The sequence below is a fragment of the Vibrio sp. Vb1026 genome (assembly GCF_033338745.1).
GTDB lineage: Bacteria > Pseudomonadota > Gammaproteobacteria > Enterobacterales > Vibrionaceae > Vibrio > Vibrio alginolyticus.
The window spans coordinates 57672-288357 of the sequence record NZ_JAWOTH010000004.1 but is presented as its reverse complement, the minus strand read 5'-3'; the positions used below and the strand labels follow the sequence as shown (position 1 = coordinate 288357).

Genomic DNA, 230686 nt, shown 5'->3' with positions numbered 1-230686 from the left:
ATGTCGCGAAGCTGTGTGGCATTGATGAAGTGTACAACGTCGGTGGTGGCCAAGCAGTTGCTGCAATGGCTTATGGCACCGAGACTGTATCGAAAGTAGATAAGATCTTTGGTCCGGGCAACGCTTACGTGACCGAAGCAAAACGACAGGTTAGCAATGATTTCCGCGGTGCTGCGATTGATATGCCTGCAGGGCCGTCTGAAGTGCTTGTGATTGCCGATGAAACCGCAGATGCAGACTTTATCGCTGCGGATCTTTTGAGCCAAGCAGAGCACGGTCCTGATTCTCAAGTGGTACTTGTGACTCCTTCTCCTGTTATTGCGGATCAAGTGACGGATGCGGTTCAACGTCAGCTTAAGGAGCTATCTCGTGCGGACATCGCCGAGCAAGCATTGGCTTCAAGCTTGATCATCATTGCCGAGTCTCTTACTCAATCGGTTTCCATTTCGAATTACTACGGTCCTGAGCACTTAATTGTTCAGACTAAGAACCCACGCGAGCTTCTACCTCTATTAGATAACGCAGGTTCTATCTTCCTAGGTGATTGGTCGCCTGAATCAGCAGGTGATTACGCATCGGGCACCAACCACGTTCTTCCTACTTACGGTTACACACGCACGTATTCAAGCTTAGGCTTAGCGGACTTTTCGAAACGTATGACGGTTCAAGAACTGTCTGCTGATGGTCTAAAGAACCTTGCACCAACGGTGGTAACCATGGCGGAAGCAGAAGGTCTGGATGCGCACAAACGTGCAGTGACCATTCGCGTAGAAAAACTGGCAGCTAAGTAAGAGAATATTGAGATGGAAAAGCTAGCGCGCAAACAAGTCCAACAACTTACCCCTTATATGTCGGCTCGCCGAATTGGTGGTACCGGTGACGTATGGCTAAATGCAAACGAATCACCATTCAATAATGAATACAAAACAGACTTCGCTCGTCTTAATCGTTACAGCGAATGTCAGCCTAAAGAACTGATTTCTGCTTACGCAGCCTATGCGGGTGTGAAACCAGAGCAAACACTAACATCTCGCGGTGCGGATGAAGGCATTGAACTACTGATTCGTGCTTTCTGTGAGCCGGGTGAAGATGCGATTCTTTACTGCCCACCGACTTACGGTATGTACGCCATCAGTGCAGAAACCATCGGTGTAGAGCGCAAAACCGTGCCGCTAACGTCAGATTGGCAACTAGACCTTGCAGGCATCGAAGCTAATCTGGATAACGTGAAACTGGTTTTTGTATGTTCGCCAAACAACCCAACAGGTAACTTGGTTAAGCGTGAGGACATTGTGTCTCTGCTTGAGATGACAAAAGACCGTGCAATTGTGGTGATGGATGAAGCGTACATCGATTTTTGTCCAGAAGCGTCAACGGTAGACCTACTGGCGCAATACCCGAACCTTGCGATTTTGCGTACTCTGTCGAAAGCTTTCGCGCTTGCTGGTCTGCGTTGTGGATTTACGCTTGCGAACGAAGAGCTGATTAATGTACTTCTTAAAGTTATCGCACCTTACCCTGTCCCAGTTCCAGTGGCAGAAATTGCGACTCAGGCGCTTTCGGAAGCTGGTTTAGCGCGAGCGAAGTTCCAAGTTCTTGATCTGAATGCAAACCGTGCTTACTTGCAGGTTGGCCTTTCAATGATTCCGGGTTTAGAAGTGTTTGAAGGGTGGGGGAACTACCTATTGGTGAAATTCCCAGATGGCGATGATCTTTTCAAAGCGGCTTGGGATACGGGCATTATTTTGCGTAACTCGCCAATTGAGAACTGTGTACGTATCAGTGTTGGTAACCGCGACGAGTGTGAAAAAACGCTCGGATTTATTAGAAACTACTACGCATAAGTAGAGACAAAATTAATCGCTCTCGCTCAATTGCGGGAGCGCCAAAAGAATAGCAATAAGGAAGTTCCCGAGTGAGCAAACAACAAAAAATCCTTTTTATTGATCGTGATGGTACCTTAATTGTTGAGCCGCCGATTGATTTTCAAGTAGACCGTTTAGATAAGCTAAAGCTAGAGCCATTTGTTATCCCAAGCCTGTTGTCGTTGCAGGATGCGGGATACCGTCTAGTGATGGTCACGAACCAAGATGGTTTGGGGACCGACAGCTACCCACAAGCTGATTTTGATGCACCACACAACATGATGATGGAGATCTTTGAATCTCAAGGTGTGAAGTTTGACGACGTGCTGATTTGTCCTCACTTCGATGAAGACAACTGCTCTTGCCGTAAGCCTAAATTGGGCTTGGTAAAAGAGTACCTTCAAGGTGGCAAAGTGGATTTCCAAAACTCTGTTGTGATTGGCGATCGTCAAACCGATCTTCAACTTGCAGAAAACATGGCAATTCGTGGCATTCAATACAACCCAGAAACCATGGGTTGGAAACAGATCTTAAAAGATCTGACGGTTAAGGCGCGTGTTGCTGAAGTGGTTCGCACCACAAAAGAAACGGACATCAAAGTATTCGTTAATCTGGATGAGCAAGGCGGTAACGATATTTCTACAGGTCTTGGCTTCTTTGACCACATGCTGGATCAAATTGCGACGCACGGTGGATTCCAAATGGTGTGCAAAGTGGAAGGTGACCTGCACATTGATGATCACCACACGGTAGAAGATACCGCTCTTGCGTTGGGTCAAGCGTTGAAAGAAGCACTGGGTGACAAGCGTGGTATTGGTCGCTTTGGCTTTAGCCTTCCAATGGATGAGTGTTTGGCACAATGCGCACTAGACCTATCTGGTCGTCCTTACCTTAAGTTCGACGCGCAATTCAGCCGTGAGCAAGTGGGTGATCTTTCAACAGAGATGGTAGTTCACTTCTTCCGATCTCTGACTGACACCCTCGCGTGTACGCTGCACCTGTCTTCTGCGGGCAACAATGATCACCACATCATTGAAAGCTTGTTTAAAGCGTTTGGTCGTACTTTGCGCCAAGCAATCAAAGTAGAAGGCACTGAGCTACCAAGTAGTAAAGGCGTGCTTTAAGGCTAACCTTAGCAAGGAGAAAAACAGTGACAGAACAGAAAGTTGTCATTATCGATACTGGCTGTGCCAACGTCTCTTCGGTGAAGTTTGCTATTGAACGCCTAGGCTATGACGTAACTATTTCAAAAGATCCGCAAGTTGTATTGTCGGCAGACAAGCTATTCCTACCGGGCGTGGGAACTGCCAGCGAAGCGATGAAGAACCTAGAAGAGCGCGATCTTATCAGCTTAGTAAAACAGGTAGAAAAGCCGTTGTTAGGTATCTGTTTAGGTATGCAACTGTTGGGCAAAGTGTCTCAAGAGAAAGGGCAGAAAGCCGACGAGTTGGTTGAGTGTCTCGGACTTTGTGATGGCGAAGTGAAGCTACTACAAACTGGCGATTTGCCGCTGCCGCATATGGGTTGGAATACAGTGTCTGCAAAAGCAGGTAATCCACTTTTCAAAGATATTGAAGAAGGAGAGTATTTCTACTTCGTGCACAGCTTTGCAATGCCTGTTGGGGATTACACGATTGCTGAATGTGAGTACGGCAACCCGTTCACAGCAGCAGTACAAAGCGGTAACTACTACGGCGTGCAATTCCACCCTGAGCGTTCTTCAAAAGCGGGCGCGAAGCTTATTCAAAACTTCTTAGAATTATAAAAGGGATTTAGTGTGATTATTCCAGCTCTTGATTTAATTGAAGGACAGGTGGTTCGCCTTTATCAAGGTGATTACGGCCAAGTAACCGAGTACAAAGTCGACCCAGCAGAGCAGTTCAACTTGTACCACCAAGCGGGTGCTAACTGGCTGCACTTGGTGGATTTAACTGGCGCGAAAGACACGACAGCACGCCAGCTTGATTTGATTGCTAAGCTACTAGCAAGCACACCAGCAAAGATCCAAATTGGTGGCGGTGTACGTACAGAGCAAGACGTGATTGACCTGCTAGAAGCTGGTGCTCAGCGTGTTGTTGTTGGTTCTACAGCAGTAAAACAGCCAGAGCTTGTGAAAGGTTGGATGGAAAAATACGGCGCAGAGAAAATCGTTCTCGCGCTAGACATCAACATCGATCAAGACGGCACGCGTAAAGTGGCGATCTCTGGTTGGCAAGAAGACTCAGGCGTGACTATCGAAGCTCTGATCAACGATTACCTAACGGTAGGTTTGCAGCACGTGCTTTGTACGGACATTTCTCGTGACGGTACGCTAGAAGGCTCAAACGTAGAGCTTTACGTTGACCTATGCAAACAGTACCCACAAGTGCAGTTTCAATCTTCAGGTGGCATTGGCTCATTAGCAGATATCGAAGCGCTAAAAGGCAGCGGTGTGGCTGGTGTGATTGTTGGTCGTGCACTGTTAGATGGTAAGTTCACAGCAGAGGAGGCGTTTGCATGTTGGCAAAGCGAATAATTCCATGTCTTGATGTTCGTGATGGACAAGTGGTAAAGGGCGTTCAGTTCCGTAACCATGAAATCATTGGCGATATCGTTCCTCTGGCGCAGCGTTATGCGGAAGAGGGCGCAGACGAGCTTGTGTTCTACGATATTACTGCTTCAAGTGATGGTCGTGTCGTCGATAAAAGTTGGGTCGCTCGCGTTGCTGAAGTGATTGATATTCCCTTCTGTGTCGCTGGTGGTATTAAATCAGCGGAAGACGCAGCGCGCATTCTTGAGTTTGGTGCAGACAAAGTGTCTATCAACTCACCTGCATTGGCGAACCCGCAATTGATTACTGACCTTGCTGATAAGTTTGGTGTGCAATGTATCGTCGTGGGTATCGATTCATACTACGACAAAGAGACAGGTAAGTATCAGGTTTACCAGTTTACTGGTGATGAAGAACGCACCAAAGCAACCCAATGGGAAACGCGTGATTGGGTGCAAGAAGTACAAAAACGCGGCGCTGGTGAAATCGTTCTGAACATGATGAACCAAGACGGCGTGCGTAACGGCTACGATATTGAACAACTTAATATGGTGCGTGAAGTGTGTAACGTGCCATTGATTGCATCGGGTGGTGCAGGTGCCATGGAGCACTTCGCAGAAGCCTACCAAAAAGCAAATGTGGATGGCGCGCTTGCCGCATCGGTATTCCACAAGCAAGTCATCAATATTGGTGAACTAAAGCAGTATTTGAAACAACAAGGCATTGAGGTACGACTATGAGTGTGAAAGCCGCCGAAGTAAGTTCGCTAGCTGAGCGAATCAACTGGGAAAAGGTGGATGGTCTGGTACCTGCCATCGTACAAGATTTCCAATCAAGCCAAGTGCTGATGATGGGTTACATGAACCAAGATGCGTTGACAAAAACGGGCGAAACAGGTCAAGTGACGTTCTTCTCTCGTACCAAGCAACGTCTTTGGACGAAAGGTGAGACCTCTGGCAACGTATTGCAATTGGTGAACATGCAGCTCGATTGTGACAACGATACGCTACTGGTGAAAGTGAATCCCATTGGCCCTACGTGTCACTTGGGTAACACAACTTGCTGGGATGTGGACCCTCAAGAGGAGTCACAAATGGTGTGGCTTCATCAACTTGAGCAGCTATTGGCTACCCGCAAGAGTGCCGACCCAGATTCCTCTTATACTGCCAGTCTTTATGCCCGTGGCACCAAGCGTATTTCGCAAAAAGTGGGCGAAGAAGGCGTTGAAGTCGCGCTTGCGGCGACGTCGGGCGATAAGGCGGAGCTAGTGTGTGAATCTGCAGACTTGGTTTACCACTTGCTGGTATTGCTTCAAGACCAAGGCTTATCGATGAATGACGTAGTGAATAAACTGAAAGAGCGTCATAAATAAGCCTGCTATAGATAAATGAAAGCCCCTATGCTCTCGAGCCTAGGGGCTTTTTTAATGTAGTGTTCTTGGTTCGGGGTAAAACCCGACAACAGTGCTGCTGGCGATTAGATTCTGAATCACGCTCGTCCCTTGCTGCTCAGAATGACGGTATATTTTCTAATAGTGCTTGCAGTAGAGTTATTTACGTCAAACAGGTACATTTATTCACGTCATTCCGATGAGCCTAAGAGAGGTCAAGAATCCAATTAAATCCAGCGTAATAAGCTAGGTATGGATGCTTTACCCACAACACTTCTTAAATTTCTTACCGCTTCCACAGATACACGGGTCGTTGCGACCTACTTTTAGGCTACTCACTGGCTGGTTCAAACGCGGATCTTGTACTGGTTCATCTTCTGGCTCTTTTTCAGGAAACGTGCCGTCAATGTAGTACCAAAGCCCATCTTCTTTCACGAAACGAGAACGCTCGGTCATGCAGTAGCGTTTGCCGTCTTCGTCAAAGTAAGCGTTGAATTCAACAAAACCTTCATTCTCGTTACAACCCGCTTCAGCTTTCACTACCTCAAGCTTGCACCAATCGCTGTCGATAGATTGGGCAATGCCTTCACGTTGCTCTTCTGCATTACAGCTTGGGTGGTATGTGTTCACCACGTAATCCACTAGACCTAACACATGCGCGCTGTAACGAGAGCGCATTAGCTGCTCCGGAGTGGTGACGTCAGCGTGGTTATTGTGGGCAATTTCACAACACTGTTGGTAGGTGCGGTTAGAGCCGCAAGGACAAGAAGAAGCCATAAAATGAAATCTCGATTAATTAAGCGGTAAAAACAAACAACCCCACATAAGTGAGGTCGCAGGTATTCTTTGGGGCATTATAGCCGTTTAGGGCGTTTGAGACAGCAGTTCTTGAGCCCATTCCGTCGATTGATTAAAAGCGTCTGCTAATTGAGGTTCGGTTAATTTAAGAACGGTGCAATATCGCTCGGCTAACTCCCAGTCCGCTTGTTCGTAGGCGATCGTCATCGAAAGTAAGTGACCAAGTACGCCTTTTCGACTGGTTAATGCGAGTTTTATATCTTCGTCAACGGGGATATCTTCAATGACATCCGAGAGCGGTTGATCGAGCAAAGATCCGAGCAAAGAAAACATGCCTGTCAAAAAAGCCTGCCCAGGGTCATACCTAGTGTTCATTTGACTAAGTAGCAGTTCACACATTCGTGCACGCTGAATCGCTAAAGAGTAAAGAGAGTCAGGTTTATCTTCTTGAACGGAGGCAATTGCAACTAAGGAAATAAAGCGTCGTAGTCGCTCTTCACCCAGATAAATAAGCGCCTGTCTGAACGATTTGATCTTAGTCGTTAATGTATATCCTGAATTTACGTAAGTAAGCAGCTTGTATGACAGCGTCACATCAATCGAAAACAGACGTTCAACCTCATTGAAGTCGATGGGCTTATCTGCAATCTCTTTACAAAGTTGGATGACGGTAAGAAACGCGGGGTTCAACCGTTTTTTCTGGATCATCTCAGGTTTGCTAAAAAAATACCCTTGAAAATAGTTAAAACCGGCTTCTAGAGCTTGCTCAAACTCTTCATAGGTCTCTACCTTTTCCGCAAGAAAGTCGATTTTAAATGGGCTCAACGCCTGAATAAAAATGGCAGCTTTCTTGATCGGCACAAGTCTAATATCAAACTTGATCATGGAAACGTATGGAAGAAAACGCTTCCAAGCTTTCGTCGGAACAAAATCATCCAGAGCAATTTTGTACCCGCACTCATGAAGGTGCTTGATGGCTTCTAACAGTTCTTCTGTCGGTTGGCAGTCTTCAAGGACTTCAATGACGAGAGATTCTTTAGGAAACAAAGTTGGGACCAAGTTCACCAAGCTTTGATGCGGAAAGTTAACAAAGCCAAGTTTGTTTCCTAATGTGTTGTAATGCGTCGACAAAAAATGATCGGATAGCAGTCGACTAGTAGCCAGCTCTGGTTCTACTTCAGGGAAGGTATTTTTAGGGCCGTCTCGAAAGAGGAGTTCGTAACCTATGGTTCGTTTTTCTCTATCCAGAATCGGTTGGCGAGCTACGTAAGAATACTTCAATTAGGTACTTCGTTCTGTTTAACTTAGTATTATGATAATAGCGATTTTTTACAAAATATCTACGACTTGAGCGTGAATCTTCTACACGCTCTACATGCTTAACGCAAATTCTGTATGAACGGTCTCGTTTGCAGGTCAAAACTATCAGAATTTACTTTTAAAACTGAGCCTTGCGTATACCAATCCCCTAAAACAATTCGGGTCTTTTTAATGCCATCGACGTCAAAAAAATGTGTGTTCGGGCGATGTGTGTGACCATGAATCATTATGTTGACGCAGTTCTGAGACATCACTTTCTCGACCTCATTTTGGTTAACGTCCATGATATCTAATGACTTGCTCATTTTATCATCACGAATATCGGATTGAACTTTTGAGACAATTTTCTTCTTAATGAACCAAGGAATACGGTTAAACAACCATTGTAGCCATGGCTTGTGAACGGTTTTTCTAAACTCTTGGTATTTCACATCGTCAATGCAGAGCGTATCGCCATGTAGGATTACGGCTTTTTGACCATAAAGATCAATCGTGCAGACATCGTCGAGTAATGTCATACCGGTTTCTTTGCAAAAGCGTTTGCCGAGTAAAAAATCTCGATTGCCTTGGATGAAAAAAGTTGGCACACCCGCATCCGTCAGTGCTTTAAATTCTGCACGGATTTGGTCTGCAAAAGGGGTGTTGTCATCGTCACCAATCCAGAACTCAAACAGATCGCCGAGTACATAAAGTGCATCAGCTTTTGTTGCTTCTGTTCGCATGAACGTCACAAAACATCCCGTGATATCAGGACGTGATGGGGTAAGGTGAAGATCGGAAATAAATAATGTCGTCATAGAAATAAGGGGAAGCTATGCCTCCCCATTAACTTATCTTTTAAAAATAATTCCTAAGAATTACTCTTCAATTGTTGTACCAGTGATTACTACGTCTTCTAGAGGTACGTCTTGGTGCATGCCGTAAGAACCAGTGCTAACGCCTTTGATCTTATTTACGATGTCCATGCCTTCGATTACTTCACCGAACACACAGTAACCCCAACCATCTAGGCTTTCGCTACGGAAGTCTAGGAATGTGTTGTTGTTTACGTTGATGAAGAACTGAGAGCTTGCTGAATGCGGCTCCATAGTACGTGCCATAGCAAGTGTACCCACTTTGTTGCTTAGGCCGTTGTTTGCTTCGTTCTTGATAGGTGCACGAGTCGCTTTTTCACGTAGACCAGACTCCATACCACCACCTTGGATCATGAAGCCGTCAATAACACGGTGGAAAAGCGTGTTGTCGTAGAAACCGTCGCGGCAGTACTGAAGGAAGTTTGCGCTTGTCTCTGGCGCTTTCTCTTCGTTTAGTTGAATCTTGATGTCACCAAAATTAGTGTGAAGGGTGATCATGCTACTTTCCTTTACTGTGTTGTGTTGAGCCCGAGATTCTAGCCTAAGTTCTAGTGCTTTAAAAACTCAGGAAGAGGAAATTCTTCGTTTTGTGCTTGAAGTTTAGCCGATTATCGTTTTATCGGTTAATTGCTATTACCTAACTAGGTTGGAGTTGATATACTCATCTTCTTTTATTCATTCACAATCATAGATAGAGATCATGTTAAAGATATATAACACACTCACAAGACAGAAAGAGGAATTCAAACCAATTACAGCTGGCAAAGTCGGTATGTATGTCTGTGGAGTTACCATCTACGATCTCTGTCACATTGGTCACGGTCGTACTTTCGTCTCTTTTGACGTTGTATCACGTTACCTTCGCTACTTGGGCTACGATCTGACGTTTGTACGTAACATCACAGATATCGACGATAAGATCATCAAACGTGCCGCAGAAAATGGTGAGTCTTGCGATTCATTGACTGAGCGTTTGATTGGTGAAATGCACGCTGATTTTGATGCGCTGAACATGAAACGTCCGGACGTTGAACCTCGTGCGACACAGTTTATTGCTGAAATCATCGAATTGGTTGAGAAGCTAATCGAGCGCGGTTTTGCATACGTTGCAGATAACGGTGACGTAATGTTTGAAGTAGGTAAATTCAACGAATACGGCAAGCTTTCTAAGCAAGACCTTGATCAGCTTCAAGCTGGCGCGCGCGTTGATATCGAAACAGCAAAACGCAGCCCTCTAGACTTTGTACTTTGGAAGATGTCAAAGCCGGGTGAACCAACGTGGGAGTCACCATGGGGTCCTGGTCGTCCAGGTTGGCACATTGAGTGTTCAGCAATGAACTCTTCAATCCTAGGTAACCACTTCGACATTCACGGCGGTGGTTCTGACCTTCAGTTCCCACACCATGAAAATGAAATCGCACAATCATGCTGTGCACACGATACACAATACGTGAACACATGGATGCACAGCGGCATGGTAATGGTAGACCGTGAGAAGATGTCTAAATCTCTAGGTAACTTCTTTACTATCCGTGACGTTCTTGGTCACTACGATGCTGAAACAGTGCGTTACTTCCTAATGTCTGGTCACTACCGTAGCCAGTTAAACTACAGCGAAGATAACCTAAACCAAGCACGTGCTTCGCTTGAGCGCCTGTACACATCTCTACGTGGTTTAGACCTAAACGCTGCGCCTGCTGGTGGTGAAGAATACGTATCTCGCTTCACTGCAGCGATGAACGATGACTTCAACACACCAGAAGCTTACTCAGTACTGTTCGACATGGCGCGAGAAGTTAACCGCCTGAAGACAGAAAACCTAGAGAAAGCGAGCGAACTCGGTGCGCTAATGCGTGAACTAGCTGACGTGATCGGTATTCTTCACCAAGATCCTGAAGCCTTCCTAAAAGGTGATGCGGGTAACGATGATGAAGTGGCTGAAATTGAAGCTCTGATCAAGCTGCGTAATGACTCTCGCGCTGCGAAAGATTGGGCGAATGCAGATATGGCTCGTGACAAGCTGACCGAAATGGGCATTGTTCTGGAAGATGGTCCAGAAGGCACAACGTGGCGTCGTAAGTAATTGAATTTTCATTTTTAAAGGGCTGATAATTCAGCCCTTTTATTTTCCATTTCCATAAATTAAAACTTTAACTTTAGGTAATGCTCTGTGGCTCAGATGTATTTCTATTACTCAGCAATGAATGCGGGTAAATCAACAACGCTTCTTCAATCCTCTTTCAACTATCAAGAACGCGGCATGACGCCAGTTATTTTTACGGCTGCGCTAGATGATCGTTTTGGTGTCGGTAAAGTGAGCTCTCGTATTGGTCTTCAATCTGACGCACATTTATTTCGTCAGGATACCAATTTGTATCAAGAGATCGCAGATCTGAATGAGGTTGAAAAACGTCACTGTATTCTTGTTGATGAGTGTCAGTTCTTGTCGAAAGAACAAGTTTATCAACTTACTGAAGTCGTTGATAAGTTGCATATTCCAGTATTGTGTTACGGCCTTCGCACCGATTTTCTAGGCGAACTTTTTGAAGGCAGTAAGTATCTATTATCTTGGGCAGACAAGCTGGTTGAGCTCAAAACAATCTGCCATTGCGGCCGCAAAGCGAATATGGTTATTCGTACCGATGAACACGGCGTGGCAATTAAAGAAGGCGATCAAGTTGCGATCGGTGGTAACGATAAGTATGTCTCCGTATGCCGCCAACATTACAAAGAAGCGCTCGGTAAATAAGCCGTATTGATATAGAAAAGCCACCGTACTTGGTGGCTTTTTGTTTGTCGGTTAGAAAAAGCTAGACTAAGTCAAAACCAAATCGCTCGAGTAAAGCCTGGTAAGAAGATTCGACTTGCTGAGGGATGTTCTGCTCGGTTTGAAATCCTTTCTCTGGATAGCTTTTCACGCGAGAGAAATCTTCCATTAGTGCTTCTAGCACCATCATTAATGGCATGTCTTCATTAATGTACTCAAAAAATGGAAGAGCCGCAGAGCTTACTTGGAGCTGAGTGTAGGGTGACTGCCACTGTTTTTCAAATGTCGCGATTGCTCTACGCTCCATAAACGGTTTTTGTACCAGAATAAACGAGGAACACTGTTTTCCTTCCTCTTTTAATCGTTGCTCAGTAAAGCGAACGTTTTCTCCACTGTTTGTGGATTTAGTCTCGAGCAAAATTGCTTCACTTGGAACGCCCGACAACTTTGCAATCTCGGCAAAGGTTTCTGCCTCGCTTTTTTCAAACAGTCCATCTGTGAAGCGACCTTCACCCCCTGAAAATACAATCAAAGGTGCCAACTTTTGGTGGTAGAGCTTGGCAGCGTGCTCCGCTACACGCACATCATTACTGCACATCACAAACAAACAGTCCGCAGGTTTCAGTTCATGTTTGAGTTGCATGTAATCCCAAAGCGTTTCTATATGTCTATAGAGCCTCATAGCGCATCCAAAGTTGAATTGAAGTGAAATCGATAACCAAGTGAGAGTAGTTTGTCAGCAAGAATACGCTTGTCAGCTTGCTCTGTGACGGGTGGAAGAGGTATCTCACTTCCGATTTTGTTTATGGCAGCTTGGTAGAACTCAGCCTTGCTGACAGTATGAGGTGTAGTAACGTTAATGACTTGGTTGCTTAAATTGCCTAAGGCAAATTTCGCAGCCGAGACAGCATCATCTTGATGAAGCATATTAGCTGGTGCTTTACGACTAACTTGTTGAAGCCTTGCTGCAAAGCGAGATGGGTGTCTATCTGGCCCGATTAATCCGCTACAACGTAGAATAACAAAGTTAATATTCGAGTCGATAACATGCTGCTCTGCTTGAAGCATAATACGTGCATTGTCAGAGAAATAAGGGCTTTCGGCTGCTAAAGAGAGTGACGCGTCAGCTTCTTCCATATCGGAAGCAAGGTTAGGGTAAACCGTGGTAGAGCTGATCATGAGAAGTTTTTCAACGTTGTTTTGCTTAGCTGCGTTGGCAAGTATTTGCCATTGCTGTGCATATTCTTGACCGCGTCCTTTACGAAATCCTGGAGGAAAAGCACCGATAACGTGCGTAATTTGATGCTGTTTGAGCAGCTCATCTAGCCGTGCTGTGGCGTTCAATTGATTGAAATCGAACAATGCGGAGTGAGTTAATGAGGTGGGTAACTCTTTTAATCGAGTTTGGCTACGACGAGTGACGACAACATAGTGTCCATCTTTCATCAATGTTTCTGCTAGCGGAGTTCCGAGCCAGCCTGCACCTACGATCAATGTATTTGCCATTTGGGTCTTCCTACTTACTTATGTCTGCCCGAATAGGTTGAGCAGTTCTGCTTTGGCTTGTTGATGGAGGGGATCTGAATGCCATTTCTGGTGCTGAATAAGGTCAACATTGACTTGCCAAGCCAGTTTTGTGAAATCATCCCCAACTTTTTTTAATGTACTAGGTGAATACGCGACTAAATGCTGTGGTAGAAAGCACCAACCAAACCCTTTATTCGCCAATTCCAACAAAATATAGTAGTTATCAGCGTACCAGATATCTGGGCTAAATGCTTGATTGAGACCACATGGCTCTGCACTTTTGGATCGTATGACCAATTGACGATGTTGTTTTAGTTGATCAATGTGAGTGATTTGCTGCTTTGCTAAAGGATGCGTTGAAGAGACATAGACATCAAATGCAATATTGCCAAGATTGGTGAAATCGATGTGCCTTGGCATTTGTAAATCACTCAAAATAATCCCAGTCGTGGCGCGTTCCGACTTAACCAATTCAATGATATCAGGGCTTGATGCCGTTAAGCATTCAACTTGTAAGTGTGGAAAGCGTTGCTCTAACTTCTTTAGCACATCCGGCAAGCGAGTCAGAGGAATCCCTTCATCAATAGCTAAGGCTAATTTGTTCGTTGGCGTGGAAAAGAGCTGCGATGCCCTATTGTTTAGGCGGTCGAGTTGGCTGATTGTTGCTTGTGCATAGGGTACGAGAGCGAGGCCATTCTCAGTTAATTTAGGGTACCTGCCTGATCGATCGAAAAGCTCAACACCACAGTCGATCTCCATATTCATGATGTGCTGGCTCACTACAGATTGAGCTCGCCCCAGTTTTCTAGCTGCTCCTGAAAATGATCCTGCTTCTGATGTAGCAATGAAAGCTTGCAGTTGTTCGATGGTAAACATATCGCTTAAACCGATGGTATCTAACTTTTGGTTATCTAAATGATAGATAAAATTCTAAGCATTGAGTAGAACTATTTGGACAGAGAAATATGACTCGTAACGAACGAATTTTTCATGCAGTACTTTTTGAGTTAATCGCACTCGCGATTATTGTACCAGCGGCTTCATTGATCACTGGAAAGGGTTCTAGTGATCTCGCGTTGGTTGGGGTCGGGTTGAGCATGTATACCGTGATATGGAACTACATCTACAACTTGTATTTTGATAAGTGGTTTGGTGACAATCGAGCTGAGCGAAGTTTAGCGATGCGGCTTGGACACACTGTTGGTTTCGAGGGAGGATTGATCTTTATCTCTCTACCTGTGATTGCCTGGTTCTTAGAAATTACGCTTCTTCAAGCTCTGATGCTGGAAGCCGGCTTCCTCGTTTTCTTCCTATTTTATGCTACTGGTTTTAACTGGTTGTATGACAAGGTTCAACCATTTAGCAAAATGAAAAAGCGATTATTGCCGCAGGCATCGACAGGAAAAATATAGGACTAAAAAACGCCACCGAGTTCGGTGGCGTTTTTTGTTCAAATTACACAGACAAAACTCTTAAAATCTTATCTGCATGTTCTGCAACTTCAATGCCTTCGTCTGTTAGATAACCACCGTCAGGCTGTGTACAAAGTTGCTTCTCATATAGACGAGCAACGGCTGCCTGCATTTCTTCTGACGCGTCTGTATGAACTTTAATACCAGTTGCAGCACTACTTAGGTCGAACTGAAGAAGTAGATTCAATTCGGCGATATGTTCAGCTGAATATTTCATAAATGATTCCTTTGCGCTTTTTTTACCAAGCTAGTCTGAAAAGTAGCGTTGGGCAACATTCAACGACAAGAAGTGTTAAGTATGGCGCTATCAGGCTGATATAACGCAGGATCTTTGTTCGAAAGGCCGAATACTTGTTAAGTATCAATGATACTTACGGTAGCGAATGATAGGCGCTATTTATTGCTTAATCTCCCAATAACAACGATTTTAGTAAACACGCCAAATAGCACTTGAAAAAATAGGGAAATAGAGCGATTATCCGCGCCTCTTTAAATGTTTCTAAATGTTACACCAGAATGAACTTTAATCAGTTTGACTCACTATTACCGCCACAAGCTGCGGAACGCGCAGCTGAAGTGGGGGTAGGCAAAGCAACGAAAGCTCCAATCAAATCTTTTCTGCTCGCCATTTCTGCGGGGCTTCATATTGGTATTGCTTTCATCTTCTATACCACAGTAACGACAGGCGCAGGCGAGCTGCCTTGGGGCATTACACGACTCATTGGTGGTCTGGCATTTAGCCTTGGTTTGATTTTGGTGGTGGTTACTGGCGGCGAGCTTTTCACTAGCTCTGTACTGACACTAGTTGCGCGTGCGAGTGGAAAAATCTCTTGGCAAGCACTTATCAAAAACTGGTTGGTGGTTTACTTTGGCAATATGGTTGGGGCCATTTTGCTCGTGGCCTGTATGCTAGTTACCAAGCAATATATGTTTGATCATGGCCAAGTTGGTCTTAACGCGATGGCGATCTCCCAACACAAATTACATCATGGTTTCTTTGCTGCTGTTGCGCTTGGCATCATGTGTAACGTATTAGTTTGTATTGCAGTTTGGATGACGTTTAGTGGGCGAACATTGACAGATAAAATAGCGGTCATGATTTTGCCTGTGGCTATGTTCGTGTCGGCAGGTTTTGAGCACTGTATTGCGAACATGTTCCAAGTACCTATGGCGATTGGTATTAAGTACTTTGCGCCAGAAGCGTTTTGGCAAATGACAGGGGCAGATATTGCAAACTACGCGGACTTAAACATGATGGGGTTCATCGTAAACAACCTAATTCCTGTTACGATAGGAAACATTATTGGTGGTGGCGTATTTGTTGGCATGTGGTATTGGATGATTTATCTACGCGATGAAGATAACCATTTGCGATAAGTTTAGAAGATCACAAGAAAGGCGAACCAGATGGTTCGCCTTTCTTTTTACTTGTCTCTGCAAGTGTCAAATAAGTCGAGTCATGCTAAATCAACTCTTCGTTGATGCCAAAATCGGTTGGGAGCCAATGAGAAGTTACTTCCTTTGGTTCTTGAACGAGCCAATCCAGAGGTGCATCGGACAGGAGTTCATCGTAATTTTCTTTGATCATTAAGACATCCATGTACGTCTCTCCAAGTTTGTGGTCAATGCCTTTACTTTAAAATTAGAACATGTCAGTCACGTGATCAATGCATGACGATTCGATTGATCACTTATGTTGCTATGTTTCTGGTTGCGTATGGGTTTTGGGGGCTTATCCACATTTTCTGTGGATAACCTGTATCAAAGGTCGTGCGTATCTAAACTTGCAAAGAAAATTTCATAAAATTAGAGGCTTATATCAAAAAGAATTCTGCCTGACTTTTCATCTGAAAGCGTCTTGATGAGTGCTCGAAGAATAGTTGAGTTATTCAGTTATAAGTACGTTCGACTTGGCAACATGAGTTGTTTAACGGGCTTTACCCACAAGCGCCAACTAACCGTGAGTTTTGGTCGATTCGGGTTGCTCGATTTTTATCTTGATTCGGCCTTCTTTGGTTTGTACCCAGCGCAATGTCATTTCTAACGTTATGGTTACGGAGGCACTCAACATGACGAAAATAGCCAGCATAATTACTAACTGGTATTTAATCGCAACCATCGGGCTCGCGCCACCTAGAATTTGACCGGTCATCATACCCGGTAAGGTAACCAGCCCTGTAGTGGCCATAGAAGCTAAAGTCGGGGCAAGGGACTTTCTAAGAGCCTCCTGAATGAAGGGGAAGGATGCATAGCGAGGAGAGGCTCCAAGTGAGATTGCAGCCTCATATTCTGCTTGTCTCTGCTCAAAAGCCGTAAACAAATTCTGAAGAGCGATGATATTACTACTCAAGCTGTTACCCAATAACATACCAGCAAGTGGGATCATGTACTGCGCATTGTAAATAGGGGATGGTTGCACTAAGCCTGCTGTAATTGCTATCAGAAGTGGTATTAGACCACAGGTAAGGCCCGTTAGTAGCGGAAGCATAAGTGGCTTTTTAGGTAAGCGAGCTTTTCCCGCAATTGAGCTGGCACCAATCAGTAGCATGATGGCAAGCCAAAGTATATTGACAAGTAAGCTGTTTAATTGAAAAAGATATTCTAAATACACGCCAATCAATATGAGCTGAAGTGTCATTCGGATAACACTGATTATGGTGTCTTTTGCTATCCCTAATTTGTAGCGGACATTGATAAAGAAGGGGACCAATAAAATCAAACCAAACAGTGCCAGTTTGACCCAGCTTATATCCACCACGTTATCCATAATCGCTCCTTGAAAATACGCGAATAATTGTATCTAAGCCTCCCCTTTATATGAACCACTATGTGCACTTTTTGCTGTTCTTAAAGTAAACCTTGAGTGCTATTTTAGACATTAATACGCAGCATTCTGTTTACAAGTGGTTATCTTTTTCGGAGTTTTTAAGTCGATTTATGGCATGGTAATTACGATTTAAATGTGATCGATGTTTCTTAAATGTTGGTTGTTTAACAACTCCTTAAAAGACTTATTTTGTCACATCTGTTCATGTTTTTTAATAAATAACATCAATCCATCATATCTCTGGATGAGCTCAAAAAAGTGTTGAATTACAAGGTCTGAGGTCGCTTATTTGATTGAACCCTACTATTAGTATGGTCTAACATTTTCCATTAGAGATTGTAAAAAACTTAAGCTTGGTTACGCGGGCTTTTCAATAACACTAGATACAAAATAGGCAAATGTATGAGTGATGTTAATAAAATTGAGAGTGGTGAAAAACGCTCCCTGGAGTGGAAGTCGTTCCTCTTCATTGCAGTTGTTCTCTTCCCAATTCTGAGTGTGGCCTTTGTTGGCGGCTACGGGTTCATCGTTTGGATGTTGCAAGTCTTCTTCTTTGGGCCTCCAGGCGCGCACGGCATGTAAGCCAGTGAGCTCATAACCACACTTTTGAAAAGATTTTAAGAGAGCAAATAATGAAATCATTAATCATTAAACTGTGGCGTACCATGACGCGCCCAGCTGTACATATCAGCCTAGGTGTGCTGACTATGGGCGGCTTTATTGCTGGTGTTATCTTTTGGGGTGGCTTTAACACCGCTCTAGAAGCAACCAACACAGAAGAATTCTGTATTAGTTGTCACACAATGCGTGACAACGTGTACGTTGAGCTACAAGAAACGGTGCACTGGAAAAACCACTCTGGTGTTCGTGCTACCTGTCCTGATTGTCACGTTCCACATAACTGGACAGATAAGATCGCTCGTAAGATGCAAGCTTCTAAAGAAGTATTTGCACAAGTATTTGGCAACTACGACGAACCGGGTGTGTTCGAAGAGCGTCGTATCGAACTTGCTAAACACGAATGGGATCGTTTCTCGGCAAACAAATCTCTGGAGTGTAAAAACTGTCACAACTACGAATCGATGGATTTCGAGCAAATGTCTCCTACGGCTCGTATCCAAATGAAGCAAGCCGCTGAGAAAGATCAAAGCTGTGTTGACTGTCACAAGGGTATTGCGCACAACCTACCAGCAGGCATGGACAGCATTGGCGGTATCGTGGGTGATCTAGAGGGTATGACTTCTAACACAGATTACGGCGTTGGTCAGCAACTCGTGAGCGTTCGTCACCTACCAATTTACTTTGATGCGCAAGGCAGTAAAGAAGCTGGTCTTCTTAATCCTGCATCGACCGTTAAAGTTCTTGAAGACAAAGGCGAGTTTGTTGAGATCGAAATTGACGGTTGGCGCAAAGCAAAAGGTTTTGGTCGTGTAATTCAAGAAGACTTCGGTAAGAACATTGCGACTGCGTCTCTGATGAAAGAAGCAGCAACAGACAGCAGCATTGTGACGACTGGTGAGAAAAAAGTGGATGAGTTAACAGGCCTTCCTTGGGAAAAAGTAGCGGCGAAAGTATGGATTAAGAAAGAGTCTATGCTGAACGACATCAATCCTGTTTGGGAAAAATCTCGTGAAGCCTACAAGACCAATTGTTCTGTATGTCACACTCAACCTGCGGAAGCGCACTTCGACGCGAACACCTGGCCAGGTATGTTCGACGGTATGTTGGCGTTCGTTAACCTAGATACAGACAGTGAAGCACTGATCTTGAAGTATCTACAGAAACACTCTTCAGATTATGCTGAAGGTCACCACTAATAAGCGTCGGATTGGAGTAATTTTAAATGGCTATTACACGAAGAAGTTTTCTTAAAGGTGTAGCAACCACAAGTGCAGCGTCAGTAATTGGTCCTAGCTTATTGGCGTCCGCCTCTGCAAATGCCGTTGAGACGACAGGTACTTGGAAAGTAACCGGTTCTCACTGGGGCGCGTTTCGCGCCCACATCTACGCGGGTAAAGTTCAAGAGATCAAGCCGCTAGAGCTAGACAAAAACCCAACAGAAATGTTGAACGGCATTAAGGGTATTATCTACAGCCCTTCACGTGTTCGTTACCCAATGGTTCGTCTAGATTGGTTGAAGAAACATAAATACAGCGCAGATACTCGCGGTAACAACCGTTTCATCCGAGTAACTTGGGATGAAGCGCTAGATTTGTTTTATCGCGAACTAGAACGTATTCAAAAAGACTACGGCCCATGGGCGCTGCATGCAGGTCAAACAGGTTGGAACCAAACGGGTTCATTTAACAACTGTACTGCGCACATGCAACGTGCAGTAGGTATGCATGGCAACTTCATCACTAAAGTAGGTGACTACTCGACGGGTGCAGGTCAAACCATTATGCCGTACGTGCTAGGCTCAACCGAAGTTTATGCACAAGGTACGTCTTGGTCTGAGATCCTAGAAAACTCTGACAACATCGTTCTTTGGGCTAACGACCCAGTGAAAAACCTTCAAGTAGGTTGGAACTGTGAAACGCATGAGTCGTTTAAGTACCTTGCACAACTAAAAGAAAAAGTGGCAAAAGGTGAGATCAACGTTCTATCTGTAGACCCAGTGAAGAACAAAACTCAGCGCTACTTAGAGAACGATCACTTGTACATCAACCCGCTGACAGACGTAGCGTTCATGCTCGCTGTGGCACACGTGTTGTACAACGAAAACCTGTACGATAAGAAGTTCATTGATACTTACTGTCTAGGCTTTGAAGAGTTCATTCAATACGTTCAAGGTAAGACAAAAGACAAAGTAGAGAAGACGCCCGAATGGGCAGCAGCGATTTGTGGCGTGAAAGCGGACAAGATCCGTGAATTCGCACGCATGCTAGTCAGCGGTCGTACACAGATCCTGATGGGTTGGTGTATCCAGCGTCAAGAGCACGGTGAGCAGCCATACTGGGCAGCGGCTGTGGTTGCTGCAATGGTTGGTCAAATCGGTCTACCTGGCGGTGGTATCTCTTACGGTCACCATTACTCAAGTATCGGTGTGCCTTCTACTGGTTTCGCGGGCCCTGGTGGTTTCCCTCGTAACCTTGACCAAGGTATGAAACCGAAGTGGGACAACAACGACTTTAACGGTTACAGTCGTACTATCCCAGTTGCACGTTGGATCGACTGTCTGCTAGAACCTGGCAAAGAGATCAACTACAACGGCGGTAAAGTGAAACTGCCAGACTTCAAGATGATGGTTATCTCGGGTTGTAACCCATGGCACCACCATCAAGATCGTAACCGCATGAAGAAAGCGTTCCGCAAACTTCAAACGGTTGTAACGATCGAGTTTGCTTGGACTGCGACATGTCGTTTCTCAGATATCGTTCTACCGGCGTGTACGCAATGGGAACGTAACGACATCGACGTATACGGTTCATACTCGAACAAAGGTCTGATTGCGATGCATCGCCTCGTTGATCCATTGTTCCAATCTAAGCCTGATTTCCAAATCATGAGTGAACTCACTCAGCGTTTTGGTCGCCGCGAAGAATACACTCGTGGTATGAGCGAGATGGAATGGATCGAAAGCCTATACAACGATTGTAAGAAAGCGAACGAAGGTAAGTTCGAAATGCCAGAATTCAATGAGTTCTGGGAGAAGAGCGTACTAGACTTCGGTGAAGGTAAACCTTGGGTTCGTCACGCGGACTTCCGTAAAGACCCTGAGCTTAACCCTCTAGGTACACCGTCTGGCTTCATCGAGATTACATCACGTAAGATCGGCCGTTACGGTTACGAACACTGTCAAGAGCACCCAATGTGGTTCGAAAAATCAGAGCGTTCACACGGTGGCCCTGGTTCAGACAAATACCCATTCTGGTTGCAGTCTTGTCACCCAGACAAGCGTCTGCACTCTCAAATGTGTGAGTCTGAAGAGTTCCGCGCGACATACGCGGTGCAAGGTCGTGAGCCTGTTTACATCAACCCAATCGATGCAAAAGCAAAAGGCATCAAAGACGGTGACTTGGTACGCGTATTCAACGGTCGTGGTCAGCTATTAGCTGGTGCTGTTTTGACTGACAGCTACCCACGTGGCGTTATTCGTATCGAAGAAGGTGCATGGTACGGTCCTCTAAACGAGAAAGAAGGCGCAATCTGTACCTACGGTGATCCTAACACGCTAACGCAAGACATCGGTTCTTCTGAGCTTGCACAGGCGACTTCTGCGAACACATGTATCGTAGACTTCGAGAAGTTCACAGGTAAAGTGCCGCCAGTCACTTCATTTGGTGGTCCGATCGAAGTTGCTTAATTAGTGCAGTTTGCATAAATCGAAATACCAGCCTCAGGGCTGGTATTTTTTTATCAAAATTTCAGTGAGCGTTGTCTCAATAGTAACTTCATAACGTTAAACGAGACTGGTATTCGTGATGATGGTAACGAATTGGGTGAGACAAGCAGGAGATAATGCGCCAAGCTAAACAATAATAATTAAGTGAGTAGACCCATTATGGCTCAGAGCATTCAATTAGCAAATCACACTGAGATCACTGTGAATAACAATGACTTCCAAGTTGAAGTCGAGGGTAATCAATTACATTTTTCTTTTGCTGGTATTCACAATAAAACCTTTACCGACCGTGAAGTGTTGCTCGAAATGCCGTTTTTGTACGAGCACGAGGCCAACGTAATTGGGGATGGTTTTCAAATGTTGGCGCAAACGGCGGGAACGATCAATCACCCCGTTGATATTGGTCGCTGCCCAGACAATAATCCTTCTTATCGAATCTACCCTAAAGATGCCCCTAAGCGTTATTACAACTATTTAGTGGTGGAAGGCTCGGCTGGCTACACATTGTATGGCTTCACATCATGTCATCGCTTTGCTGGCTATTTTGATGTTGTACTGCGTGATGGGCATTGGGTTTTATCAGCCGCAATTGATGGTGAGTTGACTCAAGTGGCGGATTGGGAAAGTAATCAACTTGAATCCGTGGCGGTACTCTGTGGTCAATCGCTGTCCGAGCTTTATCAAACCTATGGCGAGATGATTGCAGAGCATCATCCTGTTCGCCAAGGTGTGACACAAGATGCGCCTGTTGGTTGGTGTTCGTGGTATGCGTACTACGCAGACGTGACAGAGCAAAACATCATGCAGAACGTTGATTGCATGCAAGATAAGCTCGAAGACCTAGAGTGGGTACTTCTGGATGATGGCTATCAAGCCTTTATGGGCGATTGGTTAATCCCATCGGATAAGTTTTCTGGTGGTGTGAAAGAGCTCATTCATAGTATCCGTGCAAAAGGCAAAAAGCCGGCGATTTGGATGGCGCCCTTTATTGCTCAACCTGAGTCGGAGATCTTCAAACAGCATCCAGATTGGTTTGTTCGCCACAAGGATGATGGCTTACTTAAAGCAGAAGATGTCACATACGGTGGTTGGCGATGCACGCCTTGGTACATTCTCGATACTTCAAACCCTGAAGTGCAAGAGCACCTAACTCATGTGGTCTCTGTTATGCGTCAAGAGTGGGGTGTTGAGCTATTCAAATTAGACGCAAACTACTGGGGCACGTTAAAAGGTAAACGAAGCCAATCGGGTGTCACCGGTGTAGAAGCCTACCGCATGGGTATGGAAGCGATCGCTAAAGGGGCAGGGGATGCATGGCTGTTAGGCTGTAACGCGCCAATGTGGCCATCTCTGGGACTTGTGGATGCAATGCGTGTTTCTGACGATGTAGAGCGTCATAGTCGTCGATTCGAGCAGATAGCCAGAGAAACCTTTTACCGTAGTTGGCAGCACCGAAAACTGTGGCAAATTGACCCGGATTGCGCCACATTCACTTCACTAGCTAACCAAGCCGCATCCAGAGAAGAGTATGAATTTCATCGCACGGTGTTATTAGCGAGTGGTGGTTTGCTGCTGTCTGGTGACCCGCTCCCTGAGATTACGCCGTTTGCTAAGAAGACACTGTCTAAGCTCATGTTACGTCAACAACGTAACCAACAATCTGCAAAGTTTACCGCTTTGAGTTTAAATCACGCGTTTTTAAAACTAACGACGAAGAATGACCTCCATTGTTTGTTTAATTATGCGAGTTACGGAGCGATGGAATTTACGCTGACGTCTGATCAACCGTTGGACTGGTATGATTACTGGACAGGGGAAAAGCTAAACCAAGAACCTTGTCAGTTATTAATGGTGAGCGTGGATAAAGGGCTAAATGCGAAAGCGATCGTCACGGCATAACGTGAAGCAAATCGCCCAATACTAAGAACAAGAAAGGAGCCTATTGCGGCTCCTTTCTCGTTTGATGCTCTGAGCGTTAGAACTCGAATAAAAAGTAATACCCGTATCCAACGATAAAAGCAGGAATGGACGAATAAATAGTCGCGACCAAAGCGGCTTTTGGTGCCATAGCAATGGCGGGGAATAGGGCGTCACCATCGTTAGAAATCGCATTGGCCAGTTGCGCAGAAAGTGGCGCTGCACCAGAAATGTATAGGCTAGTGACTAAAATTTGCGGTCCGCAACCAGGCAACATACCAATGGCTAGGCCAGCTAATGGCATCCAAATTCCCCAATGAGAAAAGGTTTCTACAAGGTCGAGTCCAGAAAAATAGGTTGTCAGCTCAAACGCCAGAAAAGCAACGATCACCCAAGCACTGACGAAATTCGTATCTTGTGCTGCTTTTTGAATCGGGTGTGAGTCCACGATTTTTTCATCTTCAGAGACCGTTGACTGATAATCGCCAAGTTCTTTTGTCATCGCCCATAATGACATTGTGATCACCGCGAAGATAGCGCCCAGCCATTCAATGGTGTTGGCTTTCAAAGATAGCAACTGATTAATATCTATTTGGAAAGACATTAACACAGCAACGACACTAGCAGGCACAATAAGCCATTTCCAAAATGCGCCTTGTAGATTGATTGCACGTTGTTCAAGAGGCGTGTGTCGGTCTGTCTGGTGTTGGCAACAAGCATGTGTCTGAGGTGCTTCTTTTGGTTCTGGTCGCAGAAAGTTATCAGCATGAAAAGCATTAACGACTAACCCTGAAAGAGTACCCACGATAATGCCTAATCCAACCACGCCTAATCCAACACTTGGTTTGGCGGCCAGAAGTAAAAAGGCAGCGTCACCCATTGTTGAAGTAAGTACCGCGACAATCGCACCAAATCCCACTCGGCCACTAATAAATTGCGTTGTCACAACAATAGCGCCACCACAGCCAGGCAAAGCACCCAATAAAGAAGCAAAGAAAACCTGATGATTACGCGAGCGATGGTAGAGCTCGGTAATTCGATTGGTTTTCGACATAAAGTTTGAAAGATAATGATAAATAGCCAATGTGGCAGCAACATAGCATGACACTGCCCAGAATGAGTCGGATAGCGTCTGTACGGCTACGTCACGTGTATTTTCATTGCCTAGCAAAATGAGCATGACGATAGGGATCAGCAATCGCTTATAAGCTAAACGAAACTGAGTAGGCTGAAACAACTGTTGTGCAGAGTGTAATAATTGGGTCGCGTTCATCGTTTACTCAAATGCAAATAGGAATAATTATCATTATATGTAAATGAGATTTATTCGCAATAGCATTGTGAACTTTTCTTCGTGTCAAACTCTCTGAAATCAGGTAAAGTATCGGCCTTTGTGAGCAAACACGCCCTAATTAACTGTATTAGGCGGCGTATAAAATTGACTTGAATAGGAAGAAACATGATTCTAGTTGTAGGTCATAAGAACCCAGACAGTGACAGTATTTGTAGTGCACTCGTTGCAACTGAACTTCTAAAAGCGCGTGGCGTTGAAGCTATGCCAATTCGCCAAGGCGAAATCAACCGTGAAACTCAGCACATCCTAGAAGTTGCTGGCGCTGAAGTTCCTGAGCTTCGCACATCAGTTGCGGGTGAGACCGTTTGGCTAGTAGATTACTCAGATCTAGCACAAGCACCAGACGATATCGCAGAAGCTGAAATTGCGGGTATTGTTGACCACCACCGTCTCGGTGACGTGATGACAGTAAACCCAATGGAAGCATGGATCTGGCCTGTTGGTTGTACCAACACTGTTCTATTCAACATGTTCAAGATTGAAGGTCACGCGATTACTCCACAAATTGCTAAGCTAATGATGTCAGCAATTCTATCTGACACAGTAGGTTTTGCTTCTCCAACTTGTACACAAAAAGACAAAGATGCCGTTGCTGAACTAGCGGCAATCGCAGACGTACAAGATGTTGACGCGTTCACTAAAGATCTTCTAATTGCTAAAACAAACATCGAAGGTCTATCAGCGGCTGAGCTTGTTGAGAAAGACCTTAAAGGTTACCCATTCAACGGTCGTGACGTAGTGGTTGGTCAAGTTGAACTTGCAACTCTTGAGCAAGTTGACGGTATGATCGAAGCACTAGAAGCAGACCTAGAATCTCGTTGTGAGAAAGATAACCTAGCGTTCGCTGCTGTAATGCTAACAGACATCACGACTGCTCAAACTCGTCTTCTATACAAAGGTGAGTGGGCTGAGAAGCTTGTTAAGCACGAAAAAGACGGCATGCTAATGATGGAAAACACGCTAAGCCGTAAGAAGCAAGGTTGGCCTTGGCTTCAAACTGAGCTAGCTTAATTTTCTAGCATATACTTTAAATGCCCGCCTAGCTGCGGGCATTTTTCTATGGGAAATAGGAGACGAATATGTCTGAGCAACTGACCCAAGAGCAGATGGATACCATTAATCGCTACAACGAAGAGCAACGTTTAAAGTACTGCGTAAAAGAGATTGTGGCGAATCGTAAGGTTTGGATTCTGAAAGACGAACATGGCTGTGTCATGTTAAATACAGAAGATGATGATTGTGTACCAGTATGGCCAAACGAAGAGTTCGCTTTGCAATGGGCGAATGGTGATTGGGAAGATTGCGAGCCTGAGGCGATCTCTTTAAACAAGTGGCACAGCCGTTGGACCTCTGGTCTAGAGGATGACGAGCTATCGATTGTTGTATTCCCAAATCAAAATGAAGAAGGGGTCGTATTGTTTCCTGACGAGTTTGATTTTGAACTGCGCAAACAAGCGAGCCGCCGTTAGTTCTTTGATTAGTACCCATGCAATAAAGAAGCCTGCGTTAAAGCAGGCTTCTTTACATTTGAACGATTACATCTTTGATAAGCTATTTTGTTTGATGGCTTGGCGCTTTATAAAAGTGGCTTTCGACTAGTCGTTGAGTAATAGGATGCTCGGGATGAGTCAGTACTTGGTTGGTCTCGCCAAACTCGACCACTTCACCTTCATGCATCACCATCACTTTATCAGTAATATGCTTAACAATGCCAATATGCTGAGACACGTACACAAATGACAATCCCATCTCTTCTTGCAACTCGAGGAATAAGTTAATGATCTGCGAGCGCATTGCCATATCCAAACCGTTTAACGCCTCATCAGCGACAATGATGGAAGGTTGAAGAATAAGTGCACGAGCCAAACACACGCGCTGTTTTTGACCGGCAGCTAGCATTTGTGGATAAAAATAGGCGTGCTCAGGCAGCAATCCTACGCGGAGCAGGGTGTTCTTTACACGCTGCATGCGCGCATCTGGCGGCATGTTGGTATTTCGCTTTAGCGGACCTTCTAAAATACGACCAATCTGGATTCGTGGGTTTAACGATGTGTTTGGATCTTGGAAAATCATGCGGATGAGCTTGCAGCGTGTCGCGTAATCTTTGTGCTCCAATCGTTCGCCATTCACACGGATCTCTCCGGAGCTTGGTTCAACAACGCCAGCAAGCATACGAGCTAGTGTGGATTTTCCTGACCCGTTTTGACCAATAAAACCAATAGTTTGCCCTGGCTCTAAAGTAAAGCTTACCGGTTTTACTGCCTCATTAACCTGGCGTTTGAACAGACGGGAGCGCGTAACAAATTGCTTCGATAAATTATCGACTTCAAGTAACGCACTCATGACTTTTTCTCCGTGTTCAATGGAAAGTGGCAGTTAAATTTATGATTCTTAATTCGTCTGGTGTGTGGAATTTCTACACATTGTTTCTGCGCATATGGGCAACGTGGTCCGAGGCGACAACCGATAGGTAGATGCTGCAATGGCGGAATCGAGCCCGGTAGGGATTGGAGTTTTTGCTTGTGTGGTACCCAATCATTAAAGTCAGGCATCGCTTTAAGCAAGGCATCGGTGTACGGGTGCTTGGGTGCCGCAATGATTTTACTGGTATCGGCAGACTCCACCGACTGACCACAATACATTACCGTAATACGTCCTGCCCACTGTGTTATGGTCGCTAAGTCGTGGCCGATAAGCAGAATGGTTGTGTTATTAAGTTGGTTCATGCGGCTCAACAGACGCAAAATTTGCGATTGGGTAATCGGGTCTAAGTCGTTGGTTGGCTCATCTGCGATCAGCAACTTTGGTTTGGTCGCTATCGCCATGGCAATCATGACTTTTTGACACTCACCATCAGTCAGTTCATAAGGATAGCTACCCATTAAACGCTTGTGATCTTTAATACCCACTTTATGCAAAAGCGCGATGGCCTGTTTTTTACGCCATTTAAATCGCTCCCACCATTTCCCTTCAAATGCGCGAGATGGAATGGATTCAATCAATTGACGCCCGACTTCCTCTGAAGGGTCAAGACAAGTTGAAGGTTCTTGGAAAATCATCGCAATATCACGAGCAATGACGCGCCGACGCTCTTTTGGTGTAAGCTGAAGCAAGTCAATATTGCCAAGGCGCATACGGTCTGCGGTGATGCGCCAGTTATCTTTACTTACCCCGACAATCGCTTTTGCAACTAAGCTTTTCCCTGAACCAGACTCACCTACAAGACCACGAATTTCGCCTTCGTTCAAAGTTAGGCTCATTCGGTCAACGGCTTTGACCAACCCTTGAGGTGTTTCGATCTCAATGGTCAAATGTCGAATATCTAACAACGGCATTATTCGATCCCCGCATTAAGCGCTTGACGTACACCTTCACCTACTAAGTTTAGGGTAATAACAGTAAACATGATGGTCAGGCCGGGTAGGGTCACTGTCCAAGGTGCAATATAAATAAGCTCGACAGAGTCACCTAATATTGCTCCCCACTCGGTGCTTGGGGCCTGTGCGCCTAGGCCAAGAAAACCCAGTGCCGTAATATCTAAAATCGCAGCAGAGAGCGCGAGTGTGATTTCAGCGGCAATGACCGTCAGAATGTTAGGAAGAATTGAACTCCACAGTAAGTAGAAATCATTAGCGCCATCAAGGCGTGCTGCCATTATGTAGTCTTTTTCAACTTCGGTGTGGACTGCGATATAAACGGAGCGAATAAAACGCGGAATCAAAGCCAAGCAGATTGCGAGTAAAATATTGAACCCACCAAAGCCTAGAAATGCCACAAAAATGATTGCTAATAAGAGCGACGGGATCGACATGACGGTATCGAGCAAGTGGTTGAGAGTACTCGACAGTAAGCCTTTCGTCATACCTGCTAATACGCCAATTAAACAGCCTACAACGGCAGCAATTGCGGTGATGGCGACAGCAGCGCCAAATGTCAGCTGAGAGCCCATAATCAGGCGCGAAAGAATATCTCTACCTAAGTCATCGGTCCCCAAAAAGTAATCAACCGTTCCTGCTGGGGCCCATGACGGCGGCACAAGCAATTCACCAGACTGTGCTTGGGCGTCAAATGGTGCAAGTAGGGGGGCAAAAATGGTAATAAGGACGATAAACACCAAGCACCACAAGCCAAACATGGCTAGTCCGTTGGCGCGGTAGCTTCGCCAAAAACGCTCAAACTGTGTTGGAATGCGCTCTTCCTGATAAACGTTATTTGTTAGCATACCATTCCTTTCGAACTAAAGGGTTAATCATCGCGCCAATCAAATCCGAGAGTATGTTAGCGGTAAGAACCAAAGTCGCAAGTACCATCACGCCAGCTTGGATAGATGCATAGTCTTGGCTTGCTAGCGCATCTAAAAGCCAACGACCAATACCTGGCCAGTTAAAAATAGACTCCGTGATGATAGCTAAGGTAATCATACTCGAAAGTTGAACACCAACCTTGGGAATGATAGGCGGTATCGCATTCCGCAATACATGTTGAGTTACGATTTCGCGGTTAGAAAGACCTTTGATTCTCGCTGCACGGATGTAGTTTTGGCTCATCACTTCCGCTACCGAGGAGCGCATTAGTCCGACAACCTGGGTGGTTGGAGCCAAAGCGAGCACCAAACATGGCAGTACCATATGCTCAATAACGCTTTGCAGTGCGTGAGCGCGGTATTCGCCTTTCGCCATGAATGCGTCGATAATGGCAAACCCGGTTACATGATCAATTTCGTAAAGTAAATCATACCGTCCCGCAACGGGAAAGAGTTGGTATTCCAATGAAAAGACCATGATAAGTAGCAGAGCTACCCAAAAAATTGGGGCGGAATAACCAGACATCGACATGAATGAAATGCTGGTGTCGAGCCATTTACCTTGCTTCATCCCAGCCACGGTTCCAAGTGGAATACCGATCAAAAGGGACACCAAAAAGGCAAAAAAGCACAGTTCCAAAGTGGCAGGGAATACGACGGCGAGCTCGTCATAAATCGCGTTGCCGTTTTTACTTATGCCAAAATCAAGCTGAGAAAGGTTGATTAAGTAAGTTTGCCAACCAGACCAAAAATCAACGTTTGCCCAGTGCGAGAGAGGGTCAAGGCGAAGCAGAGAAAAACCCACTAATGTAAGGATCATCAAAGTGATGATAAATAGGTTAAAGCGTCGAACGGTATACCAAAACATCAGTGAATTCTCTCAACTCTATCAAACGGTTGGGCATTGAAAGGGCTTGATTTGAAGCCTGTCAGCGATTTGTCGTGCACACGGAACTGCACGCCATGCGCCAGAGGAATAACCGGGAACTCTTGATTCAAAATGTTCTGTGCTTGGCGATATAGGTTCAAACGGTAACGCGGTTCTTGAGTTTCTAACGCCAAATCGAGCAAGAAATCGAAGTCATCATTACACCACATGGACACGTTAAGGCCAACGCGGTCAGACTCGCAAGATAATAAAGGGCGGAAAAAGTTGTCAGGATCTCCGGTATCACCAATCCAACCAGTTAAAAGTAAATCGATATCGTTGATGTTCTCCAAATCCACACGTTCAAACCTATCATCGGTCAGTAGCGTTAATTTAACCCCAATATCGGCAAAATTCGCTTGGATTAACTCCGCAGTCTTACGAGGGCTTGGGTTAAAAGCACGTGGTTCAAGTGGTACCCACATGGTCAATTCTAGGCCGTCTTCGTAGCCTGCATCTCGAAGTAGTGCCAATGCATAATTCCGGTCATAACGAATTTTTACGCTGTCTTTTTGATAAGCCCATGAATTTGGTGGTAGCAAGGTATAAGCTTGGGAGCCAGTTCCGTAGTAAACCGAATCTAAAATATTTTGACGGTTGATCGCTAAGTTAAGTGCTTGGCGAACTCGAGCATCACTCAGCGCGGTGGTTTCTGTGTTTATCGCAATAAAGGAAACGTTGTTAGCTGGTGTAGCCGTCAGCTCAAGGTTGTCATTTTCTTGAATGACAGGTATTTGGCTCGAAATAGGTGAAGAGAGTACGTCACACTCGTTTCTTAAAAGTTTAGCTAATGTACCCGTGCCTCTGTGAGAGATATCGAACACCACTTGTTCCATTTTTGCTGGTGACTTCCAGTAATTAGAATGACGCTCTAATCGAATCAAATCGTTCACTTGGTACTCTTTTAATTGATAAGGGCCGGTACCGATAGGAAGTTGGTCGATTTCTTCTTTATGATCTTTTGCTGCCAATTGCTGTCCATACTCCGCAGACAAGATAACCGCATGGCTGGTGGCAATATTGGCCAAGAAAGAAAAGTTTGGCTGAGATAACGTAAACCTTACCGTATGCTCATCTATTGCAACCACGTCTTGGAGTAGGTTTTGAAAATCTAACCCTGCAAACCATGGATAAAAACCACCACCTACTTGGTGAAAAGGATGGTCTACATCGATGATTCGCTTGAAGCTAAATACCACATCTTTTGCATTCAATGGGCGAGTGGGTGTGAACCAAGGCGTGGTTTGGAATTTAACACCACGTTTAAGCTTAAACGTGTATTCCGTCCCTGATTCATTTACTGACCAACTCTCGGCGATGCTTGCCACGGGCTGATGTGATTTAGGATCGAGCGTGAGCAGCGTATCGTACAGCTGCGGGCTCAGAGCCTCTGCGGTAATACCGCTATCAATAAGCTGAGGGTTAAACGTGGTCGGCTTACCCTGTCCGCAAAACACAAAGCCAGCTTTGCGAATATCATTGTGGTCAATTTCATCGCCACAAGCGGTAAGTAGGCTAATCCCAATAAGGCTCAGCGATAATCTTATAAAAGCATTCATAATATGAAATGTTCATTGGATCTTGCTCGTTTCGTTTGATCTTACTCTTTCAAAGCTAACAAGCGAAAATGATCTCGCTAATTTATCACCTTTGTGAACTCGCTCCAAACATAAAATCCATACACTGTAAGGTGTTATGCCATAAATGCATGCGAATTAGAGCGCAGTCACGAGCTCGTGTATTGATTGAGTTCTCTCGGTCAAGTTAGCTTTGTCCGACCAAACCATATTTTCTAACCATCCCTCGTAATTGGTGATAGCTCAAGCCAAGTAGCTCGGCTGCTTGTCGTTGATTAAACTTGGCTTCTTCCAATGCACGATTGAGTAAATGGATATCTTGTTCCTCTTGCCATTGTTTATAGTCTAGAGGGAATTGGATGGTGTTGCTTGATGCTTCCTCTTCTTGTTGCTCTGCTTGTTTTGCACTATGGCCAAGCGCGCTGTGCCAAACCGTTTCAAAGGGATTGAAAACCAGTTCATCAATTGGGTGAGCATTCAGACCATGTTGGTAAATCGCACGTTCAATCACGTTTTTTAGTTCGCGGACGTTACCGGGCCATTCATATTCAATAAGCGACTGCTGCGCTTTTGGGGTAAAACCGACAAAGTATTCCAGTTGCAGTTCACGACACATTTTCATCGCGTAGTGCTCTGCTAAAGAGAGAATGTCTTCTTTGCGCTCGCGAAGAGGCGGCAACATAATGACATCGAAGGCTAGCCTGTCGAGCAGATCTGCACGGAAATCACCTTGCTCTGCCAATTTTGGTAGGTCGGCATTGGTTGCACAAACAAGTCGAACATCCGCATTGAGAGCGGTATGACCGCCAACTCGCTCATATTCACCATATTCAATGACACGTAATAGCTTTTCTTGAACTAAAAGTGGTGCGGTTGCCAGTTCGTCAAGAAACAAAGTACCGCCCTCGGCACGCTCGAAACGCCCTTTATGTTTACCTTTAGAGCCCGTGAAGGAGCCGGATTCATGTCCAAACAATTCGGAATCTATTAGCCCTTCGCTTAATGTCGCACAGTTGAGTGATAGTAGTGGTTTATCCCAACGTCTTGATAAATAATGCAAACGCTGAGCGATGAGTTCTTTACCCGTACCTCGTTCACCAATGATGAGGACAGGGCGCTCAATGGGTGCAAGTTGTGATACTTTATCTAGTACAGCGAGAAAAGCAGGTGATTCACCAATCAGGTTTTGCTTCATAAAGTCCTTCTTATTTAACAGCCGAGCCATGATTTAGAGATAGAGTTGGTAAATTTCACCAACAGTTGGTGAAAAACATCATAGCACAATAGTGTGTAACGACAACAAAATGAATAACGCTCTGATTTAAAAGAAAATTATAAGTTGGCACGTTACTTGTTATATATTCAGGGAGACACAAGGTTAATCACCACCTTGTCGAGTTTTAATAGGAAAAAAGAGGAGTTCCGTTATGGGTATTTTTTCTCGATTTGCAGATATCGTTAACTCAAACATCAGTGCATTACTGGACAAGGCGGAAGATCCTGAAAAAATGATCCGTCTTATCATTCAAGAAATGGAAGACACACTTGTTGAAGTGCGTACTAACTCGGCTAAAGCGATTGCAGACAAGAAAGAGTTGGCTCGTAAGGTTGAAACGTTAGAAGAGCAAATTGGCGAATGGGGTCAAAAAGCGAGCTTAGCATTAGTTAAAGAGCGCGAAGATCTAGCTCGTGCAGCATTAATTGAAAAGCAAAAGCTAGAGCAAGTAATTAAAGGCCTCCACACTGAGCAAACCTTAGTGGAAGAAACGATCGATAAGCTTACTGGCGAGATTGGTAAGTTGGAAAGCAAAATTGCTGAAACGCGCGCAAAACAGCAAGCACTAGCAATTCGTAACCAAACTGCATCTAACCGTCGTGATGTGCAAAAACACCTGCACACTAGCCGTACTAATGAAGCGATGGCGAAATTTGAGCAGTACTCACGTAAAGTGGATGAAATGGAAGCGGAAGCAGACCTATATGCTCAAACTGGTAATGCTAAATCGCTAGAACAAGAGTTTGCAGAGTTGCAGGCACAAGACGAAATTGAAAAAGAGTTGGCAAAACTGAAAGAACAGATGTCATCGAAAGATAAATAAGAAAGGAGCCATTTATGTCGGCATTTTTTATAGCAGGACCAGTGATTGTCTTTTTAATCTTTGTCGCTCCACTATGGCTCTTCTTACACTATCGCAGCAAACGCAAAACAGATAGTGCACTGTCGAGCCAAGATTTAGAGCGCCTTCAGGTACTATCTGAAAAAGCGGAAGCGATGCAGTCCCGAGTTGATACATTGGAGCGCATCTTGGATGCTGAGTCACCAACATGGAGACGAAAGTATGAATAATCGAGAACTGTATCGTGATCCAGTAAATGGCAAAATCTCCGGTGTTTGCGCCGGAATTGCCAACTACTTTGGTGCAGAAGTTTGGTTGATTCGTATTGTAGTGATTTCTGCAGCGCTGTTAGGTGGTACGTTTTTGGTATTGTTAGCGTACATCGCGATGGCGTTTATGTTAGAAAAGCAACCAGTAACGTATTCTGAAAATATCAGAGCGCAGCAAGAGCATACGCTCAAAAGTAAGCCTTGGCAGAAAGGGCAAAGCCCTGATCAACTGCTCAGTGTGTTGGAAAGGGATTTTGACCGTCTTGATGGCAAAATTCGTAACATGGAAGCTTATGTTACGTCTGATACATATAGGGTGAACAGAGAATTCAGTAAGCTCTAGGCATTTTGTATCCAAAGAAGATTTAACTGAAGCAGGCATAAAGCCTGCTTTTTTATCACAAATTACTAATTTTAAAGCACTATTAATCTTTTCTGCTCTGGAAGTTCGTTCAAAATTCATCTACTTTAAAAATAATCCCCCAATTTTTATGGATGAATGTAATGAGAAAATTGCTCATTCCTATTGCCATCTCGGCTGTCTTGTCGGGGTGCGGTAAAGAACTTCCTCCTGTTCCTGAACCTGAATCGCGCCCTGCGAAGCTATTTACAGTATCTGTTGGCAATGCCCAGTTTGAGCGACATTTTCCTGCCACGACGGAAGCTGGCGATAGAGCAGTACTGACATTTCGAGTTCCTGGGCTTCTTCAAACGATAGAAGTGAATGAAGGTCAAGTCGTCAGTAAAGGTGATGTTTTGGCGTCATTAAACCCAGATGAATATTCTCTGCTCGAACAGCAAGCTCGGGCAAATTTTTTGCTCGCAGATGTGCAATACAAGCGATACCAAAAGCTACGTAAAGACCAAGTAGTATCTGAGCAAGATTTTGATGAGGCAAAAGCGAATCACAACTCAGCAAAAGCTCAATGGAATCAAGCAAAGGCAAACTTAAGATATACCAAACTTGTCGCGCCATATGATGGCACTATTTCGTACATTCCAGCAGAAAACCATGAATATGTTGCCGCGAAAGAAGGGGTGATGAATATTCAGTCCAACCAACTCCTCAAAGTGATATTCCAAATCCCAGACTATCTTCTAAATCGTTACACGCAGGGGAGCGATGTCTCTGCCAGAATGATATTTGATGCGTTCCCCGAGCGAGCCTTTGATTTAACCTTTCAGGAAATCGATACAGAAGCCGATCCTAAAACGGGCAGTTACAAAGTCACGATGGTCATGGAGCGACCAGCAGAAATTGGCCTTTTGCCGGGAATGTCTGGCAATGCTTACCTCCTGTCCAAAAGTGCAGGAGCGACAAAGATTCCTAACTCCGCGTTGCTAGAAGAGAACGGCAAAACATACGTTTGGCGTGTCGATGAGCAAGGCATTGTATCCAAAGCCGCAATTGAGATGAATGACAAAAATCAAGTGTTAGCCGGGCTTAACGATGGCGACCAAATCATTATCTCGGGTGTCAGTGTAATTGAACCCGGAATTAAGGTAAGAGCGTGGATTAAGGAAAGAGGGTTGTAATATGAAAGGAATCATCTCTCTAGCGACTTTACTTTCAACGCTTTTTCTCGTTGGCTGTGGGGATAAGGCGCCAGAAAAAGAGCTCGAAACGCCACGAGTTAGGGTTACGTCATTAGCGGGAAACAAGGTGGACGACAACTTGTACTTCCCTGCGGTTGCGAATGCAGCGGATCGCTCTCATTTGAGCTTCAGAGTGGCAGGAGAAGTCAGCCGCATCATGGTAAAAGAGGGCGACAAAGTCACGAAGGGTGATGTTATTGCAACGCTAGATCCCACGGACTATGAGTTGGATGTAGATAATGCGAGTGCGCGTTTTTCTGTTGTCGACAGTCAGTATCGCCGCTCACGCCCTTTGGTTGATAAAGGCCTATTAGCTAAGTCTCAGTTTGATGAAATTGCAGCACAACGACAAATCGCCTTAGCTGAGCTTCAGTTAGCCAAACTTCGTCTATCATTTACTGCCTTAAAAGCGCCCGTGGATGGGATTATTTCGCGAGTTAATATCGACCAATTCGAAAATGTTCAAGTCGGACAGCATATCGTTAATATTCACAGCTTGGAGCGAGTCGAAGTGTTGATTCAGCTTCCAGACCGCCTCTATGTGAACCAACCGCCAACGGAAGAAAGGCTTACCGCGATCAAAGCATTAGTGCGCGTGCCCAGCGGTAACGAATATAACGCGACGGTAAAAGAATTTACGACTGAGCCCGATCCAACAACAGGTACGTTTACTGTCACACTGTCGCTTCCTATGCCGGAAGAAGAGTACATCCTAGATGGGATGGCTGTTGAAGTAACGTCTAAAGACGAGAATGTTGGGCTTGATCTCAACCTAGGAATTAATGTCCCTATCGAAGCCATTTTTAATGCGGATGGTGACGAGCTGGGGCGCGAAAACAAATTTGTTTGGGTACTGAATGACGACAATACGGTATCGCGCAAACAGGTGCGAGCAGGTAAGGCATCTAAAACGTCCATTCAAATCCTTGATGGTCTCATGCTCAAAGACAAAGTTGTGACTGCCGGTGTTTCTCGATTAAGGGATGGCATGAAAGTGGAAGTGATACAGGAAATGGCTACGCAGGAGGCCGGTCTATGAGCGATCTTAATAAATCAGTGCCTCAAAGTGATGATGATGTGACCGGTATTGCTGCGTACTTCATCCGAAATCGCGTCATCAGTTGGATGGTCGCACTGATATTTTTGATTGGTGGTATCGCCGCATTCTTTGGTTTAGGGCGTCTTGAGGACCCTGCTTTTACTATTAAAGATGCGATGGTAGTGACCTCTTACCCTGGTGCGACACCGCAACAAGTCGAAGAAGAAGTGACGTATCCAATCGAAAAAGCGATTCAGCAGCTTACTTATGTTGATGAAGTAAATTCGATTTCTAGCCGAGGCTTATCTCAAATCACGGTCACGATGAAGAACAATTATGGCCCTGATGATCTACCACAAATTTGGGATGAGTTGCGCCGTAAAGTGAACGACCTTAAAGGGACGTTGCCTCCAGGTGTGAATGAACCTCAAGTGATCGATGATTTTGGTGATGTTTACGGGATTTTGTTAGCGGTGACTGGCGACGGTTATAGCTATAAAGAGCTACTGGATTACGTCGATTACTTACGCCGAGAGCTCGAACTGGTTGATGGCGTGAGTAAAGTTTCGGTATCTGGGCAACAGCAAGAGCAAGTGTTCATCGAAGTATCGATGAAAAAATTGAGCAGTATAGGTCTTGCTCCGGATACCGTGTTTAATCTTCTTTCGACGCAAAACGTAGTTTCTGACGCAGGAGCGATCAGAATTGGTGACGAGTACATCAGAATTCAGCCGACTGGCGAGTTCCAGAGTGTGGATGAGCTAGGCGATTTGTTGATTACTGAGTCGGGTGCTCAGGGGCTCATCTTCTTGAAAGATGTGGCGGAAATAAAACGTGGTTACGTAGAAGTCCCGAATAATATTATTAATTTTAACGGCAGCCTCGCACTAAACGTGGGTGTTTCTTTTGCTGAAGGCGTCAACGTCGTTGAAGTCGGAAAAGCGTTTGATCATCGCCTTGCAGAGCTAAAGTACCAACAACCTGTCGGTATCGAAATTTCGGAAATCTATAGTCAGCCGAAAGAAGTGGATAAATCGGTTAGCGGTTTTGTTGTGAGCTTGGCTCAAGCTGTCGGTATCGTCATTATCGTACTTCTGTTCTTTATGGGGCTACGTTCAGGTCTGCTTATCGGTTTAATTTTACTGCTGACGGTGTTGGGTACGTTCATTTTCATGAAGTATCTCGCGATAGATTTGCAGCGGATTTCATTAGGTGCCTTGGTTATCGCGTTAGGTATGTTGGTGGACAATGCAATCGTTGTGGTTGAGGGGATTTTGATTGGTACTCAAAAAGGGCGAACTCGACTCCAAGCAGCGACCGACATTGTTACCCAAACAAAGTGGCCATTACTTGGGGCAACTGTGATTGCGGTAACTGCATTTGCGCCAATTGGACTGTCTGAAGACTCTACGGGTGAATACTGTGGCACTTTGTTTACGGTTCTGCTGATCTCTTTAATGTTGAGCTGGTTTACCGCTATCTCGTTGACACCATTCTTTGCTGACATCTTCTTTAAAGGCCAGAAGATTAAACAAGGTGAAGGGGAAGAAAATGATCCATATAACGGGGTTATTTTCGTTATTTATAAAAAGTTTCTTCAGTTTTGTATGCGTCGTGCTTGGTTTACCGTTGTGGTGCTGATTGCGGGATTAGCGGCAAGTGTTTACGGGTTCACCTTTGTGAAGCAAGCGTTTTTCCCATCGTCGACAACGCCGATTTTTCAGTTAGATGTATGGATGCCAGAAGGAACTGATATTCGAGCAACTAACACAACGCTTAAAGAGTTAGAAAGTTGGTTAGCTAAGCAAGAGCATGTTGACCATATCACGACGACCGCGGGTAAAGGTTTACAGCGCTTCATGTTAACGTACGCGCCAGAGAAAAGTTATGCGGCTTATGGTGAGATAACCACTCGTATGGAAAATTACGAAGCGTTAAAACCATTAATGGCGAAGTTTCGAGAGTATTTAAAAGCCAACTACCCAGAAATCAATTACAAGCTCAAACAGATTGAGTTAGGCCCTGGTGGTGGTGCAAAAATTGAAGCGCGTATTATTGGCTCAGATCCAACCGTCCTTCGTACGATAGCCGCTCAGGTCAAGGACATCATGTACGCCGACCCTCAGGCAACAAATATCAGGCATGATTGGCGTGAACGAACCCAAGTTCTTGAACCTCAGTTTAACGAGAGTCAGGCACGTCGCTATGGCATTACCAAATCGGACGTCGATGATTTCTTGTCCATGTCATTCTCTGGAATGACGATAGGCTTATACCGAGACGGCACGACGCTCATGCCTATCGTGGCTCGTTTACCAGAAGATGAGCGCATTGATATTCGTAACATCGAAGGCATGAAAATATGGAGTCCAGCACAGAGTGAGTTTATCCCACTTCAACAAGTCACAATGGGTTACGACATGCGTTGGGAGGATCCTATCATCGTACGTAAGAACCGTAAGCGTATGCTCACTGTGATGGCAGACCCTGATATTCTAGGTGAAGAAACCGCATCGACGTTGCAAAAACGTTTACAGCCCCAAATCGAAGCGATTCAAATGCCTCCTGGCTATTCACTAGAGTGGGGTGGTGAATACGAATCTTCAGGTGATGCTCAAGAGTCACTGTTTACTACTATGCCAATGGGGTACTTGTTCATGTTCTTGATCACTGTATTCCTATTTAACTCTATCAAAGAGCCACTCATTGTTTGGCTTACCGTGCCACTGGCGTTAATTGGTGTCACCACCGGTTTGTTGGCACTCAACACGCCGTTTGGTTTTATGGCATTGCTCGGCTTCTTAAGCTTATCGGGAATGGTGCTCAAAAATGGCATCGTATTACTGGACCAAATTGAAATTGAAATGAAGTCCGGTAAAGAGGCTTATGACGCGGTCGTTGATGCTGCGGTAAGTCGCGTCCGTCCCGTTTGTATGGCTGCTATCACGACGATCCTTGGTATGATCCCACTGTTGCCAGATATTTTCTTCAAACCAATGGCGGTTACGATTATGTTTGGTTTGGGTTTTGCGACAGTCCTGACACTGATTGTCGTGCCAGTGTTGTATCGTTTGTTCCATAAAGTGGCAGTACCGAAACAGGCTTAGTGCTACTGATATAACGATGAAAAATATCGCGCCTCTAGCTCATCAGTTAGAGGCGCTTTTTAAGGAAGAATAATGACAGAACAAAAAACGTGTGCGTGGGCGATGAATCACCCATTAGAGCGCGAATATCATGATTCCGAATGGGGCGTGCCAGTATATGACGACCAAGTCCTGTTTGAATTTATTACTTTGGAAGGTGCGCAAGCTGGTCTTAGTTGGATCACCATCCTTAAAAAGCGCGAAGGTTACAGAGAAGCGTTCGAGAATTACGATCTAGATGCGTTGGAACAAAGAAATGAAGAACGCGCTGAATACATCGTGGAAAACTTCGATGTTGTAAGGCATCGCGGAAAGATTAACTCGGTTTTCAGTAATGCCAAAGCGGCCAAAGCGTTAATTGCTGAATACGGAAGTTTATCAGACGCGTTGTGGCAGTTCGTGGACGGCGAACCAATCATTAATCAATGGCAACATATGAGTGACGTGCCAGTTTCGACAGAGCAATCCAAAGCCATGAGTAAATTCCTAAAAAAGAAAGGCTTCAAGTTTGTCGGTGAAACCATCTGTTATGCTTTCATGCAAGCCGTCGGCATGGTGGATGACCATATCGTTGGATGTCCTAAAAAGCAGAATAAGTAACGTTTGGCTATTAAGCTAATGTTGTTAGTTCTGGCTATCATGAATACGTTCCAAAGCTTCGATTCGACGCCATTGAGTGGCATCGAAGCTTTGTTTTCTTAAAGCAATGATTTCTGCCTGTTTTTCGTCTTGCCCTAGAAAATCTCTATTCAGAATATTTTGACGCTGCTTTAAGTAAGTGGCGAGTTGAGTCTCAAATGATGCTCTTTGCTCATCAAGTTTTTGCAGCCTCTGCGCTCCGGCATCTCCTACCAGAGCAACACGGGCGATGTACTTGTCTTGTGAATCAAGCTGAGAAGCTTGCTCGAGCTGCTTTGCTAATGCGTTATTGCGTTCACTTTCTCGTATGTAATCCGGTTGTTCTGATAACGCTTGATTGAGAAGGTGTTCTTGACTCTCGATATCCGATGCCTGTGTTTTAATCGTCAGCTTTTCTAAAGCAAGTTGGCGAAGTCGGTTTTCTTCGTCAAACAATTGGGTTATCTGCGCCTCGCTAAAGTATTGAAGCTGTAAGTTCAGTATTGCTTCATTCAGCATGGTTAACTGTTCAAGCGTTAGGTGATTGTGCTCAAAAGGCTCTAATGCAGAGAGTGCTTGCTTGTAGGAAAGGTAGGTTTGAAAAAGTTTGGCATCAATATTCAGAGTTTGCTTTGCTAAAGTGTCATCATTGACTTCCGCTTTGATCGTATCGAGATCTTCTTCGCCCAGCCGGCTAAGAGAATATTCGAAGAAATCTTTTGGGGAAGAGACATCGGCGGCTATATCTTGCTGAGATGGCGAATGGTTAGAGGTTATCTCTTGTTGTTTGTCGCTTTGCAACAGAGAAAGCGCTCCCACGCCAAATATCGAGAGCAGGATAAAAGTGGTGAGAGCGACTTTCTTCATTGTGATGACCTCTTATAAACCTTGAAGTTTGAGACGATTTGCATGTTGGCGATAAAGCGTGACTGGATCGGTTTCAAAAAGATGATGAATACCGAGTAGACCGTTAATTTCATCCAAATGGTTCATTTGATAATCATCACGTATGACTTTGCCTAAATGTGTGCTGCACGCACCAACTAAGCCATCATTCGGTCCATCAAAGGCTAAGCCAAGTACCATCATGGCAGCGTCAGTCGGATCGAAAACGTTTGTAAAAGTGGATGATCCGGTCCATGAGTAGTAATAAACGCCATTTGAAGCTAGCAAGTCGCCATTACCACATTCACTGGTAGGGACTCCCTCTGGGTAGTGCTGGTTAAACGCCAATGATCCTTCCGTGGTCAAGGCTGCTAATGAGGCTAAAGGGTCTTGGTCGAGATCAGAACCACCTGATAGAAGATTAATAAGAGTGGTTAAACCTTGCGCCAGTTTTACCGCGAGCTGCTCACTCCCCGAACCCTCAGATACGGTGCCACGAACTAAATCGGCTACTTTAGACCCTTTATTAACGCCTCCTATACTCGTAACTGATGCGACTAGGTCAGGACGGACAGAGGCAACATAGCGCGTTGTTGGACCACCATGACTGTGACCAATGAGATTGACTTTCTCTGCGCCTGTAGCTGCAAGTAAGGTTTCTACTTGAGCAAGCAGTTGCTCCCCTCGAACTTCGCTGCTATTGGTCGCGGATACCTGTGCAACATAAACTTTAGCACCATCTTTTGTTAAGGAATGTGGTATTCCGAAAAAGTAATCAACGCCTGCCAGGGTATCAAAACCAAACAAACCGTGAACCAAGACAATCGGATACTTGGTTTGGGTATAACCTGTCGCAGCGTATACGGAGGTTATTGGGACGGTAACTAAGGTAAAAAGCATTAGCGCTATAAATTTGAGTTTCAAAACTATCTCCTTGTGGTATGACCTCTTATGAATGATAAAAAGTAGGAGAGAAACTCTAAATTTGAAAAGCCTATTTATGGCACATTATTTCATTCTGTGACTGCTCAATTGAAAAACAACACAAATGATTAACATTAATTAATGGTTCGGGCGAATGTTAGTTAATTCTAATTAAGTCAGAGGGTTATAAAAACGCCCCGCAATGCAGGGCGATTCAATCATTGTTATAGGGAGGCTTCTTTTTCAAGCATTAAGGCATTATAACGCGCAAAACCAGCCTCTAAATCAGCGATCAAGTCATTTACGTCTTCTAAGCCAATATGAATACGAACCAAAGTACCTTCAAAGTGTGGGTGAGCTACGGTTCTCAGGCTGTTAAAGCTCTTAGGTTCGTTAGCTAGAATGAGGCTTTCATAACCGCCCCAAGAGTAACCCATACTGAAGTGTTTCATACCATCAAGCAGAGCCGTCGTCGCTTTTGGATAAGACGTTTTGAGAACAAATGAAAACAAGCCGTTTCCACCTGTGAAGTCTCGTTTGAAAAACTCATGGCCAGGGCTTGTTTCTAAAGCTGGATGGCGGACATGATCAACTTCTGGGCGAGAAGCGAGCCACTGAGCGACTTTTAAACTGCTTTCTGCGTGCTGTCTTAGGCGAACATCCAACGTGCGAATACCTCGAAGACCTAGGTATGCGTCGTCAGGAGAAACGCACTGACCCATCAGGTAGCTTTGTTCACGAAGCTGATCCCAATACTTTTCAGAAGCCACAGCAGTACCTAGCATGACATCTGAATGTCCAACAATATACTTAGTTGCCGCTTGAATGGAAATGTCTACGCCATGCTCGAAAGGAGAGAAGTTCACGCCTGCTCCCCATGTGTTGTCAAGCATCACGATGATATCTTGCTCGTGGGCAATGCGCGCTAATGTAGGTACATCTTGGACTTCCATGGTTATTGAACCAGGAGACTCCAAGAAAAGGACTTTGGTATTCGGCTGAATCAAGTCTCGGATACCTTCACCGATCATTGGGTCATAATAGGTGGTTTCGATGCCCATTTTCTTCATTATGGTGTTACAAAAGTCACGAGTTGGTTCGTAACAAGTGTCCACCATTAGAATGTGATCGCCAGTTTCAACGAAAGAGAGGATGGCGTTTGAAATTGCTGCCGTTCCACAAGGGTAAAGCGCGCAACCAGCTCCACCTTCAATCTCAACCATTGCGTCTTGGAAAGCAAAGTGCGTGTTGGTGCCTCGGCGACCATAAAACAATGTTTTGTTTGCACGATTAATGGTGGCTTGGTTCTTTTCTGCAACGGTATTGAATACCACGGTTGAAGCGCGTTGAACGGGTGGGTTTACAACACCATTTGTCCACTTTTTATCGCGGCCAGCGGTAATGAGTTTGGTTTTTTTTCCCTCTGACATAAAAGTTCCCTGTCTTAAATATTGCGGTTTTGAATATTTAAAACATGGACGACGTAGGTTATGCAAGGGAAAAGTCAACTATCAGCCAATAACAGCCAAGATGAACAGGTAATGATGTCGAGAGGTATCGTGTAGATAGGGAGCTAAAAGAACAAACCTCCAGCAGGATGCATGTAGCGCTGGAGGTTTTTTAGCCTGTGTATTTGAGGTATTAGAGGAGTGGGTTGAAGAGATAGAACACTCGCTCTAAGAACCGAGAAAATAGGCTCCTTTTCTCCCATTCTTCCAATACAACAGTGTGAGATTGCTTAATATAGCTATCTTGTAACCAAGACATTTGCTTGGTGAACTCTTCGTCATCAACGGCGAGGGTCACTTCGAAGTTCAGCCACAAGCTGCGCATATCCATGTTTACGGTGCCAACTAAACAGAATTGGTCGTCAATTACGACAGATTTTGTATGCAGCAAACCACCATAAAACTCATAAATCTTGACCCCTGCACTCAAGAGCTCACTATAAAAAGCGCGTGAAGCCCATTGCACCATCATAGAGTCATTTTTATGGGGAATAATGAGTTCAACGTTAATGCCTCGTTGTGCTGTCATCTTTAACGTTTCGAGTAAATCAGCATTGGGCACGAAATATGGTGTTGTGATTCGTACCGAGCGATTGGCTTGGTTTATTGCCAATGTTAATACTTGATAGATCAGATATTCCGGCATACCTGGGCCAGAAGGCACAACCTGAATAGGGTGTTGGAATTCACTCTCATCGATCTTGCATTCAGGTAGTCTTGGTAAATGACGTTCGCCAGTTTCGACTTCCCAATCCCAACAGTGGATGGCACTCAATACGTTTACCGTTGGTCCTGTAATGCGAACCATGATATCCACCCAATGCCCAACGCCACTATTTTGCTTGAAGTAAGCCGGGTCAACCAAGTTCATTGAACCTGTATAAGCAATTTCATCATCAATTACGATGATCTTGCGATGTTGGCGAAGATCAAGACGACGTAAGAAAATACGCCACATCTTCACTTCTAGCGCTTGAATAACTTCAATTCCAGCATCCTGCATCATTCGATACCAAGGACTTCTGAAAAAACGTGGACTACCTGCTGAATCGAGCAATAGTTTGACATCTACGCCGCGTTTAGCCGCTTGAATAAGCGCAGAAGCGACAGAGTCAGCCAAACCACCCGGATGCCAAATGTAGAATACCATTCGAATACTGCTCTGCGCGTTTTCGATGTCTTCAATAATGGAATGCAAAATCTCATTAGGTGACTGTTGCAGCGACAATGTATTACCGCTCAATGCGGGAAGACCAAGGCGGTTGTTACAAAGTTCATCAATTCGGTAGATGTGCCTTCCCATCGTTTCTGGGTTGTGCGCGTTACAGTCGTTAAGCTGACTGAACCACTTCTCGAATGGTGTAAACATCTCTTTCGCACGTTCGGCTCGCTTTCTGCCTAAGTTCAGTTCACCGAAGAGGAAATAACATGCGACACCCAGAACGGGAAGGATATAAATGATCATTAGCCAAGCTAAAGACACGCTCACTGCACGGCGCTTTAAAACGACACGAATGGTCACACCTGCGACCAGTAACCAATATAGCCCGATGCCAGCTAAAGTAAGAAAGTGATAAAACTTGTCCATATACGCTCAGAGTAATATGCCCTTCTAGGATATTAAGCATAAAAGTGGGTTGGGGGAATAGATTTCCCATTTAGACGTGGGATTGACCTTATATGAGGAACGAATTTCATAACAGCTGATTCTGTTATTTTAATGTGAAAAATAAGGTCATTCTTTAACTTTTGAACAAAAAAGCAGCATTTAACCTGCGTAACTCGACACTTGTGCGATAAATGTACTTTTTTGGGGTTCCAATTTTAAAGGGGAGCTGCTTTACTTTCTAGATATAGTGCGTCGAACGCTTATTTTATAAGTGTACAATAATTTTTACATAAACTTTTTAGACGCCTATCTCTATGCATACACAACAAACTAATTTTGGAGAAAAAGCGTGGCTACAACTAATACAGCAGCACCACGTGATACGTGGGGGTCTAAACTAGGCTTCGTAATGGCAGCAGCGGGTTCCGCTGTCGGTTTAGGCAATATATGGAAATTCCCTTACACAGCAGGTGAGAGTGGCGGCGGTGCATTCGTTGCTATCTATCTTATCTTTGTAATTTTTATCGGCTTTAGCGTGATGCTGACAGAGTTCGCTATTGGTCGTAAGACAGGTCTTTCTGCCGTAGGTGCATTCAAAACAACTGACCGACGCTGGACGTTTACTGGCGTTATGGGAGTCTTCAGTGGTCTTTTGATCATGGGCTTCTACCCTGTGGTTGGTGGTTGGGCATTGGCCTACATCTTTAAAGTGGGTGGTGGTCTACTCAGCGCGCCAGAAGCAATTGGCGACAGCTTTGGCGGTTTCATCTCAGATCCGATTCAACCTTTAATGTGGATGGGTGTTTACCTGTTCCTTAACGTCATGATTGTGATGAAAGGGATTTCGGGTGGTATTGAGAAAGCCGGTAAGGTTCTGATGCCGCTTCTGTTCTTAATCCTAATCGTTGTTTCTGTTAAAGGCTTGATGCTGCCAGGTGCAATGGCTGGCCTTGAGTTCTTATTCATGCCGGACTTTTCTAAAGTCGACAGCAACGTGGTTCTTGCTGCACTAGGACAAGCGTTCTTCTCACTTAGCTTAGGTATGGGTTGTATGATGACGTACGGTTCTTACCTGAAAAAGAAAGAGAACCTAGTTCAAACAACCGGTATGGTTACAGCGATGGATACTGGTGTCGCGATTCTTGCTGGTGTTGCTATGTTCCCAGCAATGTTTGCCTTTGGCATGGAGCCTGCGGCAGGCCCTGGTCTTGTATTCGTTGTCGTTCCTCAGCTATTTGCTGAAATGGGCGGTGTGATTGGGTTGCTATTCGCGTTGTTATTTTTCATCGGTTTGACGGTGGCGGCATTAACTTCTTCAGTATCACTATTGGAAGTTGTCGTGTCTTACCTAATTGACGAGAAAGGCATGAAGCGCTCTAACGCAGTTCTGTCTGCAAGTGCAGTTATGGCGGCATTATGTATTTTTGCGTCACTATCGTTAGGTGGAATGGGACCAACGCTGTTTGGTACCGGTGCCTTTGATATCTTCGACTTGCTAACGGACAAAATCTTCTTAGCGGTTGGTGGTATGTTGGTTTGTATCTTTGCAGGATGGCGCCTAAGCCGTGCTGAGCTAGAAAAAGAGATCACTAATGACGGCGAAGTATCCTTCCCGCTATTTGGATTGTGGTACAACCTAGTTAAATACCTGATTCCTGTTGCGATTGCTATTGTTGCCTTCATGGGGATTAAGTCTGGCTTTGATAGTGGCAAAGGTGAAATCATGCTGCTGGGTATCGCAATCATTGGTCTTGCTGGCATTTTCTCGAAGAAGCTTTAGCAAATACCTTGGGGGCAAGCCTCGATAGCTTTGTCCGATAACTTATGTATACTGCTGGCTCCAAACGTGGAGCCAGTTTTTTATGTTCGATATTCTACATACCCATCCCGATTTTCTGATCATCAATAAGCATCCCAACGTCTCTGTTCATAAAGACGATGGCGACACAATGCTGCTGCAAGAAGTGGCTAAGCAGAGTGGTGATCAGCAGCTCTATCTTATCCATCGCTTGGATAAAATGACATCGGGTATTCTGCTCCTCGGACGCAACGCCAAAGCGGCCAGTGCGTTATCGCAAGCTTTTGCTGACCGCCAAGTGGAAAAGTTCTATCTGGCGATTGGCTCTAAAAAGCCGAAAAAGAAACAAGGTTTGGTCGTTGGTGATATGGAGCGTTCGCGCCGTTCATCATGGAAGCTGGTCAACAGCAAAAATAACCCAGCCGTCACCCAGTTTTTCTCTCTTGCGGCAGAGCCCGGAGAGCGCCTATTTTTATGTAAGCCACACACTGGTAAAACGCATCAAATCCGCGTGGCATTAAAATCGGTTGGCTCAGGTATTGTTGGCGACCCGATTTACAATGCAGGCAATGAGGCTGATCGCGGTTATCTGCATGCATTTTCACTTTGCTTCCAATACCGAGATGAGCAATATCGCTTTGTTTGCGACCCACGAGAATACCAAGTGCTGGGTAACAAATGGCACAGTGAAATCGTCTCTCAGGGTTTGGATACTTGGCTTTCCCCTTGGGAACTGAACTGGCCTACGATCAAATAACCGTCACAAAGAAAACTAATAAGAGAACTCGATGCAAGCATCACAACTTCCGCTGTTTTTTCAGCATCTAGAAACCGAGCTCGCGCAAGCTCCGAACGAAATTCGTCGACTGTTTCATGGTCGTGGCCGTCGTTTTGATGGCTTAGAGCAAATTACCTGTGATTGGTTACAAGGTCAGTTGATCATCAACTTGTTTAAAGAAGTCGACGACGCGTTTCTCGCTGAGCTGAAAAGCGGCCTCAATGCGTTGGCACTATCACCACTGTGGGCAGACAAGCAAGGTCGTACTATGGTTCTTCAGCACCGTTATGCCGATGGTGCGCCTTCAGAAGTGCTTGTCGGTGAATTAGACGCTCGCCCTGTCGTTGAAGAAAGCGGTTTGAAATACCAATTGGATATTGGCCGCAACCAAAACTTCGGTCTGTTTTTGGACATGCGCTACGGTCGTGATTGGGTACGGGAAAATGCGAAGCATAAAAACGTGCTTAACTTGTTTGCTTACACGTGTGGCTTTTCTGTCGCTGCCATTGCGGGTGGCGCAGATAAAGTGGTTAACGTCGACATGGCAAAAGCGTCGCTGTCTAAAGGTCGTGAGAACCACAAGCTAAATGGTCATAACATCAACCAGGTAAGCTTTATGGGGCACGATATCTTTAAATCGTGGGGTAAGATTAAGAAATCTGGTCAGTATGACTTGATTATCATCGATCCGCCTTCGTTCCAGAAAGGCAGCTTTGCGCTGACTAAAGACTACAAAAAGATTCTACGTCGATTGCCGGATTTGTTGGCAGAAGGCGGTCAAGTGATGGCATGTGTGAACTCACCATCTGTGACAAGCGACTTCTTGATTGAGAGCATGCAAGAAGAAGCGCCACAACTGACGTTCCGCGAGCGTCTGGATAACCCACCAGAGTTTATGGACGTAGACAGCGAAGCAGCATTGAAAGTGTTGCTGTTTAGCGAGAAGCAATGACGACGAAACGAAAGTTGTACCTATCTATAATACCAGCCGTTTGAGTACGGCTGGCATTTCCACGATACCCCGTTAATCTGAATAGCGAGACGCGAGTGTGATTCAGAGTCTATTATCAGAGTGAGTTATTCCTAACACGCTGATATTAGATTCCTGATCTCGCCTAGGCTCGTCGGAATGACGGGAAACAATAAAAGATCGATACCAGCAGCATTAACCGATCTGCACTTCAAGATCCGCTTCGATGGTTGATGAGCAGGCGAGCACATAGCCTTGTTCAATTTCTTCTGGCGTCAATGTTTCTAGGCTAGTGGAAGAGACGTTGCCTTTACGAACCTTGCATTTGCACGAGCCACAAATCCCGCTTCGACAAGCGACGATTAATGGTAAACCTGCGCCTTCGAGCACATCGGCCAGTACCTGACCTTTTTGAGCATCGATGCTTTGAGCAAAATCAGGAACAGAAACGTTAACCGTCTCATCGGAGACCGATGATTCTGCGCCAGTCGCTGGCGTAAAACTCTCTTGGTAGAAGTTCGTCATGTCAAAACCAAGGTCATTCAAATAGCCGTGAACATCTTGCATAAACTGGCTTGGACCACACAGGTAAACGGTGCGCTGTTTGAAATCAGGAACAAGCTCTTTAAGCCAGTCGGCATTCAAACGACCTTGTGGATGCGATGTTCCTTCGCGGTTTTTCAGCAACAACTTTAAATTGAAGTTGGGATACACAGCGTCTAACGTTTCTAGCTGATCGTAGTAAATCGTCTCTTCTGGGCTGCGTGCAATATGAAGAAATGCGATGTCCACATCGTTGTCGTTTTCATCTTGATTACTCAGCCAGTGCTTTGCCATCGAAAATACGGGCGTGACGCCGCAACCTGCACTGATAAGCAAGGCTTTTGTTTCGCCATCACGTAACACGGGTGGATGGTCGATGCAGTTAAATTCGCCTGCTGGTGGTAATGCTTGAACAGTATCACCGAGCAGCAGCGAGTCAACGATGTAGTTCGATACTTTACCGCCAGATACTCGTTTGATGGTGAGTTGAAGGTGATCGTCTTCATTGATCGAGCTGATTGAATAGGCACGAAACTCCATTTTTCCATCAATTTCGACGCCCAAGTTAATAAACTGGCCAGGCTTAAACTGAAACAGAAGTGATTCGGTTAGTTCGGCCAATTTTATGCTGACGGTGTCGTGTGTTTCGAAGTATTTGTCGATGCAACGGAGTGTGACGGGTTGGTTACCTTGCCATTCAAAAAACATAACAATCTCTTTGGTTGTGGCTATTTTTGGTTCGAAATAGATAGCGCCTCCGCGTAAGGAGGCGCGTAACAAGCAAGTTTATTAAGCTGCTAGGATGGCTTTTAGATCATCCTGAACATTGCCAATACTGCGCATATCGAACTTCTCTTGGATGATGGCGATTAGGTTTGGCGTTAGGAATGCCGGTGCAGTAGGGCCTGTGTAAATGCCTTTCACGCCCAATGCAAATAGCGTTAGCAAGATAACGATCGCTTTTTGCTCGAACCAAGAAAGCACAAGCGTGAGTGGCAGTTCATTGATGTCACAGTCAAACTCTTTCGCCAGTGCAAGTGCAAGCTGGATTGCAGAGTAAGCATCGTTACATTGGCCGACATCCAATAGGCGAGGGATGCCGTTGATATCGCCAAACGTATTCTTGTTGAAGCGGAACTTACCACACGCTAAGGTCAGGATTAGCGTGTCTTCTGGCGCTTCAGCCGTGAAATCGGTGTAGTAGCTACGTTCCGCTTTATCGCCATCACAACCGCCGACTAGGAAGAAGTGTTTGATGTTGCCTTGTTTCACTTGGTCGATAACCGCAGGGGCGGCGTTCATCAGTGCATTGCGACCAAAACCAACCGTGATGTGGTGTTCGATTTCATCGTGTTGGAAACCGTCTTGCGCTAGAGCACATTCAATCACTTGGCTAAAATCATCGCCTTCGATGTGAGCCACACCAGGCCAGCCAACAATACTACGAGTGAATAAACGGTCTGCGTATTGACCCACATTTGGATTCAACAAGCAGTTTGACGTCATTACGATTGCGCCAGGGAAGTTTGCGAATTCTTTCTGTTGGTTTTGCCATGCGCTGCCGTAGTTGCCGACAAGATGAGGATATTTCTTCAGCTCAGGGTAGCCGTGTGCAGGCAGCATTTCACCGTTGGTATAAACGTTAATGCCTTTGCCTTCAGTCTGTTGCAGGATTTTTTCTAGGTCATGCAAATCATGGCCAGAAACAAGAATACATTTGCCTTTTACTGGCTTGACGTTCACCGAGGTTGGTTCTGGATGGCCGAAGGTCATTGTTTCACCTTGGTCGAGCATTTCCATCACTTTGTAGTTCATCAGGCCAATGCGCATTGAGCAATCAAGTAGTTCACCAAGATCTTCAGGGTCTGTACCCAACCACGCCATGATTTCATGGTATTCGGCATAGATATCGTTGTTGGTTTGCTCAAGAACACGTGCGTGCTCCATGTATGCTGCGGCACCCTTAAGGCCGTATAGGCAAAGTAAGCGTAGGCCAATAACATCTTCATGTACTTGGTCCTTACCACGGTTAACCGCGACTTGAGGAGCAAAAGCTAAGATTGCTTCTGCGCTATTTGGTAGCTCAAAGTGAGCAACAACAGGGATGTCAGCAACTTCGGTATCGGCGAGTGTTGCAGCAGACATTACTTGCTCTTTTAGCAATGCTTTGTACGTTGCCGCTTGAGAAGTTAGCTCTAGGACACGTTCAGGGTCAAAGTTTACGTTCGTCAATGTAGAGAAAAATGCCTTTGGTGCCCATTGGTTGATTTCATCGTTAATGATGTTGAATTCAAGTGCTTTTGATGCCCAAAAAGAAACCCCTTGCAGTGTGTAAACCAACACGTCTTGAAGGTCAGATACTTCAGAAGTTTTACCACACATACCTTGTGCAAAAGAACAACCTTTAACAGCAGGGGTTTGAATTGTCTGTTCACATTGAATACAGAACATATTGGGTTCTCCAGTGATTGTTTTAATAGTCGTGATGTTGACCACTAGAGAGCAGAATGTGTGCCAATTATTATCTCGTTGATTTGTATTGAATTTTATCAGATTTAGGAGAGTGGTTGATGTAATTAAGACAACGCAGTTGATGTCTTAATCACATCGACTTCTTGTGGTCGGTTATTTATTGATCCCCAGCTTTTTACCCATCCGATATAAGTTCCCGCGATCCATTTGTAAAAACTCCGCTGCTTTTGCCCAAACGCCACCAGTTTGGCTCAAAGCATGTTCAATTAAATCACGTTGATAGCTTTCTATTAGCTCTCGCATTGGTTGGCTTTCTTTGGGTAAATAATGCGATGTGTTTTTTACATCACCGAGAGCCAATGAGGTGTCGAAATGGTTAAGCATGATCGTGCTTGCGCCTTGTTGAATGGCGTGCAAAGCCGCGCGAGTTAAAGTATGTTCGAGCTCGCGCACGTTTCCGTACCAAGGTGAAGATTCCAATTGAGTCAACACTTTAGGATGAACGTGCAGATTGGGTGCATTGAATTGTTGGCGTACTTTTTCCAACAAATATCCTGCTAAAACGGGAATATCCCCGTCACGGGCACGCAGTGGGGGGACTTGGATTGGGAACACGTTCAAACGGTGGAAAAGGTCTGCTCGAAACGTGCCAGATTCGACCTCTTTTTCTAATTGTCGATTGGTCGCGGCGATGATGCGCACATTGACCATCAAATGCTGATCGCTACCTACACGTTGCAGCTCGCCTTGCTGAATTACGCGCAGCAATTTTGCTTGCAAAATCAAAGGCAGTTCGCCCACTTCATCAAGGAAAATCGTTCCACCGTCTGCCAGTTCAAACTTACCGGCACGGTGGCTATTAGCACCTGTAAATGCGCCTTTGACATGGCCAAACAGTTCACTCTCAGCCAGACCTTCTGGTAAAGCCGCACAGTTGACGTAAATCATCGGCTTATCGCTACGATGAGATTGCGCGTGTACCGAGTGCGCGACCAGTTCTTTACCAGTACCGGTCTCTCCTGTGATAAGTACTGCGTAATCTGATTGAGCAACAGTCGCAATGTTGTTTCGTAACTGGTTGATCTGCTGACTCAAACCCACCATTTCACCATGTTGAGAACGGGCTTGCTGGATAAGGGTTTGAGTGACGCTTTTTTGCTTCTGGTTTTGTGCTTTGAGTGCTTTTAATTGCGCAATGTTACGCAATGTCGCAGCGGTCAAAGCCGCAAAGGTTTCGATAGCGACAGGGTCAATGTCATCAAACGCGCCCACCGTTAGAGCATCCATAGTTAGTGCGCCAACAAGTTGGCCTTCGACATACAAGCTAAAGCCCATGCAATCGTGAACATCAATGCATTGGTCTTCAGTTAATAGTGTGCCGTCGAAAGGATCCGGCAGTGAACAATCGGCATCGAAACGCACCGGTTCACGGCTATGAATAATGGCATCTAAGCGAGGGTGCGCCTTGGGGAAATAGCGACGACCTAAGACCGAGCTGGATAAGCCTTTTACCGCGACAGGAGTTAGAAACCCATCCTCATCGAAGATAAACAGGCAGCTCGCATCACATGGGAATACTTGCGCGACCCCATCAATGAGATTTTGATATTGCTGCTCGTGAGAGCGATTTGAGCTGAGGTTTAGCGCGATATTAAGGAGTACGTGGTCAACAGTCGGAGTCATAACAAGCCCAAAGTTATCTGGAATGGGCTCATGCTAGCAACTTGATGTCATTTGAACATCGAAAGGTGTGGGAGATTGATGTTCCATTGACGACGATCAAGTTTGATACGAAAAGAAACGCGCAAGTTAACAAGTCAGTGATGTAAGCTTGCGCGGGTTAGGTGTTTGAATTAAAGCAGGCCAAAGGTTTGGTTCGTCCGAATTAACGAGGAACGACTCTAGCGTCATTACCAGAAACATTGATTTGGACCGCTTGGCCTGGTTGGAAAATCATGTTTGGATTTGCTTCTTGAACAATAGAGATAATCTTTCCGTCCTCTAAACGAATGGTCAGATTCACGCCATTTCTTTTCGCGGTTGCTTCAGCCGCTTTGCTGCCTGCATAGCCACCCAATAGACCACCACCAATGGCAGCGATATCCGAGCCAGAACCGCCCCCAACTTTTGAGCCTAAGATCCCGCCCACGGCAGCACCAGCGATGGTGCCAATGGCATTGGATTGGGTAGAGGCATCAATGGTTACGGGTTCTACTTTTTCTACTGTGCCGTAGTAAACCTGCTGAACTTTGCGAGTGTCGGATGAGCCGTATGCATCTCCGTACGGGTTAGGTGAGCTACAGCCACCAAGCACGAGCGCACAAGTAATGGTGAGCAACATGCCTAAATTGATCTGTTTTTTCATATAGCCTCCGAATGGTTTCTTCATTCAAAGAGTATATACCCCAATTTAACCTGCGTTTTGTTGCTTTATAAAACAGTGGCTTAGCGGCCTGTCCCTTAAGGAAACGCGATTGTCTAAGCAGTATTAATGATCGTTAAGCGTATGAAACCCGGAATAAATACGTGTAAAAGTAGTAAACCAGCATGCCGCGCCAAAGATATACGCGATGACGGCAAAGTGTTGCGGTAGCAAACAAAATAAAACCAAGCAGCCAATGGTTTCTGTACCTTCGGTTAAGCCGCTCATGTAGTAAAGCGATTTGTTTTTATATACCGGATTATCGATGCCTTGTTTTCCTGCCATGATGGCAAAAGCCAAAAAGCTACTACCAGTGCCGATGAAGGAAAAAATCAAAAATGCGCCTGCAACGGCATTGTGCTCTGGGTTGGCAAGCACAAAGCCAAAAGGAATCAACGAATAGAACAAAAAATCTAAGCTGATATCAAGAAAACCACCCGCATCGGTAATGCCTTGAATCCTCGCCAGTGCACCGTCTAACCCATCACAGATTCTGTTCAGCAAAATAAACAGCAACGCCAACAAGTACTGTTCGGTGATCAAAGCCGGCAGGGCAAAACAGCCAAGTACAAAACCAAACACTGTCGTCTGATTTGCAGTGATACCACATTTATCGAGATATTTCGCACTGAGTGCCAGCGGTTTGCGGATGAGCTTTATACTCAGGCTATCAAGCATGATTTGTCTCCCACGGCCAGTTTAGGCAGCGGCTGCCATCAGGAATATCGTCTTCATCGTGCGTTACCATCAAAGTAGGGATGTTCGCTTGCTGCAATTGTTCGACCACCCAATTGCGAAATTGCACGCGCAGGTCTTTATCCAGCTTGCTATAGGGCTCATCAAGTAGCGCAACTTTTGGCTTTGCTAGCAGCATACGAGTCAATGAGATACGGGCACGTTGCCCTCCCGAAATTTGGTCAGGAAAGGACTCTGCTAGTTTGGTCAATGAAATGTTCTTCAGTGCTTGCATAGCGTGAGCTTTACGCTCTTCACCTTTGATTGAGTTTGGTAGCGCGAAGGCAAGGTTCTCCCACACCGTTAAATGAGGGAAGAGCAAATCTTCTTGGAATAGAATACCGACCTGACGCTTATGGGCAGGGAGGGCATCCAACTTTTCGTTATCAAGCGTAATGGATCCAGAGTAGTTGAACTCGGCGGATAGGTGCCCGGCAATGGCATCCAACAAAGTGGATTTACCACAACCGCTAGGCCCCATCAGGGTAACGATTTCACCTTTTTCTACGGTCATGTTGAACGCTGAAAAAAGCGCGTCGCCATTGGTTTTACGGATGGCGAGGTTTTCGAGACAAAGACTCATTCAGTAGTAAACCTTTTATAGACAAGCGGCGATACTTCCTGTGCAAGTGGCTAAGCAGTATCGCAAAAGAAAAGAACAAGAATGGCAGCAGAGCTTGCCAAATGGCGTAAATAGCGGTGACACGTCGGTCAAAACCACTGGATAGTGCAACGGCTTCGGTTGTGATGGTGCTAATGCGCCCAGCCCCTAGCACCAATGTTGGTAGGTATTGCGCCAGGCTGACACTAATACCGACAGCCCACGCGAATGCAATTGCAGGCAGGAGGATTGGCAGTTTCACTTTTAACCAAGCTTGCATCGGTGATTTACCCAAGCTGAGTGCGGCGCGAGTTAAGCCGTTATCGAAGCTGCGCCACGGACCGTCTAGCGAGAGGTAAATAAATGGGAACGCAAAGAATATATGCGCCCAACATACCCAAAAGAAATACGCATTACTGTTTAAGTACAGCGTCACTACTTGCATACCGAATAGCACGGATAGCTGAGGAATCAGCATTGGGATGGCGATGATGTAACCGGGCACCTGCCAGCGATAACGGAGACGATACTCATGTGCTATTAAAGCAAGAACTAGCGCGACAGTCGCGCTGATTAGGGCGATTGACATACTTTGTTCTAGAGTCCCTAGAATACTGTGCCATTCGTATTCCCAAAAACGCAGGCTGTAACGGCTTGGGAGCAAATCTGGAAAGCGCCAACGTTGGGCAAAGCTCCACAGCACCATGAGTGGAATCATTAGAAGTGCAAGTAGCGCGACCAGTGAAAATAGGGTTTTACCGGGTAAACGAAACCCGTTTCGACCAGAGTACTGCCAGCGTTTGAAGCCTTTGGTAATACACCATTCCATTAAGCGTGCAAATCCAATCAAAAGGCTTGCGATCGCAAACAGTATTACTGCGCCAGCGGCCGCTCTTGGTAGGAGCGATAAATCTGGATCGTTAAACCATTGCCATACCAAAACCGCAAACGTCGGCGGGTTGGTGGGGCCAATAATCAGGGCGACATCGACAACGGACAAACTGTAAGCCAATACCGCCAGCATTGGAAAGCGCAGTTTTGCTATCCACTGTGGGAACACGCATTTCCACCACGCTTGCGCCGAACTGTAGCCCATCGAGTGACTGACTTTTTCAACCTTATCGACTTTCAATTGCTGAAGGATCGGAATACTCATCAACAATAAAAACGGCACTTCTTTAATCGCAAGCATGATGACCAAACCGAGTGCATGTGGGTCTTTAATCAGCAATGCTAAGTCATTCACCGTTTGTGCATTCGGGTCGTAACCAAACAGTTGGTTGAGAACACGAACGCCCATACCAGTTGGGGCAAACAAGAACGCAAAGCCAATTGCAAACGCGACGTGCGGCATAGCGAGAAGTGGGGAAAGGCTAACTTCAATTTTTCGCCAAAACTTGCTGCCCCAAGACGCCTGTAGAATGGCAAACGTGATGAAGCAAGCCAAGTAGCTACTGAAAATGGCGGAGTAGAAAGTAAGCCCGATGGATGTCCAAACACCTTCCCAATCAAAGACGGCATTGAAGCCATCAAAAGAAAAGTGGTGTAGACCGATAGGAGGTACATAACCGAGCGCAGAGACCACCACTCCAAGTAGTCCCGGAATGGTAGGCAAAATACAAACTGCGATAATGACTAAATACAGCGCTCTTAACATGGATTCTTACTAATTCCCGTAGCGTTTCAACCATTCTTTTTCTAACGCCGCTTGCCAACTTGGATGTGGCTCAGCGATAGATTTGAATTGTTGAGTGTTTTTGGCTGAACCAGTTAGGTATTGGTTGCTTAGTACCGAAGGGTCGCCCCAGATGTTTAGGTTACCTTTGCGAGACTGTGCTTCAGGGCTCAATAAAAAGTTTATCGCAACTTGTGCACCAGCACTGGCATTTGCGTTCCAAGGAATCGCTAAAAAGTGGATATTTGAGAGTGCTCCTGCGTCCATTGCGTACGCTTTGGTGCTCTCTGCAAGATTACCGCTCGACTGCGCAGAGAAAACCGCGTTCGGGTTAAAGGTAATCGCCAGGTCAGTCTGACCATCATCTAGTAGCTGAAGGGTTTCTGCTGTACCGCCTGGAAACTGCTTACCACCGCGCCAAGCGACTTTATGGAACTCATCTAGATAAGACCACAGCGGTTGAGTGACTTGCTCAAACGTGTCATCGGTAACTGGTTGTTGCAGCTCAGGGGCGTTGTTAGACAGTTCAATGAGTAATGCTTTGATAAAGCTTGTGCCATGAAACTCTGGTGGTCGAGGGTAAGTCAGGCGATTCGGGAACGCTTTTGCATAGCTCAGCATTTCTGCGAATGATTTTGGAGGGTTATGGAGGGTTTGCTCGTCATGGATAAACACTAATTGTCCTACTCCCCAAGGTGCTTCTAGACCTTCTGTTGGCTCGGAGAAGTCCACATCAATTGGTAGAGATTTATCCACATATTGCCAGCTTGGCAAACCTTCGACAAAAGGACCAAATAGCAATTGGTTGTCCTTCATTGATTTGAAGTTTTCGCCATTGATCCAAACCATATCAACACTGCCACCGCTGTTTTTGCCTGCCGCTTTTTCTGCGATAAGTCGAGTAGTGGTCTCAGAAATATCAGTTACTTTAACGTGGTTTAGCGTCACGTTATAACGTGATTTTAGCTCTCTACTCGCCCACTGTATGTAGCGATTAATTTCTTGGCTTCCGCCCCAAGCATGAAAGTAGACGGATTGCCCGTCGGCTTGTTGTTCGATTTTTTGCCATTCGCTATTCACTGATGAATCGGCAAAAGAAGGTGTCGCAAAAGTCGTGGCTAAAATGCCAATGCTGCTGAGTAGCTTTTTCATATCTATTCCGTGTTATGTCTTTTGGTGCTTGCTTTCGTTTCTATTGACGTTTTCGCAAGTCGTTCCGCTCTGTTACAAGGATAGTAATTCATCTCTCTCTATTATCAATGCCAATCCCAAACGGAATCACTCATTGATTCAAAGAATTACTCTCAATGTGAAGCAAAACGAAGAAAGGACAAATTTGGTGTCATTTTAGGAGCGGACCGTTTGTTTGAGGATATTCTTTCAAGTAATTGAAAATTATTGTCCCCAGAGATATGAATAGGTTGTTTTACAGAGCAAAATTGATGTTTAAAGCATGGAATTGAGGGCGAAAAGAGAAAGAAAGTTGGCCATTTAAATGACTTTGGCATGCATGACTAACGATTCATCGATATAAAAAAAGCAGCCGTTCGGCTGCTTTAAGATACTATCTGGTTTACTTAGTTGGGATTAGTTTACCCAGTCACGTAGTGTAAACGTCAATTCGTGATCGGCACTTTTCAGAACAAGACCATCTGTAGTTAGCGTGATATCGCTCCAGTTAGATAGTGTTTGTGTCATTGCGTTTTCGATCTTCATTTGATCTTCCATACACATCTTCATGGTCATGCCCATTTTTTCGATGCGTAGTTGGTTGTTTTTCAGCTCGGCTTGACCGAAGAAGTTGTTACAACCTGCGTTGCCGTTTGCGGTTAGATTTTCACCGATTTCTAGGCGAGCCGCTTTTTGGTGTTCGTCTAGAACGATATTTTTGCCATCAACTTGAACAAGTTCCCAGTTGTGGTGCTGCAAATCTTGAGCCGTTATTTCTTTCACATCATCACCGTTGCTAGCACAAGCAGTCATAAGAACAGGGAGAGAGATTGCTGTAACTAACGTTTTTAGGCTAAGCTTCATTTTATAGACTCCGTTTTTATAAACGCGGTAAGTATAAGTAATAAAACACTGTTTTTGTCAGCATAAGGTTATGGTTTCGTATGTTTTTGACATAGCGAAGTATATAGCAAGTTTTGTTGCTGACTAATCTTCTCATTATTTAAACTAGGCCAATACGCCCTAATATGGAAAGAGCGGTTTTAGTATGGAGCAACTGGAGTTTTTTACTGTCCCAAGCCCTTGTGTTGGAGTATGTACCTCCGATGAAAAAGGGTATTGCAAGGGGTGTATGAGAAAGAGAGAGGAAAGGTTTAATTGGCTTAACTTAACCCCCGCTCAGCAGTTGCACGTTATTAAGTTGTGTCGTCAAAGGTACAGAAGAAAGATGTTGCCAGGGAAGACGAAGCCAGAACAGCTTCAAGATGAGTCATCGCCTCAACAAGACTTATTCTAGAGTTCTTGTTCAGTCTGTGGGGTTACTTACGCCTTCGCTTTCGGTTCTGATTAGGCTTTTACATATTCCCGGTCCGGCAAGGTGTCCTTTAAGAACCGGGAATCTCCTATCCATTTTCCCTATAAAGCGGTAATTGGCGTTATTTCATCGACCAACGGTCGCTAACCCAGCCTCCCGCTTGTTCGTCGAAGTGATTTCCTGAAAATCGATGATTGAATTCAACATCTAATTTACTTGTTGGGCGTTCATCCATCAGTTTATGAATGTATCTCGCCATAGGATCCGTACAAGCTTCACGCTCTCTACGGGTAACTACTTCTTTGATCATTTGGAGTCTGTAGCTATTGCTGGCTCGTTTCATTTTTGACCTCCAGAACTCGATGGCAGCAGTTTGAACACATTGACGTCCAGATCGCTGCTCATTAGTGTGCGCGTGGAGGCACATCACCATCGTTTGAAGTCCAAAGACAAATTGTTTGAGAGCAGTGTTTGTAACGCCATTCACATCTTTCTCAGAATCATTGACTATGCGATTAAAAATGTTTCGCGAAATTTAGCCGATGAACCTGCATATTTAAAAGACCTTATCAAACATAGAAGCCCAACACAGGGGCGTCAATAACACAAATGAACAATTTTTGAACATATTGTGAAGGTGGAGAGTTTTCAGTAATTTATCGAAAATAAAAAACCGAAGCACAAAGCTTCGGTTTTAAGGAAAGCCCTGACGAAATTGCTTGTAAAAGCTCTTAGCGCCAGGGGTAAGGTGTTGAGTATTAGCTACCAGTTGCAGGACAACCTTTTACTGGTTGGCCATTACTGAAGTACTTGATGTTCTCTAAGTTCTTGTTGTAGTTATCCGCAGAGATTTGTGGGTTGTTTACGAAGAACTCGCGCAAAACGTATGCATCGGTTAGCTGTGTAGATTGAACATCGATGATTGGATAGTTATCGCCACCAGCAGCACTGAAGCTGATTACAGAGAATGTGTACGTTGCGTCTAGATCGAAGCCTTTATTGTTAATATCGGTAATGGTTACTGAGCCAGCATCACAATTTACATCTAAAGTGATGTTATCTAGTTGAGCGTAAGCACCAGAACCTGCAGATTTCGTCGCAACCACGTCTAGGTATTCTTTAACTTCTTTACCTGTCATAGTTGCTTTAGTCACGAAGTTACCAAATGGCTGAACCGTTAGTACGTCACGGTAAGTGATATCACCATCTTGGATTGAATCACGCACGCCGCCAGAGTTCATCACACCAAAGTCAGCATTTACCGTTTTGTAAGTACGGTATGCCTCGCCGAGTAGGTGACCTAGGTTAGTTTGTTGAGAGCGAACTACGTTACGATCACCTTCTAACTTACCCGTCGTATTAGAAATCTTCTCATCTAATAACTCTTGACCTTGTTGTTGGTATGGCAGTAGTAACGCTTTTACTGTTGCATCTTGTTGAATTCGTTCACCGATAACTTCATCGTTTTCGTCTAGAAGGTTTACAGGAATCAGTGCGTAGTTCGCTAAGTGAAGCTTGCCGTCGTAGTATTCGAAGTCAGCACGACCCACATATTTACCCCACTCATGCGCTTGCATAATCCAAGTGCCTTTTTGTTGGTCTGGGGCACAATCATCCCCAGGTTTGAAATCAGCATACTCATTGGTACCTGGTTCCATACATACAGGGTTTTGCGAGTGACCACCGATGATCGCGTTTAGCTGTCCTTCTTCAAGAGAGCGAGCGAGTTTCACGTCACCTGGTGCTTCACTACCGTTTTTACCATCTTCGTAGTGACCCATGTGCGTCGTTGCAAATACTAGGTCTACCTTTTCGTTCTCTTCGATTTCCTTCAGTACCTTTTTGATTTCTACTTGAGGGTCTTCGAAGTGGATGTTTGATACGTTGTCTGGATTGACTAGCTTCGCAGTGTCTTGCGTTGTTAGACCAATAACAGCGATCTTAAGGCCGTTGATAGTAAATACTTTGTAAGGGGCGAAGTAACGCTCGTTTGTATCTTTTTTATAGATATTCGCAGCCAGCATAGGGAAGTCAGCTAGCTCGGCTTGCATATCGAGAATATCTAGTGAGTTATCAAATTCGTGGTTACCGACAGCCATTGCATCGTAACCAAGTAGGTTCATCCCTACGAAGTCTGGAACCGCATCTTGCATGTCTGATTCTGGTACACCGGTATTAATATCACCGCCAGATAGCAGAATGGTTTCACCGCCTTTTGCTTCGACTTCTGCGCGGATAGATTCGATTAAAGTGTGACGCGCAGCCATGCCGTATTCGCCGTCGCTGTTATGCCAAAAGCGACCATGGTTATCGTTAGTGTGGAGAACGGTGAACTTAGTACAAGAATCTGCAGTCTCGCAGGTTACTGGAGAATTGTCGCTGTCTGAGCCGCATCCTGCTAGCGCAGCGCCCACTGCCACTACCAAAAGAGATTTGGAAAACTTCATAAGGGATCCTTTCTTTGTGATTTTGTTATTGTTACGGCGTGAAATATACGGAATTAATGTGAAACTTTAGTGATCTATCTCTTATTTATACTTCTATCGGAGAAATGAATTAATAAGCCTGCAAACTACGTCTATAAATAAACAGAATTGGTATTTAGTATTTATTTTATATCGCTAGCTCTATTTTTTGTGAGGTAGTTAATTGAATGTGTGTTGTTTGTGTGAATCAATGCGCATTTTTGCGAAGTATTACGCTGATTTTGGTGATAATTTTGCCAAGTTTATGTTTTCCCTAATAGGTATGACACAAATCGTTATAAATTTTCGCTCTAATGATGAGGGGCTCGGTTTGTATGCATAATGAACAGCACAGAATTGAAACTCATTTGATTATGGCTTTATTCTGCCTAACTCTATCAAAAATTGTATTTATCTCTTTACTATAATTGCGATCGTTTAGAAACCTTATGCTTTAGGCATCGTTTATTTATCCTCATCCGATACCTTATCGTGCTTATTCCGCATTTGACACTCGAGTGTTTAAACAAATAGATTCAACCTAATGAGTCAAAATGAAAAGTAAATAATGGATCGTTCTTCTTCGAATATTATGATGTGAACTATCATTTAATTAATGAAAATGAAATGGATTAATGTAAAGCGTTGCGACTGTAGCTGTTATCTTTGAGCTTTGGTTTAAAGGGTAGGGTTAAAAGAATTTGTAAGTGGTGAACGCTAATAAAGGATGCTTATGAGATACACAGTAAGGGACGCACTCAAAAAGGAAGCAGCCCAAATCGCCAAGATACACGTTGATTCTTGGCAGGTGGCGTATAAAGGATTAATGCCAAAGAGCTACATAGAGCAGTTTACGATTGAGCGTCGAGAAAGGATGTGGGCACGAGTGATGACGGAGCAACTGGCCCAATTGATCGTAGTTGAGAGGCAAGGAGAAATTGTTGGCTTTTTAAGTTACGAGTTACCTAACCACACCAGCGAAGATAAAACGGCATTAGTGACATGTTGCTACGTTACGCCGCTACATTATGGGCAAGGAGCAGGAAGTGCACTGTTAGATGAGTTAGAGACACGTTTGCTCTCTACGTCAGTTATGCAGATCAGTTTGAAAGCACTGGATACTAATCAACAGGGGCTTAACTTTTACAAGAAGTGTGGTTTTGTGCGTACTGGAGAGGAAGAGTCGGAAGTGATTGAGAGTATGACGCTGACCGATCTCACTTTAGTGAAGTATATTGCCCGTTCATAAATCAAATGTTATATGCCAAATATAGTAAAACCCCGGAGGTGGTAAGACTCCGGGGTTTTGAAATTTTTTAGATGTCTCGGTTGGTAAGTCCGATTATCTTTTATGCAAAAGGTTTGGATTTAATCCGATTAATTCCTTGGTAGGGAATTAGATGCGGATGAAGTCCATGTGTTCAACTTTTGGCTTGAACGCGTGACGTTGAACGTCTTGTGGCTTAACTTTAACTTCTTTGCCATCGATAACTAGAACGATGCCTTCGTAGAATTCAGGCTTGTCCATTTGGTTTACGATGTCGTCGTGGTTAAGAACGATAGCTACTGCTGCTTCTTCACCGCCGTATACAACTGCAGGGAATTTGCCAGCGTGACGTAGGCGGCGGCTCGCACCTTTACCTAGTTCAGTACGTACTACTGCTTCGAATTTCATAGTATTTACTCTCAAATTAGTAAAAATCAAATGTTCACAATCAACAATGCGACCTTGTTGTTCGTGGTAAAGCTTGAAACAGGAACTGTTCAAGCGAGCGCGGATACTATCATTCCACTTATAAATGGGCAACCCAAATCGTATCCAAATCAACAAAAAGGTATGATTTAGCGGGGTGGAAGGCTATCCCTTTTAACGCTTTGCTTGGATTTTGTTCACATCGACTTCATTTTCATCGGTTTACTGATCATGGTCCGAAAAACAAAGTTTATGTGTTATATGCTTTATGTTCGGCTGAGATGTAAGACTAAAGATGCTTTTAATCCACCTAAAGCGCTTGTATCCAATGTTAATTGACCTCGGTAACTGTGTGCCATTTCACTGACTATGTTTAGACCAAGACCTGAGCCAGGGGTTGTTTCATCCAATCTAACTCCTCTCTTGATTACTTGACTCAGTTTCTCTTTAGGGATGCCTGGCCCATCATCTTCAATAATGATGTGTATATTTTCCTTATCCTGAGAGGAGTGCACACGAATCATGCTGTTGGCCCACTTGTAGCAATTTTCTAGCAAGTTACCTAGCATTTCATCGAGATCGGTCTGCTCTACTGCTACATTCAGCTCTGAATCAAGTTCATTAATTAAGGTAATGCTTCGGCTCGCATACACTTTATCAAACGCCATTGAGATAGCATCCACACGATCTGCTGGGTTCGACTTCACTGATAATATGTTCATCGAACCGGCCATACGGGCACGACCCAAATGGTAATCGATATGGTCTTGTATTTGATTGATTGGAGCTCGGAGACGGGATTGTGCCTCAGGTTCTAACGTCTGAACTTCATTTTTTAGAACAGAAAGTGGCGTTTTAAGTGCATGAGATAGGTTACCTGCATGATTGCGAGCTCTCTCTAGTAATTCTTGGTAATGGAACAGCAGAGCGTTGAGGTCGAAGATTAGAGGAGAAATCTCTTTTGGGTAGGTTTCTTCTAGACTCTTTTTATTACCAGACTTCAGCTCGGCTAATTCTTTTTGTAGCTTTGTAAGCGGACTCAATGACCAAGCAATTTGCAGTAAAATGACGGTAAGTACGCCCGCGAATAATAAACCCAAAATAAGCCAAAGTTGGCCGATTAACGTTTGAAGGGTATTTTTAATGGGCTCTTCGTCAATACCAATAATAATGTGAATAGGACCATCGTAATCAGGAAGATACAGCGCTTTTTCTAGCGTAATTAGTTTTTCGCCTCTTGCTCCATACGCATCTTTATCCAAACCTTTGTATTCGATTTTTTTGTCCCACAAAGAACGAGAACGTTCGAGGCTTGCCTCTGTAGAGGCACTCCAATACAAACCACTGTAAGGTCGGTTAAATCGAGGGTCTGATAGCTGAGCTGCGAGTGAAAGATGCCCGGTGTTATCGACTTCTAACTGTGCGGCGACTTCATCCATAAAAATGCTGAGCTGTGAGCGAGTGTCATCAACCATATAGTTGTAGACCTGCGTCGGTATCGTCACACCAGCGGCGAGGATCATTGCCGTTAACCAAACGATCGCCGCTAAAACGAGGCGACTTTTGATACTCAGTCGTTTTATTGCGTTCAACGGTAGCCTGTTTCTATTCGGCATTTAATTGGTATCCCAACCCTCGGACAGTTTTGATGATCTTTGGTGCGATTTTTTTGCGAATTCGGCCGATAAAAACTTCGATTGTGTTGGAGTCACGATCAAAGTCTTGTTTGTAAATGTGCTCGACGAGTTCGGTTCGAGAAATCACTTTTTCCGGGTTATGCATAAAGTAAGCGACCACTTTATACTCTAGCGCCGTCAAGCTTACCGCTTGACCTTGCCACATGACTTTAGAAGTGCGTGTATCCAAGCTCAAGTCGCCAATTTGCATCACAGGAGAGGCATTACCAGAGGCTCTTCGCAGCTGTGCACGAATACGAGCGATAAGCTCAACCATTTCAAATGGTTTAGTTAGGTAATCGTCTGCACCTGCGTTTAAGCCTTCAACTCGCTGCGTTAGGGTGTCGCGAGCGCTTAAAATCACGACAGGAGTATTAATGTTTTCATCTCTGATGCCTTTTAGGACGGTAAGACCGTCCAGTTTTGGCAAGCCGAGGTCAAGAACAATGGCGTCCCATTCTTCCGAAGTCGCGCGATACAGAGCGTCTATGCCATCTTGGGACAATTCTGGTACCCAGCCGGTACTTTCTAATGTTTCGATGATTTGCTCGCCTAAACGAGGATCATCTTCAACAACAAGTATTTTCATATTGATGATTCTTATTATGTTTGGATTTTTATCGAAGTAAGCTACGCATCGCGTCTGGATTACGCATTAGACAAGTTTAGTTGTTTTGCGGCTTTAACGCTTTGTTAAAGCTGCGACCTTTGATCTCAAGCATTTCCAGCGTGGCGGCGTCGTACTCAACTTTCAGGACGCTATTGTTGTACAGAATTTTCAATTCATACACCCAAGCATCATCATCTTCTTCAAGCTCGACCTTGATGATGCGGCCGTATAGGTCGTTTTCTACTGCGGCGTAAAGTTCCGAAAATGGTCGTATATATCCTTGTTGAACCGCGCGATAGACCTCATCTTGATCTTCATCGAATTCGATGCGTGTTCCTGGCTTTTCGACATCTTGCACGATGGCGTGGCCATTTTGTGATGTGTACTCGTTGCCATGCTTGGCAAAACTTGGTGCACACATGAATGTTGTGATAAGGCCGAAAAGTAACGCAGAATGTAGAGAAGTCGTTGCTTTATACATAGTCAAACCTTTTCTGGAGCGTTAGCCGCAGTATATCGGATATAGATGAACAGAGAGTGAATCAGCTAATTAAGTTTTGCCATGTGTTGTCGATGTTATTTCAACTCATCTTCAAAAATCTTATCCCGCAGCTTCCAAAAGCGACCAGATTTTCTAGCAATAACAAACTGAGGCAAACGGAAACGATGTTGATTAGCGACAACGCGTGTCGGTGAAGCCTCTTCAAAAGGGCGATGCTTGTCTGCTAAGTGGGGGCGTACGAACTGATCTTTAAACGTTTGTTTTTGTTTTTTGGTACTCAATGACCAAAACTCATGAACTAACGCATTGCCTTCGCCTTGGTATGGTTCACCAGAATACGTCACCTTTAGCTGAGATTTACCATCACTGGACTTAAATACAGATAGGTCCATTTCTGTGCATTCAAAGATTAATGCATCTTTGAGATTAAGGGCTTCTTTTAGCTTTTTATCTGGGTCAACGAGCGTCGCGTCACACTCATGACAAATTCGTGCAGCAATATCGTTGTCCGCACCACATTCACCACAGTATTTGGCACGAAAACGGTAGCCACAGTGTTCACGTTCGCCTGTGTCTTCATCTTCAAAGTAACCTTGGCAACGTCTGCCAAAGTGTTCAACCAAGAAACCGTTACTATCCAACTTACCCCAGAAGTTGTTATTGAATCCGCAAGCCGGGCAAGGAATCGTGATAATTTCACTGTCAGAGTCTGGTTTGGGATCACCGACTTCAGGTTGGTATAAATCGTAGCTGTTGCCTGCGTAATCAAGCACTAAACATTCTGATTTTCCGTCTGATAAGCGTAATCCTCGTCCTACTATCTGTTGGTACAGACTGACTGACTCTGTTGGTCGCAAAATCGCGATTAAATCGACATGCGGCGCATCAAACCCGGTTGTCAGTACCGAAACATTGACTAAGTATTTTATTTGACGATTCTTGAACGCTTGGATGATCGCATCGCGCTCCGGCGTAGGTGTATCACCAATGACGATTTCAGTTTCGCCTTCTGGCAATAAACTGTGTATCTCCTGTGCGTGTCGAACAGTTGCAGCGAAGATCATGACACCTTGACGCTCTTTCGCATATTGCATGATTTGCTCAACAATTTGTGGAGTCGCACGTTTGGCTTTATCGATCACCATGTCCATTTCTGCTTCTTTGTAGCGTCCGGTGTTAGCGGGCTTCAGCTGAGAGAAGTCGTAAGACAAAACGGGGGCATCCATCATGCGGGCTGGAGTGAGGAAGTTTTCGTCGAGCAAGTAACGGATCGGCAGTTCGAAAATACAATCGCGGAAGAATCGAGGCTCTTCGGTTCGCACTTGACCTCGGGTGTGATACTGATAAATCCAGCCCATTCCTAAACGATAGGGCGTTGCAGTTAGTCCCAGCACCTTAATGCCAGGGTTCAGTTCTCGTAAGTGAGTAATAACTTTTTGGTAGCTGCTGTTTTTGTCATCTGGCACACGATGGCACTCATCAATAACGAGCAGAGAAAACTGGTTTTTGAACGAATCTAAGTTACGTACGACCGATTGAACCGAAGCAAACACGACTTGCTGGTCAGTTTCTTTTCGTCCCAATCCTGCTGAGAAGATAGAACCTTTTAAACCATAACCTTCATACTTCGCGTGGTTTTGCTCGACCAGTTCTTTTACGTGGGCGAGGACTAACACTCGTCCTTTCGCAAGGCGAGCAAGTTCTGCGATCACCAAGCTTTTTCCTGCACCGGTTGGCAGCACGATCACTGCTGGTGTCGAGTGTTTACGAAAGTAATGAATAACGGCTTTAACCGAGTCGGCTTGATAAGGACGAAGTGTGTACATGAAAATATGTGAAATTGCTCAACTATTCGAACGAGGAACGCTATAATACCTGACTTTTATACCCAAGTGACCTTTAAACCAAGATTTAGAGATCACTTGGGTATAATTCAATGAGGTATTCATGCGTTTAGATAAATATTTGTGTGACGCTCTGGGTGCAACACGCAAACAGGCAACAAAGATCATCAAAAGTGGAGACATCACCGTTGACGGTGAGGTTCAAAAAAGTGGTGCATTTAAAGTACCTGAAGGTGCGGAAGTGATGTGGGAAGACCGTGTTATTGGTGCTCCTGGTCCTCGTTACATTATGTTGTATAAGCCTGCTGACTTTGTTTGTTCACATGAAGATGGCTACAACCAAACTGCATTCGCATTGCTTGATGAGCCTAAAATTGAAAACCTTCACTTTGCGGGCCGATTAGATGTCGACACAACTGGTTTAGTATTGATTACGGATGATGGTAAGTGGTCTCATCGTATTACCTCACCTAAGCATAAGTGTGAGAAAACGTACCGTGTTTGGCTCGTCGATGCTATTCAGCCAGATTACGCGGAAAAGCTCGAACAAGGCATCATTTTGCGCAATGAATCAGAAGCAACATTGCCAGCTCGTTTGGAAATCGTGAACGAGGCCGAGAATGAAGTATTGTTAACTATCGTGGAAGGTAAGTATCACCAAGTGAAACGTATGTTCGCGGCGTTAGGAAATAAAGTTGAGTACTTACATCGTGAGCGTATTGGTTCTATCGAACTTGATGAGGCACTAGAACCAGGTGATTATCGCTACCTCACGCAAGAAGAAATTGATTCTATTTGGAATTAATTGTCGGCATGGGAAATTCTTTAGTTCCTAATAGGAACTAGTCTTTTGGTAGGAATTGGCTCAAAATAAATTTTCCTACCAAAATTAGTGCCTAGACAATTCCGGTGTGCTTACTCATCTCAGTGATATGCCTTTGCATTTAGCTGATGCATGCATACTCTTATTGCAAAGCCTTCGGCTACGGTGAATGGAATGATGGTGTCAACGCCATCATTTTTACTGCATTGTGTTTGTTTCCCATAAACACATTATCGCTTTCACATGCTTTTCTATGTCGAGTTCGTCAAGGTCACACCTTGGTATATATTTGCCCTTATGATTCTCGAACGTTGGATAGAACAGGTTTTTGGCTTCTACATTCAGCGATATGAGAACTTCCGTTATTTTCACTTTGTTCTGCAAGTATTGACGGTAGGGCTCCAACAAGAGGTAAAAGAATGACAGAAAAAGCTCAAAGTGCTCCGCAATCCCAAATCAGTTTTCTATTGTTTCTGGTACTAGGAGCGATTGGTGCTTTGACGCCTTTGGCGATCGATATGTATTTGCCTGCGATGCCGACAATAGCGAAAGATTTGGGGGTCGCGTCTGGCGCGGTTCAGATTACGTTGACGGCTTATACCGCGGGTTTTGCGATCGGCCAGTTAATTCACGGGCCGCTTGCCGATAGCTTTGGTCGCAGACCTGTGTTGATTTTAGGCGTACTTTTCTTCGGCTTGGCTGCTGTTGTGAGTGCGACAACAAATGGCATTGATGCGCTGACCTATGTACGTACGGCACAAGGTTTTGCTGGCGCGGCAGCGGCGGTCATTATCCAAGCTGTCGTGCGTGACATGTTTGACCGTGAAGACTTTGCACGCGCAATGTCCTTCGTTACTCTGGTCATTACTATTGCGCCGTTGGTGGCACCGATGATCGGTGGCCATCTCGCAATTTGGTTTGGTTGGCGTTCCATTTTTTGGGTATTAGCTATTTTCGCTGTAGTTGTGATTTTTCTCGTACTTTGGAAAATCCCTGAAACGTTACAGCCTGAAAATCGTCAGCCTCTTCGTTTCCGCACGACGCTGAGAAACTACGCCAGATTATGCTCCAATCCTGAAGCGATCGGTTTGATGCTCTCAGGTGCGTTTTCATTTTCCGGAATGTTTGCATTTTTGACGGCGGGCTCTTTTGTTTATATTGATTTATATGGTGTTCGACCAGACCACTTTGGTTACCTGTTTGGTTTGAACATTGTGGCGATGATCATCATGACCAGTATTAATGGTCGCTTGGTGAAGAAAGTGGGTTCCCATGCCATGCTTCGTTTTGGGTTGTTCGTGCAACTTTTGGCGGGGATTGGTTTATTCGTAAGTTGGTTAATGGACTTCGGATTATGGGGCATTGTACCTTTTGTTGTGCTGTTTATCGGTACATTGTCGACGATAGGTAGTAACGCGATGGCGCTGCTTTTAAGTGGTTACCCATCAATGGCGGGTACGGCGTCGTCTCTAGCTGGGACATTAAGATTCGGTATCGGTTCATTGGTTGGTGCGCTGGTGGCATCACTGGCCGGGAATGTTGCTTGGCCGATGATCATCGTGATGTTTGCTTGTTCTGTGCTTTCAGCACTGTTTTATTGGACTTTAGGAAGAAAGGCGTAATGTCGAATTACACCAAAGAAATTCAAAACTTGGTTAACTCAGCACTTGAAGAGTTAGATCAAGAGCATCGCTCAGGTAAGTTAGCCAATGCCCCTGTTGCGAATAACCATTATTTAGTGCGTTGGGTAACAAAGGCGCTAAAATCACAACGTTTCGAACGTACGGTAGGCGATGACTTAACGCGTTGGCAAAAAGCAGGTCGCTCAAAGGGGAACGATGCTGGTTTGTTGTTTATCTTCAAACGTATTTCTGCTTTTTATGCGCAATTCTTCCCTGAAGGTGAAGACTCCAAAGTGTTCAAAGATTCAGATATTGAGTCTTTTCTTGATTTGATGGAGCAAGCAGGCTGGGAAGTCTCAACGTCTGAGCAACTGATTGGGTGCGGCAAAGTACAAATCTTCACTGAAGGTCAAAACTCTTTAGCGTTATGTGCAGACCAATGCGAAAGCTGTTTTGATGGCGAGTTGCTCGTCAAGCCAATGAGTTGGTTTGTGCGTGGCAATCATGCTGAGTTTGTTGAGAAAGCAGCGCAAGCGGGCTTTATGGTTCATAAGGTAACAGACTACAAATCGATGGTGAAATACCATGGCGAGTACCTTATTTTTCCAGCAAACGAAGGCAACCAGTTAGCCGAAATTCCACTCTCGTTCAAAGCTGACTAAAGTGACATTTTGAGTGTTTAGAAGCCCCTGTTATTGGGGCTTTTTGTTTTCTAAACGGTTTGCTTCTTTCGCGATGGCTTTGACCATGCCTTTAAATATGAAAAGATGGGCTGGCATCATTGCAAACCAATAAAGCAGCCCAAGAAACCCTTGCGGGTGCCACCAGGCGGTAATATCCAGCTCTCGTTCGTCACCGAGATCTTTGATGGTAATTTCTAAACGCCCAAGGCCTGGGCCTTTCATACCAAAAAACAGTGAAAGAAACTGATTATTATCGCAGCGAATCACTTTCCAAGAGTCAATAAAATCACCGACTTTAAGCTCTGGTCCAGGAGGAGAAACGCGAATCGGTTTTCCGCCACCAAAAAAGATATCGAGCCATTCACGTGTACGCCACAAGATGTTGGCAAAGTAATAGCCTTTTTCGCGACTCCCGATCTTTTGCGCCACTTTCCATAATGCCGCAGCGGAGGCATGAGTTTTAATGCTCGCTCCAGCTTGTTTTGGGTAATAACCATATCCTGGTTGCCATCGACGAAGCGCTGCGGGTTCAAACCCCCAGACATTACTGCGTACAAATGTGCCTTCATCTTGAATGGTATCAGTTACCGCTTGCTCGTAGCTGATCAGCGTTTGAGGAAATCGTTCTTCAATCGCTTTGGAGTTTGCAATGTAGTCGTGCTCTAAGCCAGCAAGTAATGCTTTACCGATACTAGTTGGCACTGAGGTAACTAAACCTAGCCAGTACGATGCCATTTTCGGAGTAAGTAGCGGGGTCGACCACAGTCGATACGGCTTGTTCGTGATTCGGCAAATGACTTTGAACTGTTCGCGGTAGCTAAGTGTATCTGGCCCACCAACTTCATAAATTTGACTTTCTTCTGGAGAGGGAGCTTCTGCTAACTTCAACAAATAGTGGTTGAGATTGGGCAAGGCAATAGGGTTCGCTTTTGAGTCGACCCATTTAGGCGCGATCAAAATAGGTAAGTTGTAGACAAAGTCACGCATGATTTCGAAAGCGGCAGAGCCGGGGCCGATGATAACGCCAGCACGCAATTCAGTTACTGGAACACCAGACTGTCGAATTATTTTTCCCGTGGCTTTACGAGCGGCTAAATGGCGAGAGTTTCCGGTTTGAGGTTGAATGGCACTCAAATAGATAACATGCTCGACGGAGCTTTGTTCCAACGCATATTTGAAGTTCAAAGCAAGGTTTAGTTCGTACTCCACAAAGTCATCACCTTGAGCCATCCCGTGCACGAGAAAAAATACTAAATCAAAATCGTTCACTACAGCCTTCGTGGTCTCTGCGTCAGCCAAGTCGAGATACCTTAACGTTAAATTAGGGTGAGGCTGAGTTCTTGACTCTAAATAATCAATATGTCGCGCCGCTGCTGTGACGGCGTAACCTTTATCTAAAAGTAACGGAAGAAGTTGAGAGCCAATGTAACCCGAGGCGCCTAGTACCAACACCTTTTTCATTATCTGTCCTTTTATCGTTGGTGGAATAAACACCACAGAGTATAATCATGAGACACTTTCCCCATTCTATCAATAAGTTGTCGTTGGAGCGCTTGTGACTTTTCTTTCTCAACTCTCAATACACGCAGATAAAGCATTCTTACGTCGTTTATTTGCAATCGCGTTACCAATTACACTGCAAAGCATGATGTTTTCTAGCCGAAGCCTCGTCGATGTTCTTATGCTTGGTCAACTTGGTGAAGCAGAAATTGCCGCTGTTGGAGTTGCTGCGCGCGCGACTTTCGTCACCACCATCATGTTAGTTGGGGTGACAACGGGCGGTGCGTTGTTAACCGCTCAATATTGGGGGGCTGGCGATAAAGTTGGGGTGCGTCGCAGTACCGCTTTAACATGGATGATCGCAATGATGTTTGCTGCGATTGCTGTTGCTTTGTTTGTTGTTTTTCCACAACTCATCATGAGCTTGACTACCGATTCACAAGAAGTGATTGAATTAGGGGCCAGCTATCTCATTATTTCGTCGGTTAGCATGTTTGCTGTTGCATGTGTGGCCAGTATGTCGGTGGGCCTAAGGGCGATGCACCAACCAGGCCTAAGCACTTTTTTTAGTGGTATAGGCATTTTATCTAATGTGTTTCTTAACTGGGTTTTAATTTTTGGTCAATTAGGCTTTCCTGCTCTGGGTATTACGGGAGCAGCGATCGCAACGGTAATCAGTGGCGCGATCGAAGTAGGTTGCTTGTTTGGTTATCTATGGTTGAAAAAACACATAATCGCATTTGGTTGGGATGATATACGCGCAGGATTGGTCTTAGATAAAATTACGCGTTTCTTGAGCCTCTCTTTGCCAACCACATTTAACTTCTTGGCGTGGGCTGGTGGGCTGTTTGCTTATCACGCCATCATGGGGCAAGCAGGTGTACAAGGTTTGGCGGCACTTTCCGTAATGACACCTGTTGAGTCGATCGCATTGGCGATGATGATTGGTTTATCGAATGCGGCTGCAGTTCTAGTCGGGAACCAGCTCGGCGCTCGTAATTTTGAACCCGTTTATTATCAAGCATGGGCTACGGTCATTTTGAATGTGCTTATCGCATTTGTGGTCGCCGTCTTGTTGATAGTGTCAAATCAATGGATCCTTAATGCGTTTAGTGCACTGACAACAGACACTCGCGAGCTAGCTGAACAGTTTATGGTGATTCTTGCGTTGGGTGTCGTGCTACGCTCGGTGCCGATGATGGCGATTGTTGGTGTATTACGTGCGGGCGGTGATGTTAAGTTTTGTTTGTATCAAGACATCTTGGCGCAGTGGGTGATCGGGATTCCACTCGCAGCATTTGCAGCGATTTATCTCAATTGGGACCCACAATGGGTTTACTTACTCTTTTTGACGGAAGAAGTTGTGAAGTGGGCGATTTGCTTGCCAAGAATGGTTAGCCGAAAATGGATGAAAAACCTGATTGGCCAGTAAGGAGGAACAGAGTTTATTTTGGCTGCAAAAATCTGCTCAAAACGTCAACAAAATTAGCAACAGAAAGTGAATCGAGTTGCATTTGTACTTCCATAGTGTGATCAAGCATTCAAAATACTTTCTACTAACAGGATTTTAGTGTAGATTCTGATCCCAATTTTTAAACACCATCCGAGCGGCATAATCAATGTTAAAACTGTCAGACCTATGTAAAGGCTATGTAGACGGGGGAGAGTTTCACCCTGTATTACAAGGGGCAGAATTAACATTGCAGCAAGGCGACCAAGTTGCTCTGATGGGAGAAAGTGGTTCGGGTAAAAGTACTCTACTGAATTTAATCGCCGGATTGGATACTGCTGACTCTGGTGAAGTGCAGTTTCCAAATTTTGCTATGCATGAAGCACCGGAGCATTTAAGAACCCTTTATCGCCGCAACAATATTGGGAATATCTTCCAACAATTCAACCTGCTTCCTACACTTAATATTGCCGACAATATTCGTTTTTGTCGTCAGTTAAAAGGTCTGCCGGAAGATAAAGAGTTGTGGCGTCAAATTCTTTCTGCTTTGGACTTAATGCCATTGCTAGGACGTTATCCGGAAGAGGCGTCTGGTGGTCAGCAACAACGTGCGGCGATTGCTCGTGCACTCTATATGGAACCCAAAATCCTGCTTGCTGATGAGCCAACTGGAAGTCTAGATGAGCGAAACGCAGAAGCAGTAATGCGCTTATTAACGAGTCTCGCTCGCCAACTGGAGTGTACTTTGCTGTTAGTGACGCACAGTGAAAAAGTGGCCGCCCATATGGAAGGAAAGATTCGACTTCAAGGAGGGCAGCTACATGTTATGGCCCGTAGTTAAGGCACTACTCGGTCATTACCGTCGTTACCCTCTACAAATTATTCTTGTCTGGCTGGGATTAACTTTAGGCGTGTCCCTCCTTGTTGGTGTTACTTCTATCAACCAGCATGCAAAACAAAGTTATGCTACTGGGGAAAAGCTTTTCTCCAATCCTTTGCCATACCGAATCCGAACGAAGCACTCTGCCAATAAAATTCCTCAAGGTTTCTATATTCAGTTACGTCGAGCTGGGTTCAACCAATGTGCACCGTTTGACGTGCTGCATCTAGATGCCAAGACCGATATGAGCCTGATGTTGGTGGGGATAGATCCTGTCGCGATGATCCCACTACAACAAGGAAAATCGCTAGGTGAGATGCCTGTTTTATCACTAATGAAGCCTCCTTATCCTATTCTCGTTAGTCAAGATTTGGCCGCTTACATGAGTTGGCAGGATGGGGACTTCATTGAGATGAATGACGGAAGCCGTCTTGGGCCTATTCAAGTAGATAAGGACAAGATGCTTTCGGGTACTCGGCTGGTTACTGATATATCGTTGTTGCGTATGCTCAAGCGGAGCTCAGGTTTGTCTGCGATTTCTTGTGGCGAAATGCCAGAGGAAAAGCTGATAGCACTGAAAAACATGTTGCCAAACGGAATGACGCTCGTTAGGAATACGCGTACTGAGCTTGAGTCGCTAACTAACGCATTCCATATGAATCTCACCGCGATGGGAATGCTGTCGTTTTTGGTCGGGTTGTTTATTTTTTATCAAGCGATGTCTCTGTCTTTCATCCAGCGACAACGTTTGGTAGGTATTTTGAGACAGACTGGTGTTAACGGAACACAGTTAGCGCAAGCCTTATTGCTAGAGTTGTCTTTGCTCGTCTTTATTGCGTGGGCGTGTGGTAACTTTTTTGGCTTGATCTTAGCGAATGAACTTATCCCAGCAGTGTCTTCGAGCCTGAGTGATTTGTATGATGCCAACGTAGGTTTAACCATAGGATGGTCATGGCAATCTAGCTTATATAGCCTAATCATGGCAGCGATGGGTGCGTTGATATCGTGTCTGTGGCCATTAATCCGTTTGCTGAAGTCACAACCAATCCGCCTTTCTTCTCGACTGTCGCTAATGCGATTTGCTGGAAGAGAGTTCTCTTGGCAGGCGCTTGCGGCATGTGCGTTTTGTGTCGCTGCAATAGCGGTATATCAGGCGCCGAAAACACAAGAAACCGGCTTTGCAATTATTGCGCTGATGTTGGTTAGTGTGGCGTTGTTTATGCCATTTATTATGTGGCATATGTTCCAAAGTTTTTCTTATACCATGCGATGGGTTCGTGTCCGTTGGTTTTTTGCTGATGCAGCAGCCAGCATGAGCTATCGCGGTGTGGCTACGATGGCGTTTATGTTAGCGCTGGCGGCAAACATTGGTGTAGAAACAATGGTCGGAAGCTTTCGAGATACAACCGATAAGTGGCTAAATCAGCGATTAGCGGCTGATGTGTACATCTATCCGACCAACAATTCAGCCGCTAGGATGAGCGCATGGCTCCAGAATCAGCCAGAGGTGAACTCGGTTTGGTGGCGCTGGGAAAAAGATATGCCGACCGAGCACGGTGCTCTACAAGTTGTAAGTACGGGCTCTTCTGAAGGTGAGTTAGACTCACTTACCGTCAAGTTAGGTGTCCCAAATTACTGGTATCAACTGCACGCTACCAAGAGCTTAATGGTCAGTGAGTCGATGGCCTTGAAGCTGGATATCCGCCCTGGCGATTTCATTAACTTGCAAGAACCGCTTGGTGGTGATTGGCAAGTCGTAGGCGTTTACTACGATTATGGAAACCCATATAACCAGGTGATGATGTCGCACCGGAATTGGCTGTATGCATTTGCAGGTACGGGTAATGTTGGTCTTGGCGTAGTATTAAAAGATAACGTCAATGGAGAAGGGCTGAAAAATCGCTTAGAGAATGTATTCCGTCTCCCGCAAGATCGTGTGTTTGATAACGGTAATATTTATAGCCAAGCAATGAGAGTGTTTGATCATACCTTTGCGATAGCAGGAACCTTGGGCAATATCACGCTGATTATTGCCGTGTTTGGTTTATTCTTTGCGACGTTGGCAGGAGAACTTTCACGGCAGCGGCATTTTTCCTTATTAAGGTGCATGGGTGTGTCCGGAAAAGAACTTGTCGTATTAGGTGGTTTGCAGCTATTCGTCTTCGGAGCCATTTCTGCGATTATTGCAGTGCCGCTCGGCTTGGCGCTCGCACATTTGATCGTTGATATTATCATTAAGCAATCATTTGGCTGGTCTCTAGAGCTTCAAACGATTCCATGGGAGTATGTTCAAACCATTGCTTGGGCGATGCTTGCCATCATGGTTGCTGGCGCATTGCCAGTTATTAGAATGATCAAAAGTACACCGATGAAGTCATTAAGGGACGCGTTGTAATGAAAAAAATGGGCTCTAAAAAACGCTTGTTGGTTTCAACGCTCATTGTTGTTACGTTCGCTTTTCTGACTGGGGCTGCTTTTTACTCAACTTTTTGGTTAGAGGCGACAACAACACGAGAAAGCGAACTTGATTCTATCTTAACGCGTGAAAATCAAACGATTTTCGAGCCTGTACTACCTAATGAGCATGTCTCTTTACCCTCAGACTTTCGCTTTCATCCCGAGTATCAGCATGAATGGTGGCACTACTTTGCGAAACTAAAAGATGAGCAAGGCAAGATCTACAATGTTCAATGGAGCTATTTCAGGGTTGCGACGGACGAGCGAGAAACCAGCGGTTGGCAGAACCCTCAATTGTACATTTCACATGTTGTCGTCAGTCATGGCTCGCATGTATGGAAAGAGCAACGGGTAGCTAGAGGTGGGATAGGCCAAGCTGGTATGATCAATCGTCCTTTCAGGTTATGGATTGATAATTGGACTTGGCGATCACTCGGTGCGACGCCTTTCCCGGGCAACTTGAATGTGAATACTGATACGTTTGGACTTGAGCTCAATACCATGACAAACGGCCCCTTTGTGGTGAATGGAGACAAAGGCTTCCAAGTTAAACATGCGTTGCAATCTGTTGCTTCTTTCAGCTTCAGTGCTCCATTTTTAAAAGTAAAAGGCAGCTTAAGCTTAAATGGTAAGCGATTCTCAGTGACGGGTTCTGCTTGGGCGCAAAAAGAGTGGGGCAGCGGCTTAATTGGTGAGGGGCAACAAGGCTGGGATTGGTTTGTTTTCAATTTAGATGATGGTCGAGCATTAACTGTTAGCCGTTATCGTCACCATGGGCAAACACCGCACGTGTTTGGCACGTTGTCGACACGCTCAGGTAAAGTCATCAACCTCTCAGACGATGATATCAGTATTAAACCAATGCAAGTGACCAGTTTATCCAATGGAAGAAGGTTACCTTTGCAGTGGATTATCAATATTCCGAAGCATCAAATTAATTTGACTACCCGCATTATCAAGTCAGATATGTGGCTACCCTTTGTAATACCTTACTGGGAAGGGCCTACTTTAGCCTCCGGCTCCAATGAGGCTTGGGGCTTTATGCAGCTGACAGGCTATTGAGTTGTGAAGAAAACCACCCCCTACGGGTGGTTTTTTAGTGCGCGAAGCTTCCTAGCTTTTTCTCAAAAGTACGGGGTTATCATGATGGTACAAGCCGTGTTATGCTGATTTTCTCATCATCTTGATAAATATTTGGTGCGACAAAAACAAATACGATCTCCGATCAAAATTGAGTGTCATGTTGGAAAATACGATGTATAGTAAACTTAACATCGAAAAAACCGAAGTTTATACTCTGAAGAAGCGATTATTCTAAAGTTTTCGACAGCTATACACTCTTATCACTCTTTGTTAATCGTTTATTAAGATAATAAATATAAGGACGAAACCATGAACGATGTCATTCGTGACTTTTTCAAAATGGAATCAGCAGGTGGTATTCTTCTCGTAATTGCAGCGGCAATTGCGATGACCATTGCTAACTCACCGCTGGGCGAAACTTATCAATCTGTACTGCATACTTATGTATTCGGTATGTCAGTTTCTCACTGGATTAATGACGGCCTAATGGCTGTTTTCTTCTTACTTATTGGCCTTGAAGTGAAGCGAGAGCTACTTGAAGGAGCGCTAAAATCAAAAGAAACCGCAATTTTCCCTGCGATTGCAGCGGTTGGTGGTATGTTAGCCCCTGCTCTTATTTACGTTGCGTTTAATGCTAACGACCCAGAGGCGGTTTCTGGCTGGGCCATTCCAGCTGCGACGGATATTGCATTTGCTCTAGGTATCATGGCGCTACTAGGTAAGCGCGTACCAGTAAGCCTTAAAGTGTTTTTGTTAGCTCTCGCTATCATCGACGATTTAGGCGTGGTTGTTATTATTGCACTGTTTTACACAGGTGATCTTTCTAGCATGGCGCTGCTTGTTGGCTTCATCATGACTGGTGTCCTGTTCATGTTGAATGCGAAGGAAGTAACGAAACTGACGCCATACATGATAGTCGGCGCGATCTTATGGTTTGCGGTACTTAAATCTGGTGTTCACGCAACACTTGCAGGCGTAGTGATCGGCTTTGCTATTCCTCTTAAGGGTAAACAGGGCGAACATTCCCCACTTAAGCACATGGAGCACGCACTTCATCCATACGTGGCATTTGGTATCTTACCTCTATTCGCATTTGCAAATGCGGGGATTTCGCTAGAAGGCGTATCGATGTCAGGCCTAACTTCAATGCTGCCATTAGGTATTGCTTTGGGGCTACTGGTTGGTAAGCCTCTAGGTATCTTCACCTTTAGTTGGGCAGCTGTGAAAATGGGTGTAGCTAAGTTACCGGAAGGCATTAACTTCAAGCATATCTTTGCGGTCTCTGTGTTGTGTGGTATCGGTTTTACAATGTCTATATTCATTTCCTCTTTAGCGTTTGGAAATGTAAGCCCTGAGTTTGATACCTATGCTCGACTAGGCATCTTAATGGGCTCGACGACAGCCGCGTTACTTGGCTACGCGTTACTGCACTTTTCTTTGCCTAAGAAAGCGCAAGCGTAAGATACACACTGTTTAGTAAAGCCTCCCATTCGGGAGGCTTTTTTATGTCTGCAGATCGGCACATCAACCACTTCAGGGTGGTTACTTTTGTGACCAACTAAGGTCTAGCTTATGGAGTTGGGGCAAATCATCGAAAGAGGCGCTTGGTAAATCTATAGGCGAAAAAAAGCCCAGCCGAAAATTTGACTGGGCGGATACAAACATAGGAGTTAATAAGAAAAAAGCAGCAACGTAACAATTAGATGGAAACAAGTTTGACGGCCAGTGAAACTTCAAATGCCCTAACTGTTACGTATATTCAGACCGAGCCTTTTCCAAACAGTTCCATTTTTTTTCAAAAAATTTCTACTTAATGCTTTCTAGCTTCTTACACATCCGAAAGTAATAGAAAAATCGAGATGGATTACCAACTTGGCGAAGTTACTAACTTCTGTGTTTTTCATTTTATCTCCCCTAGAACCGAAGATGTATTTCATACTCTCTTCGCTCACTCCGAGCCGCCAACGCTATTGTTAGCGTTTCAATTGCGCTGGTCTGAGAAACTTGATCGTTTTCTTCTGACAAGCTTCACTGGAGTATTCGATTGAATTTCAAAAGATTAGATCACACCTTTTACTGTCTGGTCAGACCAATTGGTTAAAGTGTGATGTTAATCATTTGTTAATCTTAAGTTTCGGGAGTATATTTTCAAACAGTTGTTTAATACGAGTGATTAAAATGGCCCCGAGAACATCAACAAAAGAAAAAATACTCGATGTCGCAGAAGGACTCTTTGCTGAACATGGCTTTAATGATACTTCGCTAAGAACGATAACAGGTAAAGCTAACGTTAACTTAGCATCGGTAAACTATCACTTTGGCGATAAAAAAACGCTGGTTAGAGCGGTTTTAGATAGGTATTTAGAAGCACTAATGCCGAGCATTAAGACTTCATTAATTGAGCTAAACACGCGCGATAGCTACAACATGGACGATGTCTTTGAGTCATTGCGATTACCTTTACGTACATTAAATGATGTACGCCCAAATGGTACTGCGCTATTTATGTTGTTAATTGGCCGCGGTTATACAGACGTTCAAGGTCATCTACGCTGGTTCATTACCACCAGATACGAAGAGGTACTGAACCTTTTCACTTTCTCGATAATGAAGGCGAACCCGGAACTATGTGAAGAACAGTTGTTTTGGCGACTGCACTTCACGTTAGGAACCTGTGTATTTACGATGGCTTCAAGCCAAGCTCTTTCGGAGCTGGCAGAAAGTAAGTTTGAAAAGGAAGTCGATGTGAAATCTGTCGTCGATTTACTGATTCCATATTTGTCAGCAGGAATGTCAGCAAAGCAGTTGGCATAAGACAAATAAGAAAGTTAAACCAATAATAAGATTATACCCCGATCGGTTACGTGAACAAAAGGATCTGAACTATGAGCTCTCTACGAAGAAAATGGATTAGTGACCCGGCTTTTAAAGTGTTCAAAAAAGTATTGCCACCTCTGTCTAGCACCGAGAAAGAGGCGATGGAAGCGGGTAGTGTATGGTGGGATGCCGAACTATTCTCAGGCAAGCCAAACTTCACAACATTGCATCATTATCCAACGCCTACACTGACGGCAGAAGAGCAGTCATTTATGGATAATGAGCTTGAAACCCTGCTAGAAATGCTTGATGACCAGAAGATTGTCAAAGAAGACAGGGATTTACCGCCTGAAGTATGGGAGTACCTACGTAAAGAGCGATTTTTCTCTTTGATCATCTCGAAAGCATATGGTGGTCGTGAATTTTCCGCTTTGGCGAACTCAACCATTGTTTCTCGTATTGCGACTCGAAGTATCAGTACCGCGGTATCGGTAATGGTACCAAACTCTCTTGGTCCTGGTGAGCTGCTATCGCACTATGGTACGCAAGAGCAAAAAGATTACTGGTTGCCTCGTTTAGCTGATGGTACAGACATCCCTTGTTTCGCCCTAACTGGCCCTGAAGCGGGTTCTGATGCAGGTGGCATACCTGATCAAGGCGTGGTTTGTTACGGCACCCATGAAGGCAAAGAAGTGCTTGGCGTGCGAGTTAGTTGGAATAAACGCTACATCACGCTTGCGCCAGTTGCGACAGTGCTCGGGTTAGCATTTAAACTGCAGGATCCTGAAGGGCTACTTGGTGACAAGAAAGAGGTTGGCATTACATGTGCGTTGATTCCCGCTGACCATGAAGGTGTCGAGATAGGCGAGCGCCATGATCCTCTGGGGTCTGCGTTCATGAATGGTCCTACTCGTGGTGAAGATGTCTTCATCCCTATGGACTGGTTGATCGGTGGCGCTGATTACGCAGGTAAAGGTTGGCGTATGCTGGTTGAGTGTCTTTCTGCGGGGCGTGGTATCTCTCTCCCAGCGCTTGGCACAGCGATTGGTCACCTTACTACACGTACAACAGGTGCTTATGCTTACGTGCGTAAACAGTTTGGAATGTCGATCGGTAAGTTTGAAGGCGTCGCAGAAGCGATGGGGCGCATTGGTGGTCTTACTTACCTACTAGAAGCGACGCGTACGCTAACGACGACTTCTCTCGATATGAAAGAAAAACCTGGGATTGTAACCGCGATTGCCAAGTACCACATGACGGAAATCGCGCGTACCATTCTAAATGATTCGTTTGATATCCACGCGGGTCGTGCGATTCAAGATGGTCCAATGAACTATCTTGCTAAACATTACCTTGGTATCCCGGTTGCTATCACCGTTGAAGGCGCGAATATTCTGACTCGTAACCTGATGATTTTTGGTCAAGGTGCGACTCGATGCCACCCATATGTTCTAAAAGAAATGGAAGCCGCGGCGAATCCAGATTCTGAACAAGGTGCGAAAGAATTTGACAACTTACTCTTTAAACACATCAAGCACGCGCTCGGTAATACATTCGGTGCATTTGGTGCAGCACTAACTGGTTCTCGATTTGTTAACGCGCACATGAGTGGCCCAACGCAGCAATACTACAAAGACATTACTCGTCTCAGTCGTGCACTTGCAGTAAGTGCAGACTTTGCGATGTTAACCTTAGGTGGAGACTTGAAGCGTAAAGAAATGATCTCCGCACGTTTGGGTGATGGATTAAGCTATCTATACATGGCATCTGCTGCCTTGAAAAAGTATGAAGATGAAGGCCGTCAACAAGGCGATCTAGACTTCGTTCATTACGCTGTTCAACACTGTTTGTATAACGCTTCTAAGTCATTAAATGAGGCTTACACCAACTTCCCTGTGAAATACGTTGGCGGTGTGCTTAAGGGGCTATTGTTCCCGCTTGGTAATCATTTCAATAAGCCAAGTGATGAGCTGTGTGTGAATTTGGCTGAAGCGATGATGACGCCAGGCGCGCAACGTGATCGCCTCACGCATCTGTGCTACATCGGAAAATCAGAGGATGACAGCGTAGGCTTAATGGAGAATGCATTCCTTGCAATGTACGACATTAAACCTTTGGAGCGTAAACTTATGAAGGCTGCGAAGGATGGTAAAGTGGCTCGTAAAGGTCTGCTACATGATCGTTTGCAGCAAGCATTTGAAGCAGGCGTGTTAACTGAACAAGAAATTGATCAAATCATGGCTGCAGATAAATTGCGCTACAAGGCGATTCAAGTTGACCACTTTAGTCATGACTTTTCTGAAGTGCGAACTCATAGCCCAAAAAAGTCGCAGTTGAATCCGGCGGCATAATAGACAACTAATGTTAAGAAAAGCACCTCAATGAGGTGCTTTTTTGTATTCTTGGGGAGTGGATGGTGGGATAGTGCTCCAACCACTTGCCTTTTAAGAGCATTTTTACAGAAATTAGATGCGAAATCCCAACGAAACTTTTATCCTAACAAGGTTTTTTAAAGGAAGTTGAATATGATCATCAAACCTAGAATTCGTGGATTTATCTGTACTACAACGCACCCTGTTGGTTGTGAAGCTAACGTAAAAGAACAAATTGCGTACACCAAAGCGCAAGGTCCAATCAAAAACGCACCTAAGCGTGTTCTTGTTGTTGGTGCATCAAGTGGCTACGGTCTATCTTCTCGTATCGCTGCGGCATTTGGTGGCGGTGCATCAACTATCGGTGTTTTCTTCGAAAAAGAAGGTACTGAGAAGAAGCCAGGTACAGCAGGTTTTTACAATGCCGCTGCTTTTGAAAAGCTAGCGCGTGAAGAAGGTCTGTACGCAAAAAGCTTAAACGGCGACGCTTTCTCAAATGAAGCGAAACAGAAAACTATCGAGCTGATCAAAGAAGACTTAGGTCAAATCGATATGGTGGTTTACTCACTGGCATCTCCAGTACGTAAAATGCCAGAAACTGGTGAATTAGTTCGTTCATCTCTTAAACCTATCGGTGAAACTTACACATCAACGGCTGTTGATACCAACAAAGATGTGATCATCGAAGCTAGCGTTGAGCCTGCAACAGAAGAAGAAATCAAAGACACTGTCACGGTAATGGGCGGTGAAGATTGGGAACTTTGGATCAATGCGTTGTCTGATGCTGGTGTTCTTGCTGAAGGTTGTAAGACCGTCGCGTACAGCTACATTGGTACTGAGCTAACTTGGCCAATTTATTGGGATGGTGCACTAGGTAAAGCAAAAATGGACCTAGACCGTGCAGCGAAAGCGCTAAACGACAAGTTAGCAGCAACAGGCGGCAGTGCCAATGTTGCGGTACTTAAATCTGTTGTAACTCAGGCGAGTTCTGCAATTCCTGTTATGCCACTGTACATCGCAATGGTATTCAAGAAAATGCGCGAAGAAGGTGTACACGAAGGCTGTATGGAACAAATCTACCGTATGTTCAGCCAACGTCTATACAAAGAAGACGGTAGCGCGGCAGAAGTTGATGAGATGAACCGCCTACGTCTGGATGACTGGGAACTTCGTGACGACATTCAGCAGCACTGTCGTGAGCTATGGCCTCAAATTACGACTGAGAACCTAAAAGAGCTGACTGACTACGTTGAGTACAAAGAAGAGTTCTTGAAACTATTTGGTTTCGGCGTTGAAGGCGTAGATTACGAAGCGGATGTGAATCCAGCAGTTGAAGCAGACTTCATTCAAATCTAATCGAATCACAGACTAGATAACCAATAAACAAAAGGCGCTCATTGAGCGCCTTTTTGTATTTCATAGTCAAAGTGAGTATTAACTTAGTATTATCAGAATCGTACCAGCTAGCGTCATTAAAATATTCGCAATCGCATAGGTACCCGCATAACCAAGGGCTGGGATGGTGGACTTAGCGTAGTCGTTAACGACATCCATAGCTGGAGCGCAAGTACGGGCGCCAATAATGGCACCGAAGAGCAGGGCACGGTTCATCTTGAGTACGTGTGCGCCAACTAAGTAAGCCAGAACCACAGGCACAACACTGACAATAAATGCCAAACCAATGACTTTTGGTCCTACTTGCGTTAGGTGCTCGAACATCTTTCCACCTGCACTTAGACCAATTCCCACCATAAAGAACATTAACCCTAGATCTTTGACCATATTCAGCGCCCCTTGTGGGACATAACCGAAAGTAGGGTGATTTGCTCGTAAGAAACCAAGCGTAATACCGGACAACAGAAGACCCACCGCATTACCCAAACTGAAAGACACCTGACCGAACGTCATTGTGATGAGGCCAAACAGAATACCCAAAATAAAGAAGCTACAAAAAGCGAGCAAATCGGCCATTTGACTGTGGATCGAGATGAAACCGATTTTTTCCGCCAGTCCATGTACTCGGCTTTTCTCGCCGCTCACTTGAAGGACGTCCCCTTTAGCGAGCACAATGTCTAAGTCCATAGGCATTTCAATCTGAGCGCGAACTACGCGGTTTAAGAAACAGCCAAACTCAGACAAATTCAAATCCGATAAACGCTTACCAGCGATAGCGTCACTTTTTACGACGATTTCTTCTTCAACGATGCGCAAATCAAGCAAGTTACGGTCGAATACTTCTTTACCATTACGGAAGCTAGGGTCTAAGCGAGCATGGCTGTCAGGGAAGCCAACCAGTGCAATTTCATCTCCCTCTTGCAAGATAGCATCACCATCTGGGTGGGCGAGAATACCATTGCGACGGATTCGTTCAATGTAACAGCCAGTTTGACGATAAATACCCAGTTCTCGCAAGTTTTTACCATCAGTCCAGTCAATTAGCTCTGGGCCCACTCGGTAAGCTCGAATAATGGGTAAATACACTTTTCTCTGGCTTGAATTTCCAAGGCCACGCTCTTGTGCGATTTGCTGCGCGGAATCAGAAAGGTTTTGTTTTTGCAGTTTTGGCAACAATTTAGCAAACATGATCATGCTAATTAAGCCGACCAGATAAGCCATCGCGTAGCCTACGGATAGATTTTCTAATACCAGAGAAAATTCCATATTCCGCGGTATGGTCGCAAGGCCAGAGTTAAGAGCATCTTGTGCACCAACCAGTACTGGCGTTGCGGTCAATGCGCCTGCCATCATACCGGCGGATAAGCCAAAATCGAGGCCGAAATAGTGACTCAAGCCATACGTTAAGCTGACCGCAGACACGAGAACAGTCATGCTTAAAATAAAATAATGCTTACCATCTCTGAAGAATATACCAAAAAAGTTTGGTCCAGCTTCAATGCCAACGCAGTAGATAAACAGCATAAAGCCAATGGTTAAAGCTTCTGCATTAAATGAGAAACCAAGGTGGCCCATTACCAAAGAGGTAATAAGAACGCCAATAGAGTTGCCTAATTGTAATTTGCCAAATCGAATTTTTCCGATGGCAAGGCCAATGGCTAATACGACGAAGATTAGAAGGATAGGGTTTTGCTCGAGAAGGTATACGACGTCTATGTTCACTGTGTGGCTCGGTAGAGTGTGTGCCAAAAAAGATTAAGAACTGTGAATTGTAACTAAATATAGCAAAAAGATAAGTGAATTTTTTTAGGTTTTACCATTAGTTGACTTAACGTAATAACCAGCTGAAAAATAATAAAAAAGCCGCATGAAGCGGCTTTTTTGAAAACAGTCTTTATTACTCGTCAAATAGACCTAGGTGCTCTTTCGCGTATGCTTCGAACTCGTCGCAGCCACCGATGTGCTCTTGGTCGATAAAGATCTGAGGAACGGTTTCAACTGGTTTACCAACTGTTTTCTCAAGATCTGCTTTAGAAATACCTTCAGCGTGAATATCAACGTAACGGTAGTTGAAATCATCACGTTTTGCTTTTAGCGTTTCTGCGTGCTCTTTTGCACGAACACAGAAAGGACATGCAGGGCGACCAAAGATAACAACGAACATAATCTTATTTCTCCTAAATCTATTCTTTTTTGAAAGCGTACAAAACATAGCGGCTGAGTGCGCTTTCTTTTGTTGGAGTAACTATGCCCGATCCAGATACGGAAATAAAGCGGCAATTACCTCTTGGTTCTATAGGTGAAATCTATCGAATAAAAACTAAACGCGCGTGCTTATTTTACGGCTCTGAAGTATGTGAAGTGACGCATAAAAAACATACATTCTAAAGGGTTAATGATGGCAAGGTGGAATTGGTCAATTTTTTTTGTTTAAAAAAATAGCAATCTATTTTGGCTATACGCAAATAACTTCAACTCTTACATAAGCGTTAAATCAGAGGGCGAGAGGTTATTTGGGTATATTCTTTTGGGAGGGTGTGTATGTTTCAGTTTATGACTGCAACAAGGATTATATTTGGTGAAGGTGCACTTCAATCTTCATTATCCGTTATTAACCAATTTGGCTACAGTGTTTTGCTGGTTACTGGGCAGGATACCCAACGAGCCGCCCCCATTATCCAATATCTTAAAGCTCAAAATATGCGTTACCAGCACGTAGCTATCGTTGGAGAACCATACATCACGATGGTAGAAGAGACCGCAGTGCTCGGTAGAAAATTCCAACCTGATATGGTGGTTGCGATAGGTGGTGGTAGCGTCATCGATATGGGCAAAGCCTTAGCTGCCATTATTCCCAATCAAGGCAATGTTTACGATTACGTAGAAGTGGTAGGAAGAAGCGTCCCTTTAAAAGCAAAGCCTCTTCATTTTATTGCAATTCCTACGACAGCAAGCACCGGTTCAGAAGTGACCAGAAATGCTGTGCTGAAATCTGGACAAGATAAAGTGAAAGTGAGTCTTCGAAGCCCTGATATGCTCGCAGACGTTGCCATTGTAGACCCGACACTTACTTACGGGACCGACCAATACACATCTGGACGTGGCGCAATGGATGCGTTCACTCATTTAATGGAAGCATATGTGTGTGGTGAGCCAAACCCTCTTACTGATATGGTCTGCGAAGAGGGGCTACGCCGTTTAAGCCGTTCAGTGATTGCCGCTTGTAAGCAAAATAATCATAAGGCGCGCTCTGATTTATCGTTCGCTGCATTGCTTGGTGGTATGGCGATTACTAATGCCAAATTAGGTGCCGCTCATGGGTTAGCATCGGCGTTAGGAGGCAAGTTAGACGCCCCCCATAGCGTTATTACGGCTCGCCTAGCTCCGCACGTGATGCAGGAGAACATTAACGCCGCTAAACTCGCGGGTAGGAATGATGTGATAAGTCGTTATCGCAAGCTGGCCCAATTAGTCACTGAGCGAGTAAATGCTAACGAACACGATGGAATTCTTTGGGTAAATATGGTGCTAGATAAGTTAGCGTTACCGCTACTGGCTCAATTTGGAGTATGCCAAACCTCTTTTGAGCAAGTGGCGAATGATGCGCTTAAATCAATGGCAATCAAAGGGAATCCTTTACCCCTGAATCAGGAACGTTTGATACACATATTGCAGCAAGTCTGTGATTGTAGCGGAGAGTGCGCAGCTGAGAGTGCACAACATGTCAGTTCTGTTGAAGTACTGGAATCAAGAACGGACTTATCGAGTGTCAACGACTTAGGGTGATTGCTCCCTTAGCAGCATTAAAACAAAAGGGGAGCCTTGAGCTCCCCTAGATAAAGTATGGACTAAGCTTTAGTGCTTAGTACTGGCTTAGTTTGTCATAGCGACTGTCTTTCAACGCATCTTTTACGCGTTTTAGGTTCTCACGGAAACCAGTACCACGGCGAAGAGTGAAGCCAGTTGCTAGCACATCAATCACTGTCATTTGTACAACTCGGCTCGCCATTGGCATGTAAACGTCGGTATCTTCTGGAATATCGAGCGTGATAGCCAGCGAGCTTGCCTTTTCTAGAGGAGAATCCTTCGCTGTAATCGCAATAACCGTTGCGCCATTTTCACGAGCAAGGTTCGCTATTTCTACCTGACTCTTTGTTCGACCGGTATGAGAAATAAGAACCACAACATCATTATCACTGCAGTTGATACAACTCATGCGCTGCATAACAATATCTTCAAAACAAGTAATTGGAATATTAAAGCGAATAAACTTGTTTTGTGCGTCTCGGGCAACAGAAGATGATGCACCAAGGCCAAAGAATGAAATGCGCTTCGCTTGCGTTAGCAAATCGACCGCACGGTTCACTTGCATTGGATCTAGGCTATTTTTCGCGACATCTAAACACGCCATCGTCGATTCGAAAATCTTATGGGTGTACGCGTCTGGGCCATCGTCTTCTTCCACATTACGGTTAACGTAAGGGGTGCCGTTGGCTAGGCTCTGTGCCAAGTGAAGCTTAAAATCTGGAAAGCCCTTGGTGTCCAGACGACGACAGAAGCGGTTTACAGTGGGCTCACTAACGTCGGCCATTTTAGCCAGCGTTGCAATGCTTGAATGAATTGCAGTTTGTGGAGACGCCATAATTACTTCCGCAACTTTGCGCTCTGACTTACTGAAATTCTCCAGGTTTTTTTGAATTTTTTCTAATGTATTCATAGTGTTCACGAGGGTATAGAGAACAACTCGCTGGCTCTGCTAACGAAAGGAAACACGAAGATTCCGGAGTAGAGTGGGGCGTTAACGAAAACAACCAGCGCCATAGAATCAGTATAAACCTGATCTTCAATCAGTCTAAACCAATAACGGGTACTATTTAGTGAGAATTTGACAGGCCTCAAACAAAATGTTGTAAAAACTACAGAATTGGATGTGTAAACGAAGTTTTGTTGCGCTAGTCGCACGATAATGATGTTTGAGTTACATCAAAACGAAAAAAAATTTCAAATTGATGTAACTCGATCTGGCTGTTAAGACGATTGAATATCAACAACCAGTTGTTGAATTCTTTTCATCAAATTTGGTGCTTGCTTGGCGATTTCGCGTTGCTCATCAAGCACTGAGCTCAAAATTTCTTTTGTGGTCAGTGGATTTGCCAAAACCACTCGAAACACTATCGTATTCATGCGTTGCCATTGGTCTGGGTTCAGTCTTGTACGTGAAACGAATGATTTGCCCGTTTCGCGCTGACGCTTTTGAATAAACTGTGTTAACTCATTGATCAGCTCATTCAGTTGTTCTTTTTGTGAGCCTTCTGCTTGTGCTAATGCTTCACGGATGAATGGCGGCAAATAACGGTATGTGAGCAGACAAAGCTCTGGTTCAGAAACTAACTCGAAATCATCTTGCTGTTTGATTAAATCCGCAAAGTATCGAGCTTTTTCAATGCTTTGGTCAATCAGAAGCTCGTAACCTGGGCGACTTATGATGTGCATTGCGGCGTAGACCAACATCGCCATGCCCGAACGTGAACCTTCTAATGTATGGCTGCCTAGGTCTTTTGAACCTTTGCGCAATATATATTGAGCGTGATGCTCTATGGATTTCATTGCGTCAGGGTCTTTGAACAGAACCATACCAGCGCCCATCGGGATGTAGAGCTGCTTGTGCGCATCAATAGTTACTGAGTCTGCCATTTCCACACCTTTAAGAAGATGACGGTGATGGTTAGACATAAGTGTTGCGCCACCCCATGCGGCATCCACATGGAAGTGACAGCCGTGAGCTTGGCAGACTTCAGCGATTTCAGGCAATGGATCAACATTACCTGTCTCTGTTGTGCCAGCCACACCAATAACAGCAATAGGCTTGATGTTTTGTTTTTCGAGCTCAACAATTTTCGCTTTCAGGTCGTTGACAATAATACGGTTGTTGGCATCGGTTTTAACCGCAACCAAGCCCTCTTGGCCTAGCCCTAATACATCGGCTGCTTTCTTAAGGGAGTAGTGACCACGCTCAGACACTAGCACCGCTAAGCCATCATAGCCATAGTGCTTCATGGCTTTAAAAAGGCCTTCCTTTTCCACGCCTTTAAATGAGCCATTGGCTCTTAACGCTTTGTTACGTGCTACCCAAAGCGCAGTGATATTGGCAATGGTGCCGCCGGAACAAAATGCGCCTAATGAGTGGTTTGCACTGTGCATCCACTGATTGTAAAACGTATCATTCTGACCATATATCAAGCGATGCAGCATACCCAAAACTTGACGCTCAAGTGGTGTAAAGGCTTTGGAAGTCTCTATTTTTACCAGGTTTTGGTTTAAGGCGATCATGATCTTTGACAGTGGCATCAAGAAATAAGGCAGTGCCGATGTCATATGACCAATGAAGCTTGGTGAAGATGTGTGAACTGAGTGCGACACCAAAGTGTCGAGTAAGTGCTCTGTATGATCTGACACGAACTCTGGCTGCTCAGGAATCTGAGCAGAAGAAAAGTCTTTTTCGATTTCGCGTAAAGGCTTTTCTTCTGCCACGATGTGTTCACGAAGAAATTGATTTAGATTTCGCGAGAGGCTCTCGTCAATTTTAGTTAACGTTGAGTCCGGACCTTCTGGGACAGTGAAGATCTTTAGCAAGCTCTCAAAGCTAACATCAGCGGTTTTTTGTTCCTTAACCATAGCAAAGAATCTTTGTAGTTATTTTGGTAATGCGAGCGGCACAATCTAAACTAAAACGGGCGCAAAGTCCCGTTTTAATTGTTGAAACCCAAGTTGTAGAAATGAAAATTTTAGGTGAAGGTTACGATATTCACATTAAAAAATTCTAGATTGAGTACGTTAAAACATTCTAGTGTTTTCGAATGCTAATCAACGACTAATGCGAGCAATCTTAGTCACATTTCTGCTTTTCAATCTTTTCTATTGACTGATTGTACTTATTAAGTGCGGTATCAATTTGTTGGGGATGACTAAGCAGATCAGCGAATGCTGAACGAAGCTCGTAGTTTTTTGGGTGGTTAGTTGATTGACGGTCGCTAAATGTCTGTTTTGCAACTTCACCTAACTTATCGCTTCGGGTCGCTAACTGCTTAACGTCATGTTGCTCTAGTTTTAACCATGCTTCGATTGGCTGTTCCGTCGCAACGCGGCTAGGGTCGTTCTCTAGAAAGTAGTGAACCGCTTCGCGGTTTAATTCAAAGTGATGTTTACGTCCATCCAAGAACCATTGACTAACTTCTTTCAGATCTGGATATTGGGTAACCGTCAAATCAACAAGATCTTGATACCACTGTAGTGAGGCATCGACGTAGCCATCGTATTTGCTAGCAAGACATTGTTGATCTGCGGCAAGCGTAAAAGTTGAGCTTGTAGCGAGGAGCGCTGCAACGACAAAGCGTTTCATTCTTCTTCCTTCTGGTTGTTATCCCTTTATTAACGCAATGCACATCAGTTGATGTTTCTCCCTTCTTTCTATTTGGTCGTGACAAATCGTTGGGCTGAATGACGAAAAGAAAGAGGGGTCTTGCCAAAAAATATTGACCACTTTGACGTTAACTGGGTATTTAAATTTTTGCCGTATTGTAATGGATGTTAAAGCGAAAACCTGAGATCTAGCTAGCAAGTGATACAAAGAAAAGCATCATAACTGGTACCAATAAACTCAAAATAAAGCCGCTAACGATAGCAACAGGAACACAACGCACACCACCGGTAGTTTGAATCACGGGTAGGGTGAAGTCCATTGCTGTTGCACCGGCATAACCAATTGCGGTGCACGGATAGCTACGAATAAAGAGAGGAATGGCAACCAGTGCGACTAACTCTCTCATCAATTCAATCAAGAACGACGCGCCACCAAATACCGGACCAAAAGCGTCACCCATTAAAATACCTGCGAGTGAATACCAGCCAAAACCTGAAGCCATTGCGAGTGCTTGATAAAGAGGAAGATCCAAAAGCACCGCTGCAAGAACGCCACCAAGCATACATGTTGCGATGACAACAGCCGCAATGGCCATTCCTTGTTTATTTAATAGGATTTGACGCAGAGTAAGTCCACTATTGCGCAGCTGAATACCAATAAAAAATAGAAGTAGAAAGAGTATCCATTCGCTTGCTGTATCTACCCAACTCAAATCAATGGGTAACAGCAGGCCAACCACTAACCCTCCGCCAACGACCACAATAAGCTTAACAGACTCTAAAGCCATCGAAGATAACGGTAGCTTCTTTTGATTCTGATTGGTCTGGAGTGGAATAATTTTATCAATAATAGGCAGAGCCAACAGGTTGCAGGCACTTAGACACAAAAAAAACGTACTCGCATAGAGGAGAATACTTTGTAAGTTGCTGCTTAAATTATCGAGCGCCGCCAAACTAAGACCCATCAACGACAAAATGACGTAAATAAGGTAGGACGTTGACTGATTGATCTTCTCCAATAACGAAGATCGAGATATAGGAATTAGATACCCCACCACAAGCGGAGCGAAAATAAATAGCATCCCTGAAAACATAAAGCTCAATGATTCCTTTTTGAGATAACATCAACACGCATAAATCAAATTATCTATCGGTTGAAATTAGAGATATTTCACCACACACAGCTCAGCCTTGAGCGAATCGTTTTATCACGGATAAGGTATTATCAGAAAGCGATAAATTACAAACCGCTAGCATTGAGTACAGCACGGATTTGATCATTGAAGTCAGTATCACTCATGTTACTAAGTTCATACAAGACTTCTGCACCAGTTAAGTTGAATTCAACTTCGTGTTCGTCAATGCGTTCATCGTGATTGCGAAACATCAATAAATGATGCGCAATTCTAGCGATGTCGAGATAACTCACTTCTGGTCGCGTTAATTCGTATTTTTCGTTTGAGGATACTTCTCTGAAGTCGTTGTCAAATCCCCAACGCTCAAGCACTAGTTTACTTGTGGCAGAACAACGTGTTTGGAAGATTTGCAATGCAATATCTGGGTCTAAGTAATTGCCCCTATCTAAGTACAAGTGGTACTCATTAATTAGGCAAAATAACCCAATATCGGCTAATAGACCGACCAATAACGCCTTTTCTTGCTCTAGATGGCCATAAGTGCCTGGCTCGTGGCTACGAAACGATTGAACCAACATCACCATGACGGCACCGAGCTCACGCGATATCGCGGCACTCTTCACCAAGATGGCATTGCATTCTTTAGTGAGATTAACTGAGTGTTTAAGTTGCTCGATCGCTTGTGCGGTAACAATATCACGTACACGAAGTATTCCGAGACGAGATACCGCTGTAGTTAAGTCGTTGCAGGTGATATTTCTGCGATTGAAAATCACAGAGTTAGCGACTCGTAAAACGACCGCTGCTAATCCGGGATCTTCCAATAAACAGTTAGCAACATCGGCAATCGTGGTGTGTTCTTCGACACATAACTGCTGAATTTTAAGCACGACATCAGGAATAGGAGGTAACGAAATCTTACCCGTGGCGATGGACTGTTCTACCAGCTGAGCAAACTCGGATTCCAGTGCGTTTATAAGCTTATCTTTATTATTTGGCAGCCAAAAAAATGATAAATGTTCCATTGTGACGCTGTACTTGAGATCTTTCGTACAGTGTACCCTTACAGCGTATTCTTTATCAATTAAATGCGTATTATGTGCCCGTAATTGCCAGCGAGATCATAATGATGGCGTGTTTTAGGCATGCTATGCGTCAAAAAAATATCACCACACAAACAATAAGTGTGAAACTAATCACGTATGCAGAATTTATACTTTTTTATATGTGACCTATGTCCTAACTTATTTTTCAACGTTAAGTATGATTAAGCAAGTTGGTGAGCACAACTCACAAAAATATCGCCAACAAATCGACATTTATAATTCGCTATAAGCTGCTGTTTATCTGGTGACATCGCTAATCGGGGTAATTTATTCAGATTAAAGAGGTCAATGGACATGACAGACCAAGCTTTTTTTAAATATGTACGCACCTTCAGTGAGTACCAAAAACGTTCTATGTTCGGTGGTATTGGTTTATTCACCGATGATGCTATGTTTGCGCTTGTCAGCAATGATTGCTGCTACTTACGTGGTGGTAATGGGCTAGATGAAGTGTTTACTCAACTGAGCTGTGAGAAGTATAAGCACGTCAAAAAACAGACGACGGCAACCGTAAATTATTATGATGTAACCGATTTATTCGAATCCGGATATGTAGGGCTTGATGAACTGGTACAGAAATCAATTGAATACTCAATTAAGGAACGGAAATATCAAAAGTCCTCTGCCAGTAGACGCTTAAGAGACTTACCCAACATGCAACTAACCCTTGAACGTATGGTCAAGAAAGCCGGTGTTGATGACGTAGAAACCTTTTTAGAACTTGGACCTGTAAAAGTCTTCAACAAAGTTAAAACGGCTTACGGTAATGATGTTGATGTAAAGCTACTGTGGAAATTTGCTGGTGCAACTGATGGCGTACATTGGAAACTGATCCAAGAGCCGCGTAAAAAACAGTTATTGGCACTGTGTGACTAAGCGAAGCTGATCGCACAATGATTGACTCGTTTTGATGGAGTTAGCGGGTCGTAAAAGCAAGTGTGAAAAGCGGAAAAAGGACGTTGAAGTTTTTTACCACTTCATTGAGTTAGTCATTAAATTAGACAAAAAAACCGAGGCAGAGACCTCGGTTTTTGTTTTTTTAATTTGCTCTTTTCTTACAGCACAAATCTTAAAACTTAAAACGCGTAGTGAACATTACCTGATCACCGTAAAAATCGTTGATACGAGCTTCAGCACCCAAAGAGAAAAGCTCTGTTGAGTGGAATCGAGCGTAGGCAGAGCCAGTCCAATCGTCATCGTTATCGATAGAAACGTAGCCGACTTTGCCGCCTACTTCTAATTGAGGGCCCAACCATTGGCGAACACCTAAGTTAAGCTCCATACCAACATCTGTGCTGCTCTCATTCGAAGGTTGCACAACGCGCATTAGCATTTCACCAGTAAGATCTGCCCAGTTGTTTAGCGGAGAATGGAAGCCAAAGCCTGCAGCTGAGTCAAAATCACTTTCAAACTCAGAGTCAATACGAGCAATAACATGCGCGTTCGGGTGAATTGATTTGCTGAATCCAGCACCAAATGTCACAGGACTTGCGCCAATACGTGCTTCGAAATAGTCGTAGCTAAAGTTGCTCATAGTTGCTGGCGCATTGCGATCGTTTGCAGCTAGGGCATGGCTTGATGCCACTAGTAAGGCAGCGGCTAATAGTGTTTTACGCATAACTAACGATAAACCTTGTTCATTATTTCCATGGATTCAAGCAACCACTTGAACCGTAATCTGATTTGTCCGACATCATAATAAAAAGGAAGGTCCACGACCAACAAAAATGTGTCGATGTTTTGTCAATTAACTTAATAGTTCCTTGGTTTAAGCAAAAACTACGCCATATACGTAGTGTCCGAGAATTTCACTCGGACAAGTAACGATGTTTTTCTAACCTCATTCGACTATGCGAGGTTAGGTGGTGCAATGAGCATCGTTGAGTTCAAGTTAGAACCAAACACTTTATTACTCGCCAAAGCTTGCTCTTCTTTCTGCCATGGCGTTGAGGATTGCCTCAGAATCAAGGATTTGAGTCCAGGATAGCAGGTTATCATCATTCTCAATCACAAACGCGGTAAGCTGAGACACGATTGCTTTTCTCAATGCTTCACCTTTCCAAGGTTTGGCAATGTAATAATCGAGACTCGCGTTATTTACGGCTTCTACGGTGTCTTCCAAACCAGCTTGTCCTGTGAGTAAAACTTTGCGCGCTGCTTTTGTGTCACCATTTTGACTGAGTTCGATTAAGAAGCTGATCCCAGTTTGTTCCGGCATAATGTGGTCACATAAAATGAGCGCAAGCTGAACTTCTTCTTCCGCCATCTCCTCAATCACTTGCCGAGCTTCAGTCACCGATTCCGCTCCTTCGACGACAAAGTTCTCCTCGAAGGGAGCAAGATCTTGGAGCACGCTATCCAAGACTTCTCGTTCGTCATCGACACATAAAATTAGATACTTGGTCATGTTTCATCTCCTTCTTCGATGACTGGTAACCAGACGGTCATTCGTGTGAACTGGCCGATCTCTGATTCGACGTCAATCCACCCTCTGTGTGCTGTTACGATTTGCTGGCAGATGGACAGCCCGATGCCTAAGCCAAAATTACCTTCTTTTTTTGTGGTGAAGTTCAGCTCGAAAATGGCGTCTCTTTGCGATTCAGGAATGCCACATCCATTATCTTCAAATGAGATAACGGCATAATGTGTGTGCTCTTTTTCTATAAGGCGTGTTTGTATGTTTAACACACCTTTCTCTGGAAATGCGTCAATGGCGTTAGAGACCAAGTTCGTCCACACCTGTTGGAGTGCGATCGGTTGACAAAGGATGGAAGGCAAGTTTGCATAGTCGGTTGAAACTTGGTGCATTTTTAATTTGTTCTCGAAAATCACCAAGGTGTCTTCAATGCCCTCATGAATATCGGCATAGTGCAGGGTCTCATCATCTGACCGAGCATATCCTTTCAGGCTTTTTACCATATCAGCAATTCGTGCTGCACAGACATTAATTGAGCGAAGTGTAGAACCTGCTTTGTGGTATTGCTCTAGTGTATTGAGAGCATGATAAGACGCTTGCTGCTTTCTCGTTAGTTGGGTAAGTAGCTCTTGATCGGACTCTAATCCAAGGCTCACCACTTTTTTTGCCAATGCTCGGTCTGGAAGAGTATGGCTAAGCGCTTTTACGCGTGATCTGAGCTCAGCGGTTGAAGCGGGTTTTGAGGTTTGCGCTTTGCTCAGTAATTCAATGCCTTTGGTTTGTATATCGGAACTTGGCGCATCGTTAAGTAATCGTTCTAGCGTATGCGTTAAATTCTCTACGCCCCTCAATATCGCGGCTACTGGATTGTTTAGTTCGTGGGCCACTCCCGCAACCAATTGACCAAGCATCGCCATTTTTTCTCTTTCAATGAGCTGCTGGTGGGCTGATTCTAAAGATTCGAGCGTTTTTTGAAGTTGCAGTTTGGTGTTGATGCTTCTTTGCAATCGGCGGTTGAAGTGGCGTAAAAGCAAGTTTGTAAAAAGAGGCAGTAAGTTTGAGTCGCTTTGCATCACTTTATTGAATACGTTGCGATCGAGTTTGATAACTTCTGTTTTGGTTAGTGTTAGAGCTGTCGAGAAAGAACATTCCCCAGTAACAAACGACATGCCTCCGACAATATTCCCTTTGTTATGGCGTACAACCTCTCGCTGCATGCCTTGCTCATCGCGCTTGTACAGAGCCACTTCACCTTCGGTGATAAACCACAAAAAGCAATTTGGCTCGCCTTCCACGGTTAATAAGTGTTCAGGTGAGTATGTACGGCACGCTCTTGTTTCGTCATTATCTTTAAAAAATTGCTGGAGAGCGGAGATCACTTGCTCGGCTAACTCAGCATCAGACATCGAGTGGTAGTCGTGTAAGAATCCGGCTTGATAATGGCTCATCTGGTTATTAATGTGCGCTCGCAACAAGCTGTGATGATCCAATATCTGACTGTAACTTAGCAGGTCTTCTTTACCGTTTCGCAATATAAATTGGGTCAGCTCTTTTTGCACTGTGTTAAATAAGACGTGATCTGGCAAAGGTTTAGTGAGGCAGTGGTCGAGCCTGCCCTCATTAACGGCAGTGAGAATTGCCTCTATATCAGACGAGCAGCTAATAAGAATTTTTCTTGCTTGCTCGGTATGTGGCATCCGGTCTAAACCAATAAGAAAATCCACGCCGTTAAAATGAGCGTGATGGCTCGCTATAACTAAAGCAACAGTCTGTTCTCTTTCTTCTAGATACTCTAAAGCGCTTTGAGCCTCTTCTATCGATTCGACAGAAAATATATCAAACTTACTTGAGAAGGCAGACAGCTCCAATCGAAACTGTTCAGCACTGATTGGGTTGTTGTCGAGACACAACACAGCATAACGATTCACAGATGTTTTAGCTCCGGTTAAAACTTCGCCACGCAAACTTTAACAATAAAAGGACATGATGAGTGGGAGCCAAGTATGATTCCTGATTAATGGACTAGAATAAGCATCAATAGTCTGATTTGTCTCAATGTTTTCTCCGCAGGTGGTTTGGGGTAGACTGACCGAAAATATCTAATAAGTGACGTTATGCAAAATCTTAAAAAAATCGGCGCCATTGGTGGTGCTATCTCATTAGCACTGTGTTGGCCATTGGCTGTCGGACAAATTGGTCAGTCCATCATTGAAGATGGTATTACCAATATGAATGATGAAATGATTAAAGGTGAAGTGGTCGAGTATCAGCGTGGCTACTTGTCTTCAGTCGTGCTGACTCGTTATTCAGTTGTTGATCCTGAGCTTAAAACTCAGCTAGAGCGTGATGGTATGCCAACGACGTTTGACGTAACCAGTGATGTTAGCCACGGTCTAACAAGCCTAACAGCTGATTCAAAATTGGTGGACAATGACTTTTTGCCTCTCACGATGCATAGCCAGACTCAACTAAATGGCAATACAGCATTTATCCTCGACCTAGACAGTTGGCATTATCGTAACGAAGCGCAAGGTGTTTCTGTTTCTACAAGCCCTGCAAAAGTAACAGGTGATGTGACGGTATTGGGTGATCTCAATTACCAAGTTTCCGTTCCTTCTGTTCAAGTGGATTTTGAAAACGGTGAAGAGCTTCATCTGAATGCATTGACAGGGCAAGGTAAAGGAAAGCAAGCAAAAGGCTACTGGTTAGGCGAGCAATCTTTCTCTCTAGAGAAGCTAGATGTGGTTGATGCGAACTTGACGCCTGTCTTTTTGATTGAAAATGCGAGCTACCGTGGTAACACTACGATGAGTGAGTCTGGTGATAAGCTGAACAGTCAATTAAACCTAGATGCTAAGAAACTACGTTTAACTGATGGGACGGATGTCGATAACTTTAAGTTGGATTTCTCAATTGCAGATGTGGATAGCCAGTCTTTTGATCAAATTATGTCTATCTATCAAGGCTCTCCTATGCTAGATGAGCAGGAAATTGCGAATTTATTGCCGCATGTCGATACGCTGTTTAGCAAAGGTTTTGATTTATCCGTGAACGAGCTTTCACTCGCGTTCGGTGACGGCAAGTTCCACAACGAGTGGCAACTATCCATCCCTGAAGGTACTGAGCATATTACTCAAGATCCAATGAAGTTGGTGACGGCCACTACTGGTGAACTTAGCACTTACTTCTCTGATGAATTAGTAACGCATTACCCATTTATTCAAGAAGGGATTGATGAGCTCCTTATTATGGAGTTGATCGAAAAAGTAGAGGGCGGTTATCAATTAAAAGCAGAAATTGGTGAAGGCAAATTGAAGTTCGAAAATGGGCATGAGTTCCCATTGGTGGCTCTACTTATGCCTGCTTTGATGCAACAACAGTAATTCGTGTTGTTGCGAATTTGTTCCAATTCAACGCTTAGTCTTTAAAAAGAGGTCGTAAGACCTCTTTTCTTGTTTTTATCACTGCGAAAACGTGATATTAATTTCTTAATATTTACATAGCAGGAGCAATGAGCATCATGGAACAAAATACGGACAACGTATTTAACTTCAGTGCAGGGCCAGCAGGTCTGCCTAAAGCAGTTATGCAGCAAGCACAAAAGGAACTAATCGATTGGCAAGGTCTTGGCACTTCGGTCATGGAAATCAGCCACCGAAGCAAAGAGTTCATCAAAGTTGCAGAAGAAGCCGAGCAGGATTTACGTGATCTTCTGAATATTCCGGACAACTATAAAGTGCTGTTCTGCCAAGGTGGTGCTCGTGCTCAGTTTGCTGCTGTTCCTCTAAACTTACTTGGTGATGCCGATACGGCAACTTACATCGATGGTGGTTATTGGGCTGGAAGCGCGGTAGCTGAAGCGAAAAAATACTGCGAACCAGACGTGTTTGATGCAAAAACAGAAATCAACGGGAAAGTCGCGGTTCTACCTGCAAGTGAATGGAAAATTGCTCCAGAAGCGGCTTACGTTCACTTCTGTCCAAATGAGACCATTGATGGTATTGAGATTAACGATCTTCCTATCACCGACAAACCGATTGTTGCTGACATGTCTTCGACAATTCTTTCTCGTGAAATCGATGTGTCTAAATACGGTGTGATTTACGCGGGCGCTCAGAAAAATATTGGTCCTTCCGGCATTGCTATTGCTATCGTGCGCGATGATTTATTAGGTATGGCGAAGCAGGTACTACCAAGTATCTTGGATTACACTGTTTTGGCAGAAAAAGAATCAATGTTCAACACGCCACCAACCTTTGCATGGTACCTGTCTGGTCTTGTTTTCAAATGGCTGAAGGCACAGGGTGGAGTAAAAGCGATTGAGCAAGTGAACCGCGCTAAAGCCGCGCTACTGTATGATTACATCGATCAGTCTGATTTCTACCGTAATGGCGTGCACTCAGCGAACCGTTCTTTGATGAACGTGCCATTTCAACTTGCTAAGCCTGAACTGGATGCAACCTTCCTTGAGTTAGCAGACTCTAAAGGGCTGAAAGCTCTAAAAGGTCACCGAGCAGTTGGTGGTATGCGAGCATCCATTTATAACGCAATGCCGCTAGAAGGCGTTCAAGCGTTAGTAGACTTCATGCAAGAGTTTGAGAAAAACTACGCGTAAGCTCAAACTGATAGTTGTTCTCCAAAGCGTCGCTATTGCGGCGCTTTTGTTTATCTCAACTCACATCATTCCAGGAAGGTAAAATGACCAAGGCAAATATTGAAGCGCTGACTAAGCAGTTCCCACTCTTGGCTGCACTTATTGATCTTGAAGAGGTTTGTTGGTTCAACCCCCATATCACTTCCTTGGAGGAAGGCTTACCTCATGTCGGGTTAGATGAAAAAGATATTCAAGCGGCGAGTGAACGGCTAACACGATTTGCGCCTTATTTGATGAAAGCGTTTCCCGAAACGGAAACGTCGCGTGGCGTTATTGAGTCCGCAGTGGTGGATATTCCCAATATGAAAGTGCGTTTGGAGCAGCAATACGACACGCCAATATTGGGCCATTTAATGCTCAAAAAAGACAGTCATTTGCCAATTTCTGGTTCGATCAAAGCGAGAGGTGGTATTTATGAAGTGCTCACTCATGCAGAAAAGTTGGCGTTTGATGCCGGCTTGCTCTGTGAAAGCGATGATTACAGCAAATTGTTCAGCAATGAGTTTCGGCAGTTTTTTAAGCAGTACAGTATTGCGGTTGGCTCAACCGGCAATCTTGGTATGTCCATCGGCATCATGAGTGCGAAGCTGGGTTTTTCAGTTTCAGTCCACATGTCTGCGGATGCGCGGGAATGGAAGAAAAATAAGCTCCGGTCACATGGTGTTAATGTCGTAGAGCACCAAGAAGATTATGGTATTGCTGTCGAGCAAGGTCGTAAAGAGGCAGAAAAAGATCCCAACTGTTTCTTTATCGATGATGAAAACTCACGGACGCTGTTTCTAGGTTACTCTGTTGCGGGTGAGCGTCTTAAGCAGCAATTTGATGACTTGGGAATCGTGGTTGATGAGCATCATCCATTGTTTGTTTATCTTCCTTGTGGTGTTGGCGGTGGACCTGGTGGGGTGGCATTTGGCTTGAAGGTAGCATTTGGCGAGCATGTCCACTGTATTTTCGCAGAGCCAACGCACTCACCGTGCATGCTGTTGGGCGTACATACAGGCTTGCATGACGATATTTCGGTACAAGATTTGGGTATCGATAACATCACCGCCGCTGATGGTTTGGCAGTCGGGCGTGCCTCGGGATTTGTCGGAAGAGCGATGGAAAGGCTACTTGATGGTTTTTACACCATTGATGACGCTCGTATGTATCACCACTTGGGTGAGTTAAGTGAACTGGAAGGTATTAATCTAGAGCCTTCTGCATTAGCCGGTATGATTGGGGCAGTGCACGTCTCGAATAACCATGCTTATCAGTCTCGAATGAAATTTGACGAAGAAAAACTCAAAAACGCAACGCATCTTGTTTGGGCAACAGGTGGGGGCATGGTTCCGGAAGATGAAATGGCGGCTTATCTCAAAAAATCTGGTCGGTAAATCAGCACTGTATACGTGCTTAATTAGGTAACTAATAATACAGGAATAACAAAAGGGCTCATCGTTTGATGAGCCCTTCTCGTCACTGAAAATCGAATTATAGAGATTGTAATAGCTGGTAGTAACGACCTTTTTGAGCGAGTAGCGTTGGATGGTCGCCTTGTTCGATGATCTCACCTTGTTCCATCAAACAGATGCTATCCATACTTTCTAACTCTATCAGTCGGTGTGTAATGAATACTACTGTCTTATTAGCAAAGTGTTCATTGAAAAGCGCCATCACTTTTTGTTCCGTACGCTTATCGAGGCCTTCAGTCGGCTCATCTAAGAGTAGGATTGGGGCATCACGTAGCAATGCTCGAGCAATACCGATTCGGCGTTTCTCACCACCAGATAACTGACGACCGCCGTCGCCTAACCAAGCGTCTAAACCCGGCTCTTCAAGAAGTCCGCCAAGCTCGACTTTTTGTAAAATAGTAGACAGTTGCTCATCACTTGCGTCCGGAGCGGCCATGAGTAAGTTGTCACGTAGTGTCCCGTTTAGTACATCTACGCGTTGACTGACCACTGTCATTGCTGCTCGCAGGTCCGACTCGCTCCAATCTTGCAGTTTTGTACCACCGATTCGAACTTCACCTTGGTTTACATCCCAGTAGCGACAAAGAAGCTGAATCAGTGTTGATTTACCTGAACCTGTTTGACCTACAATTGCAGTTTTAGTGCCCAACGGTAGTGAGAGTGACAAGTCTTTCAGCACCTTTTGCTGACCGTCAGGGTAAGTAAAATCTATGTTGTCGAATTCAATGTCTAACGTTGTGTCTTTATGTTTCGACTGCTCAGGGAAGACAACGTCAGGTTCAGCCAAAATTACTTCATTTAAACGACGAGCAGAGGTCAACGTTTGACCGAGATACTGGAATGCGCCCGCGATAGGCATCAGAATCTCAAAGCTCGCCATGGTTGCAAACGCAAACAGCGCAATCCAAGGATCAGGAGCACGACCACCTACGCCGTCTGCAGCAAACCAAAGCATCACAACCAGTGTAAGGCCGTTCACCAGCATAAGCAGGCCTGAAGCCATGCCCGTTAAATTCGCGTTCACAAATTGGTTAGACAGCAACTGCTTCTGCTTCTCTAGAATGAGATTACGATAACGTTCTTCTGCTCCAAAGATACTCAGTTCACTGTAGCCTTGAAGCCAGTCCAGTGTCGCCACTCGAAATTGCGCTTTATGATGAGTGAGATTCTCGCCATTATTTTTACCCAGTTTATAGAACAGCACTGGCCATACAAACAACATGACGGTAAGAATCGAGCCAAGCAGTAGGGCGAGATGCCAATCAAAGAAAGCCAGGATAGCCGTTAAACACAATATGCCAAAAATACCAATCACGACAGGGCTGATAAGTCGAAGGTAAACGTGATCCATCGCGTCTACGTCCGCTACTAGGCGGTTGAGCAGATCGGCATCACGCATCGTAGAAACACGACCCGGAATCAGTGGTGCAAGTTTCTTAAAGAAGAAGATACGTAGATCGGTAAGCAGCTTGAACGTTGCATTGTGGCTAACGACACGTTCTCCCCATCGACCTGCGGTTCGAGCCATTGCAGCGCCGCGTACCCCGGCACCTGGTAACATGTAGTTGAAGGTCTCACGAGCAACCGTCAAGCCTGCCACCGCTGCGGCTGAAATAAACCAACCTGATAGCGTTAATAAGCCAATAGACGCCGCTAAGGTCAGAAATGCCAGTAGCATACCTAGCGAAAGACCAAACCAGTGTTTTTTATAGAGTTTTAGATAAGGGAGTAAATCACGCATCTAAGTTCCCCTTGTCTGTTTCACGTTGTGCGAGGTTCGCTTCCAACATGTCTTTAAATAAGCCATCTTCTGTCGACAGTGTGGCGTAATCACCACGTTGAACAATCTGGCCGTCCTGCATAACAAGAATTTGCGATACGTTTTGTAAAGGCGCAAGTTGGTGAGTAATCATCAAATTCGTTGTGGCATGCGCATACTTGTTAATGCCTTCCATCACGAGTTTTTCACTGCGAGCATCTAAGCTTGCGGTTGGTTCATCTAATAACCAAAAACGACCATTTTGTAGCATGGCGCGAGCCAGTGCTAAACGCTGCGCTTGGCCGACAGATAAACCACCAGAACGATCAGATATCGGATAATCCAACCCATGCATTTCAACAAATTCAGCAGCGTGAGAGTCATTCAACACAGAATGTACGTCTGCATCCTGAATATTGTGCTTACCTAGTGTGATGTTATCTCGAATGCTACCGTGTAATAGCATCGGGTTTTGACCAATCCAGCTTACTGCCTCTCGCCATGTGGCTAGATCCAGTTGCGACAATTCGCAGCCATTAATTTTTAAGCTACCTTGATAAGGCATGAAACCGAGGATTGTGTTTACCAAACTTGTTTTACCTGCGCCACTTGGTCCAACTAAAGCCGTACTTTTGTTGGCTTCAAGAGAGAAGGATAGGGGACCTGCGAGCTGCTTACCTTCCGGACTAAAAATGGTTAACTGGTCCGCTTCAATATGGATAGGGCTGTTTTTATCTAACGCTTGGGTACCATCTTTGATTTGATCGACTTCCAAATCCAGAAACTCGACAATGCTTTCTGCTGCGCCAACCGCTTGCTGTTTTGCATGATAGAACGTGCCCAAATCGCGTAATGGCTGATAAAACTCTGGAGCAAGAATCAGAATGAACAAACCAGCAAAGAGCGTAACACCTGTGCCGTAGTAGCCGAAGTCCAGCTCCCCGATATAACTAAAGCCAAAGTAGACAGCGGTAATTGCGATAGAAATGGAAGTGAAAAACTCTAACACCGCAGAAGACAGAAACGCGATTTTCAGAACGTCCATGGTACGAGTACGAAAGACTTCTGAAGCACCCTTTAGCGTCTCAGTTTCAGATTTTGTTCTATCGAATAAGCGAATGGTTGTCATTGCTTGCAAGCGGTCATAAAAGTGACCCGACAAACGCTGCATCGCTTTAAAGTTTTTACGGTTTGCTTCTGCGGCTTTCATCCCAACCAGTGCCATGAAAATAGGCACCAGTGGTGCAGTGACCAGGAAGATCAAGCCTGTTGCCCAGTTTACTGGGAATACGACAACCAAAATGATGAAAGGCACTAGTACCGATAATGACATTTGAGGCAAGTAGCGTGAGAAGAAATCTTGCATATCTTCTACCTGCTCTAAGATGAGCGTTGCCCAACTGCCAGCAGGTTTGCCTTTGATGTAAGCTGGCCCAAGTTTATGAACTTTATCTAAAATGAGTTGGCGAATATAAACTCGAATTTGCTCCCCGCAACGGTAACCGGCAAGCTCTCGACCCCAGGTACAAGCAGCTCGACCGATAACCGTGCCACCGAGCCCAACAAAATGCCAAATGAGGTCGGCTTTGTCGACTTGGTCAATGATTAACTGGTGCAGAATGGAGGCGAGCAGGGCTGCTTGAGCCAATAAAAACACGCTTGAAAGTACGCCTAGGCCTATCGCAATCATAAGCCAGCGCTTGGCTAACTTACTTTGTTGCTTCAGCCACTTATTCAAGCTGCTTTGCTTTTTCTTATCCATCGTGAAGGCTTAATGATAATTGTTTTAATGAGGCGGTAGTATACAAAAGAAAACCCAGCGGGAATACCGCTGGGCTTTAAGGATATGACACAAATGTGAAAAGTTATTTGTCACCAAGTGAGTCTAAGAAACGTTCAGCATCTAATGCAGCCATACAACCTGTACCTGCAGAGGTGATCGCTTGACGGTAGTTGTGGTCCATTACGTCGCCAGCTGCAAATACACCTTCGATACTAGTTTGTGTTGCGTTGCCTTCAAGACCTGATTGAACGATGATGTAGCCATCTTTCATGTCTACTTGGCCTTCAAAGATTTGTGTGTTTGGCTGGTGGCCAATTGCGATGAATGCACCCATTACATCGATATCTTCTGTCGCACCGCTGTTCACGTCTTTAATGCGGACGCCCGTTACGCCCATATCGTCTCCCAGTACTTCATCGAGAGTGCGATCGGTATGAAGAACGATATTACCGCTTTCAACTTTATCCATCAGACGTTTCACAAGGATCTTCTCTGCGCGGAATGAATCGCGGCGGTGGATCAGGTGAACTTCTGACGCAATGTTAGATAGGTATAGCGCTTCTTCAACAGCCGTGTTACCACCGCCCACAACTGCAACTTTCTGATTACGGTAGAAGAAACCGTCACAGGTTGCACAAGCAGAAACGCCGCGACCTTTAAATGCTTCTTCAGACTCAAGGCCAAGGTATTTTGCTGATGCGCCGGTAGATATGATTAAGGCATCACAAGTGTACTCACCTGAGTCGCCTTTTAAACGAAATGGGCGTTGTGATAGCTCTACTTCATTGATGTGATCAAATACGATTTCAGTTTCGAAACGCTCGGCGTGTTCTTTCATGCGATCCATCAATGCTGGACCTGTCAGTCCCTCAGCATCGCCTGGCCAGTTTTCAACTTCAGTTGTGGTGGTTAGCTGACCACCTTGTTGCATTCCCGTCACAAGCACAGGGTTTAAGTTTGCACGCGCTGCGTAGACGGCAGCTGTGTATCCTGCAGGACCAGAACCAAGAATTAATAATTTACAGTGTTTTACGTCGCTCATTATGGCTCCAAAAAGGGCGTAACATTTCCCTCGATTGTATGGAAATTCTTAGTGCTTTAAAAGCATAAACAACGATTGTGATCGAATAATTGGTTATAGATTAGAACCCACTAAATATTGATTGAGAACGTTGACTTCTAGCATAAAATTCTATTCATAGTAGAGAAGTCTAGTTTCAAATATTGTCAAAGCGTAAAACTGAAACATGGCTCTGTTTTTGTGGTTTAATTTGGTTTGTTATGTTGTTTTGGTCGTTTTGTTGAAGCTATCAACGTTAAAAGCTGGTAATTGCAGAATATTTGCGTAACCTAGTGTGTAAATTAAATGTTAATTAATGTGCCTCATTAAAGGAGCAAATGATGTTACATTCACGTGAGAATACTCTACATTTAACACAGCTCAGCATGGCAGCAATTGAGCAGCTTTCCCCATCGTTTGAAGAACTGCCTCGTACCGAACATGCAGATGGTCAGTATCGACTACGACGTTATTCTGTGGTTGGTTTTGATAACGGCAAAGTCATCGACTTAAATAAAAATAGCTTTGTTCAATCCTCTGATATCAACCGATTTCAAGGTGATGTAGTAAGACAATTCGAGCCAATTGAGAAGGATATTCTTACCAGCGATGGATTTCGAGAAATGTGTGAATTGTTTGTCAATGCGAATCATCTGCCAAACGGTCAAGAAATAGAAATTCACCAAATCCGTATCAGGGCACTGGAAGAAGAAACCCAAGTAGCACCTGAAGGTGTGCACCAAGACGGTTTTGATCATATTGCAATGGTTGGTGTGGGACGCCATAACATCATCGGTGGCGACATCATGCTGTACAGCAGCCATAACCAAGCCCCATTTTTCCGTAAAGTGCTAGAAACCGGAGAGGTCGCAATCTTGGCTGATAGCAAGCTGTGGCATAACGCGTGCCCAATCCGCTCTGTTATTGATGACGAAGCGGGCCATATGGATGTATTTGTACTCACTGCTACGGATAAGCGTAATGAACTTCAATCTTAATCAGATCAGAGAGCAGTTTCCGGCGTTGGCTCAATACCACAACGACAAGCCCGTGACGTTTTTTGATGGTCCAGGTGGCTCACAAGTGCCTCAATCAGTACTAGACAGTATGGTAGGGTATTTAGGTCGTTTCAACGCTAACTTAGGCGGGCATTATTTTTCTAGCCAAGTGACCGTTGACGTAATGCAAAATGCGCGTGAGTCGGCTCAGGCTCTACTTAATGCCCCTTCATCTGGCAATATTGTCTTCGGTGCCAATATGACCTCACTAACCTTTCAGCTTAGTCGCGCGATTAGTCGAGATTGGCAAGCAGGAGATGAGATCATTGTTTCCGCTTTGGATCACTATTCAAATGTATCCAGCTGGCAGCAAGCGGCAGAAGATAAAGGCGTTACGGTTCATCAAGTTCGTATCAACGAAGAAGATTGTACGCTGGATATGGAGCATTTAAGCCGCCTTCTTTCTGATAAAACGCGCCTTGTCGCTGTGACTTATGCATCGAACACGACGGGCTCTATTGTGGATGTACAGCAAGTAGTCAGCATGGCGCACAATGTTGGGGCACAAGTTTATGTGGATGCCGTCCATTATGCGCCTCATCATTTGGTTGATGTTCAAGCGTTAGGTTGTGACTTTTTAGCTTGCTCAGCTTACAAGTTTTTCGGACCGCACGTTGGTATTGCTTACATAGCCGATCAGTGGCTCCACAGTATTCGCCCTTACAAAGTCGAGCCTGCCACTAATATAGGTCCAGGTCGATTTGAAACAGGAACGCAAAGTTTTGAAGGTCTTGCTGGTGTCGTTTCTGCGGTTGAGTATCTGGCTCAATTTGGTGAAGTCGGTTTACCTCTTCGCCAACGGTTGGAGCAAAGCTACCAACTGTATGAACAACATGAGCAGCGCTTGAGTGGGCGTTTCTTACAGCGTTTGAATGCATTAGATGGTGTCAATCTATTCGGTATCGCAAAGGAAGATAGCCAACTCCGCACGCCAACTTTTGCGCTAACGTTTGACCGATATTCTCCAGAGTTCATCGCGAAAACACTGGGTGAACATAACATTTGTGTATGGAATGGTCACTTTTATGCGTTGGGCTTAGTTCGTCAACTTGGTTTAGAAGAATCGGGTGGTGTAGTGCGAATTGGTTGTATGCATTACAACACAATAGAAGAAGTCGATATGTTATTCGATGTGCTAGAAAGCATCCTTGACGCATAACTAACGATTTCTTCCTAATAGAAAAACAAAAGCTCGAGTCAAACTCGAGCTTTTTTCGTTTTTATTTGAATCAACGCGTTTACAAGCGATTACGCACTAACTTCAACTTCATAGGAAGTGAATTTTCTTACATTAATAACGCCAGTATCAAAGATGAGGTATTGACCTTTGATGCCTTGCAAAGTGCCAGTAACAACCGGGTTTTTATCGAAGTTATGCGAAGTGATCTTCGTTGGGTGCTGTTGTACCGGGTAGCTAAGGTCGGTAATGCTTTCGTTTAATACTTCAATGGCATCTTCGCCGAATTGCTGTTTTATCTCGGCAATTTTCTCTTCGACTAAAGGCAATAGCTCAGCAAAACGGTCCTGCAATGCCATAGGTTCACCGTCACCTTTAAGCAGTGTGCGCCAATTGGTCTTGTCTGCGATATGTTTCGCCAGTTCAACTTCAATTAAACCGGAGATATGGCGAGTTTTTACTTTAAAAATTGGCAAGCCCTGAGTCGCGCCTTGGTCAATCCAACGAGTCGGGATTTGAGTATGACGAGTAATACCAACTTTTAAGCTGGATGTGTTGGACAGGTAGACAAAGTGATCCACCATGCAATTCTCTTCACCCCATTGTGGTTCGCGACAAGTCCCTTGATCGTAGTGGCAGGTCTCTGGCTTCATGATACACATGTCGCAGCTTGCTAGCTTTTTCATGCATACAAAACAGTGGCCTTGCGAATAACTCTTTTTCGTTTTCTTTCCACATGAGCAACAAAAAATATTGCCAGTGTGAGTCAGTGTGAGCGTTTTACCCAGAAACGGAGTTAAGTCGATTTCTTCCTCACCGACAGGAAGACGGTAGTTGACGGCACCGTCCAGAGAAGCACGCATTTTGTTTAGCGTGCCAGTTGCAATTAATGACATGACATTACTCATTATTGTGTTTTTGCACAGTATATACTGAAGTGGAGAAGAGATGCAGGGTTGACAGGAGCTTTAAAGTAAATGTCTTGCACTAAATTATTATGCATCGTGTTTTATTTTCTAAAAATTATGGCTGTGAAATGCTTCGCAAATTGAAGTTGAGCTGCACTTTTTAGAAATTTTAAAACGTGATAACGGTTCAAAATCCGTTACTATGTGTCGAAACTAAGAATTGAATGAGAAAGTGATTTTATTTCTTGATAAATCACCTTGATTTCATTTTTTGAAATTATTGAACCTCACGTATTGCATATAATCTCAGCAGGTCACTTGCCCATGAAGTGGATCCATAACTTTATCTTTGCTCTTTCTATTTGCACTATCAGTTTGGTTGCCCTTTATAGTGTGCCTGGCGATACGCGAAAGCTGACCATTACACCTGAGCATTTCAATATCTATGCAACTAAAGATGCCAGTGAAGGAGGTGTGAGTGAGGCAGATATCGCATACGATCGGCAAAGCCTAGTCCTTAGCTGTGAACTAAAGCAGAGCTCGTATGATTGGCCTTACTGCGGAATCTCGGTTTATACCGATTCAGCAACGCCAACACAGGGTATTGACCTTTCCAACTACCATACGATTCGATTGAAGGTGCGATATGAAGAGGCAGGAATAGGGGCTAACCCTCGCCACGACCTACGTTTGTATCTTCGCAATTATAATTCTGAGTATTCCAAGCCGGACGACGAGTACACCATTAAATATAATGGCATGCAGTTTTCTCCATCGGGTTCGAGCGATATTGTCGAAATTCCGATTAAAAATCTTCAGGTGATGACCTGGTGGTTAGTAGATAACGGAGTCGCGATTGAGCACTCTGCACCTGAATTTTCAAACATCACACGTATTGATATTGCAACTGGGTCTGGTGCGGCACTTGGTAAACATAGAATTGTGATTGATAAAATTGAGTTTGAAGGCGCTTACCTTGCGCAAGAAACATTGTTGTATGCATTATTACTCTCTTGGATGGCGCTTGGACTGGCGTTTTCACTTCATGAGTTACGAAAAAATAGAGTGGCTTATGAAAAAGCACAAAAGCGTCACCGTCATTTGGAAAAGGTGAATGATACTTTGCGAGCTCAAAACTACGAGTTTGCAGAGTTAGCGCATAGAGATGCTTTGACGGGCGCGATGAACCGATATGCTGTGCAACACTGGCTGGAACAACAATCTCGTCAGGTTCGCTGGGGGCATAACACCTTCAGTATTCTCTATTTGGACTTGGATAAGTTTAAAAAGGTGAACGACAAATTTGGGCACCAAATGGGGGATGACATATTGCGCGAATTTGTCATGGTGGTAGCGACTTCTATTTACTCAGACGATCGACTCGTTCGTTGGGGCGGCGAAGAGTTTGTCGTATTTTGCCCTGATACCAATATTGAACAAGCGTTAGAGAAGGCAGAAATGATTCGCAAAAATGTGGAGGATCATTTGTGGGTGCACGGTGAATCATTAACTTGCAGTATTGGCGTTGCCCAAATGCAGAATGAACGCGTCTCAGAAACCATGGCGAGAGCTGACGAAGTGTTGTATCAGGCGAAGCGCAATGGCCGCAACCGAGTGGAAGCTCATTATGGTTTACTTGCTTGCGAAAAGAAGCAAGCCTGATAGCCGTTCACTGAAAGGAAAGAAAAAAGGTGGCCAACTGGCCACCAAGAGGGAAACTGCTGAACACCACTTAGGGGGGAAGTTTGGGTTATCGATACGATTACCGTGAGCAGCAGTGTAGTGCTAATCGAACTTGCTATTTTTACCAGAACAACCAAGCGAAAAGCGTTAGTGCAGCAATACACGCAATGTTTAATACGAAACCAATTCGCATCATTTCTTTTTGCTTGATATGACCCGTACCGAACACAATCGCGTTTGGAGGTGTTGCAACTGGTAACATAAATGCACAAGATGCAGCGACGGCAATCAGTGCAGAAAGAATAACCGGAGACATGCCTAAGGCTTCTGCAATGGTCGCAAAGACAGGGACAAGTAGCGCAGCACTGGCGGTGTTACTCGCAAACTCAGTCAAGAAGACAACAAAAGCAACCACTGCAAGAATCGTTAAGAGAATACCGGCTTGCTCAAGGAAGCCTGACAAGCTATGAGCCAAAAATACGCTTGTTCCGGTTGTTTTTAGGACGTTACTCAAACAGATACCACCACCAAATAGGATTAACACACCCCAGTCGGTTGTTTTCTCGATATCTTTCCACTCGACGGCGCGAGAAGCACCAAGTAGAAGGATGGCGCCAATAGCTACAAGAGTATCGAACTTCGCGAAGCCACCCAGCATAGCGTTAATAGGCTTACTGAATATCCACAACGTCACGGTCAGTAAGAAAATCGCCAACGTAATCATTTTGCCGTTTGTCCATTCGACTGGTTGATGGTCAAGGTCAAACTTGTGGCTAAGGTCAGGCTTAGTCATCGTGTACAATACGAGGATAGCGATTGGCATTAATACTAGGGAAATAGGTACACCAAACTTCATCCATTCAGTGAAGCTAAGGCCAACTTCAGCTGCTGCAATTGCGTTTGGTGGGCTACCAACCAGTGTTGCAATACCACCAATTGAAGCACTGTAAGCGATACCGAGTAGAACAAACAAAAAGGTGTTGTGGTTTTTCTTGGCGTCTAGCTTTGTCATCACACCCAGCACAAGCGGTAACATCATCGCGGCGGTGGCGGTGTTTGAAATCCACATTGACAGGCCAGCACTCACACCAAATAGCATGAATACAGCGACAGACATTTTTCCTCTTGCCAGCAATAGTACTTTATCTGCAATAGCTTGATCTAGCTTTTGTTTATGTAGAGCCGCAGCTAGTGCAAAACCACCCAAAAATAGAAAAATGATGGAGTTGGAAAAGTTATTCAGTGCGGCTTGAGTGTTGAACACACCCAAAAATACCGCAAGTAGTGGTATGAGCAGCGCAGTAATGCTGACGTGAATCGCTTCGGTTAGCCACAAAATAGCAACAAAAACTAAGATGCTCAGGCCGGTTACTACTTGTGGTTCAAAGGGTAAGGTATTAAACAAGATAATGAACAATAGGATATTCGCGTTCAAAATCATGCTGTTGCGAGTGAAGAACCAATTCTTCAATGTCACAGCGAGTGCGGTCATGGGTAGTGCTCCTTTTGCATTGCCTTTTGTCGGTTTTTTTATGGCAAAGTAACTGACTTGTAGTTATTTATTGATGAAATGTTACTTTGAATGCGAAAAAGAGTTTTGCCTGAATCGTAGAGCAAATTAGAAAGTGTGATGTTGAGAATTGGAAATGGGTAGAAAACTACCCATTTGTTTTATAGAAATGTTACTAGGCTTGTGAGCCACGTTATTCCTCTATTCGACGGGGACTTGAAGAGGCTCGTTATCTGCTTTATTTGGCTCTTTTACTGCAACGATAGGTTCTTGAGGGCCAAGGAACTTAGGCTGCGTATTGATAATGTACAGGTCTAAAAACGCTTTCACACGGGCTAGCAGTTCTCGAACACGCATCGATGTTTTTTGCTTGTTGGCCGTCGGCCCTGCTACCGCGAGACACTGTGCATCAATGCTGTAAGCATCAGCGATGAACAGTGCGCGTTCGCAGTGAAAGCGTTGAGTCACAATCAGAAATCGCTCCGAAGCAAAAATTTTTTTTGCTCGTACAATCGAATCTAAGGTACGAAAGCCAGCATAATCAAGGTGAATCACTTCTTCAGGCACGCCTGCTTTAAGTAAGTCGCGTTTCATTGTCCACGGTTCGTTGTATGAACGGTGGGCGTTATCACCACTCAATAAAAACTGTTTTACTTTGCCTTGGTTGTAAAGCTCAATCGCCGCATTAATGCGATGAGTGTAGTAAGTGTTGAGGATCTTTCCGATGTATTTACTGGTACCAAGAACTACGGCAACCTCATGTTGAGGGATTTGCTCGTATTCAGTGAAAATGCTCTCTTTGGCTTGTAAAACCACCCACCGGTCGATGGCAATAACAGAAACAAGCAGACTAAGTGCAGAGATCGACAAAATCAAAGCAAATCGCTTCCAGGAAAATTTCAGCTTCCACTTTGATCTTATGCGAGAAAACAACAAAACGTTTTATATCCTTAACTAAAAATGTAGTTCTCATCATATCTGATAGAAACAAAAAGAGAGAAGCCCATTTATGCCAAAATCTGGTTAGGATGATAAAAAAATAAAAGCCCCTACATGGTAGGGGCTAATTATTGAACGAATTGTCTCAAGCTTAGAACGCAGTGCGTTTGTAGCGGCGGTAAACAGGTTGCCAGAACGACTGTTCAATTGCCACGTTCAATGCTTCATCAGTAATTTCTAATGCGACACCTTGTTCAATTGCCTTTTTACCAACGGCAAATGCGATTTTTTTCGATACTAAGTGGATCTCTTCTAGTGGTGGAAGTAGAGCCCCACGACCGTTGATTGCTAGAGGAGAACATGTTGCGAGCGCGCGGCTTGATTCCATTAGCATCTCGTCAGTGACACGTTTTGCATTGACAGCAAGTACACCAAGGCCAATGCCTGGGAAGATGTAGCTGTTGTTACATTGTGCAATAGGGTAAGTGCGACCTTCATGAACCACTGGCTCAAATGGGCTACCTGTCGCAACCAGTGCTTCACCATTTGTCCAACGAATGATGTCGTTCGGTGTCGCTTCCACGCGGCTTGTTGGGTTCGACAGTGGGAAGACAATCGGACGCTTACAGTGTTTATGCATTTCTTCGATGACTTCTTGGCTAAATAGGCCAGGAGCACCAGAAACACCAATTAGTACCGTTGGCTTGGCGTTACGCATTACATCGAGTAGTGAGAAGCCATTTCCTTCATTTTCCCACTCTTTCGTATTGGTATGCTTTTGCACCAAGCGTTGTTGGAAATCAAGAAGGTTAGGCATGCCTTCTTGTAACAGACCCCAACGGTCAACCATGTAAACTTGTGAGCGAGCTTGCTCGTCAGAAATTCCTTCCGATACCATTTGTGCGATGATCGCTTCTGCGATACCACAACCAGCAGACCCTGCCCCTAGGAAGGTAATACGTTGTTTAGAAAGCTGAGTTCCTGCTGCTTTACAAGCTGCAAGTAGAGAACCAACAGTAACAGCTGCAGTACCCTGAATATCATCATTGAAGCAACACACGCGGTCTTTGTAACGCTCTAGAAGAGGCATCGCATTTTTCTGAGCAAAGTCTTCGAACTGGATCAAAGCATCAGGCCAACGGCGCTGTACCGCTTGGATAAACTCTTCTACAAATGCATCGTATTCTGCACCCGTAATACGAGGATGACGCCAACCCATGTACATCGGATCAGCTAAGCGTTGCGGGTTATTGGTACCCACATCAAGAACGATTGGTAGCGTGTAAGCAGGGCTGATACCACCACACGCGGTATATAGTGACAGTTTACCGATTGGAATACCCATGCCGCCGATACCTTGGTCACCCAAGCCAAGGATACGTTCGCCATCTGTCACAACAATCACTTTAACGTTGTGGTTTGCTGCGTTGTTCAGCAAGTCGTCAATACGGTCACGGTTCGGGTATGAAATGAACAGACCGCGACCACGACGGTAAATGTTAGAGAAGTTTTCACATGCTGCGCCAACAGTCGGCGTGTAGATGATAGGCATCATCTCAGAAATGTGATTTTGCACTAGGCGGTAATACAATGTTTCGTTGGTGTCTTGGATGTTACGCAGATAAATGTGCTTATCCATATCGCTTTCGAAACTTTTGTATTGCTGGTAGGCACGTTCCACCTGCTCTTGGATAGTTTCGGTCGACTCTGGAAGCAGACCTTCTAAGTTGAATGAACTACGTTCTTCAGCAGAGAATGCACTGCCTTTGTTCAAAAGAGGGGTTGCTAAAAGAGCCGGACCCGCATATGGAATATATAGTGGGCGTTTATCGTTGTTCATTGGGTGCCTTATGTAGGGTTGAAGGATGCGCACCAAATTTTAACGGGTTCACTATTTAGTTGTAAACATGCGTTGATGCACATCAATGTAATGTCGCAAAAAAATTCAGATACCGACGAAAATATCGGCAATATTGGTTGTTTAGAGATACCTAAAGCAGGATTTTTTTACTTGGGTATAATGTTTTGCATCATCAAATCAAATCCAATTTCTATGTTTCAACTACCTATCGACAGCCTGCAAGCCGAGTTTGACCATCATGTAAACCTTAACCATCTTGTGGTGGAAGCCGAAACCGGGTCGGGTAAATCTACCCGCTTGCCCATGTGGGCGGCAAAACACGGACGCGTTCTGGTTATTGAACCACGTCGAATTGCTTGTACCTCGCTGGCTGAATTTCTTGCGGAGCAATCTGGAGAGCCAATAGGTCGCAAAGTCGGTTACGCGATCAAGCTTCATGCCTACTTTGATGAAAAAACCGAAGTTGTATTTGTGACTCCGGGGGTTGCACTGCGTTGGTTTTCGGAAAACAAGCTAGCAGACTTTGATGTCGTGATAGTGGACGAATTTCACGAGCGACGCTGGGATATTGATCTATTAACCGCCATTTTGAAGCAAGAAAATCAACATCGATTGATCGTCACTTCCGCTACCTTAGAAGGCGAAAAGCTTTCTCGTTACCTGAATGCTAAGCGTCTGCGTTCGGAGGGACGTTGCTTTCCAGTCACGGTGACACATCGTTCCACAGACAGCCGCTATTTACCGAACAAAAAGGGATGTGAACAGGAGGTTGTCGGAGCGGTAAAAGAAGCACTGGAAGATGAAGATGGCGATATTCTTGTTTTTCTCCCAGGACGTAAAGAGATCGCCCAATGCGCGCAGATGCTACAAAGCAGCAGTGATGTCATGGTGGTTAAACTTCATGCCTCGGTCAGTGATGAAGAACGACATCGTGCGCTGACGGTACAAAAGCAACGGAAAGTCGTATTGGCAACCAACGTCGCGGAAACCTCTCTGACCATTCCTAACATCCGTGTGGTAATCGATAGTGGTTTAGAGCGCAGAACTGTACAACGAAATGGACGTACAGCACTGACATTAACCAACATTTCTAAGGCCAGTGCCGCGCAGCGAATGGGGCGAGCAGGTCGCGTTACCGAAGGGGCTTGTATTCGTCTATATGGTGAGCACGCGCCTTTAGAATTAGTGACGCCTCCAGAATTACACAGAGAAGAGCTCGTCGAGCCCATGCTGGCAGCGGCTTGTTGTGGGTACCGTCTCTCAACACTCGATTTTCTCGACTCAATTCCAGAAAAGTCGCTAGAGGCATCTCATTCGACGTTGTTATCCATGGAAGCGATTGATGAGGATGGCAATGTCACGCAGCACGGGAGAAAAGTATACCCACTACCCATTGATGCACTGTTTGCCGATCTCGTTACCAGAATTCAAGCGAAGCCAGAGAAGGAAGCAATGATTGATTTGGCTGCCGCCTTATCTGTGCCTGCGCAGCTCTATCAGCGACAAAGTGGTGAAGTTGCTGAGCTTCTATCTCAAGAGGAGCCATACGGATGTGATGCCTCTTTACTGATCCGTTTGGTTCGAGGGGAGCAACTCTCAGGCATTATCATTGACGCTAGCGCGCTCGAAGAGGCACTAGGTTTAGCGAAACAAATGCGAGAAGTGTTTGAATTGCCGGAACTTGACGTTGCCTCTCGATATAAACGTGAAGCGCTCTTTTTCTCCATCGCCTCATTGCACCCTGAGCTTGTGTTTGTCCGACGAGCTCGTCGAAGGGATGCTCTAGGAAATGGCGTAGTCGAGATGCTGGTTGGGCGTAACAGCCGCTTTCCTGATAAAGAAGAAGCGGCCATCGTGCTAGATAGCCATAGCGTGCCAGGACGAGGTGTTAAGCAAACACTAAACCTCGCATCGGTTATGATGCCTATCCCGCTGACGTTGTTACGCGAACTTGAATTTGGGGAGTGGCGACAAGGTGAGACGAATTATGAAGAAGAGACGCCAAGAGCAACAATGCATTTGGTCTACGCCGGGCGAACAGTCTGTTCTGAACACCAAGCGTTACAAGGTGATGTTGCTGTTCAGTCTATTGTCGAAATGATAGAAGACGAGACACTGTTACCAGGTTTTGCTTCTCAAAGAAAACAACAAATCCAACACTGGAAACTCTACAACGCATTGGGCCTTAATGTCGAAGGAGAAGAGGTTAACGACTTGGCCTCCTTGACATTTTCTAGCTGGTTAAAGGATCAGTTGGAAACATTAGGCGTTGAAAATGTCGATGATATGGCGTTATTTGAACCGGAAGACTTAACATTTAACGGTGTTCCAGAATGGGAATACGACGATTTCACGGAGCAGTACCCTTTAGAACTTTCGCTGCCAGAACTCCAACTGGATGTTGAGTATTACGCGTCTCGCAAGCTGGTACAGGTCGTTTATCGAGAGGGAAACCGTAAGGGAGACCCGAAGCGTTGGGAGCTGCCACGCTGGGCTGGTTGGAAGATACAGTATAAAAAGGCCAGTCGAGTGATTGATGTGAAGTAGGTCGGCGGATGACGTTGTGACAAGAATTGATATTTTCTTGGTGAATCTATAATTATTTCATATTGATAGCGTTACTTGTGTGTTGTTTTTAGTTTCTTAATTGAAATATTAATCAATTGAATGCTTATATATGGCGAAGCTGTACATCAGTTGTTACAAAGCTGGTTTTAATATTTCCTTTTGTATGTAAATTAGGGCATAAAAGACGAATGTTTTATATCCCATTGCTATATCAAAACAGTTGAACGATATTTGGTATATCTCATTTTCGAGTGTCGGGGGCATAGAATGGATCAACAAGGAAAGACGTGCATTGAATTCGACTACACTAGCTTTTTAGGAGCGACAGGTAGTAAGAAATGGACCTTTTTAGAGGCATTTGCCACCATCGCGCCTATTTTCGGTTTGATGTGGAAACAGAACATTGCGGAATTGAGCAAGCCTGAAGATCGGTTGTGGGATGCCGCATTAAAATCGATGTCTTCTCGTAAAAGTGATGAATCCAATTTGGTCCGCTTAACCCAGCTAGCTAAACATGAAGGGATCAATGAATTGCGAGTCGTTATGCCATATTCGCTCGATGTTCAGCAAATCGAGTACATAGAATCTCGCAGTCAGTTGAAGGTGGATACGTCAGAACAAGATGTCCTTAACATCAAGTTTTAGGCTGAGCATTTCCACTTCATCGATGTACCACTTAACAATAGTGCAATGAAAAGCGACCTCAAAGTAGGTCGCTTTTTATTTTGAGGTTTTTGTCGCAGGTCTTAGGAAATGTGATGAATATAGAGTATTTGCACTTAAATTAACAAAAATGTAACGTTTGGAAATGCAATTGTCATAACTAGCTTCTAACTTTGTGTTTTTAGGACAAATTACCGACTAAGTGGTTGGTACTGTAAGTTCGAATTAACGTCCCTTATTGGCATACAAGGATGATCGAGTCACCACGTCATTTGGGCATAAAAACAAACACAATAAGAAAGGAAGTCAATATGTCTTTGTCTCGTCGAGACTTTATGAAAGCTGCCTCTTCAACGGCGATTGTTACCGGGCTGGTGGGCTGTGGTAGCGATGCTAGTGAATCTGCTGCGGTTACCTTTGAGCACGGAGTGGCGAGTGGAGATCCTACTCAAACACAAGTAATCATTTGGACTCGAGTTACGACCTCAGCAAGCTACGCAGATGTAAGCTGGCAAGTTTCATCTAACGAAAATTTTACTGATATCGTGCAAAGTGGCACTTTTGCCACAGACACGAGCCGAGATTTCACGGTAAAAGTCGATGTTCAAAATCTCAACGCAAATTCTCGCTACTACTATCGATTCATGGTTGGAGATGTCACTAGCGAAGTCGGGCAAACTCAAACATTACCAGAGGATGGTGTAGAAAAGGCATCCATGGCGGTTGTTTCTTGTGCAAACTATCCTGCTGGCTATTTCCATGTGTATCGAGAGATTTTAAATCAACATGAGCAAGACCCGTTTGATGTGGTGCTTCATCTCGGTGATTACATTTATGAGTATGGTGCTGGTGGCTACGCTAGTGAAGATGCTGAGGCACTAGGGCGAGAGCCAAGCAAAGGCACTGAATGTATTACCTTAGATGATTACCGAAAACGGTATGCGCAATATCGCCAAGATGCTGATCTGCAAGCGTTACATGCGAGCCTACCAATGATTGCTGTCTGGGATGACCATGAGCTTGCAAATGATACTTGGAAAAATGGTGCGGAAAACCATCAAGAAGAGGAAGGCAGTTTTAATGATCGTCGTGCATCTGCGGCTGCCGCGTGGACAGAATGGTTGCCCGTTCGTGAAAACACTTTCTCAAACATGCTGATTTACCGTCAGTTTTCGTTTGGAAGTTTAGTCAATTTGATGATGCTCGACACGCGACTTGTGGGGCGTGATAAACCGTTGGATTATTTCTCGCTCAGCTCACCAACGATGGAAGCTATTGGCGGTTTAGTTGCCCAGTCGCGCAGTCAAGACCGAGAGCTGTTAGGCGCTGACCAACTCGCTTGGCTGATGGATGCGTTCAGTACGCACGACGCAACTTGGAATGTGCTAGGGCAACAAGTGTTAATGTCTCGTATGGAGTTGCCAAGTTCGGTTATGACCGCGATGTTTCAATTGTTTACTGCCACTGAAGAACAAAAAACAGAGGCGTTATTAGCGGTAAACTCTGCGATTACGGGTTATCTCTCTGACCCAAGTTTAGATACCATTGCTTTGCCATATAACCTAGATGCATGGGATGGTTACTACGTTGAGCGAGAGAACGTTTATCAACTGGCCAAAGCCAGCAGTGGTAACTTTGTCTGTTTGGCAGGAGATACGCACAACGCATGGGCAAGTGAGCTTAAAGACGTATCTAAGCATCCTATCGGGGTAGAGTTTGCGACTAGCTCTGTGAGTTCCCCTGGGTTAGAGGCCTACCTCGCGTTAGACCCTGTTGCGATCGCTCAAATGGAATACACGCTGCCGCACTTAGTGTCAGAATTACAGTGGGCAGACATCAAACAGCGTGGCTTTATGCGCGTTACTTTTACGCCCGACAAGGCAGAGTCGACCTGGTATTTCGTATCAACGATTAAAGACAAAACATATCAGGTGACGACCAAGTCAGCCTCTACAACAGATGGCACTACGTTAAATATCGGCTAAACTGAGCCTAATACGAAAAAAGTCCGCAAGCTAGTGCGGACTTTTTATTGGAAAGCATTTAGCAATCTAGCGACAGTGCTAGTCAATCAATCCGTATTCTTTGCTCAGAACTTCGATGATTTCCGCTTTCGGATTCTCACTCAAATGAATCGGCTTGCCTGTAATCTTCTCGGCAATACCAATGTAGGTGCTCGAAATCGCCATCAAAGATTCGACGGGTAAAGCATTATCACGAGCGAGTGCTTCACGCTCTGGCATACGTTCTTTATTTAGCAAGATATCTGGGTCAGGGAAGTGGTTAAGTAGGAACTGGCGGAAACCTTCTTTTGAGTTCTCTACGATGTGACCTGCTTGGTACTCTTTAGCATCCCATATACGAGACGAGTCTGGTGTACCCACTTCATCCATGTAAATCAGCTTTTCATTGCCAGCAGCATCATGAACATAACCAAATTCGAATTTGGTATCGACAAAGATTTGGTCAATTGCTTCTAATGCTTGGCTGATAACGTTAAAGCCTTCTTTCAGCAGTTTTTCGTAGAGTGCGATATCGTCCGCACTTGAGAAGTTAAATGCTTCGTAGTTGTCTACGATATTTTGACGAGTAATATTAACGTCATCCGCTTCTGGCACACCGGGAATGCCTTTTAGAATGCCTTTTGTGGATGGGGTCATTAGCAACTCTGGCAGTGCTTTGTCTTTTTCTAACCCTTCAGGAAGTTGGATTCCACAAAACTCGCGCTCGCCATTTGCGTAAGCGCGCCACATCGAACCCGTGATGTATTTGCGGCAGATGGCTTCGATTTTTACCGGTTTGGCTTTTTGTACAATCCAAACAAAAGGGTGAGGAATGTCTAGAATATGGCTATCTGCTAAGCCATTTTCTTTGAACAGTTTGAACCAGTGATTAGAAATCGCATTAAGCGCAGCCCCTTTACCCGGGACACCATTAAGACCACCTTCAGCATGCCAAATACAATCGAACGCAGAGATTCGGTCGCTAATCACCATGATAGCCAAAGGCGCATCTGGCGCGACATTGTATCCTTTTTCTTTGATCAGTCGGGCGCTGTCTTCATCAGTTAACCAGTAAACTGAACGAACTTTTCCACTATGAACGGGTTTATGGGTGCGAATTGGCAGGTCGTCATTGACGGCAAGTACTTGATTAGCAAGGCTCATTGCGACATTCCTATCATCTTAATCAAACGTCAGAAAGAGAAGATATTCAGCAAAATGTGGGCGCTGAATAAATCGAATGTGGGCATCATACCAGAACTATTTTAACTCGCCAGAGAAAAAGCAAACGTTTGCCTATTTTCTTTAATACAAAAAAAGCCCCCTTAAAAAGGAGGCGAGATGCAGGATGGATAACGTCGAACTTATTAGTGGTACTTATTAACTCTGCCTTCGACGAAAAAGACTTCACACTGATAGCGCTGCGCCATGTCGCGCAACATAGATTGATTCATAAGTGCAATTTTATTGGATGCGACAACAGCACTGGCATTGCCTGATCGGATGGCTTTTATCACGATCTCGACTTCTGAAAGCTGTTGAGAGGGCTTCATTTGAATAACGTTTTTACAGCAAATATTAGAAGCAGTGAGTTGTTCAAAGTCTGGACGAGGGCAGTCTGCTGTAAACAAAATCCATTGTTTCTGCTGCGATAAAACAGCCAGCTTAGATAGAAGCTGATCCGAAACGGCCATGGGCTTAGTTGCTTGTGCCAATACGTTGTAACGAGAGTATGTATGAGATTGACTTTGTAACTGCATCTTACTGTTCCTTTATACATGCTGTATGCCTATACAGTAGTTTGTTTTGGCGACCTGATCAACAAGTTTCTCAAAAGTTATTTGCGGTTTTTTGAAAAGGAAATAAAAGAATTTTACTTTAAGTAATTGAATTTATTTGTTTATTTTTTATTTCTGATATGTCTAACATCAATTTAAAAATGTGAGGTGAGTAGAAAGTTGGACGAGAGACATACAGGGGTTTACTACTGTATATACAGGTGTTTTTCACGGACAGTGGTTTGTATACAGTGGAAGAGGGCTGATAACCGATGCGACATGCTATGTAGGATAGGAGGGAATACGAGATAGAGATTGGAAATAGGCTTGGGAGATCAAAAAAGCGCCTTATAAAAGGCGCCTTTGAAAATCAGTTCCATTGATTCCGTCTTGCTTAGCTCGCTCGTTGCAAACGTTCGCGCATTTGCAATTCGCCTTGGTTAAATAGGCGCACGTCGATTTTTGCCATATCGTAACAAGCTTTACATGAGTAGTGGTGCTTGCCATCTAAATAATCGTGACGAGTTACAAGACTAGGTTTTTTACACCAATCACAGGTGCCTTCTTCAGTGAACATTGATTTTCTCCCCACCTAGATTAATTTGAGTCGTTAGGTGTTATTTTGCGCCGGGCATTATGGCATAAAAGCGCGACTTAAGTTAAATGTCTGTTAATTTCTTTGAGAGGGAGATCGATTGCGGTGTTTGATTATATGGGAATAAAAGCATGGTAGCCAAAGTATCCTGACCTATTTTTACTGTTTTGTAACATTTTGTGAGACGAGCTTAAAGGCATGATTGAGTCGCTTCATTTCTTCTTCACTGCCCCTTGTGTCAGGATGATAAAGCTTTGATAACTGTCTATAGCGTAGCTTGATTGCCTGTAAATCAGGGATGGTTTGTGGTGTGTAGCCAAACATAGCACACGCGACGCTTAGCTTATGGTTTTCTGCCTGAGTTTTGGATTTCTTAAATTCTCTGAATACTTTCTCTAACTGACGCTTCAGTTGCTTGTTCGTAAACTCTAGCTCTTTTATTTTTTCCGCCATTCGTTGATTTTGGCTTTCCCCTTTGGCTTCACGCGCTTTTCTATTCTGCTTGAGTTTTTTGATCACGAGGAAACTTAAGCCGCTGATGATGAGTATCGCCGCTAGCCAAATCAGCCATAGAAACGGCGAGTGTTCTACTTTGGGGTTTGCAACTGTGCTTTTCTCTTCCTGTGCTTGCTCCGCCTTTTTATCGAGCGACTTTATTTGCGAGACTTGTTTAGCTCGCAGTTGGTTGAAGCGCTGCTCTAACAGTTGATTATAAGCCTGTTCTGCTGCTGGATTATGCTGAGAAGCCATTTGATACAAGGCTTCAGTCAATTGAGATGCTGTGACCTTATCTTGATTGCGCTGAATAAAGTTAGCGAGAAGAAAGCCCCGATCGGTTGGGTCATTGAGTGCGATAGAGGTTAGCCAATATAACGCTTGTGTTTCATTTTTTTCGCCATTTATCCCTTTAGCAAAGTCGTTCGCGAGCTGTTTTTGCGCAGGGAGGTAACCTTGGTTGGCGGATTGCTCTAGCCAGTAACGCGTTTCTGGTGAGGCTTCAGCTTTGTGTGATGCCAATAATTGCTGTGCATACTCATATTGTTCGATGGGGTCAATTGGAGCTTGAGAGGCAAGCGAGTAACCAGAAAAGCTGAGGCTAAATAAGCAGAGTAGGGCAGACGTTTTGACAGACATTAATATGTCAGGCCTAACGATAATGGTTAGGCCTGCTCCGGTAATTTTTTATTATTACCGTTATGGTGCAACCAAATTACTTCAGTGGCAAGATCTGGATTTCAACACGACGGTTGCACGCACGACCTTCAGAAGTTTGGTTTGAGCAAATTGGGTTACGTTCGCCGTAGCCGCGTGCAATTGCACGACCAGGTGCAACGTTTTGAGATACTAGGAATTGACGTACGGACTCTGCACGGCGCTCTGACAACGTTTGGTTGTATGACTCACTACCTGTGCTATCCGTGTAACCGTCAATAACGAGACTGGTATCTGGGTACTCAACTAGGATGCGAGCAACACCGCGTAGAGTATTATGGATACTAGCATCAAGCTGGTAAGAGCTTGAAGAGAAGCCGATACCGTTTTCCATACGCAGTAAAAGCTGATTTTCACCAACACGCTGAACTTGTACGCCAGAGTTTAGCAAAGCGCGACGTAACTCCGCTTCTTGTTGGTCAAAGTAGTAACCAACGCCAGCGCCAGTCGCTCCGCCTGCGGCTGCACCAATGAGTGCATGCTGACGACGTTCTTTAGCATCATCACCCGTTGCTAGGCCGATTGCTGCGCCAGCGATCGCACCAATAAGCGCGCCTTGCGTGGTGGAGTTAGTTTCGTATTCACCCGTTGTTGCATTTTGGCGTTGAGTGGCTTGACAGCCAGTAAGAGCTAGCACTAGAGCTAGTGCAATAGGCATCTTTTTCAAGGGAAAATCTCCGTATAAAACTGAGGCGAAACCATGCCTCATAATGGGATGCGAATTATGAATAAACAAGCATTAATATTTGTTATGAGAAAGTAAGATTGATAAGAGTTTCTGTAAGAAAATTCCTACCAATACTGCCAAAGCTCTCAAAGTAAGCCCCATCGACATCGAAGTCATTGCTGCTTATGTGAATCCTTTACTATTCTGGCTATTTCGATGAATCGCCCAACATTTTGCGTGCTTGTTCGCCGCCCACTCCACGGTTAACTGAAACCTTTCTACCTTTCTTTAAGCCCACTTCGTAGTCTTCAGTTAGGTTTTTCATTGCTTCTTTCAATTGCTTCTTGAACGTTTCGCGGTCAATGTTTTGGAATTCTTTATCAATATAGTCATTAATTTTATTGGCCGACTCTTCATCTGGAGAAATAATTGGCAATTTTTCAATCGCGCCTTCCACCCAGCCAGATACAAATGAGTTCACACGGCGAGTCACTTCCTGAGAAGAGGTGCCGGTGCCAGCAAAGCTGTTTCGGAATTGTCCGGTACTTTCGTTCATCTCGCGATAAACAATATCGAAAGCAAATGCAGCAAAAATAGCGCGATCTGCTTCACCGATAAATTCGACACGTTTGAGCCCTTTGTGATTCAACAATACTGCTTCGACACCGAATTTTGTGTTAATGCCGCGAATCACTCGCAATATGGTAGAACTGATGTTCGCTGGTAGCAGATGAGAAGATTGTGTTTTTCCCATTCTGATGAACTCAATATCGTCTTTATCGAGACCATATTTAAGCATGAGGCGATGTGCCATTTTGATAGCATTGGCAGCCTCATTAACATTAGCGGAATTGCCCAGTTCTAAGCACTTGGCGATTTTTTTCAGAGCTTTTTGTTTATCCATCGACAACCAGTAACGAAAGCAGAAAATTTATGAAGTCAGACATATTACCTTTTTTGACATAAAAACGAAATACAAGGTGGGACTGAAGATAATTTCAGCACATAAAAAGAAGCCTCGCATTAAGCGAGGCTGGCGTTTTAGTTCGTCGTAATCAGTATGAAGTCGTACTTGTGTCTAAGAAGCCATTCTTCATTAAGATTCGTTAGAATTACAACCCGAGCTGGTTGAGCAAGTCATCGGCATCATCGTTTGATCCCGACGATTTAGATTCTTTCTCAGCCAACTGTTTACGTGTTGCCTCTAAAATGTCGTCTGGGTTTTCGTCTTCAGCAACTTCAAACTCTTCCAGTTGGATGAACTCAGTTTTATCCATTGCTAGTTCGAGATAGAAAATATTGTTGTTTTCGGTGGAAAACGTCACTCTGCGCGCTTGAGGGCGGTCAAGGTTGGTATCAACTTGTAAGATAACTTGCTTATTCAGCGCCAGCATTTTTGGTTGGTTTTGTGTGATGTTCGTTTGCAGGTCTTTACGAATTTTATTAGTGAAGTCTCCGACCAGTTGATTCATGAGTTCACCCAGAACATCGCCTACCTCGTCAGAAGTATGAGATATTGCCAGTTCTTCTTCTGGCATGCCCATATTACGCATGTAGTTGGTGTAGATCTCCAGTGCGGCTTTTGCCGTAAAATTAATCACAACTAGCCCGGTAAATCCGCCATCAAACAGAACAAAACAGCCAAAATCTGGTTTGAGGCTAGTCTTGTGGATTTTTTGCACCATTGCTGAATAATTTACTTGAGAAGATGTCGCCGAAGTAAGTACGCCAGAAACAGACTGGCAAAGTTTGAGAAGGATATCTTCAGTGGTCACAATTTTATTTTTTTTCATTCTGAAAACTCATCTAGAAACGCGATTCGTTCCCCAATGTAGGCATCAAGCGTGAAAAAATAAAGCATAAGTTTAATTATTGTATCGAGATTCTGATTTGCTCGTCTTTTTAAATGTTGTAAAGTGACGAAATTCAAAGAATATTACTTCACTAACTCTTTTGTGGTGTTTTTTCGCTTAGCGCCAATTTGTATGAGAAGTGAGCAAATAATTACACAACCCGCAGCTGATCGGATCAGCGTCGTAGGGGCAGGAAGCAAATGTTACCAAGATTACACTCGCAAACTGATGTCGATCCTCTTGTTCTTAGTTTTCTGAAAGAGCTTGAGCACGCCGGATTCACTGGTGATATCGAAAGCCAATATTCAAGCCGACTAGCGGTTGCCACTGACAACAGTGTTTACCAGCAACTTCCTCAGTCTGTCGTTCATCCCAAAACGACAGAAGATGTTTCTCTCCTCGGGAAACTGAGCAATAAAGAAAAGTACGAACGAATTACCTTTTCACCTCGTGGTGGCGGCACAGGGACCAATGGTCAGTCGCTAACCAAAGGTATTGTGGTGGATATGTCTCGCCACATGAACAAAGTGCTTGAGATTAATGAGAAAGAAGGCTGGGTTCGTGTACAAACTGGTGTAGTGAAAGACCAGTTAAATGACGCTGTTCGCCCTTATGGCTACTTCTTCTCTCCAGACTTATCTACCAGTAACCGTGCAACGATTGGCGGCATGGTCAACACCGATGCTTCTGGTCAAGGTTCTCTGAAATACGGAAAAACATCCGATCATGTTTTGTCGCTACAAGCGGTGTTTGCTGATGGTTCAATTTTAGAGTCGGACTTGTCCCATGGTTACCCAAAAGAAGGCGAGTTTGCTGCCAAGGCGCTACGTGTAACGGAATCCGTATGTCGTGAAAAACGCCAGCAGATCGTAGATAAGTTTCCTCCTCTTAACCGATTTTTAACGGGCTACGATTTAAAAAATGCCTTGAATGAAGACGGTGACCGTTTCGATATCACACGAGTACTTTGCGGCGCGGAAGGTTCATTGGCATTTATTACCGAAGCAAAGCTGAACCTGACGCCAATTCCGAAAGCGCGTACGTTGGTTAACGTTAAATACAACAGCTTTGATTCTGCACTGCGTAATGCACCGTTTATGGTAGAGGCGAAAGCGCTGTCTGTAGAAACCGTTGACTCAAAAGTGCTTAATCTCGCGAAGCAAGATATCGTTTGGCACACCGTGAGCGATTTACTTACCGATGTTCCAAATAAAGAGATGCTTGGCATCAATATGGTGGAATACGCAGGTCAGGACGAAGAGGAAGTTGCTGCTCAGGTTGCAGCGTTGACCGCCAAGCTCGATACCATGTTGGAAACAGAAGAAGCGGGCATTATCGGCTACCAAGTTTGTAACGATGTAGCGAGCATTGGGCGTATTTACAACATGCGTAAAAAAGCGGTGGGTTTGTTAGGCGCAGCAAAAGGTCGTGCTAAACCGGTCGCATTCGCTGAAGATACCTGTGTGCCACCAGAAAACCTGGCGGACTTCATTGTAGAGTTTCGAGAACTGTTAGACAGCAAGTCTCTGAATTACGGCATGTTTGGTCACGTCGATGCTGGGGTGCTTCACGTACGTCCTGCGTTGGATTTGTGTGACCCGCACCAAGAAGCATTGATGCACGAAGTTTCTGATGAAGTGGTCAAGCTGGTGGCGAAATACGGCGGTTTGATGTGGGGTGAACACGGCAAAGGTTTCCGTTCAGAATATGGCCCTGAGTTTTTCGGCGACGAGTTGTTTACTGAACTGAGACGTGTGAAAGCGGCATTCGATCCACACAACAAAATGAACCCGGGCAAAATCTGTACACCGCTGGATAGTGATGCAGAGCTTGTCAAAGTTACCGATACCAAACGTGGTTACTATGACCGTCAGATTGACGTTCAAGTACGTGACAGCTTTAAACAAGCGATGGAATGTAACGGTAACGGTTTGTGTTTTAACTACGATACCAGCTCGCCAATGTGTCCATCGATGAAAGTAACAGCCGATCGTCGTCATTCACCGAAAGGTCGTGCGGGTTTGGTTCGCGAGTGGTTGCGTCAGCTTACTGAGCAAGGCATTGATATTCTTGACTTAGAAAAGCAAACACTAGAAAACAAAACATCAATCAAAACCATGATTGACCGCGTACGTCATTCTATCAATCGTCGTCACGAGTATGACTTCTCTCACGAAGTGTATGAAGCGATGAATGGTTGTTTGGCGTGTAAAGCGTGTGCGAGTCAGTGTCCGATTAAAGTCGATGTTCCGAGCTTTCGCTCGCGCTTTTTAAACATCTATCACTCTCGTTACCAACGTCCTGCAAAAGACTATCTGGTTGCGAACATTGAGACTATGCTGCCGATGATGGCGAAAGCGCCAGGTGTCGTAAATGGTGTTTTGAAGCAGTCGTGGGTGAAAAGTTTAACGGCATCTACGGTCGGGTATGTCGATGCGCCGTTGTTATCAGTACCCACCTTGAAACAACGAGTAGAGTCGCTGACAACGCCTTATGATCTGCAAGCGCTCAGTGGTTTGTCTTCGTCTGAAAAGAGCAAACATGTTTTAATTGTTCAAGACCCATTCACTAGTTACTACGACGCTGATGTCGTTGAAGACTTCGTTAAGTTATTGAAAAAGCTGGGTATGAATCCGGTGCTTCTGCCGTTTAAGCCGAATGGTAAAGCACAACACATTAAAGGGTTTTTACGTCAGTTTAAGGACACAGCAGCCGACACAGCGAAGTTCTTGGCGATGGTAGCGGATCTGGATATTCCATTAGTTGGCGTCGATCCTGCTTTGGTGCTGTGTTATCGAGATGAATACGCTGAAGTGCTTGGCAGTAAGCGAGGTAATTTCGATGTACTAACAGCCCACGAATGGCTTTACCCAAGACTAGAAGCGTTTGAAAGCGGAGAGCATAAGGCGCAGGAACCTTGGTATCTGTTTGCGCACTGTACTGAAAAAACCAAAATGCCAAATGCGGAAAAAGAGTGGGGCGCTATTTTTGCTCACTTTGGTGCAGTTTTGAATACGGTACCTGTTGGTTGTTGTGGTATGGCGGGTACGTTTGGTCATGAGGTTGATAAGTTGTCGATGTCGAAAGACATTTACAATTTAAGCTGGAAGCCAAGCTTAGATAAGTTGGATAGCGAGAGATGTTTGATTACAGGCTATTCTTGCCGCAGCCAAGTGAAACGCTTTGAAGGAACGAAGCCCAAGCATCCCGTTCAGGCGCTGTTAACTTTGTTGTAATCGGACTAAATCAAGCCCAGTTTTACTGGGCTTTTTAGAAACCGTATTTAGACCCTTTCAAAGGATATGAATCTTGAGAAAACTTGAACTCAAAGTCCCACCTGTTGTGGTGTTTTTGCTAGTCATACTTTTGATGTACGGACTTAAAGTTTTGACGCCGAGCATGAACATTCGAGTACCCTTTGTTGAATTTGTAGTAGGTGTATTAACTTTGTTGTCTGGCTACATGGGCATTGCTGGCGTGTATGAATTTCGCAAAGTAAAAACCACAGTGAACCCAGTAAAACCTGAAGCGGCATCTTCTGTTGTAAGAACTGGTGTGTTTGCCTTTTCACGCAACCCTATGTACACGGCATTATTGCTTCTAATCATAGCAACTGGTTTGTGGTGGCAGCACTTGAGTGTGGTGCTTTGTGGCGTGATATTTGTCAGTTATATGAATCGGTTTCAAATCAAGCCTGAGGAACGCGTTTTAGAGCGATTGTTTGGTGAAGAGTATGTGGATTATAAAAACCATGTTCGTCGTTGGCTCTAAACATTGCGTTTAGTTTTGTTTGGATGAGACATAAAAAGAAAGCCCAACGGTCGACGTTGGGCTTTCTTTTAGTAAACACGTTTTTTGTGCGCTTCTGATAGGGCAGTCGACTAGGCTGCCTTAACGAACTTTGCTAGGAATGCATCCTTACGTTCATTAAAGCGGCGTACAAGGTCGTCAACCGCTTCTTGGTCATATGGCTTCAAGCCACTTGCAACCATGCGCTTAATACCTTTACCAACGACTTCACCGTCTTCTTTGAACGCAAAGTTTAAGGTGACTACACCTCGTTTTCCTTCTACGTCGAATGTTGCGCCAGTGAAATCCACCTCTGGATGCGTAAGGTCTAAGCGTGAAAATTCGACTTCCATGCTTTCATAAATAACTAATGGACGCTGGCAGTTGATCATCATTTGCTTCTCTTCCATAAGAGGAACCATGATGTGAGGGAAGTTCATACCAGAAAATTGCACGTAATTTGTCACTACATGCTCAATAAATGCCGGATCGTGGTTAGTTTCACCTTCACGGGACATGTGTAAGTATTCTTTACCTGCCTCGTCAACAACAGCGCTTTCTTTGTCACACTTATTTTCAATATGAAGTGCTACACCATCGTTTACCATGCCAGAGAAGTTAAAACGCATCTTTTGGCTAACGCCTTCTTTACTAAGAAGCACAGCGAAAAGTAAATCCCCAGGGACACAAAAGCGTTTGTTGTCTTCATCATGAATTGGGTTGTAGTCACCTGCGACACGTTTTGCAAAGTGGCTTGCTTGTTCGCGAGTGAACTGAAACTGGTGATTAGTGTTTGAAAAATAAGGTGTTAGAAACATAATTTTTACGTAGTAACCAAAACTGTGTGGGATTATATGCGAATATCTGCGTAGCAATGGTCCATCCAGTGAAAACTTCACCGTATCCTAACAATAAGACACTATTTCGGCGGATAAACCGTTAAAAACGCATACTTTAGCAACGCTTTTATTTGTGAAAACAATAAACAACGACCTTTTCGCTCGCCTATCTTTTAAAGTATAGCCATCAAAGTAGACTGGCGTTCATAAATAGTGCCATCAACATGTTTAATCGTATGTAAAAAGGCTCCACGCTGAACGTAGAGCCTTCAAGTCATTATCTGTTTATTCGATGAAATGCCAGTTATGCTTGGTTATTGAACACTTGGTAACAAGCTCTCTGGCATGAGCGTGTTGTGGATAGCCAGCTTAAGCAGAGTATTTGCCTGTTCAATGTCTGGAGCAAAGTAGCGATCTTTATCGTAGAACGATACTTTTTCACGCAACATTTGTTTCGCAATCTCAATACGCTCAGAGGACTTGTTTGGCGCTCTAAAGTCTAGGCCTTGTGCTGCTGAGAGGTATTCGACAGCCAGAATACCGCGAGTGTTTTCGCCCATTTCTTTCAATCTGCGAGCCGCGAATGTTGCCATTGACACGTGATCTTCTTGGTTTGCAGATGTTGGCAAGCTGTCTACTGACGCTGGGTGAGCGAGCGTTTTGTTTTCACTTGCTAACGCAGCAGAGGTCACCTGAGCGATCATGAAACCAGAGTTCACACCACCATTGTCGACTAAGAACGGTGGCAGTTTTGATAGCGCGCTATCGATAAGTAATGCCATACGACGTTCAGACAAGCTGCCGATCTCGGCAATCGCAAGTGCTAGGTTGTCGGCTGCCATTGCAACAGGCTCCGCGTGGAAGTTACCGCCAGAGATGATGTCACCATCTTCAGCAAACACCAACGGATTATCTGATACGGAGTTCGCTTCTACTTGTAATACTTCCGCCGCATTGCGGATTTGCTGTAAACACGCACCCATCACTTGAGGCTGACAACGCAAAGAATACGGGTCTTGTACTTTTTCACAGTTAGTGTGCGAATCACCTATTTCACTCGATGTGTCTAACAAATGACGGTATGCGAGTGCTGCGTCCATTTGGCTGCGATGACCACGTACACGGTGAATGCGCGGATCGAATGGACGTCGGCTGCCTAGAGCGGCTTCAACAGACATTGCACCACAAACGGTTGCTGACGCGAAAAGGTCTTCCGCGATAAACAGGCCTTCCAATGCGAACGCTGTGGATGCCTGAGTCCCATTTAGTAGCGCTAAGCCTTCTTTTGGCGCCAGAGTGATAGGCTCTAGACCTGCGATTTTTAATGCTTCTTGCCCGGAAATGATATTACCGTTGTGGCGAGCTTGTCCTTCTCCCAGTAATACTGTGCTCATATGGGCTAGAGGAGCTAAGTCACCTGATGCGCCAACAGAGCCCTTTTTAGGTACGCAAGGGTAAACTTGTGCGTTGACTAGGTCGGTCAGCATATTAATGACTTTTAGGCGAATCCCAGAAAAGCCACGAGACAGACTATTGATTTTTAATACCATCATCAGACGAACCGTTTCATCTGACATAAACTCACCGATACCTGCCGCATGAGAAAGAACGATACTGCGTTGCAGTGTTTCTAAATCTTCTGGTGCTATTCGTGTGTTAGCCAATAGCCCAAAACCAGTGTTAATTCCGTAAACCGTTCTATCTTCCGCGATGACTCGGTCTACGACTTGCGTGCTTTCTTCAATGGCCGGAATGGCTTCAGGATCCAAAGTAAGGTTGACTGGTGAACGGCTCACTTGGCGTAGTTCGTTTAAGCTAATATGACCTGGCTTTAGCGTTAAATTTAACATCTCTTTCATCCTTACTTGAGCTTCTTCAGTTCTTCGTTGAGCATTGGCAAATCTAGCCCTTGCTCTGCTGCACATTGTTTAGCGATATCGTATCCCGCATCAGCATGACGCATCACGCCTGTTGCTGGATCGTTATGCAGCACGCGGGCAATACGTTGTGAGGCATCTTCACTGCCATCACAGCAGATAACCATACCTGAGTGTTGCGAGAAGCCCATACCTACGCCACCGCCGTGGTGCAGTGAAACCCAAGTTGCGCCGCCCGCCGTGTTGAGTAGCGCGTTTAATAATGGCCAGTCTGATACGGTGTCAGAACCGTCCATCATACCTTCGGTTTCACGGTTCGGGCTTGCTACAGAGCCAGAGTCTAAGTGATCTCGACCAATGACAACGGGCGCTTTAAGTTCGCCATTTTTCACCATTTCGTTGAATGCTTGACCAAGACGCTCACGATCTTTAAGACCAACCCAGCAAATACGCGCAGGTAAACCTTGGAACTGGATGCGTTCGCGAGCCATATCTAGCCAGTTATGTAAGTGCGGATTATCTGGAATTAGCTCTTTTACTTTTTGGTCGGTTTTATAAATGTCCTCAGGATCGCCAGAGAGAGCAGCCCAACGGAAAGGACCGATACCTTCACAGAATAGAGGACGAATGTAGGCTGGAACGAAGCCAGGGAAATCGAATGCGTTTTCTACGCCTTCTTCCAAGGCCATCTGGCGGATGTTGTTACCGTAGTCGAGTGTTGCGGCGCCGCGATTTTGCAGCTCTAACATCGCTTGAACTTGCACAGCCATGGATTTTTTCGCTGCTTTTACGACCATTGCTTCATCTTGCAAACGCATTTCTGCTGCGTGAGACATGCTCCAGCCTTGTGGTAAATAGCCATTGAGCGGGTCGTGTGCAGACGTTTGGTCTGTTACGACATCAGGCGTGATATTACGTTCTACCAGCTCAGAGAAAACGTCTGCTGCATTACCTAGTAGACCAACCGATACTGGTGTGTCTGACTCTTTAATGATAGCTAGCGCTTCATCTAAAGAAGTCGCTTTCTTATCGACATAGCCTGTACGTAGGCGGTAATCGATACGTGATTCATCACACTCTACTGCAATCATGGAGAAGCCCGCCATTGTACCAGCGAGAGGTTGAGCACCACCCATGCCACCAAGACCACCCGTTAGAATCCAACGGCCATTTGCGTCACCGTCAAAGTGTTTTTTTGCAACAGATACGAACGTTTCGTATGTGCCTTGTACGATACCTTGCGAGCCAATGTATATCCAGCTGCCAGCGGTCATTTGGCCGTACATCATCAAGCCTTGTTTATCTAGCTCGTTGAAGTGTTCCCAGTTTGCCCAATGCGGAACAAGGTTTGAGTTTGCGATAAGCACGCGTGGGGCATTTTTATGAGTAGGGAAAACACCAACAGGCTTGCCTGATTGAACTAAAAGCGTTTGGTCATCTTCGAGCCTTTCAAGTACTTCAACAATCTTGTCGTAACATTCCCAGTTTCGCGCTGCTCGGCCAATGCCGCCATATACAACCAGTGAATGTGGATGTTCTGCAACATCAGGATCAAGGTTGTTCATCAGCATACGAAGAGGGGCTTCGGTTAGCCAAGATTTTGCGCGCAGTTTATCTCCGTGAGGTGCACGAATTGTTCTGCTTGTATCAAGTCGTGGATCTTGTCCCTGGCGCTGTGTCATTTCAGACTCCTTTAGTTTCTCGTGATGACCAAGTACTTGCTTGGTCGTAATAATCAGTGGCATCTGGGATGCATTATGGTTTGTGCTGTTTTTCCGCCATTGCGTTGGCGATATCCCAACACAAACGGGCAGCTAATCGTGCTGTTTGACTATCGACGTCATAATTTGGGTTGTATTCGGCGATATCAGCCAGCATTAACTTATTTTTGTAATGAAGAATTCGATCTAAAAAGGGTGCAATAGTGTCGTAACTCACTCCCCGAGCTGCTGGTGCGCTGACTCCAGGTGCGGTTGCGGCAGGAAACACATCTAGATCAATGGTCAAATAGAGGTAGTCACAGTCGTCAATAAAATGCTGAAGCTGAGTTAAGTGATAACTGTGGTTTAAGTAGCAGAGCTGATTGTCCTCTACATACCAAACATTTAACGCATCTGCTTTTTCAAATAGCGCTTTAGTGTTGCTACTACGGCTTACACCAATACAAGCGTAATGAAAGTCCCAATCGTTACGTTGGCAAAAATGATGAATTTGGTTGAAGGGGGTGCCAGAGCTCGGTCTTATGTCGGTGAGGTTGCTCTCAAATGCGCGCAAATCGAAATGCGCATCGAAATTGATAATGCCGATTTTAGGCTTCTTCTCTGGATGGCGCGCTTTAAAATATTCCGCTAAGCCGGAAAACGAGGCCCACGCAATCTCATGCCCACCACCTAGCACGATGACTGGCGTATGGGGCAGTGCGCTTGAAATGGTTGCTGCACATAGAGCTTGGCTCTCTTCCAGTAAGTCGTCTTCACACACCACAGTACCTAAGTCATATAGTGGGGCGTCTTGGTGCCATGCTAAATTAGCGAGTGCTCGTCGGATTAAGTCTGGCGCTTTTTTCGCGCCAATGCGTCCTTTGTTTCTCGCAACGCCAGCGTCGGTAGCAAAACCGAGTAATGAGACGCCATGCGCAACGGCACTCAACTCATCTGCTTTTTGGCGTTGAACAACGTGATGAATTCGCTGACCAAGCTTGCCGTCCTCGGCATCATGACGGCCTTGCCAATGAAATAGGGGAGAGTGTAGGTCGAATTGAGACATATTATTGGCCTCCGTGTGAAATGTATTCACCATTTACTATACGACCTACTAGACGTTTTGCTCCGACTTGATAGCTTAAATCCGCAGGGCTTTCGATATCCCAGATAGAGAAGTCCGCATCAAACCCTACTTTGATTTCGCCACGTGAGTTTTGATAACCCAGAGCTTTGGCTGCATGTTGCGTTACACCACGCAGTGCTTCTTGCGGTGTAAGGCGAAATAGTGTGCACGCCATATTCAGCATGAGTGTGAGATCAGAAAATGGTGATGTACCTGGGTTGACGTCCGTAGCAATTGCCATCGGCACGTTATGCTCTCTCAACAACTCAATCGGTGGTAACTGAGTTTCTCTTAGAAAATAAAAAGCGCCAGGCAATAGAGTGGCGACAGTGTTTGATCGAGCAAGTGCTTTAACACCTTGCTCATCTAAAAACTCGATGTGATCCGCTGACAGACCGTTGTATTGCGCAGTGAGGGCTGTACCACCGAGATTAGAAAGCTGCTCAGTATGCCCTTTAACCTTTAAGCCGTGACGTTTTGCAGCTACAAACACTTTTTCTGTTTGTTCAAGATTGAAACCAATCGATTCACAAAAAACATCGACACTCGTAGCTAATTCTTCCTTTGCGACAACAGGGATTATGTCCTGACAAATGTGCTCAATATAATCATCTGCACGACCTTGGAACTCTGGCGGAATGGCGTGAGCGGCGAGAAGTGTAGTGGTGATTTTAACTTTGCGCTCTTGTTCAAGCATTTTGGCTGCACGGAGCATTTTTACTTCATCATTCAGTGTCAATCCGTAGCCTGATTTCACTTCGACAGAAGTGACGCCGCTCGCGAGTAGCCCGTCTAAACGTGGCAACGCTAACTCAACTAATTGCGCTTCGGTTGCTGAACGCGTCGCATGCACCGTTGAAAGTATCCCACCGCCTTGTTTGGAAATTTCTTGATATGGCACGCCGTTTAAGCGCATTTCAAATTCGTTGGCACGATTGCCCGCGTAAATAAGATGAGTGTGGCAGTCGATCAAACCTGGCAGAACTAACTTGCCTTGAAGGTCGATACTCTGAGCGTAATGTTGGGCAGACAGCAGAGACTCGGTTTGCGGTGCGTCTTCACCAATGGCACAAGTACTGATCGCAACGATTTTTCCAGATTGAATACCAATGCGCGCTGGAGGCGTTGGAAGGTATCCGCATTCTCCCGATTGCATGGTAACTAGACGTGCGTTTTCAATCAGCAAATCCATGTTTGTGTCCCTGTGTTTATTTGTATCATTAAATGTATATACAAATAAATAGAGCAAAATAAGAACACTGACAAGATTGATGTTGCTAAAATGTGATCAAAACGTAGATCTAGAGGACAAATCTTGTCCTTAAATGAGCACTTTTGAGCTCAGCTTATATTTGTTACCAGGGTGATAAAGTAGGGCGGTACTGACTAACTTATCTTGGCTCCACGTTCTGCGATTCAAGAGAAGGCAAGGTTCATTGGCTTGCATTTTTAAGTCTTGCTTAATACGGCTTTCAGGCACAATTGCCTCTACAGTATGTTCTATCGCGCTGAGTGGGCAATTATCTGACAGGTATTGATTTGGAGTGATTTGTGTGAAGTCTTGATTTAAATAACTCGGGGCATATTGGCTATTCACCCAGCGGAGCTCCAATTGAATCGGCGTTTGGTCTTCATAGTGAATAATTTCACTGTAAAACACTGTCGTGCCTAGCATAACGCCGAGTTTTGTCGCAATGTTGTCATCTGCTTTTATGGCAATCTGTTTGAGCACTTTACTGCCATACTTTCGCCCTCTATCGCTGACTTCTTCGGCAATGTTTCGAATGTCTAGCAGGGGAGATTCTGACTTTTCACCAGGATCACACACGAACGTGCCTAAGCGTGGGCGACGTTGTAATCGGCCCTCATTTACTAAATCCCGAATTGCTTTGTTCACTGTCATTCTACTGACACCAAATTGCTCGGTAAGCTCAATCTCGGTGGCGATGCGATGACCAACTACCCACTCTCCAGCATCAATTTTATCCAGGATAAATTGTTTAATTTGAATGTAGAGCGGTGCAGACATAATGATTTCCCTTTATTTGACTATACAAATACTGCTGAATTTAGGTACAAATTGCAAACATTTCTCGACGAATGTACCGCTTAGTGACCGAACAATCCTATTGCAGGGCTGAATGACTCTTGCTGCTGAGCATTATTTGGCTTGATGATTGAATTCAAGCATTTTCTTGTGGTCTATTGCTTGCACAGCAGAAAACAATTGTGTAAACAAACGATTATTAGAAGAAAAGTCGCTAAAAAAGGAAAAATATGTTTAAAAAATTGAAAGCATCACTGGGGATCGGCTCTGCAAAAGTAGATACCATTTTGGACGAAATGAGCGTGTTTCAAGGAGCGACGCTGAAAGGGCATGTTCATATCAAAGGCGGAGACGTCGAACAACAAATTGATGCTATTACGATTAAATTGAACACGGAAATGAAAGTCGAAGTGGATGATAGCGTAAGTTACCAAACCTTCACTATTGATCAATTGAAAGCAGTTGACCCTTTTGTGATTCAACCTAATGAAGAAAAGCAGGTTCCGTTTGAGCTAAAACTGCATGATGAAACGCCAATTACTGCGGTTAGCGCACTTAAGAATCAATGTCATGTTTGGGTCGAGACGACGTTAGATATTGATTTTGCGATTGACCCGCGTGACCGTGACTATATTGAAGTGAAACCACTACCAGTAGCATCTCGGGTTATTCAAGCGATCGAGCAAGCTGGCTTCACTATGGTTAAAGCCGATGTTGAAAAAGGCTTTTTGCGCGGTGGCTCGTTTGCCTCTCGCTCTGGTATTTATCAAGAGCTAGAGTTCCGTAACAGCGGCTTTATCTCATCAAAAGAAATTGAGCTCTCTTTTATAGTGGAAGGGCAGGTCATGCATTGTTTGGCAGAGATTGACCGTTCGCTCAGCTTGGCTGGTGACCAATATCGCTCGTTTACGTTACCGATCAATGCAACCGATGCTCAAGTCGCTGTCGCAGTTGCACCAACGCTAAATCTATAGCTCTCATCAACTTGATGAAAATATGTACCGATATCCTATTGTGAAAGCGATATCGGTACTGTTATCCATGTTTCTTGCGTTCTCTACGGCTAAAAACTCAAGCGCTGAATTTTCCATTAGATATCGATAGCCTAATACCAGTTCATTAGAGACATCAGCAAACTCTGTGGGCCCTTCTGTTGAGCCTTGATACCAATGATATTCCAACATCAGGTGATGGTTATCTTCTAAGGCATAACGGTACCCACCCGCAATGGCAATCGTATTATGTCGATAGGGCAGATCGAGCAAGGCACGGTCATCCGATCGAAAAGTCATGCCAATCATCGAATAAAATGCATGAGCATCACTTAAGTAGCTGTAGTTTAATTGGAAGCCTTGCTCGAAACTGCTACCTTGAAAAGTGCCGTGAGCCACATCGTTAAAATACAAACTGCCGCCAATCGATAGGCCGTGATGTTCATTTTGGAACACTTGATACTGTAAGTAAGTAGATAGGTTATTGGCCAGTGTTTGTCCTTCGAAATCATCTTCAAGCACATCATATTGCGGCATTGAAATGTAAAAACGATCTCTCTCTACTTTATCCCGCCCATTTTGTCCGATACCGAAAAGTTTATGGAAGCTTTTCGTCAGTCCATCTAAATGGTTGTCAGCGGCAAAGACCCATCGATAGTTGAGCTCCCACTGCCAACGGTTGCTGACTTGCCATTTGCTGCCTAATTCGAATTGATTGTGGTAATAATCCAGTGCGTATTCATCAGTATGAGCCCAAACACTTGCCACGGTTCCCGAACCATAAGCTTCGACAAAACCAGAGGGCAGACTATGTCCTGAGCGCAGTATGTTAGTGTGACTAACCACTTGCATTGGGGATTGTGCGTAAGAACGCAGCGGGCCATATAAGTCATTTGATGCGAAGGCTTGTAAAGAACATATCGAGGTGCTTAGAAGCACCATAAAGCGCGATTTGAAATAGACCATGATGAATACCTATATACAAACTACTCTATAAAACAACTATATACCTAAATCGCACGTTGAGCTCTCGCCCAGCGTGTTAGGCTTTGTATCGGTTCACACGTAATAGGCGATATTGTAATTTGTTGTGTAAGTTCATTGAGGGGCAATTCCGTTGGTCCCTTAAAAGCATGATCAGATTGTCGTGACGGGTCTGCGGTTAAGTTCTTATGACAAAACAAAATCGCGCTTTGCATTCTAAATGTGAGCTAGGTACAATCCCATTTTCGATAACGGTCCGGTATTCGTGTTACCGAGAGGCCTTTATTGACTCTCAACTATTTTCAACAAATAGCTTCTAATTTGAATAACATGTGTTGCTTGGTGTGCAACACCACTGTAAAGGACATAGCATGCCTATTATTACTCTTCCTGACGGCAGTCAGCGTCAATTTGACAACCCAGTTTCTACTATGGAAGTTGCGCAATCGATCGGTCCTGGTCTTGCAAAAGCAACTATCGCTGGTCGTGTAAACGGTAACCGCGTTGATGCGTGTGATCTAATTGAAAAAGACGCAAGCCTTGAAATCATCACAGTTAAAGATGAAGTAGACGGTCTAGAAATCGTTCGTCACTCTTGTGCTCACCTTCTTGGTCACGCTCTTAAGCAGCTTTACCCTCAAGCTAAAATGGCGATCGGTCCAACCATCGACAATGGCTTCTACTACGATATCGACCTAGACGAATCTCTAACGCAAGAAGATCTTGAAAAGATTGAAAAGCGTATGAAAGAGCTAGCGAAAACCAAGTACGAAGTGGTTAAGAAAAAAGTAAGCTGGCAGGAAGCGCGTGATACGTTTGAATCACGTGGCGAACCATACAAAGTGGAAATCCTAGACGAAAACGTATCTCGCGATGATCGTCCAGGCCTTTACCACCATGAAGAATACATCGACATGTGTCGTGGTCCTCACGTTCCTAATATGAGCTTCTGTCAACACTTCACTTTGCTGAATGTTGCAGGTGCTTACTGGCGTGGTAACAGCGACAACAAAATGCTTCAACGTATCTACGGTACGGCTTTCCACGACAAGAAAGCACTGAAAGCGCACCTAACTCGCCTAGAAGAAGCGGCGAAGCGTGATCACCGTAAGATTGGTAAGCAACTAGACCTATTCCACATGCAGCAAGAAGCACCGGGTATGGTGTTCTGGCATCACAATGGTTGGTCTATCTTCCGTGATCTAGAAGTATTCATCCGCGCTAAGCTAGATGAGTACGGTTACCAAGAAGTGAAAGGTCCACTTATGATGGACCGTGTTCTTTGGGAACGCTCTGGGCACTGGGACAAATACGCTGATGCAATGTTCACAACTTCTTCTGAGAACCGTGAATACGCGATTAAGCCAATGAACTGTCCAGGTCACGTACAGATCTTCAACCAAGGTCTAAAATCGTACCGCGACCTACCGCTACGTATGGCTGAGTTTGGCTCATGTCACCGTAACGAACCATCTGGTGCACTACACGGTATTATGCGTGTACGTGGCTTTACTCAGGATGACGCTCACATTTTCTGTACTGAGAGCCAAATTCAAGAAGAAGTAACAAACTGTATCAAGATGGTGTACGATACGTACCAAACATTTGGTTTCGACAACATCGTAGTGAAACTGTCTACTCGTCCAGAGAAACGCGTAGGTTCAGATGAAATCTGGGATCAATCTGAAGAAGCATTGAAGCAGTCTCTTGAATCGATGGATATCCCATACGAAATTCAAGAAGGCGAGGGTGCGTTCTACGGTCCTAAGATTGAATTCACACTATACGATTGTCTAGATCGTGCGTGGCAGTGTGGTACTGTCCAGCTAGACTTCAACCTACCAGGTCGCTTAGGTGCAACTTATGTAGGTGAAAACAATGAACGTCTTGTACCGGTAATGATTCACCGTGCGATTCTAGGTTCACTAGAGCGCTTCATCGGTATCCTTATCGAAGAATATGCTGGTTTCTTCCCAACTTGGTTGGCGCCAGAACAAGCAGTTCTTATGAACATTACTGATAAACAGTCAGGTTATGTTCAAGAAATAGTACAAAAACTACAAAAAAGTGGAATTAGAGCTAAAGCGGACTTGAGAAATGAGAAGATTGGCTTTAAAATCCGCGAACATACTTTGAAGCGTGTACCGTATATGCTTGTTGTTGGTGACCAAGAAATGGAAGCTGGCGAAATTGCAGTGCGTACTCGTAAAGGTAAAGATCTTGGTAAATTTAAAGTGGATGATTTTATTGCATACATCCAAGACGAGATCTCTAGCCGTAAGCTCAATCTGGAGGAATAAGCTATTAAAGGCGGAAGACGTGGCCAACAGCCGGTAAAACAAAACCCGCACCGTATCAACGGTGAAATTCGTGGTATTCGTGAAGTTCGACTAACAGGCGCTGACGGTGAATCAGTTGGTGTTGTATCGATTCAAGAAGCCATTGCAGCTGCTGAAGAAGCTGGTATGGATCTCGTTGAGATCAGTCCTAACGCCGAGCCACCTGTTTGTCGTGTGATGGACTATGGTAAGTTCCTCTTCGAGAAGAGCAAAACTGCTAAAGAGCAGAAGAAGAAGCAAAAGCAGGTCCAGATCAAGGAAGTAAAATTCCGTCCTGGAACTGATATTGGAGACTATCAGGTAAAACTACGCAACCTGACGCGTTTCCTTGAAGAAGGCAACAAAGTGAAAGTAACAATTCGCTTCCGTGGCCGAGAGATGGCACACCAAGACATCGGTGTTGACGTTCTAAATCGTCTTAAGGAAGATACTGCAGAAATTGCTGTAGTTGAATCTTTCCCTAAGAAGATTGAAGGTCGCCAGATGATCATGGTGCTAGCCCCTAAAAAGAAGTAATTAACGGCTCATCAAGTAATTAAAACCTAGCCGCTTTCCTTTATATAAAGGCATATGGCTGGGTTTTGTTCGCCCTAATTACGTTGTTTATTAAACCTACTCAATGCGGAGTTATTCATCATGCCTAAGATGAAAACCAACAAAGGTGCTGCTAAGCGTTTTAAGAAAACTGCTGGTGGTATTAAGTACAAGCACGCTACAAAACGTCACATCCTGACTAAGCGTACTACTAAGAACAAGCGTCAACTACGTCCGAATGCAATCCTTCCAAAATGTGAAGTGGCTGCAGTAATCCGTATGTTGCCATACGCTTAATTCTTTTTAGTTATCAATCGTTTAGTTTAGGAGAAGCATAATGCCTCGCGTAAAACGTGGTGTACAAGCTCGTGCACGTCATAAGAAAGTTCTAAAACAAGCTAAAGGTTACTACGGTGCGCGTTCACGTGTTTACCGCGTAGCTTTCCAAGCAGTTACTAAAGCTGGTCAATACGCTTACCGTGACCGTCGCGCTAAGAAACGTCAATTCCGTCAACTATGGATTGCACGTATCAATGCGGCATCTCGTCAAAATGGTCTATCTTACAGCCGTTTCATCAACGGTCTGAAGAAAGCATCTATTGAGATCGACCGTAAGATCCTTGCGGACATCGCAGTATTCGACAAAGCTGCATTTGCAGTTCTAGTTGAAAAAGCGAAAGCTGCTCTTTAATTAGCAGTTTAGGATTAAGAGAAGGAGAGCATTAGCTCTCCTTTTTTATTGCTAAAATTTATACCCAAATGACTTTTAGCTTGGCTATTTAGAGTATTGTTTATCAGTCTTCTCAATTTATTGGTTAGCATCTTATGTTAGTTATAAGGTAGCTTGGGTATAAATTTTTACGTTTATAAGGGATTAAAAATGATCTACACAACGACCGAAAGCATTCCTGGCAAGCAGATCTCTGAAATCAGAGGGGTTGTAACTGGTAATGTTGTTCAATCAAAGCATATTGGCCGTGACCTCATGGCGGGTATCAAGAGCATTGTTGGCGGCGAAATTCGTGGTTACACGGAAATGATGACCGACGCGCGTGATATTGCTATACAGCGCATGGTGGCGGACGCTGAATCTAAAGGTGCCGATGCAATTGTAGGGATTCGATTTACCACAAGCTCAATCGTAGATGGTTCTTCGGAAATTTTGGCATTTGGTACTGCAGTGAAACTAGCGGACTAGTCTACTTGAATAGCATTGCAAAAATGCTAATAGAGAGCGGTGAATTATTATGCATTTACCGTTCTGTTCCTTTTAGGTTAATTATTCTAGATTTTTGTAGAGAGAATAGGTTTATATTCTCAACTTTACGTTACTATTAAAATTAATCACGATGATTTAGAGTAATTGCTTCACTTTTATTTTGCATATTATTTTATATCTATAATGAAATTGAATTCATATTTAATTTTTCATTTGTTGTGTGAATTCTCTTTTCAGTATATTAATTCATGTTTTTCTTATAAAAATATGAACTTATACCTTGCCAAGCGGTTCTAAATTGTTACAAATACTATACAGCTGTAACATTGCCAAAAGGAATTGTAGATGAGAGATCTGACTCCCGAATACTTGCTAGCCGCATTACGCCAAGCGATTAAAACAAAAGGGCTAACATATCGAGAGCTATCTGAGAAAATGGGTATGCCACTATCTACCTTTAAGAGACATCTTACAAGCACGAATCTCGCTTTAGATAAGTTGCTGGAATATTGTAGAGCGGTTGATTGCACGTTAGATGAACTACAAAAGCTCGCAAATCAATTGCAAGGTGAAGACGAGGATTACTTTAGTCGCACACAGGATGAAGTATTCTTTCAATTCCCTCACCTTTACGACTTTTATCGTGAATTGAGAATGCTTCGAGGTAAAGACGGTTATTCTATTTTAAAGAAAAAGTATGACTTGTCTGAGCAGAGCATGTCTGATTACTTAAAAGCATTAGAGTTGTTGGATCTCGTTTACGTTGATGAAGATAAAAATATAACGCTGCACGGGCCTTTATATTATAGCTATGCAGAGAACTCCAAGCTCAACGACAAATATACCGAAATCATAAAAGAGCAGACGACTACCCACGATAAGTGTGTTCGCGTTGCTTTGGCGCGTATGAAAATTACTGAAGAACAGCTTTTGTTACTGGAAGATCAAGTTGCAAAGACCGTCATTGATTTTCATTCCAAAAATGTTGTAGCAGAGAACTTTAATGTCTCTGATTTTACTAATATTGTTCTACTTGCTGGGCCACATCAGCCAGTCACATTCTCTGACGGCATTATTGAGACAGAGGGGCGATTTATTGATGATATTCGTTATGCCATCGCAGCTGCAGGTGATAAGCCAAGCCTATCTATATAGATTTTGAGCCTTTTTTGAAGAGAGTTTCTGAAAGGGCGTTGCAAAAGAAAAAGCCTAAGACAGCAAATACTTTGTAAGTAGGGCATTCAGCGGTGTTTGCTCTTAATTCAGACTTAAAGTGTGTTGGGCTTATTTCGAATAATACCTGTTCAGCATCTACTTTCGTTATTTTTAACATGCTGATTTCCTTCGTTGTTCCTCCCAAAGCCTCTCTCGCTTCCTCTACAAAGAAACCATTCTCGTTGAACCAAGCATCCTGTAGCTACTTGGGTATGCATAATTGGTAGCTATTTATCTTCTAATTATAAATTCATACTTGAAATGTTTGTTTTTTGATCTATTATGACGAAGTGTCATTTTTGACGGTTCGTCAACTTTAGTTGCGTTCCTGTATTAAAGAATCGTGTTACAATTATTGGGAGTGTGTTGGTATACGGATCAAAGGATTATGTTTAACTTTCGCTGTAAAAAATATAGCAAGCAAGACGGATGTCGTGTGTCTTCAGGGCTAACAAAAAAGCAACAGGCGATTGCTGATCGTGAGATAGAGCTTATTCAATTGGCTAAGTCTTTAGTTCAAGAGCAAGGCTTTGCCAACTTAACGATGGACAAGCTTACAGCCTCAAGCCCTTATTCTAAAGGGACGATCTACAATCATTTTTGCAGCAAAGAAGATGTGATTCTTGCGCTTTGTATTCATTCGCTGAAAAGCGAAGCAATATTTTTCGAACGTACCGCCAAATTTAATGGCAATACCAGAGAAAAAATCATTGCGATGCATGTAGGTTATCGTATTTACGCTCGTATGGAGCCAGTACTATCAACTTGTGCGATTGTTGCAAAGACGCCTTGGGTTCTAGAGAAGGCTTCGCCTAAACGTGTGAATGAACTGAATAACTTGGAAGAACAAGTAATAGATGGTGCTGATGCGCTGGTGAACAATGCGGTAGAATGTGGTGATCTTAAGTTTTCTCCCGCAATTGGTTCTGATGCTATTGTATTCGCCAACTGGTCTATTGCATTCGGTTCAAACGCTTTGGCGCAAAATGCATCGAACAGTCGATGTATTCAGCGAATTCAAGACCCATTCTCAGTACTGCACAACGCGAATATGTTACTTGATGGTTTAGGTTGGTCGCCTTTATCTACAGAATGGGACTACCGTAAAACCTGGCGTCGAGTGGAGCAGGAGTTATTTAGTGAAGAGCTTGCTTATTTAGAGTCAGTGAATCGCTAATAAACTGGAAAGGCCAATCTGACGTTATGGTTGGCTTTTTTATCGCACTATTGTGACGAATCGTCATTAAATCTCGAGGGTTGGCGTTCAGCCAATGATCACGAGAAGCATAGGAAGTTACTAAAAACTGACTTATGTAGCCAAATTCATTCGATCTAAAGTTTGCATGTCGAGTTTGTCTGGTTATTTACAGCATTTGCTGTTTTTTTAGTTTTTAAATTTGACGAAACGTCACAAAAGGAGAGTGTGATGCCACATCACAACGTTCAACAATACGCCCGTTCAGGGTGGGGTAAGCTACCAACGAATTACAGTGTATTGGTGATGCTTGCTACCGTTTTATTGATTGTCATAGCAACTATTGGAGGAAAAAATCTTTACTTTAGAGGAGATTACGACATCTTCTTTGATGGAACAAATGAGCAGTTACTTGCGTTTGATGAAATTCAAACCACCTTTGCAAAATCTGACAGTCTTGCTTTGGTTATAGCGCCAAAGAGCGGCACTGTTTTTACTCCTAGCACATTATCTCTTATTCAGCAGATCACTGACGAGGCGTGGCAAGTTCCATACTCCACCCGCGTTGATTCCCTCGCCAACTACCAGCATACCGAAGCGTTTGAAGATGATCTTCTTGTCGAAGACTTACTGTATAGCGAATATGAATTGACACCTCAACGAATAGAGAAAGTCAAAAGTATTGCGTTGAGTGAGCCGGTTTTGAAAAGTTCACTGATTTCTGAAAAAGGAGATGTCACGGTCGTAAACATTACGGTCCAACTCCCTGAAATAGATAAAACTGCTGAAGTACAAGAGGTGGTTGCTTACATAAACGGAATGATTGAGCGTTATCAGCAAGTGTACCCAGACACGGAATTCCACAAGGCTGGTATTATTGCAATGAACTACGCGTTTATGACCGCAGCCCAAGATGATAGCGCAACATTAGTGCCAACTATGTTACTAGTGATATTGGTGTTTCTGACCATCATGTTGCGCTCATTGCTTAGCGTCATCGCGACGCTCATCGTTATTATCGGCTCGGTTATGGTGACAATGGGCTTGTCAGGATGGGCTGGTATGTTCTTAAGCACGGCGACCGTTAATGTGCCTACCTTGGTGATGACGCTTGCCGTCGCAGACTGTGTACACATCATCGCGACAATGCGTCAGTTTATGCAAAACGGCTTTAGTAAAGCCCACTCTATTGAGCGAAGTATTGCGCTCAATTTCATGCCTATCTTGATTACCTCCATTACCACCGCGATCGGCTTTTTAATGATGAATATGTCGGATTCTCCAATCCTGAGAGATTTCGGCAACCTATCAGCCCTTGGCGTCATGGTTGCTTGTTTCCTTTCCATCACGTTACTTCCCGCCTTGCTTAATATCCTTCCGGTTACGGTGAAGTCGGATACTTCTGATGAAAGAAAGCACTTTATGGATCATTTAGGAGATTTCGTGGTGTCAAAGCGACATGCTTTATTGCCGTTGTCGGTGCTTGTTATTGTCGCGAGTGCGAGCTTGATTCCACTGAACAAAGTCAATGATGAATCCGTCGAGTACTTTGGCCATAGCAATGAATTTCGCCGAGCGGCTGATTTTATGGAAGAGCGAATCAGTGGCATGGCGAACATCAGTATCGCGATAAAAACCAACGAATCGCAGGGTATTGCGGATCCTAATTTTCTCAATACCGTGGGTAAATTTACTGACTGGCTAAGGTTGCAGCCAGAAACGGACCATGTTGCGACCTTGAGCGATGTTTATAAGCGCCTAAACAAGAACATGCATGGAGATGATCAGGCTTATTACTCGCTCCCTCAAGACAGAGAATTAGCGGCTCAATATCTGCTGCTTTACGAAATGTCACTACCGTATGGTTTAGATTTGAACAACCAAATCAATGTAGATAAGTCGTCGATCAAGATGGTTCTCACCGTGGAGAACTTGGGCAGCGTCGAGCTTGTTGATTTGGAAAATCGCATTTACCAATGGTTTAACGAAAACGCGCCTCAATATGATGTTGTTGCTTCTAGTCCTTCATTGATGTTTGCGCATATTGGTGAAACGAATATGGCCAGCATGCTGTCAACCTTGCCCATTACTCTTGTCTTAATCTCTGCATTACTGATCTTTGCCTTGCGTTCGTTCAAGCTTGGCTTAATTAGTCTTGTCCCGAATATTGCTCCTGCGCTTATTGGTTTTGGTATTTGGGCGCTGGTTTCTGGCGAGATTAACTTGGGATTGTCTGTCGTTGTGACATTAACGCTTGGTGTTGTTGTCGATGACGCCGTTCACTTTCTTTCTAAATATCAACACGCTCGTAAAGATGGCCACAGTGCGGAGCAAGCGGTTCGCTACGCCTTTCGTACCGTGGGGCGCGCACTTTGGATTACGACTGTCGTGCTTGTTGCTGGTTTCTCTGTTCTGGCGATGTCGAGCTTCCGTTTAAATGCCGATATGGGACAGCTGAGTGCCATTGTCATCTTTATTGCTCTTGTTGTGGATTTCATCTTCCTACCGACTCTACTGATGTTGTTTGACAAAGGCGTTTACGACGAGGTGGAGCGCCGAAATAAGCTTAAATCAACTGACTCTCAAACCAAGACTGTTACTCAGTCATAACGAATTAAAGGATTGAACATGAATTTAGTAAAAAATGCCTTAAAAGTATCAGTACTTTCTGTCTCGCTTATTATGAGTCATGCGGTGTTGGCGGATGAAGCAAAAGGACTAGAAATTGCCCAAGAGCGCAAAGCCCGTGATGAAGGGTGGGGGGATTCTGTTGCTACGATGCAAATGATTCTGCGAAACGCGCAAGGAGAAAGCAGCACACGTTTAATGCGCTTACAATCACTCGAAGTTGATGGCGATGGTGACAAAGGGCTCACGATATTTGATGAACCGAGAGATGTAAAAGGCACGGCGTTTCTCAATCATTCTCATACGGTGGGTGCCGATGACCAATGGCTTTACCTTCCTGCACTGAAACGTGTGAAACGTATTTCCTCGCGTAATAAATCAGGTCCTTTTATGGGCAGTGAATTCGCGTATGAGGATCTCAGTTCCTTTGAGATTGAAAAATACCGTTTCAACTACCTAAAAGATGACAGCATAAACGGGCAAGATGTTTTCGTCGTAGAACAAATTCCGACCGATAAGAACTCAGGTTATACCAAGCAAACGGTGTGGTTAGATAAAGCGCATTATCGTCCACTTAAAGTTGAGTTTTACGACCGCAAAGGCTCTTTGTTAAAAACGCTTTCTTTTTCCGATTACAAGCAATATCTCAACCAATATTGGCGCGCGCACACTATGGCGATGACAAACCATCAAACAGGAAAAAGTACAGAGCTAACGACTAGCGAAATGCGTTTTAACACTGGATTACAAGACAATGACTTTCATAAGAATGTGTTGAAGCGAGTGAGGTAGTGGAGGAAAAATGAAGCGATTAAATGTTGGGTTGTTGCTTAGTGCAGCAGCCTTTTTTTACTCAATGCCTCTGACTGCCGTCGAGCTCGCAGGACAAGTCAATATTGAGCATCGTCAGTTTTTTAAAACGGGCTCTCAGGGTCAGAGCAAAGCGCAAACGTCATTGGTTTTGCAGCCAGAATTTTACTGGGAGATGCAAAATGGTGATGCAAACTTTACTTTCACACCTTTCTATCGTCTGGATGGTCTAGACGATGAGCGAAGTCATGGCGACATACGAGAGGCACTTTATCTGACTTATTGGGATGATTATGAGCTTCGAGTTGGGATTAGTAAGGTCTTTTGGGGAGTGACTGAATCAGCCCATTTAGTTGATGTAGTAAACCAAACAGATGCCATTGAAGCCGTCGATGGTGAAGATAAACTCGGTCAGCCGATGTTACATTTTACCTCTTTCAAAGACTGGGGCACCGTCCACGCAATGTTGTTACCTTACTTTAGGGAACGAACGTTTGCGGGTACAGATGGCCGCTTGCGAACCGAACCCGTTGTCTCTGATGATGCTATCTATGAATCAAGCAGAGAAGAGAAGCACGTAGATGTGGCTTTTCGATATTCGAAAATGCTTGGCGATTGGGACGTAGGCCTAAGCTATTTATATGGAACAAACCGGGATCCTTACTTTCGTTTAGAGTACGGAGAATTAAAGCCTTACTACGCTCTGATGAGTCATGTCGGTCTGGATGTGCAAGGAATTGTTGGCGATTGGTTATGGAAACTAGAAAGTGTTTATCGAGATAGCGCTGATAATCATGTCGGTCTTGTGACGGGTTTTGAGTATACCTTCGTCGGTGCATTTGACACGGTTTGGGATGTGGGGGTCATTGGTGAGTACCTCTATGACAGTCGTGGGAACAACGCACAAACTATCGGTCAAAATGATGTGTTTGCAGGTATTCGTTGGGCGCTCAATGATGAGGACGGAACGGAAGTATTGACGGGAATCACGAAGGATTTAGATAACGCTAATGTTTACAATGCTAAGTTAGAAGCATCGAGCCGAATATCGAATCACGTTAAGTGGCAAATTGATGCTTGGTTGTTTAAAAATGAAACACCAAATGATTTGCTCTACTTCGCTAGAGATGACGATTTTATCGAGCTATCTATTCAATACTATTTCTAAAACAAAAGGGCACAACTAAACGGCAGATTAACTAAAGATGACATTTTTGACGTTTTTGTGCTCTTTTTATTCAATAACCTCTTCTTTTCGTAATTCAATTTGGCATTGGTGCCCGGTTTGGCTACTATGTACAGCTATCAAAAAACCAATCACTCCCTTATGGACACTACCTACAGGTAGATGAGGAAACGATGCAACATCTAGAAGAGATCATTGCTAGCGCGAGCACTGCAATTGAAGCTGCCGAATCGCTAGTCGCACTTGATGAAGTGCGTGTTCAGTATCTGGGTAAAAAAGGTGAGCTAACTGCTCAACTTCAAAGCCTAGGCAAACTACCACCAGAAGAACGCCGTGAAGCTGGTCAAGAGATCAACAAAGCGAAAGGCGTAGTTCAGCAAGCTATCGCAGCTCGTAAAGATGCACTACAACGTGCTGAGCTTGAAGCGAAACTAGCAGCAGAAACAATCGACGTAACACTACCAGGTCGTCGTATTGAAAACGGTGGTTTACACCCAGTAACTCGTACTGTAGAGCGTATTGAGAAGTTCTTTGGCGAACTTGGTTTTAACACCGAGGCAGGCCCAGAGATCGAAGATGCATTCCACAACTTTGATGCACTAAACATCGCAGCTGATCACCCAGCTCGTACTGACCACGATACTTTCTTCTTCAACCCAGACTTGATGCTTCGTACTCATACGTCAGGCGTACAGATCCGTACGATGGAAAATGGTAAACCACCATTCCGTTTCATCGCACCAGGCCGTGTATACCGTAACGACTACGACCAAACGCACACGCCAATGTTCCACCAAGTGGAAGGCATGCTGGTTGATGAGAACGTAAACTTTGCTCAGCTGAAAGGCATCCTGCACGATTTCCTATGTAACTTCTTCGAAGAAGAAGTAGAAGTACGTTTCCGTCCATCTTACTTCCCATTCACTGAGCCTTCAGCTGAAGTAGACGTGAAAGGCAAAAACGGTAAATGGTTAGAAGTACTAGGCTGCGGTATGGTTCACCCGAACGTGCTACGTAGCGTAGGTATCGATCCTGAAAAATACTCTGGTTTCGCATTCGGTATGGGTGTTGAGCGTCTAACAATGCTTCGTTACGGCGTGAACGACCTACGTGCGTTCTTCGAGAACGATCTTCGTTTCCTAAAACAGTTCAAGTAATCCAGAGGGTTCATCAACATGAAATTCAGCGAATCATGGCTTCGTGAGTGGGTAAGCCCTGCGGTTACTACTGACGAGCTAACTCACCAAATTACAATGGCCGGTCTAGAGGTAGACGACGTTCTTCCTGTTGCTGGTTCTTTTACTGGCGTTAAAGTCGGTCACGTTGTTGAATGTGGTCAACACCCAGATGCAGACAAACTGCGCGTAACTAAAGTTGACGTGGGTGAAGAAGAGCTTCTAGACATTGTTTGTGGCGCACCTAACTGTCGCCAAGGTCTGAAAGTAGCAGTAGCAACAGTTGGTGCTGTTCTTCCTGGCGATTTCAAAATCAAAAAAGCGAAACTACGTGGCCAGCCATCTCACGGCATGCTTTGTTCGTTCACTGAACTAGGTATCGACGTTGAGTCAGACGGCATCATGGAACTAGCAGAAGACGCAGTAATCGGTACTGATTTCCGTGAATTCCTAGGTCTAGACGACGTAACAGTAGACGTAGACCTAACAGCAAACCGCGCAGACTGTTTCAGCATTCGTGGTCTAGCTCGTGAAGTTGGCGTACTAAACCGTGCTGACGTGACAGAGCCATTAGTAGAAGCAGTTGCCCCTTCAATCGACGATAAAGTGTCTATCGAAGTGAAAGCGCCAGCTGCGTGTCCACGTTACCTAGGTCGTGTAGTTAAGAACGTAAACGTTCAAGCTGAAACGCCACTATGGATGCAAGAGAAACTGCGTCGTTGTGGTATTCGCTCGATCGACCCTGTAGTAGACATCACTAACTACGTTCTTCTAGAGCAAGGCCAACCAATGCACGCATTCGATCTAGCGAAGATCGAGGGTGGCATCGTAGTTCGTATGGCTGAGCAAGGTGAGAAGCTAACGCTTCTTGACGGCAACGAAGCAGAACTAAACGCAGATACACTTGTAGTTGCTGACCACAACAAAGCACTTGCAATCGCAGGTATCTTTGGTGGTGAAGACTCTGGTGTAACAACTGAGACTAAAGACGTTCTACTAGAGTGTGCATTCTTTGCACCTGACCACATCCGTGGCCGCGCACGTAGCTACGGTCTTCACACTGATTCTTCAATGCGTTTCGAGCGTGGTGTGGATTACGCACTACAAGTGAGCGCAATGGAGCGTGCAACTCAGCTTCTTGTTGAGATCTGTGGCGGTGAAGTAGCACCTGTTGTTGCAGTAGAGTCTGAAGCAGACCTACCTAAGCCAAACAAAGTTGCTCTACGTCGTACTAAGCTAGACAACCTGCTAGGTCACCACATCGCTGATAGCGACGTAGTAGAAATCTTAGAGCGTCTAGGTTTGACGGTTGAAGCTTCAGAAGAAGGTTGGATGGCAGTAGCGCCAACATGGCGTTTCGATATCGCTATCGAGCAAGACCTGATTGAAGAAGTTGGCCGTATCTACGGTTACGACAACATTCCTAACCAACACCCAGCAGCAGCACTTAAGATGCACAACCACGTTGAAGCGGATCTTCCACTGAAACGCGTTCGTGATCTTCTTGTTGACCGTGGTTACCACGAAGCAATTACATACAGCTTCGTTGAGCCTGAGCAACAAAAGCTAGTTGTACCTGGTGTTGAGCCTCTAGTGCTTCCAAACCCAATTTCTGCAGACATGTCAGCAATGCGTCTTGGTCTTATCCAAGGTCTGCTGAACACGGTTGTTCACAACCAGAAGCGTCAACAGCCACGTGTTCGTCTATTCGAATATGGCCTACGTTTCATCCCATGTGAATCTGCAGAAAACGGCATGCGTCAAGAGCCTATGCTTGCAGGTGTTATTGCTGGTACTCGTGGTGAAGAGCACTGGGATATCGAAACCAACACTGTTGATTTCTTCGACCTTAAGGGCGATCTAGAAGCGATTCTAGAGCTATCTGCGAACGAAAAAGCGTACTCTTTCGCTGCACTGTCACCTGAAAGCAAAAAAGCTAATCCAGCTCTTCACCCAGGTCAATCTGCGGCAATCATCGTAGACGGCAAAGAAGTAGGCGTGATCGGTACCGTTCACCCTGAGCTTGAGCGTAAGTTCGGTCTAAACGGTCGTACTATCGTATTCGAAATCGAATGGTCTGCAATCAACAGCAAAGTGATCCCAGAAGCGGTAGCACTTTCTAAATTCCCTTCAAACCGTCGTGATATCGCGGTAGTAGTGGATGAAGCTGTTGCATCTGGTGACATTGTTAACGCTTGTCTAGAGCAAGGTGGCGAGTTCCTTAAAGATGCGAAACTGTTCGACGTTTACGTAGGTAAAGGCGTTGAAGATGGTAAGAAGAGCCTAGCAATCGCTCTGACTCTACAGTCACTTGAGCGTACGCTTGAAGATGCAGATATCGCTGGTGCGGTTGACGCTATCGTTGCTCACGTTTCTGAGAAGTTTGGTGCGTCTCTGCGTGACTAATCTCGCGTAACGTATCTTCTTAAGAAATGAAAACCCTGCCAGTTTGGCAGGGTTTTTTATTTTTAGGATTACCTTATCGTTGTTCAAGTTCCTTACTGCTCGCACCATCCCTCATTACTTTAAAATACTAGACCAAACTAGGGATGGCCCTTACCCGAGATTAGGAACGTATTGTTTTTCAGCTAATACACGCTAACGATAGCTTGTTGGCGGTTAGGCAGCGAGTGAGAGGGTATAGCTAAGCAGAAGAGGTAGCGTAAGAATGCTGAAAAAGTTGCCAAATAGTACCATTGACGCCACTTTCATGGGTTCTATATTCAGCCTTTCCGCAAATAGGTAATTCATGACGGCTGGCGGCAGCATTGTGAAGAGCACCATCATTTGCAATTGCATCGTTGGAAGGGGAATTAACCAATAAATAAGTGCAAAAGCGACAGCACCAGTTGCCAGTGACTGCACGGTACACAACACACCAATCTTTAAACCGTCCAACCTTAAATGACACATTTGTGCCCCCAGAGATAAAAGCATCACGGGTACGGCCGCTTGCCCAAGTAGAGCCGTGGCTTCGTATAAAGGCGCCCATGCACCCACATTTGACACGTTGAGAAACAGAGCCAACGACGCTGCTAAAAAGATTGGCATCTTGACTATTTGCTTAAAAGGGTTGCCATGACTAAGCAGCATTATGCCTAAGCTGATATGCAAGCATGCTGACACGACAAATAAAAGCACTGCTGACGACAGCGCAATTTCTCCAAACGTATAGGTAAACAAAGGAATAGCTAGATTTCCGCTATTGCGAAACATATGTGGTGGCGCCCAGGTTTTAAACGAGAGTGACGTCCATCGACATACCGGGATCATGAGTAGTGCGGGAATTAAAACCGCGACAATTGCCGCCAAAAGAAGTGGCCCCTGATTTGAATCGAGCGGCATGCTAACGAGTGACGAAAATACCAGTGCTGGCGTAAATACCTCAATATTAATGCGGTTTATTGGGCGAAAGTCAGGCTTGATGTAACGACCGACCAAATAGCCAACTCCGACAAGAGCAAAAACAGGGAAAAGAATATTTATGATTTGATTAATCATGGTCGCCTAGAAGCAGTGTAAGAAGCTAATGAGGAAATACACGAACTTCCACATTATCAATCTTTATATATGGCGTCATCGTTAAACAGCGAGAAGCGTGGGTTTAATCAAGCTTTCTAAGCATAGTTGCAAAGTACAGGTGGTCATACCTTTTAATCTAATTGTTACGTATCGAGTTACATACAAATCACTGAATTTACGACAAGTTCTATGTCAAGTGTCTGTTAAATAACCAATATCTGATATTTTTATTAAATAGTGTTTAATGTTGATATTTAAACTAATTTTAGTTTTATAATCTGGATGTTTTTCCTGATAAAGATGAAACAAAAACAAAAATATCAAATTTCTGGCGTTTAACAATAATTTACGTAGTGCTATTCCTTTTGTTCGCCAAGAAAAAAGTTGGCGAAAATCATAAGCTTGTCATACACTTCCTGATGTAACCCCGATATGTTGTTGAATTGGTAGGGTAAAACTGCTCTGGCGCTACACTAACGTAGCATTGTTTAACATAGCTTTGAGGAAAGTTTTATGGCGCTCACAAAAGCCGAACTGGCAGAAAACCTGTTTGATAAATTAGGATTTAGTAAGCGGGACGCCAAGGAAACGGTGGAAGTGTTCTTTGAAGAGATTCGTAAGGCACTGGAAAGTGGCGAACAGGTAAAACTGTCAGGTTTTGGTAACTTTGATCTTCGTGACAAGAATGAACGACCTGGTCGTAACCCGAAAACTGGTGAAGATATTCCAATTACTGCTCGACGTGTAGTGACTTTTCGCCCGGGTCAGAAGTTAAAAGCTCGTGTAGAAAACCTGAAGAAAGTACAGTAAGCCGAATAAATGGATCACGCTAAGGCGTGGTCTTTTTTTTGCGTAAAATTCGTGAGCATACAAATGAAAACCACCGCAATGCGGTGGTTTTTCTGTTTATGAGAGACGCCTAATGATATCGGTTACGCCGCTTCTAGATGCGTTGTTAAGTATGGTTGCCATGCTTGTTGGTACAAGTTCTTAGACTGTGTACGCATGTTGCGAATAGAGGCAAGCTCTATTTCGCTTAGCTCACGTTTTTCCAACATCGCTTGACGTTCTAGTTTCTGGATTTTTTCGTATAGGTCGTGTTCGGGACCGCTTTTTACATCTGCGATTGCTTTCAAGTGCAGTTGAACTTCGGCTACTAGGTTTGTTTTTGGTAAACGAACGAGCAAGTTCAAGTCTCTATATCCTGAAGGGCCAGGTTTTTTGAATCGATTTTTTACTTTCACAATCGTTGTTTCACGCTCTAACGTTTCATAAATGGAGACTAAGCTCGCGACGTCTTCAGCTACAATCGTTGCACGTGCTAGGTCAGTAATACGTTCAACTTTCCCATCTAACTCTAAAGCTATCTTTTCTTCTGCTCGTTGTTTGGATTTCACGCCTGCGAAGTATGGCTGAGCGTCATTAAGAAGTGCGGTACTCTTACAGATAGTTTCAAGTTCAAATTGTGCTTGGTGAGCTTTGCTGTAAAGAATGTCGAAGTCAGAATATGGCTGAGTTGGTGTGGTGTCGATTGACTGAATGCCATATAAACCGCTAAGGCTGTGTTTAAAAAGTTTCGAACAAACTTCGTTTTGGCTGGTTGAACGATTTTGTTCGCCACTAGGCGCAGGGGTAATTGGAAGTGCGGCAAATGCCGGTGCACGGCTAAGTACCAAAAGCATCAATGCTGTAGTACGAAGAAATAAGCTCATTCACTCTCCTTAACTTGCTTGTACTTAGAAAATAGGGAACATAAAGGTCGCTAAGTTCGGCAAATCAGGTACTAACTTATAAATGGGGCCATTACGAAAGATTCCAAGGTTTCAGTTTTATCTTGAAGTAGAATCGTGCGTTAGATCACCATTTCTCTTTTCTTTATTCTGATTATCAGATAAAGGCGCGTCTCCTATGAGACCGATTACATCCTATCACCGCAGTATTAACCAAAGATGAACGGCATAGACAAATTGAAAAAAAACGTTAGTCTTACCTCTCAAAATGAAAACAGCCGACAAGTAGAAAGTAAAATGAGAGACCAAGAATTTTGGCATAACAAATGGGCCAGCAATCAAATCGGATTTCACTTGGAAGATGTAAACCCGCTATTACCAGTATATTGGAAACACACTAATCCAAAGCGTGAAGATAAAGTGTTAGTTCCTTTATGTGGAAAGTCAGAAGACTTGATTTGGCTAGCGATGAAGCATGATTCGGTTGAAGGCGTTGAGCTAAGCCATATTGCTGTGCGTGCCTTTTTTGCTGAACATTTTTACACGCCAACGGTAACGCCTCTTAATGGCATGCACGAGCTTTATCAATTTGATGAGCTCTCTATTTATACTGGGGACTTTTTCACTGCACCAGTATCTCAAGCCGATATCATTTATGATCGCGCCGCGTTGGTTGCTTTACCGCAAGATATGCGAGAGGAGTATGTAGAGCGTCTCAAGCAACTTTTGAACCCAGGCGGTCGTATTTTGCTTGTTACACTCAACTATCCTCAAGAAGAGATGGCGGGGCCTCCATTTAGCGTGCCGGTCGAAGAGATTGAGCAGTTATTTTCAGGTTACAAAGTTACTTGTTTGAACGTAGATGAAGCTGACGAGAATCATCCTAAAATTGCGAAAAAAGGCTTAAGTCGCTTCTCTGAAGAAGTGTACTTAATCGAGAGTGAATAGGCTCTCTTCGGTTTGGAACACGAAATAGCGCAGCAATTTGAGCTGCGCTATTTTTGTATGAGTGGTTCGTATTTAATAAATGATATTCACTTTTGAAGCACTTTCAACAGCATCTTGAACGGCTTCTTCGGTGGTTTTTCGTCGCGTAAGGACAACACCTAAACGGCGGCGACCATCGATTTCTGGCTTACCGAATAGACGAACTTGTGTTTGAGGTTGAGCTAAAGCTTTGCTTAGGTTTTCAAAGCGAATGTTTGTGGAAGTCCCTTGTCCAAGAATAACAGCAGACGCAGATGGGCCATATTGCACAATATTATTAATTGGCATTCCGGTAAACGCGCGCACGTGGAGAGCAAACTCAGACATTTCCTGCGAAATCATTGTAACCATACCCGTATCGTGAGGGCGAGGAGAGACCTCATTGAAAATGACTTTATCGCCTTTGACAAACAGCTCTACACCAAAGATGCCGTAGCCACCGAGCGCGTTTACCACTTTCTCAGCCGTGTATTCAGCTGCTTTTACTGCGTTTTCTGACATAGCTTGCGGTTGCCATGATTCGCGGTAGTCGCCATCTTCCTGACGATGACCAATTGGAGCACAGAAATGCACACCGTCAACGGCTCTGATGGTCAATAAAGTGATTTCGTAATCGAAGTCGATAAAACCTTCCACGATAACGCGACCTGCACCCGTACGTCCGCCTTCCTGAGCGTAATCCCATGCTTTTGTAACGTCGTCTTCGGTCTTGATAACACTTTGCCCTTTACCTGAAGAGCTCATCACAGGCTTCACCACGCACGGAAGACCCACATGCTCAACCGCGGCTTTGAAGTCTTCAAAGTTATCTGCAAAACGATAAGGTGAAGTCGTCAATTCCAGTTCTTCTGCTGCCAAACGTCGGATACCTTCACGATTCATTGTTAGCCTGGTTGCCTTAGCGGTTGGAACAACATTCAGTCCTTTCTCTTCAAGCTCTACCAGTTTGCCGGTTGCGATGGCTTCAATTTCTGGTACGACGTAAGTAGGTTGTTCCTTCGTAATAACTTCTTCTAAGGCGTTTCCATCTAACATGTCGATAACATAACTACGGTGAGCGACTTGCATCGCTGGAGCATTGGCATAGCGATCACAAGCAATCACTTCTAAACCAAGTCTCTGGCATTCAATGGCGACTTCTTTACCGAGTTCGCCAGAGCCTAAAAGTAATACACGGGTAGCATTTGCGCTAGTTGCAGTGCCAAACATAGTGTTCCCTTACAAAATAGAGTGATGAGACAGAAATTGCAGGAGATCATACTGAAGTTTTATGACAAAGCAAACGTTTGCTTTTGGTTTTTAGGTAATAAAAAAGCTCTACATGTTGTAGAGCTTTTTGTTGAATTTGTCGTTTATACGTTGACAAAACTAAGCGGAATATCTGGATTCAACGCTTCCAACGTTGATTGCGTATCGGCTAAATGACTGATCTTACCTTCTGAGTTCTCTACCAATGCAGCGGCTTTGATGCTGTCAAAGGTTTCACCCGCAAGTAAAACTTGGATTAGCGCAACTTGTAACGGCGGCAAGCTAGGATTGAACGCTGCATTTTCTGCATAAGCGCCTTGGAATACACGGCCGCTAGTCATCTCTAATGCTAAACCACTCAAGTTGTTGGTGTATGGTGAGTGGCTCATGTTCATCGCTTCAACTGCACTTTGGATGAGTGCGTCTTCATCATCACATGAGAACTGGTGTTTAACTTCTGCCATTAAGCCGGACTCGATACCGAGATCGTTTGGTCCAAAGGCTTCAGGCAGGTATTCATGAAGTGACTTTTCTTCGCGTTCTGGGAGCTGGATTTTAAGCTCGTTTGCGGTAGATAACTCATTCATGAACTGGCGGCAGTGACCACATGGGCTGAAGTTGATAGTGATATCCTTAACACCACGTTCGCCTTTCATCCAAGCATGGCTAATCGCAGACTGCTCTGCGTGAACCGTTTGACCCAACTGTACACCAAAGAATTCCATGTTGGCACCGAAGTAAAGGCGACCTGAAAGACCACGAACGATAGCGCCGACATAAAAGTCAGAAAGGGGAGCATAGGAGTACGCTGCGGCAAAAGGAAGTAGCGCAACACGAAGCTCTTTGTCTGATAGACCGGTAGCTGAAAGCAACTGCTCAAATTGTTGAACTGAAAGCGTAGCATCAAAATCATCAGCTTGGATGATAGGAGCAAGTTGTTTGGAAAGTGCTTCTGGAGCGCCTGCTAGCGCCTGTTCAATGCGACTTTTCATGTTGAATCCTTGTTATTGCATGGACAGTTATTCTATGTGAAAGATAGAAATGTTCCGTGCGTTAGATCACGATAAATAATGCAATTGATAATTCTGTTACATAATTAGAGTGAGCTCACACATGTATTCGATTGCACAGGTGTGAAGCGTTATCTCCGTCTCACAATTAACCATATCAGTATATATTCATATGACCAAGGAGCAGGAGTATGTTACTAACGCGACTTTTACCGCTATGCTACTTTATACCTACGTAATCTAGAGCGAGTGGTAGCACCTAGAATGCTAATGCTATGAATGTATATCTCGATCAAGTCCCTTCACGATATTACTGGGTGAGGTTGATAGATAAGATAGGGTTTTGAAAAGGGTAAGGAAGAAGCGGAAAGGCTACGGCCTGCCGGAAGGAGGGCAGACCGAGAGCGCTTAACTATTGATATAGCCAGACAGCCAAAGCAAAAAAGCTTGGAGCCAAAATAGAAGTTATGATCCCACATAAAACCAATGCGAGTGATGAGAACGCGGCATCTATGGGCTGTTTCTCTGCACAAGTAGCGGTGCCTAAGGCATGAGAGACTGTACCCATTGTCAGACCACGTGCAATCGGGTGTTTAATTCCAATCAAATTGTAAATTGGGTATGCCAAAATTGCGCCCAATAAACCGACAATCAGAACCAAGATCGCTGCAACGGCGGCTTCACCACCGAGGTGACTCGATATTTCCATCGCTATTGGTGTAGTGACGGACTTACCCACTAGACTCGCGATTAAACTGATATCCGCTTTGAAAGCGACTGCGATCAAGGTGGTTGTCATCATCGACATCACACTGCCTACTGTGCAAGCAAAAGTGATGATTCGCCAGTTTGCTTTAATCTGTGGTAGTTGTTCATATAGTGGATAAGCCAGAGCAACTACGGCTGGTTGAAGTAAAAAACTGATCCCTTCGTTATCCGCATAATACGTTTCAAACGGTACATTTAAGTAAGTAAGCAAAGGAATGAGCACTGCAATACTGATCAGCAAAGGATTTGCTAGAGGATTATTCACTTTGATTGCAATTTGGCGCGCGACAAGAAAAACCGCAATGGTAACAACTAACCACATATCAGTGCTTCTCCTTTAACAAGTAGTCCAGCAGCCAAGCGAGGCTGACTAGTACAATGAGTGAGCCTCCAACTGCGCTAGCAATGATAGGGAGGGCATTAGCGAGTAGCATATCGAAATGTTGCATTAATCCGACGCTAATAGGAACGAACAATAAGATCATATAGCGGATAAATAGCGTGGCGCCCGGTTTGACCCAGTCGACTTTTACAAGCCCAAGAGTCATGGAGAAAAACAGTACGAGCATACCGATGACACTTCCTGGAACGGAAACGCCAGTGAACTTTTGAATGGTAATTCCGATGCCAAGTGCTCCCATGATGAGGAAGATTGAAATGAGCAGTTGGATCAGTTGTAAGAATCGTTCTTTAATCATTTTGACAGTATATAAACAACAAGCACACCATAAGGTGCGCTTGTATTAGGAGGAGTTAGGAAGCTAAGCTCTCTACATAACAGTACACGGATTTTAATATCGCAATCTTCTTTTCGTCACTTTCATGTTCGTGAACTAAGTTTTCTAAATTCAGCATGTACTCTTCAATTTGGCTTTCAAACACTTCTCGACAGTGTAGTGCCCAGCGTCTTTGTTCTTGCTCGTCTAATGTGCCTGGGAAGTTACGCGCACGATAGCGGAACAATAGAGGTTTAATACGCTTGTCATCAAATTCAATGTCTAATGCAGCAAGATTATTCGGGTCGGTTTCTCGAATGATATCCATAGCTGCGCGATCAGCCGGAGAAAAGAACCCGTCGTAAAGCTGTGTATCGACGTCATCACTTTTATCGAATTTACGCTCGACTGAAAAGAGGCTAATCAGCTTTTCTCTAATTTCAGGATGTTGGCGCAACAAAGCGAGATTAGCGAGACATTGCTGGCGATCAATGCCAATAGACTCTGCATTTTCAGCCGTTAACGTTTTTGCAGGGGCGAGAATAGGGCATTTGTTCAAATGAACTAGTTTAACTGGCACTGGTAGCAATTCACCAAGATCTTCGCGCTTAGTGTAGAGTCTTTCGTGCAGCTCTTCTGCGGATAGCTCAAGAATAGGTTGAGGGTCTTTCGCTAAATCGATGGTGATAACGGCATTATTATTGGTTGGATGCCAAGCAACAGGCACAATCCAGCTAGTGTACTGGCATTCGCGCCCTAACATGCCTGAAACGTGCATCAACGGTGTCATGTTGACGATGTCGACTAAATCATTGAGCTTGCGCTTTTGGCGCATAGAAAAAAAGTAATCAAACAATTTTGGTTGCGCTGCTTTTACTTTCTTTGCCATTTCGATAGTCGCAATCACATCTGCCATGGCATCGTGCGCGTTACTATGTTCTATGCCGTTAGCCACAGACAAGTGTTCTAATTTAAAGCTAGTGAAGCCATCTTCGTTTTCTGGCCATTCTACGCCTTCTGGGCGAAGGGCATGGCACGCGCGTAGTACATCGAGTAAATCCCAACGCGAGTTACCGTTTTGCCAACTCCATGCGTATGGATCGATAAAGTTGCGATAACAAGTATAACGGGTCACTTCGTCATCAAAGCGAATGCTGTTGTAGCCTAAACTGGTGGTATTTGGTCTCGCGAGTTCAGCGTGAATCTTAGCGATAAACTCTGGCTCAGAAAGGCCTTCTTGAACCGTTTTTTGCGGAGTAATACCAGTAATAAGCGCAGCTTCAGGAGACGGAAGATAATCAGCAGGTGGCTGGCAGTACATGACTAAAGGCTCGCCGATGATATTAAAGTTTTCATCTGTACGAACACCAGCAAACTGGCTTGGGCGATCTTTCGCGGGGTTGGTTCCCCATGTCTCATAATCAAAGAAGAAAAAAGTGGGCTGATTATCTTGGTGCATTCTGCTTACCGTTTACAAAACCGATGACAGTATTAGACCATTCAACGCCTTGACTAGCAACGAAAGATGCAAGTTGAATTTTTGAAAATGAAAAAAGCCGATGGCGAACCATCGGCTTGATATTTTACGTTTTATCGCTTTGGAAGGAATTTGAGTTCTATGCTCGTGTTTCTTCCAATGTTGCTTCACTTTCTGGTGACTTCAGCACTCGGCTAGCAATTGTACCCGCAGTCATTGAGCCTGAAACGTTTAGTGCGGTACGTGCCATGTCAATCAATGGTTCAATAGAGATAAGCAGCGCTGCGATGGTCACAGGTAAGCCCATTGCAGGAAGAACAATCAAGGCTGCAAACGTCGCACCGCCGCCGACACCTGCAATACCAAATGAGCTGATGGTGATAATCGCAATCAATGACAGGATAAAGTGTAGATCAAGTGGGTTGATGCCCATTGTTGGAGCTACCATCACTGCCAGCATTGCAGGATAGATACCCGCACAGCCGTTTTGGCCGATAGTGGCACCAAACGATGCTGATAGGTTTGCAATCGCTGGTGGTACGTTAAGCTTGGTGATTTGCGCTTCTACGTTTAGTGGAATTGTTGCTGCTGAGCTACGAGATGTAAACGCGAAGGTCAGTACAGGCCAGATTTTCTTAAAGTATTCCGCAGGGCTAACGCCAACAAAAGAGACCAATACGCCATGAACAACAAACATCAGTGCGATAGCAACATAAGACGCCACAATAAAGCCAAGTAGGTTTAGGATGTCGCCTGCGCTTGATGTCGCTACCACTTTTGCCATCAGTGCTGCGATGCCGTATGGCGTTAGGGCCATGATCATCTTCACTAATCGCATAACGATAGATTGAGCAGCTTCTACGAAAGTACGAATCGGTGATTCCAACTCTGCTTTTTCTATCATCACTTTACGAGCGGCGATACCAGTTAACACGCCGAAAATCACAACAGCGATAATCGATGTCGAGCGAGCACCTGTTAGATCAGCAAATGGGTTGGTTGGAATGAAACTAACTAGCATTTGAGGAATAGTTAGGTCACTTACTGTACCGGCACGGCTTTCTAAAACGGCGATACGAGCGGTTTCACGCGCACCTTCAGTTAACCCTTCTGCTGAAAGGCCAAATGTCGTTGTCACCAAGATACCGATAAGTGCAGCAATTGCAGTCGTTACTAAAAGAACAGAGATGGTCAGGCCAGAAATTTTACCTAAAGAGCCACCTTTCTCCAATTTAACAACTGCAGAGATCATCGATACTAACACCAGTGGCATGATGACCATTTTCAGTAGACCAACGTAGCCACTGCCTACAATGCCTACCCATTCAAGTGTTTGAGCAATTGCGCTGTTGCCTTCACCGTGAATGAGTTGCAAAGCAAGCCCAAAAAGAGAACCGGTAACAAGACCGATCAAAACGAGACGTGAAAGAGTGTGTTTCTTTTGTTGTTGATTAAATAGAAAGAACAATATTCCAACAAAGACGGCTAGAGAGGCTATCACTGCAAAATTCATAATTTGACCTTATCAACCAGCCGAAGTGGCGGTTGTTTTTTATACGGGGTTTTATACGGATTTATTTATGGAGCGTAAGATAACGCTCGTGATATAACTTTAAAAATGACAAACGGGTATTAGCTAGATCTAAAATGAATATAAAAACGAGATCTAAGTCGCGTGAGAGTGTGAATTAGCACGTTAATTGTACAAAATGGTTATTCGTAGTGATGCAGTAAGTCACGCATTTCTTTCCTTTGTAAGTAAACCACCGAGTCTTCTTGATAACTGAAAAGTTGATAAATCATCGCTTTGGCGACATCTTCTGCTCGAATCGGTAAAAAGTTGGACAGTTTGCCTAGCATAAGTGGGCGAATTACCTTAAACAGAGTTTGTACTAACTTCTCGTCCATTCTTGGGTTTTGACGTTGACCAACAAGCGGGCCTGGGCGAACAAATACGATTTCCTCAAAATCCATAGCTTCGATTCGTTGTTCCATTTGTCCTTTACAAGCTAAGTAATGGGATGGCGATTTACTATTTGCACCGAGGCTAGAAACAACCGCAAGGCGTTTGACTCCGATTGTTTTCATTTGTTGGGCGACTTTGCACACCAGATCAACATCTACTCTACGCAAATTATCCTTACTGCCTGCTTGCTTAAGGGTCGTGCCTAAACAGATAAAGCCGATGGTTGGTGTTGGTTGGTTCTCATCCCATTGGTGGATAGAAAGGTCTGCATCAATGAGAGGAATAAGCTTGTTGTCCACATCTAGGACGCCATCGAGTGTGCGGCGAGAAAGATAATATAATGTTCCAACACCTGATTGATTTATGAGGTTTGCAATGACTTTTGAGCCTACTAAGCCAGTTGCACCGGCGATGATTGCGCAGGTGTTGTTATCCATATCTTTTCTCCTATATGGGAACATAGTCTCAGCTATTGTAGCGGATTTCAACGAGTTACTTATAATCTCGTGCAAGAAAGGTGAGACGCTCTGCGAACTCGGCAGACTATCCTGAGATAAACTTGATTAGCGCTGCCCCACTTGGATGCAAGTGTATACAATAGTGGGGCGCGCAAAAACTGTCGCTGAACAAGACCTCTTGAATAACAGAACACCTCTCACCCAGACAACATCAAAGGAACGTAAAAAATGGATGACTCTTTTGCTGCGGAGATACAAGCACGCATAGATAACAAAATCAAACCCGTCGGTTCTTTAGGCTTATTGGAAAAGGTGGCACTGCAGTTAGCTCTTATTCAAAGCCAGGATAAACCTCAGCCAGTTGATTCCATCGCTATCTGCAAACCAAGCATGCTGGTATTTGCTGGAGATCACGGCGTTGCAGAGGAGGGCGTGAGCATTGCGCCAAGCGAAGTCACTCAGCAAATGGTGGCTAACTTTCTCGCTGGCGGCGCAGCCATCAACTGTTTTTGCGACATTAATGGCATTCAACTCAAAGTAATAGATTGCGGCATGTTGGCTCCTATCGATGTGCTGGTTCCAGAATTTAAATCCCATCCCAACTTGGTTGAACAACGGTTGGGTAACGGTACGGCTAATTTTTCTAAACAATCAGCGATGTCCCCAGAACAAGTGGCGTTAGGTTTAGAATATGGTGCGAAGATTACTGAGCATACCATTTTGCATGGTTCAAACCTCTTGATGTTCGGCGAGATGGGCATCGGTAATACCAGTTCGGCCTCAGCACTGTTATCGGCGCTGAGCTCATTAGATATTGATTATTGTGTTGGCGTTGGCACCGGAATCAATCAACAGCAGTTGAGCCGCAAATATAAACTGGTAGCACAGGGGGTAAACCGATGTCGAGGTCTTGATACCAAAGCGATTCTCGCACAGGTTGGGGGCTTTGAAATCGTACAAATGGTGGGCGCTTTTTTAGAAGCCAAGCGGCTTAAAACTCCAGTTTTAGTGGATGGGTTTATCGTATCGGTAGCGGCTTATATTGCGACGTTGTTAGACGAAGAAACGCGTGAATACATGTTGTTTGCCCATCGCTCTGAAGAAAATGGACATAAATTTGTATTGGAACATCTTAAAGCAGAACCTCTGCTCGACCTTGGTTTACGGCTAGGGGAGGGAACAGGAGCCGCTCTTGCCTTACCCTTGTTAAAAGCTGCCGCTCAGTTTTACAACAAAATGGCGAGCTTCGAGAGTGCAGGAGTTACAGTATAGTGTCAGTCCCTGATAATTCTGAGAAAGTCACGCCGTCATCGTTAAGATACCAGTGGGAGTTATTTCTATTAGCTACCAGTTTTTTTAGCCGCTTACCCGTGCCCCAAGCGTTGCCTTACAGTGAAGAACGCATGAATCAGGCAGGCCGTTACTTTGCGTTAGTTGGTCTCGTGCTTGGAGCACTTTGCGCTTTGGTATTCTCGCTCACCTCAATTTTTTTCCCAGAGTCGGTTGCCATAGTATTAACGATGGTGTTTAGCTTATTGTTAACTGGGGCTTTTCACGAAGACGGCTTGACCGATATGGCGGATGGCATTGGCGGTGGCATGACCGTAGAGCGACGCCTCTCTATTATGAAAGACAGTCGTATTGGCACTTATGGTGCCGCCACTCTCATTATGGCGTTATTGGCTAAGTATGTTTTTTGGAGTGAACTGGCGAACTTGCCGCACTTTTGGTTGATCATTGTCGTCGCTTACACCGCAAGCCGAGCACTAGCAGCGACGCTTATTTATGACATACCTTATGTCAGTGACAGTGATACGTCGAAAAGTAAACCGCTAGCAAGTCGCCAGTCTTCTCTAGAAGTCTCCATTTTGTTGTTTACTGGTGGCATAACATTGCTTGTGCTTGGTATCGCGGATGCGATCTTTATATCGCTTGTTCTCGTTGTATTTCGTTTGATGTTCAAACGTTGGTTAACCAAGCGAATTGGCGGCTTTACGGGGGATTGCCTTGGCGCAGCGCAGCAGCTATCGGAACTGCTTGTTTATCTCACTATGATTGGGTTGTATCACTCCTCATGAAGCAATTGATACTCGGTGGCGCGCGCTCTGGGAAGTCGCATTTGGCAGAAAAAACAGCTAAGCAATTATCGGTCGCTTCTCATCGATCATTACACTATGTTGCAACCGCGCTGCCATTTGACCAAGAAATGCGAGAGCGAATAGCGCATCATCAAAAGCAACGCGGGGGCGAGTGGCAAGAGCATGAATGCCCCCTTCATTTATCTGAGTTACTGACAAATTTCGCTACCACCGATGTTGTATTGGTCGACTGTTTAACCTTGTGGCTCAACAATTGGATATTTGAGTTAGGTGATGAATGTTCCCATGAGAAGCTAGAAGCAGAAATTGAAAAGCTTATAAAGATGGTACGTGGCTCAGATGCGACGTTAATATTCGTCTCTAACGAGGTTGGAATGGGCATTGTACCTTTGGGGGCGGTTAGTCGTTATTTTGTGGATAATGCAGGACGGATGAATCAAAAACTAGCCAGTGTTTGCCATCGCGTTACCTTTGTTGCTGCTGGTTTGCCGTTGGTTCTTAAAGAGTAGGATGGAACAAAATGAAAACACTCAATATCTATCTTGTGCGTCATGGAAAAGTAGACGCTCCACCAGGACTCCATGGCCAAACAGATGTAAAAGTTACGCCTGCTGATCAAGAGAGTATTGCTCGGGCTTGGGCTGAGAGTGGACGAGGTGTGGGTGGAATAATTTCTTCTCCACTTTCACGCTGTCAAGAACTGGCAAACATCATTGCTGAACAGCAATTATTACCAGTAATGACGGATGAATCTTTACAAGAGATGGCATTTGGTGATTTTGATGGTATGCCTTTTGATCTGCTCACTGAGCAGTGGAAAAAGCTAGATGCTTTTTGGCAATCGCCAGCACAACATACGTTGCCGAATGCTGAGAGCTTAAGCACATTTTCTGAGCGCATATGTCGCGTTTGGTCTCAAATCATCAACGATATCAATGACAATCTACTTATCGTCACGCATGGTGGCGTCATTCGTATGGTTCTTGCTCATGTATTGGAGTTAGATTGGCGTAACCCAAAGTGGTATTCGACGTTGTCGATAGGAAACGCTTCTGTCACGCATATAACAATTACTATAGATGAGCAAATTTACGCCTCGGTGCGTTCGATTGGCGTACCTCTTTTAACTCGTTAATTTATAAATATTAAAATGCCCAGAACGATATTGCTTACGGGCATAGTCACGGAAGATGTCAGTGGAAGCCCATCTGCTAGGTGCAGGAAGCGAAAATTGACTCAGTTACATAAAAAGGAAATATAGAAATGACAACGCCGAGTTGGGATTTGTCCATCGTTTATAACGACCTTTCTGACCCACGAATTCAAGACGATATTGCTCTTGTGGAACAATGTATTGATCTTTTGAATAAACAATCAGCAGATTGTGGCAACGTAGAGATCATGCAAAATGCGATTTTAACCAATGAAGCCGCGAGTCGTTTAGCGGGCACAGTTGCAAATTTTGCGAGTTGTTATGCTTCTGTTGATGCAACAAACGCCGAAGCGAAATCGTTACTTGGTAAAATGACCCGCATCTTTTCGGAGCTTTCCCAAGCGTTCAGTCCCTTTGATTTGACATTAACTCATGCCGACGAAGAGTTTATCTTGCGCGTGTTAGACCATGAGAATCCTGATATCAGTGGGCAAGCTTTTTCTATCTTGAATTCTAGAAAGTTGGCGGATACTCGTCTTAGCAACGCAGAAGAACAGTTACTGGCTGCGATGAGTGTGGATGGCAAATCGGCTTGGGGTAACCTATACGATAACCTGACTGGCTCATTGAAAGTGAAGCTTGAGTACACAGATGGTAAGAGTGAAGAGCTTGGGTTTTCTCAAGCGGCAAGCATTCTTTATGGTTCTGAATTCGAGCGTCAAGAAGCCGCGTGGCGAGGCGTACAAGATGCAATGCAAACGCACCAAGAATCATTCGCTGCGATTTTGAATGCGTTAGCAGGATGGCGCTTAACTGAAAACAAAAAGCGTTCTACGAAGCGTGAAGTTCACTTCCTAGAGCCGAGTTTGCATGGTAGCCGAATCCAAGCTGAAACTTTAAATGCGATGATGACAGTCGCCAAAGACAGTCGAGCTATTGGTCAGAAAGCAGGTTTATTGATGGCGCAAGTACATGGTCTGGATGAGATGAAACCTTGGAATCATCTGGCGGCTATGCCTGCTTTGAGCGGTGAAGCGAAGGTTTACGACTTTGATGAAGCGATTGATGTTATTTGTGAAGCATTTGAAACAGTAAACCCTGAGATGTCGGAGTTTGTCCGTTTGATGGTACAAAATGGTTGGATTGATGCCGCGCCAAATGCTAACAAGCGTCTTGGCGCATACTGCACCAAACTGCCAGCAACGCGAACACCACTTGTGTTTATGACTTGGAGTGGCAGCCGTTCAGACCTTATGACTCTGGCACATGAACTTGGCCATGCGTTCCATAACTGGGTTATTCGTGATTTGCCACTTTGCCAAACTTACTACCCAATGACGTTAGCAGAAACCGCCTCTATCTTTGCAGAAAACATCGTTCGTGATCATTTGATTTCGAAAGCTGAGAGCGTTGATGAAAAGCTCGAGATGTTGTGGGAAGAGTTGTCATCTGCGCTAGCTTTAATGATCAACATTCCGGTTCGCTACGAGTTTGAAAAATCGTTTTATGAACGCCGCCAGGATGGAGAGTTAACCGCAGATGATTTCTGTGAGTTGATGTCAGAAACTTGGAAAGAATGGTATGGCGACGTAATGAGCGAACCGGATCCGTACTTCTGGGCAAGCAAGCTGCACTTTTCTATTGATAGCGTGAGCTTTTATAACTACCCATACCTATTTGGCTTCTTGTTTAGCAAGGGTATCTATGCACAGCGAGAAACCAAAGGCGAAGCGTTTTACACCGATTACATCAATTTGCTGCGCGATACAGGCTGCATGATGGCGGAAGATGTCGTCGAAAAGCATCTGTCGATGGATTTAACCCAGCCAACGTTTTGGCAGCAGAGTGTTGAGCTAGTGCGTGAAAAAGTCGATGAGTTTGAGCGTTTGCTCGCACAGCGCGGCTAAGTTTTTCGCAGTGTTGATGCATAATCTGCTTTATAGCTACAAAAATTTGATCAAATCATAATGATCTTAATCAGGGCTGTGGTAAAGTTCACAGCCCTAACACTTTGTAATTGTTTGAAAATTAAACGCCTCAATGCTTGATTTGAGTGCCTGGCGCGAAAAGGCATCGGATTTTCGAGGGAAATAGTGATTTCTACTCATAAGTGAGATCGCAGCAACAAAAATCCTTTGTACAATTTATTAACATATCCGCCGTGCTATTAAGGAGTAACGCATGACGAAGTCTCTCTTTCGCCAATCGTTTTTAACTGACACGTTAGATGTTCATATTGATGTTGCACCAGCGGAGCAGGTGCTTTCTAGCGGTGTAAAACTTAAACTCTATCAGCGTGGTGTATTAGAAGTAATCCCTGCGAATTATACTCAGGATACGAAGAACATCATCATCTCTTGTGGGGTTCACGGAGATGAAACCGCACCGATGGAGCTGGTGGATTCCATTATTCAAGACATAGAATCTGGGTTCCAGACGGTCGATACCCGTTGTCTGTTCATTATCGCTCACCCAGAATCCACTCTGGCGCACACGCGATTCCTCGAAGAAAACCTCAACCGTCTGTTTGACGAAAAAGAACACAAACAGACAAAAGAGCTTGTTATCGCCGATACACTTAAGCTGCTTGTTCGAGATTTTTATCAGGATACCGACCCGACAACACGCTGGCACCTTGATTTACACTGCGCGATTAGAGGCTCGAAGCACTATACGTTTGCAGTAAGTCCTAAGACTCGTCATCCTGTGCGCAGCAAAGCATTGATCGATTTCTTGGACAGTGCACACATTGAAGCAGTGCTCCTGTCAAACTCACCATCGAGCACGTTTAGCTGGTACAGTGCCGAGAACTTTGGTGCGCAGGCTCTCACAATGGAGCTTGGCCGTGTGGCTCGTATCGGTGAAAATGACCTCGATAAACTGACCGCGTTTGATTTGTCTTTACGTAATTTGATTGCGGAAACGAAGCCAGAACACCTACCAAAACCATGCATTAAGTATCGCGTAAGTCGCACAATCGTTCGTTTGAACGAAGACTTTGACTTTATGTTCGACGACAATGTTGAAAACTTCACCTCATTTGTTCACGGCGAAGTGTTTGGTCATGATGGCGACAAACCATTAATGGCGAAGAATGAAAACGAAGCGATTGTCTTCCCGAATCGCCACGTCGCAATAGGTCAACGCGCAGCTCTGATGGTTTGTGAAGTGAAAACCCGTTTTGAAGAGGGTGAGTTGGTTTACGATTAATCCAACATTGCTTTGAGAAGTTAATTGCAATTTACCGAGGCTTAACTGTAAGGTTAAGCCTCGTTTGTTTGTATCGGCTGCTATGGATTTTCAACAACTTATCCTGAACAAGGAGCGACGCTGGCAACGTAACCTGATGGTTATGTCGATCGTGCTCGCTGTACTCTCTGCCATTCACTTGATGGTCGGAGAAATTTTTCTTTCTCCTTTTCAATCCTTATCTGCATTTGAACAGAAGTTATTGGTGGACTTGCGTTTACCGAGGTTAGTGTCTGCGGCAATTATTGGTGCTGCGTTAGCGGTATCTGGCGCGACGTTACAAGTGTTGCTTGGGAACGTGTTGGCTGAACCTGGCGTGCTTGGTATCTCTGGTGGCGCAAGCTTAGCAATGGTCTTAATCATGTTCGCGTCACCTGTTCTTCCTACCCCGATTGTTTTTATGTTGGCAGCGATTGCTGGCTCGATGGTATTCACGTTTGTTTTGGTGGCGATAGCAAGGGCAATGCACCTGACGACGGCTCGATTGCTTTTGGTTGGGGTCGCATTGGGTATTTTATCGAGCGCGATTGTGACGTGGGCATTTTACTTTAGTGATGATCTCAGTTTACGCCAACTGATGTATTGGTTAATGGGCAGTATTGGCGGTGCAAGTTGGTATCAACATACCGTTACTTTGGTGATGTTACCGGTGCTTATCTGGTTATGTTGTAAAGGCAAGTCGCTTGATAAATTGATGCTGGGTGAGATTCATGCGACCCAATTGGGTGTCGATGTGCATCAAATGCGTTGGAAATTGATCCTCGCCATTTCTGTTTTGGTGGGTAGTTCAGTCGCTTTGGGTGGCATCATCAGTTTTGTTGGTTTGGTGGTGCCGCACTTGTTGCGTTTGGCTTTTGGTACGGAAAACCGTTATTTATTGCCACTTTCTGCAATATCTGGTGCTGCGTTGCTTGTATTTGCTGACATCGGCGCAAGACTGTTATTGGACTCCGCAGAGTTACCTTTAGGTGTCATGACAACATCGATTGGCGCACCTATTTTCATCTGGATGCTGGTGAAGAGTCATGATGCACGTTAAACATATGTCGGTTGGTAGTCGATTATTGCCTCTTTCTTTTGAATGCAAAGCTGGCGAAATCGTACATATCGTTGGGCCTAATGGTTCCGGTAAGAGTACTTTATTGGCTGCGATTTCTGGTACGTTAAGTCACCGAGACGGTATGAGTGGTGAAGTGTACGTTGGCAACAAAAACTTGCTTACTTTACCGTTGTCAGAGCAAGCTCATGTTCGAGGTTATTTGTGTCAGCAATCGCGCCCAGCGTTTAATGTTGATGTGTTTCAGTATCTCGCTTTATCTCTGCCAAGTGGTGCTGAGATTGCGGATATCAAAGTGCGTGATGCCGTCAATATGGTGGTGGAGCTGGTACAACTGCAAGATAAGCTTCATCGCAGTATTCAAACATTATCCGGTGGTGAGTGGCAGCGTGTCCGATTAGCAGGTGTATGTTTGCAGGTGTGGCGTACCATTAATCCTTTTTCGCAGTTTTTAATTTTGGATGAGCCAGCAGCACCGTTAGATATTGCGCAAGAGGGTCTGCTCTATCAATTGATTAACGCTATGGCGGCGCAGGGAATTGGAGTATTGGTTGCTAATCACGATCTCAATCGCACATTAAAGCACGCAGATAAAGTATTGCTGCTTAACAACGGTGTGCTGCACTCATCAGGAAGTGCCGATACTGTGCTAACGGAAGAAGCTCTCGGGGAAGTGTTCAATACTCAAGTCAAAAAGGTCATCGTAGATGAGCAACCTTATTTAATCTTTGATTAGTATTTAGGGACAATAAAAAAACGACCTACTTGAGGTCGTTTTTTTAATCGAGAAAGCCAAACTCAACGCTTACTGAGTTAGCGGTTTTAGATCTGCTGGGCGGTAGTAAACAGATTTGAGTACTTTGCCTTTACGAATGGTTTTACCTTCCGATACGAAATCTTCGGCGCATTTCGCGATGATGTATTCACCTTTCTGCACCGCCATCAACTTGATGCCTTGTTCTGCGTAGAATGCTTCTGTTTCTGAGTACTCTTGCTCGTTACGGCATACTTTGCTCATGTTGCTTGAGTGCACTTCATCCCAGCAAGGAATAAATTCAATACCACGGTTTACTGCAACGTTTAATAGAAGATCAATTAAGTAGCTGATCGCTAGGTTGTCTTCTACTTTGCTGTGGCCAAGATGAACGAGACGGCCCATTAATACATACACGCTGTCTACGATGGCATCTGCTTGCTCAGTTTTACAATCTGCTTCTGCTAGCTCTGTTAGCTCTTCGATCGCCAAAGAGGTGTGTAGTGTGTCTGCTTGCGTATCAAGGCTTGCAGCGTCTGCGACTGGTAAGTCGAACGTACTACGGAACTCGGTGATATCACGGTATAAGTGATCAAAAATCTCTTGGGTTAGCTTTGACAGTTGCATTCTAATTTCCATTGAATCGATTGAAGCGGCAATGATACCAAACCGCACTTTGAACCCCAAGGGCATTGCATCTAACTGGTGATAAATCTGCCTTTGGGAATGGTGGTGCTTAACGAAATAGGTAAGGGAACAGCTTTTTACGTTCTTCCTCTGAGAGGGAGGAAACACGAGCGATGTTTGTATCGGGAATGGATTCAGGATCAGGATAGTGTTTTAGTACCTTTTCCATACTCTCTTCGCGAATCAAATGGAAGATCGGGTAAGGAGAACGATTGGTCAGGTTTTCGTCGTCTTCAGGCTTTGCGCCGCCAAAACAGTAATCAGGATGGAAAGTCGCTACTTGGAAAATACCTTCCCAGTTTTGCTGCTTAATTAATCCTTCAACCCAATCTATGCAAAAGTTGTAGTCCCAGAAATCTTGTAGCATGTTGGGAACCACAACCAACGTGGTCTCAAGTTGTTCGGGCTCTGTGTTACTCAGCTCAATCAGTTGCAATAAAATATCTTCAAGAAGCGTTTCTTCTTGAGTCGCTTCACTAACAAAGATTTTGATTTGTTTATTACGTTGCGGCTTGGCAGCAAACGGACAAAGGTTGAGACCGATTACTACATCGTTGAGCCATTGATCGACCTGTTGAGTGATCGCTTCGATATCTGTGTTTTGTGTTGAACGCGTTGACATACGACTTTCTGGTTTTTTATTAAAGTAGCGCAAGCATAGCAGAGTTGGTTATCCAAGTAACCAGAGAGGTATTACGCAAGTGAGCGTACCTTAGCTACTCTTTAAACTCGCAGCGTCAGGTGTTTGGTCAGTGTGCTTTCTTTCGGCAATGTGTTTCAAATACGCAATCGCAGCAAACATCGCTAGGTAGACTGCGCTTCCCCCCATAAGAACACTCGACCAACCACCATGCTGCCAACAGTAAAGAAGTAAGAATCCTCCTAAGCTACCGCCTACGTAGTAGTGTACTAAGTAGAGCGCTGTCGCGGTGGCTTTGGCGCGAGTGGCGTTCTGACCGACCCAACCGTAGGCGAGGGTATGAGTAAAGAAGGCACCAAAACTTATCAGCAACAACCCAAATAGCATTGCAGTCAAGCTTTCAACCGCCGCAATCCACATCCCCGTCATGCTCACTATCGCGCCTAAGAACATACCGAGGATTGATGAATAACGTTTACTCCAGTGGCCTGCGCAACGAGAGGAGAAAGTCCCTCCCAAGTAACAAATAAAGATCAGTGAGGCCAACCCGACGGGCACATTGTGAGGTTCACTCACCAGACGGAACCCCATGACGGAGTAAAGGTTGACGAACAAAGCAAAGTTGAGTCCTCCTATCAGCATCGCGAACCACACGCGTTGGTTTTTAAAATGACCAATAAGCGCACGATTTTGATGGCGCAAGCTGCTTGATGACGGGGTGAAGTTGCGCTGTGTTGGCAATAAATAGTGAACGCCAATGACACCAAGAAGAGTGAACACCATCATAACTTCAATGGCGACATCAACACTGAAATTGTCCGTCAATAAGCCGCCGCTAATACGCCCTGCAATACCGCCTAATGAGTTAGCCGCAATGTACGTTCCAATTGCCATCGAGAAAGCGTGCTTGTCGAGCTCTTCTGCCATGTAAGCCACGGCGACCGCAGCAAAAGCGGCGAGCGCGACACCGATCAGTGCTCGACATACCACCAAAAACAGAAATGAGTCACCAAACAGCATCAAAGCGGAAAGGGTAGGAATCGAAAACAGACCAGCCATCATGACTGGCTTTCGTCCCACTGATTCTGACAACACAGCCATCGGAACGAGGCTAAAAGAGAGAGCGAGTGTTGAGGCCGCAAATAACCAGTTCACTTGCGTTTCTGAGATCGTGAAAATTTGGGCAAAAGTGGGCAGCATTGGCTGTAGTAGGTATAAATTTGAAAAAACTAAGAAGGAACCAAGCGCTAGCGAGAGCGTAATGCGTTTGTATTCCGGTGTGCCAAAACTGACCATGAATCCTGCCTAATGTGAGCAAATGGAGAGACTGTGATCAATCTATCAGTTCGTTGTAAATTAAAAAAATATATTAAAAATATGGACACCATATATTTTTGATCTAATGGAATCGAAACAACTTAAACATTTTCTGGCGGTCGCTGAACATGGAAGTATTACCCATGCGGCGAAAGCCCTGCATATTGCCCAGCCCGCATTAAGCATTTCTATCAAAAAGTTTGAGCAGTCTTTGGGTGTTACCCTATTTCGCCGTGATGATAAAAAAATCAGCTTAACGAAAGAGGGCGAAACGCTACTTGTACATGCCAAGCGGGTGATTCAACAGTTGCACGACGCGCAGCTCGCGATTGATGAGTTGAAAGGTTTAGCGAAAGGCGAAGTAAGGCTCGGAACGCCATCAATGATGGGCAGTTATTTCTTTCCACGAATTGTGATGGCGTTTAAAAGCCAGTTCCCGGAGTTAAAATTGACCTTGGTCGAAGCTGGGACTCAATCGATTCGTCGTATGCTGCTCAATGGTCAACTCGATATCGGTGTGATCAGTTGTGATAACGTGCCTGATGACCTAGAAACTGACCATTTGTTTACTAGCCAAATGGTCGCAGTTGTTTCACCTGAGCATGAGTTAGCCCAGCGAGAATCTCTTACTTTTGATGAGTTCTTTGAACACGATTTGGTTATGTTTCAGCATGGCTATTTTCACCGTGAATTTTTGGATCAGGTGAGTGAGGAGCATGGGTTTACCATGAAGTCATCATTCGAAACCAACTTACTGCCTTTGATTTTGAGTATTGTGAAACAAGAGTTTGCGATTACCGCGTTACTGGAATTGGTGACCCAACATGAGTCAGGCGTTGTTGGCGTGCCGTTTGAACCACCAGTGACGCTGGATCTGGCACTTGCTTGGCGCAAGCAGGGGTATTTATCAATAGCAGATCGAACGTTTATCGACTTTATCAAGCGCTACGTTTAAACGCAGCGCAGATTCATTGTTCGAGCACTAGTCGCCTTTGTACATCTTCTCGAAGTTCTTTGGGTTCCAGCCAATCATTACCCGATCACCAATTTTTAAAACTGGCACTGAACGAGCACCAAGCGCATCAAGTTCTTTGCGACCGCGTTGCATCTTAGCATTGCACAAACGATAGTTAATATTTTTCGAATCCAGATAACGTTGAGCATCTTTGCAGTGAGGGCATTTGTCTTTGACGTAAAGGACGACACGTTTCATTGAGTTTCTCTCCATTATCATTGGGAGGCGAAGTTTAACGACCTTTCACCATAAATGAAAGGCGAAAGCTAAGGTGAAACTGTCCTTTATCTCAGGTATATTGAGCGCCTTTATTTTGTCATAACAGACGTTAATTCTATGCATCCGTCACTTCGATACATTCAAGGCTACCCACAAAACATCGTAGAGCAGGTGAGCTCATTGATAGCGAGTGGCAAGTTTGTTCCTTGGTTCGAAAAGCGTTATCCCGATAGGCACCAAATCAAAAGCGAAAGGGCGCTCTATGAGTACGCCATGGCAATCAAAAACCGCTACATGAAGAAAGCCGCGCCAATCAGTAAAGTTGTCTACGATAAGAAAATTCACGCGGTAAACAACGCGCTTGGTTTGCACAGTGTAATCAGTAGAAACCATGGCGGTAAGCTGAAGTCGAAAAACGAGATTCGCATTGCCAATGTATTTAAGGATGCGCCCGAGCCACTATTAAGAATGCTGGTGGTACATGAGTTGGCGCATACTCGTGAGAAAAACCACGACAAGGCGTTCTATCAGCTATGTTGCTATATGGAGCCTGAGTATCACCAACTCGAATTTGATGCTCGTTTGTTTATGATTTACCTCGATTTAAAAGCGAATTTGAATGAAGAACAATAATCACAACGCGAAGCAAGCAAAGCCAAAGACTTCAATGGCGGGTCAGAATAAAGACGCGAATAAAGCCAAGCCGAAGCGTGTTAAAGACAAAGTTGCGCGCAAATCCTCGCAGCCTGCAGGAAAGAGCGAAGTCGAGTTCATAAAAATAGCGAAGAATGGTTTGCATGAGCGTAATGTTCATCGAGGTCGTTACGATTTCAAAAAACTCGTGGAAAGTGAACCACAGTTAAAGCCATTCGTTATCAAAAATCCGAAAGGGGAAGACTCCATAAACTTTTCTGATCCTAATGCTGTTAAAATGCTCAATAAAGCATTGCTTGCTGCGTATTATGGTATCGAGTTCTGGGACATTCCCGACACCTACCTTTGCCCGCCGATTCCGGGCCGCGCTGATTACATTCACCGAGTGGCAGAGCTACTTGATGGTGAAGCAAAAGGTCAGTACGCGCACCAAAAAGTGAAAGCGTTGGACATTGGCGTGGGAGCAAACTGTATTTATCCGATTGTTGGTGTAACAAAATACGGTTGGCACTATACGGGCAGCGATGTCGATCCAAAATCCATCCAATCGGCTCAAACGATCGTAGAGCACAATCGTGTTTTGACGGGAAAAATTGCACTGGTACAGCAATACAATGATGCCAATATTTATCGAGGTATCATTCAACCGAATGATCGTTATGATGTGACGACATGTAATCCGCCATTCCACCGTTCGGCGGAAGATGCCGCTATGGGCAGCCAGCGTAAAATCGATAATCTAAAAGCAAACCAGCGCAAGAAAGGGCTAAAACCTCAAACCGCACCAGTAAAGACAAGTAAGCCTGCGTTGAATTTTGGCGGTCAAAACGCTGAATTGTGGTGTGAAGGCGGAGAAGCGGCGTTTATCCGAAAAATGGCGAATGAAAGCCAAGCTTTTGCCGCGCAGGTTTTGTGGTTTACAACACTCATATCCAAAAAAGACAACGTTCGCCCGATGCGCAAGCAGCTTGAAAAATTGGGTGTGAAAGCCATTCGTGTGGTTGAAATGAGCCAAGGACAGAAAGTGAGCCGCTTTGTAGCTTGGTCATACATGGATAAGCAACAGCGCAAAGCATGGATTGAACTAAAGTAACGTTGACCGTTTCACACTGAACAATAAAGTAGGAAGCCCGCTGATATCAGCGGGCTTCTCTTTTGGGAGATCTAAAACTTAATGATGGGCTCACAATCTAGTGAACTGAGAGAGACAAAAGTATCTGTTTTGGCATAGTACAAGCCACAGGTTTCACCTCTTATCTGCAACGTATATTGGTCTGGAAGATCCGTATAGCTGCCATCCAACAGTTGATTGTTGTTCCCTTTTACTCGTCCTTTTTCAATCAACAAATGCGGTGAGGATTCAAATACGTTATTTGCGATTCTAGGTGCTGGTGTCCCTTGGATTTCTGCGATCGCGTTTTGAATCTCTATGACTGTTTCCGGAGAGTTCTTTTTACTCAATGCTTCAACGGGTTCTTGTGACATAGCTTGGCATCCTATCAAAGAAATCGAAGTGCCTAAGAAAAGCGCAACCCGAATCAGCATTCGTAAAAAGTTAGTTGATCTCAACATGAATTGCCTCTGTTCGTAGCGGAGAGCGAAGATCGCTTAACTCCGGAGATGAAATGTTACGCGGCATGGCGTTGAAACTTGAAGGGGATACTGGCGGACAGGTTCCTGTTTCCATGTAGTTTAGCGCCGCAGAAAGCATACCTTCAGACGGATCGCCTAACGGTTTTGTTAGGTCGTCATTGACCCAGCAACCTTCCACTCTATTGTTTAAGCCTAGCTCGGTATTGATTTGGCTCTTTGGAGTAGGAATAAAACCATCAGCGAAGTCGCCAAATTTTTTCTCGTTCGCCGACTTGAACTGAATAGTGTAGTACATAGTGCCGCAGTTTTGTTCTGGTGAGAACCCATACGGTTTACCTGTGGTTGTTGAGCCTATTTGGATAACCTCCACATCAATGCCGCGTAAAGCGTTGATTAGCAGTTCACTAGAGGAAGCCGTGCCTCCTGAAGTCAGCACATATACGCGCTTTTTGTTCAGTGTCGGAAGCACTTGGTCCGAATATTTCTGTGCTGCCCAGTCTATTGCTATATTTGTAAAGCGATAGATGTTATCCCCATCTTTAATGGTACGCATCACTTTGTCATTGTGAATCAACTCACTGAAGACTCGGTTCTGACCAGCACCGCTTAGCATGTAGCCTACTTGCGAGGACTGAAGGACTAAGCCACCGCCGTTGTAACGTAAATCAACGACGATCTCGTCAACATTCTCTGCTGAGAGCGTACTGAACGCCTCAATAAGCGGGGCTTGAGCGCTTGGTTCAAAGGAGTTGTATTGCAGATAGCCGATCCGCATACCATTTTGTGTAATCACTTTGGCATTTTTAACTGGAGAGGTCATGACATCAGAGGCGGTAAGCGTCACGGTTTTCTCTAGACCGTCAACACTCTCAAATGTGAAGGTGTAATCTTGATTGATGTCAGGGTTAAAGAGCGTTTTGTTGATAAAATCAATGTCGGACTGACTACCGGTGTTAACCACATCAATATTATTGATTTTCAGAAGCTTATCACCACGAGCAATGCCGCTTCTATCAGCTGGCGAGGCTTCTTCAGTGTAGGAAATACGAACGTCTCGAGGTTGTACGCCACGTAGGAATGCCCAGTTAAAACCAAATCCAGCAACTAAACCGGATTGCGATGATTTCATATCATCCTCATAAGGGACGGTAAAATGGAAGCGATCTTTTGGTTTACCCGTCGCGGTAGTAGCAGAGGTGACCAGCGTATTGAAGTAATCAGTAACAGTTTTGTAGTTTGCTGGATTATTATCAGGAACCTCGTCATACCATAGATACGTTTCGTTAGTAAAAGCTCTTAAAAAGAGTTTTTCGTGTAATGCAGAGCCCAATTTATCTGGATAGGCGGCATAGTTGTCATATGGGTCCAGTCCGACGCGGGGCGTTTCACATTGGTTGATAAACGTTTTCGACGATTGGCTAAAATCATGAACTTTCCATGTTGGACCGTTTGCACTGCTAGTGGACGGAGTAGGTGATGAGCTATCACCGCCGCCACCGCCACAGCCTTGTAATAATGCGAGAGTGACTGCCGTTGCTAAAGAATACTTAAATTTCACTTTTCTATGTCCTTATAAATAATAGAATTATAATTATGTGTTTTGCTTTTGTTTTTATTAGCTAGGTGAATGTATTAATTTAATTTGTTCGTCTGCAAATTTATAGTTAAATAGTGTGAGGTAAATAACGTAAAAAAGTTGTCTTTTATCCTTAAGCTAAATTAGTCATTACTTAAGTTTTCTGTCTATTTCAAAAGATCTAACAAGACAATTAATAAGTGTGAAATTAAGACAAGTTCTTAGTTGACTAAGCGATGCTTGCTAAATCAGAATTAGATTCAGGAAACGCTTTGAATCAATAGTTTGGTAGGGATATATGATGTTATCAGGGGTTTGTTTGATTTATTTGTCTGATGATTTAACTTAATTTAGTGAGTTGAGCGACGTGCTTTAATAGGCTTCCGTCAATGTTAGGTAAATCATCAGCGAAAAATATCTGAGAACCAGGAGTGCAGCGCATTAATATATTTGTTAGTTCACCTTCATTGTTGGAAGTGTTAACTGCGTTAAGTTTCGCTAATTTATTACAAAGCTCGTCCTCTATTTGCACTTTCTGCTCTTCGGTGAGCCTAATGCGACCTATACATACGCCTGGGTTGATATCATGAGAAAGCGAATCTTGTTGAAATCGCTCTTTGAATAAGGTGTCTAATGCCGTACCTTCTTTCATAATAAATCGACGACCAGAACGGTAAAACAAGCCGTCTCCGAAGTTTTCGACATATCCTAGAATTTCCGCGATACGCAAATAGAATCGTAAGCTTGTATCAGAAAGTCCGTAAGTTTGGGCTATCTCTTGCGGTTTAATATCACGAGAAGTCAGCATATAAATAAAATCAAGTAAATAAGGATGCTCAACGAAAAGGTCGCTCTCTTCATCTGTTAGCATTTGCTCGTTTTGGTGCTGAAGCTCGTTGGCTAAGGTTGCGAGTTCGACGAGATCGGTATTCAGGTAGTTCAGATAAATAAGTACTTTATCCAAACCTAAAGCTGGATTATGTAGGTGGCGTTTAATACTAGATAAAGGGATGCCACTTTTCTCTGACAAGGAATTGTAGCAAAGCCCTTCTTCTTTAATCTTTTGTCGTAGCGCTGCGAGTAAAAACTTTGGTCCAACATTCATCCTTGAACATCACCTTATTCGTTATTCCGTTTACTGGCTGATATTTTGCCTTTCAAGCAGCAGGTTTCGAATCGCTGTGCCCGCTTCTAGAATGTGTTTTTTCAGCAGGTACTTGGCGCCTTCGATATCGCGATTTTGGCACATTTCAAACAAGCTTAAGTGCTCTTCTTCTGCCTTTTTAATGCCTGTAGTAAACAATAGCTGCATGCGTATGTATCGGTCACACTTTGTGTTCAGGTTGTAAATGACGTCCATAGTTTCAGGCATGTTGGCTGGCGCATATAGGGCTTTGTGGAACTCGTAGTTGTAGTTGCTCCATTCTTCTACTTCGTCGCCACTGTTCACTACTGACTCGAAACGTTCACGAACTTCGCGCGCGCGTTCAAGGTCAGCGTCTGTCATATTTTGAATCGCGCGCTCTAAAATGTGGCATTCCACGACAGCGCGCAGTTCAAATAGCTCATTGATTTTCTCTGGAGATAGCTCAGTGACCGTCGCACCTTTGTGAGGTTCAAAGCTAACGAGTCCTTGTGCTTCCAATTGAACTAACGCTTCACGCACAGGAATTCGGCTAACATTAAACTCTTTTGCTAACGCATCTTGACGTAAAGGTTGACCAGTTTTTAACTCGCCCTTCAAGATCTGAGTTCGAATTGCTTCCTCAACGAGCTGAGTGCGCGTTTTAAAAACAGGTTTCTGTGACATTGAAGTCTCCCGTGAAATTAATATTGTATCCAATCCATTTTACTTTAGTAGTTTATTGTTTTTCTGGCACAAACCAACTAGGAAAGAAGGTTTTGAGAAGTAGAGTGAAATAAAAGGCATCAGTTGATGCCTTTTTGAGCCATTTGGTGGGCTTATTGGGACACACTGCCATCTATGGCGCGTTGAATACCCAGTGGGTTCGACGCTTTTAATGAATCCGGCAATAAAGATTCTGGTAAAGCTTGATAAGCGACCGGACGCAACCAACGATGAATAGCCTCCGCACCGACAGATGTTGAGGCAGAATTGGTTGAAGCCGGATAGGGTCCACCATGAACCATAGCGTAACCAACCTCGACGCCAGTTGGCCAACCGTTGAATACAATGCGTCCGGCGATTTCTTCCAAACTTGGAAGCAGTTGCTTGGCTTGTTCTTCGTCTTCAGCGGTAGCGTGAAGGGTTGCGGTGAGCGATCCAGTCAGTGAATCACTCAGTTTCAACATGTCATCGAAATCTTCACAGATTACGATTAACGATTGAGGACCAAATATTTCTTCCTCCCATTGCGGGTTTTCACGCCAGTTTTTACTGTCCGTCACGAACAGTGCTGGTGAGACATTGGTCGCTTCTGCTTGTTCAGAACGAGTGACGTTAATGCCTGTTTCGGAAGCTCGCTTATCCACTTCGGATTCATACGTTTCTCGGATTCCTTGCGTTAGCAAAGTGGCCGTTGATTGTTGTCGAATTAACCCTTGAGCGATTTCGATAAAGGCTTGCGTTTCTGGGCTATTCAAGACAAATACAACGCCTGGTTTTGTACAAAATTGTCCACAGCCCAAAGTCATAGAAGCCACAAACTCTTCAGCCAATGAGGCGTTTGCTCGTATGGCTGAAGGGAGAATAAATGTTGGGTTAATCGCCCCTAGTTCACCATAGAAGGGGATTGGCTCTGGTCTTTGCTGAGCTAGATTGAACAGCGCACGGCCACCACCGACGGAGCCTGTAAACCCAACCCCTTTAATTTTTGGATGGGTAACGAGTGCTTGGCCAAGTGCGCGTTTGTTGCCTTGCAATAGCGTGAAGATGGCTTGCGGTAAGCACTCTTTCTCCAGTGCAGCCTCAATACACTCTGCAACAAGTTGACTGGTGCCAGGGTGGGCGGTATGGCCTTTTACAATCACAGGACAGCCAGCTGCCAGTGCCGAAGCCGTATCACCACCTGCCGTAGAAAATGCGAGCGGAAAATTAGACGCACCAAACACGGCTACAGGGCCAATTGCGATTTGTTGACGGCGAATATCTGGTTTTGGCAGTGGTTGACGGTTTGGGTTTGGCGTATCGAAAATTGCTTGATGGTGATTACCCGATCTCACAACCTCGGCAAATAGTCTTAATTGGCTCGCGGTACGTCCTATTTCACCGCTTAAACGTGCTTCGGGAAGGGCAGTTTCTAAATGAGCACGAGCAACGATTTCTTCACTCTTCACTTCCAATTCAGAGGCGATAGAACAAAGTAAGCTCGCTCGTTTTGCATTGCTTAGTTGGCGAAACTCACGCGCTACGCTTTGGGCGGCTGAGGAGGCTTGATTAACTTCTTGCTCTCCATGTACCGGAAACGCTATAGGTAGAGGCTCACCAGTAAAGGCGTTGACTGCGTAAAAAGTGGTTGGTTCTTGTGGGTTCATCATTCTTCCTTACTATCCTTATTACTTCACTTCAAATCCGTACGCATATGGGTCTTCATCGTCTACCCATATTGTGTTGTGACCGTATACTTGTGCCCATCCTTCAATACTTGGCAAAATAGCCGCTTTGCCATTCACTTCGGTAATGCCTTCTATACGTCCTTGAAATAGGCTGCCGATGATACTTTCGTGAACAAAGTCTTCTCCTTGATTGAGTTTGCCTCTTGCATGCCATTGCGCCATGCGCGCACTTGTTCCCGTACCACATGGCGAGCGATCCAACGCTTTGTCGCCGTAAAACACAGCATTTCGAGCGGTAGCGTTTTCTTGAGTGGGCTCTCCGGTCCATAGCACGTGAGAAACACCGCACACTGTTGGATCTTCTGGATGTACGCACTCAACCGCTCGAGATACCGCTTCGCGAACTTTTGGTGAAAGCATCAAAATTTCATCTGGAGAGTAGTGTTCAAGTCCGGCATAGTTTTCTTGAGGATCGACGATTACGTAATAGTTTCCGCCATAAGCAACATCGACAGTGAGCTCACCTAAGCCCTCTATGTCCACGGTTACGTCTTGGTGGGCAAGGTAAGCTGGTACGTTAAATATCCTCACTGACGTGACCTTGTCACCTTTTGTTTGGTAGTGCACTTCGATTTGTCCTGCTGGGACATCAAGTATCAAACGGCCTTCTTTTTTGGGAGTGATAAGGCGATTCTCGATAGCGGTAGTGACGGTTCCAATGGTGCCGTGGCCACACATTGGTAAGCAGCCACTGGTTTCAATAAACAGAATTGAAGCGTCTGCGTTATCGCTGCAAGGAGGCAAGACAACTGACCCCGACATCATTGAGTGTCCGCGAGGCTCAAACATGAGTGCCTGACGAATCCAATCATAATGCTCAAGAAAGTATTGGCGCTTTTCGCTCATGGTATTGCCTTCGAGTGGAGGCACACCGCCTGCGACCAGCCTAACTGGGTTGCCGCAGGTGTGGGCATCAATACAGAAAAAAGTTCCTTGTCTCATTTTTCGCTCCTTGCTGAAAAAATGGTTGAATTAAACAATAACGATGTTAACGTAATGTAAAATATATTGTATACAATCTACGTTTTCAAGTGTGACTCGGAGCATATTTATGTTGGTCAAGGATGAAACCAAAAAGGAAAGGATCGCCGTGATAGGTGCGGGAATTATCGGCTTATCAATTGGATTGAAGTTGCAGCAGCAAGGTTATCAAGTCACGATTTTTGATCCCAATGGCGTGGGGAATGGATGCTCTAAGGGAAATGCAGGCCATATCGCGACTGAGCAAATCTTCCCTCTTGCAACGCCAGCGCTGCTTTCACAATTACCTAAAATGCTGCTAGATCCCAAAAGTCCGGTTTCGATCCGTTGGCAAGATATTCCAAGCACTATCGGGTGGATGATTCGTTTTCTATTACAAACAAAGCCATCAGCCGCGGAGCAGGCAAAAAACGCGATTAAAACTCTTAACGAGCGGTCAGTGGCAAGTTGGCGTGGCATGCTTGATTCAATCGGAAAAGCGCATCTAATAAAAATGAATGGTTCATTGCTCACTTTTGAAAACGAGAAACTGTTTAAAGACTACCAAAGTACGCTTAACTCACTGGCTAAAAACGGTGTGGCGTATCAAGTTTGGACACAAGAGGCGATTCGAGAGAGGATACCTGATCTCAGCCATAAGGTTTTTGTCGGCGTCTTTTTTCCCGATACAGGTCATACGCTAGACCCTTATCAGCTCTGTGTTGAGCTAAGTGAAGCTTTTGAAGTTCTTGGCGGTATGGTTTTACAAAAAGGTGTATCTGCGTTGGCGAAAAATGGCGAGGTGCTGGTTGAGTCTCAAACACATTCATTTGACCGAATCATTGTTGCCGCTGGTGTACATTCTAAGCCTTTGATACGGCAACTAACCGGAGTCAAAGTGCCTATTCAAGCCGAGCGTGGTTATCACCTAATGGTGGATGACAAGCGTGATGTACTGCCATTTCCTATTAGCTCTGCCGATAGAAAATTCATCATGACTCCGATGTCTGGTGGGCTACGCTTGGCAGGCACTGTGGAGTATGCCGATGTAGAATCACCACCCAATATGAAACGTTCAGAAATGCTTTTTCAGTTAGGTGATGAGATGTTTGAATCGGGGTTACATTCACTCAAGCAAGGAGAAAAGTGGATGGGTAATCGGCCTTCAACAGTCGACTCGTTACCGGTTATTGATAGCATTTGGGATGGAAATGTATTACTGGCATTTGGCCACCAACACCTTGGATTAACTCAAGCGGCGATTACGGCAGATCTCCTTTTAGAGCTTATCGAAGGAAAGCCGACATCGATTGATCTTTCACCTTTTTCACTACAACGATTCGCCTGAAAAATTTAATATTAAATATTGTATAAAATATATTAAATGCTAATGTTAACTTAATTTTAACAAAGTTGGTGTCCAACAGCCGTATTCGGATGCCTCCAGAAAACAACCAAAAGGAGTAAAACATGTCACGAATGACCAAAGCACCATTGGCGCTGTTGATTTCAGGAATGCTGTTGGGGACCTCTGCTTATGCTGAAGACAAATTGACGGTCGTATCTTGGGGTGGTGCATTCACCAAGAGCCAAGTGGAGGCATATCACAAGCCTTTCATTAAAAAAACAGGTGTCGAGATCGTATCCGAGGATTTCAGCGGCGGATTAGCCGAAATTAAAGCGCAGGTGGAAGCGAACAACGTGCGCTGGGATTTGGTTTCTCTCGACAAGCCAGACATTGTTCGTGGTTGCGCCGAAGGGTTACTAGAACCAGTGAGCCCAAGTATTTTGCCTCCGGGCGCAGATGGAACACCAGCACAAGAGGATTTCATTGATGGTGCGATTCACGAATGCGCAATCAATACCATCGTTGTGTCCACAGTATTAGCGGTGAACGAAGACGCATTTAAAGGTAAGGCTTTGCCTAGCAAGTTGACCGATCTCTTTGACCTAAAAACTTTTCCAGGTCGACGTGCATTGCAAAAACAACCTCAGGGTAATCTTGAGTGGGCACTATTGGCTGATGGTGTAAAACCAGAAGAGGTCTACAGCCTGCTCGAAACCGAAGCCGGGCGTGAGCGTGCGTTTGCTAAGTTGGATACGATCAAATCAGAAGTGCTGTGGTGGACAACAGGAGCCCAGCCACCTCAAATGCTTGCAGACAAAGAAGTGGTGATCGCCTCGGCGTTTAACGGCCGAATTCACAATGCCCGTAAAGATGAAGGTCAACCATTTCGGATTATATGGGACCGTCAAATGGGTTACATGAATGGATGGGCGATACCTAAAGGGAGTGAGAACACAAAGCTTGCATTGGACTTCATTGCTTTTTCTTCAGGAACAAAACCATTAGCTGATCAAGCTAAGTACGTTGCCTATGGGCCTGCGCGTAAGTCGTCTTCGGCGGAGGTGAACCCAGACATTTTAGCGAACCTTCCTACCGCACCTCAAAACTTCCAAACCGCCTTCCTGATTAACGATGAATGGTGGTCAGACTACGCAGATGAACTAAATGAAGAGTTTAATACCTGGCTGCTTAACTAGGCGTTAATTTGTGTATGGGGCCAAGTTTTCATCCATAAGTGAGGTTCCGTACTTTTCCTCAACTGTATTTATGTTTTCGGAGAAATGATGAAAGTCATCGAAGCACAGCAAGTCGCGCAATGTTTAACAATGAAGTCTCTTATTGAAACGATGCGTGAAATGTACTCGCGGCCAGCAACAATACCTCAACGCCGAGTCATGCCCTTAGAAGAGGGAGAATACGAGGCGTTTGCGCTACTTCCAGCTTGGAACCCGGAGTTAATTGCGGTGAAAGCCTTTACGTATTTCCCGCATAACCCTGAGCAAGGCAAAGATACGCTTGCATCTAAGCTGCTTGTTTTTAGACGAAACGATGGTGAGCCGCTCGCACTCGTGGACGGTAAAGTTTTAACGTTTTGGCGCACCGCCGCAGCTTCTGCGTTGGCAGCGGACTATTTGGCGCGTCCCGATGCTGATCGTCTGTTGATCTGCGGAACGGGCAATCTTGCGCCTTATTTTGCGTGGGCATACGCTGCGGTTCGCCCACTTAAGCAGGTTTATATTTGGGGGCGTAACTCAGATAAAGCCGAGGCGACGGTAGATGCCATTGTGTCATCTTCAGAGTATCAGTCGCTTCCTGATGAGCGTCGGTTTCGCGTTTCAGTCGTAGAAAAAGTGGACCACGTTATCAAACACGTTGACATCATCAGCTGTATTACTGCATCAGCAGAGCCTTTGTTTAATGGCGCAGACGTGCAGCCGGGCACCCATATTGATTTGGTCGGTAATCATGACTTGGACAAGCGTGAATGCGACTCTAAAGCAGTGCAACGAGCACAGGTGTATGTTGATAGCCGTATTAATGTATTAGCCGAAGCGGGCGATCTTCTCATTCCAATTCAAGAGGGCGTATTCACGTCAGACGATATCAAAGGGGAATTACCGCAGCTTTGCGCCCAACAAATCTCAGGACGTCAAAACGATGAGGTCATTACTTTATACAAATCAGTTGGCAGTGCTTTGGCTGATTTGGCCGCTGTAAAGGCGGTGTTGTTAGAAAATGGCATAGATAGCCATGTCTGAGCATTTTCGCTCGTTCATTTAAATTGCATACAATATACATATAAGGAAAGTAGTTCATGAAAATTGATTGGAAAGGTGTTTATCCGGCGGTCAGTACGCAATTTCGTCAAGATCAGTCAATCGACTTAGACGCAACGCAAACCGTTATAGACAACCAGATTAAAGATGGTGTGAATGGCATTATCTGCTTAGGTACTGTCGGTGAGAACTGCGCGTTGTACCCGAAGGAGAAACGCCAGGTCTTGCAAGCGGCAAAAGAAGTCGTAAATGGCCGTGTGCCTTTGATTGCTGGTACAGCAGAGTCTATTACCACAGCAGCTGTTGATTACATGCAGGATGCGTACAAAATTGGTATCGATGGTTGTATGGTGATGCCTGCCATGGTTTACCGCACGTCTGAGAGCGAAACGTTCGAATATTACCGCACGCTAGCAGAGGCAACGCCAGAAATGCCAATCATGATTTACAACAACCCTGTTGCTTATGGTGTAGATGTAAACCTCGACATCATGGCGAAACTGGCTGAGTTTGAAAGTATTGTAGCTATCAAAGAGTCGACCACTGATACTCGTCGTATCACTGAGCTTTACAATAAATTTGATGACCGCTTTACCGTGTTCAGTGGTGTTGATGACATTGCTCTTGAATCATTGATGCTAGGTGCGACCGGCTGGATTTCTGGTTTAACCAACGCATTCCCAGAAGAGTCCGTCGCGATTTATAAACTGGCAAGCCAAGGTCGTTATGCTGAAGCGTTAGAGATCTACCGTTGGTTCTTACCCCTACTGCGTTTAGACACCATTCCTACGCTGGTTCAGTGCATAAAATTGGCCGAGCAAGTCTGCGGACGTGGCTCTGAACAAGTTCGTGCGCCACGCCAACTTTTACAAGGTGAAGAGCGTCAACAAGTCATTCAAATGGTTGAACATGCGTTAGAAACCCGCTTAGACCTATCCAAATACAATCTGTAATTGTGCTGTTTAGTAGAGCGTTAACTGACGCTCTACTCATTCGTAATATTCAAAAAATGAGAAGAGGGAAGTCATGAGCACGGAAAACAAGGACTATGTCAGCTTTCAACACGTTAAGAAAACCTACGATGGCACAAATTTGGTGGTGAAAGACTTCAACTTAGATATTGCTCCTGGAGAGTTTGTTACTATGTTGGGGCCGTCAGGATCGGGCAAGACCACTTGCTTGATGATGCTAGCAGGCTTTGAAACTGCGACCGGTGGAGACATTTATATTGATGGCGTTCCTGTTAATCATCTCGCGCCGCACAAGCGCGATATCGGTATGGTGTTTCAAAACTATGCGTTGTTTCCACATATGACCATTGCTGAGAATCTTGCGTTTCCTTTAAAGGTGCGAAAACTCGACAGTGACACGATTCAAAGCAAAGTTCAGAGTGTATTAGAAATGGTCGAGCTTGAGCATGTTGCGACTCGATACCCGAAGCAGTTATCAGGTGGTCAACAACAGCGTGTTGCGTTAGCGCGAGCATTAGTGTTTGAGCCTAAACTCGTGTTGATGGATGAACCACTAGGCGCGTTAGATAAGCAGCTGCGTGAGCAAATGCAGATGGAAATTAAACATTTGCATGAAAAGCTTGGCATCACCATTTTGTATGTGACGCACGATCAAGACGAAGCTCTCACTATGTCCGACCGTATTGCGGTTTTTAATCACGGCGAAGTGCAACAACTCGCGACACCAACTGAGCTTTATGAATCTCCGAGTAATACGTTTGTTGCGCAGTTTATCGGAGAAAACAACCAACTCTTAGGTTTAGTCAAAGAGTGGAACGGAAAGTATTGCCAAGTGCTCGTTGGGAAAGAGTTATTTACTGCGAAACCTGTCAGAGTCTCTGAGCAAGGGCAGAGAACAACACTTTCTATTCGACCAGAAAAGATTGTTATTCAACCAGAGAAAGCGTCTTGTGAGAACCAAGTCTCGGGCGTCCTACGAGAATTGATTTATCACGGTGATCATTATCGTCTGGTCGTCGAAGTAGAGAGCGTTGGTCACTTCATCGTTAAAGTACCTAACGATAATCGTAAACACTTGCAGTTAACGCCTGGCTCAATTTGTCGTATTGGTTGGCAAAGTGACGATTGCCATGCTCTTGATGGGACACAAACTCAAAGTAGCGAGGTAGCAGCATGAGTCGAGAGCTAACCGCATTAGATTCTGTATTGGAAATCGAACGCCAAGTTCATGAGCAAGAAACCAACCTGAAAGCGCAGTTGCAAAAGGCGGAGCGCCGAAAAAAGCTTCGCTCCATTATGCTCACAACGCCATTGGTGTGTTTTATTCTGCTTACGTTTGCTTTTCCTATCCTCGACATGCTTTATCGAAGCGTGGATAACCGAGAAATATCCCTGTCACTACCACAAACTATTCAAGCCTTAGAAAGTTGGGATTATCAAGGTCAGCCTCATCAAGAAGTCATTGAGGCATTCTCTGTTGAGGTACTTGCGCTTTATCAAAGCAAAGAGCTACCGAAAATAGCCAACCGGATGAATATTGAAGAGTCTGGTATGCGCAGTTTACTCATGAAAACCGGCAGAAAGTTGTCTCGGTTGACGTCGCTGCCGAGCTCGGTGACACAGTTGGCTAAGCAGGATAAGCGATGGACTAATCCTAAATATTGGGCGGCGTTTAAGAATCTTAGTGGCGCATTAACATTCAGTCATTATCTTGCAGCGCTAGACTTGCAAGTGAATGAGTTTGGAGACATTGAGCCCCAACCAGAAAAACGCCAAATATACGTCGACCTTTTCTTTAAAACTTTTTGGATGTCTATCTCAATCACCTTAATTTGTTTGGTGATGGCGTACCCCGTTGCTTACCTGCTTGCCAATTTACCTGATAAGCGCGCGAACTTACTTTTAATTATCGTGCTGCTGCCATTTTGGACATCATTATTAGTCAGAACCACGTCTTGGATTGTTCTGCTGCAAAACCAAGGGGTCATTAATGATCTCCTTATTTGGTCGGGTTTTACTTCTGAGCGAATTCAGATGATTCACAATACCTTCGGAACGGTGGTGTCTATGGTTCACATTCTGTTGCCGTTTATGATCCTGCCTCTGTATAGCGTAATGAAAGGAATTAGCCCAACATATTTCCGTGCCGCTCGTTCTCTAGGCGCGACGCCTTTCATTGCGTTCATCAAAGTTTATATGCCGCTTACGTTACCGGGGATAGGTGCGGGGGCTTTGCTTACTTTCATTCTTTCTATTGGTTTCTACATTACGCCCGCTTTGGTTGGTGGAAGAAGCGGACAGATGATCTCCAATATGATTGCCTATCATATGCAGACATCACTGAACTGGGGGATGGCTGGCGCATTGGGTGGACTGCTTTTGTTCGTTGTACTGGTTCTGTTTTATATGTTCAACCGTGTGGTTGGCATTAACAACCTTAAGGTAGGGGGATAACCATGGCATTACCAAACTATGCATCAAAAGTAGAGCGAGTTGCTTACGCAGGTTACTTAGCTTTTTGTGGGGTGGTGCTGTTCTTTTTAATCGCTCCAATTCTGACCATCATCCCGTTATCGTTTAATGCAACGCCTTACTTTACTTTTACCGAGGGGATGTTAAACCTTGATTCGGAAGCGTATTCTACTCGCTGGTATCAAGAAATGTTTACTAGTGATCAGTGGCTGTTGGCGCTGAAAAACAGCACGTTTATTGCTTTTATGGCGACACTCGTTGCAACAGGGCTAGGAACTCTGGCGGCGTTGGGTTTAGCAAGTAGTAACTTGCCTTTTCGCAATACGATTATGGCGCTGTTGATCTCACCCATGATCGTACCAGTCATTATCTCTGCTGCTGCGATGTACTTTTTCTACACACGCCTTGGCTTATCACAAACTTATTTAGGCGTCATTTTGGCACACGCTGCGTTAGGTACGCCTTTTGTCGTCATTACCGTTACTGCGACGTTAAGCGGCTTTGACCATAGCTTGGTAAAAGCGGCGGCTAGCTTAGGCGCAAACCCTGTTTATACTTTCAGACACATTACCTTTCCTCTGATTCGTCCGGGGATGATTTCTGGCGGCTTGTTTGCTTTTGGCACTTCGTTCGACGAGGTTGTGGTGGCGTTATTCCTGACTGGGGCAGAACAAAAAACCGTTCCTAGGCAGATGTGGTCAGGAATTCGAGAGCAAATCAGTCCGACTATATTGGCGGTCGCTACGTTGCTGATTTTTATGTCGGTGTGTTTGCTCGTGACTTTAGAAGTTCTACGTAGGCGTAATGTACGCATTCGAGGCATTCAAGAATAACCAAACTTTTTCTTTGTTGCTCGCTACGCACTTTTGTTTAGGTGCTCCTCAATTTTTGACCAAATGCGCCTCATTGTAGGCGCTTGTCTTTTGTGTTTATCATCAGCGATGACTGACATGTCACTCCTGTAGATTAATGCCAGCCTGCTCGAAACGTGCCAAAGGCGACTTGTTTGATCGCTGATACCAACTAGCTGGCATGTTTGGTTTAAGTCGGGCTTTCTCTTCCTTGCTAATCACAACATAGTGCAAAAACGCATTAAGTGTGGTTACCATCACGTTAAACGTCATTTCCCCATCTTTGCTGATGGATTTCAATAACCCAACGACGGTTTCCTCAGAGACTAACGGTTCAACCACCGCCTTTTTTCGCTCTTTTATTGAGGTTGAAGCGGGCAGTCTTGCACGTGCCGTCTCCCAACAAACTTTGTTGGTTTTACTGACAAGGTTGTGCTTGTAGCAGTAGTAACTGAATAAAAAGCGTGGCAGGTTTTGCCAGCGTTCGGCTTGGACTTCTAACCAAAGATGTTGTAGCTCAATATCAGCGTCGGTCATAGGAGTTGTTTAGCAAAAAGAAAAGAAACCATTTTATCGCTTTTGTGAGGAGCAATAAAAGATATTTGAATGGAAAGATAAACAACTAGTTGATCAATATTACTAAAGCAAATCGATTTCTGGCAAGCTCGTGCAACGGCAACTCGAGTACCAAAAACTGACACCGTCACGTTCAGTTGTTAACAAAATGTTTCATCTTGTCTTGCGAGTAGATTATATGGAGATGCTCTTGCAGTAATAAGGGCAGTGGCGATGCAAAAGACGTAATGCATTTAAGGAAAACTCAATATAGAAGAAATTAGATGGAACTGAAGACTTTGAGTGTCGCGATTGCGACAACATTAACCAGCACTGGCGTATTTGCGTTAAGCGAGCCAGTTTCTCAAGTTACAGAGCAACATGCACATTCGGCTCATACACACGGTGTTGAATCCAATCGAGTTGAATACCAACCAACCGCAACTCTCCCTATTCAGCCCTCCAAGGCAACTCGAGTACAGTCACTTGAAAGCCTTGATGAGTCGAGCACTGCTTGTGATTTGGAAGCATTGGTTACCGAAAGCAGTAACCAATTGATCAGCGAAATTTTAAGTCAGGGCGCGACGTGCGTGAACCAGTTATTCTCTGCTGAAAGTCGGATTCAGGAGTCGGTATTTAGCTCCGATCATATGTACAACATTGCGAAGCGCACTACGACATTGGCGAAGGGGTATACAGGTGGCGGGAGCGATGAACTCGAAACGTTGTTCTTATACTTGCGCGCGGGTTATTACGCCGAGTTTTACAATGACAACATCTCATTTATTGAATGGGTTACCCCAGCGGTGAAAGAATCCGTGGATGCGTTTGTTAATAACGCAAACTTCTATGAGAACAGCGACCGTCACGGCAAAGTGCTTAGTGAAGTCATCATCACTATGGATAGTGCGGGCTTGCAGCACGCGTACTTACCGCAAGTGACCCAGTGGCTTACACGTTGGAATGATCAATACGCCCAGCACTGGTATATGCGCAATGCAGTTAACGGTGTTTTCACTATTTTGTTTGGTGGGCAGTGGAACGAGCAATTTGTGCAAATAATTGGCAACCAAACGGACCTTGCCAAAGCTTTAGGCGATTTTGCTCTGAGGGCATCATCAATCGGTGCTGAAGATGAGTTCATGGCCGCGAATGCGGGGCGAGAGCTCGGGCGTTTGACCAAGTATACGGGTAACGCGAGTTCTGTTGTGAAGAGTCAGCTGAGTCGAATCTTTGAACAGTATGAAATGTATGGTCGGGGTGACGAGGTTTGGCTTGCGGCGGCGGACACTGCCTCATATTACGCAGATTGTAGTGAGTTCGGAATTTGTAATTTCGAAACTGAGCTAAAAGGCTTAGTGCTATCGCAAACTTATACTTGTAGTCCAACAATTCGAATATTGTCCCAGAATATGACGCAAGAGCAACACGCGGCCGCATGTTCTAAAATGGGTTACGAAGAGGGTTACTTTCATCAGTCATTAGAAACTGGTGAACAGCCAGTAAAAGATGACCACAATACTCAGCTCCAAGTCAATATCTTCGATTCAAGCACTGATTATGGTAAGTACGCAGGGCCAATTTTCGATATTAGTACTGACAATGGCGGTATGTACTTGGAGGGCGACCCTTCCCAGCCGGGGAATATTCCCAACTTTATTGCTTATGAAGCCTCTTATGCGAACGCGGATCACTTTGTCTGGAACTTAGAGCACGAATACGTGCATTACTTAGATGGTCGATTTGATCTCTATGGAGGGTTTAGTCATCCAACTGAAAAAATAGTGTGGTGGAGTGAAGGCATTGCAGAGTATGTCGCTCAAGAAAATGACAACCAAGCAGCACTTGAGACGATTTTAGACGGCTCGACGTATACCTTAAGTGAGATTTTCGAGACTACTTATGATGGGTTTGATGTCGATCGAATTTATCGTTGGGGGTACTTGGCTGTACGTTTTATGTTTGAAAATCATAAAGATGACGTAAACCAAATGCTGGTGGAAACACGCCAAGGGAATTGGAGCAATTACAAGGCCACGATCACCCAATGGGCGAACTTGTATCAAAGTGAGTTTGAGCAGTGGCAGCAAGCCCTTGTCTCAAATGGTGCACCTAATGCAGTCATAACCGCAAACAGTAAGGGGAAAGTCGGTGAAAGCATTACATTTAGCAGTGAAAACAGTACAGACCCAAACGGGAAGATCGTCAGCGTCTTATGGGACTTCGGTGATGGCTCGACAAGCACACAAACCAAGCCGACGCACCAATATGGGAGTGAAGGGGAGTATTCGGTCAGTCTAAGTGTGACAGACAGTGAAGGCTTGACGGCAACCGCCACTCATAGTGTTGTTATCTCAACGTTGGGCGGTAATGACACATTGCCACAAGACTGCGCGGTGAAAAGTAAAGTAAGCGGTGGGCGCTTAACAGCAGGAGAACCAGTTTGCTTGGCAAATCAACAAACCATTTGGCTGAGCGTGCCAGCGGTGAATGAGAGCTCAAATCTGGCGATAACGGCGGGGAACGGTACGGGTAACCTAAAGCTTGAATACAGTAACTCTGGTTGGCCGGATGGTGCTAATCTTCACGGGTGGTCAGATAATATTGGTAATGGAGAGTGTATTACGTTGTCAAATCAGAGTAACTACTGGGGCTACGTTAAAGTCTCTGGTGACTTTGAGAATGCCGCCATCGTCGTTGATTTTGATGCTCAGAAGTGTCGTCAGTAGGGCATTTTAACTGCATCATTTTAATTTAATTGATCGCCTCGCTAACATTGCGGGGCGTTTTTGTTTTTCACGCCGTTATCTCTATAAAAAAACCAGCCCGAAGGCTGGCAAACAAGGAGTTTGAGATGAAAATGAAAACGTTATAAAACTTGCTGATATCCTATTTCTCAATAAGTTGGGTTGTGCGTTGAAGCCAGTTTTTATCTTGCGCATCAAGAAAAGGGCTAAGCGCTTGATAGACTCGTGAATGGTAATGATTGAGCCAGTCTAGCTCTGCTTGATCTAGCATTGATAAGTCAAGGGCGTTGGTCGCAATTGGAGCAAGAGTGATGGTCTCAAAACCGTAAAACGTGCCGAACTCATTTTGTTCTACTTCTACAACTTTAAGAATGTTCTCTATTCTTACCCCGAACTCACCTTCGCGATAAACGCCTGGTTCATTAGTAATGACCATACCCGGTTTTAGTTCAACTTCGTGGTGGCTTTGCGAGAAATTTTGTGGGCCTTCGTGAACATTCAAGTAAATGCCCACGCCGTGTCCAGTGCCGCACTTGTAATCAATACCATGTTGCCATAAGACGCCACGCGCCATGATATCAAGATTGGCACCCGTAGAGCCTTTCATGAATCGAGTCTGAGTCAGTCGGATGACCGCTTTGAGCACCAAGGTATAATCTTTGCGCTGCTTAATGGTCGGTGACCCGAAGTGGAAAGTACGGGTGATGTCTGTTGTCCCGCCAAGGTATTGGCCACCAGAATCGACGAGAAAGAAGTTGCTTTCATTGACTACTGCATTGCTTTCTTCATCGGCGGCATAATGCATTTTTGCCCCGTGAGCTGCGAAGCCTGCAATAGTGCGGAAACTGTCACTTACATAATGTCGGGTTTGACGGCGATAGTGATTCAGTTGTGCCTCAGCAGATAATTCTGTAACGAGTCCGCTTGGAACTTGCTCTTCTAGCCAGTTCATAAACCTTACGATTGCCACACCATCGTCTGTTAATGCCTGTTCTAGGCTAGTTAGCTCGGTCGCATTTTTTATGGCCTTCATTGCCGTTACAGGGCAAGCCATTGGCTTTAGATTCACATTCCCTTCAATCGAACTCACCAATAAGCTGTCTGTGTGGGTCGGGCTAAAAGCGAGCGATAATCCCTCACATTGCTGATTCAAATACTGACTTACGTAGTTGTAATGGCGAATGTGTACACTCTGCTCGGTCAGCGCTCTTTCAACGTCTTGAGGCAGTTTGGCCTTATCAATAAACAGTGTCGCAAGTGATTGCTCTACGATTAGATAGGCTTCAGAAACTGGGCAGTAATTCGTATCACCACCTCGAATGTTCATTGTCCACATGACATCATCTAGCGTTGACACTAATAAGCTATCTACTTGGTTCTCGGTTAACCAAGAACGGATTCTCGCTAACTTATTTTCTGTGTCAACGCCAGCAAAAGCGGTGGGGTGCTCGAATACGGGTGCACTTGGGCGAGGTGGTCTTTCAAGCCAAATCGGTGTGAGCAAATCTAGGTCGAGAATGATCTTAATGTTTTTCGCTTCAAAGGCTTGTTTGAGGCCTTGATAAAAAGCGTAACTGATGGCGCGCCCGTCAACCGCGACAATACTGTTTTCTGGGAGCGTGGTAGCCAGCCATTTGGCAATTGTCGGTGTTTCTGGTTGTTTGGCTTTAAACAGTTCAAGTCCTGTGCCGTGTAACTGTTCTTCAGCTTGAATATAGTAACGACCATCAGTCCACAGGCCACCACCTTGTTGGGTAATGACGACATCGCCTGCTGAGCCGGTAAAACCTGAAATCCAGCTTCGCGCTAACCAATGATCCGCTGAGTATTCACTGTTATGTGGGTCATTGTTGGTCACGATATATGCAGACACGTTGTGAAAGGACATTGCCTCACGCAATAACGTAAGGCGTTGGTTTACTGAGTTAGTATTGTTCATTAAATGGTTCCTAAAGTCATATTTGAGCAATAGATATGATGCTGCTCCGAGCCTGTTTTTATTGGGTTCTGTTGCTCGCATACTTCTGTGGCTTCTGGGCATCGAGTACGAAAAACGCAACCGCTCGGTGGATTAAGTGGAGAAGGAAGGTCGCCGGGCAATAGTTGTATTTCACGGTCACGTGCTAATTGCGGATTAGCTATCGGGACAGCAGATAACAGTGCTTTGGTGTAGGGGTGTTGTGCATCATCAAATACTTGATCGTAACGTCCTACTTCCATAGGTTTACCAAGATACATCACCATAACGCGGTCGCTGATATGGCGCACCACGCTTAAGTCATGCGCAATCATCACCAGTGTTAACCCCATTTCTTGTTTAAGATCATCTAGAAGATTGATGACCTGAGCTTGTATGGAGACATCTAGTGCACTAACGGGTTCATCACACACGACCAAATCTGGATTGAGAATTAACGCTCTAGCAATGCCCACACGCTGGCATTGACCTCCGGAAAATTCATGTGGATAGCGGTTTCGCTGGCTCGCCAAGAGACCCACTTTATCCATCATAGCGATGACACGCTTTTCTACCTCAGCCCGTTTAAGTTGCGGCTCATGGGTGAGCAGTGGTTCGGCGATGCATTCTGAGATGGTTAACCTCGGATTCAAACAAGCGGATGGGTCTTGAAACACCATCTGAAATTCTCTGCGTCGAGAGGAAAGCTCTTTTTTACTAAACCCGAGCATGTCTTGACCTTTCCAAGTCAACTCGCCATGTGTAGGTTCAATTAAGCGAAGTAAGGCGCGTGCAAGTGTTGATTTTCCGCAGCCTGATTCCCCCACAATGCCAAGTGTCTCACCTCGGTAAACATCTAAGTCGATACCATTGACCGCTTTCACGATTTTACGTCGACTTGGAATAAGGTGACGCGACACAGGAAAGTGGACGTTTAAATCACGAGCAGACATGAGGACTTCTTTTTTATTCATAACGCCTCCTTAAGCTTTTATTTGAATAGGAGTGATAACACTGGGTACGTTAACGTGACAGGCAATGGACTGGCTCGTGTTTAATGGAGAAAACCGTGGGGTTTCGTATTGGCAACGCGTCTCTCGATGCTCACACCGCTCTCTAAACGGACACCCTTTATGGTTAATCAACGCACTTGGTGGGTTACCTGGGATGGTTGGTAAACGCGGCATATCTTCAGTGATAGAAGGAATCGCCTTTAGCAGGCCTTGAGTATAGGGGTGCGCAGGTTGAGCGAACAATGTCTCGGTATCTGATTGCTCCATTTTTTGACCACCATACATGACCAATACGCGATCACACATCTCGGCGACGACGCCCATATCGTGAGTGATCAGTAAAATTGCGGTGTTGAACTCTTGTTGTAAGTCTCGTAATAGCGTCAAAATTTGAGCTTGAACGGTTACATCTAACGCGGTGGTTGGTTCGTCTGCAATTAGCAGCTCGGGCTTACACAACAACGCCATCGCTATCATGATTCGCTGACGCATTCCGCCAGATAGCTCGTGAGGGTATTGATTCATCCGAGTTTCGGGAGAGGGAATACGCACCGCATCCAACATGTGAATGGACTCCATTTTTGCTTGTTTTCGGCTCATTCCTTTATGAATCATGAGAACTTCACAAAGCTGCTTGCCAATTTTCATGAATGGATTAAGTGACGTCATCGGATCTTGAAAGATCATTCCGATTTTCTCTGCACGGATGCGGTTGAGCTGCTTTTTAGACATCGCGAGTAAATCATCACCGTGGAACATTGCGCTTCCAGACACAGCGCCGTTGTCCGCGGTTAACCCCATTAATGCGAAAACAGATTGGCTTTTTCCCGAACCTGATTCCCCAACAATCCCAAGAGTTTCGCCCGCTTTAATCGAGTAGGAGAGATTACTGACCGCTTGCACTTGCCCATCTGGCGTATCGAAGCGCACGTTCATGTTTTCAATAGATAGCATGGGTTTGTCCTTATCGGTCTTTCGGGTCAAGAGCATCACGCAAGCCATCGCCGATGAAGTTAAAACAAAAGAGGGTGGCAACTAAAAACAGAGAGGGAAAAAGCAGCATCCACAATGCAACGTCAATCGTTTTTGCGCCTTCGGAGATTAGGATTCCCCAGCTCGTGTCTGGTGGTTGAACACCAAGCCCTAAGAAGCTCAAAAACGATTCGAACATAATGAATCCCGGTACCATTAAGGAGGAATAAACCATCACGATCCCAAGAACATTAGGCAGAACATGGCGTCGGACAATTGTCAATTTAGAAACCCCAATAGAGTGTGCGGCTTCGATGAACTCTCGCTTTTTTAGACCGAAGGTGACGCCACGTACAACACGGGCAATTCCCAGCCAAGATACCATTCCGATCACGATAAAAATCAGGTAGATGTTGTTGCCAAAAAGGGTAACAAACAGGATAACCATAAACATAAATGGCACCGAATCGAGCACCTCAATAATGCGCATCATTACGCTATCGACAACGCCGCCAAGATAGCCGGAAATACTTCCCCAAATCGTACCAATAACAACGGCGACTAAGGCGCCAACAAAACCTACCAAAATAGAGAGCCTGCCACCTTGCATCGTGCGAGCGAAAACATCTTGCCCGAGATCATCGGTACCAAAGTAATGACCACTGCTCAGTGAAGGTTTTCCTAGCTCGTATGGATCGATGAGCACTTCCCAGTCAATTTCATCATGGCCAAAAGCGGCAAGAGAGGGGCCGAAGGTGATGCATAAGGTAATGAACGCCAAAACATACACTGATGTCATCGCGGCTCTGTTTTTACGAAATCGAGTCCATGCATCCTGCCAAAGACTGCGACCTTCGACGGCTTCAATATTGTCGACGACTTGATCTTGAAGAGCTTGTGTATCCAGTTTTTTGATCGTTAACATGCCGGACTCCTAAACGCGTATACGAGGGTCGATAATCGTATATAGCAAGTCGACCACAAGGTTAAAGAAGATAGTGAGTGAAGCGACAATCAGAGTAATGCCCATTACTAGGCCGTAGTCGCGGTTGAGAGCACCAGACACAAAGTGTTGTCCCATGCCACCTGTACCAAAGAAAATGTCGATAATCACCGAGCCTGTCACAACAGACACAAACGCAGGGCCGAGCATCGCAACGACGGGAATAAGGGATGGTCGCAAAGCATGATGGAATAAAATGTAGGTTGTGGACAAACCTTTGGCCTTTGCCGTTCGAATGTATGGTTGGTTGAGTGTTTCAATCATTGCGCCACGCATGACGCGTGCAATACTCGCAATGGAGCCAATCGCCAGGCTGAGCACGGGAAGAACAAGGAAAGCCAGTTTTCCCCCTTCCCAACCACCAGCAGGGAACCAGCCGAGCTGAATAGCGAAGATCATGACTAAAACTGGAGCAAGCACGAAAGCCGGAACCACAACTCCAGTCATCGAAAGTGTCATCAGGCCGTAATCTAGGCGGCTATTTCGGTTCAATGCCGCAATGGTGCCAAGTAACATGCCAAGTGGAACGGAGATACAAAAGGAGAGTACGCCTAATACTGCTGAAACAGGCCATGATTGTGCGACGAGCTGTGTAACACTGAAGTCTTGATAAACGAAGCTCGGACCGAGATCTCCTTGTATGAAATTACCAATGTAAATCCAAAACTGAGTAAGGAAGGGCTGGTCCAAATGGAATTTTGCTTCGATATTCGCACGTACCACTTCTGGCATAGGCCGTTCCATATCAAATGGTCCCCCTGGTGCAATGTGCATCAGCCAAAATGATACGAGTGCGATGAATAGAAGCGTGGGGATAGCGATAGCTAATCGCTTAACAATGTACCAAATCATGATCCATCATCCTTTGGTCATCCGAAATCACTTCGAACGGTTATGAATAAAAAATGGTCTGAGCTCAGGTTGCCTTCTCCACCGAGAGATATGAGGAACGGCAAGTAAACATTGAACTTGCCGACTCAGACCGAAAACATGCTTTTAGTGGGCTTTTACATAGACATTCTTGCGGTAGTACGACGACTCAGGGTTTGTCAGTTCGTAGCCGCCCACGTAAGGCTTGATGAGGTATTGATCGTTACCCGGACGATAAATAGGAATAATGGCCATGTCTTCAATCAGCATGCTTTCTGCTTGTAAATACAGTTCTGATGGGTTGCTCATGGTCTTTGAGCGAGCCATTAACTCGTCGTATTGCGGGTTGTTATAACGAGAATCGTTGTACTCGCCATTAGAAACAAAGATATCTAACCACGTAGAGGCTTCATTGTAGTCGGCTGTCCAGCCGCCGCGAGTAATGTCGGTCGGCTCTTTAAGTGCGTAGAACACTTTCGGTTCTAGCTGTTTTATCGTGACTTGCGCACCCAGTCGGCTTTTCCACATGCCTGCCATGGTGGTTGCCATTTTTACGTCCATCGAGAAAGTTGGTACGGTAAACGTTAACTTAAGCGGATTGCTTTTATCGTATCCAGCTTCTGACAGTAATTGCTGCGCTTTTTCGATACGTTTATGGCGGTTCCAAGTTGCGAACTCAGGAGTGTGAGATTTAAAACCATCTGTTTGAGGTGGCACAAGGGTATACATTGGAACCCCACCGTTTCTCAAAATAGCACTCGTTAACAGTTGACGGTCAATGGCATATGAGAGGGCTTTACGAACCCGCACGTCTTTTGTTGGCCCTTGTTGAGTGTTGAGGTAATAGAATGTGGAGCCAAGAGAAGCACTGGTGCTTGCCACTTCTTGTGGGCGTTGTTGAATTAACTTTTTCTTCTGGGCGGCAGGAATGGAAACCGCTTGGTCTATCTCACCAGCTAGGTAGCGGTTTAGCACTACGTTTGCATCACCAATTGGTAGCCAAGTGACTTTTTCCAGCACTACATTGCTTGCGTCCCAATAATGTGGATTTTTAACCATCACCAGTTTTTCGTTAACTTTCCATTCAGAGACAGTAAACGCACCATTTGTAACGATATGCTCAGGCTGGGTCCAACGGTTGCCATGTTTTTCAACGGTCGCTTTATGAACGGGTGCAAGTACGGGATGACTTAATAGTTTCGTAAAGAAGGGAATAGGCTCTTCGAGTGTAACCTGGAATGTTTTTTCATCCAGCGCCTTCACGCCCAAAGACTCAGGCTCGGCTTCGCCCTTCATAATGGCTTGCGAGTTTTCGATATTTGGAATGGCCGCAAACCAAGCGTACGGTGAAGCAGTGCTTGGATTCAGTAAGCGTTGCCAGCTGTAGACAAAATCTTGTGCAGTGACCGTTTCGCCATTTGACCATTTTGCATCACGTAAGTGGAAGGTATAAACCGTATTGTTGTCATTGACTGACCAAGATTCAGCAACACCAGGAATGGTTTTACCTTGCTTATCTTGAATGACCAGACCTTCAAACAGGTCTCGACCGAGATTGAAAGCGGGCTCTGCGGCTTGCTTGGCTGGGTCAATAGAAGTAACTTCAGCCCCATTGTTTAGCGTAATTTCTTGTGTCTCATCGAGGGTCACACCTACGGGATACGGCACGGCATAGCTTGATGTTGCCAGTATTGGACTCATCATCGACGCTAATAAAAGCAACTTAGGTAATTTCATCCTTGTCTCACTCTTTTCATCCTGAAAGATGCCAAAAATGTATATTGTATAAATTGTCTACACAATCGAGTTTTAACATTACTGTAACAGGGTGTCAGGTGTTGAGCTGTCTGGTCTCAAAAAGTGAGCTAGGGGAATTTCTTTGAAGATCTGATATCAAGTTGGCATGACGGGAAGTAATTTTGCTTCGATACAAATTAAAATCCCCTTCAAGCACAGGCTAGAAGGGGAAGATAGTCAGTCTGCTCTTCAAAAGGCATGACGTTAACTGACTAGGAAATGTTTCACGAACTCAGTGATTTTGACCATATCACTTACCGCGATAAACTCTTCTGTCGTGTGTACTTTTGCCATGCCAGTTGAAAGGTTGACAGTTGTGAGACCTTTCTTGTTAAAGTTGTTGGCATCGCTACCGCCGCCAGTGCCTTTTGTGAAGGCGTCAATTCCCAACTCTGAAAACGCTGCTTTTATAGCGTTTACGTGTGGGTGGTTTTCTTCAATAACAAAAGCGTCGTAGGCTCGGCTAGATTCAATTTCGACTTCTGCACCGTGTTTTTCACAGACAGACTCTAATGTTGAGATCATATGATTGACCTGAGCATCTAGTTTATCGCCATTCAGGGAGCGTGCTTCTGCCACGATTTTTAATTCAGGCATAACAATGTTTGTGGCCTGACCGCCGTTAACCATACCGATGTTGGCTGTCGTTTCTTCGTCGATGCGAAGCAGCTTCATTTGGTTGATGGCATCTGCCGCCACCATGATCGCACTGATGCCTTCTCCTGGCGCAAGCCCAGCGTGTGCTGGTCGACCTTTGATTTTTGCCATGATCTTTTGCTGGCCTGGGGCTGCGGTCACAATGGTGCCAATAGGGCCACCCGTATCTAACACGATTGCTTCCGTTGAAGTGACGTGTGACATATCGAAGTATTGTGAACCGAATAAACCGCCTTCTTCATACACGGTGAAAGCAAGTTCTAACGTTTTGTGCTCACGGTTTTCCGCTTGAATACAACGAACGGCTTCCATGATGGCAGCAATACCAGATTTATCATCGCCACCGAGAATCGTATTGCCTTTTGAACGGATAATGCCGTCTTCGATGATTGGCTCAATGCCAATACCTGGAGTGACCGTATCCATATGACAGCTCATTAGAATAGAGCCGTCTTTTTTGCCGTCTAAACGGGCGTACACGTTAAAACCGTTAGAAATGTGCTCAGGCACTGGAAGTTTGCGTACGGTAAAGCCTAGCTCGCCTAGCTGTTCTGCCAGTGTTTCTGCAATTTGTTTTTCGTTTTTTGATTCGCTGTCGATACGTACTAGTTGGCAAAAGTGTTCAACTAAGCGTTCTTGATTGATGTGTGTCATTAGATGTCTCTTTTTCTGATCGAGCGTGAAGCCTTGTGGCTCGGCTCGATAGGGAACAGAGCACCACTTATGGCACAGTTACTTTTGAATAAAACTGAGGTGAATCAATAAAGGGGTATCCATGACACGATTCTGACCGATGAGCCTTTCGAACTGTATGAAGCGTCACGAAACATTACTTTTGATGTTTTGCAGGATCAAATGAATAAATCGGATAGAGATAGGGTGCAATAGACTTTCCATCCCCTTTTGCTTTTTGAGCTACGTTGCCAAGATAAAATGCCAAAGTAACAACTTGTTTACATTTTATGTGGTGGCGTAAAGCCTAAAATATCAATCTAATATATTGAAAATAAGCAGTTTGTTTGATGTTTACGAAAGTGGGTTCGATGTGCTCTCTATGTGTAACATATGTTTTACAATTATGCGTAAAAATCGCCAAGATAAAGATTTCTCACCACCTATTCCAATTTCTCAAGACCTGCGCCAAGTTAGAAAAATAAGTCCAAACAAAAGCTACTGAGACAAGGAGAAAGTCATGGTTGATGCATATAACCCACTAGGAACAGACGGATTTGAGTTTGTTGAATATACCGCTGCTGACAACAAAGGCATTCAACAGCTTAAAGATCTGTTTATATCGTTAGGTTTTGCGGAGATTGCAAAGCATCGCTCAAAAGAAGCGTGGTTATATCGACAAGGTGACATTAGCTTTATTGTGAATGCGCAGCCGCATAGCCAAGCTGAGGGATTCGCCAAAGTTCACGGTCCGTCGGTTTGTGGCATGGCATTTCGTGTGAAAGACGCCACCGTTGCTCTGGCGCATGCATTAGAGAATGGCGGTAAAGAATATAAAACGGAAATTGGGCCGATGGAGCTAAGCATTCCTGCTATTTATGGCATCGGTGAAAGCTTGCTTTATTTTGTCGATCGTTATGGAAAGCAGAGCATTTATGATGTCGATTTTCGTTTTTATGATGATGCTGATGAGCGTTTATCAAAAGCGAATGTTGGTCTTTACGAAATCGACCACTTAACGCACAACGTTAAGCAAGGCAACATGGATGTCTGGTCTGGTTTCTATGAGCGCATTGGTAACTTCCGCGAAATTCGTTATTTCGATATCGAAGGTAAGCTGACTGGTCTTGTCAGCCGTGCGATGACCGCACCTTGCGGCAAAATCCGAATTCCTATCAATGAGTCGTCAGATGATAAATCACAGATTGAAGAGTTTATCCGTGAATACAATGGCGAAGGTATTCAACACATCGCATTGACCACAGACGACATCTACGAAACGGTCAAAACCTTGCGTGAGCGAGGCATGGACTTTATGCCAACACCAGATACTTATTACGAGAAAGTCGATCAGCGTGTTGAAGGCCACGGTGAAGATGTAAGCAAGCTTCGTGATTTGCAGATTCTTATTGATGGTGCGCCAACGAAAGATGGCATCTTGCTACAAATCTTTACTCAAACCGTTATCGGCCCTGTGTTCTTCGAAATCATCCAACGTAAAGGCAATGAAGGCTTTGGCGAGGGTAACTTCAAAGCGTTGTTTGAATCGATAGAAGAAGACCAAATTCGCCGAGGAGTATTGAGCGATGCATAAATGGATCACATTCCCTCACCGGGAGGGAGTGTGCTCTAAACAAGCGCATGCTGACTTCCCGGAAGAGGCAATTTATGAACGTGAGGCAGGTCGAAGTGGCTTCTTCGGCCCCGCAACACATTTTCATCATCAACATGCCCCAACGGGGTGGTCTGAGTGGGAAGGCGAGCTACGTCCACGAGCGTTCGATTTTAATCTAGTCGAAAAAGCCAGCCATATTACCCCTTGGGCAGTCCCGCATCTATTACACAACGCGAATTGTAAAGTTCGTGTTTGGCGTATGGATGAAAAAATGGACTTCTTGGTGAGAAATGCAGATGGCGACGAACTGCTATTCATCCACCAAGGTACGGCAGATCTCTACTGTGATTATGGTCATTTGAAAGTGAGCGAAGGGGATTATGTCATGATCCCTCGCTCAACGAGCTGGCGTTTAGAGCCAAGCGAGCCGATGTTCATTCTGATGATCGAAAACACCGATGCGGCTTATACATTGCCCGAAAAAGGCATGGTTGGAAACCACGCGGTGTTTGATCCGGCGGTTTTAGAAACGCCGTCGATCAACGATCAGTTCCGTGCTCAATATTCTGAGAATCAAACACAGGTTCAGGTGAAACGCCACGATAAAGTCAGTGTTATCACTTACCCATTCAACCCGTTGGATGCGATTGGGTGGCATGGTGATTTGGCGGTAGTAAAAGTGAACTGGCGTGATATTCGTCCACTTATGTCACATCGTTACCATTTACCGCCTTCTGCACATACTACATTTGTAGGAGCAGGATTTGTGGTGTGTACCTTCGTTCCTCGTCCAATTGAAAGTGATCCTGGAGCGCTCAAAGTACCGTTCTACCACAACAATGACGATTATGACGAAGTCTTGTTCTACCATGCAGGTGATTTTTTCAGCCGTGACAACATTGAAGCGGGCATGGTGACATTCCATCCAGCAGGATTTACACATGGCCCTCACCCGAAAGCTTTCAAAGCAGGGCGAGAGCATAAGAAGACTTTTGCCGACGAAGTCGCGGTCATGATTGATACGCGTCACGCACTTCAGTTTTCGGATGAGCTGGAAAAAGTAGAAAACAAAGAATACGTCTATAGCTGGCAAGAGAAGTAAGAGGCAAGGATGAAATTAGCAACCAAGAAAAATGGCACTCGTGACGGTTTGTTGATGGTCGTGAGCAAAGACTTAACGCGCTGCGTACCTGCGACAGAAATTTTCCACCCTATGAACTTAGCACCGACGATGCAGGTGGCGCTTGATAACTGGGATACGCTAGCACCGCAACTGGAAGAGCTATACGTTGCACTGAACAATGGCACGGTTGCAGGGTATGAAGAGTTTGAAGCGCACTACTGTGAGTCGCCGCTTCCTCGCGCTTATCAGTGGGCTGATGGCAGTGCTTACGTAAACCACGTTGAGTTGGTTCGAAAAGCTCGCGGCGCTGAAATGCCAGAGAGTTTTTGGACGGACCCGTTGATGTACCAAGGAGGCTCTGATGCCTTTATTGGACCTTGTGACAACATCGAGTTTGCGAGTGATGAATGGGGTATTGATTTCGAAGGTGAAGTTGCTGTGGTAACTGGTGACGTACCAATGGGCGCGAGTGTTGCAGAGGCTCAGGAGTCGATTCGTTTGATCATGCTGGTGAATGATGTCTCACTACGTGGCCTAATTCCGGCAGAGTTAGCTAAAGGGTTTGGTTTTTTCCAATCTAAACCTTCTTCTGCGTTTTCTCCTGTGGCAGTAACACCTGACGAACTCGGCGAAGCGTGGTACGAAAACAAAGTGCATTTACCATTGCTCTCGACCTACAACCACAAGCCGTTTGGTCGCCCAAATGCAGGTATCGATATGACGTTTGATTTCGCAGACTTAATTGTTCACGCGACTAAAACGCGCCCGCTATCTGCTGGGGCGATTATAGGCTCAGGTACGGTATCCAACAAGCAGGGAACGGAACATGGCACTTCTATTGAAGAAGGTGGCGTTGGCTATTCATGTATCGCGGAAGTTCGCATGATTGAAACCATTCGTGATGGTAAGCCGTCGACTAACTTCATGTCGTTTGGAGATTCAATCAGATTGGAAATGTTCGATGCGGATGGCAACAACATATTCGGTTCGATTGACCAACAAGTTAGCCAATATCTCAGGCACTAACAGTGCTGGTTGGGAGACGATATGAGCGATAGCATGATTTTATACGGATACTGGCGATCATCGGCGGCATATCGTGTGCGTATTTGCTTGAATCTTAAAGAGTTACCGTATGATTCAAAATCGGTACACTTGGTGCGCAATGGTGGCGAACAACACAGTAACGAGTACCATGAGTTAAACGCTTCTGAACTGGTTCCTTTGCTGGTGGATGGGGAGGTTCAGTTAACCCAGTCACTGGCGATCATTCAATACTTAGAAGAACACTACCCGGATGTCACTGTGATCCCCGAGCAAACGCCGCTTCGATACCAAGCGCTAGCTTTGGCTCAGGATATTGCAATGGAGATTCATCCCCTGAATAACTTAAGAGTTCTACAGTATTTAGAGGGGGAGTTAGCTTGCGAACCAGAGCGCAAAGTCGCTTGGATTCATCACTGGATCCACAAAGGTTTTACAGCATTAGAAGAGAAACTTCAGAAGCATCGTAAACTAAATGGTGATTGCAAGTTTAGCCTGACAAGCTCGCCATCTATTGTCGATATTTGTCTGGTACCACAATTTTATAACGCACAACGCTTTGGTGTAGATACCTCTCTTTATCCAACCATTAACGCTGTTGTGCAGTCATGCAATCAACTGCCAGCTTTTATTGATGCGATGCCAGAGAATCAGCCAGACGCTAATAGTTGATTCTTAGCATACATAATGTATTAACAAAATTTAAACGAGCCAATCCAAGTGTGTGATTGGCTCGTTTTTATTGGTGAGCAAAATTTTCTGTTTCTCGCTATCGTCGTGGCGCCTCAAAATTGCGAGGTTTTGTTGCTCTGCATAACATTTCCATTTACGCTTTGAGCAACGAGTTGTTTTGGATGCACTTTATTTATGACCAACATTTTTATCATTGTTGTTCTTCTGGTTTTATTCTTCTTTGTTATTCAAAAGTACGTGATTAAGCACGATGACACGCGTGATTATCCTTATCGCTCGAAAGGCCCTCTGCTCAGAGGTCAAGAGGGTGCGTTCTATAATGCGTTAAGAGCGGCGGTAGGGGAGCATGCCGTAGTATTCGCGAAAGTAAACATGTCCAGTTTGGTTACGCCAAAAGAAATCAAAAATAAGAAGCAGTTTTTTGTCGCGAACAACCGTATATCTCGAAGCTATTTTGATTACGTTATTTGTGACCCAAGGACACTAGAGCCGCGCGTTATCGTTGAATTGGATAATGGGCAGGAGCTAAACAAGGGTAAGATAGAAAGACAAAAGTTATTGATTCATGTTTGTAAGACGGCCAACCTGCCTTTAATTGGCGCTTCGATAAAGCACAGTTATCAAGTTGGGCGATTACGTCGTTTGCTTGCGGCACACATTGATTTGATTGAGCCCGATAAAGAAGTGCGTTTTTGTAAAAAATGCGGCAGTCCGATGATCATTAAAACCGCAAGCCAAGGTGAGTTCAAAGGGAGACGTTTCTTTACTTGTAGCCGTCAGCCGAATTGTACATACACCGAAAATTATAACGTTGTGTTTGAGGCGGACGACTAAACACGACAATTAACCAGCAGAAACAAGGGGCTTTGATTAGAGATGATCAAAGCCTTTTTTGTATCAGTCATCAAGGCAGGGCCTATACTTTGAAAAAGAGGGCAGAATAGGGCAGCCATATGCGATACGGATGGATTTTATCGGCGTTGTTCATCGCATCGAATGTTAGTGCGATACCTAATTTGAAACCACTGGAGTGTGAATTGACAGAGACACCCCAAGATCATTTCTTGTTTTACCGAGAGCAAATGGTTTACCACAGTGAGCAGTTTGTCATATTTCAAAACTTCAAAGGCAGGGTGAGCACTCAAGTGGACGTCAAAACAGGAGAGTTGATTCGTACAACCTATATCGGCGAACCATTTAAACCTAAATATCAGATTTTGTTCGGCACTTGCCCTAAGGTATCGCAAACCTTACAGATTTGGATGCTCAGTGAAGTGCCTTACGACAATTAAGTGAGATAATAAAAGTTATATAGATCACACTTTTAAACCCTGCAGGCTCAGTCCTTGTCGATAAAATCATCTGAAAACGCGTGTTGAGTTTACATTTTCGCCAAACGGTTCAAAGTTGGTAAATTTGTGCTTGCACCGTCGTTCGCTTATAGCTAATATCCTCGTCGTTCCAGAGAAATGCGTCCGTAGCTCAGCTGGTTAGAGTATCGCCTTGACATGGCGGGGGTCGGTGGTTCGAGTCCACTCGGACGCACCATTCTGAATTGAATGGTTAGGAACATAAAAATTTGGGTCCGTAGCTCAGTTGGTTAGAGTACTACCTTGACATGGTAGGGGTCGGCGATTCGAGTTCGCCCGGACCCACCAAATTTTAAAAAAGCCCACCTTTTGGTGGGCTTTTTTGTGTCTGTAATTCATTGATACTCAAGTAAAACTACTTCTTTTCTTGTCCCTTGTTTTTGCTCTGCTTTAGCCCCTTGTCAGAGATAAAAGCGCACTACTTGATCCGCAACACAACCTCAAAACCCTAAATGCAATGCATAAGGTGCATACGCTTCAAACCCACTAGAGCCGTCTATAAATCATGTTGCGTGCCACTAGCCGTGGCATTAGAGACACTGACTATTAATCTAAATTATCTGGCGTGTGAAGATTGGTGCCGCATATTGTACATTTGTAGTCACCAGTCGCTTCGCCTTCCATTAATGAGCTAATTATTGCTGCAAATAGACCTGAGAAGAAACCTTTAGCTTTTTTCTCGGTCTTTTCCTGCGCTTTAGAGAAGCTTTCGTACCGATGTAGCGTTACTTCTTTACAATTACAGCAAAACGCTCTTGTCTCTTCAGAACCGTACATTTTTACCAATTGATTTACTCCCTGTAAGTTAATTTCCCCAAGTGGCGTTATGTTCAAGGGTAAGTCACACAAGACTGATGTGTGACTTACCCTAAACACTAAAACTAACGTAATGTAAAACACCACATGTTATGAATGATTATTTAACGCCTTGTTATCCGAGCTTGCTAACTCTGCTGATTGAATAGTTGTGGCAATAAGCTCTTCAAATAGAGCTAATTGCCCAGCAGGTATCAATTGATTTTGTATAGCTTTTCGTTTGTTTGAGTCAAATAGCCGCTCTGTTAACCAACCAATTAGATACATCAGTGAAAGACAGCCACCAGCCGTCGCTACATTACCGTCTATCACGAGAGGCAGATCCTGAACATCTCCTCCCATACTTTGTAGAACGTCCTTTGCATCTGGGTTTGTTGTTAATCGCTTGCCTTTTAGTAAACCGAGTTCATGGAGGATGAATGATCCCGCACAAATCGAACCTATTAGCTGCCTATTTGGATCAAGATTCAACGCCGACATAAATTCAGCATCTTTTAAAGCGGCTGGAATACCCCGTTTGCCGCTTGTAATAAGAACGACATCTTGATTCGTCACCTCAGAAAGGTGTCCGTCTGTTTTAACTTTCATACCGAGGTGGGAATGATGTTCAGATTTAGTTCCAAGTATACTTACTGTCCAACTGTCGGTTGTGCGCCCCAGCAAGTCATACATAAGAAAGAAATCGACATCCGTGAAATCATCAAATAAAACAACGCCGATTTTATACATAACATTTATCCTTTTGGACTTACTCGTAAGTCGCAAAATCTGTAGTAGGAGGGGAGGGGCATTCGATACACAAGCTTCTGCTAAGCACCTTAAATACCAAAGGCGGTGCAAACTAACAATGCCATGTGTACCAAATCCCTATTATAAAACTTTGTTATGTTTGTTTTATGAGCCCGCCCAGAAAAACTCAACCCTAATACCACTTGGGTCGTAACACATTAAATGTTTTGCGGGTCCTGTTTTAACAAGCTCGGGACCAAACTCAATTTCGATTCCCGACGCCATAAATTGATCACGCAACTCATAGAGTTGCTTCTCAGTCTCTACGAGTAAAGCTAAGTGATGCAAACCAATATTCGTTTTTCTGTCAAATGGAGTGGCGGCATCAGCCTTAGCCGCCCATAGTGTAAGCATGATATGCCCATCACTCACAAATATTGCCGGGTAGTCTGGATTTCTTTTTACTTCACTCCAACCTAATTGTTCAGTGAAAAACTTCGCGCTTGCTTCTAGGTTAGATACGGTTAAACCTACGTGGTGTATGCCTTTTGTTAACACAGTCACTTTGTTTCCTTACTCGTTTTAATGGCTATCAAACAAAGATAACTCGATAAAAAGTAAGCATCAATACGCATATATTGATTAACTTCGTCAATCTATTCGAATACGGTAATCCAACTGGAAACATAACATTGTAAACAAGAAACCCAATCTTGAACTAAAAATTAAACTTAGAGTTCATCCTTAAGTCCTGTATTAATCAAATACATTAATAGCCATAATATTTAAGCCAGCCTATAGGGCATATCATTCCATTAAAGGTTTGAATGTTCTTATTCAAGCTAACGTCTTCCAATTTGTAACAGTGAACAACATTACTAGTCGAAGTAGATGCTGGTGTTGAATACGTCACAGGTTTAGAAGCGTTTGCTTTATGTATTTCATGTGCTCGCTGTTGGTCTATCGCCACTTGATTCTTATGATTGTTAACTTCTCGCAATCCAGATTCTAGGGATAGGTGCCAATCCTTACATGTTGTTCCTAAACCATCATTCTGAGACTGATATTCTGATAACGCTACACGAGCTTCATTTACCGACTGATCGATATCGGACTGATCGACTAGCCAAGTAGAAAAAGAATAGTTAATGGCCTCTCGATAGTTTACCGATTGCTCTAAGCTATAAGCATCGGAATGAAAACAGGCCTCTACCACTGCCCATTGAGTCGATAGGTTTGATAATACGTTTTCAGGTATAGGCTGTAGCTGGCTTTGCGTAGACTGGCAACCGGCTAGAAGAAAAGGGACAGGGAGTAGTTTTAGAAAAAATTTTTGGTTCATTTTAATCTTAAAATTAATGCAATCTTTTTCATTATCATAATACAGGACGATTGAAGAAAGTAGCATTTCTATCAGTAAGGGAATGTGGCTAACGCACTGATAAGGTGTGAGTAAAGCGATATCAAAGCCCTCAACACACCTTAACTACGAATACTACCGCATAACAAAGATGCTATGCGGTAACGGTAGTATTCAGGCTTGAACAGTTTGTCGCACGTTGTTCTCGCCTGCCAGCACGGAAATTCTCTCAAAATCTCGACTCGGGAAGTCAGGATCTACGTACACAAACATACGACTTATCATTTTTCCTTCAAACTCAAATACACTACAAAAACGCCCTGTGGAAACTTTGTTGTCCGGCCAAGAGGTACCATCACTCATTACGCCGCCTTCCTGTCCTTCAACAATGACCTTGTTTCCAGCAGTCGTTATTTGAAAGCCGTCTATGTCGTGCCAGATATTAATCAACGAGCTACCAATCCTATTGCCAAACTCCACTAAGGCACTCTTTCCTTTCGCTTGCCCAAATTTAGGAAAGAAAAAATCAACATCCTCTGAGAATAGATCCAGATAGCTAGGATCACCGGCATCTATTTTCTCGAAATACTTAACTACTAGCCCAACTAAATCGTCTTTTTCCATAATTATTTCACACCCATATAAGCTTTACGCACAACCTGAACGCTTGCATCTTAAACACAGAGTACATTTAAACTGAAATTGCCAAGAGTTGCGAATCTTATTGAAGTGCCTTGTTAGATGTAATCCGTTTAGCCTACGTATACACCATTGAAGTATTCGACGCGTTCTAACGTCATTCTTAACTTACATTCTTCAATCTGGACACCTTGCCAGGGTGAGGGTGTGGAAGACAGGCCCGTAAATTCACATTCGGCGTCTCTGTATTTTAGCCAAGCTCTTTGGGCCTTTCGAAATGGCTCTACCAGTTCGGTCTGAGACCATGTTTCCCTTAGTGCTTTTTCTTCCTCACCTATTCTAGCGATTGCTTCCTTGTAACTTTCGTTAAGCTCTTTATCTGCAGATTCCATCTTCTTTTCTACACACTGATAACCAGCCATAACGCCACCGCCTTTTACTTTGCAGGGATCTTCAACATCAGCAGAAGCCAAGCAAGGTAAAGAAACCAACGCAAATATCATAAGTAATTTGTTCAAAATTGCCTCCAAGCTCCGAGTGCTTGTTAAACCGTTATCAGCTATTTTTCCTTTTTAATCATGCAGCTTTTTGTCTGTGCCTTCAAAGATAAAATAGAAGGTTAGTGATTCTAGTGCCTAAATAGAAGGTAAAAGAGATTGATACACGGGTTAAATGACGCCTTAATCTGAGTTACTTTTAGTGGGCGTTTTGTATCAATCTTTTCTGTGGAATCATTAGTTTGATGGCGTCTGAGGATGTTAATATGACTCCCATTGAATTTATTATCGCCCTGAAACACCTAGGTTGAATTAAGTGGTGACTATTCCCCTCCAATCATGAAGTTGGTTCAAAGGTAGGGCGATAAATGTTGCGATTCGTAATAAAAATTTATGCCAAGTGCAGTTCGCTATCGCGGCTTATATTGAGTCGGGCAATAACCTCTAATGATGTCTGAGTTTCGTAGCTTGTTGTGTTTTGTATTGCGCCCCGAAACCCTTTTACGCCACAATTTAAAGCTACTTGATTTGAGCCGGCTACGCATAAACTGAATCACGTCGGATTCATTCAAACCAAATTGGAATTCGATAGCCTCAAATGGGGTGCGGTCTTCCCATGCCATTTCTATTATTCTTGACTCAGTTTCCGAGGTCAGTTTCATTTCAAATAACCTATTTTAGAAAAGAGGTTTCTACGACGGAAATTGAGTCTTGGTTCAAATGTTCTTATATGCGTGCTTAGTGTTTAGCGACTTAACACCTACAAAAACTTCTCAATGAGGACTTCGTCTACGTATCTCCCACGAACTTTTGCATGCTTCTTCGCGGTCCCTACGATTTCAAAGCCTTGTTTGAGATAGGCTGATAACGCTCGCTCATTATCGCTGCGAACGTACGCAAATAGTTTTTCGTAACCCTTTTGTTTGGCTACTTCGAATGTCGATTTGAAAAGCTGTTTAGACACACCTTGGCCACGAGCACCGTCACTAACAAACGTACCAATTATGCCAACATGGTCAAAAGCTTTTGTATATTGTGCAAAGGGCTCGATATTTTGGAAACCAATGACTTGTGAGCTATTTTCGGATAAAGCGACTGTAAACACGCCCCGTTCTGGGAAATGAGTAATGAACTCTTTTTCTTCTTCAGGTGTGAAAGGCGTATCTAATACAGTGTATAAACCTTCAATAATGATGGGGTTGAGGACGTTTGTAATGCCTTCAGCATCACCTAAAGTTACCTGACGTACAATTAAATTCATGCCACTTAGCTCCTATTAAAATTAGGGCTGTTTTGTACATGAGTTGGAGACTTGCGGCAACAAGTAACGTCATTAAGTCGTAAAGAATATACCTATTACACTTAAACGGCGGTTAATAGTGCCGATTGTTACTTTGGTATTTCTGATATATCACTTTTTAAGTGACGGCTTAACTTCTACAGAATATTTCCACATCACGATCCCGTTTTCTACAAGATCATAACTCGCGCTTTCACCCTCGGAGTTGAGTACAAATACCGGCATTTCCATCCTTGACGTAGCGCCATCTTGGTTGCATGACATGGTAGCTTCAAGCTGTATGCTATTTTTGCTCGGTTCTGAAAGGGTTCCTAAGTACGTGCAGCCGTCGACAAAACTGGTTTTACTTTTTCCTTTAGAGGATATTTCAAAAGTCGGAAAAATGAATGTTGATTGAGGCTCTGTTACTACCACATTTACTTGATAGTACGTCGCTGAAAAAGCATTGAAATGAGCTCCAAGCATAAGTAAGAACAAGATTTTTGATTTCATAAACTCTTCTTTATTTCGATATTACTAGTTTGGTTACGGCGCTATTAACGTGACCACTTAATCTAAAACTTTACTGCGTAAGCATTAAAAAGGATACAAAGGTAGAGTAGTTGAATATGGTTAATCGGCCGTAAATAGTTTTATTAAGCGATTTTACATACCTAAAAGAGGTAAGTTCTTTCGCTTTTGATAGGTTAATGCTAATTCTAAACAGGTCTTGATTGAAGCTTCTGGCAAAGGTGCTGATAAAGATAGAATTATTGCTCGATTACCCTGAAACTCAAGTGAGTCACTATACAGTTCGCGGAATGTGTCGACGAGCTTAGTTTGGCAATTAAAGAACAGATAATAACGACTAGGCGTTTTCTGTTTCCAATCCATCCTTACCGGGCTACCTGTTTTCACACTGTAGCTTGGCTCTCCCCATTTTAGAGATTCTTCAACTTCCCCCAGTTTTAATTCAGAAGCGATAGTTAAGACGATATTTCGTAGCTCTTCTATCCGAATACGCACATGTTTTGGATACTCATCAAATCTTGCCTTCACTGCATGATTCATTGGTATCTCCTATAAATAGCGCTGTTTTGGGGTGAAGCCCAAGCATACTTTGGCTATGTAGCAATTACGTCATAATGTTATTAATCAATAAATCTAGCACATAGCCAAAATACTAAGCGTAAGGGTTTCCCTCGGTTACGTTTAGGATGCTCTGGGTGAAAACATGATGATTGACATGCCAAGCATAGCGACAGAAACCCCCACTATGTCCCAGAGCGTTGGTCGAACGCCGTCGATACACCACAACCATAGAATTGCGACAAAAATATAGACACCACCGTAAGCGGCATAAACTCTGCCAGTTGCGGTAGGATGTAAAGATAGAAGCCAAGCAAACATAGCAAGGCATAGCGCTGCTGGTACCAAAAGCCAAACTGACTTATCTTCCTTTAACCAGAGATAAGGTAAGTAGCAGCCTAATATTTCTGCAATGGCGGTTATAAAGAAAAGCCCAATGGTTTTGACTTCAGTCACTTAAACATTCCTATCTTTTTCTACAAATATATGAGGCTGGTTAAATGGGCAATTGCTCGGCTCATTACATTTCGCCCAGCTTAATCTTGGATTGAGCCTCACTCACGGTTTGTTTACCGAATAACAAATCCATCATCGAAATGATTCGTTTGTTGTCTTTACCCCATTTATCTGGATTCGCGCTGTTTGGTGCTTTAAATTCAACTTGTCCTACTTTTTCGTTATTTTTGTAGGCTTTGATCTGAGCATCAGCGATAAATGTTCTAAAATCCCAGCTCCAGCGTGATACGTAAGTAAGTGTCAGCTCAGAGCTAACAGGAGGAGTGCCATCGCTTACGACTGTGCATTTGTGGGCGGTATCCAAACACCAGTCTTGCATCGAATCTAAGAAAACATCTCGCGTGGCGTTGTCTTTTACGATGGTGATTTCCTTGCTCTGATTTTCTTTCGAGATTGTTTCTACCGTATACTTTGGTGCCGCACATGCAGCTAATAGAATAGGCAAGCTTAGAATGATGAGTTTTTTGTGCATCTTATGTCTCTTTTTTTTTAAATTTATATATTCAAACAACTTCAAGATACTGAGTTCAACGAGAATAACTAACAAGCATGGCAACTGTTATTAACAAAACCTTTAGAGTAGAAGGGTTTGTTTCGGGAGTATGCCAATGTCTCGATGCAAAATAATTAGTAAGAGATTGCTATTGCGTTATGTTAACTCTTGAACTTATGTCCGTATCAATGTCCAGAATTCTTCGCATTGAAGTTTTTGAAGTGCAATTCTAACGGAATTTTAAATTGCTGCATAATGCTCAATTAAGAGGAATAGGGGAGCTTATCGTTAAACATAACGTGTAGTGCTGTAAATTGGTCCCTAAGACTAAGCTAAAAGGGCCTAATGTTTTAAAATAGCTTCTTGTCTATTCTGCTGTGTGAGTTTTCAATGTTGTCTCATACTAGCCACTTAAAAGAGCGCTGTAAGAACTCGTCTGCATTATCAAGGACGATTTCACCGTGAGCCATAACCAATATATTAGGTTTCCAAGACAGCAATTTATTTAAGTGTTTTCGAGCCTCTTGTTTGCTAAACATAAAACTTAGGCGCCAATCCAAAGGCATTTTTCCATTCGGAGCAAGAATACCGGCCCCTTTAGCCACAAACCGCTGCCAGTAGTTAAAGTCCTGGCCAGAAAAATTCTCGACGAGGTCAGTAACAATTAAGGTCTTTGAAAGTCGATGATAAAACACACACTCTTCCATTAATGGAGAGCCAGAAAATAGTTCTTGTTCAATCTCAGAGTTCCAAGCATTACCGCCTTGGTTAAGTGAAGCGTGAAAGTGTATATCACGGCACTTCTTAATGACTTCATCTGTGCCATAAATTTCTGCGCTAGGATAGGCAAATACCCATTCAGATAAGAACAAGTGGTGTAAATGATTAGGAGCGATTAAGTATTTCACTTGGCCTAGATTGTTGATTTGCTCTTTAATCGAATTTGATAACTGAATTGGACTATGAACCCAAAGGCCACCATCAGAAAGCCTAACAATAGTCATACGAGTGGTGTATGGGAGTCCTAAGAATTGGACGGGATCTCCGTCAAATATCCATATCTCATGGGCTAACTTTTTCATGTCTCTCCAACCGTTAACACTGTATTAAGGCGGCATTTAAGTTACTCAAAAGCTGCCTTGCTGCACAATAAACGCTTCGCTAAGCGTAAACCAAAAATATTAGGTTTACCAAACCCTTATTGAGTGCAGCTGTATGTCTTTGAGTATTTTTATACTGAACGGCGTAAAGTAGTTTTAAGAGGATCATTTGACTTGATAGAACAAAACCCCGCTATTTTTGAGCAGGGCTTTGCAATTAGATAAAGGGGCTAACCGATAATGAAGAAGAAAATCGCGGTTGCAACAATACCAATCAACGCATAAGGAAACTGTGTGGTTGCGTGTTGCATTGCTGTACAGCCTGAGCCTTGTGCAGATAACACGGTTGAGTCACTAAAGAAACAAGAGTGGCTCCCTGCCGCTGATGCTGAAAGCAGCGCTGCAACGGTTAAGTGTAGAGGCACACCAAGCTGTTCGCCCAAAGGTAGAACAATTGGCATCGCTACTGCAAACGTTCCCCAAGACGATGCCGTTGCAAATACCAACGCGCCCGTAATCATAAAGATAATCGCAGGGAAGTAAGACGCTGACAGGTAAGGGCTGACGGTCTCAATGACATACTGCGTGACGCCCAATGAGTCGTTGACCGATTTCAACATGAAACCACCAATAACGGTCGCAAGCGGCAGTAGCATAACTTTAATGCCATCATAAACAGCTTCGAACATGTCGTTCATCGAGAGCAGTTTTTGTGCGCCGTAAAAGCTAATAGTAAAGATTAACGCGACGAAAACACCAGCAAGTAGATCGATACCAAAATACCAACTTGCGGCAACAAGTACGATCATTGGTAACAAGAAGTTGACAAGGCCCATGGTTGGGTTGGTATGTGCAGATACATCGGGACCAAAGTCGACATCTGTTGCACCGTCTGGACGAACTTGACCATTCTTCGCACGCTTTTCTGCCTTTTTCATCGCGCCTAGATCTGGGACCTTTTCCATTGCAACCAGCAAAACAATCACCAGCGTTACCCAGCCGTAAGCCATGTATGGAATAGCTTCAATGTATGCTTTGATACCATCTCCCGCTTCTGCTACTCCGTTTGCTTCTAGCAAAGAACTGAAGAAAATTGCCCAAGTGGAAATTGGTACGAGGATACAGATAGGTGCGGCGGTTGAATCCACAAGATATGAGAGCTTTTCACGCGAGATTTGGTAGCCGTCCGTAACTTTTTTCATTGAGGAAGAAATTGCAATCGCATTCAAATAATCGTCGATAAAGATCAGAATACCTAACGCAAAGGTCATCAGCATCGATTGCTTACGGCTTTTTACTTTCGTGACCAGCATGTCGGAGAAGCTTAAGATACTGCCGCCTTTCTCCAAAATAGCAATTAGGCCGCCCATCAAACCACAAACGAGGATGATCCAGGCGATAGTTTCATCCATCATTACACTCATGGAAATATCAACAATCTGTTCCACCGCTTCAGTTGGGTTAAGCAGAAGAACACCGGCAATAGCGCCGCTAAAGAGGGCTTCCACAGTTCGGTGTGTTGTCAGCGCAAAGACCAATACCAACGCCGTTGGTAAAAGACTCATCCATCCGTAGGCTTCGCCTTCCTCATGGTTCAAACCGATTGTGGTAAAAAAGACAAACGTCGCAACCGAGATTAAAGAAACAATAATGTGTTGAGAGTTGATTTTAAGAGGCGCATCCAGCGCCTTGGTCTGCGTAGTCATAAAGTTCATTTCCTTTGTTTATGCCGAGTGCAACATCCAGTCGATTTCCAATGGAGTAATCGCTCGCTCAAATTCTGCGAGTTCACTCTGTTTGCAAGCTAGATACAAATCGATAAAGTCTCTTGAGATGTATTGAGCTAGCTCACTGTGCTCCAGTCGCTCTAGAGCTTCTGACATACGCAGAGGTAACTCAATTGCATCATCACTGAGAGTCGGTGGACATTGATCTTTGGTGTAGCTTTCACTCGCTAATACTGCGGAAAGTACTACTGCAGCGAGAATGTATGGGTTAACGTCAGCGCCTGCTATACGATGCTCTATACGGCGATTTTTGCTATCGCTGATAGGCACACGCAACGCAACACCGCGGTGGTTTTCTCCCCAATCGGCTTTGGTTGGGACGTAAGCGCCAGGAACAAAGCGACGGTAAGAGTTAACGTTAGGACAGATTAGGGCCATGGCATCGGATGTTTGTGACAGCATCGCTGCCATGGTTTGATAGAAGAAGGCGCTCGCTTGACCGTCTGATTGGCTAAAGTGGTTGTTACCATCTGTATCAACCAAGCTGAGATGAATGTGCATGCCATTACCCGCTTGCTCACTAAAAGGTTTCGCCATAAATGTGGCGTCAAATCCGTGCTGATGAGCGACCTGGCGAATCAAGCGTTTTGCGATGATGATTTCATCACATGCTCGAAGTACATCTTTAGAATGGTTGAAGTTGATTTCGAACTGCCCTGGTGCCGATTCAGATAGGGCTCCGGAAGTGTTTAAACCTTGTTCTAATGCAATTCGATTAAGGTCGGCCAAGAAATCAGCGTAGTCATCTAGTCCATCAAGGTCGTAAACCTCGGTATCTTTTTCTCGAGTTTTTTTCGTGGGGTTAATTGCCGTTAATGGTTCGCCATTTTCGCCGCGGGTTTTGTCTATTAAATAGAACTCCAGCTCGAGCGCGACACAAGGATATTGGTCTTTAGCATGCAGTGTTTGCAATATAGAAGCGAGAATGTTTCGGATGAACAGTGGGTTAGGGTGCTGCCCGGTTTCATCCATCATACTAAGCAGTAGCTGACCAACTTGTTCTTTTGCCGTCGGCATTAAGGTGCCGCTGATTGGATAGCAGAGGTTATCTGGTTCTCCGAGATCTTCTCCCAACCCGGCCGTTTCAACGACGTTACCTTTGGTATCTAGGGTGATGGTCGAAAGGGGGAGGGCAACACCTTTATTCAGTTTTTCTAGAGCATCTATCGGGATGCGTTTTCCTCTTGGGGTGGCATTTATATCGGTAAAGATGAGATCGATAAATTCAATATCGGGCCATTTTTGTTTAAAATTTTGTACTTCCTGTAGATACGATTCCATTTTCTTCTCCAAATAGCCTGACGAGTAGAAATTAGAAATAACCAAATTAACAAATAAATTACAGAACTCTGAACGAGTTGTTTGTTTTTCAGGTTATTTTTAATTTAAACATGCACTTATACTGTGCCTTTGATGTTTAACGGCTTGTTTTTATGTCTTTCTGTTAACTATTTTGTAACAGTTGGTTTTGTTTTGTTCAATATAATGAGCATAAATATTCAGTTTTGAAGCCTAAAAAGTGCGCCAGATCACGTTGCGACGATAATAATGGTCATCTGTGTTGATAATTTTGTACATGGTTTGTAGGGTTTGTGTTAAATAAATTGAACACGGACATATCATGGCAGATACACACAAACCCATCATTGGTGTGGTTAGCTGCGCTAAAGAGTTGGGTGGCTATCAGATACAAGCGGTCAACGACTTTTACCTTCGCGCCATAAAGGATTTTGGAGGACTACCGATTATGTTGGCTCCCGACATGTCGGGCGATGACGTAACCACCATCCTAGACATATGTGATGGTTTTCTTTTTCCTGGCAGCCACTCTAACGTTGCGCCACATCGATACAATGCAACGCACGAAGAGAGCTACAAAGATGAAGCTCGTGATGAGCTCTCATTCACGTTAATTCGTCATGCGGTTGACCAAAACATTCCGTGCCTTGGTATTTGCCGCGGCTTTCAAGAGATGAATGTCGCACTTGGTGGCTCGTTAAACCCAGCCGTTCATGACTCCGGCTTCAATGACCATCGTGAAGCGCCTGTTGAAGATTTCGAACAAAAATACGCGCCAGCACACGCTGTGCTAGTTCAAAAGCAGAGCTTATTTGAACAATGGCTGGTGCAAAATCATTGGGAAAATACCACCTTCTTTGAAGTGAACACACTACACAACCAAGGCGTCGATCAGCTTGCTCCTCTATTACAAGTAGAAGCTAAAGCCCCGGATGGCTTGGTAGAAGCATTTAGTCTTCCTAATCAAAAATTTTTCGTTGGCGTGCAGTGGCACCCAGAATGGGAAGCAAAAACCAATCATTTCTCTCAAATTTTGTTCAATGAATTTATGATGGCTACCTCTCGTTAAACGTTTGGAGCTGTATGAATGGACAATCAAGAGATTGGTAAAAATATTGTTCAGTTACGAAAAAAACATGGATTGTCACAAAGGGAACTAGCCGAGCGCGCTGGTATTACCCACAGTGCAATCTCATCCATTGAAAATGGAAAAGTGAGCCCGTCGGTCAGCTCACTACAAAAAATCGTTAATGTATTTTCTTTATCGTTATCAGAGTTTTTCACTTTTGAACAACCTTCGAACGAGGAAGTGAAAGTAGTCATCAAGCCGTCAGATCTTGTGGAAATCGGGAGCGAGACGGTGTCCATGAAACTGGTAACGAATGGCGACAAAGATCAAGTCATCGGATTCTTGATCGAGGAATACGCACCTTATGGAACCACTGGTGCGGCAGAAATCAAACACGAAGGCGAAGAGATTGGCACCGTATTAGAGGGTGAAATCACTCTGGAATATAAAGGGCAATCTCATGTCATAACAGCGGGAGAGTCGTACATTATTGATACGACGAAGCCCCATCGATTTACAAATCACACAGACAAGGCTTGTCGAATGATAAGTGCGCATACGCCAACCACATTTTAGTGGGGGCTTGCCTTGTGTGATCACAAGGAGAGCGTATGAAAACCCAAGAGCAATGGATTGAACTAAAAAACAATCTAAACATCGAAAACAGGGCGTACATTAACGGTGAATACAGTGCCGCTTTAACAGGGCAAACCATCCCGGTAGTTAACCCAGCAACAGATGAGATATTCACCGAAATCGCCCGTTGCCAAAATGAAGATGTTGATCTCGTGGTTTCATACGCTCGCCAAGCATTTCAATCCGGTCAGTGGAGCGAGAGCAGCCCAGCTCATCGCAAAGCAGTGCTTAAACAGTTTGCTGACTTGATTGATCAAAACCAAGAAGAATTGGCTCTGCTAGAAACGCTTGATACCGGTAAGCCTATCTCTCACAGCTTCTCTACCGATATTCCTGGCGCGGCGAGTGCATTACGCTGGTACGCAGAAGCAATCGACAAAGTATACGGCGAAGTTGCCCCAACCGAAAAAGATGTACATGCCTTTATTTCCCATCAGCCAATTGGCGTGGTCGCTGCGGTTGTGCCGTGGAACTTCCCCCTTTGGCTTGCGTGCTGGAAGCTTGGCCCTGCTTTAGCCGCTGGTAACAGCGTGATTCTAAAACCGTCAGAAAAATCTTCTCTCACCGCGATATTCCTAGGTCAACTTGCTTCTCGAGCGGGCTTGCCAACAGGCGTTTTCCAAGTCGTTACGGGTTTTGGTCATGAAGCTGGCGACGCGCTGGCGAAACACCAAGACGTAGACTGCATCGCCTTCACAGGCTCGACGCGCATTGCAGGTCAACTGATGGTCAGATCGGGTGAGAGCAACCTAAAGCGTGTGTTTGCAGAAGCGGGCGGCAAGAACGCGAACATCGTGTTTGAAGATTGTGATGATTTAGACCGCGCAGCAGCAGATACCGCTGCAGGGTGTTTTTACAACCAAGGTGAGGTGTGCGTCGCGGCAACCCGCCTGCTTGTTCACGAAAGCATCAAAGAGCAGTTTATAGAAAAAGTTATTCAAGCGTCGAAAGCGTTCACGCCAAAAGACCCAATGGACCCAAGTTCATCAATGGGTGCGCTCATCGACCAAGATCATAAATCAAAAGTATTGGAATACATCTCGTTAGGTGAATCAGAAGGTGCAAACGTACGTTGTGGCGGCGATGTCGATGGGCAGGGCGCATTTGTTTCCCCAACCATTTTAGACAACGTCGACAACAAGATGCGTGTCGCCCAAGAGGAAATTTTTGGTCCGGTGCTGTGTGTCATTCCATTCAAAGACGAAGCGCAAGCAATCGAGATCGCTAACGATTCGAAGTACGGCTTAGGCGCGGCACTCTGGAGTAGCAATATCAACCGCGTTCATCGCGTAGCAAAACGACTGCAAGCCGGCTCGGTTTGGGTTAACAACTACAACGAAGGTGACATGACGGTTCCATTTGGTGGATTCAAAATGAGCGGAAACGGTCGAGACAAGTCTCTCCACGCGATTGAAAAATTCACCGAAACCAAAACCACTTGGATTCGCCTCCATCCTTAAGCCTGCTGACGATTACGATAAATAAAGGAATAGTTCTATGAACAAGCATACGGATTCGTTCTACGCGCACTCTGTGCCAAACATGCCGGAATACACACAATTACAAGACAACATCGAGTGCGATGTGTGTGTAGTCGGTGCGGGATTCTCTGGTCTTTCTTCTGCACTGCACCTAGCGGAAAAAGGTTTTAAAGTTGTTGTGCTAGAAAGCGCAAAAGTGGGCTTTGGGGCAACTGGTCGTAACGGCGGCCAAATCGTTAATAGCTACAGCCGAGATGTTGACGTGATTGAAAGCCGTTACGACCAAAACCAAGCTAAAGCTCTGTGCGATATGATTTTTGAAGGCGGCGATATCATCCGTGGTCTGATCGACAAATACGACATCAACTGTGATTACAAGCAAGGCGGCTTGTTCACGGCACTGAATAGTAAACAACTCAAAGGGCTAGAAGAGCATAAGAAGAACTGGGAGCGTTACGGCAACGACCAACTGACTCTGCTTGACGCAGGAGAAGTAGAACAAGCGGTAGGGACCAAAGTGTACACTGGTGGCTTGTTGGATATGCGCGGTGGTCACATTCACCCGCTTAAACTCGCGTTAGGTGAAGCCGCTGCGTTTATTTCTCTGGGTGGCCAAATCTTCGAACAGTCGGCGGTCGTGTCGATTGACAAAGGGATTAACCCAGTAGTCAAAACGGCGCAAGGTAGCGTGAAGAGCAAGTACGTG

General features: G+C 44.5%; 209 protein-coding genes and 2 tRNA genes (2 of these 211 only partly in view). 99 read left to right on the top strand and 112 right to left on the bottom strand.

Features of this window, described 5'->3' with window-relative positions; genetic code table 11:
* From hisD to hisIE, 7 genes are all read left to right on the top strand, one after another.
* A protein-coding gene (gene hisD, locus R7E47_RS09655; protein ID WP_285384558.1) for a histidinol dehydrogenase crosses the window boundary here: on the top strand, nucleotides 1-791 show its 3' portion. It extends 502 nt beyond the left edge of the window; the window shows 791 of its 1293 coding nt (coding positions 503-1293); its start codon lies beyond the left edge, outside the window; it ends in the stop codon at nucleotides 789-791.
* 12 nt (nucleotides 792-803) lie between these two features.
* Complete coding sequence (gene hisC / locus R7E47_RS09650; protein ID WP_017634689.1) at nucleotides 804-1844, top strand: histidinol-phosphate transaminase; 1041 nt, start codon at nucleotides 804-806, stop codon at nucleotides 1842-1844.
* Between the two features lie 71 nt (nucleotides 1845-1915).
* Complete coding sequence (hisB, locus tag R7E47_RS09645) at nucleotides 1916-2989, top strand: bifunctional histidinol-phosphatase/imidazoleglycerol-phosphate dehydratase HisB (RefSeq protein WP_005389832.1); 1074 nt, start codon at nucleotides 1916-1918, stop codon at nucleotides 2987-2989.
* Between the two features lie 26 nt (nucleotides 2990-3015).
* Complete coding sequence (gene hisH / locus R7E47_RS09640; RefSeq protein WP_017821716.1) at nucleotides 3016-3630, top strand: imidazole glycerol phosphate synthase subunit HisH; 615 nt, start codon at nucleotides 3016-3018, stop codon at nucleotides 3628-3630.
* A gap of 12 nt (nucleotides 3631-3642) precedes the next feature.
* Nucleotides 3643-4380 carry a 1-(5-phosphoribosyl)-5-[(5-phosphoribosylamino)methylideneamino]imidazole-4-carboxamide isomerase gene (gene hisA / locus R7E47_RS09635; protein WP_318084175.1) on the top strand — a complete coding sequence of 246 codons (738 nt, stop codon included), beginning with the start codon at nucleotides 3643-3645 and terminating at the stop codon, nucleotides 4378-4380.
* Nucleotides 4362-5135, top strand: a complete 774-nt coding sequence (gene hisF, locus R7E47_RS09630; RefSeq protein WP_004749837.1) for an imidazole glycerol phosphate synthase subunit HisF — start codon at nucleotides 4362-4364, stop codon at nucleotides 5133-5135. The genes hisA and hisF overlap by 19 nt, the downstream gene beginning before the upstream one ends.
* On the top strand, nucleotides 5132-5767 hold the full coding sequence (gene hisIE / locus R7E47_RS09625) for a bifunctional phosphoribosyl-AMP cyclohydrolase/phosphoribosyl-ATP diphosphatase HisIE (RefSeq protein ID WP_318084173.1): 636 nt from the start codon (nucleotides 5132-5134) through the stop codon (nucleotides 5765-5767). The genes hisF and hisIE overlap by 4 nt, the downstream gene beginning before the upstream one ends.
* 279 nt (nucleotides 5768-6046) lie before the next feature.
* Here hisIE and R7E47_RS09620 read toward each other — a convergent pair whose 3' ends face one another.
* The 4 genes from R7E47_RS09620 to R7E47_RS09605 all read right to left on the bottom strand — a co-directional run bounded on the left by R7E47_RS09620 (nucleotide 6047) and on the right by R7E47_RS09605 (nucleotide 9255).
* Entirely contained in the window at nucleotides 6047-6562 is a 516-nt protein-coding gene (locus R7E47_RS09620) for a YchJ family protein (RefSeq protein WP_039841683.1), read from the bottom strand.
* A gap of 87 nt (nucleotides 6563-6649) precedes the next feature.
* The gene (locus R7E47_RS09615) at nucleotides 6650-7864 is read right to left on the bottom strand and encodes an EAL and HDOD domain-containing protein (protein ID WP_017821720.1); all 1215 of its coding nucleotides are present in this window, start codon (nucleotides 7862-7864) and stop codon (nucleotides 6650-6652) included.
* Nucleotides 7865-7962: 98 nt separating this feature from the next.
* Nucleotides 7963-8700 (bottom strand): UDP-2,3-diacylglucosamine diphosphatase, encoded by a 738-nt coding sequence (gene lpxH, locus R7E47_RS09610; protein WP_318084169.1) that lies wholly within the window; start codon nucleotides 8698-8700, stop codon nucleotides 7963-7965.
* A 60-nt stretch (nucleotides 8701-8760) separates the two neighbouring features.
* Complete coding sequence (locus tag R7E47_RS09605; protein ID WP_005378156.1) at nucleotides 8761-9255, bottom strand: peptidylprolyl isomerase; 495 nt, start codon at nucleotides 9253-9255, stop codon at nucleotides 8761-8763.
* Nucleotides 9256-9457: 202 nt separating this feature from the next.
* Here R7E47_RS09605 and cysS point away from each other — a divergent pair, with 202 nt between their 5' ends.
* Together cysS and R7E47_RS09595 are read left to right on the top strand one after the other, a co-directional pair.
* Complete coding sequence (gene cysS, locus R7E47_RS09600) at nucleotides 9458-10840, top strand: cysteine--tRNA ligase (protein ID WP_005378155.1); 1383 nt, start codon at nucleotides 9458-9460, stop codon at nucleotides 10838-10840.
* Between the two features lie 87 nt (nucleotides 10841-10927).
* Entirely contained in the window at nucleotides 10928-11506 is a 579-nt protein-coding gene (locus R7E47_RS09595; protein WP_042522050.1) for a thymidine kinase, read from the top strand.
* A gap of 61 nt (nucleotides 11507-11567) precedes the next feature.
* Here the strand turns inward: R7E47_RS09595 and R7E47_RS09590 are convergent, their stop codons facing one another.
* Genes R7E47_RS09590 through R7E47_RS09580 form a run of 3 tightly spaced genes read right to left on the bottom strand, consistent with a single transcriptional unit; the run spans nucleotide 11568 to nucleotide 13927 of the window.
* Entirely contained in the window at nucleotides 11568-12206 is a 639-nt protein-coding gene (locus tag R7E47_RS09590; protein WP_042522048.1) for a YdcF family protein, read from the bottom strand.
* Nucleotides 12203-13030 (bottom strand): NAD-dependent epimerase/dehydratase family protein, encoded by an 828-nt coding sequence (locus R7E47_RS09585; protein ID WP_025766873.1) that lies wholly within the window; start codon nucleotides 13028-13030, stop codon nucleotides 12203-12205. Before R7E47_RS09585 ends, R7E47_RS09590 begins: the two co-directional genes overlap by 4 nt.
* Nucleotides 13031-13048: 18 nt before the next feature.
* Entirely contained in the window at nucleotides 13049-13927 is an 879-nt protein-coding gene (locus R7E47_RS09580) for a LysR family transcriptional regulator (protein ID WP_318084167.1), read from the bottom strand.
* An 89-nt stretch (nucleotides 13928-14016) separates the two neighbouring features.
* Between R7E47_RS09580 and R7E47_RS09575 the strand changes: the two genes are divergently transcribed.
* Nucleotides 14017-14463, top strand: coding sequence for a PACE efflux transporter (locus R7E47_RS09575; protein WP_154204695.1), 447 nt, complete (start codon nucleotides 14017-14019; stop codon nucleotides 14461-14463).
* A 43-nt stretch (nucleotides 14464-14506) separates the two neighbouring features.
* Here the strand turns inward: R7E47_RS09575 and R7E47_RS09570 are convergent, their stop codons facing one another.
* Nucleotides 14507-14740 carry a TIGR02647 family protein gene (locus R7E47_RS09570; protein ID WP_005378148.1) on the bottom strand — a complete coding sequence of 78 codons (234 nt, stop codon included), beginning with the start codon at nucleotides 14738-14740 and terminating at the stop codon, nucleotides 14507-14509.
* Between the two features lie 299 nt (nucleotides 14741-15039).
* Between R7E47_RS09570 and focA the strand changes: the two genes are divergently transcribed.
* The gene (gene focA / locus R7E47_RS09565; RefSeq protein WP_005378146.1) at nucleotides 15040-15900 is read left to right on the top strand and encodes a formate transporter FocA; all 861 of its coding nucleotides are present in this window, start codon (nucleotides 15040-15042) and stop codon (nucleotides 15898-15900) included.
* Between the two features lie 85 nt (nucleotides 15901-15985).
* On the opposite strand, the gene R7E47_RS09560 is transcribed toward focA, so the two are convergent.
* Nucleotides 15986-16123, bottom strand: coding sequence for a hypothetical protein (locus tag R7E47_RS09560; protein ID WP_005378145.1), 138 nt, complete (start codon nucleotides 16121-16123; stop codon nucleotides 15986-15988).
* 354 nt (nucleotides 16124-16477) lie between these two features.
* Nucleotides 16478-17290, bottom strand: coding sequence for an ABC transporter permease (locus tag R7E47_RS09555; protein WP_169628407.1), 813 nt, complete (start codon nucleotides 17288-17290; stop codon nucleotides 16478-16480).
* Nucleotides 17291-17752: 462 nt separating this feature from the next.
* Between R7E47_RS09555 and torE the strand changes: the two genes are divergently transcribed.
* From torE to R7E47_RS09535, 4 genes are all read left to right on the top strand, one after another.
* Nucleotides 17753-17932 (top strand): trimethylamine N-oxide reductase system protein TorE, encoded by a 180-nt coding sequence (gene torE / locus R7E47_RS09550; RefSeq protein ID WP_005378141.1) that lies wholly within the window; start codon nucleotides 17753-17755, stop codon nucleotides 17930-17932.
* A 50-nt stretch (nucleotides 17933-17982) separates the two neighbouring features.
* Entirely contained in the window at nucleotides 17983-19167 is a 1185-nt protein-coding gene (gene torC / locus R7E47_RS09545) for a pentaheme c-type cytochrome TorC (RefSeq protein WP_033905099.1), read from the top strand.
* Nucleotides 19168-19193: 26 nt separating this feature from the next.
* Entirely contained in the window at nucleotides 19194-21656 is a 2463-nt protein-coding gene (gene torA / locus R7E47_RS09540) for a trimethylamine-N-oxide reductase TorA (protein WP_172563319.1), read from the top strand.
* A gap of 198 nt (nucleotides 21657-21854) precedes the next feature.
* Nucleotides 21855-23594: a glycoside hydrolase family 36 protein gene (locus tag R7E47_RS09535; RefSeq protein ID WP_213970485.1), complete on the top strand. Its 1740-nt coding sequence runs from the start codon at nucleotides 21855-21857 to the stop codon at nucleotides 23592-23594.
* 76 nt (nucleotides 23595-23670) lie between these two features.
* Here the strand turns inward: R7E47_RS09535 and R7E47_RS09530 are convergent, their stop codons facing one another.
* Complete coding sequence (locus tag R7E47_RS09530) at nucleotides 23671-24885, bottom strand: putative manganese transporter (protein ID WP_005378133.1); 1215 nt, start codon at nucleotides 24883-24885, stop codon at nucleotides 23671-23673.
* Between the two features lie 186 nt (nucleotides 24886-25071).
* On the opposite strand from R7E47_RS09530, the gene R7E47_RS09525 reads away from it, so the two are divergent.
* Both R7E47_RS09525 and R7E47_RS09520 read left to right on the top strand, forming a co-directional pair.
* Complete coding sequence (locus tag R7E47_RS09525; RefSeq protein WP_017634678.1) at nucleotides 25072-25977, top strand: manganese-dependent inorganic pyrophosphatase; 906 nt, start codon at nucleotides 25072-25074, stop codon at nucleotides 25975-25977.
* Nucleotides 25978-26045: 68 nt separating this feature from the next.
* A complete protein-coding gene (locus tag R7E47_RS09520) occupies nucleotides 26046-26435 on the top strand; it encodes a DUF2750 domain-containing protein (RefSeq protein WP_005378129.1) in 390 nt (129 codons plus the stop codon).
* Nucleotides 26436-26517: 82 nt separating this feature from the next.
* Here the strand turns inward: R7E47_RS09520 and R7E47_RS09515 are convergent, their stop codons facing one another.
* The 6 genes from R7E47_RS09515 to pspF all read right to left on the bottom strand — a co-directional run bounded on the left by R7E47_RS09515 (nucleotide 26518) and on the right by pspF (nucleotide 32969).
* A complete protein-coding gene (locus R7E47_RS09515) occupies nucleotides 26518-27309 on the bottom strand; it encodes an ATP-binding cassette domain-containing protein (RefSeq protein ID WP_005393308.1) in 792 nt (263 codons plus the stop codon).
* Complete coding sequence (locus R7E47_RS09510; protein WP_005378126.1) at nucleotides 27306-28301, bottom strand: oligopeptide/dipeptide ABC transporter ATP-binding protein; 996 nt, start codon at nucleotides 28299-28301, stop codon at nucleotides 27306-27308. The genes R7E47_RS09515 and R7E47_RS09510 overlap by 4 nt, the downstream gene beginning before the upstream one ends.
* Entirely contained in the window at nucleotides 28301-29188 is an 888-nt protein-coding gene (locus R7E47_RS09505; RefSeq protein WP_005378123.1) for an ABC transporter permease subunit, read from the bottom strand. Before R7E47_RS09505 ends, R7E47_RS09510 begins: the two co-directional genes overlap by 1 nt.
* A complete protein-coding gene (locus tag R7E47_RS09500) occupies nucleotides 29175-30137 on the bottom strand; it encodes an ABC transporter permease (RefSeq protein ID WP_005378122.1) in 963 nt (320 codons plus the stop codon). The genes R7E47_RS09505 and R7E47_RS09500 overlap by 14 nt, the downstream gene beginning before the upstream one ends.
* Nucleotides 30137-31756: an ABC transporter substrate-binding protein SapA gene (gene sapA, locus R7E47_RS09495; protein WP_017820870.1), complete on the bottom strand. Its 1620-nt coding sequence runs from the start codon at nucleotides 31754-31756 to the stop codon at nucleotides 30137-30139. The genes R7E47_RS09500 and sapA overlap by 1 nt, the downstream gene beginning before the upstream one ends.
* A 205-nt stretch (nucleotides 31757-31961) precedes the next feature.
* A complete protein-coding gene (gene pspF, locus R7E47_RS09490; protein ID WP_017820869.1) occupies nucleotides 31962-32969 on the bottom strand; it encodes a phage shock protein operon transcriptional activator in 1008 nt (335 codons plus the stop codon).
* 232 nt (nucleotides 32970-33201) lie between these two features.
* Here pspF and pspA point away from each other — a divergent pair, with 232 nt between their 5' ends.
* The 7 genes from pspA (at nucleotide 33202) to R7E47_RS09455 (ending at nucleotide 40541) form a co-directional block, all read left to right on the top strand.
* Entirely contained in the window at nucleotides 33202-33873 is a 672-nt protein-coding gene (gene pspA, locus R7E47_RS09485) for a phage shock protein PspA (protein WP_005378119.1), read from the top strand.
* Between the two features lie 14 nt (nucleotides 33874-33887).
* On the top strand, nucleotides 33888-34121 hold the full coding sequence (gene pspB, locus R7E47_RS09480; RefSeq protein WP_005378117.1) for an envelope stress response membrane protein PspB: 234 nt from the start codon (nucleotides 33888-33890) through the stop codon (nucleotides 34119-34121).
* Nucleotides 34114-34503 carry an envelope stress response membrane protein PspC gene (gene pspC / locus R7E47_RS09475; protein ID WP_025766867.1) on the top strand — a complete coding sequence of 130 codons (390 nt, stop codon included), beginning with the start codon at nucleotides 34114-34116 and terminating at the stop codon, nucleotides 34501-34503. The genes pspB and pspC overlap by 8 nt, the downstream gene beginning before the upstream one ends.
* Before the next feature lie 161 nt (nucleotides 34504-34664).
* Entirely contained in the window at nucleotides 34665-35696 is a 1032-nt protein-coding gene (locus tag R7E47_RS09470; protein WP_005378114.1) for an efflux RND transporter periplasmic adaptor subunit, read from the top strand.
* A 1-nt stretch (nucleotide 35697) separates the two neighbouring features.
* Nucleotides 35698-36795 (top strand): efflux RND transporter periplasmic adaptor subunit, encoded by a 1098-nt coding sequence (locus R7E47_RS09465; RefSeq protein WP_169628408.1) that lies wholly within the window; start codon nucleotides 35698-35700, stop codon nucleotides 36793-36795.
* Nucleotides 36792-39902: an efflux RND transporter permease subunit VmeI gene (gene vmeI / locus R7E47_RS09460; RefSeq protein ID WP_085569587.1), complete on the top strand. Its 3111-nt coding sequence runs from the start codon at nucleotides 36792-36794 to the stop codon at nucleotides 39900-39902. The genes R7E47_RS09465 and vmeI overlap by 4 nt, the downstream gene beginning before the upstream one ends.
* 72 nt (nucleotides 39903-39974) lie before the next feature.
* Nucleotides 39975-40541: a DNA-3-methyladenine glycosylase I gene (locus R7E47_RS09455; protein WP_017634671.1), complete on the top strand. Its 567-nt coding sequence runs from the start codon at nucleotides 39975-39977 to the stop codon at nucleotides 40539-40541.
* 24 nt (nucleotides 40542-40565) lie between these two features.
* Here the strand turns inward: R7E47_RS09455 and R7E47_RS09450 are convergent, their stop codons facing one another.
* The 4 genes from R7E47_RS09450 to cls form a co-directional block, all read right to left on the bottom strand.
* A complete protein-coding gene (locus R7E47_RS09450; protein ID WP_042522029.1) occupies nucleotides 40566-41426 on the bottom strand; it encodes a lipase secretion chaperone in 861 nt (286 codons plus the stop codon).
* A gap of 12 nt (nucleotides 41427-41438) precedes the next feature.
* Entirely contained in the window at nucleotides 41439-42344 is a 906-nt protein-coding gene (locus tag R7E47_RS09445) for an esterase/lipase family protein (protein WP_005378107.1), read from the bottom strand.
* 248 nt (nucleotides 42345-42592) lie between these two features.
* Entirely contained in the window at nucleotides 42593-43798 is a 1206-nt protein-coding gene (locus R7E47_RS09440) for a cystathionine beta-lyase (protein ID WP_042522027.1), read from the bottom strand.
* A gap of 211 nt (nucleotides 43799-44009) precedes the next feature.
* Nucleotides 44010-45464 (bottom strand): cardiolipin synthase, encoded by a 1455-nt coding sequence (gene cls, locus R7E47_RS09435; protein WP_017820861.1) that lies wholly within the window; start codon nucleotides 45462-45464, stop codon nucleotides 44010-44012.
* Nucleotides 45465-45894: 430 nt separating this feature from the next.
* Between cls and R7E47_RS09430 the strand changes: the two genes are divergently transcribed.
* The 3 genes from R7E47_RS09430 to R7E47_RS09420 all read left to right on the top strand — a co-directional run bounded on the left by R7E47_RS09430 (nucleotide 45895) and on the right by R7E47_RS09420 (nucleotide 49013).
* Nucleotides 45895-47265 (top strand): sodium-dependent transporter, encoded by a 1371-nt coding sequence (locus R7E47_RS09430; RefSeq protein ID WP_042522154.1) that lies wholly within the window; start codon nucleotides 45895-45897, stop codon nucleotides 47263-47265.
* Nucleotides 47266-47347: 82 nt separating this feature from the next.
* Nucleotides 47348-48040 (top strand): TIGR01621 family pseudouridine synthase, encoded by a 693-nt coding sequence (locus R7E47_RS09425; protein ID WP_054574035.1) that lies wholly within the window; start codon nucleotides 47348-47350, stop codon nucleotides 48038-48040.
* 31 nt (nucleotides 48041-48071) lie between these two features.
* Entirely contained in the window at nucleotides 48072-49013 is a 942-nt protein-coding gene (locus R7E47_RS09420; RefSeq protein WP_318084162.1) for a class I SAM-dependent methyltransferase, read from the top strand.
* A gap of 213 nt (nucleotides 49014-49226) precedes the next feature.
* On the opposite strand, the gene R7E47_RS09415 is transcribed toward R7E47_RS09420, so the two are convergent.
* From R7E47_RS09415 to R7E47_RS09375, 9 genes are all read right to left on the bottom strand, one after another.
* On the bottom strand, nucleotides 49227-50282 hold the full coding sequence (locus R7E47_RS09415) for a hybrid-cluster NAD(P)-dependent oxidoreductase (RefSeq protein ID WP_054576418.1): 1056 nt from the start codon (nucleotides 50280-50282) through the stop codon (nucleotides 49227-49229).
* An 81-nt stretch (nucleotides 50283-50363) separates the two neighbouring features.
* On the bottom strand, nucleotides 50364-52025 hold the full coding sequence (gene hcp, locus R7E47_RS09410; RefSeq protein WP_042522020.1) for a hydroxylamine reductase: 1662 nt from the start codon (nucleotides 52023-52025) through the stop codon (nucleotides 50364-50366).
* A gap of 174 nt (nucleotides 52026-52199) precedes the next feature.
* Entirely contained in the window at nucleotides 52200-53729 is a 1530-nt protein-coding gene (norR, locus tag R7E47_RS09405; RefSeq protein WP_042522018.1) for a nitric oxide reductase transcriptional regulator NorR, read from the bottom strand.
* A 202-nt stretch (nucleotides 53730-53931) separates the two neighbouring features.
* Entirely contained in the window at nucleotides 53932-54411 is a 480-nt protein-coding gene (locus tag R7E47_RS09400) for a glycine zipper 2TM domain-containing protein (RefSeq protein WP_005386695.1), read from the bottom strand.
* Nucleotides 54412-54534: 123 nt separating this feature from the next.
* Nucleotides 54535-55146, bottom strand: coding sequence for a CDP-alcohol phosphatidyltransferase family protein (locus R7E47_RS09395; protein WP_042522015.1), 612 nt, complete (start codon nucleotides 55144-55146; stop codon nucleotides 54535-54537).
* Nucleotides 55139-55786: an ATP-binding cassette domain-containing protein gene (locus R7E47_RS09390; protein ID WP_042522013.1), complete on the bottom strand. Its 648-nt coding sequence runs from the start codon at nucleotides 55784-55786 to the stop codon at nucleotides 55139-55141. The genes R7E47_RS09395 and R7E47_RS09390 overlap by 8 nt, the downstream gene beginning before the upstream one ends.
* Entirely contained in the window at nucleotides 55752-57461 is a 1710-nt protein-coding gene (locus R7E47_RS09385) for an ABC transporter permease (RefSeq protein ID WP_042522011.1), read from the bottom strand. The genes R7E47_RS09390 and R7E47_RS09385 overlap by 35 nt, the downstream gene beginning before the upstream one ends.
* Before the next feature lie 9 nt (nucleotides 57462-57470).
* A complete protein-coding gene (locus tag R7E47_RS09380; RefSeq protein ID WP_042522009.1) occupies nucleotides 57471-58631 on the bottom strand; it encodes an ABC transporter substrate-binding protein in 1161 nt (386 codons plus the stop codon).
* Between the two features lie 435 nt (nucleotides 58632-59066).
* Complete coding sequence (locus R7E47_RS09375) at nucleotides 59067-59513, bottom strand: META domain-containing protein (RefSeq protein ID WP_042522007.1); 447 nt, start codon at nucleotides 59511-59513, stop codon at nucleotides 59067-59069.
* A 184-nt stretch (nucleotides 59514-59697) separates the two neighbouring features.
* Between R7E47_RS09375 and R7E47_RS09370 the strand changes: the two genes are divergently transcribed.
* Entirely contained in the window at nucleotides 59698-59946 is a 249-nt protein-coding gene (locus R7E47_RS09370) for a DUF1289 domain-containing protein (RefSeq protein WP_149191906.1), read from the top strand.
* A 139-nt stretch (nucleotides 59947-60085) separates the two neighbouring features.
* Here the strand turns inward: R7E47_RS09370 and R7E47_RS09365 are convergent, their stop codons facing one another.
* A complete protein-coding gene (locus R7E47_RS09365) occupies nucleotides 60086-60307 on the bottom strand; it encodes a hypothetical protein (RefSeq protein WP_054866539.1) in 222 nt (73 codons plus the stop codon).
* A gap of 415 nt (nucleotides 60308-60722) precedes the next feature.
* Nucleotides 60723-62411, bottom strand: coding sequence for a bifunctional UDP-sugar hydrolase/5'-nucleotidase UshA (gene ushA, locus R7E47_RS09360; protein ID WP_149191904.1), 1689 nt, complete (start codon nucleotides 62409-62411; stop codon nucleotides 60723-60725).
* Between the two features lie 751 nt (nucleotides 62412-63162).
* On the opposite strand from ushA, the gene R7E47_RS09355 reads away from it, so the two are divergent.
* Nucleotides 63163-63678, top strand: a complete 516-nt coding sequence (locus tag R7E47_RS09355; protein WP_017634886.1) for a GNAT family N-acetyltransferase — start codon at nucleotides 63163-63165, stop codon at nucleotides 63676-63678.
* 147 nt (nucleotides 63679-63825) lie between these two features.
* Here the strand turns inward: R7E47_RS09355 and rplY are convergent, their stop codons facing one another.
* From rplY to R7E47_RS09330, 5 genes are all read right to left on the bottom strand, one after another.
* A complete protein-coding gene (rplY, locus tag R7E47_RS09350) occupies nucleotides 63826-64104 on the bottom strand; it encodes a 50S ribosomal protein L25 (protein ID WP_005378066.1) in 279 nt (92 codons plus the stop codon).
* A gap of 284 nt (nucleotides 64105-64388) precedes the next feature.
* The gene (locus R7E47_RS09345) at nucleotides 64389-65738 is read right to left on the bottom strand and encodes an ATP-binding protein (protein ID WP_137281869.1); all 1350 of its coding nucleotides are present in this window, start codon (nucleotides 65736-65738) and stop codon (nucleotides 64389-64391) included.
* The gene (locus R7E47_RS09340) at nucleotides 65728-66387 is read right to left on the bottom strand and encodes a response regulator transcription factor (RefSeq protein ID WP_005378073.1); all 660 of its coding nucleotides are present in this window, start codon (nucleotides 66385-66387) and stop codon (nucleotides 65728-65730) included. The genes R7E47_RS09345 and R7E47_RS09340 overlap by 11 nt, the downstream gene beginning before the upstream one ends.
* Before the next feature lie 76 nt (nucleotides 66388-66463).
* Nucleotides 66464-66829 carry a PepSY domain-containing protein gene (locus tag R7E47_RS09335; RefSeq protein WP_372008595.1) on the bottom strand — a complete coding sequence of 122 codons (366 nt, stop codon included), beginning with the start codon at nucleotides 66827-66829 and terminating at the stop codon, nucleotides 66464-66466.
* Nucleotides 66830-66984: 155 nt separating this feature from the next.
* Nucleotides 66985-68736, bottom strand: coding sequence for a DEAD/DEAH box helicase (locus R7E47_RS09330; protein ID WP_021707635.1), 1752 nt, complete (start codon nucleotides 68734-68736; stop codon nucleotides 66985-66987).
* Nucleotides 68737-68857: 121 nt separating this feature from the next.
* Here R7E47_RS09330 and rsuA point away from each other — a divergent pair, with 121 nt between their 5' ends.
* From rsuA to R7E47_RS09315, 3 genes are all read left to right on the top strand, one after another.
* Nucleotides 68858-69559: a 16S rRNA pseudouridine(516) synthase RsuA gene (rsuA, locus tag R7E47_RS09325; RefSeq protein WP_033905117.1), complete on the top strand. Its 702-nt coding sequence runs from the start codon at nucleotides 68858-68860 to the stop codon at nucleotides 69557-69559.
* Nucleotides 69560-69996: 437 nt separating this feature from the next.
* Nucleotides 69997-71199 (top strand): Bcr/CflA family multidrug efflux MFS transporter, encoded by a 1203-nt coding sequence (locus R7E47_RS09320; RefSeq protein WP_258483642.1) that lies wholly within the window; start codon nucleotides 69997-69999, stop codon nucleotides 71197-71199.
* Nucleotides 71199-71861, top strand: coding sequence for a DUF2913 family protein (locus tag R7E47_RS09315; protein WP_206959112.1), 663 nt, complete (start codon nucleotides 71199-71201; stop codon nucleotides 71859-71861). Before R7E47_RS09320 ends, R7E47_RS09315 begins: the two co-directional genes overlap by 1 nt.
* Before the next feature lie 30 nt (nucleotides 71862-71891).
* Here the strand turns inward: R7E47_RS09315 and R7E47_RS09310 are convergent, their stop codons facing one another.
* Nucleotides 71892-73343 carry a DUF2867 domain-containing protein gene (locus tag R7E47_RS09310; RefSeq protein ID WP_031781229.1) on the bottom strand — a complete coding sequence of 484 codons (1452 nt, stop codon included), beginning with the start codon at nucleotides 73341-73343 and terminating at the stop codon, nucleotides 71892-71894.
* Between the two features lie 94 nt (nucleotides 73344-73437).
* Here R7E47_RS09310 and R7E47_RS09305 point away from each other — a divergent pair, with 94 nt between their 5' ends.
* The 8 genes from R7E47_RS09305 to fabV all read left to right on the top strand — a co-directional run bounded on the left by R7E47_RS09305 (nucleotide 73438) and on the right by fabV (nucleotide 85797).
* Nucleotides 73438-74814, top strand: a complete 1377-nt coding sequence (locus R7E47_RS09305; protein WP_017820846.1) for an MATE family efflux transporter — start codon at nucleotides 73438-73440, stop codon at nucleotides 74812-74814.
* Nucleotides 74815-75001: 187 nt separating this feature from the next.
* Nucleotides 75002-75673, top strand: coding sequence for an ABC transporter ATP-binding protein (locus R7E47_RS09300; protein ID WP_005378040.1), 672 nt, complete (start codon nucleotides 75002-75004; stop codon nucleotides 75671-75673).
* Nucleotides 75654-78107, top strand: coding sequence for an ABC transporter permease (locus tag R7E47_RS09295; protein ID WP_033905120.1), 2454 nt, complete (start codon nucleotides 75654-75656; stop codon nucleotides 78105-78107). The genes R7E47_RS09300 and R7E47_RS09295 overlap by 20 nt, the downstream gene beginning before the upstream one ends.
* The gene (locus R7E47_RS09290; RefSeq protein WP_005378036.1) at nucleotides 78107-79231 is read left to right on the top strand and encodes a lipocalin-like domain-containing protein; all 1125 of its coding nucleotides are present in this window, start codon (nucleotides 78107-78109) and stop codon (nucleotides 79229-79231) included. Before R7E47_RS09295 ends, R7E47_RS09290 begins: the two co-directional genes overlap by 1 nt.
* 330 nt (nucleotides 79232-79561) lie before the next feature.
* Entirely contained in the window at nucleotides 79562-80713 is a 1152-nt protein-coding gene (gene nhaA, locus R7E47_RS09285; RefSeq protein ID WP_005378034.1) for a Na+/H+ antiporter NhaA, read from the top strand.
* A 717-nt stretch (nucleotides 80714-81430) separates the two neighbouring features.
* A complete protein-coding gene (locus tag R7E47_RS09280) occupies nucleotides 81431-82066 on the top strand; it encodes a TetR/AcrR family transcriptional regulator (protein WP_005378033.1) in 636 nt (211 codons plus the stop codon).
* Between the two features lie 71 nt (nucleotides 82067-82137).
* Nucleotides 82138-84420 carry an acyl-CoA dehydrogenase gene (locus R7E47_RS09275; protein WP_017634878.1) on the top strand — a complete coding sequence of 761 codons (2283 nt, stop codon included), beginning with the start codon at nucleotides 82138-82140 and terminating at the stop codon, nucleotides 84418-84420.
* Nucleotides 84421-84594: 174 nt separating this feature from the next.
* Nucleotides 84595-85797 (top strand): enoyl-ACP reductase FabV, encoded by a 1203-nt coding sequence (gene fabV, locus R7E47_RS09270; RefSeq protein ID WP_005388648.1) that lies wholly within the window; start codon nucleotides 84595-84597, stop codon nucleotides 85795-85797.
* 78 nt (nucleotides 85798-85875) lie between these two features.
* Here the strand turns inward: fabV and R7E47_RS09265 are convergent, their stop codons facing one another.
* Both R7E47_RS09265 and R7E47_RS09260 read right to left on the bottom strand, forming a co-directional pair.
* Nucleotides 85876-87558, bottom strand: a complete 1683-nt coding sequence (locus R7E47_RS09265) for an aspartate:alanine antiporter (protein WP_005378028.1) — start codon at nucleotides 87556-87558, stop codon at nucleotides 85876-85878.
* Between the two features lie 175 nt (nucleotides 87559-87733).
* The gene (locus R7E47_RS09260) at nucleotides 87734-88000 is read right to left on the bottom strand and encodes a GrxA family glutaredoxin (protein ID WP_005378026.1); all 267 of its coding nucleotides are present in this window, start codon (nucleotides 87998-88000) and stop codon (nucleotides 87734-87736) included.
* Between the two features lie 377 nt (nucleotides 88001-88377).
* On the opposite strand from R7E47_RS09260, the gene R7E47_RS09255 reads away from it, so the two are divergent.
* Entirely contained in the window at nucleotides 88378-89622 is a 1245-nt protein-coding gene (locus R7E47_RS09255; RefSeq protein ID WP_239938349.1) for an iron-containing alcohol dehydrogenase, read from the top strand.
* A 76-nt stretch (nucleotides 89623-89698) separates the two neighbouring features.
* Here R7E47_RS09255 and R7E47_RS09250 read toward each other — a convergent pair whose 3' ends face one another.
* The 5 genes from R7E47_RS09250 to R7E47_RS09230 form a co-directional block, all read right to left on the bottom strand.
* A complete protein-coding gene (locus tag R7E47_RS09250) occupies nucleotides 89699-90553 on the bottom strand; it encodes a MurR/RpiR family transcriptional regulator (protein WP_005378021.1) in 855 nt (284 codons plus the stop codon).
* 311 nt (nucleotides 90554-90864) lie between these two features.
* On the bottom strand, nucleotides 90865-92511 hold the full coding sequence (panP, locus tag R7E47_RS09245; RefSeq protein WP_005378019.1) for a pyridoxal-dependent aspartate 1-decarboxylase PanP: 1647 nt from the start codon (nucleotides 92509-92511) through the stop codon (nucleotides 90865-90867).
* A 211-nt stretch (nucleotides 92512-92722) separates the two neighbouring features.
* Nucleotides 92723-93235, bottom strand: coding sequence for a hypothetical protein (locus R7E47_RS09240; RefSeq protein ID WP_017634875.1), 513 nt, complete (start codon nucleotides 93233-93235; stop codon nucleotides 92723-92725).
* A 208-nt stretch (nucleotides 93236-93443) separates the two neighbouring features.
* Nucleotides 93444-94349, bottom strand: coding sequence for a lysine exporter LysO family protein (locus R7E47_RS09235; RefSeq protein WP_005378011.1), 906 nt, complete (start codon nucleotides 94347-94349; stop codon nucleotides 93444-93446).
* 146 nt (nucleotides 94350-94495) lie between these two features.
* Nucleotides 94496-95416, bottom strand: coding sequence for an HDOD domain-containing protein (locus R7E47_RS09230; RefSeq protein WP_005378009.1), 921 nt, complete (start codon nucleotides 95414-95416; stop codon nucleotides 94496-94498).
* Between the two features lie 369 nt (nucleotides 95417-95785).
* Between R7E47_RS09230 and R7E47_RS09225 the strand changes: the two genes are divergently transcribed.
* The gene (locus R7E47_RS09225) at nucleotides 95786-96373 is read left to right on the top strand and encodes a TfoX/Sxy family DNA transformation protein (RefSeq protein ID WP_005378007.1); all 588 of its coding nucleotides are present in this window, start codon (nucleotides 95786-95788) and stop codon (nucleotides 96371-96373) included.
* 193 nt (nucleotides 96374-96566) lie between these two features.
* Here R7E47_RS09225 and R7E47_RS09220 read toward each other — a convergent pair whose 3' ends face one another.
* The 3 genes from R7E47_RS09220 to R7E47_RS09210 all read right to left on the bottom strand — a co-directional run bounded on the left by R7E47_RS09220 (nucleotide 96567) and on the right by R7E47_RS09210 (nucleotide 99841).
* Entirely contained in the window at nucleotides 96567-97115 is a 549-nt protein-coding gene (locus R7E47_RS09220; RefSeq protein ID WP_005378006.1) for a hypothetical protein, read from the bottom strand.
* Nucleotides 97116-97406: 291 nt separating this feature from the next.
* A complete protein-coding gene (locus R7E47_RS09215; protein ID WP_005378005.1) occupies nucleotides 97407-97904 on the bottom strand; it encodes a response regulator in 498 nt (165 codons plus the stop codon).
* Nucleotides 97901-99841, bottom strand: coding sequence for an ATP-binding protein (locus R7E47_RS09210; RefSeq protein ID WP_318084153.1), 1941 nt, complete (start codon nucleotides 99839-99841; stop codon nucleotides 97901-97903). The genes R7E47_RS09215 and R7E47_RS09210 overlap by 4 nt, the downstream gene beginning before the upstream one ends.
* 186 nt (nucleotides 99842-100027) lie before the next feature.
* Here R7E47_RS09210 and R7E47_RS09205 point away from each other — a divergent pair, with 186 nt between their 5' ends.
* The 3 genes from R7E47_RS09205 to R7E47_RS09195 all read left to right on the top strand — a co-directional run bounded on the left by R7E47_RS09205 (nucleotide 100028) and on the right by R7E47_RS09195 (nucleotide 103943).
* Nucleotides 100028-101296: a DUF945 family protein gene (locus tag R7E47_RS09205; RefSeq protein ID WP_064368075.1), complete on the top strand. Its 1269-nt coding sequence runs from the start codon at nucleotides 100028-100030 to the stop codon at nucleotides 101294-101296.
* Between the two features lie 137 nt (nucleotides 101297-101433).
* Nucleotides 101434-102528: a 3-phosphoserine/phosphohydroxythreonine transaminase gene (gene serC / locus R7E47_RS09200; RefSeq protein WP_064353824.1), complete on the top strand. Its 1095-nt coding sequence runs from the start codon at nucleotides 101434-101436 to the stop codon at nucleotides 102526-102528.
* An 83-nt stretch (nucleotides 102529-102611) separates the two neighbouring features.
* The gene (locus R7E47_RS09195) at nucleotides 102612-103943 is read left to right on the top strand and encodes a D-serine ammonia-lyase (protein WP_053349523.1); all 1332 of its coding nucleotides are present in this window, start codon (nucleotides 102612-102614) and stop codon (nucleotides 103941-103943) included.
* Between the two features lie 97 nt (nucleotides 103944-104040).
* Here the strand turns inward: R7E47_RS09195 and cydC are convergent, their stop codons facing one another.
* The 3 genes from cydC to trxB form a co-directional block, all read right to left on the bottom strand.
* Entirely contained in the window at nucleotides 104041-105762 is a 1722-nt protein-coding gene (gene cydC, locus R7E47_RS09190) for a heme ABC transporter ATP-binding protein/permease CydC (RefSeq protein WP_154204674.1), read from the bottom strand.
* Nucleotides 105755-107542 (bottom strand): heme ABC transporter permease/ATP-binding protein CydD, encoded by a 1788-nt coding sequence (gene cydD / locus R7E47_RS09185; protein ID WP_318084149.1) that lies wholly within the window; start codon nucleotides 107540-107542, stop codon nucleotides 105755-105757. The genes cydC and cydD overlap by 8 nt, the downstream gene beginning before the upstream one ends.
* 103 nt (nucleotides 107543-107645) lie before the next feature.
* On the bottom strand, nucleotides 107646-108605 hold the full coding sequence (gene trxB, locus R7E47_RS09180) for a thioredoxin-disulfide reductase (RefSeq protein WP_005377991.1): 960 nt from the start codon (nucleotides 108603-108605) through the stop codon (nucleotides 107646-107648).
* A gap of 359 nt (nucleotides 108606-108964) precedes the next feature.
* On the opposite strand from trxB, the gene R7E47_RS09175 reads away from it, so the two are divergent.
* Both R7E47_RS09175 and R7E47_RS09170 read left to right on the top strand, forming a co-directional pair.
* The gene (locus R7E47_RS09175) at nucleotides 108965-109621 is read left to right on the top strand and encodes a 2OG-Fe dioxygenase family protein (protein ID WP_005377989.1); all 657 of its coding nucleotides are present in this window, start codon (nucleotides 108965-108967) and stop codon (nucleotides 109619-109621) included.
* Complete coding sequence (locus R7E47_RS09170; protein ID WP_017634865.1) at nucleotides 109605-110840, top strand: cysteine desulfurase-like protein; 1236 nt, start codon at nucleotides 109605-109607, stop codon at nucleotides 110838-110840. The genes R7E47_RS09175 and R7E47_RS09170 overlap by 17 nt, the downstream gene beginning before the upstream one ends.
* 89 nt (nucleotides 110841-110929) lie before the next feature.
* On the opposite strand, the gene R7E47_RS09165 is transcribed toward R7E47_RS09170, so the two are convergent.
* Complete coding sequence (locus R7E47_RS09165; protein ID WP_053303179.1) at nucleotides 110930-111754, bottom strand: DUF2797 domain-containing protein; 825 nt, start codon at nucleotides 111752-111754, stop codon at nucleotides 110930-110932.
* A 336-nt stretch (nucleotides 111755-112090) separates the two neighbouring features.
* On the opposite strand from R7E47_RS09165, the gene R7E47_RS09160 reads away from it, so the two are divergent.
* On the top strand, nucleotides 112091-113428 hold the full coding sequence (locus R7E47_RS09160; RefSeq protein WP_318084146.1) for a GGDEF domain-containing protein: 1338 nt from the start codon (nucleotides 112091-112093) through the stop codon (nucleotides 113426-113428).
* Between the two features lie 142 nt (nucleotides 113429-113570).
* Here the strand turns inward: R7E47_RS09160 and R7E47_RS09155 are convergent, their stop codons facing one another.
* The 3 genes from R7E47_RS09155 to R7E47_RS09145 form a co-directional block, all read right to left on the bottom strand.
* A complete protein-coding gene (locus R7E47_RS09155; RefSeq protein ID WP_130546003.1) occupies nucleotides 113571-114941 on the bottom strand; it encodes an SLC13 family permease in 1371 nt (456 codons plus the stop codon).
* 219 nt (nucleotides 114942-115160) lie between these two features.
* Nucleotides 115161-115895, bottom strand: a complete 735-nt coding sequence (locus tag R7E47_RS09150; RefSeq protein WP_205390822.1) for a vancomycin high temperature exclusion protein — start codon at nucleotides 115893-115895, stop codon at nucleotides 115161-115163.
* A gap of 154 nt (nucleotides 115896-116049) precedes the next feature.
* A complete protein-coding gene (locus tag R7E47_RS09145) occupies nucleotides 116050-117738 on the bottom strand; it encodes an NAD-dependent malic enzyme (RefSeq protein WP_005377977.1) in 1689 nt (562 codons plus the stop codon).
* A 213-nt stretch (nucleotides 117739-117951) separates the two neighbouring features.
* On the opposite strand from R7E47_RS09145, the gene R7E47_RS09140 reads away from it, so the two are divergent.
* The 3 genes from R7E47_RS09140 to R7E47_RS09130 all read left to right on the top strand — a co-directional run bounded on the left by R7E47_RS09140 (nucleotide 117952) and on the right by R7E47_RS09130 (nucleotide 122975).
* The gene (locus R7E47_RS09140; protein WP_213895494.1) at nucleotides 117952-120306 is read left to right on the top strand and encodes a helicase-related protein; all 2355 of its coding nucleotides are present in this window, start codon (nucleotides 117952-117954) and stop codon (nucleotides 120304-120306) included.
* 288 nt (nucleotides 120307-120594) lie between these two features.
* The gene (locus R7E47_RS09135) at nucleotides 120595-120972 is read left to right on the top strand and encodes a hypothetical protein (protein WP_005377965.1); all 378 of its coding nucleotides are present in this window, start codon (nucleotides 120595-120597) and stop codon (nucleotides 120970-120972) included.
* A 329-nt stretch (nucleotides 120973-121301) separates the two neighbouring features.
* On the top strand, nucleotides 121302-122975 hold the full coding sequence (locus R7E47_RS09130; protein WP_064376419.1) for an alkaline phosphatase D family protein: 1674 nt from the start codon (nucleotides 121302-121304) through the stop codon (nucleotides 122973-122975).
* A 78-nt stretch (nucleotides 122976-123053) separates the two neighbouring features.
* Here the strand turns inward: R7E47_RS09130 and R7E47_RS09125 are convergent, their stop codons facing one another.
* The 7 genes from R7E47_RS09125 to R7E47_RS09095 form a co-directional block, all read right to left on the bottom strand.
* The gene (locus R7E47_RS09125; RefSeq protein WP_064376418.1) at nucleotides 123054-124157 is read right to left on the bottom strand and encodes a phosphoribosylaminoimidazolesuccinocarboxamide synthase; all 1104 of its coding nucleotides are present in this window, start codon (nucleotides 124155-124157) and stop codon (nucleotides 123054-123056) included.
* Between the two features lie 203 nt (nucleotides 124158-124360).
* Nucleotides 124361-124753 (bottom strand): SulA-like leucine-rich domain-containing protein, encoded by a 393-nt coding sequence (locus tag R7E47_RS09120; protein ID WP_005377962.1) that lies wholly within the window; start codon nucleotides 124751-124753, stop codon nucleotides 124361-124363.
* Between the two features lie 412 nt (nucleotides 124754-125165).
* Nucleotides 125166-125348: a hypothetical protein gene (locus tag R7E47_RS09115; RefSeq protein WP_005377960.1), complete on the bottom strand. Its 183-nt coding sequence runs from the start codon at nucleotides 125346-125348 to the stop codon at nucleotides 125166-125168.
* 177 nt (nucleotides 125349-125525) lie between these two features.
* Nucleotides 125526-126500: a J domain-containing protein gene (locus R7E47_RS09110; protein WP_054574051.1), complete on the bottom strand. Its 975-nt coding sequence runs from the start codon at nucleotides 126498-126500 to the stop codon at nucleotides 125526-125528.
* 76 nt (nucleotides 126501-126576) lie between these two features.
* Nucleotides 126577-127236: an OmpA family protein gene (locus R7E47_RS09105; RefSeq protein WP_005377956.1), complete on the bottom strand. Its 660-nt coding sequence runs from the start codon at nucleotides 127234-127236 to the stop codon at nucleotides 126577-126579.
* Between the two features lie 217 nt (nucleotides 127237-127453).
* Nucleotides 127454-128149 carry a DUF2786 domain-containing protein gene (locus tag R7E47_RS09100; protein WP_005377954.1) on the bottom strand — a complete coding sequence of 232 codons (696 nt, stop codon included), beginning with the start codon at nucleotides 128147-128149 and terminating at the stop codon, nucleotides 127454-127456.
* A gap of 208 nt (nucleotides 128150-128357) precedes the next feature.
* Nucleotides 128358-129038: a DUF3334 family protein gene (locus R7E47_RS09095; RefSeq protein ID WP_005388843.1), complete on the bottom strand. Its 681-nt coding sequence runs from the start codon at nucleotides 129036-129038 to the stop codon at nucleotides 128358-128360.
* Nucleotides 129039-129298: 260 nt separating this feature from the next.
* On the opposite strand from R7E47_RS09095, the gene R7E47_RS09090 reads away from it, so the two are divergent.
* Nucleotides 129299-132334, top strand: a complete 3036-nt coding sequence (locus tag R7E47_RS09090) for an FAD-binding and (Fe-S)-binding domain-containing protein (protein WP_064368092.1) — start codon at nucleotides 129299-129301, stop codon at nucleotides 132332-132334.
* Between the two features lie 73 nt (nucleotides 132335-132407).
* Complete coding sequence (locus tag R7E47_RS09085) at nucleotides 132408-132869, top strand: methyltransferase family protein (protein ID WP_005377951.1); 462 nt, start codon at nucleotides 132408-132410, stop codon at nucleotides 132867-132869.
* Nucleotides 132870-132979: 110 nt separating this feature from the next.
* On the opposite strand, the gene R7E47_RS09080 is transcribed toward R7E47_RS09085, so the two are convergent.
* From R7E47_RS09080 to hutC, 6 genes are all read right to left on the bottom strand, one after another.
* Nucleotides 132980-133705 (bottom strand): DUF3581 domain-containing protein, encoded by a 726-nt coding sequence (locus R7E47_RS09080; protein WP_017821813.1) that lies wholly within the window; start codon nucleotides 133703-133705, stop codon nucleotides 132980-132982.
* A 335-nt stretch (nucleotides 133706-134040) separates the two neighbouring features.
* Nucleotides 134041-135576 carry a histidine ammonia-lyase gene (gene hutH, locus R7E47_RS09075; RefSeq protein ID WP_017634855.1) on the bottom strand — a complete coding sequence of 512 codons (1536 nt, stop codon included), beginning with the start codon at nucleotides 135574-135576 and terminating at the stop codon, nucleotides 134041-134043.
* 11 nt (nucleotides 135577-135587) lie between these two features.
* Complete coding sequence (hutU, locus tag R7E47_RS09070) at nucleotides 135588-137285, bottom strand: urocanate hydratase (protein ID WP_318084143.1); 1698 nt, start codon at nucleotides 137283-137285, stop codon at nucleotides 135588-135590.
* Between the two features lie 73 nt (nucleotides 137286-137358).
* Nucleotides 137359-138369: a formimidoylglutamase gene (hutG, locus tag R7E47_RS09065; RefSeq protein ID WP_170893861.1), complete on the bottom strand. Its 1011-nt coding sequence runs from the start codon at nucleotides 138367-138369 to the stop codon at nucleotides 137359-137361.
* 1 nt (nucleotide 138370) lies between these two features.
* Entirely contained in the window at nucleotides 138371-139621 is a 1251-nt protein-coding gene (gene hutI / locus R7E47_RS09060; RefSeq protein WP_005377945.1) for an imidazolonepropionase, read from the bottom strand.
* Nucleotides 139622-139750: 129 nt separating this feature from the next.
* A complete protein-coding gene (gene hutC, locus R7E47_RS09055; RefSeq protein ID WP_005385493.1) occupies nucleotides 139751-140458 on the bottom strand; it encodes a histidine utilization repressor in 708 nt (235 codons plus the stop codon).
* 248 nt (nucleotides 140459-140706) lie between these two features.
* On the opposite strand from hutC, the gene R7E47_RS09050 reads away from it, so the two are divergent.
* On the top strand, nucleotides 140707-141450 hold the full coding sequence (locus tag R7E47_RS09050) for a sporulation protein (RefSeq protein ID WP_258669527.1): 744 nt from the start codon (nucleotides 140707-140709) through the stop codon (nucleotides 141448-141450).
* A gap of 6 nt (nucleotides 141451-141456) precedes the next feature.
* Here R7E47_RS09050 and R7E47_RS09045 read toward each other — a convergent pair whose 3' ends face one another.
* Nucleotides 141457-142434, bottom strand: a complete 978-nt coding sequence (locus R7E47_RS09045) for a DUF3187 family protein (protein ID WP_318084139.1) — start codon at nucleotides 142432-142434, stop codon at nucleotides 141457-141459.
* Nucleotides 142435-142823: 389 nt separating this feature from the next.
* Between R7E47_RS09045 and thrS the strand changes: the two genes are divergently transcribed.
* The 6 genes from thrS (at nucleotide 142824) to R7E47_RS09015 (ending at nucleotide 147699) form a co-directional block, all read left to right on the top strand.
* Complete coding sequence (gene thrS, locus R7E47_RS09040; protein WP_318084138.1) at nucleotides 142824-144752, top strand: threonine--tRNA ligase; 1929 nt, start codon at nucleotides 142824-142826, stop codon at nucleotides 144750-144752.
* Between the two features lie 3 nt (nucleotides 144753-144755).
* Complete coding sequence (infC, locus tag R7E47_RS09035) at nucleotides 144756-145307, top strand: translation initiation factor IF-3 (protein WP_080276913.1); 552 nt, start codon at nucleotides 144756-144758, stop codon at nucleotides 145305-145307.
* A 120-nt stretch (nucleotides 145308-145427) separates the two neighbouring features.
* The gene (gene rpmI / locus R7E47_RS09030; protein WP_005377932.1) at nucleotides 145428-145622 is read left to right on the top strand and encodes a 50S ribosomal protein L35; all 195 of its coding nucleotides are present in this window, start codon (nucleotides 145428-145430) and stop codon (nucleotides 145620-145622) included.
* A gap of 40 nt (nucleotides 145623-145662) precedes the next feature.
* Entirely contained in the window at nucleotides 145663-146016 is a 354-nt protein-coding gene (gene rplT, locus R7E47_RS09025) for a 50S ribosomal protein L20 (RefSeq protein ID WP_004727974.1), read from the top strand.
* 189 nt (nucleotides 146017-146205) lie between these two features.
* Complete coding sequence (locus R7E47_RS09020; RefSeq protein WP_005377919.1) at nucleotides 146206-146523, top strand: heavy metal-binding domain-containing protein; 318 nt, start codon at nucleotides 146206-146208, stop codon at nucleotides 146521-146523.
* Nucleotides 146524-146889: 366 nt separating this feature from the next.
* Complete coding sequence (locus tag R7E47_RS09015; protein ID WP_005385480.1) at nucleotides 146890-147699, top strand: helix-turn-helix domain-containing protein; 810 nt, start codon at nucleotides 146890-146892, stop codon at nucleotides 147697-147699.
* On the opposite strand, the gene R7E47_RS09010 is transcribed toward R7E47_RS09015, so the two are convergent.
* The gene (locus tag R7E47_RS09010; protein ID WP_031780965.1) at nucleotides 147692-147877 is read right to left on the bottom strand and encodes a hypothetical protein; all 186 of its coding nucleotides are present in this window, start codon (nucleotides 147875-147877) and stop codon (nucleotides 147692-147694) included. The two genes, R7E47_RS09015 and R7E47_RS09010, sit on opposite strands and share 8 nt — an antisense overlap.
* A 270-nt stretch (nucleotides 147878-148147) precedes the next feature.
* Here R7E47_RS09010 and R7E47_RS09005 point away from each other — a divergent pair, with 270 nt between their 5' ends.
* From R7E47_RS09005 to pheT, 6 genes are all read left to right on the top strand, one after another.
* Nucleotides 148148-148936 carry a TetR/AcrR family transcriptional regulator gene (locus tag R7E47_RS09005; RefSeq protein ID WP_005377913.1) on the top strand — a complete coding sequence of 263 codons (789 nt, stop codon included), beginning with the start codon at nucleotides 148148-148150 and terminating at the stop codon, nucleotides 148934-148936.
* A gap of 249 nt (nucleotides 148937-149185) precedes the next feature.
* Nucleotides 149186-151564: an efflux RND transporter permease subunit gene (locus tag R7E47_RS09000; protein ID WP_192947909.1), complete on the top strand. Its 2379-nt coding sequence runs from the start codon at nucleotides 149186-149188 to the stop codon at nucleotides 151562-151564.
* A gap of 18 nt (nucleotides 151565-151582) precedes the next feature.
* Nucleotides 151583-152374, top strand: coding sequence for an outer membrane lipoprotein-sorting protein (locus tag R7E47_RS08995; RefSeq protein ID WP_025766823.1), 792 nt, complete (start codon nucleotides 151583-151585; stop codon nucleotides 152372-152374).
* 10 nt (nucleotides 152375-152384) lie between these two features.
* Entirely contained in the window at nucleotides 152385-153560 is a 1176-nt protein-coding gene (locus R7E47_RS08990; RefSeq protein WP_053350424.1) for a hypothetical protein, read from the top strand.
* A gap of 191 nt (nucleotides 153561-153751) precedes the next feature.
* On the top strand, nucleotides 153752-154735 hold the full coding sequence (pheS, locus tag R7E47_RS08985; protein WP_005385470.1) for a phenylalanine--tRNA ligase subunit alpha: 984 nt from the start codon (nucleotides 153752-153754) through the stop codon (nucleotides 154733-154735).
* Nucleotides 154736-154753: 18 nt separating this feature from the next.
* The gene (gene pheT, locus R7E47_RS08980) at nucleotides 154754-157159 is read left to right on the top strand and encodes a phenylalanine--tRNA ligase subunit beta (RefSeq protein ID WP_042521949.1); all 2406 of its coding nucleotides are present in this window, start codon (nucleotides 154754-154756) and stop codon (nucleotides 157157-157159) included.
* A 213-nt stretch (nucleotides 157160-157372) separates the two neighbouring features.
* Here pheT and R7E47_RS08975 read toward each other — a convergent pair whose 3' ends face one another.
* On the bottom strand, nucleotides 157373-158254 hold the full coding sequence (locus R7E47_RS08975; RefSeq protein ID WP_042521947.1) for an AEC family transporter: 882 nt from the start codon (nucleotides 158252-158254) through the stop codon (nucleotides 157373-157375).
* 534 nt (nucleotides 158255-158788) lie between these two features.
* Here R7E47_RS08975 and ihfA point away from each other — a divergent pair.
* Nucleotides 158789-159085 (top strand): integration host factor subunit alpha, encoded by a 297-nt coding sequence (gene ihfA, locus R7E47_RS08970; protein ID WP_005377899.1) that lies wholly within the window; start codon nucleotides 158789-158791, stop codon nucleotides 159083-159085.
* Between the two features lie 122 nt (nucleotides 159086-159207).
* Here the strand turns inward: ihfA and R7E47_RS08965 are convergent, their stop codons facing one another.
* On the bottom strand, nucleotides 159208-159987 hold the full coding sequence (locus tag R7E47_RS08965; RefSeq protein WP_025766820.1) for a phosphoribosylglycinamide formyltransferase: 780 nt from the start codon (nucleotides 159985-159987) through the stop codon (nucleotides 159208-159210).
* A gap of 315 nt (nucleotides 159988-160302) precedes the next feature.
* Between R7E47_RS08965 and R7E47_RS08960 the strand changes: the two genes are divergently transcribed.
* On the top strand, nucleotides 160303-160953 hold the full coding sequence (locus tag R7E47_RS08960) for a thiopurine S-methyltransferase (protein ID WP_021707633.1): 651 nt from the start codon (nucleotides 160303-160305) through the stop codon (nucleotides 160951-160953).
* Between the two features lie 72 nt (nucleotides 160954-161025).
* On the opposite strand, the gene purT is transcribed toward R7E47_RS08960, so the two are convergent.
* From purT to R7E47_RS08925, 7 genes are all read right to left on the bottom strand, one after another.
* A complete protein-coding gene (gene purT / locus R7E47_RS08955; protein ID WP_054866055.1) occupies nucleotides 161026-162201 on the bottom strand; it encodes a formate-dependent phosphoribosylglycinamide formyltransferase in 1176 nt (391 codons plus the stop codon).
* A 143-nt stretch (nucleotides 162202-162344) separates the two neighbouring features.
* Nucleotides 162345-163232, bottom strand: coding sequence for a cytidine deaminase (cdd, locus tag R7E47_RS08950; protein WP_005377892.1), 888 nt, complete (start codon nucleotides 163230-163232; stop codon nucleotides 162345-162347).
* Between the two features lie 430 nt (nucleotides 163233-163662).
* On the bottom strand, nucleotides 163663-164340 hold the full coding sequence (locus R7E47_RS08945) for an LrgB family protein (protein ID WP_005377888.1): 678 nt from the start codon (nucleotides 164338-164340) through the stop codon (nucleotides 163663-163665).
* Nucleotide 164341: 1 nt separating this feature from the next.
* Nucleotides 164342-164716 (bottom strand): CidA/LrgA family protein, encoded by a 375-nt coding sequence (locus R7E47_RS08940; RefSeq protein WP_005397786.1) that lies wholly within the window; start codon nucleotides 164714-164716, stop codon nucleotides 164342-164344.
* A 55-nt stretch (nucleotides 164717-164771) separates the two neighbouring features.
* Complete coding sequence (sbcB, locus tag R7E47_RS08935) at nucleotides 164772-166193, bottom strand: exodeoxyribonuclease I (protein ID WP_047100708.1); 1422 nt, start codon at nucleotides 166191-166193, stop codon at nucleotides 164772-164774.
* Nucleotides 166194-166350: 157 nt separating this feature from the next.
* Nucleotides 166351-167724 carry an L-cystine transporter gene (locus R7E47_RS08930; protein ID WP_025766775.1) on the bottom strand — a complete coding sequence of 458 codons (1374 nt, stop codon included), beginning with the start codon at nucleotides 167722-167724 and terminating at the stop codon, nucleotides 166351-166353.
* A 200-nt stretch (nucleotides 167725-167924) separates the two neighbouring features.
* Nucleotides 167925-168614 carry an NAD(P)H-binding protein gene (locus R7E47_RS08925; RefSeq protein ID WP_025766774.1) on the bottom strand — a complete coding sequence of 230 codons (690 nt, stop codon included), beginning with the start codon at nucleotides 168612-168614 and terminating at the stop codon, nucleotides 167925-167927.
* A gap of 249 nt (nucleotides 168615-168863) precedes the next feature.
* Between R7E47_RS08925 and cobT the strand changes: the two genes are divergently transcribed.
* The 8 genes from cobT (at nucleotide 168864) to btuD (ending at nucleotide 176929) form a co-directional block, all read left to right on the top strand.
* Nucleotides 168864-169907 carry a nicotinate-nucleotide--dimethylbenzimidazole phosphoribosyltransferase gene (cobT, locus tag R7E47_RS08920; RefSeq protein WP_025766773.1) on the top strand — a complete coding sequence of 348 codons (1044 nt, stop codon included), beginning with the start codon at nucleotides 168864-168866 and terminating at the stop codon, nucleotides 169905-169907.
* Entirely contained in the window at nucleotides 169907-170713 is an 807-nt protein-coding gene (locus tag R7E47_RS08915) for an adenosylcobinamide-GDP ribazoletransferase (RefSeq protein ID WP_025766772.1), read from the top strand. The genes cobT and R7E47_RS08915 overlap by 1 nt, the downstream gene beginning before the upstream one ends.
* Nucleotides 170710-171243 carry a bifunctional adenosylcobinamide kinase/adenosylcobinamide-phosphate guanylyltransferase gene (gene cobU, locus R7E47_RS08910; RefSeq protein WP_025766771.1) on the top strand — a complete coding sequence of 178 codons (534 nt, stop codon included), beginning with the start codon at nucleotides 170710-170712 and terminating at the stop codon, nucleotides 171241-171243. Before R7E47_RS08915 ends, cobU begins: the two co-directional genes overlap by 4 nt.
* An 11-nt stretch (nucleotides 171244-171254) precedes the next feature.
* Nucleotides 171255-171869 carry an alpha-ribazole phosphatase gene (cobC, locus tag R7E47_RS08905; protein ID WP_025766770.1) on the top strand — a complete coding sequence of 205 codons (615 nt, stop codon included), beginning with the start codon at nucleotides 171255-171257 and terminating at the stop codon, nucleotides 171867-171869.
* A 128-nt stretch (nucleotides 171870-171997) separates the two neighbouring features.
* Nucleotides 171998-173794 carry a M3 family oligoendopeptidase gene (locus tag R7E47_RS08900; RefSeq protein ID WP_170897132.1) on the top strand — a complete coding sequence of 599 codons (1797 nt, stop codon included), beginning with the start codon at nucleotides 171998-172000 and terminating at the stop codon, nucleotides 173792-173794.
* A 274-nt stretch (nucleotides 173795-174068) separates the two neighbouring features.
* A complete protein-coding gene (locus R7E47_RS08895; protein WP_017820882.1) occupies nucleotides 174069-175097 on the top strand; it encodes a succinylglutamate desuccinylase in 1029 nt (342 codons plus the stop codon).
* An 82-nt stretch (nucleotides 175098-175179) separates the two neighbouring features.
* Nucleotides 175180-176175 carry a vitamin B12 ABC transporter permease BtuC gene (gene btuC / locus R7E47_RS08890; RefSeq protein ID WP_042521936.1) on the top strand — a complete coding sequence of 332 codons (996 nt, stop codon included), beginning with the start codon at nucleotides 175180-175182 and terminating at the stop codon, nucleotides 176173-176175.
* Complete coding sequence (gene btuD, locus R7E47_RS08885; protein ID WP_017820884.1) at nucleotides 176162-176929, top strand: vitamin B12 ABC transporter ATP-binding protein BtuD; 768 nt, start codon at nucleotides 176162-176164, stop codon at nucleotides 176927-176929. The genes btuC and btuD overlap by 14 nt, the downstream gene beginning before the upstream one ends.
* Before the next feature lie 69 nt (nucleotides 176930-176998).
* Here btuD and R7E47_RS08880 read toward each other — a convergent pair whose 3' ends face one another.
* The 3 genes from R7E47_RS08880 to R7E47_RS08870 form a co-directional block, all read right to left on the bottom strand.
* Nucleotides 176999-177574, bottom strand: a complete 576-nt coding sequence (locus R7E47_RS08880) for a nucleoside triphosphate pyrophosphohydrolase family protein (RefSeq protein ID WP_005377875.1) — start codon at nucleotides 177572-177574, stop codon at nucleotides 176999-177001.
* Nucleotides 177575-177683: 109 nt separating this feature from the next.
* Complete coding sequence (locus R7E47_RS08875; protein WP_005377874.1) at nucleotides 177684-178256, bottom strand: DUF1415 domain-containing protein; 573 nt, start codon at nucleotides 178254-178256, stop codon at nucleotides 177684-177686.
* A 90-nt stretch (nucleotides 178257-178346) separates the two neighbouring features.
* Entirely contained in the window at nucleotides 178347-179570 is a 1224-nt protein-coding gene (locus R7E47_RS08870; RefSeq protein ID WP_206953240.1) for an MFS transporter, read from the bottom strand.
* A 106-nt stretch (nucleotides 179571-179676) separates the two neighbouring features.
* Between R7E47_RS08870 and R7E47_RS08865 the strand changes: the two genes are divergently transcribed.
* The gene (locus R7E47_RS08865; protein WP_318084129.1) at nucleotides 179677-180546 is read left to right on the top strand and encodes a LysR family transcriptional regulator; all 870 of its coding nucleotides are present in this window, start codon (nucleotides 179677-179679) and stop codon (nucleotides 180544-180546) included.
* A gap of 27 nt (nucleotides 180547-180573) precedes the next feature.
* Here the strand turns inward: R7E47_RS08865 and R7E47_RS08860 are convergent, their stop codons facing one another.
* Nucleotides 180574-180804, bottom strand: coding sequence for a glutaredoxin family protein (locus R7E47_RS08860; protein ID WP_005377871.1), 231 nt, complete (start codon nucleotides 180802-180804; stop codon nucleotides 180574-180576).
* 138 nt (nucleotides 180805-180942) lie between these two features.
* Between R7E47_RS08860 and R7E47_RS08855 the strand changes: the two genes are divergently transcribed.
* Together R7E47_RS08855 and rlmF are read left to right on the top strand one after the other, a co-directional pair.
* Nucleotides 180943-181458, top strand: a complete 516-nt coding sequence (locus tag R7E47_RS08855) for a M48 family metallopeptidase (protein WP_005377870.1) — start codon at nucleotides 180943-180945, stop codon at nucleotides 181456-181458.
* Entirely contained in the window at nucleotides 181445-182572 is a 1128-nt protein-coding gene (rlmF, locus tag R7E47_RS08850; protein ID WP_186584317.1) for a 23S rRNA (adenine(1618)-N(6))-methyltransferase RlmF, read from the top strand. The genes R7E47_RS08855 and rlmF overlap by 14 nt, the downstream gene beginning before the upstream one ends.
* 71 nt (nucleotides 182573-182643) lie before the next feature.
* On the opposite strand, the gene R7E47_RS08845 is transcribed toward rlmF, so the two are convergent.
* The 6 genes from R7E47_RS08845 to R7E47_RS08820 all read right to left on the bottom strand — a co-directional run bounded on the left by R7E47_RS08845 (nucleotide 182644) and on the right by R7E47_RS08820 (nucleotide 189166).
* Nucleotides 182644-182964 (bottom strand): hypothetical protein, encoded by a 321-nt coding sequence (locus tag R7E47_RS08845; RefSeq protein ID WP_005397755.1) that lies wholly within the window; start codon nucleotides 182962-182964, stop codon nucleotides 182644-182646.
* A gap of 70 nt (nucleotides 182965-183034) precedes the next feature.
* Nucleotides 183035-184630 carry a S41 family peptidase gene (locus R7E47_RS08840; RefSeq protein ID WP_205460920.1) on the bottom strand — a complete coding sequence of 532 codons (1596 nt, stop codon included), beginning with the start codon at nucleotides 184628-184630 and terminating at the stop codon, nucleotides 183035-183037.
* Between the two features lie 358 nt (nucleotides 184631-184988).
* A complete protein-coding gene (locus R7E47_RS08835) occupies nucleotides 184989-185753 on the bottom strand; it encodes a hypothetical protein (protein WP_054866062.1) in 765 nt (254 codons plus the stop codon).
* 30 nt (nucleotides 185754-185783) lie between these two features.
* Nucleotides 185784-186458 (bottom strand): GntR family transcriptional regulator, encoded by a 675-nt coding sequence (locus R7E47_RS08830; protein ID WP_005377862.1) that lies wholly within the window; start codon nucleotides 186456-186458, stop codon nucleotides 185784-185786.
* 152 nt (nucleotides 186459-186610) lie between these two features.
* Entirely contained in the window at nucleotides 186611-188143 is a 1533-nt protein-coding gene (locus R7E47_RS08825; RefSeq protein ID WP_205460921.1) for an aldehyde dehydrogenase (NADP(+)), read from the bottom strand.
* A gap of 21 nt (nucleotides 188144-188164) precedes the next feature.
* The gene (locus tag R7E47_RS08820) at nucleotides 188165-189166 is read right to left on the bottom strand and encodes a 4-hydroxyproline epimerase (protein WP_170890585.1); all 1002 of its coding nucleotides are present in this window, start codon (nucleotides 189164-189166) and stop codon (nucleotides 188165-188167) included.
* Nucleotides 189167-189275: 109 nt separating this feature from the next.
* Between R7E47_RS08820 and R7E47_RS08815 the strand changes: the two genes are divergently transcribed.
* The 7 genes from R7E47_RS08815 to R7E47_RS08785 all read left to right on the top strand — a co-directional run bounded on the left by R7E47_RS08815 (nucleotide 189276) and on the right by R7E47_RS08785 (nucleotide 197084).
* A complete protein-coding gene (locus tag R7E47_RS08815) occupies nucleotides 189276-190532 on the top strand; it encodes an FAD-dependent oxidoreductase (protein ID WP_318084126.1) in 1257 nt (418 codons plus the stop codon).
* A 122-nt stretch (nucleotides 190533-190654) separates the two neighbouring features.
* On the top strand, nucleotides 190655-191728 hold the full coding sequence (locus tag R7E47_RS08810) for a polyamine ABC transporter substrate-binding protein (protein ID WP_318084124.1): 1074 nt from the start codon (nucleotides 190655-190657) through the stop codon (nucleotides 191726-191728).
* A gap of 87 nt (nucleotides 191729-191815) precedes the next feature.
* Complete coding sequence (locus R7E47_RS08805; RefSeq protein ID WP_318084190.1) at nucleotides 191816-192790, top strand: ornithine cyclodeaminase family protein; 975 nt, start codon at nucleotides 191816-191818, stop codon at nucleotides 192788-192790.
* Nucleotides 192791-192846: 56 nt separating this feature from the next.
* A complete protein-coding gene (locus tag R7E47_RS08800; protein WP_054577902.1) occupies nucleotides 192847-193761 on the top strand; it encodes a dihydrodipicolinate synthase family protein in 915 nt (304 codons plus the stop codon).
* 73 nt (nucleotides 193762-193834) lie between these two features.
* Entirely contained in the window at nucleotides 193835-194956 is a 1122-nt protein-coding gene (locus R7E47_RS08795) for an ABC transporter ATP-binding protein (RefSeq protein WP_104974198.1), read from the top strand.
* Nucleotides 194953-196233 (top strand): ABC transporter permease, encoded by a 1281-nt coding sequence (locus R7E47_RS08790; protein ID WP_318084122.1) that lies wholly within the window; start codon nucleotides 194953-194955, stop codon nucleotides 196231-196233. Before R7E47_RS08795 ends, R7E47_RS08790 begins: the two co-directional genes overlap by 4 nt.
* A gap of 2 nt (nucleotides 196234-196235) precedes the next feature.
* Nucleotides 196236-197084: an ABC transporter permease gene (locus R7E47_RS08785; protein WP_054576453.1), complete on the top strand. Its 849-nt coding sequence runs from the start codon at nucleotides 196236-196238 to the stop codon at nucleotides 197082-197084.
* Nucleotides 197085-197204: 120 nt separating this feature from the next.
* On the opposite strand, the gene R7E47_RS08780 is transcribed toward R7E47_RS08785, so the two are convergent.
* Nucleotides 197205-197639, bottom strand: a complete 435-nt coding sequence (locus R7E47_RS08780; RefSeq protein WP_042521922.1) for a hypothetical protein — start codon at nucleotides 197637-197639, stop codon at nucleotides 197205-197207.
* Nucleotides 197640-197941: 302 nt separating this feature from the next.
* On the opposite strand from R7E47_RS08780, the gene R7E47_RS08775 reads away from it, so the two are divergent.
* A complete protein-coding gene (locus tag R7E47_RS08775) occupies nucleotides 197942-200386 on the top strand; it encodes a collagenase (RefSeq protein ID WP_318084120.1) in 2445 nt (814 codons plus the stop codon).
* A gap of 160 nt (nucleotides 200387-200546) precedes the next feature.
* Here the strand turns inward: R7E47_RS08775 and R7E47_RS08770 are convergent, their stop codons facing one another.
* The 7 genes from R7E47_RS08770 to R7E47_RS08740 all read right to left on the bottom strand — a co-directional run bounded on the left by R7E47_RS08770 (nucleotide 200547) and on the right by R7E47_RS08740 (nucleotide 209327).
* The gene (locus R7E47_RS08770; RefSeq protein ID WP_318084118.1) at nucleotides 200547-202343 is read right to left on the bottom strand and encodes an aminopeptidase P family protein; all 1797 of its coding nucleotides are present in this window, start codon (nucleotides 202341-202343) and stop codon (nucleotides 200547-200549) included.
* Entirely contained in the window at nucleotides 202343-203335 is a 993-nt protein-coding gene (locus R7E47_RS08765) for an ABC transporter ATP-binding protein (RefSeq protein WP_203345834.1), read from the bottom strand. Before R7E47_RS08765 ends, R7E47_RS08770 begins: the two co-directional genes overlap by 1 nt.
* A gap of 9 nt (nucleotides 203336-203344) precedes the next feature.
* Nucleotides 203345-204328 (bottom strand): oligopeptide/dipeptide ABC transporter ATP-binding protein, encoded by a 984-nt coding sequence (locus R7E47_RS08760; protein WP_318084116.1) that lies wholly within the window; start codon nucleotides 204326-204328, stop codon nucleotides 203345-203347.
* A 10-nt stretch (nucleotides 204329-204338) separates the two neighbouring features.
* A complete protein-coding gene (locus R7E47_RS08755) occupies nucleotides 204339-205271 on the bottom strand; it encodes an ABC transporter permease subunit (protein WP_005377839.1) in 933 nt (310 codons plus the stop codon).
* A 9-nt stretch (nucleotides 205272-205280) separates the two neighbouring features.
* The gene (gene oppB / locus R7E47_RS08750) at nucleotides 205281-206201 is read right to left on the bottom strand and encodes an oligopeptide ABC transporter permease OppB (RefSeq protein WP_005377838.1); all 921 of its coding nucleotides are present in this window, start codon (nucleotides 206199-206201) and stop codon (nucleotides 205281-205283) included.
* Nucleotides 206202-206345: 144 nt separating this feature from the next.
* Nucleotides 206346-207956, bottom strand: coding sequence for a peptide ABC transporter substrate-binding protein (locus R7E47_RS08745; protein ID WP_318084113.1), 1611 nt, complete (start codon nucleotides 207954-207956; stop codon nucleotides 206346-206348).
* Between the two features lie 264 nt (nucleotides 207957-208220).
* The gene (locus R7E47_RS08740) at nucleotides 208221-209327 is read right to left on the bottom strand and encodes a M20/M25/M40 family metallo-hydrolase (protein WP_318084112.1); all 1107 of its coding nucleotides are present in this window, start codon (nucleotides 209325-209327) and stop codon (nucleotides 208221-208223) included.
* Nucleotides 209328-209865: 538 nt separating this feature from the next.
* Between R7E47_RS08740 and hppD the strand changes: the two genes are divergently transcribed.
* The 8 genes from hppD to R7E47_RS08700 all read left to right on the top strand — a co-directional run bounded on the left by hppD (nucleotide 209866) and on the right by R7E47_RS08700 (nucleotide 215478).
* Nucleotides 209866-210939, top strand: a complete 1074-nt coding sequence (hppD, locus tag R7E47_RS08735) for a 4-hydroxyphenylpyruvate dioxygenase (RefSeq protein WP_005377835.1) — start codon at nucleotides 209866-209868, stop codon at nucleotides 210937-210939.
* Nucleotides 210932-212062, top strand: coding sequence for a homogentisate 1,2-dioxygenase (locus tag R7E47_RS08730; protein ID WP_042521907.1), 1131 nt, complete (start codon nucleotides 210932-210934; stop codon nucleotides 212060-212062). The genes hppD and R7E47_RS08730 overlap by 8 nt, the downstream gene beginning before the upstream one ends.
* A gap of 9 nt (nucleotides 212063-212071) precedes the next feature.
* Nucleotides 212072-213109, top strand: a complete 1038-nt coding sequence (locus R7E47_RS08725) for a fumarylacetoacetate hydrolase family protein (RefSeq protein ID WP_258639149.1) — start codon at nucleotides 212072-212074, stop codon at nucleotides 213107-213109.
* Nucleotides 213110-213130: 21 nt separating this feature from the next.
* A complete protein-coding gene (gene maiA / locus R7E47_RS08720) occupies nucleotides 213131-213799 on the top strand; it encodes a maleylacetoacetate isomerase (protein WP_054574090.1) in 669 nt (222 codons plus the stop codon).
* A gap of 195 nt (nucleotides 213800-213994) precedes the next feature.
* Nucleotides 213995-214654 carry a DUF2726 domain-containing protein gene (locus R7E47_RS08715; protein WP_005377831.1) on the top strand — a complete coding sequence of 220 codons (660 nt, stop codon included), beginning with the start codon at nucleotides 213995-213997 and terminating at the stop codon, nucleotides 214652-214654.
* A gap of 119 nt (nucleotides 214655-214773) precedes the next feature.
* Nucleotides 214774-215112 (top strand): hypothetical protein, encoded by a 339-nt coding sequence (locus R7E47_RS08710; RefSeq protein WP_005377830.1) that lies wholly within the window; start codon nucleotides 214774-214776, stop codon nucleotides 215110-215112.
* Between the two features lie 179 nt (nucleotides 215113-215291).
* Nucleotides 215292-215368, top strand: a tRNA-Val gene (locus R7E47_RS08705).
* 33 nt (nucleotides 215369-215401) lie between these two features.
* Nucleotides 215402-215478 (top strand) — tRNA-Val (locus tag R7E47_RS08700).
* A gap of 258 nt (nucleotides 215479-215736) precedes the next feature.
* Here R7E47_RS08700 and R7E47_RS08695 read toward each other — a convergent pair.
* The 15 genes from R7E47_RS08695 to R7E47_RS08625 all read right to left on the bottom strand — a co-directional run bounded on the left by R7E47_RS08695 (nucleotide 215737) and on the right by R7E47_RS08625 (nucleotide 226776).
* Nucleotides 215737-215967 carry a hypothetical protein gene (locus R7E47_RS08695; protein WP_017820907.1) on the bottom strand — a complete coding sequence of 77 codons (231 nt, stop codon included), beginning with the start codon at nucleotides 215965-215967 and terminating at the stop codon, nucleotides 215737-215739.
* Nucleotides 215968-216096: 129 nt separating this feature from the next.
* Nucleotides 216097-216735: a DJ-1/PfpI family protein gene (locus R7E47_RS08690; RefSeq protein WP_047100683.1), complete on the bottom strand. Its 639-nt coding sequence runs from the start codon at nucleotides 216733-216735 to the stop codon at nucleotides 216097-216099.
* Between the two features lie 165 nt (nucleotides 216736-216900).
* Nucleotides 216901-217299, bottom strand: coding sequence for a VOC family protein (locus R7E47_RS08685; protein WP_031780991.1), 399 nt, complete (start codon nucleotides 217297-217299; stop codon nucleotides 216901-216903).
* A gap of 205 nt (nucleotides 217300-217504) precedes the next feature.
* Nucleotides 217505-218077 (bottom strand): hypothetical protein, encoded by a 573-nt coding sequence (locus R7E47_RS08680; protein ID WP_235429158.1) that lies wholly within the window; start codon nucleotides 218075-218077, stop codon nucleotides 217505-217507.
* A 192-nt stretch (nucleotides 218078-218269) separates the two neighbouring features.
* The gene (locus R7E47_RS08675) at nucleotides 218270-218719 is read right to left on the bottom strand and encodes a nuclear transport factor 2 family protein (protein ID WP_047100681.1); all 450 of its coding nucleotides are present in this window, start codon (nucleotides 218717-218719) and stop codon (nucleotides 218270-218272) included.
* Between the two features lie 128 nt (nucleotides 218720-218847).
* Nucleotides 218848-219237 carry a lysozyme inhibitor LprI family protein gene (locus tag R7E47_RS08670; RefSeq protein WP_054865629.1) on the bottom strand — a complete coding sequence of 130 codons (390 nt, stop codon included), beginning with the start codon at nucleotides 219235-219237 and terminating at the stop codon, nucleotides 218848-218850.
* A 404-nt stretch (nucleotides 219238-219641) separates the two neighbouring features.
* Nucleotides 219642-219893, bottom strand: a complete 252-nt coding sequence (locus R7E47_RS08665; protein ID WP_005377824.1) for a TIGR03643 family protein — start codon at nucleotides 219891-219893, stop codon at nucleotides 219642-219644.
* Nucleotides 219894-219991: 98 nt separating this feature from the next.
* Nucleotides 219992-220492, bottom strand: coding sequence for a GNAT family N-acetyltransferase (locus R7E47_RS08660; RefSeq protein WP_047100680.1), 501 nt, complete (start codon nucleotides 220490-220492; stop codon nucleotides 219992-219994).
* A 150-nt stretch (nucleotides 220493-220642) separates the two neighbouring features.
* Nucleotides 220643-221023 carry a hypothetical protein gene (locus tag R7E47_RS08655; RefSeq protein ID WP_086046698.1) on the bottom strand — a complete coding sequence of 127 codons (381 nt, stop codon included), beginning with the start codon at nucleotides 221021-221023 and terminating at the stop codon, nucleotides 220643-220645.
* A 153-nt stretch (nucleotides 221024-221176) separates the two neighbouring features.
* A complete protein-coding gene (locus tag R7E47_RS08650; protein WP_017633973.1) occupies nucleotides 221177-221581 on the bottom strand; it encodes a DUF1801 domain-containing protein in 405 nt (134 codons plus the stop codon).
* A 141-nt stretch (nucleotides 221582-221722) separates the two neighbouring features.
* A complete protein-coding gene (locus R7E47_RS08645; RefSeq protein ID WP_005377819.1) occupies nucleotides 221723-222055 on the bottom strand; it encodes a YnfA family protein in 333 nt (110 codons plus the stop codon).
* Nucleotides 222056-222119: 64 nt separating this feature from the next.
* Complete coding sequence (locus R7E47_RS08640) at nucleotides 222120-222587, bottom strand: Sbal_3080 family lipoprotein (protein ID WP_005385757.1); 468 nt, start codon at nucleotides 222585-222587, stop codon at nucleotides 222120-222122.
* A gap of 419 nt (nucleotides 222588-223006) precedes the next feature.
* Nucleotides 223007-223690, bottom strand: a complete 684-nt coding sequence (locus tag R7E47_RS08635; protein WP_086046699.1) for a DUF4336 domain-containing protein — start codon at nucleotides 223688-223690, stop codon at nucleotides 223007-223009.
* 248 nt (nucleotides 223691-223938) lie between these two features.
* Nucleotides 223939-225414 (bottom strand): Na+/H+ antiporter NhaC family protein, encoded by a 1476-nt coding sequence (locus R7E47_RS08630; RefSeq protein WP_318084096.1) that lies wholly within the window; start codon nucleotides 225412-225414, stop codon nucleotides 223939-223941.
* Nucleotides 225415-225432: 18 nt separating this feature from the next.
* The gene (locus R7E47_RS08625; protein ID WP_005377815.1) at nucleotides 225433-226776 is read right to left on the bottom strand and encodes a glutamine synthetase family protein; all 1344 of its coding nucleotides are present in this window, start codon (nucleotides 226774-226776) and stop codon (nucleotides 225433-225435) included.
* Nucleotides 226777-227116: 340 nt separating this feature from the next.
* On the opposite strand from R7E47_RS08625, the gene R7E47_RS08620 reads away from it, so the two are divergent.
* The 4 genes in view from R7E47_RS08620 to R7E47_RS08605 are tightly spaced (at most 37 nt apart) and all read left to right on the top strand, a layout consistent with a single transcriptional unit that may run on beyond the window.
* Nucleotides 227117-227863, top strand: a complete 747-nt coding sequence (locus R7E47_RS08620; protein WP_005377814.1) for a gamma-glutamyl-gamma-aminobutyrate hydrolase family protein — start codon at nucleotides 227117-227119, stop codon at nucleotides 227861-227863.
* 18 nt (nucleotides 227864-227881) lie between these two features.
* Complete coding sequence (gene puuR / locus R7E47_RS08615; RefSeq protein WP_054730171.1) at nucleotides 227882-228439, top strand: HTH-type transcriptional regulator PuuR; 558 nt, start codon at nucleotides 227882-227884, stop codon at nucleotides 228437-228439.
* Nucleotides 228440-228474: 35 nt separating this feature from the next.
* Complete coding sequence (locus R7E47_RS08610; RefSeq protein ID WP_065274433.1) at nucleotides 228475-229959, top strand: aldehyde dehydrogenase; 1485 nt, start codon at nucleotides 228475-228477, stop codon at nucleotides 229957-229959.
* Between the two features lie 37 nt (nucleotides 229960-229996).
* Nucleotides 229997-230686, top strand: partial view of an NAD(P)/FAD-dependent oxidoreductase gene (locus R7E47_RS08605; protein ID WP_206970034.1) — the 5' portion only. The gene runs 588 nt beyond the window's last position; 690 of the gene's 1278 nt are visible here — the first part of the coding sequence; it begins with the start codon at nucleotides 229997-229999; its stop codon lies off the right edge, out of view.

Excerpts from the sequence above, each read along its gene's own strand:
- hisC (WP_017634689.1), top strand. The coding sequence starts at position 804 with ATGGAAAAGCTAGCGCGCAAACAAGTCCAACAACTTACCCCTTATATG.
- hisF (WP_004749837.1), top strand. The coding sequence starts at position 4,362 with ATGTTGGCAAAGCGAATAATTCCATGTCTTGATGTTCGTGATGGACAA.
- hisIE (WP_318084173.1), top strand. The coding sequence starts at position 5,132 with ATGAGTGTGAAAGCCGCCGAAGTAAGTTCGCTAGCTGAGCGAATCAAC.
- R7E47_RS09620 (WP_039841683.1), bottom strand. The coding sequence starts at position 6,562 with ATGGCTTCTTCTTGTCCTTGCGGCTCTAACCGCACCTACCAACAGTGT.
- lpxH (WP_318084169.1), bottom strand. The coding sequence starts at position 8,700 with ATGACGACATTATTTATTTCCGATCTTCACCTTACCCCATCACGTCCT.
- R7E47_RS09605 (WP_005378156.1), bottom strand. The coding sequence starts at position 9,255 with ATGATCACCCTTCACACTAATTTTGGTGACATCAAGATTCAACTAAAC.
- cysS (WP_005378155.1), top strand. The coding sequence starts at position 9,458 with ATGTTAAAGATATATAACACACTCACAAGACAGAAAGAGGAATTCAAA.
- R7E47_RS09590 (WP_042522048.1), bottom strand. The coding sequence starts at position 12,206 with ATGAGGCTCTATAGACATATAGAAACGCTTTGGGATTACATGCAACTC.
- R7E47_RS09585 (WP_025766873.1), bottom strand. The coding sequence starts at position 13,030 with ATGGCAAATACATTGATCGTAGGTGCAGGCTGGCTCGGAACTCCGCTA.
- R7E47_RS09580 (WP_318084167.1), bottom strand. The coding sequence starts at position 13,927 with ATGTTTACCATCGAACAACTGCAAGCTTTCATTGCTACATCAGAAGCA.
- R7E47_RS09575 (WP_154204695.1), top strand. The coding sequence starts at position 14,017 with ATGACTCGTAACGAACGAATTTTTCATGCAGTACTTTTTGAGTTAATC.
- R7E47_RS09570 (WP_005378148.1), bottom strand. The coding sequence starts at position 14,740 with ATGAAATATTCAGCTGAACATATCGCCGAATTGAATCTACTTCTTCAG.
- focA (WP_005378146.1), top strand. The coding sequence starts at position 15,040 with ATGAACTTTAATCAGTTTGACTCACTATTACCGCCACAAGCTGCGGAA.
- R7E47_RS09560 (WP_005378145.1), bottom strand. The coding sequence starts at position 16,123 with ATGGATGTCTTAATGATCAAAGAAAATTACGATGAACTCCTGTCCGAT.
- R7E47_RS09555 (WP_169628407.1), bottom strand. The coding sequence starts at position 17,290 with ATGGATAACGTGGTGGATATAAGCTGGGTCAAACTGGCACTGTTTGGT.
- torE (WP_005378141.1), top strand. The coding sequence starts at position 17,753 with ATGAGTGATGTTAATAAAATTGAGAGTGGTGAAAAACGCTCCCTGGAG.
- torC (WP_033905099.1), top strand. The coding sequence starts at position 17,983 with ATGAAATCATTAATCATTAAACTGTGGCGTACCATGACGCGCCCAGCT.
- torA (WP_172563319.1), top strand. The coding sequence starts at position 19,194 with ATGGCTATTACACGAAGAAGTTTTCTTAAAGGTGTAGCAACCACAAGT.
- R7E47_RS09535 (WP_213970485.1), top strand. The coding sequence starts at position 21,855 with ATGGCTCAGAGCATTCAATTAGCAAATCACACTGAGATCACTGTGAAT.
- R7E47_RS09530 (WP_005378133.1), bottom strand. The coding sequence starts at position 24,885 with ATGAACGCGACCCAATTATTACACTCTGCACAACAGTTGTTTCAGCCT.
- R7E47_RS09525 (WP_017634678.1), top strand. The coding sequence starts at position 25,072 with ATGATTCTAGTTGTAGGTCATAAGAACCCAGACAGTGACAGTATTTGT.
- R7E47_RS09520 (WP_005378129.1), top strand. The coding sequence starts at position 26,046 with ATGTCTGAGCAACTGACCCAAGAGCAGATGGATACCATTAATCGCTAC.
- R7E47_RS09515 (WP_005393308.1), bottom strand. The coding sequence starts at position 27,309 with ATGAGTGCGTTACTTGAAGTCGATAATTTATCGAAGCAATTTGTTACG.
- R7E47_RS09510 (WP_005378126.1), bottom strand. The coding sequence starts at position 28,301 with ATGCCGTTGTTAGATATTCGACATTTGACCATTGAGATCGAAACACCT.
- R7E47_RS09505 (WP_005378123.1), bottom strand. The coding sequence starts at position 29,188 with ATGCTAACAAATAACGTTTATCAGGAAGAGCGCATTCCAACACAGTTT.
- R7E47_RS09500 (WP_005378122.1), bottom strand. The coding sequence starts at position 30,137 with ATGTTTTGGTATACCGTTCGACGCTTTAACCTATTTATCATCACTTTG.
- sapA (WP_017820870.1), bottom strand. The coding sequence starts at position 31,756 with ATGAATGCTTTTATAAGATTATCGCTGAGCCTTATTGGGATTAGCCTA.
- pspF (WP_017820869.1), bottom strand. The coding sequence starts at position 32,969 with ATGAAGCAAAACCTGATTGGTGAATCACCTGCTTTTCTCGCTGTACTA.
- pspA (WP_005378119.1), top strand. The coding sequence starts at position 33,202 with ATGGGTATTTTTTCTCGATTTGCAGATATCGTTAACTCAAACATCAGT.
- pspB (WP_005378117.1), top strand. The coding sequence starts at position 33,888 with ATGTCGGCATTTTTTATAGCAGGACCAGTGATTGTCTTTTTAATCTTT.
- pspC (WP_025766867.1), top strand. The coding sequence starts at position 34,114 with ATGAATAATCGAGAACTGTATCGTGATCCAGTAAATGGCAAAATCTCC.
- R7E47_RS09470 (WP_005378114.1), top strand. The coding sequence starts at position 34,665 with ATGAGAAAATTGCTCATTCCTATTGCCATCTCGGCTGTCTTGTCGGGG.
- R7E47_RS09465 (WP_169628408.1), top strand. The coding sequence starts at position 35,698 with ATGAAAGGAATCATCTCTCTAGCGACTTTACTTTCAACGCTTTTTCTC.
- vmeI (WP_085569587.1), top strand. The coding sequence starts at position 36,792 with ATGAGCGATCTTAATAAATCAGTGCCTCAAAGTGATGATGATGTGACC.
- R7E47_RS09455 (WP_017634671.1), top strand. The coding sequence starts at position 39,975 with ATGACAGAACAAAAAACGTGTGCGTGGGCGATGAATCACCCATTAGAG.
- R7E47_RS09450 (WP_042522029.1), bottom strand. The coding sequence starts at position 41,426 with ATGAAGAAAGTCGCTCTCACCACTTTTATCCTGCTCTCGATATTTGGC.
- R7E47_RS09445 (WP_005378107.1), bottom strand. The coding sequence starts at position 42,344 with ATGCTTTTTACCTTAGTTACCGTCCCAATAACCTCCGTATACGCTGCG.
- R7E47_RS09440 (WP_042522027.1), bottom strand. The coding sequence starts at position 43,798 with ATGTCAGAGGGAAAAAAAACCAAACTCATTACCGCTGGCCGCGATAAA.
- cls (WP_017820861.1), bottom strand. The coding sequence starts at position 45,464 with ATGGACAAGTTTTATCACTTTCTTACTTTAGCTGGCATCGGGCTATAT.
- R7E47_RS09430 (WP_042522154.1), top strand. The coding sequence starts at position 45,895 with ATGGCAGCAGCGGGTTCCGCTGTCGGTTTAGGCAATATATGGAAATTC.
- R7E47_RS09425 (WP_054574035.1), top strand. The coding sequence starts at position 47,348 with ATGTTCGATATTCTACATACCCATCCCGATTTTCTGATCATCAATAAG.
- R7E47_RS09420 (WP_318084162.1), top strand. The coding sequence starts at position 48,072 with ATGCAAGCATCACAACTTCCGCTGTTTTTTCAGCATCTAGAAACCGAG.
- R7E47_RS09415 (WP_054576418.1), bottom strand. The coding sequence starts at position 50,282 with ATGTTTTTTGAATGGCAAGGTAACCAACCCGTCACACTCCGTTGCATC.
- hcp (WP_042522020.1), bottom strand. The coding sequence starts at position 52,025 with ATGTTCTGTATTCAATGTGAACAGACAATTCAAACCCCTGCTGTTAAA.
- norR (WP_042522018.1), bottom strand. The coding sequence starts at position 53,729 with ATGACTCCGACTGTTGACCACGTACTCCTTAATATCGCGCTAAACCTC.
- R7E47_RS09400 (WP_005386695.1), bottom strand. The coding sequence starts at position 54,411 with ATGAAAAAACAGATCAATTTAGGCATGTTGCTCACCATTACTTGTGCG.
- R7E47_RS09395 (WP_042522015.1), bottom strand. The coding sequence starts at position 55,146 with ATGCTTGATAGCCTGAGTATAAAGCTCATCCGCAAACCGCTGGCACTC.
- R7E47_RS09390 (WP_042522013.1), bottom strand. The coding sequence starts at position 55,786 with ATGAGTCTTTGTCTCGAAAACCTCGCCATCCGTAAAACCAATGGCGAC.
- R7E47_RS09385 (WP_042522011.1), bottom strand. The coding sequence starts at position 57,461 with ATGTTAAGAGCGCTGTATTTAGTCATTATCGCAGTTTGTATTTTGCCT.
- R7E47_RS09380 (WP_042522009.1), bottom strand. The coding sequence starts at position 58,631 with ATGAAAAAGCTACTCAGCAGCATTGGCATTTTAGCCACGACTTTTGCG.
- R7E47_RS09375 (WP_042522007.1), bottom strand. The coding sequence starts at position 59,513 with ATGAAGCTTAGCCTAAAAACGTTAGTTACAGCAATCTCTCTCCCTGTT.
- R7E47_RS09370 (WP_149191906.1), top strand. The coding sequence starts at position 59,698 with ATGGAGCAACTGGAGTTTTTTACTGTCCCAAGCCCTTGTGTTGGAGTA.
- R7E47_RS09365 (WP_054866539.1), bottom strand. The coding sequence starts at position 60,307 with ATGAAACGAGCCAGCAATAGCTACAGACTCCAAATGATCAAAGAAGTA.
- ushA (WP_149191904.1), bottom strand. The coding sequence starts at position 62,411 with ATGAAGTTTTCCAAATCTCTTTTGGTAGTGGCAGTGGGCGCTGCGCTA.
- R7E47_RS09355 (WP_017634886.1), top strand. The coding sequence starts at position 63,163 with ATGAGATACACAGTAAGGGACGCACTCAAAAAGGAAGCAGCCCAAATC.
- rplY (WP_005378066.1), bottom strand. The coding sequence starts at position 64,104 with ATGAAATTCGAAGCAGTAGTACGTACTGAACTAGGTAAAGGTGCGAGC.
- R7E47_RS09345 (WP_137281869.1), bottom strand. The coding sequence starts at position 65,738 with ATGCCGAATAGAAACAGGCTACCGTTGAACGCAATAAAACGACTGAGT.
- R7E47_RS09340 (WP_005378073.1), bottom strand. The coding sequence starts at position 66,387 with ATGAAAATACTTGTTGTTGAAGATGATCCTCGTTTAGGCGAGCAAATC.
- R7E47_RS09335 (WP_372008595.1), bottom strand. The coding sequence starts at position 66,829 with ATGTGTGCACCAAGTTTTGCCAAGCATGGCAACGAGTACACATCACAA.
- R7E47_RS09330 (WP_021707635.1), bottom strand. The coding sequence starts at position 68,736 with ATGTACACACTTCGTCCTTATCAAGCCGACTCGGTTAAAGCCGTTATT.
- rsuA (WP_033905117.1), top strand. The coding sequence starts at position 68,858 with ATGCGTTTAGATAAATATTTGTGTGACGCTCTGGGTGCAACACGCAAA.
- R7E47_RS09320 (WP_258483642.1), top strand. The coding sequence starts at position 69,997 with ATGACAGAAAAAGCTCAAAGTGCTCCGCAATCCCAAATCAGTTTTCTA.
- R7E47_RS09315 (WP_206959112.1), top strand. The coding sequence starts at position 71,199 with ATGTCGAATTACACCAAAGAAATTCAAAACTTGGTTAACTCAGCACTT.
- R7E47_RS09310 (WP_031781229.1), bottom strand. The coding sequence starts at position 73,343 with ATGAAAAAGGTGTTGGTACTAGGCGCCTCGGGTTACATTGGCTCTCAA.
- R7E47_RS09300 (WP_005378040.1), top strand. The coding sequence starts at position 75,002 with ATGTTAAAACTGTCAGACCTATGTAAAGGCTATGTAGACGGGGGAGAG.
- R7E47_RS09295 (WP_033905120.1), top strand. The coding sequence starts at position 75,654 with ATGTTATGGCCCGTAGTTAAGGCACTACTCGGTCATTACCGTCGTTAC.
- R7E47_RS09290 (WP_005378036.1), top strand. The coding sequence starts at position 78,107 with ATGAAAAAAATGGGCTCTAAAAAACGCTTGTTGGTTTCAACGCTCATT.
- nhaA (WP_005378034.1), top strand. The coding sequence starts at position 79,562 with ATGAACGATGTCATTCGTGACTTTTTCAAAATGGAATCAGCAGGTGGT.
- R7E47_RS09280 (WP_005378033.1), top strand. The coding sequence starts at position 81,431 with ATGGCCCCGAGAACATCAACAAAAGAAAAAATACTCGATGTCGCAGAA.
- R7E47_RS09275 (WP_017634878.1), top strand. The coding sequence starts at position 82,138 with ATGAGCTCTCTACGAAGAAAATGGATTAGTGACCCGGCTTTTAAAGTG.
- fabV (WP_005388648.1), top strand. The coding sequence starts at position 84,595 with ATGATCATCAAACCTAGAATTCGTGGATTTATCTGTACTACAACGCAC.
- R7E47_RS09260 (WP_005378026.1), bottom strand. The coding sequence starts at position 88,000 with ATGTTCGTTGTTATCTTTGGTCGCCCTGCATGTCCTTTCTGTGTTCGT.
- R7E47_RS09255 (WP_239938349.1), top strand. The coding sequence starts at position 88,378 with ATGTTTCAGTTTATGACTGCAACAAGGATTATATTTGGTGAAGGTGCA.
- R7E47_RS09250 (WP_005378021.1), bottom strand. The coding sequence starts at position 90,553 with ATGAATACATTAGAAAAAATTCAAAAAAACCTGGAGAATTTCAGTAAG.
- panP (WP_005378019.1), bottom strand. The coding sequence starts at position 92,511 with ATGGTTAAGGAACAAAAAACCGCTGATGTTAGCTTTGAGAGCTTGCTA.
- R7E47_RS09240 (WP_017634875.1), bottom strand. The coding sequence starts at position 93,235 with ATGAAACGCTTTGTCGTTGCAGCGCTCCTCGCTACAAGCTCAACTTTT.
- R7E47_RS09235 (WP_005378011.1), bottom strand. The coding sequence starts at position 94,349 with ATGTTTTCAGGGATGCTATTTATTTTCGCTCCGCTTGTGGTGGGGTAT.
- R7E47_RS09230 (WP_005378009.1), bottom strand. The coding sequence starts at position 95,416 with ATGGAACATTTATCATTTTTTTGGCTGCCAAATAATAAAGATAAGCTT.
- R7E47_RS09225 (WP_005378007.1), top strand. The coding sequence starts at position 95,786 with ATGGACATGACAGACCAAGCTTTTTTTAAATATGTACGCACCTTCAGT.
- R7E47_RS09220 (WP_005378006.1), bottom strand. The coding sequence starts at position 97,115 with ATGCGTAAAACACTATTAGCCGCTGCCTTACTAGTGGCATCAAGCCAT.
- R7E47_RS09215 (WP_005378005.1), bottom strand. The coding sequence starts at position 97,904 with ATGACCAAGTATCTAATTTTATGTGTCGATGACGAACGAGAAGTCTTG.
- R7E47_RS09205 (WP_064368075.1), top strand. The coding sequence starts at position 100,028 with ATGCAAAATCTTAAAAAAATCGGCGCCATTGGTGGTGCTATCTCATTA.
- serC (WP_064353824.1), top strand. The coding sequence starts at position 101,434 with ATGGAACAAAATACGGACAACGTATTTAACTTCAGTGCAGGGCCAGCA.
- R7E47_RS09195 (WP_053349523.1), top strand. The coding sequence starts at position 102,612 with ATGACCAAGGCAAATATTGAAGCGCTGACTAAGCAGTTCCCACTCTTG.
- cydC (WP_154204674.1), bottom strand. The coding sequence starts at position 105,762 with ATGCGTGATTTACTCCCTTATCTAAAACTCTATAAAAAACACTGGTTT.
- cydD (WP_318084149.1), bottom strand. The coding sequence starts at position 107,542 with ATGGATAAGAAAAAGCAAAGCAGCTTGAATAAGTGGCTGAAGCAACAA.
- trxB (WP_005377991.1), bottom strand. The coding sequence starts at position 108,605 with ATGAGCGACGTAAAACACTGTAAATTATTAATTCTTGGTTCTGGTCCT.
- R7E47_RS09175 (WP_005377989.1), top strand. The coding sequence starts at position 108,965 with ATGTTACATTCACGTGAGAATACTCTACATTTAACACAGCTCAGCATG.
- R7E47_RS09170 (WP_017634865.1), top strand. The coding sequence starts at position 109,605 with ATGAACTTCAATCTTAATCAGATCAGAGAGCAGTTTCCGGCGTTGGCT.
- R7E47_RS09165 (WP_053303179.1), bottom strand. The coding sequence starts at position 111,754 with ATGTCATTAATTGCAACTGGCACGCTAAACAAAATGCGTGCTTCTCTG.
- R7E47_RS09160 (WP_318084146.1), top strand. The coding sequence starts at position 112,091 with ATGAAGTGGATCCATAACTTTATCTTTGCTCTTTCTATTTGCACTATC.
- R7E47_RS09155 (WP_130546003.1), bottom strand. The coding sequence starts at position 114,941 with ATGACCGCACTCGCTGTGACATTGAAGAATTGGTTCTTCACTCGCAAC.
- R7E47_RS09145 (WP_005377977.1), bottom strand. The coding sequence starts at position 117,738 with ATGAACAACGATAAACGCCCACTATATATTCCATATGCGGGTCCGGCT.
- R7E47_RS09140 (WP_213895494.1), top strand. The coding sequence starts at position 117,952 with ATGTTTCAACTACCTATCGACAGCCTGCAAGCCGAGTTTGACCATCAT.
- R7E47_RS09135 (WP_005377965.1), top strand. The coding sequence starts at position 120,595 with ATGGATCAACAAGGAAAGACGTGCATTGAATTCGACTACACTAGCTTT.
- R7E47_RS09130 (WP_064376419.1), top strand. The coding sequence starts at position 121,302 with ATGTCTTTGTCTCGTCGAGACTTTATGAAAGCTGCCTCTTCAACGGCG.
- R7E47_RS09125 (WP_064376418.1), bottom strand. The coding sequence starts at position 124,157 with ATGAGCCTTGCTAATCAAGTACTTGCCGTCAATGACGACCTGCCAATT.
- R7E47_RS09120 (WP_005377962.1), bottom strand. The coding sequence starts at position 124,753 with ATGCAGTTACAAAGTCAATCTCATACATACTCTCGTTACAACGTATTG.
- R7E47_RS09115 (WP_005377960.1), bottom strand. The coding sequence starts at position 125,348 with ATGTTCACTGAAGAAGGCACCTGTGATTGGTGTAAAAAACCTAGTCTT.
- R7E47_RS09110 (WP_054574051.1), bottom strand. The coding sequence starts at position 126,500 with ATGTCTGTCAAAACGTCTGCCCTACTCTGCTTATTTAGCCTCAGCTTT.
- R7E47_RS09105 (WP_005377956.1), bottom strand. The coding sequence starts at position 127,236 with ATGCCTATTGCACTAGCTCTAGTGCTAGCTCTTACTGGCTGTCAAGCC.
- R7E47_RS09100 (WP_005377954.1), bottom strand. The coding sequence starts at position 128,149 with ATGGATAAACAAAAAGCTCTGAAAAAAATCGCCAAGTGCTTAGAACTG.
- R7E47_RS09095 (WP_005388843.1), bottom strand. The coding sequence starts at position 129,038 with ATGAAAAAAAATAAAATTGTGACCACTGAAGATATCCTTCTCAAACTT.
- R7E47_RS09090 (WP_064368092.1), top strand. The coding sequence starts at position 129,299 with ATGTTACCAAGATTACACTCGCAAACTGATGTCGATCCTCTTGTTCTT.
- R7E47_RS09080 (WP_017821813.1), bottom strand. The coding sequence starts at position 133,705 with ATGTTTCTAACACCTTATTTTTCAAACACTAATCACCAGTTTCAGTTC.
- hutH (WP_017634855.1), bottom strand. The coding sequence starts at position 135,576 with ATGTTAAATTTAACGCTAAAGCCAGGTCATATTAGCTTAAACGAACTA.
- hutU (WP_318084143.1), bottom strand. The coding sequence starts at position 137,285 with ATGACACAGCGCCAGGGACAAGATCCACGACTTGATACAAGCAGAACA.
- hutG (WP_170893861.1), bottom strand. The coding sequence starts at position 138,369 with ATGTCTCAATTCGACCTACACTCTCCCCTATTTCATTGGCAAGGCCGT.
- hutI (WP_005377945.1), bottom strand. The coding sequence starts at position 139,621 with ATGGATTTGCTGATTGAAAACGCACGTCTAGTTACCATGCAATCGGGA.
- hutC (WP_005385493.1), bottom strand. The coding sequence starts at position 140,458 with ATGTCTGCACCGCTCTACATTCAAATTAAACAATTTATCCTGGATAAA.
- R7E47_RS09050 (WP_258669527.1), top strand. The coding sequence starts at position 140,707 with ATGTTTAAAAAATTGAAAGCATCACTGGGGATCGGCTCTGCAAAAGTA.
- R7E47_RS09045 (WP_318084139.1), bottom strand. The coding sequence starts at position 142,434 with ATGGTCTATTTCAAATCGCGCTTTATGGTGCTTCTAAGCACCTCGATA.
- thrS (WP_318084138.1), top strand. The coding sequence starts at position 142,824 with ATGCCTATTATTACTCTTCCTGACGGCAGTCAGCGTCAATTTGACAAC.
- rpmI (WP_005377932.1), top strand. The coding sequence starts at position 145,428 with ATGCCTAAGATGAAAACCAACAAAGGTGCTGCTAAGCGTTTTAAGAAA.
- rplT (WP_004727974.1), top strand. The coding sequence starts at position 145,663 with ATGCCTCGCGTAAAACGTGGTGTACAAGCTCGTGCACGTCATAAGAAA.
- R7E47_RS09020 (WP_005377919.1), top strand. The coding sequence starts at position 146,206 with ATGATCTACACAACGACCGAAAGCATTCCTGGCAAGCAGATCTCTGAA.
- R7E47_RS09015 (WP_005385480.1), top strand. The coding sequence starts at position 146,890 with ATGAGAGATCTGACTCCCGAATACTTGCTAGCCGCATTACGCCAAGCG.
- R7E47_RS09010 (WP_031780965.1), bottom strand. The coding sequence starts at position 147,877 with ATGTTAAAAATAACGAAAGTAGATGCTGAACAGGTATTATTCGAAATA.
- R7E47_RS09005 (WP_005377913.1), top strand. The coding sequence starts at position 148,148 with ATGTTTAACTTTCGCTGTAAAAAATATAGCAAGCAAGACGGATGTCGT.
- R7E47_RS09000 (WP_192947909.1), top strand. The coding sequence starts at position 149,186 with ATGCCACATCACAACGTTCAACAATACGCCCGTTCAGGGTGGGGTAAG.
- R7E47_RS08995 (WP_025766823.1), top strand. The coding sequence starts at position 151,583 with ATGAATTTAGTAAAAAATGCCTTAAAAGTATCAGTACTTTCTGTCTCG.
- R7E47_RS08990 (WP_053350424.1), top strand. The coding sequence starts at position 152,385 with ATGAAGCGATTAAATGTTGGGTTGTTGCTTAGTGCAGCAGCCTTTTTT.
- pheS (WP_005385470.1), top strand. The coding sequence starts at position 153,752 with ATGCAACATCTAGAAGAGATCATTGCTAGCGCGAGCACTGCAATTGAA.
- pheT (WP_042521949.1), top strand. The coding sequence starts at position 154,754 with ATGAAATTCAGCGAATCATGGCTTCGTGAGTGGGTAAGCCCTGCGGTT.
- R7E47_RS08975 (WP_042521947.1), bottom strand. The coding sequence starts at position 158,254 with ATGATTAATCAAATCATAAATATTCTTTTCCCTGTTTTTGCTCTTGTC.
- ihfA (WP_005377899.1), top strand. The coding sequence starts at position 158,789 with ATGGCGCTCACAAAAGCCGAACTGGCAGAAAACCTGTTTGATAAATTA.
- R7E47_RS08965 (WP_025766820.1), bottom strand. The coding sequence starts at position 159,987 with ATGAGCTTATTTCTTCGTACTACAGCATTGATGCTTTTGGTACTTAGC.
- R7E47_RS08960 (WP_021707633.1), top strand. The coding sequence starts at position 160,303 with ATGAGAGACCAAGAATTTTGGCATAACAAATGGGCCAGCAATCAAATC.
- purT (WP_054866055.1), bottom strand. The coding sequence starts at position 162,201 with ATGTTTGGCACTGCAACTAGCGCAAATGCTACCCGTGTATTACTTTTA.
- cdd (WP_005377892.1), bottom strand. The coding sequence starts at position 163,232 with ATGAAAAGTCGCATTGAACAGGCGCTAGCAGGCGCTCCAGAAGCACTT.
- R7E47_RS08945 (WP_005377888.1), bottom strand. The coding sequence starts at position 164,340 with ATGTGGTTAGTTGTTACCATTGCGGTTTTTCTTGTCGCGCGCCAAATT.
- R7E47_RS08940 (WP_005397786.1), bottom strand. The coding sequence starts at position 164,716 with ATGATTAAAGAACGATTCTTACAACTGATCCAACTGCTCATTTCAATC.
- sbcB (WP_047100708.1), bottom strand. The coding sequence starts at position 166,193 with ATGCACCAAGATAATCAGCCCACTTTTTTCTTCTTTGATTATGAGACA.
- R7E47_RS08930 (WP_025766775.1), bottom strand. The coding sequence starts at position 167,724 with ATGAATTTTGCAGTGATAGCCTCTCTAGCCGTCTTTGTTGGAATATTG.
- R7E47_RS08925 (WP_025766774.1), bottom strand. The coding sequence starts at position 168,614 with ATGGATAACAACACCTGCGCAATCATCGCCGGTGCAACTGGCTTAGTA.
- cobT (WP_025766773.1), top strand. The coding sequence starts at position 168,864 with ATGGATGACTCTTTTGCTGCGGAGATACAAGCACGCATAGATAACAAA.
- cobU (WP_025766771.1), top strand. The coding sequence starts at position 170,710 with ATGAAGCAATTGATACTCGGTGGCGCGCGCTCTGGGAAGTCGCATTTG.
- cobC (WP_025766770.1), top strand. The coding sequence starts at position 171,255 with ATGAAAACACTCAATATCTATCTTGTGCGTCATGGAAAAGTAGACGCT.
- R7E47_RS08900 (WP_170897132.1), top strand. The coding sequence starts at position 171,998 with ATGACAACGCCGAGTTGGGATTTGTCCATCGTTTATAACGACCTTTCT.
- R7E47_RS08895 (WP_017820882.1), top strand. The coding sequence starts at position 174,069 with ATGACGAAGTCTCTCTTTCGCCAATCGTTTTTAACTGACACGTTAGAT.
- btuC (WP_042521936.1), top strand. The coding sequence starts at position 175,180 with ATGGATTTTCAACAACTTATCCTGAACAAGGAGCGACGCTGGCAACGT.
- btuD (WP_017820884.1), top strand. The coding sequence starts at position 176,162 with ATGATGCACGTTAAACATATGTCGGTTGGTAGTCGATTATTGCCTCTT.
- R7E47_RS08880 (WP_005377875.1), bottom strand. The coding sequence starts at position 177,574 with ATGCAACTGTCAAAGCTAACCCAAGAGATTTTTGATCACTTATACCGT.
- R7E47_RS08875 (WP_005377874.1), bottom strand. The coding sequence starts at position 178,256 with ATGTCAACGCGTTCAACACAAAACACAGATATCGAAGCGATCACTCAA.
- R7E47_RS08870 (WP_206953240.1), bottom strand. The coding sequence starts at position 179,570 with ATGGTCAGTTTTGGCACACCGGAATACAAACGCATTACGCTCTCGCTA.
- R7E47_RS08865 (WP_318084129.1), top strand. The coding sequence starts at position 179,677 with ATGGAATCGAAACAACTTAAACATTTTCTGGCGGTCGCTGAACATGGA.
- R7E47_RS08860 (WP_005377871.1), bottom strand. The coding sequence starts at position 180,804 with ATGAAACGTGTCGTCCTTTACGTCAAAGACAAATGCCCTCACTGCAAA.
- R7E47_RS08855 (WP_005377870.1), top strand. The coding sequence starts at position 180,943 with ATGCATCCGTCACTTCGATACATTCAAGGCTACCCACAAAACATCGTA.
- rlmF (WP_186584317.1), top strand. The coding sequence starts at position 181,445 with ATGAAGAACAATAATCACAACGCGAAGCAAGCAAAGCCAAAGACTTCA.
- R7E47_RS08845 (WP_005397755.1), bottom strand. The coding sequence starts at position 182,964 with ATGTCACAAGAACCCGTTGAAGCATTGAGTAAAAAGAACTCTCCGGAA.
- R7E47_RS08835 (WP_054866062.1), bottom strand. The coding sequence starts at position 185,753 with ATGAATGTTGGACCAAAGTTTTTACTCGCAGCGCTACGACAAAAGATT.
- R7E47_RS08830 (WP_005377862.1), bottom strand. The coding sequence starts at position 186,458 with ATGTCACAGAAACCTGTTTTTAAAACGCGCACTCAGCTCGTTGAGGAA.
- R7E47_RS08825 (WP_205460921.1), bottom strand. The coding sequence starts at position 188,143 with ATGAACCCACAAGAACCAACCACTTTTTACGCAGTCAACGCCTTTACT.
- R7E47_RS08820 (WP_170890585.1), bottom strand. The coding sequence starts at position 189,166 with ATGAGACAAGGAACTTTTTTCTGTATTGATGCCCACACCTGCGGCAAC.
- R7E47_RS08815 (WP_318084126.1), top strand. The coding sequence starts at position 189,276 with ATGTTGGTCAAGGATGAAACCAAAAAGGAAAGGATCGCCGTGATAGGT.
- R7E47_RS08810 (WP_318084124.1), top strand. The coding sequence starts at position 190,655 with ATGTCACGAATGACCAAAGCACCATTGGCGCTGTTGATTTCAGGAATG.
- R7E47_RS08805 (WP_318084190.1), top strand. The coding sequence starts at position 191,816 with ATGAAAGTCATCGAAGCACAGCAAGTCGCGCAATGTTTAACAATGAAG.
- R7E47_RS08800 (WP_054577902.1), top strand. The coding sequence starts at position 192,847 with ATGAAAATTGATTGGAAAGGTGTTTATCCGGCGGTCAGTACGCAATTT.
- R7E47_RS08795 (WP_104974198.1), top strand. The coding sequence starts at position 193,835 with ATGAGCACGGAAAACAAGGACTATGTCAGCTTTCAACACGTTAAGAAA.
- R7E47_RS08790 (WP_318084122.1), top strand. The coding sequence starts at position 194,953 with ATGAGTCGAGAGCTAACCGCATTAGATTCTGTATTGGAAATCGAACGC.
- R7E47_RS08785 (WP_054576453.1), top strand. The coding sequence starts at position 196,236 with ATGGCATTACCAAACTATGCATCAAAAGTAGAGCGAGTTGCTTACGCA.
- R7E47_RS08780 (WP_042521922.1), bottom strand. The coding sequence starts at position 197,639 with ATGACCGACGCTGATATTGAGCTACAACATCTTTGGTTAGAAGTCCAA.
- R7E47_RS08775 (WP_318084120.1), top strand. The coding sequence starts at position 197,942 with ATGGAACTGAAGACTTTGAGTGTCGCGATTGCGACAACATTAACCAGC.
- R7E47_RS08770 (WP_318084118.1), bottom strand. The coding sequence starts at position 202,343 with ATGAACAATACTAACTCAGTAAACCAACGCCTTACGTTATTGCGTGAG.
- R7E47_RS08765 (WP_203345834.1), bottom strand. The coding sequence starts at position 203,335 with ATGAATAAAAAAGAAGTCCTCATGTCTGCTCGTGATTTAAACGTCCAC.
- R7E47_RS08760 (WP_318084116.1), bottom strand. The coding sequence starts at position 204,328 with ATGCTATCTATTGAAAACATGAACGTGCGCTTCGATACGCCAGATGGG.
- R7E47_RS08755 (WP_005377839.1), bottom strand. The coding sequence starts at position 205,271 with ATGTTAACGATCAAAAAACTGGATACACAAGCTCTTCAAGATCAAGTC.
- oppB (WP_005377838.1), bottom strand. The coding sequence starts at position 206,201 with ATGATTTGGTACATTGTTAAGCGATTAGCTATCGCTATCCCCACGCTT.
- R7E47_RS08745 (WP_318084113.1), bottom strand. The coding sequence starts at position 207,956 with ATGAAATTACCTAAGTTGCTTTTATTAGCGTCGATGATGAGTCCAATA.
- R7E47_RS08740 (WP_318084112.1), bottom strand. The coding sequence starts at position 209,327 with ATGACACACATCAATCAAGAACGCTTAGTTGAACACTTTTGCCAACTA.
- hppD (WP_005377835.1), top strand. The coding sequence starts at position 209,866 with ATGGTTGATGCATATAACCCACTAGGAACAGACGGATTTGAGTTTGTT.
- R7E47_RS08730 (WP_042521907.1), top strand. The coding sequence starts at position 210,932 with ATGCATAAATGGATCACATTCCCTCACCGGGAGGGAGTGTGCTCTAAA.
- R7E47_RS08725 (WP_258639149.1), top strand. The coding sequence starts at position 212,072 with ATGAAATTAGCAACCAAGAAAAATGGCACTCGTGACGGTTTGTTGATG.
- maiA (WP_054574090.1), top strand. The coding sequence starts at position 213,131 with ATGAGCGATAGCATGATTTTATACGGATACTGGCGATCATCGGCGGCA.
- R7E47_RS08715 (WP_005377831.1), top strand. The coding sequence starts at position 213,995 with ATGACCAACATTTTTATCATTGTTGTTCTTCTGGTTTTATTCTTCTTT.
- R7E47_RS08710 (WP_005377830.1), top strand. The coding sequence starts at position 214,774 with ATGCGATACGGATGGATTTTATCGGCGTTGTTCATCGCATCGAATGTT.
- R7E47_RS08695 (WP_017820907.1), bottom strand. The coding sequence starts at position 215,967 with ATGTACGGTTCTGAAGAGACAAGAGCGTTTTGCTGTAATTGTAAAGAA.
- R7E47_RS08690 (WP_047100683.1), bottom strand. The coding sequence starts at position 216,735 with ATGTATAAAATCGGCGTTGTTTTATTTGATGATTTCACGGATGTCGAT.
- R7E47_RS08680 (WP_235429158.1), bottom strand. The coding sequence starts at position 218,077 with ATGAACCAAAAATTTTTTCTAAAACTACTCCCTGTCCCTTTTCTTCTA.
- R7E47_RS08675 (WP_047100681.1), bottom strand. The coding sequence starts at position 218,719 with ATGGAAAAAGACGATTTAGTTGGGCTAGTAGTTAAGTATTTCGAGAAA.
- R7E47_RS08670 (WP_054865629.1), bottom strand. The coding sequence starts at position 219,237 with ATGATATTTGCGTTGGTTTCTTTACCTTGCTTGGCTTCTGCTGATGTT.
- R7E47_RS08665 (WP_005377824.1), bottom strand. The coding sequence starts at position 219,893 with ATGAAACTGACCTCGGAAACTGAGTCAAGAATAATAGAAATGGCATGG.
- R7E47_RS08660 (WP_047100680.1), bottom strand. The coding sequence starts at position 220,492 with ATGAATTTAATTGTACGTCAGGTAACTTTAGGTGATGCTGAAGGCATT.
- R7E47_RS08655 (WP_086046698.1), bottom strand. The coding sequence starts at position 221,023 with ATGAAATCAAAAATCTTGTTCTTACTTATGCTTGGAGCTCATTTCAAT.
- R7E47_RS08650 (WP_017633973.1), bottom strand. The coding sequence starts at position 221,581 with ATGAATCATGCAGTGAAGGCAAGATTTGATGAGTATCCAAAACATGTG.
- R7E47_RS08640 (WP_005385757.1), bottom strand. The coding sequence starts at position 222,587 with ATGCACAAAAAACTCATCATTCTAAGCTTGCCTATTCTATTAGCTGCA.
- R7E47_RS08635 (WP_086046699.1), bottom strand. The coding sequence starts at position 223,690 with ATGAAAAAGTTAGCCCATGAGATATGGATATTTGACGGAGATCCCGTC.
- R7E47_RS08630 (WP_318084096.1), bottom strand. The coding sequence starts at position 225,414 with ATGACTACGCAGACCAAGGCGCTGGATGCGCCTCTTAAAATCAACTCT.
- R7E47_RS08625 (WP_005377815.1), bottom strand. The coding sequence starts at position 226,776 with ATGGAATCGTATCTACAGGAAGTACAAAATTTTAAACAAAAATGGCCC.
- R7E47_RS08620 (WP_005377814.1), top strand. The coding sequence starts at position 227,117 with ATGGCAGATACACACAAACCCATCATTGGTGTGGTTAGCTGCGCTAAA.
- puuR (WP_054730171.1), top strand. The coding sequence starts at position 227,882 with ATGGACAATCAAGAGATTGGTAAAAATATTGTTCAGTTACGAAAAAAA.
- R7E47_RS08610 (WP_065274433.1), top strand. The coding sequence starts at position 228,475 with ATGAAAACCCAAGAGCAATGGATTGAACTAAAAAACAATCTAAACATC.